This window comes from Corallococcus sp. Z5C101001, assembly GCF_007352635.1.
GTDB classification, from domain to species: domain Bacteria; phylum Myxococcota; class Myxococcia; order Myxococcales; family Myxococcaceae; genus Corallococcus; species Corallococcus silvisoli.
In genome coordinates this window covers 170,072-400,757 of sequence record NZ_VKLU01000006.1, presented here as the reverse complement: position 1 = coordinate 400,757, position 230,686 = coordinate 170,072, and the positions used below count along the sequence as shown (strand labels likewise).

Annotated in this window: 186 protein-coding genes, 2 pseudogenes and 3 riboswitches (2 of these 191 cut by a window edge); of the genes and pseudogenes, 97 read left to right on the top strand and 91 right to left on the bottom strand. The window is 70.9% G+C overall.

What is annotated here, in order from left to right:
• From FOF48_RS16775 to FOF48_RS16755, 5 genes are all read right to left on the bottom strand, one after another.
• Positions 1-421 carry the 5' portion of an RNA polymerase sigma factor gene (locus FOF48_RS16775; protein WP_235685892.1) on the bottom strand. 248 nt of this gene lie to the left of the window's left edge, so 421 of the gene's 669 nt are visible here — the first part of the coding sequence; it begins with the start codon at positions 419-421; its stop codon lies beyond the left edge, outside the window.
• Positions 422-628: 207 nt separating this feature from the next.
• Positions 629-1,321, bottom strand: coding sequence for a DUF3575 domain-containing protein (locus FOF48_RS16770; RefSeq protein ID WP_186001938.1), 693 nt, complete (start codon positions 1,319-1,321; stop codon positions 629-631).
• Positions 1,322-1,650: 329 nt separating this feature from the next.
• Positions 1,651-3,594, bottom strand: a complete 1,944-nt coding sequence (locus FOF48_RS16765) for a serine/threonine-protein kinase (RefSeq protein WP_143902785.1) — start codon at positions 3,592-3,594, stop codon at positions 1,651-1,653.
• A 33-nt stretch (positions 3,595-3,627) separates the two neighbouring features.
• Positions 3,628-4,557 (bottom strand): DUF2381 family protein, encoded by a 930-nt coding sequence (locus FOF48_RS16760; RefSeq protein WP_143902783.1) that lies wholly within the window; start codon positions 4,555-4,557, stop codon positions 3,628-3,630.
• Between the two features lie 165 nt (positions 4,558-4,722).
• A complete protein-coding gene (locus FOF48_RS16755) occupies positions 4,723-5,400 on the bottom strand; it encodes a hypothetical protein (protein ID WP_143902781.1) in 678 nt (225 codons plus the stop codon).
• Between the two features lie 220 nt (positions 5,401-5,620).
• On the opposite strand from FOF48_RS16755, the gene FOF48_RS16750 reads away from it, so the two are divergent.
• A complete protein-coding gene (locus FOF48_RS16750) occupies positions 5,621-6,274 on the top strand; it encodes an outer membrane beta-barrel protein (protein WP_186001937.1) in 654 nt (217 codons plus the stop codon).
• Positions 6,275-6,455: 181 nt separating this feature from the next.
• Here FOF48_RS16750 and FOF48_RS16740 read toward each other — a convergent pair whose 3' ends face one another.
• Positions 6,456-8,825 (bottom strand): lamin tail domain-containing protein, encoded by a 2,370-nt coding sequence (locus tag FOF48_RS16740; RefSeq protein ID WP_255442278.1) that lies wholly within the window; start codon positions 8,823-8,825, stop codon positions 6,456-6,458.
• Positions 8,826-9,067: 242 nt separating this feature from the next.
• Between FOF48_RS16740 and FOF48_RS16735 the strand changes: the two genes are divergently transcribed.
• The 5 genes from FOF48_RS16735 to FOF48_RS16715 all read left to right on the top strand — a co-directional run bounded on the left by FOF48_RS16735 (position 9,068) and on the right by FOF48_RS16715 (position 14,293).
• Positions 9,068-9,562, top strand: a complete 495-nt coding sequence (locus FOF48_RS16735; protein ID WP_143902779.1) for a transcriptional regulator — start codon at positions 9,068-9,070, stop codon at positions 9,560-9,562.
• 107 nt (positions 9,563-9,669) lie between these two features.
• The gene (grpE, locus tag FOF48_RS16730; RefSeq protein WP_255442277.1) at positions 9,670-10,503 is read left to right on the top strand and encodes a nucleotide exchange factor GrpE; all 834 of its coding nucleotides are present in this window, start codon (positions 9,670-9,672) and stop codon (positions 10,501-10,503) included.
• A gap of 2 nt (positions 10,504-10,505) precedes the next feature.
• Positions 10,506-12,335 (top strand): molecular chaperone DnaK, encoded by a 1,830-nt coding sequence (dnaK, locus tag FOF48_RS16725; protein ID WP_143902777.1) that lies wholly within the window; start codon positions 10,506-10,508, stop codon positions 12,333-12,335.
• Positions 12,336-12,446: 111 nt separating this feature from the next.
• Positions 12,447-12,749: a hypothetical protein gene (locus FOF48_RS16720; RefSeq protein WP_143902775.1), complete on the top strand. Its 303-nt coding sequence runs from the start codon at positions 12,447-12,449 to the stop codon at positions 12,747-12,749.
• Between the two features lie 53 nt (positions 12,750-12,802).
• Positions 12,803-14,293, top strand: coding sequence for a serine/threonine-protein kinase (locus tag FOF48_RS16715; protein WP_143902773.1), 1,491 nt, complete (start codon positions 12,803-12,805; stop codon positions 14,291-14,293).
• A 79-nt stretch (positions 14,294-14,372) separates the two neighbouring features.
• On the opposite strand, the gene FOF48_RS16710 is transcribed toward FOF48_RS16715, so the two are convergent.
• Positions 14,373-15,221, bottom strand: a complete 849-nt coding sequence (locus FOF48_RS16710; RefSeq protein WP_143902771.1) for a YsnF/AvaK domain-containing protein — start codon at positions 15,219-15,221, stop codon at positions 14,373-14,375.
• 497 nt (positions 15,222-15,718) lie between these two features.
• Between FOF48_RS16710 and FOF48_RS16705 the strand changes: the two genes are divergently transcribed.
• From FOF48_RS16705 to FOF48_RS16670, 8 genes are all read left to right on the top strand, one after another.
• The gene (locus tag FOF48_RS16705; RefSeq protein ID WP_143902769.1) at positions 15,719-15,988 is read left to right on the top strand and encodes a hypothetical protein; all 270 of its coding nucleotides are present in this window, start codon (positions 15,719-15,721) and stop codon (positions 15,986-15,988) included.
• 152 nt (positions 15,989-16,140) lie between these two features.
• Positions 16,141-17,349, top strand: a complete 1,209-nt coding sequence (locus FOF48_RS16700; protein ID WP_143902767.1) for an ABC transporter substrate-binding protein — start codon at positions 16,141-16,143, stop codon at positions 17,347-17,349.
• Between the two features lie 18 nt (positions 17,350-17,367).
• Positions 17,368-18,288: a branched-chain amino acid ABC transporter permease gene (locus FOF48_RS16695; RefSeq protein ID WP_143902765.1), complete on the top strand. Its 921-nt coding sequence runs from the start codon at positions 17,368-17,370 to the stop codon at positions 18,286-18,288.
• Positions 18,288-19,358, top strand: coding sequence for a branched-chain amino acid ABC transporter permease (locus FOF48_RS16690; protein WP_143902763.1), 1,071 nt, complete (start codon positions 18,288-18,290; stop codon positions 19,356-19,358). Before FOF48_RS16695 ends, FOF48_RS16690 begins: the two co-directional genes overlap by 1 nt.
• Complete coding sequence (locus FOF48_RS16685; RefSeq protein ID WP_143902761.1) at positions 19,355-20,224, top strand: ABC transporter ATP-binding protein; 870 nt, start codon at positions 19,355-19,357, stop codon at positions 20,222-20,224. The genes FOF48_RS16690 and FOF48_RS16685 overlap by 4 nt, the downstream gene beginning before the upstream one ends.
• The gene (locus FOF48_RS16680) at positions 20,221-20,973 is read left to right on the top strand and encodes an ABC transporter ATP-binding protein (RefSeq protein WP_143902759.1); all 753 of its coding nucleotides are present in this window, start codon (positions 20,221-20,223) and stop codon (positions 20,971-20,973) included. The genes FOF48_RS16685 and FOF48_RS16680 overlap by 4 nt, the downstream gene beginning before the upstream one ends.
• Before the next feature lie 175 nt (positions 20,974-21,148).
• Positions 21,149-21,916 carry a hypothetical protein gene (locus FOF48_RS16675; RefSeq protein ID WP_255442274.1) on the top strand — a complete coding sequence of 256 codons (768 nt, stop codon included), beginning with the start codon at positions 21,149-21,151 and terminating at the stop codon, positions 21,914-21,916.
• A 203-nt stretch (positions 21,917-22,119) separates the two neighbouring features.
• Complete coding sequence (locus FOF48_RS16670; RefSeq protein WP_143902755.1) at positions 22,120-24,507, top strand: sialidase family protein; 2,388 nt, start codon at positions 22,120-22,122, stop codon at positions 24,505-24,507.
• A 52-nt stretch (positions 24,508-24,559) separates the two neighbouring features.
• Here FOF48_RS16670 and FOF48_RS16665 read toward each other — a convergent pair whose 3' ends face one another.
• Positions 24,560-26,728, bottom strand: a complete 2,169-nt coding sequence (locus tag FOF48_RS16665; RefSeq protein WP_143902754.1) for a putative metal-binding motif-containing protein — start codon at positions 26,726-26,728, stop codon at positions 24,560-24,562.
• A gap of 79 nt (positions 26,729-26,807) precedes the next feature.
• Positions 26,808-27,461 carry a YiiX/YebB-like N1pC/P60 family cysteine hydrolase gene (locus tag FOF48_RS16660; protein ID WP_143902752.1) on the bottom strand — a complete coding sequence of 218 codons (654 nt, stop codon included), beginning with the start codon at positions 27,459-27,461 and terminating at the stop codon, positions 26,808-26,810.
• 263 nt (positions 27,462-27,724) lie between these two features.
• Between FOF48_RS16660 and FOF48_RS16655 the strand changes: the two genes are divergently transcribed.
• Positions 27,725-29,926, top strand: a complete 2,202-nt coding sequence (locus FOF48_RS16655) for a PhnD/SsuA/transferrin family substrate-binding protein (RefSeq protein WP_143902750.1) — start codon at positions 27,725-27,727, stop codon at positions 29,924-29,926.
• A gap of 6 nt (positions 29,927-29,932) precedes the next feature.
• Here FOF48_RS16655 and thpR read toward each other — a convergent pair whose 3' ends face one another.
• Both thpR and FOF48_RS16645 read right to left on the bottom strand, forming a co-directional pair.
• The gene (thpR, locus tag FOF48_RS16650) at positions 29,933-30,487 is read right to left on the bottom strand and encodes an RNA 2',3'-cyclic phosphodiesterase (protein ID WP_143902748.1); all 555 of its coding nucleotides are present in this window, start codon (positions 30,485-30,487) and stop codon (positions 29,933-29,935) included.
• Between the two features lie 332 nt (positions 30,488-30,819).
• Positions 30,820-31,380: a metal-dependent hydrolase gene (locus FOF48_RS16645; protein WP_143902746.1), complete on the bottom strand. Its 561-nt coding sequence runs from the start codon at positions 31,378-31,380 to the stop codon at positions 30,820-30,822.
• A gap of 69 nt (positions 31,381-31,449) precedes the next feature.
• On the opposite strand from FOF48_RS16645, the gene FOF48_RS16640 reads away from it, so the two are divergent.
• Positions 31,450-32,685: an adenylate/guanylate cyclase domain-containing protein gene (locus FOF48_RS16640; protein ID WP_143902744.1), complete on the top strand. Its 1,236-nt coding sequence runs from the start codon at positions 31,450-31,452 to the stop codon at positions 32,683-32,685.
• A 61-nt stretch (positions 32,686-32,746) separates the two neighbouring features.
• Here the strand turns inward: FOF48_RS16640 and proS are convergent, their stop codons facing one another.
• Positions 32,747-34,180, bottom strand: coding sequence for a proline--tRNA ligase (gene proS / locus FOF48_RS16635; RefSeq protein ID WP_143902742.1), 1,434 nt, complete (start codon positions 34,178-34,180; stop codon positions 32,747-32,749).
• Between the two features lie 310 nt (positions 34,181-34,490).
• Between proS and FOF48_RS16630 the strand changes: the two genes are divergently transcribed.
• Both FOF48_RS16630 and FOF48_RS16625 read left to right on the top strand, forming a co-directional pair.
• A complete protein-coding gene (locus FOF48_RS16630; protein ID WP_143902740.1) occupies positions 34,491-35,114 on the top strand; it encodes an MXAN_6652 family MXYO-CTERM-anchored protein in 624 nt (207 codons plus the stop codon).
• Positions 35,115-35,192: 78 nt separating this feature from the next.
• Entirely contained in the window at positions 35,193-36,077 is an 885-nt protein-coding gene (locus FOF48_RS16625; RefSeq protein WP_143902738.1) for an endonuclease/exonuclease/phosphatase family protein, read from the top strand.
• Between the two features lie 10 nt (positions 36,078-36,087).
• Here FOF48_RS16625 and FOF48_RS16620 read toward each other — a convergent pair whose 3' ends face one another.
• Positions 36,088-36,645 (bottom strand): hypothetical protein, encoded by a 558-nt coding sequence (locus FOF48_RS16620; protein WP_143902736.1) that lies wholly within the window; start codon positions 36,643-36,645, stop codon positions 36,088-36,090.
• Between the two features lie 222 nt (positions 36,646-36,867).
• On the opposite strand from FOF48_RS16620, the gene FOF48_RS16615 reads away from it, so the two are divergent.
• Complete coding sequence (locus FOF48_RS16615; RefSeq protein WP_143902734.1) at positions 36,868-37,512, top strand: YdcF family protein; 645 nt, start codon at positions 36,868-36,870, stop codon at positions 37,510-37,512.
• Positions 37,513-37,527: 15 nt separating this feature from the next.
• On the opposite strand, the gene FOF48_RS16610 is transcribed toward FOF48_RS16615, so the two are convergent.
• Positions 37,528-37,956, bottom strand: a complete 429-nt coding sequence (locus FOF48_RS16610) for a MarR family winged helix-turn-helix transcriptional regulator (protein ID WP_201756434.1) — start codon at positions 37,954-37,956, stop codon at positions 37,528-37,530.
• Between the two features lie 151 nt (positions 37,957-38,107).
• Between FOF48_RS16610 and modA the strand changes: the two genes are divergently transcribed.
• The 3 genes from modA (at position 38,108) to modC (ending at position 40,852) form a co-directional block, all read left to right on the top strand.
• The gene (modA, locus tag FOF48_RS16605) at positions 38,108-39,010 is read left to right on the top strand and encodes a molybdate ABC transporter substrate-binding protein (protein ID WP_143902730.1); all 903 of its coding nucleotides are present in this window, start codon (positions 38,108-38,110) and stop codon (positions 39,008-39,010) included.
• A complete protein-coding gene (modB, locus tag FOF48_RS16600) occupies positions 39,010-39,687 on the top strand; it encodes a molybdate ABC transporter permease subunit (RefSeq protein ID WP_143902728.1) in 678 nt (225 codons plus the stop codon). The genes modA and modB overlap by 1 nt, the downstream gene beginning before the upstream one ends.
• A gap of 106 nt (positions 39,688-39,793) precedes the next feature.
• On the top strand, positions 39,794-40,852 hold the full coding sequence (gene modC / locus FOF48_RS16595; protein WP_143902917.1) for a molybdenum ABC transporter ATP-binding protein: 1,059 nt from the start codon (positions 39,794-39,796) through the stop codon (positions 40,850-40,852).
• A 7-nt stretch (positions 40,853-40,859) separates the two neighbouring features.
• On the opposite strand, the gene FOF48_RS16590 is transcribed toward modC, so the two are convergent.
• From FOF48_RS16590 to FOF48_RS16580, 3 genes are all read right to left on the bottom strand, one after another.
• Complete coding sequence (locus tag FOF48_RS16590) at positions 40,860-41,663, bottom strand: pentapeptide repeat-containing protein (protein ID WP_328701018.1); 804 nt, start codon at positions 41,661-41,663, stop codon at positions 40,860-40,862.
• Between the two features lie 2 nt (positions 41,664-41,665).
• Positions 41,666-44,098, bottom strand: a complete 2,433-nt coding sequence (locus tag FOF48_RS16585) for an isoamylase (RefSeq protein WP_143902726.1) — start codon at positions 44,096-44,098, stop codon at positions 41,666-41,668.
• 199 nt (positions 44,099-44,297) lie between these two features.
• A complete protein-coding gene (locus tag FOF48_RS16580; RefSeq protein ID WP_143902724.1) occupies positions 44,298-44,645 on the bottom strand; it encodes a hypothetical protein in 348 nt (115 codons plus the stop codon).
• A gap of 390 nt (positions 44,646-45,035) precedes the next feature.
• Here FOF48_RS16580 and FOF48_RS16575 point away from each other — a divergent pair, with 390 nt between their 5' ends.
• Positions 45,036-46,712 (top strand): hypothetical protein, encoded by a 1,677-nt coding sequence (locus FOF48_RS16575; protein ID WP_143902722.1) that lies wholly within the window; start codon positions 45,036-45,038, stop codon positions 46,710-46,712.
• A 2-nt stretch (positions 46,713-46,714) separates the two neighbouring features.
• Here the strand turns inward: FOF48_RS16575 and FOF48_RS16570 are convergent, their stop codons facing one another.
• Positions 46,715-47,410 carry a lysoplasmalogenase gene (locus FOF48_RS16570; RefSeq protein WP_143902720.1) on the bottom strand — a complete coding sequence of 232 codons (696 nt, stop codon included), beginning with the start codon at positions 47,408-47,410 and terminating at the stop codon, positions 46,715-46,717.
• A gap of 185 nt (positions 47,411-47,595) precedes the next feature.
• Here FOF48_RS16570 and FOF48_RS16565 point away from each other — a divergent pair, with 185 nt between their 5' ends.
• A complete protein-coding gene (locus FOF48_RS16565; protein ID WP_143902718.1) occupies positions 47,596-50,976 on the top strand; it encodes a hypothetical protein in 3,381 nt (1,126 codons plus the stop codon).
• A gap of 72 nt (positions 50,977-51,048) precedes the next feature.
• On the opposite strand, the gene FOF48_RS16560 is transcribed toward FOF48_RS16565, so the two are convergent.
• Positions 51,049-52,251: an FAD-dependent monooxygenase gene (locus FOF48_RS16560; RefSeq protein WP_143902716.1), complete on the bottom strand. Its 1,203-nt coding sequence runs from the start codon at positions 52,249-52,251 to the stop codon at positions 51,049-51,051.
• 348 nt (positions 52,252-52,599) lie between these two features.
• On the opposite strand from FOF48_RS16560, the gene FOF48_RS16555 reads away from it, so the two are divergent.
• The 7 genes from FOF48_RS16555 to FOF48_RS16525 all read left to right on the top strand — a co-directional run bounded on the left by FOF48_RS16555 (position 52,600) and on the right by FOF48_RS16525 (position 59,728).
• Positions 52,600-53,697, top strand: coding sequence for a type III polyketide synthase (locus tag FOF48_RS16555; RefSeq protein WP_143902714.1), 1,098 nt, complete (start codon positions 52,600-52,602; stop codon positions 53,695-53,697).
• A complete protein-coding gene (locus FOF48_RS16550; RefSeq protein WP_143902712.1) occupies positions 53,691-54,266 on the top strand; it encodes an isoprenylcysteine carboxyl methyltransferase family protein in 576 nt (191 codons plus the stop codon). Before FOF48_RS16555 ends, FOF48_RS16550 begins: the two co-directional genes overlap by 7 nt.
• On the top strand, positions 54,259-54,534 hold the full coding sequence (locus FOF48_RS16545; RefSeq protein ID WP_143902710.1) for an acyl carrier protein: 276 nt from the start codon (positions 54,259-54,261) through the stop codon (positions 54,532-54,534). Before FOF48_RS16550 ends, FOF48_RS16545 begins: the two co-directional genes overlap by 8 nt.
• A complete protein-coding gene (locus FOF48_RS16540) occupies positions 54,531-56,285 on the top strand; it encodes a fatty acyl-AMP ligase (protein ID WP_143902708.1) in 1,755 nt (584 codons plus the stop codon). The genes FOF48_RS16545 and FOF48_RS16540 overlap by 4 nt, the downstream gene beginning before the upstream one ends.
• Positions 56,286-56,364: 79 nt before the next feature.
• Complete coding sequence (locus tag FOF48_RS16535; RefSeq protein ID WP_143902706.1) at positions 56,365-57,462, top strand: NAD(P)/FAD-dependent oxidoreductase; 1,098 nt, start codon at positions 56,365-56,367, stop codon at positions 57,460-57,462.
• 96 nt (positions 57,463-57,558) lie between these two features.
• Complete coding sequence (locus FOF48_RS16530; RefSeq protein ID WP_143902704.1) at positions 57,559-58,119, top strand: gamma-glutamylcyclotransferase family protein; 561 nt, start codon at positions 57,559-57,561, stop codon at positions 58,117-58,119.
• 148 nt (positions 58,120-58,267) lie between these two features.
• On the top strand, positions 58,268-59,728 hold the full coding sequence (locus FOF48_RS16525; RefSeq protein ID WP_143902702.1) for a DNA/RNA non-specific endonuclease: 1,461 nt from the start codon (positions 58,268-58,270) through the stop codon (positions 59,726-59,728).
• 9 nt (positions 59,729-59,737) lie between these two features.
• Here the strand turns inward: FOF48_RS16525 and FOF48_RS16520 are convergent, their stop codons facing one another.
• Both FOF48_RS16520 and FOF48_RS16515 read right to left on the bottom strand, forming a co-directional pair.
• Entirely contained in the window at positions 59,738-60,430 is a 693-nt protein-coding gene (locus FOF48_RS16520; protein WP_143902700.1) for a dihydrofolate reductase family protein, read from the bottom strand.
• Between the two features lie 105 nt (positions 60,431-60,535).
• The gene (locus FOF48_RS16515; RefSeq protein WP_143902698.1) at positions 60,536-60,781 is read right to left on the bottom strand and encodes a hypothetical protein; all 246 of its coding nucleotides are present in this window, start codon (positions 60,779-60,781) and stop codon (positions 60,536-60,538) included.
• Between the two features lie 404 nt (positions 60,782-61,185).
• On the opposite strand from FOF48_RS16515, the gene FOF48_RS16510 reads away from it, so the two are divergent.
• From FOF48_RS16510 to FOF48_RS16500, 3 genes are all read left to right on the top strand, one after another.
• Positions 61,186-62,526 carry a S41 family peptidase gene (locus FOF48_RS16510; protein ID WP_143902696.1) on the top strand — a complete coding sequence of 447 codons (1,341 nt, stop codon included), beginning with the start codon at positions 61,186-61,188 and terminating at the stop codon, positions 62,524-62,526.
• Positions 62,527-62,801: 275 nt separating this feature from the next.
• Positions 62,802-63,062, top strand: coding sequence for a transposase (locus FOF48_RS37735; protein ID WP_143902694.1), 261 nt, complete (start codon positions 62,802-62,804; stop codon positions 63,060-63,062).
• A 195-nt stretch (positions 63,063-63,257) separates the two neighbouring features.
• Complete coding sequence (locus FOF48_RS16500; protein WP_161666210.1) at positions 63,258-63,740, top strand: DUF4156 domain-containing protein; 483 nt, start codon at positions 63,258-63,260, stop codon at positions 63,738-63,740.
• Positions 63,741-63,958: 218 nt separating this feature from the next.
• Here FOF48_RS16500 and FOF48_RS16495 read toward each other — a convergent pair whose 3' ends face one another.
• Positions 63,959-64,438 carry a hypothetical protein gene (locus tag FOF48_RS16495; protein WP_143902690.1) on the bottom strand — a complete coding sequence of 160 codons (480 nt, stop codon included), beginning with the start codon at positions 64,436-64,438 and terminating at the stop codon, positions 63,959-63,961.
• A gap of 26 nt (positions 64,439-64,464) precedes the next feature.
• Positions 64,465-65,193, bottom strand: a complete 729-nt coding sequence (locus FOF48_RS16490; protein ID WP_143902688.1) for an NIPSNAP family protein — start codon at positions 65,191-65,193, stop codon at positions 64,465-64,467.
• Positions 65,194-65,284: 91 nt separating this feature from the next.
• Here FOF48_RS16490 and FOF48_RS16485 point away from each other — a divergent pair, with 91 nt between their 5' ends.
• From FOF48_RS16485 to FOF48_RS16465, 5 genes are all read left to right on the top strand, one after another.
• Positions 65,285-66,934 carry a PLP-dependent aminotransferase family protein gene (locus tag FOF48_RS16485; RefSeq protein WP_186001935.1) on the top strand — a complete coding sequence of 550 codons (1,650 nt, stop codon included), beginning with the start codon at positions 65,285-65,287 and terminating at the stop codon, positions 66,932-66,934.
• A gap of 64 nt (positions 66,935-66,998) precedes the next feature.
• Positions 66,999-67,367: a helix-turn-helix transcriptional regulator gene (locus FOF48_RS16480; protein ID WP_143902686.1), complete on the top strand. Its 369-nt coding sequence runs from the start codon at positions 66,999-67,001 to the stop codon at positions 67,365-67,367.
• The gene (locus FOF48_RS16475; protein ID WP_143902684.1) at positions 67,364-67,819 is read left to right on the top strand and encodes an SRPBCC domain-containing protein; all 456 of its coding nucleotides are present in this window, start codon (positions 67,364-67,366) and stop codon (positions 67,817-67,819) included. Before FOF48_RS16480 ends, FOF48_RS16475 begins: the two co-directional genes overlap by 4 nt.
• Positions 67,820-67,856: 37 nt before the next feature.
• Positions 67,857-68,441, top strand: a complete 585-nt coding sequence (locus FOF48_RS16470; RefSeq protein WP_143902682.1) for a hypothetical protein — start codon at positions 67,857-67,859, stop codon at positions 68,439-68,441.
• Positions 68,414-69,508, top strand: coding sequence for an MBL fold metallo-hydrolase (locus FOF48_RS16465; protein ID WP_143902679.1), 1,095 nt, complete (start codon positions 68,414-68,416; stop codon positions 69,506-69,508). Before FOF48_RS16470 ends, FOF48_RS16465 begins: the two co-directional genes overlap by 28 nt.
• Positions 69,509-69,541: 33 nt before the next feature.
• On the opposite strand, the gene FOF48_RS16460 is transcribed toward FOF48_RS16465, so the two are convergent.
• Genes FOF48_RS16460 through FOF48_RS16450 form a run of 3 tightly spaced genes read right to left on the bottom strand, consistent with a single transcriptional unit; the run spans position 69,542 to position 71,577 of the window.
• The gene (locus FOF48_RS16460) at positions 69,542-70,129 is read right to left on the bottom strand and encodes a Uma2 family endonuclease (protein ID WP_143902677.1); all 588 of its coding nucleotides are present in this window, start codon (positions 70,127-70,129) and stop codon (positions 69,542-69,544) included.
• Between the two features lie 52 nt (positions 70,130-70,181).
• On the bottom strand, positions 70,182-71,222 hold the full coding sequence (locus FOF48_RS16455) for a class I SAM-dependent methyltransferase (protein WP_143902675.1): 1,041 nt from the start codon (positions 71,220-71,222) through the stop codon (positions 70,182-70,184).
• Positions 71,223-71,253: 31 nt separating this feature from the next.
• The gene (locus FOF48_RS16450; protein WP_143902673.1) at positions 71,254-71,577 is read right to left on the bottom strand and encodes an MXAN_6627.5 family MYXO-CTERM protein; all 324 of its coding nucleotides are present in this window, start codon (positions 71,575-71,577) and stop codon (positions 71,254-71,256) included.
• Positions 71,578-71,703: 126 nt separating this feature from the next.
• On the opposite strand from FOF48_RS16450, the gene FOF48_RS16445 reads away from it, so the two are divergent.
• Entirely contained in the window at positions 71,704-73,023 is a 1,320-nt protein-coding gene (locus tag FOF48_RS16445; protein ID WP_143902671.1) for a response regulator, read from the top strand.
• Between the two features lie 37 nt (positions 73,024-73,060).
• On the opposite strand, the gene FOF48_RS16440 is transcribed toward FOF48_RS16445, so the two are convergent.
• Complete coding sequence (locus FOF48_RS16440; RefSeq protein WP_143902669.1) at positions 73,061-73,702, bottom strand: hypothetical protein; 642 nt, start codon at positions 73,700-73,702, stop codon at positions 73,061-73,063.
• 57 nt (positions 73,703-73,759) lie between these two features.
• Between FOF48_RS16440 and FOF48_RS16435 the strand changes: the two genes are divergently transcribed.
• The 4 genes from FOF48_RS16435 (at position 73,760) to FOF48_RS16420 (ending at position 76,187) form a co-directional block, all read left to right on the top strand.
• The gene (locus FOF48_RS16435) at positions 73,760-74,257 is read left to right on the top strand and encodes a hypothetical protein (protein ID WP_186001934.1); all 498 of its coding nucleotides are present in this window, start codon (positions 73,760-73,762) and stop codon (positions 74,255-74,257) included.
• Between the two features lie 55 nt (positions 74,258-74,312).
• The gene (gene bcp / locus FOF48_RS16430; RefSeq protein WP_255442265.1) at positions 74,313-74,945 is read left to right on the top strand and encodes a thioredoxin-dependent thiol peroxidase; all 633 of its coding nucleotides are present in this window, start codon (positions 74,313-74,315) and stop codon (positions 74,943-74,945) included.
• Between the two features lie 238 nt (positions 74,946-75,183).
• Positions 75,184-75,705: a hypothetical protein gene (locus FOF48_RS16425; protein ID WP_143902667.1), complete on the top strand. Its 522-nt coding sequence runs from the start codon at positions 75,184-75,186 to the stop codon at positions 75,703-75,705.
• Positions 75,706-75,842: 137 nt separating this feature from the next.
• Positions 75,843-76,187, top strand: a complete 345-nt coding sequence (locus FOF48_RS16420) for a hypothetical protein (protein WP_143902665.1) — start codon at positions 75,843-75,845, stop codon at positions 76,185-76,187.
• A 13-nt stretch (positions 76,188-76,200) separates the two neighbouring features.
• Here the strand turns inward: FOF48_RS16420 and nagZ are convergent, their stop codons facing one another.
• The 4 genes from nagZ to FOF48_RS16400 form a co-directional block, all read right to left on the bottom strand.
• On the bottom strand, positions 76,201-77,265 hold the full coding sequence (gene nagZ / locus FOF48_RS16415; RefSeq protein ID WP_370456589.1) for a beta-N-acetylhexosaminidase: 1,065 nt from the start codon (positions 77,263-77,265) through the stop codon (positions 76,201-76,203).
• A gap of 197 nt (positions 77,266-77,462) precedes the next feature.
• Positions 77,463-79,562 (bottom strand): BatA domain-containing protein, encoded by a 2,100-nt coding sequence (locus FOF48_RS16410; RefSeq protein ID WP_143902661.1) that lies wholly within the window; start codon positions 79,560-79,562, stop codon positions 77,463-77,465.
• The gene (locus tag FOF48_RS16405) at positions 79,559-80,440 is read right to left on the bottom strand and encodes a DUF58 domain-containing protein (protein WP_143902659.1); all 882 of its coding nucleotides are present in this window, start codon (positions 80,438-80,440) and stop codon (positions 79,559-79,561) included. The genes FOF48_RS16410 and FOF48_RS16405 overlap by 4 nt, the downstream gene beginning before the upstream one ends.
• A 12-nt stretch (positions 80,441-80,452) precedes the next feature.
• Complete coding sequence (locus tag FOF48_RS16400) at positions 80,453-81,481, bottom strand: MoxR family ATPase (RefSeq protein WP_143902657.1); 1,029 nt, start codon at positions 81,479-81,481, stop codon at positions 80,453-80,455.
• Between the two features lie 511 nt (positions 81,482-81,992).
• Here FOF48_RS16400 and FOF48_RS16395 point away from each other — a divergent pair.
• Entirely contained in the window at positions 81,993-83,144 is a 1,152-nt protein-coding gene (locus FOF48_RS16395; protein ID WP_255442264.1) for a hypothetical protein, read from the top strand.
• 170 nt (positions 83,145-83,314) lie between these two features.
• Here FOF48_RS16395 and FOF48_RS16390 read toward each other — a convergent pair whose 3' ends face one another.
• The 3 genes from FOF48_RS16390 to FOF48_RS16380 all read right to left on the bottom strand — a co-directional run bounded on the left by FOF48_RS16390 (position 83,315) and on the right by FOF48_RS16380 (position 86,753).
• Positions 83,315-83,971 carry a CYTH domain-containing protein gene (locus tag FOF48_RS16390; RefSeq protein WP_143902654.1) on the bottom strand — a complete coding sequence of 219 codons (657 nt, stop codon included), beginning with the start codon at positions 83,969-83,971 and terminating at the stop codon, positions 83,315-83,317.
• Positions 83,955-85,514: an HD domain-containing protein gene (locus tag FOF48_RS16385; protein WP_186001933.1), complete on the bottom strand. Its 1,560-nt coding sequence runs from the start codon at positions 85,512-85,514 to the stop codon at positions 83,955-83,957. The genes FOF48_RS16390 and FOF48_RS16385 overlap by 17 nt, the downstream gene beginning before the upstream one ends.
• 87 nt (positions 85,515-85,601) lie before the next feature.
• Entirely contained in the window at positions 85,602-86,753 is a 1,152-nt protein-coding gene (locus tag FOF48_RS16380; RefSeq protein ID WP_143902650.1) for a hypothetical protein, read from the bottom strand.
• Positions 86,754-86,931: 178 nt separating this feature from the next.
• Here FOF48_RS16380 and FOF48_RS16375 point away from each other — a divergent pair, with 178 nt between their 5' ends.
• Entirely contained in the window at positions 86,932-90,546 is a 3,615-nt protein-coding gene (locus FOF48_RS16375) for a TIGR02266 family protein (protein ID WP_143902649.1), read from the top strand.
• 11 nt (positions 90,547-90,557) lie between these two features.
• Positions 90,558-91,916 (top strand): flagellin lysine-N-methylase, encoded by a 1,359-nt coding sequence (fliB, locus tag FOF48_RS16370; RefSeq protein WP_143902647.1) that lies wholly within the window; start codon positions 90,558-90,560, stop codon positions 91,914-91,916.
• Positions 91,917-91,925: 9 nt separating this feature from the next.
• Here the strand turns inward: fliB and FOF48_RS16365 are convergent.
• Positions 91,926-92,489 (bottom strand): annotated as a pseudogene (locus FOF48_RS16365) (DsbA family protein); the annotation flags it as partial.
• A 182-nt stretch (positions 92,490-92,671) separates the two neighbouring features.
• Between FOF48_RS16365 and FOF48_RS16360 the strand changes: the two are divergent.
• On the top strand, positions 92,672-94,702 hold the full coding sequence (locus FOF48_RS16360; RefSeq protein WP_143902643.1) for a S9 family peptidase: 2,031 nt from the start codon (positions 92,672-92,674) through the stop codon (positions 94,700-94,702).
• A 37-nt stretch (positions 94,703-94,739) separates the two neighbouring features.
• On the opposite strand, the gene FOF48_RS16355 is transcribed toward FOF48_RS16360, so the two are convergent.
• The 7 genes from FOF48_RS16355 to FOF48_RS16325 all read right to left on the bottom strand — a co-directional run bounded on the left by FOF48_RS16355 (position 94,740) and on the right by FOF48_RS16325 (position 102,620).
• The gene (locus tag FOF48_RS16355; protein WP_143902641.1) at positions 94,740-95,018 is read right to left on the bottom strand and encodes a hypothetical protein; all 279 of its coding nucleotides are present in this window, start codon (positions 95,016-95,018) and stop codon (positions 94,740-94,742) included.
• An 81-nt stretch (positions 95,019-95,099) separates the two neighbouring features.
• Positions 95,100-95,795 (bottom strand): DUF4142 domain-containing protein, encoded by a 696-nt coding sequence (locus tag FOF48_RS16350; protein WP_143902639.1) that lies wholly within the window; start codon positions 95,793-95,795, stop codon positions 95,100-95,102.
• 230 nt (positions 95,796-96,025) lie between these two features.
• Complete coding sequence (locus tag FOF48_RS16345; protein WP_143902637.1) at positions 96,026-97,822, bottom strand: tetratricopeptide repeat protein; 1,797 nt, start codon at positions 97,820-97,822, stop codon at positions 96,026-96,028.
• Positions 97,819-100,962 (bottom strand): DUF4175 family protein, encoded by a 3,144-nt coding sequence (locus tag FOF48_RS16340; protein WP_143902635.1) that lies wholly within the window; start codon positions 100,960-100,962, stop codon positions 97,819-97,821. Before FOF48_RS16340 ends, FOF48_RS16345 begins: the two co-directional genes overlap by 4 nt.
• A gap of 241 nt (positions 100,963-101,203) precedes the next feature.
• A complete protein-coding gene (locus tag FOF48_RS16335; RefSeq protein WP_143902633.1) occupies positions 101,204-101,752 on the bottom strand; it encodes a MarR family winged helix-turn-helix transcriptional regulator in 549 nt (182 codons plus the stop codon).
• A 275-nt stretch (positions 101,753-102,027) separates the two neighbouring features.
• Entirely contained in the window at positions 102,028-102,342 is a 315-nt protein-coding gene (locus FOF48_RS16330; protein ID WP_201756425.1) for a helix-hairpin-helix domain-containing protein, read from the bottom strand.
• A 35-nt stretch (positions 102,343-102,377) separates the two neighbouring features.
• Complete coding sequence (locus FOF48_RS16325) at positions 102,378-102,620, bottom strand: hypothetical protein (RefSeq protein WP_143902907.1); 243 nt, start codon at positions 102,618-102,620, stop codon at positions 102,378-102,380.
• A gap of 266 nt (positions 102,621-102,886) precedes the next feature.
• A riboswitch (cobalamin riboswitch) is annotated at positions 102,887-103,126 on the top strand.
• 59 nt (positions 103,127-103,185) lie between these two features.
• Here FOF48_RS16325 and FOF48_RS16320 point away from each other — a divergent pair.
• The 10 genes from FOF48_RS16320 (at position 103,186) to FOF48_RS16270 (ending at position 120,406) form a co-directional block, all read left to right on the top strand.
• Positions 103,186-105,207: a TonB-dependent siderophore receptor gene (locus FOF48_RS16320; RefSeq protein WP_186001932.1), complete on the top strand. Its 2,022-nt coding sequence runs from the start codon at positions 103,186-103,188 to the stop codon at positions 105,205-105,207.
• Positions 105,188-106,786 carry an MXAN_6577-like cysteine-rich protein gene (locus FOF48_RS16315; RefSeq protein WP_143902629.1) on the top strand — a complete coding sequence of 533 codons (1,599 nt, stop codon included), beginning with the start codon at positions 105,188-105,190 and terminating at the stop codon, positions 106,784-106,786. Before FOF48_RS16320 ends, FOF48_RS16315 begins: the two co-directional genes overlap by 20 nt.
• A 42-nt stretch (positions 106,787-106,828) precedes the next feature.
• Positions 106,829-107,054: riboswitch (cobalamin riboswitch) on the top strand.
• 156 nt (positions 107,055-107,210) lie between these two features.
• Positions 107,211-108,641, top strand: a complete 1,431-nt coding sequence (locus FOF48_RS16310; RefSeq protein WP_143902627.1) for a hypothetical protein — start codon at positions 107,211-107,213, stop codon at positions 108,639-108,641.
• Positions 108,642-108,664: 23 nt separating this feature from the next.
• A complete protein-coding gene (locus FOF48_RS16305; RefSeq protein WP_143902626.1) occupies positions 108,665-109,339 on the top strand; it encodes a cell surface protein in 675 nt (224 codons plus the stop codon).
• A 182-nt stretch (positions 109,340-109,521) separates the two neighbouring features.
• Positions 109,522-109,682, top strand: a riboswitch (cobalamin riboswitch).
• A 171-nt stretch (positions 109,683-109,853) separates the two neighbouring features.
• Positions 109,854-111,152, top strand: coding sequence for a hypothetical protein (locus FOF48_RS16300; protein ID WP_143902624.1), 1,299 nt, complete (start codon positions 109,854-109,856; stop codon positions 111,150-111,152).
• Complete coding sequence (locus FOF48_RS16295) at positions 111,152-111,913, top strand: cell surface protein (protein WP_143902622.1); 762 nt, start codon at positions 111,152-111,154, stop codon at positions 111,911-111,913. The genes FOF48_RS16300 and FOF48_RS16295 overlap by 1 nt, the downstream gene beginning before the upstream one ends.
• Complete coding sequence (locus FOF48_RS16290) at positions 111,910-112,452, top strand: ubiquinol-cytochrome c reductase iron-sulfur subunit (protein ID WP_255442260.1); 543 nt, start codon at positions 111,910-111,912, stop codon at positions 112,450-112,452. The genes FOF48_RS16295 and FOF48_RS16290 overlap by 4 nt, the downstream gene beginning before the upstream one ends.
• Positions 112,453-112,627: 175 nt before the next feature.
• Complete coding sequence (locus tag FOF48_RS16285) at positions 112,628-114,322, top strand: FHA domain-containing protein (protein WP_143902902.1); 1,695 nt, start codon at positions 112,628-112,630, stop codon at positions 114,320-114,322.
• An 85-nt stretch (positions 114,323-114,407) separates the two neighbouring features.
• On the top strand, positions 114,408-117,992 hold the full coding sequence (locus tag FOF48_RS37110; RefSeq protein ID WP_255442259.1) for a serine/threonine-protein kinase: 3,585 nt from the start codon (positions 114,408-114,410) through the stop codon (positions 117,990-117,992).
• 188 nt (positions 117,993-118,180) lie between these two features.
• The gene (locus tag FOF48_RS16270) at positions 118,181-120,406 is read left to right on the top strand and encodes a fused MFS/spermidine synthase (RefSeq protein ID WP_143902900.1); all 2,226 of its coding nucleotides are present in this window, start codon (positions 118,181-118,183) and stop codon (positions 120,404-120,406) included.
• A 13-nt stretch (positions 120,407-120,419) separates the two neighbouring features.
• On the opposite strand, the gene FOF48_RS16265 is transcribed toward FOF48_RS16270, so the two are convergent.
• The 3 genes from FOF48_RS16265 to FOF48_RS16255 form a co-directional block, all read right to left on the bottom strand.
• Positions 120,420-121,193, bottom strand: coding sequence for a YoaK family protein (locus FOF48_RS16265; protein ID WP_143902619.1), 774 nt, complete (start codon positions 121,191-121,193; stop codon positions 120,420-120,422).
• A 106-nt stretch (positions 121,194-121,299) separates the two neighbouring features.
• Positions 121,300-121,650, bottom strand: a complete 351-nt coding sequence (locus tag FOF48_RS16260; RefSeq protein WP_143902617.1) for a histidine triad nucleotide-binding protein — start codon at positions 121,648-121,650, stop codon at positions 121,300-121,302.
• Positions 121,651-121,711: 61 nt separating this feature from the next.
• Entirely contained in the window at positions 121,712-123,256 is a 1,545-nt protein-coding gene (locus FOF48_RS16255; protein WP_143902616.1) for a hypothetical protein, read from the bottom strand.
• A 9-nt stretch (positions 123,257-123,265) separates the two neighbouring features.
• Between FOF48_RS16255 and hprK the strand changes: the two genes are divergently transcribed.
• Together hprK and rapZ are read left to right on the top strand one after the other, a co-directional pair.
• On the top strand, positions 123,266-124,231 hold the full coding sequence (hprK, locus tag FOF48_RS16250; RefSeq protein WP_143902614.1) for an HPr(Ser) kinase/phosphatase: 966 nt from the start codon (positions 123,266-123,268) through the stop codon (positions 124,229-124,231).
• Entirely contained in the window at positions 124,228-125,091 is an 864-nt protein-coding gene (gene rapZ / locus FOF48_RS16245; RefSeq protein ID WP_143902612.1) for an RNase adapter RapZ, read from the top strand. The genes hprK and rapZ overlap by 4 nt, the downstream gene beginning before the upstream one ends.
• Positions 125,092-125,106: 15 nt before the next feature.
• Here the strand turns inward: rapZ and FOF48_RS16240 are convergent, their stop codons facing one another.
• Positions 125,107-125,949, bottom strand: a complete 843-nt coding sequence (locus tag FOF48_RS16240) for an imm11 family protein (RefSeq protein ID WP_143902610.1) — start codon at positions 125,947-125,949, stop codon at positions 125,107-125,109.
• Positions 125,950-126,129: 180 nt separating this feature from the next.
• Here FOF48_RS16240 and FOF48_RS16235 point away from each other — a divergent pair, with 180 nt between their 5' ends.
• Positions 126,130-127,686 carry an ATPase, T2SS/T4P/T4SS family gene (locus tag FOF48_RS16235; protein ID WP_143902608.1) on the top strand — a complete coding sequence of 519 codons (1,557 nt, stop codon included), beginning with the start codon at positions 126,130-126,132 and terminating at the stop codon, positions 127,684-127,686.
• Here FOF48_RS16235 and FOF48_RS16230 read toward each other — a convergent pair.
• Genes FOF48_RS16230 through FOF48_RS37545 form a run of 3 tightly spaced genes read right to left on the bottom strand, consistent with a single transcriptional unit; the run spans position 127,661 to position 130,360 of the window.
• Entirely contained in the window at positions 127,661-128,095 is a 435-nt protein-coding gene (locus FOF48_RS16230; protein WP_143902606.1) for a hypothetical protein, read from the bottom strand. The genes FOF48_RS16235 and FOF48_RS16230 overlap by 26 nt on opposite strands.
• A gap of 23 nt (positions 128,096-128,118) precedes the next feature.
• The gene (locus tag FOF48_RS16225; protein ID WP_143902604.1) at positions 128,119-128,952 is read right to left on the bottom strand and encodes a class I SAM-dependent methyltransferase; all 834 of its coding nucleotides are present in this window, start codon (positions 128,950-128,952) and stop codon (positions 128,119-128,121) included.
• A gap of 7 nt (positions 128,953-128,959) precedes the next feature.
• Positions 128,960-130,360, bottom strand: a complete 1,401-nt coding sequence (locus tag FOF48_RS37545; RefSeq protein ID WP_143902602.1) for a general secretion pathway protein GspE — start codon at positions 130,358-130,360, stop codon at positions 128,960-128,962.
• 155 nt (positions 130,361-130,515) lie between these two features.
• Between FOF48_RS37545 and FOF48_RS16215 the strand changes: the two genes are divergently transcribed.
• The 9 genes from FOF48_RS16215 (at position 130,516) to FOF48_RS16175 (ending at position 138,001) form a co-directional block, all read left to right on the top strand.
• Positions 130,516-131,550: an SPFH domain-containing protein gene (locus tag FOF48_RS16215; RefSeq protein ID WP_143902600.1), complete on the top strand. Its 1,035-nt coding sequence runs from the start codon at positions 130,516-130,518 to the stop codon at positions 131,548-131,550.
• Between the two features lie 32 nt (positions 131,551-131,582).
• Positions 131,583-132,512, top strand: coding sequence for an NAD(+)/NADH kinase (locus tag FOF48_RS16210; RefSeq protein ID WP_143902598.1), 930 nt, complete (start codon positions 131,583-131,585; stop codon positions 132,510-132,512).
• Positions 132,513-132,927: 415 nt separating this feature from the next.
• Positions 132,928-133,350, top strand: a complete 423-nt coding sequence (locus FOF48_RS16205) for a PTS sugar transporter subunit IIA (RefSeq protein WP_143902596.1) — start codon at positions 132,928-132,930, stop codon at positions 133,348-133,350.
• Positions 133,351-133,383: 33 nt separating this feature from the next.
• Entirely contained in the window at positions 133,384-133,869 is a 486-nt protein-coding gene (locus tag FOF48_RS16200; RefSeq protein ID WP_143902594.1) for a PTS sugar transporter subunit IIB, read from the top strand.
• Between the two features lie 4 nt (positions 133,870-133,873).
• Positions 133,874-134,593 carry a PTS sugar transporter subunit IIC gene (locus FOF48_RS16195; protein WP_143902592.1) on the top strand — a complete coding sequence of 240 codons (720 nt, stop codon included), beginning with the start codon at positions 133,874-133,876 and terminating at the stop codon, positions 134,591-134,593.
• Positions 134,590-135,405 carry a PTS system mannose/fructose/sorbose family transporter subunit IID gene (locus FOF48_RS16190; RefSeq protein ID WP_186001931.1) on the top strand — a complete coding sequence of 272 codons (816 nt, stop codon included), beginning with the start codon at positions 134,590-134,592 and terminating at the stop codon, positions 135,403-135,405. The genes FOF48_RS16195 and FOF48_RS16190 overlap by 4 nt, the downstream gene beginning before the upstream one ends.
• Positions 135,406-135,438: 33 nt before the next feature.
• A complete protein-coding gene (locus FOF48_RS16185) occupies positions 135,439-135,717 on the top strand; it encodes an HPr family phosphocarrier protein (protein WP_143902590.1) in 279 nt (92 codons plus the stop codon).
• A gap of 46 nt (positions 135,718-135,763) precedes the next feature.
• A complete protein-coding gene (gene ptsP, locus FOF48_RS16180; RefSeq protein ID WP_143902588.1) occupies positions 135,764-137,569 on the top strand; it encodes a phosphoenolpyruvate--protein phosphotransferase in 1,806 nt (601 codons plus the stop codon).
• A gap of 96 nt (positions 137,570-137,665) precedes the next feature.
• Positions 137,666-138,001, top strand: coding sequence for a hypothetical protein (locus tag FOF48_RS16175; RefSeq protein WP_143902586.1), 336 nt, complete (start codon positions 137,666-137,668; stop codon positions 137,999-138,001).
• 114 nt (positions 138,002-138,115) lie between these two features.
• Here FOF48_RS16175 and FOF48_RS16170 read toward each other — a convergent pair whose 3' ends face one another.
• The 5 genes from FOF48_RS16170 to FOF48_RS16150 form a co-directional block, all read right to left on the bottom strand.
• On the bottom strand, positions 138,116-138,628 hold the full coding sequence (locus tag FOF48_RS16170) for an MgtC/SapB family protein (RefSeq protein ID WP_143902584.1): 513 nt from the start codon (positions 138,626-138,628) through the stop codon (positions 138,116-138,118).
• Positions 138,629-138,640: 12 nt separating this feature from the next.
• The gene (locus FOF48_RS16165) at positions 138,641-139,246 is read right to left on the bottom strand and encodes an MXAN_6521/LA_1396 family lipoprotein (RefSeq protein ID WP_143902582.1); all 606 of its coding nucleotides are present in this window, start codon (positions 139,244-139,246) and stop codon (positions 138,641-138,643) included.
• A gap of 103 nt (positions 139,247-139,349) precedes the next feature.
• Complete coding sequence (locus tag FOF48_RS16160; protein ID WP_143902580.1) at positions 139,350-142,001, bottom strand: RND family transporter; 2,652 nt, start codon at positions 141,999-142,001, stop codon at positions 139,350-139,352.
• Positions 142,002-142,104: 103 nt separating this feature from the next.
• Positions 142,105-144,276 carry a site-specific recombinase gene (locus FOF48_RS16155; protein ID WP_143902578.1) on the bottom strand — a complete coding sequence of 724 codons (2,172 nt, stop codon included), beginning with the start codon at positions 144,274-144,276 and terminating at the stop codon, positions 142,105-142,107.
• A gap of 118 nt (positions 144,277-144,394) precedes the next feature.
• A complete protein-coding gene (locus tag FOF48_RS16150) occupies positions 144,395-145,000 on the bottom strand; it encodes an ABC transporter substrate-binding protein (protein ID WP_143902576.1) in 606 nt (201 codons plus the stop codon).
• A gap of 236 nt (positions 145,001-145,236) precedes the next feature.
• On the opposite strand from FOF48_RS16150, the gene metK reads away from it, so the two are divergent.
• The 3 genes from metK to FOF48_RS16135 all read left to right on the top strand — a co-directional run bounded on the left by metK (position 145,237) and on the right by FOF48_RS16135 (position 148,817).
• The gene (gene metK / locus FOF48_RS16145; RefSeq protein WP_143902574.1) at positions 145,237-146,430 is read left to right on the top strand and encodes a methionine adenosyltransferase; all 1,194 of its coding nucleotides are present in this window, start codon (positions 145,237-145,239) and stop codon (positions 146,428-146,430) included.
• Positions 146,431-146,549: 119 nt separating this feature from the next.
• Positions 146,550-147,467, top strand: a complete 918-nt coding sequence (locus FOF48_RS16140; RefSeq protein WP_143902572.1) for a methionyl-tRNA formyltransferase — start codon at positions 146,550-146,552, stop codon at positions 147,465-147,467.
• Between the two features lie 99 nt (positions 147,468-147,566).
• The gene (locus tag FOF48_RS16135) at positions 147,567-148,817 is read left to right on the top strand and encodes a glycosyltransferase (protein WP_143902570.1); all 1,251 of its coding nucleotides are present in this window, start codon (positions 147,567-147,569) and stop codon (positions 148,815-148,817) included.
• A gap of 11 nt (positions 148,818-148,828) precedes the next feature.
• On the opposite strand, the gene FOF48_RS16130 is transcribed toward FOF48_RS16135, so the two are convergent.
• Together FOF48_RS16130 and FOF48_RS16125 are read right to left on the bottom strand one after the other, a co-directional pair.
• Positions 148,829-149,692 (bottom strand): pirin family protein, encoded by an 864-nt coding sequence (locus FOF48_RS16130; protein WP_143902568.1) that lies wholly within the window; start codon positions 149,690-149,692, stop codon positions 148,829-148,831.
• 16 nt (positions 149,693-149,708) lie between these two features.
• Positions 149,709-150,785: an alkene reductase gene (locus FOF48_RS16125; RefSeq protein WP_235685883.1), complete on the bottom strand. Its 1,077-nt coding sequence runs from the start codon at positions 150,783-150,785 to the stop codon at positions 149,709-149,711.
• A gap of 88 nt (positions 150,786-150,873) precedes the next feature.
• On the opposite strand from FOF48_RS16125, the gene FOF48_RS16120 reads away from it, so the two are divergent.
• Entirely contained in the window at positions 150,874-151,857 is a 984-nt protein-coding gene (locus tag FOF48_RS16120; RefSeq protein ID WP_235685882.1) for an AraC family transcriptional regulator, read from the top strand.
• A gap of 164 nt (positions 151,858-152,021) precedes the next feature.
• On the opposite strand, the gene FOF48_RS16115 is transcribed toward FOF48_RS16120, so the two are convergent.
• The 7 genes from FOF48_RS16115 to FOF48_RS16085 all read right to left on the bottom strand — a co-directional run bounded on the left by FOF48_RS16115 (position 152,022) and on the right by FOF48_RS16085 (position 161,091).
• Positions 152,022-153,488 carry a di-heme oxidoredictase family protein gene (locus tag FOF48_RS16115; protein ID WP_143902562.1) on the bottom strand — a complete coding sequence of 489 codons (1,467 nt, stop codon included), beginning with the start codon at positions 153,486-153,488 and terminating at the stop codon, positions 152,022-152,024.
• 142 nt (positions 153,489-153,630) lie between these two features.
• The gene (locus tag FOF48_RS16110; RefSeq protein ID WP_186001930.1) at positions 153,631-155,049 is read right to left on the bottom strand and encodes a hypothetical protein; all 1,419 of its coding nucleotides are present in this window, start codon (positions 155,047-155,049) and stop codon (positions 153,631-153,633) included.
• The gene (locus tag FOF48_RS16105; RefSeq protein ID WP_143902558.1) at positions 155,046-156,896 is read right to left on the bottom strand and encodes a chromosome condensation regulator RCC1; all 1,851 of its coding nucleotides are present in this window, start codon (positions 156,894-156,896) and stop codon (positions 155,046-155,048) included. Before FOF48_RS16105 ends, FOF48_RS16110 begins: the two co-directional genes overlap by 4 nt.
• An 814-nt stretch (positions 156,897-157,710) precedes the next feature.
• Positions 157,711-158,151 (bottom strand): S26 family signal peptidase, encoded by a 441-nt coding sequence (locus FOF48_RS16100; RefSeq protein ID WP_255442254.1) that lies wholly within the window; start codon positions 158,149-158,151, stop codon positions 157,711-157,713.
• The gene (locus FOF48_RS16095) at positions 158,148-160,013 is read right to left on the bottom strand and encodes an ABC transporter ATP-binding protein (RefSeq protein ID WP_143902556.1); all 1,866 of its coding nucleotides are present in this window, start codon (positions 160,011-160,013) and stop codon (positions 158,148-158,150) included. Before FOF48_RS16095 ends, FOF48_RS16100 begins: the two co-directional genes overlap by 4 nt.
• The gene (locus tag FOF48_RS16090; RefSeq protein ID WP_143902554.1) at positions 160,010-160,531 is read right to left on the bottom strand and encodes a hypothetical protein; all 522 of its coding nucleotides are present in this window, start codon (positions 160,529-160,531) and stop codon (positions 160,010-160,012) included. Before FOF48_RS16090 ends, FOF48_RS16095 begins: the two co-directional genes overlap by 4 nt.
• Before the next feature lie 8 nt (positions 160,532-160,539).
• On the bottom strand, positions 160,540-161,091 hold the full coding sequence (locus FOF48_RS16085) for a MauE/DoxX family redox-associated membrane protein (protein ID WP_255442253.1): 552 nt from the start codon (positions 161,089-161,091) through the stop codon (positions 160,540-160,542).
• Between the two features lie 826 nt (positions 161,092-161,917).
• Here FOF48_RS16085 and FOF48_RS37730 point away from each other — a divergent pair.
• Positions 161,918-161,977: pseudogene (locus FOF48_RS37730) on the top strand (prepilin-type N-terminal cleavage/methylation domain-containing protein); the annotation flags it as partial.
• 163 nt (positions 161,978-162,140) lie between these two features.
• Positions 162,141-162,317: a type II secretion system protein GspG gene (locus tag FOF48_RS37725; RefSeq protein WP_370456587.1), complete on the top strand. Its 177-nt coding sequence runs from the start codon at positions 162,141-162,143 to the stop codon at positions 162,315-162,317.
• 190 nt (positions 162,318-162,507) lie between these two features.
• Here the strand turns inward: FOF48_RS37725 and FOF48_RS16070 are convergent, their stop codons facing one another.
• The gene (locus tag FOF48_RS16070) at positions 162,508-162,981 is read right to left on the bottom strand and encodes a YchJ family protein (RefSeq protein ID WP_143902550.1); all 474 of its coding nucleotides are present in this window, start codon (positions 162,979-162,981) and stop codon (positions 162,508-162,510) included.
• Positions 162,982-163,107: 126 nt separating this feature from the next.
• On the opposite strand from FOF48_RS16070, the gene FOF48_RS16065 reads away from it, so the two are divergent.
• Both FOF48_RS16065 and FOF48_RS16060 read left to right on the top strand, forming a co-directional pair.
• Positions 163,108-164,001 (top strand): undecaprenyl-diphosphate phosphatase, encoded by an 894-nt coding sequence (locus FOF48_RS16065; protein WP_143902548.1) that lies wholly within the window; start codon positions 163,108-163,110, stop codon positions 163,999-164,001.
• Positions 164,002-164,015: 14 nt separating this feature from the next.
• On the top strand, positions 164,016-164,639 hold the full coding sequence (locus tag FOF48_RS16060; RefSeq protein ID WP_143902546.1) for a CoA pyrophosphatase: 624 nt from the start codon (positions 164,016-164,018) through the stop codon (positions 164,637-164,639).
• An 85-nt stretch (positions 164,640-164,724) separates the two neighbouring features.
• On the opposite strand, the gene FOF48_RS16055 is transcribed toward FOF48_RS16060, so the two are convergent.
• From FOF48_RS16055 to FOF48_RS16025, 6 genes are all read right to left on the bottom strand, one after another.
• Positions 164,725-165,330: a hypothetical protein gene (locus tag FOF48_RS16055; protein WP_143902544.1), complete on the bottom strand. Its 606-nt coding sequence runs from the start codon at positions 165,328-165,330 to the stop codon at positions 164,725-164,727.
• A gap of 3 nt (positions 165,331-165,333) precedes the next feature.
• The gene (locus FOF48_RS16050) at positions 165,334-167,694 is read right to left on the bottom strand and encodes a BamA/TamA family outer membrane protein (RefSeq protein ID WP_255442251.1); all 2,361 of its coding nucleotides are present in this window, start codon (positions 167,692-167,694) and stop codon (positions 165,334-165,336) included.
• Positions 167,695-167,826: 132 nt separating this feature from the next.
• On the bottom strand, positions 167,827-169,182 hold the full coding sequence (locus FOF48_RS16045; protein WP_143902541.1) for a sigma-54 dependent transcriptional regulator: 1,356 nt from the start codon (positions 169,180-169,182) through the stop codon (positions 167,827-167,829).
• Complete coding sequence (locus FOF48_RS16040) at positions 169,179-170,414, bottom strand: ATP-binding protein (RefSeq protein ID WP_143902539.1); 1,236 nt, start codon at positions 170,412-170,414, stop codon at positions 169,179-169,181. The genes FOF48_RS16045 and FOF48_RS16040 overlap by 4 nt, the downstream gene beginning before the upstream one ends.
• 522 nt (positions 170,415-170,936) lie before the next feature.
• Positions 170,937-172,409 carry an MBOAT family protein gene (locus FOF48_RS16030; RefSeq protein ID WP_143902537.1) on the bottom strand — a complete coding sequence of 491 codons (1,473 nt, stop codon included), beginning with the start codon at positions 172,407-172,409 and terminating at the stop codon, positions 170,937-170,939.
• Between the two features lie 3 nt (positions 172,410-172,412).
• Positions 172,413-175,151 carry a GDSL-type esterase/lipase family protein gene (locus tag FOF48_RS16025; protein ID WP_143902535.1) on the bottom strand — a complete coding sequence of 913 codons (2,739 nt, stop codon included), beginning with the start codon at positions 175,149-175,151 and terminating at the stop codon, positions 172,413-172,415.
• A gap of 178 nt (positions 175,152-175,329) precedes the next feature.
• On the opposite strand from FOF48_RS16025, the gene FOF48_RS16020 reads away from it, so the two are divergent.
• The 4 genes from FOF48_RS16020 to FOF48_RS16005 all read left to right on the top strand — a co-directional run bounded on the left by FOF48_RS16020 (position 175,330) and on the right by FOF48_RS16005 (position 181,888).
• Positions 175,330-176,391 (top strand): mannose-1-phosphate guanylyltransferase, encoded by a 1,062-nt coding sequence (locus tag FOF48_RS16020; RefSeq protein ID WP_143902533.1) that lies wholly within the window; start codon positions 175,330-175,332, stop codon positions 176,389-176,391.
• A gap of 215 nt (positions 176,392-176,606) precedes the next feature.
• Positions 176,607-179,366: a serine/threonine protein kinase gene (locus tag FOF48_RS37100; protein WP_255442248.1), complete on the top strand. Its 2,760-nt coding sequence runs from the start codon at positions 176,607-176,609 to the stop codon at positions 179,364-179,366.
• Between the two features lie 168 nt (positions 179,367-179,534).
• A complete protein-coding gene (locus tag FOF48_RS16010) occupies positions 179,535-180,905 on the top strand; it encodes a phosphomannomutase/phosphoglucomutase (protein WP_143902531.1) in 1,371 nt (456 codons plus the stop codon).
• A 50-nt stretch (positions 180,906-180,955) separates the two neighbouring features.
• The gene (locus FOF48_RS16005) at positions 180,956-181,888 is read left to right on the top strand and encodes an ROK family protein (protein WP_143902529.1); all 933 of its coding nucleotides are present in this window, start codon (positions 180,956-180,958) and stop codon (positions 181,886-181,888) included.
• Between the two features lie 143 nt (positions 181,889-182,031).
• Here the strand turns inward: FOF48_RS16005 and FOF48_RS16000 are convergent, their stop codons facing one another.
• The 3 genes from FOF48_RS16000 to FOF48_RS15990 are packed head-to-tail and all read right to left on the bottom strand — an operon-like array spanning position 182,032 to position 185,665.
• The gene (locus FOF48_RS16000) at positions 182,032-183,087 is read right to left on the bottom strand and encodes a YCF48-related protein (protein ID WP_143902527.1); all 1,056 of its coding nucleotides are present in this window, start codon (positions 183,085-183,087) and stop codon (positions 182,032-182,034) included.
• Between the two features lie 19 nt (positions 183,088-183,106).
• Entirely contained in the window at positions 183,107-184,762 is a 1,656-nt protein-coding gene (locus FOF48_RS15995) for a DUF4135 domain-containing protein (RefSeq protein ID WP_143902525.1), read from the bottom strand.
• 9 nt (positions 184,763-184,771) lie between these two features.
• Positions 184,772-185,665: a DUF547 domain-containing protein gene (locus FOF48_RS15990; protein WP_255442247.1), complete on the bottom strand. Its 894-nt coding sequence runs from the start codon at positions 185,663-185,665 to the stop codon at positions 184,772-184,774.
• A gap of 108 nt (positions 185,666-185,773) precedes the next feature.
• Between FOF48_RS15990 and FOF48_RS15985 the strand changes: the two genes are divergently transcribed.
• A complete protein-coding gene (locus FOF48_RS15985; protein ID WP_143902523.1) occupies positions 185,774-186,808 on the top strand; it encodes a Rieske 2Fe-2S domain-containing protein in 1,035 nt (344 codons plus the stop codon).
• Between the two features lie 50 nt (positions 186,809-186,858).
• Here the strand turns inward: FOF48_RS15985 and FOF48_RS15980 are convergent, their stop codons facing one another.
• Complete coding sequence (locus tag FOF48_RS15980) at positions 186,859-187,068, bottom strand: hypothetical protein (protein WP_143902521.1); 210 nt, start codon at positions 187,066-187,068, stop codon at positions 186,859-186,861.
• A 144-nt stretch (positions 187,069-187,212) separates the two neighbouring features.
• Positions 187,213-188,598, bottom strand: a complete 1,386-nt coding sequence (locus FOF48_RS15975) for a TolC family protein (protein ID WP_143902519.1) — start codon at positions 188,596-188,598, stop codon at positions 187,213-187,215.
• Positions 188,599-188,800: 202 nt separating this feature from the next.
• On the opposite strand from FOF48_RS15975, the gene FOF48_RS15970 reads away from it, so the two are divergent.
• Positions 188,801-189,286 carry a MarR family winged helix-turn-helix transcriptional regulator gene (locus FOF48_RS15970; protein ID WP_143902517.1) on the top strand — a complete coding sequence of 162 codons (486 nt, stop codon included), beginning with the start codon at positions 188,801-188,803 and terminating at the stop codon, positions 189,284-189,286.
• Between the two features lie 33 nt (positions 189,287-189,319).
• Here the strand turns inward: FOF48_RS15970 and FOF48_RS15965 are convergent, their stop codons facing one another.
• The 4 genes from FOF48_RS15965 to FOF48_RS15950 form a co-directional block, all read right to left on the bottom strand.
• Positions 189,320-190,114: an energy transducer TonB gene (locus FOF48_RS15965; RefSeq protein WP_143902515.1), complete on the bottom strand. Its 795-nt coding sequence runs from the start codon at positions 190,112-190,114 to the stop codon at positions 189,320-189,322.
• Between the two features lie 13 nt (positions 190,115-190,127).
• Positions 190,128-190,565: a biopolymer transporter ExbD gene (locus FOF48_RS15960; protein ID WP_143902513.1), complete on the bottom strand. Its 438-nt coding sequence runs from the start codon at positions 190,563-190,565 to the stop codon at positions 190,128-190,130.
• A 3-nt stretch (positions 190,566-190,568) separates the two neighbouring features.
• The gene (locus FOF48_RS15955; protein WP_143902511.1) at positions 190,569-191,261 is read right to left on the bottom strand and encodes a MotA/TolQ/ExbB proton channel family protein; all 693 of its coding nucleotides are present in this window, start codon (positions 191,259-191,261) and stop codon (positions 190,569-190,571) included.
• Positions 191,262-191,480: 219 nt separating this feature from the next.
• Positions 191,481-192,476 carry an aldo/keto reductase family protein gene (locus FOF48_RS15950; protein ID WP_143902509.1) on the bottom strand — a complete coding sequence of 332 codons (996 nt, stop codon included), beginning with the start codon at positions 192,474-192,476 and terminating at the stop codon, positions 191,481-191,483.
• A 156-nt stretch (positions 192,477-192,632) separates the two neighbouring features.
• Here FOF48_RS15950 and FOF48_RS15945 point away from each other — a divergent pair, with 156 nt between their 5' ends.
• The 11 genes from FOF48_RS15945 to FOF48_RS15900 all read left to right on the top strand — a co-directional run bounded on the left by FOF48_RS15945 (position 192,633) and on the right by FOF48_RS15900 (position 208,035).
• Positions 192,633-194,165 (top strand): hypothetical protein, encoded by a 1,533-nt coding sequence (locus FOF48_RS15945; protein WP_143902507.1) that lies wholly within the window; start codon positions 192,633-192,635, stop codon positions 194,163-194,165.
• 19 nt (positions 194,166-194,184) lie between these two features.
• Entirely contained in the window at positions 194,185-195,183 is a 999-nt protein-coding gene (locus FOF48_RS15940) for a MoxR family ATPase (protein WP_143902505.1), read from the top strand.
• Complete coding sequence (locus FOF48_RS15935; RefSeq protein ID WP_255442245.1) at positions 195,176-196,951, top strand: hypothetical protein; 1,776 nt, start codon at positions 195,176-195,178, stop codon at positions 196,949-196,951. The genes FOF48_RS15940 and FOF48_RS15935 overlap by 8 nt, the downstream gene beginning before the upstream one ends.
• Positions 196,948-197,931, top strand: a complete 984-nt coding sequence (locus FOF48_RS15930) for an ABC transporter ATP-binding protein (protein ID WP_143902502.1) — start codon at positions 196,948-196,950, stop codon at positions 197,929-197,931. The genes FOF48_RS15935 and FOF48_RS15930 overlap by 4 nt, the downstream gene beginning before the upstream one ends.
• On the top strand, positions 197,928-199,445 hold the full coding sequence (locus FOF48_RS15925; RefSeq protein WP_143902500.1) for an ABC transporter permease: 1,518 nt from the start codon (positions 197,928-197,930) through the stop codon (positions 199,443-199,445). Before FOF48_RS15930 ends, FOF48_RS15925 begins: the two co-directional genes overlap by 4 nt.
• A gap of 8 nt (positions 199,446-199,453) precedes the next feature.
• Complete coding sequence (locus FOF48_RS15920) at positions 199,454-200,302, top strand: DUF58 domain-containing protein (RefSeq protein WP_255442243.1); 849 nt, start codon at positions 199,454-199,456, stop codon at positions 200,300-200,302.
• Positions 200,299-200,430, top strand: coding sequence for a hypothetical protein (locus tag FOF48_RS37095; RefSeq protein WP_255442241.1), 132 nt, complete (start codon positions 200,299-200,301; stop codon positions 200,428-200,430). The genes FOF48_RS15920 and FOF48_RS37095 overlap by 4 nt, the downstream gene beginning before the upstream one ends.
• 255 nt (positions 200,431-200,685) lie before the next feature.
• Positions 200,686-202,419, top strand: coding sequence for a BatA and WFA domain-containing protein (locus FOF48_RS15915; protein ID WP_143902496.1), 1,734 nt, complete (start codon positions 200,686-200,688; stop codon positions 202,417-202,419).
• Complete coding sequence (locus tag FOF48_RS15910) at positions 202,416-205,160, top strand: VWA domain-containing protein (RefSeq protein WP_143902494.1); 2,745 nt, start codon at positions 202,416-202,418, stop codon at positions 205,158-205,160. Before FOF48_RS15915 ends, FOF48_RS15910 begins: the two co-directional genes overlap by 4 nt.
• Positions 205,161-205,267: 107 nt before the next feature.
• Positions 205,268-206,956 carry a hypothetical protein gene (locus tag FOF48_RS15905; protein WP_143902492.1) on the top strand — a complete coding sequence of 563 codons (1,689 nt, stop codon included), beginning with the start codon at positions 205,268-205,270 and terminating at the stop codon, positions 206,954-206,956.
• Positions 206,957-207,054: 98 nt separating this feature from the next.
• Entirely contained in the window at positions 207,055-208,035 is a 981-nt protein-coding gene (locus FOF48_RS15900; RefSeq protein ID WP_161666158.1) for a DNA alkylation repair protein, read from the top strand.
• Positions 208,036-208,091: 56 nt separating this feature from the next.
• Here FOF48_RS15900 and FOF48_RS15895 read toward each other — a convergent pair whose 3' ends face one another.
• The 3 genes from FOF48_RS15895 to FOF48_RS15885 all read right to left on the bottom strand — a co-directional run bounded on the left by FOF48_RS15895 (position 208,092) and on the right by FOF48_RS15885 (position 216,448).
• The gene (locus FOF48_RS15895) at positions 208,092-209,408 is read right to left on the bottom strand and encodes a hypothetical protein (protein WP_268903978.1); all 1,317 of its coding nucleotides are present in this window, start codon (positions 209,406-209,408) and stop codon (positions 208,092-208,094) included.
• Between the two features lie 111 nt (positions 209,409-209,519).
• A complete protein-coding gene (locus FOF48_RS15890; protein WP_143902486.1) occupies positions 209,520-214,280 on the bottom strand; it encodes a translocation/assembly module TamB domain-containing protein in 4,761 nt (1,586 codons plus the stop codon).
• Entirely contained in the window at positions 214,277-216,448 is a 2,172-nt protein-coding gene (locus tag FOF48_RS15885) for an outer membrane protein assembly factor (RefSeq protein WP_255442239.1), read from the bottom strand. The genes FOF48_RS15890 and FOF48_RS15885 overlap by 4 nt, the downstream gene beginning before the upstream one ends.
• 165 nt (positions 216,449-216,613) lie before the next feature.
• On the opposite strand from FOF48_RS15885, the gene FOF48_RS15880 reads away from it, so the two are divergent.
• A complete protein-coding gene (locus FOF48_RS15880) occupies positions 216,614-216,916 on the top strand; it encodes a hypothetical protein (protein ID WP_143902484.1) in 303 nt (100 codons plus the stop codon).
• Between the two features lie 61 nt (positions 216,917-216,977).
• Here the strand turns inward: FOF48_RS15880 and FOF48_RS15875 are convergent, their stop codons facing one another.
• The 4 genes from FOF48_RS15875 to FOF48_RS15860 form a co-directional block, all read right to left on the bottom strand.
• On the bottom strand, positions 216,978-218,531 hold the full coding sequence (locus FOF48_RS15875; protein WP_143902482.1) for a 4-alpha-glucanotransferase: 1,554 nt from the start codon (positions 218,529-218,531) through the stop codon (positions 216,978-216,980).
• 684 nt (positions 218,532-219,215) lie between these two features.
• Positions 219,216-219,800: a hypothetical protein gene (locus FOF48_RS15870; protein ID WP_143902480.1), complete on the bottom strand. Its 585-nt coding sequence runs from the start codon at positions 219,798-219,800 to the stop codon at positions 219,216-219,218.
• Between the two features lie 275 nt (positions 219,801-220,075).
• Entirely contained in the window at positions 220,076-221,230 is a 1,155-nt protein-coding gene (locus FOF48_RS15865) for a hypothetical protein (RefSeq protein ID WP_143902478.1), read from the bottom strand.
• A 133-nt stretch (positions 221,231-221,363) separates the two neighbouring features.
• On the bottom strand, positions 221,364-223,355 hold the full coding sequence (locus FOF48_RS15860; protein ID WP_143902476.1) for a HEAT repeat domain-containing protein: 1,992 nt from the start codon (positions 223,353-223,355) through the stop codon (positions 221,364-221,366).
• 382 nt (positions 223,356-223,737) lie between these two features.
• On the opposite strand from FOF48_RS15860, the gene FOF48_RS15855 reads away from it, so the two are divergent.
• On the top strand, positions 223,738-224,730 hold the full coding sequence (locus FOF48_RS15855; protein ID WP_161667055.1) for a VCBS repeat-containing protein: 993 nt from the start codon (positions 223,738-223,740) through the stop codon (positions 224,728-224,730).
• A gap of 243 nt (positions 224,731-224,973) precedes the next feature.
• Here FOF48_RS15855 and FOF48_RS15850 read toward each other — a convergent pair whose 3' ends face one another.
• The 5 genes from FOF48_RS15850 to FOF48_RS15830 form a co-directional block, all read right to left on the bottom strand.
• A complete protein-coding gene (locus FOF48_RS15850; protein ID WP_235686108.1) occupies positions 224,974-225,753 on the bottom strand; it encodes a Hint domain-containing protein in 780 nt (259 codons plus the stop codon).
• Positions 225,754-225,855: 102 nt separating this feature from the next.
• Positions 225,856-227,418: a M4 family metallopeptidase gene (locus FOF48_RS15845; protein WP_255442238.1), complete on the bottom strand. Its 1,563-nt coding sequence runs from the start codon at positions 227,416-227,418 to the stop codon at positions 225,856-225,858.
• A 152-nt stretch (positions 227,419-227,570) separates the two neighbouring features.
• Complete coding sequence (locus FOF48_RS15840) at positions 227,571-228,383, bottom strand: hypothetical protein (RefSeq protein ID WP_143902470.1); 813 nt, start codon at positions 228,381-228,383, stop codon at positions 227,571-227,573.
• Positions 228,384-228,424: 41 nt separating this feature from the next.
• The gene (locus FOF48_RS15835; protein WP_143902468.1) at positions 228,425-230,182 is read right to left on the bottom strand and encodes a M1 family metallopeptidase; all 1,758 of its coding nucleotides are present in this window, start codon (positions 230,180-230,182) and stop codon (positions 228,425-228,427) included.
• Positions 230,183-230,333: 151 nt separating this feature from the next.
• A protein-coding gene (locus FOF48_RS15830) for a Hint domain-containing protein (RefSeq protein WP_143902466.1) crosses the window boundary here: on the bottom strand, positions 230,334-230,686 show its 3' portion. 484 nt of this gene lie beyond the right edge of the window; the window shows 353 of its 837 coding nt (coding positions 485-837); its start codon lies off the right edge, out of view — the gene reads right to left on this strand; the stop codon is at positions 230,334-230,336.

The following is a 230,686-nucleotide window of genomic DNA, read 5'->3' as shown; positions in this document are numbered from 1 at the left end:
GCAGGGCCTCCAGGAAGCGGCGCACCAGCGAGCGGATCTCGGCGCCCAGGGCCTCCTCCTCGGGGCTGCGCCCGTCGGTGGGGGCGTGCACGAGCTCCGGCGCGTCATCCAGCGGAATGGCTTCCCGGGCCACGCGGCCGGAGGCGCGCATCAAATCAATGGCGGTGGAGCGGGCGACGGTGAGCAGGAAGCCCAGGTAGGGCCGCACGCCGTCGTAGGCCTGGCGCATGTGGGGGCGGAAGGCCCGCACGAACGTCTCCTGATGGGCCGCGTCCAGGTCCAGGGGCGTGAGCGCCACGGAGCGCACGCCTGTCTCCGAGTGCACGGAGAACCTGCGCGACAGATAGCGCAGCACCTCTGTCGAATAGGTGCGGTACACCTGGGTGAGCACCGCGGTGTCGCCCCGGCGGAAGGCTTCCAAGACTGACCGCTCGGTTCCTGGAAGCACGTGGAAGGCTCCGTCCCGGGTGGGTGCCCGGCCGGGCACCGCGCCCAGCCCTCCCGGGCCCCTTCTGGAAATGAGATACGAAATGACCCTGAAAATCGGGTCGTGGCTACACGCACGGCGCGCTTTTTCTTGAGTCCGGCGCTCGGGGTGGTTGCGAACCCGGGGGTATCCAGAGGCCGCTCAGAATCGGTAGGCGGCCCCCACCCGGACGAGGGGCCTCACCCCCTCCTGCGTCTCCACACGCGTCTCGTGATGGGTCAGCAGACATGGCGTGAAGAGGACGCACACCGGGTCTGGCGGGACGACGGTCTCGCTGCGCGTCTGGCTGACATCGGCGCCCGCGCCGAGCGACATGGACCATCTGTTCCCGAGCACCTGGGAATAGCCCAGCAGCCCGCCGACTGACTTGCGGGTTCCGCTCACCGGCCCGGCTCCATCGAAGTAGGCGCCTTCCGCCTGGACCGACAGGAAGAATCCCTGGAAGGGCTGTCCGCCTGGATAGAGGCGTCCGCCGGCCTGGAGGCCCAGGGCGTTCATGTCCACGCCGAGCTGCAGGCCTCCGAACACCGTGAGGTATCTCATCACGGGATACTCGAAGTCCCCGGCGATGGTCGGAGCGTCGGGTGAGGCCGCCACGGAGAGCGAGTGGCCGCGAATGCCAATGGCGAGCGCGCCGCGTGAGCGAGCGGATTCGCCAGGGCGCGGAGTGCGAGCCGTCTCCTCCTGGGCGAGCGCCATGCCCGGAGCGGTGAAGAAGCCAGCGAGGACGCAGGAACGAGCGACGTGGCGGTTGATCATGGCCGCCACCCGTTCACCCTGCGTGCCACGCGCAAACACGCGGAAGGACGCCAGGGTGGCGTGCCGCGTGTGCACGGGGCTGCACACCTGCGTAGGCGGATTCTCCCCCAAGGGCCCGCGTGGAGAGGAACGACGGTGAGCCGGACAGCGCTGTTCATGGTTGGCTCGGCTCCGCTCCCACGAACCCGGCGCGCGGGAAACCCTCTCACGCCGGGCCCGTGGGCTCATCCATCACTCGACCCGTCCTCCCTCCCGGTGGGTTCGCCATCCGGAAGGGGCGCTCGGCTTGCGTCCGCTCCAACGAGGCCCGTGCCTCCCCGAAGGGCACGGGCGCAACGCGAGTGCTTCGAGCCGACGCTCATTCCCGAGCGGGCCTCATCGGCGAGGCCTTGTCCGCACGTGGCTCAGGGGAACGCGTCCACGACGGTGTAGCCCACGCGCCGGTCCACGATGGCGGCGCCGGGCTTGGAGCCCTTCTCCTTCCACCAGCCCTCGGGGTTCCCGAGGATGATGCAGACCGGATAGGTGCGGCCGTCGGGCGTCCGCGCCCGGGTGTAGCGGCCCACCACGCGCTCCCCGCCGGTCCACAGGTGTCCGTAGAGCAGGGTGCCTTCGGGAAGCCGGCCGTAGCCCTCCTCCTGGACGCTGATGATGTCGCCATCGGAGACGGTGAGGGTCTCGGCGTCCAGGCTCCAGGGATGACGTGCGTCGAGCGTGATGGTCGCCTTCCCATCCCGCTCCAGGTTCAGTGCCTTCATCGCCTCCAGCGCCTCCTGGGGGCAGCATTGGGGTTTGGGGACCAGGGGCGCGCCCGCGCAGGAGAGGAGGGTGGCCCCCGCGCCGACCGCGAGCGTGCAGCGTCGGGCAAGGGTGCGTGAGAGGGAACCAGGGGCCTGCTTCGTCGGTGAAACCTTCATGGCGCTCGTCTCCTGAGGGAGCGGCGCATGGGAAGGAGGGGCCGCCCCGGGCGCGGCAGCTTGGTCGGACCCCGACGGCCGCGCCATGGACGGTGACGCGGACCTCGCGGTGGGTGCGCTGACAGGGGCTGCATCCTCGGAGGCCCGCGTCCGCGGTGTCCCCAGGCCCCAGAGCAGCCCGACCGCCGCCAGGAGCAAGAGGGCTCCGGTTGCACTCCGGCGCCAGAGGGCCCGCCGCACCTGTTCGCGGCGCCATGGAGCGGCGGCGCGGATGGACCGCGCTTCCATGGCGGCGACCTGTGCCGGGCTCCGGCGACGCAGCTCCCGGGCGGCGCGCAGTCCTTGGAGCCGGTCCATGCGCTGGCGGCGCGCGTGCTGGAGCGCCGCTTCCTGGCCAGGCGCCACCGGGCCCGCCGCGCGGGGATCTCCTTGGGTGGTGCGGGATTGAGGGGAGGGGGGACAGGCCCAGTCGAACAAGGGCACGTCCCAGTCCAGAGGGGCATCCGCGAGGAGCCGCTGGACCTCGGAGGCCAGGGCGAGCGCATGCGGGGGACGCGCGTCGGGAGCGAAGGCGAGCAGCCGGGTGATGAGCGATGCCAGCGCCTCCGGTACACGCGAATTGAGCCGCGACACGGCGGAGGTCGCGGGGCCTCGAGGAGGGAGGGCGCCCGCTTCCATCATCGCGGGGGCGGGATAGGTCTCCGTCAGCAGCCGGTGGAAGGTGACGCCCACGGCGTACAACTCATCCGCGACCGAGTAGCTGGGACCCTCCAGCACCTGTCCTGAAAGGGCGCGGACGCGACGCAGGTGCAACTGGGGGCTGTAGTAGTGCGCTGTCCCCGGAGGAAGCTGGCCGGTGCCGGTGAGCGGGACGGCCTCCGGGTGCCAGCCCGCGCCCCAGTCCAGGAGCACGAGCTTCCCACCCGGCCGGATGCGGATGTTGTCGCCCTTGAAGTCACGGTGCAGGACGCCGCGCTGGTGCGCGAAGGCAAGCGCCTCCGCGGCCTGCGCGAGCAGGGCTCCCACGTCACGGGCCGTGGGGTTGCGAGCGCGGGACCAGGCGTAGAGCGATTCTCCCTCGACGTACTCCATCACCAGGAAGGGATGGCTCCCATCGCCGAGCCGCCATGCTCCGGTCGCCAGCAGTCGAGGCACCGCGGGATGGCGCAAGCGCGAGAGGATCTCGGCCTCGCGTGAGAACCAGGGCGTGTCCGACTGACGGGCCAGCTTCAATGCGGCCCATGGGGCGCGGACGCGGTCGCTCCGCCGCGCCACGTAGACGGTGCCATAGCCGCCAGCGGCCAGCCGTCGCAGGACCGTCCATGGGCCCACGAGGGTCCCAGGCGGGAGCGCCTCCACCGCCAACACCGTGGGGATGAAGGCGTCCCTCCCTTGGGGCGAGACGTCCCCGGAAGACCCCTCACCCTGCATGGCCCGCTCCGTTCAGCGGTCTGTCAGGGCCTGTCATGGAGACACCTGCTCCCAACGGACACCGCGCTTGCCCTCGCGATCCCAGAGCTCCAGCGTGAGGTGGGTGCCGGGAGGTGTTTCCAGCGGGGGTTGCCACTCCACGACCACGAAGGCCTGCGCACCGGCCTCCAATCGCTGTTCATGCATGAGCAGCGGCGGCTCCTGGAGCACCCGCGCCCTGCCGTCGGCCGTCTGCGCGATCACGCGCGCGAGCCCCGGGACCCAGGGGTCGCTCCCCGGGGGATTGAAGAGGCGCGTGGCGAGCGCTCGCGCCGTCCCGGAGCGGTAGAGCGCATGCGGCCCTCCCGCCCGCAGGCCCATGCTCTCGGAGGGGTTCGGCAGATACACCACGGCGACGCCTTTCCGGGTGATTGCTCCGGACAGCACCGCGCCGCCCAGTCCACTGAGCGCGCACCGGGCCCGCAGCGTCGCGATCCCCGCCTCGGTGACGGCGCACCGGGCCCGCAGGTCCGCGAGCTCCTTCCCCAGGTCCTGCGCGCTGCGCCCCTGCCGGAAGACCTCCACCTGCGAGTCCACCTCGGCCTCCACGGTGGAGAGCACGAAGGTCACCCGCTCCGGAGCCCCCGCGCCCGCGAAGCGCACGGTGAGCACCGGCTCCTTCCCAGCGGGGACGTCCATGGACGCCTTGAGCACGACGACGTCCTCATGCACCGCGACCCGCGAGAAGTAGGGCGCGAGCGCGGCCCGGTCCACGGACTCCGGTTCGATGGGTGCGTCGAACGTGAGGGTGGTCACCTCCGCCGCGGCGACATGCAGCGGATGCGGCACCGGAGGCTCCTCCACGCGCAGCGTGAGCTGCCGGGCCTTGCGCTCCCGAACCCCGGTGACACGTGGCTGTGCCACCGCCACCGCTCCCAACAGGATCCCCAGCACCACGGGAATGACCGAAACGAACCGCGACATCACAGGTCACCTCCATCCTTCAAACCTAACAGATAGGGGTGACACGAAACGGAGGTCCATGGCCTGGGAAGCCTGCATGCACATGCGCGGAAGATGGCAAACCCAGCCTACCTCAAGGATTCTGAAGAAGAAGCCCTACCTTGAGGGACATCCACCCGCCGCGGACTACGACCGCCGGCCCGTCTTCCGGGCGAAGTAGGCGCGACTGAAGTTCGGCAGGCCCCACTGGCGCGGGTCGTCCGGGTGCTCCTCGCTGGCGAGTGAGAGGTCGCTGTGTCCCGCCAGCCAGCGGATGAAGTCCTCCCGAGTCGCGAAGGTCCTTCGGGGCCGCGAGTCGCCCTGGCTGAACCGGAGGCCCTGGGCATACGTGCCGTCCGCGGGCTTCCAAAGGGCCCGAGCCACGCCCTCGCGAGGGTCGACGGTGACGGACAGGTCCGCTCCCGCGTCCAGGAGCTCCACCACCCGCTGCGCCAGGGCACGCCCGTAGGGCCGCGCATCCAGGGCGGGAGTCTCCTGAGGTGGCTCCTTCGCGTCCTCCCGGCGTCGCGGGCCGTCCGTCAGCCGGATGCGCGGTGGGGACGAAGCGTCGCAGAGGATGGACAGCTCCACGTTTCCGCGAGTGGGGTGCTGATGCAGCAGCGCTTGGACCTGCACGCGCTGTGCTTCGGGCAGGGCGCTGGACGTCCGCGCGCCATCCGGGCCGGTGGCGCTCACCGTGTCGTCGTAGCGTGACTCTTGCGGCTTCCAGGTGGCGGACAGCTCGATGCGCGTCAGTCCGCGGGCCTCGCGTTCGGCGCGCAGCCAGCGGACGACGTCGGAGTCTTCGTTCAGGGAGGAGGACATGGCGGGGGCTCGGATTTCATCGGGACCCTTGCATGAAGTCCGGCCTCCGCGCGGGCCAGACTGACATTCCTGTCGCGCTTCGTTGTTCCTTCGCGGAAACAACGGGTGTGAAAACGGGACCGCTGCAAATCCGGTCCCATGGTCGCATGCTTGCCTTGCGATGCGTGGCGCCGCCGCACCTCCCACCGCCGTCCGACGACGGCCTTGCTCCCTGGACACCATGACTGCTCGACGCTTCATCCCATCCTTGATGCTGCTGCTCTGTCTGGGCGCGCTGCCGGCCGCGGCCCAGGAGCCCTCGGGCTCCGGCCTCGCGCTGGGGGTGCGCGCCGCCCTCGGCATTCCCGTGGGGGACGCCACCCAGGCGCAGTCGCTGAAGGACACGTTCGGGGACTCGGTGGCGCCGCAGGTGGACCTCTCCTACTTCTTCAGCCGGCAGCTCTCGCTGGGCGCCTACTTCCAGTACGGAATCGCGTCGGGGCCCGACGACCAGTGCTCGAACGGGGGCTCCTGCTCGAGCAAGGTGCTGCGGTTCGGCATCGACCTGGACTACCACTTCCGGCCGGACGGGTTCATCGCGCCCTGGGTGGGCGTGGGCGTGGGCTATGAGATCGGGACGCTGGGGGTCGGCGAGGACGACAGCTTCCGGTTGAAGCTGCAGGGCTACGACCTGGGGCATGCCCACTTCGGCGTGGACCTTCAGCTCACCCGGTCCCTCGCGGTAGGCCCGTACATCTCCGCCTCGCTGGGGCAGTACTCGAAGAACTCGCTCCGGCTGGGGGGCGCCGCGGAGATCAGCGCGGACATCGCCAGCGACCAGAAGAAGCTCCACGTCTGGATCCAGCCCGGCGTGCGCGTGCAGTTCCGGCTGTAGTCCGTCCCGCTGCCCTCACGCCTCCCGCGAAGACGGCGTGGGGGCGGGGAGGGGATGGCGGTGGGCCATCGCCACACGGGCCGCTGGCAGCACACTCAGCGCTGCCTGCATCCTTCGGACCCGACAATCATCCTTCCACCCAAGCGGATCGCCGGGTGGAAGTCGTGTCACCCGTGGCCTGTCAGAACGCCGTGCCGTCCGCCCGGAGGCCCGGGGTCGCGTCGCGGGAGTAGAGGTTGTAGCAGAGGTCCCAGCCCCCACTGGCGCTCCTGTCCGGCGAGCGGTTGAACGAATAGCCCTGGTAGACGAGCACGCTCGGGTCCAGATACGAGTGGCTGTCCTGCACCGTGCCGTCCGGCCGCACCAGGTACACCACGTCGCCCGCGCCCCCCTGGTTGCGGCCACGGTCGAACCGGAGCCCCAGGCCGCCGTTGGAGACCGTCGCGTATGTCGCGCCTGTCGGCAGCGCCGTGGCCCCCGAGTACACGACGTAGCCTTTGCCCGCGGGCAGTATCGTGCCCGAAACGAACGTGTGCCGCGCCGTCGCCGTGCCCTGGTACGACGCCGCGTCGTGGATCTTCCAGCCACTCAGGTCCACTGAACCCGGCCCCGCGTTGTAGAGCTCCACGAACTGCTGATCGTAGTCCGGCGTCCCCGCCGCGCCGTTGTACGGCTGCGCCAGGTACTCGTTGATGAACACCTGCGGCGTGGGCCGCGTCATCGTGAACACCCCGTCGCTCACGTCCGCCACATCCGCGCGCGTCGTGTCCGTCACCCGCACGCGCGCCGTGGTGGAGGACTCGCTCGGCACCGTCCACGTGTAGCGGCCGCTCGCCGCCGCCACGTTCGTCGCCACCGCGCGCCACGTCGCCCCGTCCAGCGAGTACTGGATGTCCACCGCCGCCACGTTGCTCGACACCCAGGTGATGCTGAACGTCTGGCCCGCCTGAAGCGTCTCTCCGCCGTTGGGCGCCGTGACCCTCACGCTGCGCGCCTGCGTGAGCGTGCCGAAGTCGAACCGGCTGAAGATGGGGTAGTGGTCCGACGTGCTGCTCTTGTAGTTGGCGATGTTGGGCTTGAGCACCTCCGTGGAGTTCGCCACGTGGTACGGCACCAGCTCGTTCGTCACCATCTGGTGGTCGATGAACTGGCTGTTGCTCACCGTCGAGCGCACCCCCGCCTCCGACAGCGGCAGGGTGAGGAACTTGTACCGGGCCGTGTCGCTCACCAGGTTCTGGAACGGCGACGCATACGGCGTGTAGATGGACACATCCACGTCGTCGTTCCAGTCCCCCATCACCATCACGTTCTGCGTCGGCAGGTTCGTGTCCAGGTAGTCCTTGAGGCACACCGAGGCGTTCTGGCGCCGCGTATAGGAATCCGAATCCGCGAACGCCTTCATGTGCAGCACCATCACCGTCAGGTCCACCTTGGTCGTGCCCCGCGTCACGCGCAGGTCCACGCGCAGCGGCGGGCGCCCGGCGAAGTCATATGAACAGGACGCGAGGACGACGTTCGCGCTCACCACCTCCACCACGTTCGTCTTGTAGAGCAGGCCCACCTTCTGGTCCGCCGCCCCGTAGTAGTAGGTCGCGCCGCCCACCCGCGTGGAGTCGTTGGCGAGCAGGCCCCCATAGCCGCTCAGCCCCGCCTTCAGCGCGTTGAAGGAATCCACGCCGACGATCTCCGCCACGCCCATCACGTCCGGCCCCGCGTCCGCGATCACCGCCGTCGCGTTGGCCAGCTGCAACGCCTCGTCGCTCGGGCCGTTGCCCGGCGTCGTGTCCCCGAACCACTCGATGTTCCAATTGCCCACCTTCAGCAGCGCGGGAGTCCCTCCCGTGCCGCCATCCGTGCCGCCATCGGTCCCCCCATCCGTCCCGCCGTCCGTCTTGGTCCCGCCGTCCGTCACCGGACCGCCGTCGGGCAGCTCCCCGGACATGGTGAGCACGGGCAGCCGCAGGATGGTCTCGGCGCGCACGCCGTTGGCGTCCTCCAACCGCAGCGTGAACTCATACAGCGCGGGGCCCCGAGGCACGCCGGTCAGCACGCCGGCCGCGGACAACGCCAGGCCTTCCGGAATCGCGCCATCCGCCTGCGACCAGGTCAGCGGCGGCGTCCCGCCCGTGGCGGTGAAGGTGAAGGTGTAGGGGCTGCCCTCCGTCGCGTCCGGCAGCGGCGACGTGGTGGAGATGGCCGGCGCCGGCCACGCGCGCAACGAGTATCTCCGCGAGCTCGCGGCCCCCTTCGCGTCGCGCACGCCCACGACCATGCTCCACTCGCCGGGCGTCGTCGCGGGCCCCACCAGCCGCCCGGCGTTCCCATAGAAGGAGAAGCCCGGCGGCAGCTTGTCCACCGAGTACGTCAGGGGAGGTGTGCCCCCCGTCGCCGTCAGCACCTGCTCGTAGGCCCCGCCCACCGTCGCGGCGGGCAGCTCCGTTGAGGGCAGCGTCAGCCCCGTCGCCTCCGGCTCCTCCGAGGAGCATGCCGCGAGCGTGACGAGGGAGGTAAGCAGGACGAGCGACGAAAGCGCCCGGATGGACCGCGACATAGAAGAACGCTCCAGCACCGGGAGCGCCCTCAGGGCGCCTTCCCGGAAGAGGGCACGCACTGTAACGTGTCTGACATCCAACTGTCGCGCGTCCCCCAGCTTGCGGCCCCAGGGGGCTTCTGACGCAACGCCACATGGCAATGGATGGCGCGCTCCGCCGTCCTGTCTGGACAGGGCGGAAGGCTTTGCGCTCCTGTCGGACGTGCTGTTGGATGGGGACGAGCAGACGGAGGAGACGCGTCATGGCCGAGAAGTGGGACAGGCAGTTGATGGACTTCCTCAAGCGCACCGGCGAGGACCTCAAGCGCACCACGGACGACCTGCGCGGCGAGGCTGAACGCCTGCTCAAGGAAGTGAAGGATCCGGAGAAGCAGGCCAAGGTGAAGGAGGGCCTCGTGCAACTGCGCACCTGGGCCACCGCCACCACCAAGACCGCCGCGGAGAAGATCGAGACCGCCGTGCGTCGCGTGGAGACCACCGTGGAGGAGGCCTTCAAGCCCGGCTCCAGCGCCTCCGCCACCCCGCCCGCCGCCTCCGAATCCGCCTCGGAGCCGCCCCCGGCGGAGCGCCCCGCCCGCGCCAAGGCCTCCAGCGCGACGAAGGCCGCGAACAAGTCCATTGGCCGCAAGAAGAAGACCGCTGGCGCTTCCGCCCCCGCGCCCAAGGGCGCCCGGGCCACGAAGAAATCGGCTTCCAAGAAAACGCTGGGCCGCAAGAAACCCGCGCCAGGAGCGTGAAGTTCCGTTGCGCATGAAGCCGGGCCTGCCCGCATGCCGGGCACGGACCCGCGTGCCCCCCTTGGGTCCTGTTGGATCGCTCCCCGGTGCGTGAGATAGTGCGCGCCGTGTCGGGTACCAATGACAAGGGCAGCATCCAGACGGACATCGGGCAGGACGTGATCGACGACGCGGTTCGCAGCGTCGAGCGTCGGCTGGACCATGACGGGGACAACGCGGGCGTGGAGGTGGAGCTGGACGTCTCCGCCCCGCCCGCCGACGACCCCGCCCCCACCCCCGAAGTCGCTCCCCCCACCGAGGACGCGGCCGCGCTCCGCCAGGAGGTGGAGTCGCTGCGCGCGCAGCTGGAGTTCAGCCAGGCGAAGGCCCGCGAGACGCTGGAGCGCCTGAAGGAGGCGCACGAGCGCGCCAAGGACTTCCAGGAGCGCGCGCTGCGGTCCGCCGCGGACCTGGAGAACTACCGCAAGCGCGCGCAGAAGGAGAAGGAGGACGTCCAGAAGTTCGGCGTGGAGAAGCTCCTCAAGGACCTGCTCCCCGTCGTGGACAACATGGACCGCGCGCTCGACGCCGCGGGCAAGTCCACCGACTTCGACAGCTTCCAGAAGGGCGTGGCCATGACGCGCAAGTCCTTCGAGGACGCGCTCGCCCGCCACGGCGTGAAGGGCTTCAGCGCCAAGGGGCTGCCCTTCGACCCGCGCCTGCACGAGGCCATCCAGCAGGTGGAGACCGCCGACGTCCCGGCGGGCCACGTCGTCTATGAAGTGACGCGCGGCTTCAACCTCAACGACCGGCTGGTGCGTCCCGCGATGGTCGTGGTCGCCCGTGCGCCGGAGGCCGCCGCGGCGCCCGCGCCCGCCGCGCCCGCGTCCACCGAAGCAGCGGTCGAGGGCGGCGGCGCGGCATCCGCGGATTCCGAGAGTTCCTCCGGGGGGAGTCAGTAGTCATGGCGAAGGTGATTGGAATCGACCTGGGCACCACCAACTCCTGCGTCGCCGTGATGGAAGGCGGCGAACCGGTGGTCATCCCCAACAGCGAAGGCAGCCGCACCACGCCCTCCATGGTGGGCTTCACCGACTCCGGTGAACGCCTGGTGGGGCAGATCGCCAAGCGGCAGGCCATCACCAACCCGGAGAACACGGTCTTCGCGGCCAAGCGCCTCATCGGCCGCAAGTACGACTCGCCAGAGGCGAGGAAGGCCATTGGCGTCTCCTCCTTCAAGGTGGCGCCCAGCCCCAACGGCGACGCGTGGGTGGAGATCCGCGGCAAGGGCTACAGCCCGCCGGAAGTCAGCGCCATCGTGCTGATGAAGATGAAGCAGACGGCGGAGGACTACCTGGGTGAGCCCGTCACCGAGGCCGTCATCACCGTCCCCGCGTACTTCAACGACAGCCAGCGCCAGGCCACCAAGGACGCGGGCCGCATCGCGGGCCTCAACGTCCTGCGCATCATCAACGAGCCCACGGCCGCGGCGCTCGCGTACGGCCTGGACAAGGTGAAGGACAGCGCCACGGAGCGCATCGCCGTCTACGACCTGGGCGGCGGCACGTTCGATATCTCCATCCTGGAGCTCAACGCCGGCGTCTTCGAGGTCAAGAGCACCAACGGCGACACGTTCCTGGGCGGCGAGGACTTCGACCAGCGCCTCATCGACTACCTGGCCAAGCGCTTCGCCGAGCAGAACAACGGCATGGACCTGCGCAAGGACCGCATGGCGCTCCAGCGCCTGAAGGAAGCGGCCGAGCGCGCCAAGCACGAGCTGTCCAGCGCGCCGGAGACGGAGGTCAACCTCCCGTTCATCACCGCGGACGCGTCCGGCCCCAAGCACCTCACGGAGACCGTCGACCGGTCCACCTTCGAGGCGCTCGTCGCGGACCTCATCGACCGCTCCATCGAGCCGTGCCGCATCGCGCTCAAGGACGCGGGCGTCACCGCGCAGGCCATCAACCAGGTCCTCCTGGTGGGCGGCATGACGCGCATGCCGCGCGTGCAGCAGAAGGTGAAGGAGTTCTTCGGCAAGGAGCCCCACAAGGGCATCAACCCGGACGAGGTCGTCGCCGTGGGCGCGGCCATCCAGGGCGGCGTGCTCAAGGGCGAGGTGAAGGACGTCCTCCTCCTGGACGTCACGCCCCTGTCGCTGGGCGTGGAGACCGCGGGCGGCGTCTTCACGAAGATCATCGACAAGAACACCACCATCCCCTGCAAGAAGGGCCAGGTGTTCTCCACCGCGGTGGACAACCAGCCGCTCGTGTCCGTGCACGTCCTCCAGGGCGAGCGCGAGATGGCGGCGGACAACAAGACGCTGGCGCGCTTCGAGCTGGTGGGCATCCCGCCCGCGCCCCGCGGCGTGCCGCAGATTGAAGTGTCCTTCGACATCGACGCGAACGGCATCGTGCACGTGAGCGCGCGCGACCTGGGCACCGGCAAGCAGCAGCAGGTGCGCGTGGTGGGCAACTCCGGCCTGTCGGAGGCGGAGATCCAGGCGATGATCTCCGACGCCCAGTCGCACTCCGCGGACGACAAGAAGAAGAAGGAGCTGGCGGAGCTGCGCAACAACGCGGACGGGCTCATCTACACCACGGAGAAGAGCCTGGAGGAGTACGCCAACCTCCTGTCGGAGAAGGACCGCGGCGAGATCCAGGCGGACCTGGAGCGCCTGCGCTCCGTGCTCAACACCTCCGACGTCGGCACCCTGCGCGAAGCCTTCCAGCGCCTGGAGGGCAGCGCCTACCGCATCGCGGACGCCATCTACACCGACCAGGCCAAGTCCGGCTGACGCCTCCGCCCCCCGGCGGAGGCGGCCGGTGCCGGGCGACGCAATCGTCCGGCACCCCTGCGCGTAGGCCTGGGGGACCCCGCCTCTCTTCCGTCCCCCGGAGCCTCCGTCATGCAGACCCAAGAAGCCATCGTGACCATCCTCGTCACGGCCATGGTCGTCGGCATCCCATTCCTGGGCCTCACGCTGCGTTTCGCCCTCAAGCCCCTCGTGGACGCCTGGCTGCGCGTCCGCGAGGCCCAGGTCCACGGGGCCGCCTCCAGTGACCTGGAGGCGCTGCGCGCCCGGGTGGTGCACCTGGAGCACATGCTGGAGCTGCACGGCCTGCTGGAGCGCCCCAGCCTCGCCCGCTCCAGCTCCGAACTGCCGGAGCGCCTGCCCACCGTGGCGCGCATCGACCGCGAGCGCGTCTGACCCTGAACTTTGGGGCGCTTCATTGCGCTGGATTTTCGGGTATTGATGGGTGCGTGGCTTTCCAATCCCCGGAAGAAGAGCTCGCCTTCCTGCGCGGCCTGACGGCCGTGAACCGGATGGCCGACGACATCCTCGAGGACTGCCTGGAGCGGGGGCTGGACCTCGACACAGGGCTGGACGTGTTCCTCACGCAGTGCGCCCGGATGGTGCACGCGCGGGCGGGCTTCGTGTCCCTCCGGGGCACGCGCGGGCCGGTGCTGACGCGGGTGCTGGGGGAGCTGGGCGTGGACGTCTTCGAGGCGGCGCACTGGAGCGGCCCGAAGCGGTTGGGGGAGGGCCGGATGCTCTTCTGCCAGCAGCTCACCCTGGGGCGGCTGAACCTGGGCGGGCTGGGGCTGGTGGTGGAGGGCGCCTTCGAGGACGGCGGCGCGCGGGTGATGGGGCTGGTGGAGGCGATTGGCGAACAGCTGGACTCCGCGGTGCTGTCCTTCCTGGCGTTGACGGACGGGCGGGGGCCGCTGGAGCGGCTGGACGACCTGGACGTGGAGGGCACGCCCGTCCACCGCGGGCGCATTGGCCGCTACGAGGTCGTCAAACCCCTGGGCACGGGCGGCATGGCGCAGGTGCTCGTCGCGCGCACGCGCGGGCCGGAGGGGCTGGGGCGGCTGGTGGCGCTCAAGCGCATCCTGCCGCACCTGACGGCGCAGCCGGAGATGGTGCAGCAGTTCCTGGACGAGGCGCGCATCGGCCTGCGGCTGTCGCACCCCAACCTCGTGCACGTCTACGACTTCGGCGAGGCGCAGGGCGCGTACTACATGGCCATGGAGCTGGTGAACGGCGTGGACCTGGACCGGCTGCTGCGCGCGCTCAAGGGGCCGCTGGAGCCCGCGGTGGCGTCCGCCGTGGTGTCGCAGGCGCTGATGGGGCTGCACGCCGCGCACGCGCTCCGGGGGGAGGACGGCGCGCCCATGGACCTGGTGCACCGCGACCTGTCGCCGCACAACCTGATGGTGGCCTTCGACGGACAGGTGAAGGTGCTGGACTTCGGCGTGGCCAAGGTGCGCGCGCAGCGCACGGTGACGCTGCCGGGCATCGTGAAGGGCAAGCCGCTCTACATGTCCCCGGAGCAGGCGCTGGGCCAGCGGCTGGACGCGCGAAGCGACCTGTTCTCCATGGGGCTCATCCTCTACCAGGCCCTCACCGGCCGCAGGGCCTTCGAGCGCGAAGACGAGCTGGCCACGATGAAGGCCATCTGCCAGGAGAAGCTGATGCGGCCCGCCGAGGTGCCGGTGCCGCTGTGGAACGTGCTGTCGGTGGCGCTGTCCAAGGCCCCCGAGTCCCGCTTCGACAGCGCCCACGCCATGGCGGATCGCCTGACGGCCGCGTGTCCCCCCGCGCGCGACACGGCGCTGGCGGCCCTGACGGCCCGGCTCTTCCCGGAGCGGCTTCGCGAATCGCAGCGGCTGGAGACCGCCGTCGTGGACCGGGCGCGGGAGCTGCCCACCCGCGCGACGCCGGCCTCCCGCCAGAGAGGCGGGCGGTGAGCACCCCCCCGCACACCGCGCGCGAAGAAAGCGCGGCATGCGGGGGCGGAGCACAAGGGGGGCCGTTCGTCGTCCGGCGCTAGGTGCGCTTGAGCGGATCGACCTCCGGGTTCGCGCTGTAGCCGGTGCGACGCGTCTCCTCGTCCAGGTCGGCCTCGGTGCGGACCACCTCCACGCCGCCCAGCTCCTCGTGGCGGACGCGGCCCTCCATGCGGCGGCGCTCCTCGATGGGGCGCTTGTGGATGGTGATCTCCTCGTCCGTGTACGCGCGCTTGGTGAGCTCCGCCTCCTCCGCGCTCAGGGGGATGCGGATGGTCTCCTCGCGGAACTCCGCCCGGTCGTCGGGCGTGCTGTCCTTCACCGCGCGGCGCACCACCTCCACCTCCTCGTGGCGCAGGGGGACCTCCACGGACTTCATCTCCTCCACGACGATCTTCCTCACCTGGGCCTCGCCCGCCCGGCGCTCACGCTTCTGGACGCCCAGCTCCTCGTGGTGGGTGCGCAGCGTGACGTCGTCGCTCGCGATGCGCTCGGTGCCTCGCACGTCGGTGCGCAGCTCGCGCTCCCGGAGGCCCACCTTCTCCGCGCCCGTCCGGGTGACCTCGACCGTCTTCTGGGCGCCCGTCTTCAGGCCCGCGCCAATGCCTCCCGCCGTCGCCGCCGTCGCGCCCAGGGCGCCGTTGCCCTGGCCCGCCAGCGTGCCGCCGTCCGCGAGCCCGCTCAGCGCCTCGCGGCCGTGGTTGAGGTAGATCTCCCCGTTGCGGATGTCGCTCACCTCCGCGTAGCGGACCAGGTAGTCCTTCGGGAAGAACATGCCCTTCTCGATGTGGAACTCGCCATCGCTCACGGCGAACACCTTGCCCAGCTTCTCGCCGTCGATGCTCTTGACCGTCATCCCTTCCTTGATGTCGCTGCGCTTGATCATCATGGACTTGGCTCCTTGTGCCTTCACGTCGGGTCGGATGTGGTCGGAAGCGGAGCGCCGCTGTCGTCCGTCGCGCTGAGTAGGGGCTCCTTGGGGGAAAGGGACGCGAGGTGCCCGCCACGGCCATCACCAGGAAAGTGCGTCCAGTGATGGACATGGAAACCCCTGAGCCTGGATGATCCGGGGGCTCGGCACGCCGCACGCCGTCCTCAAGGCCCCTGGCCGCGCCTCCCCGCCTCCTGTCCGGACACCGAGCGTGCAGGGCCCGCGCGCCCCGCCCCCATGCTGGCCGTCAGGGCCCCCGCGCCCCACCGTGTGGGCGCGAGCCCGGATGTCCCGGCCCCGCGTGGAAGGAGCCCTCGATGCGCGGCACCAGTCCAGGCCCCGGGTGGCGGCGGAGGAGCGGCGCGCGCTGGCGCCGGAGGCACGCCCAGCGTGTCGCCAGGCGACGGAGCCCGGGCTGGGGACTCGGGTGGACGGCCGGCGTCGTGGGGATGCTGGTGGCCGGCAGGCTCCTGCTCCGCCGCGCCCCGGTCCACGTGGAGTCCGGTCCAACCCCCGCTCCCTGGCCGCCTCGCTCCTTCGACCTGGAGCCCGTCTGGTGGCCGGACGGCGAGGCGCCTTCGACCGCCGCGGAGCTCCTGACGCGCGAGGACGTGGCGTCCCAGCAGGAGGACGGGGAGCTGGACCGCGCCGCGCCGCGGATCCGCCGGGGCCCGTCGGGCCGGGAGCGCTTCTGGCTGGAGCCAGGGCCTTCCTCGCGGGGGTGAGCCCTCACACCGCGCGTGGGAACGGGTTCGCGACAGCGATGTTCCGGGGTGTTCGCGGGACTCGGGTGGCGAGCTGTGCGCTTGACCCATGGGGAGGGCTCCCCTAGAAAACCGGGGCTTTGCCCGTCATCTCCCCCGGAGGAAGCCCCCGCATGCGACGACTTGCCCCGATGCTCCTCGCCGCGCTCGCCGTCCTGGCGGCCGCTTGCGAGAAGAAGACGCAGCCCACGGGAGAGGCGGGAGGCCAGGCCCCGGCGCAGACGCAGGCCCCGGCCCAGGGCGGCACGCCCCCGGTGGGCGACGACGTCATCGTCCTGGGCGAAGTGGGCGCGCTGACGGGCGGCCAGGCCACCTTCGGCATCTCCACCCGCAACGGCGTGGCGCTGGCGGTCAAGGAGGCCAACGCGGAGGGCGGGGTGAAGGGCAAGAAGCTGGTCGTCCGCGTCTATGACGACCAGAGCAAGCCCGAGGAGGCGGCGCAGGCCGTCACCCGGCTCATCACCCAGGACAAGGTGGTGCTCATCCTGGGCGAGGTGGCCAGCTCCAGCTCGCTGGCCATGGCGGAGAAGGCGCAGGCGGCTGGCGTGCCCATGATCACCCCGTCGTCCACCAACCCCTCCGTGACGGCGAAGGGCGACAACATCTTCCGCGTCTGCTTCATCGACCCGTTCCAGGGCTTCGTGATGGCGAAGTTCGCGCGGGAGAACCTCAAGCTCAACAAGGTCGCGGTGCTCCAGGACAACAAGAGCGCCTACTCCATTGGCCTCACGGAGGTGTTCCGCCAGAAGTTCGCGGAGCTGGGCGGGAAGATCACCGTCACGGAGAGCTACAGCCAGGGCGACACGGACTACCGCGCGCAGCTGACCGCCATCAAGAAGACGCAGCCGGAGGGCATCTACGTGCCGGGCTACTACAGCGAGGTGGGCGTCATCGCCCGCCAGGCGCGCGAGCTGGGCCTGAAGGTGCCGCTGATGGGCGGCGACGGCTGGGATTCGGAGAAGCTGTTCGAGCTGGGCGGCAGCGCCATCGACGGCAGCTACTTCTCCAACCACTACTCGCCGGACAACCCGGATGCGCGCGTGAAGAAGTTCATCGCGGACTACAAGGCGGACTACAACGGCGCGGTGCCGGACGCGCTCGCGGCGCTGGGCTACGACGCCGCGCGCGTCGCCATCGACGCGCTGAAGCGCGCCCCGGACACCAGCGGCCCCGCGCTGCGGGCGGCCATCGCGCAGACGCGCGACTTCCCGGGCGTGGCGGGCACCATCACGCTGGACGCCCAGCGCAACGCCGTGAAGTCCGCCGTCGTCCTCAAGGTCGAGGACGGCAAGTCCACCTACGTCACCACCATCTCACCGTAAGTCAGGGCCTCCCCCGGCATGTCGCAGCTCCTCCAGCACCTCATCAACGGTCTGGCCGCCGGTACCATCTACGCCCTGGTCGCCCTGGGCTACACGATGGTGTACGGCGTCCTCAAGCTCATCAACTTCGCCCATGGCGACGTGATGATGGTCGGCGTCTACATGGGGTACGCGACCGCCTTCGCCCTCGGGCGAGAGGCGCAGCGGTCCTTGTGGGGCGTGGTCGTCATCTTCGCGGTGGCCATGGTGGGGTGCGCGCTGCTCGGCTTCCTCATCGAACGCTTCGCCTACCGCCCGCTGCGCGAGAAGCCGCGCCTCACCGCGCTCATCACCGCCATCGGCATCTCGTTCGCGCTGTCGTACGGCTTCCAGCTGGACATCGGGTTCCTGCCGGGCGCGTCCCCGCGCGCCTTCCCGGAGGTCATCGTCCCGAGCGAGTGGTTCATCGTGGGCGACCGCGACGTGGTGGTGTGGAACTGGCAGGTCATCAGCTTCCTCATCGCGGTGGGGCTGATGGCGGCGCTCCAGTTCCTCGTGTACCGGACGCGCTTCGGCAAGGCGATGCGCGCGGTGTCCTGGGACCACCGCACCGCGGCGCTGATGGGCATCCCCACCGACCGCATCATCGCGCTGACGTTCATGCTCTCCAGCGCGCTGGCGGCGGGCGCGGGCCTGCTCTACGCCATCAAGGACACGTCCGTGAGTCCCCTCATGGGCCTGTACGTGGGCCTCAAGGCCTTCGTGGCGGCGGTCATCGGCGGCATCGGCAACGTGCCGGGCGCCGTGGTGGGCGCGCTGCTGCTGGGGCTGGTGGAGGAGTTCGTCGTGGGCTACGCGGCCAGCACCTGGCGTGACGCGGTGGCCTTCGGCTTCCTCATCCTGGTGCTGCTGGTGAAGCCGGGCGGCCTCTTCGGCCGGGTCGCGGCGGAGAAGGTCTGATGGCGGCCCCTGGCGCGACGCTTCTCTCCGACGACACCACGGGCCCCATCCCCCCGGCCCTGCGCGGCATCCTGCCCGTGCTCCTCGCGCTGCCGGTGCTGGCGCTGGCCGAAGTGCTGTTGGGCGCCTCTCCCTTCGGTACGTACCTGCTGTCCGTGGTGGGGGTGAACATCATCCTCGCGGTGAGCCTCAACATCGTGAACGGCATGACGGGCCAGTTCTCCATTGGCCACGCGGGCTTCATGGCGGTGGGCGCGTACATCGCCGGCGTCACGTCGCTGTCGCTCAAGGAGGTGGCGCTGTCCTTCCTGCCGGTGGCCGCCAGCGACCAGGTGCTCTTCATCGTGGCGCTGCTCGCGGGCGGCGCCTGCGCGGCGCTGTGCGGCTTCCTGGTGGGCCTGCCTTCGCTGCGGCTGCGCGGGGACTACCTGGCCATCGTCACGCTGGGCTTCGGGGAGATCATCCGCGTGGTGGTGCAGAACACGGAGGCCTTCGGCCGCGCGCTGGGCCTGTCCGGCATCCCGCAGTACTCCAGCGTGGCCATGGTGTACTTCTGGGTCTTCCTGGTGGTGCTGGTGGCCCGGCGCATCGCGGGCTCCAGCCACGGCCGCAGCCTGTGGGCCATCCGCGAGGACGAGGTCGCCGCGGAGGCCATGGGCGTGGACACCACCGGCTACAAGGTCCGCGCGTTCGTCATCTCGTCGTTCTTCGCGGGCATCGCGGGCGGCCTGTTCGCCCACTTCGTGCCCATCATCAACCCGGGCTCGTTCACCTTCGTGAAGTCCATGGAGATCGTCGTCATGGTGGTGCTGGGCGGCCTGGGCTCCACCACGGGCGCCATCGTCGCGGCCATCTTCCTCACGCTGCTGCCGGAGGGCCTGCGCTCGCTGTTCGGCGCGCTGGGCGCGGAGGGCAGCCTGGCGCAGAAGGTGGATCAGATCCGCATGCCCGTGTACGGCATCCTGCTGGTGGTGCTGATGCTGCTGCGGCCGCAGGGCCTGTTCGGCACCAAGGAGCTCTGGGACGTGCTGCCCCGCTGGTTTTCGCGGAAGAAGAAGGGGCTGACATGAGCGCCGTCACGGCATCAGGAGACGCGCTGCTCCAGGCGTCCGGCGTGAGCATCCGCTTCGGGGGCCTCAAGGCCCTGACGGACTTCAACCTCACCGTGCGCCAGGGGGACCTCCTGGGCCTCATCGGGCCCAACGGCGCGGGCAAGTCCACCGCGTTCAACGTGCTGACCGGCGTGTACCCGCCCACCGAGGGCGAGGTGCGCGTGGCCGGGCAGCGGGTGAACGGCTGGGTGCCGCACCAAATCAACCACCTGGGGCTGGCGCGCACGTTCCAGAACATCCGCCTGTTCCGCGCGCTCACCGCGCTGGACAACGTGAAGGTGGCCTGCCGCGCGCAGGGGGCGCTGCACCCGGTGCGGCTGGGCCCCGTGGCGAAGGCGGGCACGGCGCTGCGCAACTACCGCGACTGGTGGCGCGCGCTGCTGCTCACCCCCGGCTTCCAGGCGGAGGAGCGCGAGCTGACGCGTCAGGCGGAGCACCTGCTGGAGGTGATGGGCCTGTCGCACCGCCGCGACGAGGAGGCGAAGAACCTGCCCTACGGCGAACAGCGCCGCCTGGAGATCGCCCGCGCGCTGGGGACGCGGCCCCGGGTGCTGCTGCTGGATGAGCCCGCGGCGGGCATGAACACCCGGGAGAAGGCGGACCTGATGGTGCTCATCCGCCGGCTGCGCGACGAGTTCTCGCTGGGGGTGCTGGTCATCGAGCACGACATGAAGCTGGTGATGGGCATCTGCGAGCACATCACCGTGCTGGACCACGGGGAGACCATCGCCCGCGGCGCCCCGGCCGAGGTGCGCAGCGACCGCAAGGTCATCGAGGCGTACCTGGGCGACAGCTACCTGGAATCCCACGGAGGCGCGGCGTGAGCGAGCCGGTGAAGGTGCTGGGCGAGCGGCGCGCATTCGAGCCGCTGCTGCGGGTCGAAGGGCTCCAGGTGCGCTACGGCGCCATCCAGGCGCTCCGGGGCGTTTCACTCCAGGTGGGCCGGGGCGAGATGGTGGCCCTCATCGGCGCCAACGGCGCGGGCAAGACGAGCACCCTGCGCGCGGTGAGCGGCATGCTCAAGCCGTCCGCGGGGCGCATCACGCTGGCGGGCCAGGACATCACCGGCCTCAAGGCGCACCAGCTGGTGCCGCGCGGCATGGCGCACGCGCCGGAGGGGCGGGGCATCTTCCCCAACCTCACCGTCCAGGAGAACCTGGAGCTGGGCGCGTACCTGCGCAAGGACACCGCCCAGGTGCAGCAGGACATGGAGAAGGGCTTCGGCCTCTTCCCGGTGTTGAAGGAGCGTCAGCGGCAGCTGGCGGGCACGCTGTCCGGCGGTGAGCAGCAGATGCTGGCCATCGCCCGGGCGCTGCTGAGCAAGCCGCAGCTGCTGCTCCTGGACGAGCCGTCCCTGGGCCTGGCGCCGCAGGTGACGGAGACCATCTTCCGCACGCTGCGCGACGTGAACGCCACCGGCGTCAGCGTGCTGCTGGTGGAGCAGAACGCGCACCTGGCCCTCAACGCCGCGCACTACGGCTACGTGCTGGAGACGGGCGAGGTGGTGATGGCGGGCCCTGGCAAGGCGCTCCTGGAGAGCCCCGAAGTGAGGCGCGCGTACCTGGGTGAGTAGCCCCCGGGCCGATTTTCCGGCCCGGGCGCGGTGTCCGCCCCCGGACGCTTCCGGGCGCGGCGCGCGGCCAGTTCCTCGCGGCGCGTTGAAACTCGGGTAGTCAGCGGCGGAGCAATTCGTCTAGCGTCCGACAGGACATCCTGTTTCTTCCACTTCCCTTTCAGGAAGCGTGCCCATGCGTCCGTCGTCCCGCCTCCTCCTTACTTCGCTCACCACCCTCGCGCTCATCGCTGGCGCCTGCGCCAACCAGCAGAAGACCGACGAAGGCGCCGCCTCCTCCGGGGGCAATGGCCGGTCGGCGACGTCCACCATCGAAGACGTGCCCAACGAGCCTGTCCCGGGCGCCGAGGGCACCTCGGAGTCCGCCGCCGCGTTCAAGCCCTACGAGGCGCCGGAGGGCTTCGTCATCGGCATGCCCGGGGAGCCGCAGATTGCCCGCAAGCAGGTGCAGCTCGGCTCCGGCACCGTGAACACGGCGTCGTACTCGGCGCGCGACGGGGCGGTCCTCTACTCCGTCAGCATCGCGGACTACCCGGAGAAGCTGGTGGCGAGCCGTCCTCCGGAGGCCCTGTTGAACGAGGGCCGGGACGGGCTGGCCAAGGAGGTCCAGGGCACGCTCAAGGACGAGCAGGACATCACCCTGGATGGCTACCCCGGTAAGTCCTACACGGTCAGCTCGCCGATGGCCGGCGAAATCAAGGCCCGCAACTTCCTGGTGGGGCCGCGCCTCTACACGCTGCTGGTGCTCTTCAATCCGAACACCCCCGCGCCGACGGCGGACGCGTTCCTCACCTCGCTGAAGCTGGTGAACCCGCCCCCCGCCCTGACCTCGGCCACGCCGGCCGCGAGCGCGGACGCGGGCACGGTGGAGCCGGTCTCCGACGCGGGCACCGCCGTGCCGGACGCGGGCGCCCCCGCTCCGCGCCGCCGCAAGACGAAGTAGCCGCGAGGCAACGCCGTCACGAGGCATTGACGCGACGCTCCCACACGTCCTGGGGGGCGTCGCGCGTCGTGGGTGTGTTCACCTGTCCGCGCGGGGAGTGTCGGGCCTTCGGGTCCACCCCCACCGGAGCCCGCCCACCGGATTGCCCACCGCACTCGCGTCCCTACCTTTCGGGAGGCGAGACGACAGGGGGGCGGAATCAGATGATGTCTTGGGTTGGTGCCCTGCTGGCCACGGTGGTGGCGGCGGGGGGAGTGCCCATGGTGCCGGTGGGCGGTGGCAACGCCCTGACGTTGCCGGCGCATCGGCATGCGGTGCGGGTTGAGACAGGCAATGGACATGCGCCCTCGTGGCTCCTGGCCATCCAGCAGCAGGGGTCGGGGGGGCAGGGGTTGAACCTGTTCCGCTCCGAGGATGGGTTCCGCAGCTTCGTGAAGCTCGCGGCCATCCAGCCGGACGCGACGCACCGGGACCGGGCGGAGCTGGTCGCGGTGGGGCGGGACGTGGCGCTCGTCTACGCGTACGAGGGCCCCACGCTGGAGGCGTCGGCGCGTCACGACGTCTGGTTCCAGTGGTGGCGCTACGACGAGGACGCGAACACCTGGACGCCGCGGCCGGCGGTGCGGGTGTTCGACGCGGACGCCACCACGGCGTATTCGCGGGCACTGCTGGCGCGAGACTCGCGCGGGCGGCTGTGGGTCCAGGCGTTTCGTCTGGAGTCGGACGGGGGCTCCACGGCGGTGGTGGCGGTGTCCACCGACGAGGGCGCGACCTTCCAGCGACAGCCGGACCTGGGGCGGGTGCGCAAGAGGGGGGGAGGGCGGCTGCTCAGCGTGGGGACGAAGCTCGTCTTCTTCTGGGCCATGCACGACGGCTACGAGCCCACGCGCCTGCGCGTGCGCGACGCGGCGGATCCGCTGGACCTCTGGGGGCCCACGCGGGACGCGTTCTCCGACGGCATCTACCATGGCGCGGCGCTGAGCGCGGTGGAGGACGGGAAGGGTGGCATCCACCTGGTCTACAAGGACGAGGCGGAGCGGCTGTATTACCGCCGCTTCGACGGGACGTCCTTCGGCTCGCGCACCTTGGTGGAGGGGACGCCGGACTGGGCCCTGCAGCCCGCCATCACCCGCATCGGGGATGCGCTGTATGTCTTCTACAATCACATGAAGTCCGAGAAGGATTACGAAATCCGGGTGCGGGTGCTGCGCAACGGGACCTTCAGTGACCCGGTGACGCTGGATTCACGCCCGACCTTCAAGGGCTACCTGAACGCGCTGGACGTGCTGCCAGCCAGTGTCACGGAGGTGCCGTGCTTCTACGGCGACGCGCTGGATGCCAGCTCCAGCGGCACCGTGATGCGCGTGGCCCTGCCGCTGCTGCCGGGTGGAGGTGGCACTGGCCAGGATGGGGGGACTCCGGATGGTGGCGGCGTGCCGGATGGCGGCTCGGGGACTCCGGATGGCGGCGGCGTGCCGGATGGTGGCGGCGTGCCGGATGGCGGCTCGGGGACTCCGGATGGCGGCGGGGTGGATGCGGGGACGCCGCCCGCGGATGGCGGGGTGCCAGGGCCGGTGGTGCTGGAGCCGACGTTCACGAACACGACGCACGAGGTGCTGGCGGTGGACGCCGCGGGCACGGTGTACGGGCTGGCGCTGTCCGGCAACCGCTCCACGCTGTGGGCGAGCACGGACGGCGGGCGCACGTTCAGCGTGCGCGGGCAGGGGATGCGCGGGGCGTCGTTCTGGGTGATGGCGGTGCTCCAGGACGGGACGCTGCTGGCGCAGATGAGCCGCAGCGACGGCTACCACCTGGAGCGCTCCAGGGATGGCGGGCGCACGTGGACGGACGTGGTCGTGCTGGGGAATTACCGGGCGCTGTCCCCCGCGAGCTTCGCGCAGCTGGGCGGCACGGTGTTCTTCCTGGAGTACCAGACGGTCACGTCTGGAAGCACGCCCCTGCGGCTGTGGGCGAGCACCGACGGCGGGGCGACGTGGGCGGTGCGGGCCACGTTCCAGGGCCACCGGTATGGCCTGGCGCTGGTCGTGGACGCCGTGCGAGGCGCGCTGTGGGCAACGTTCGGGAGCACGGGCGAGCAGTCGGCGCTTTTGCGCTCCACGGACGGCGGGCGCAGTTGGTTGAAGGTGATGGGCGGCTATGCTGCCAACGCGGTGGCGGGCGCGGTGTTGTCGGGAGGGGAGCTGCTGCTGGGGCAGTCCACGCTCTACGAACCGGAGCACCCGAAGCTGCTGCGCGTGTACGCCAGCGGGAGGGTGGACGCGCTCTGGACGCTGCCGGGGCCGGCGTATTCGCTGGAGGCGCTGCCGGGAGGCGGCTGGGTGCTGGGGACGGCGCGGGCGGATGTCGGTGACGTCCAGCCCGCGTCGGATGTGTACGCCCGGCTCTTCACCAGCACGAACGGCACGGCCTGGACCGAGGCCCGGCGCTACGAGCGGGCCTCGAGCACATCCCTGGCACGCGCGGATGTGTGGGGCGTGCTGCCCTCCGGCGAGCTGGTGGTGCGGGCGGAGAACCTGAAGGGCTTCGGCGCGGGCGGGAAGGGGTTTCAGGTCCTGCGCGTGAAGCGCTGAGGCGGTGATGCGGGCCGGACTTCCGTGGAGGAAGTCCGGCCTCGGGGTTCAGCTATTGGGGCAGGGCAGGGTAGTGGAGGATCTTGTTGAACCTGCCTACGACCCAGATGTCGCCAGGATTGTTTCCGGCGATGCCGTAGAGCGACGTGTTGAACTGCTCCTTCACCCAGGGGAGCGTGCCATTGAAGCGGTAGATGTTGCCTGACTCCGTCGTGATGTAGATGGAGTTCGTTCCGAAGGCGAGGACCCCGGAGAAGTTCTCGGTCTCTCCTGGCGGCAATGCTGGCGGTGATGCATGGGCGACCCAATTCGTCCCAGGGCCATTCCACTGCAGGAGCGTTCCGTTGTTTCCCACGGCGTATGCCAGCTTGGAATTGACGACATGGATTGCTAGCAACGTCTTCGCGGCGACCGGGACACTCACCTCTGTCCAAACAGGAGCAGCGGTGGTGCGTTGCATGATTTTCGCCGTGCCGTTCCCCGCGCCGCCTACGGCGAAGAGCGTATCGGGTGACGCACCGTGGACCGCCGACAGGGCGATGTTGGGCTGCACTGTCGCAGTGATGCTGGGCGGCTGGGGAAGCGTTCCGTCCCATTCGAACGTCGCGCCGTTGGCGGCGTTGTCGCGAGATGCGACGGCCGCGAACTGAACGCCTCCATTCGTGGCGAGGTTGAACAGGCCCGTGGTGATGTGGCCGTCGTTGTTGTTGAAGAAGCGTTTATAATCACAGGTCGTACTTTGGGGGGTCTGGACACCAAGGACGCTGAAATCTCCGCCCAGATAGGCCGTTCCATCAGGCATGGCCCAGACGCTGTAAAGTTCCCGGATGCTTCCGGGCTGGCTCGTGCAAGGACCAGGGATGGCCTTGAACGAGGTCTTGTTCGCTTCCTTCACCGCGCGGGCCGATGGCGCCCCGACAATCCAAACACCACCATCCCCATAGAGGGAAACGGCGCGCCAGTCCGGGGAGCCTCCATCCGGAAAAGTAGGGAACCCTCCCGACAGGTCGACGGATTGGAGTGCCCAGCTCGGCGAGCCCGCGGGACAGACATTGTCCTCGTCCGTCCTGCTATTGCAGTTGTTGTCCTGACCGTCACAGATTTCGGGCGCGTCCCTGTGGATGAAGGGGTTGCCGTCGTCGCAGTCTCCTGCGTCCAGGATGTAGCCGGCATCCGGCTGCGGGCAGGAGAGGACGCCCGCGTCCTCCTTGCCGTGGCTGTCGTTGTCTTCATCGGGAAACCAGGTCTTGACGACCGTGGGGGGAGGCGCGCATTGCGTTCCGCCATCGGCGAAGTCGCACTGGCGCGTCCCGTTGTCACAGCTCGTCCGGTCGTCAAAGCACGTCATTCCAAGGTTGAAACCCTCGTCCACGCCGTTGATGCAGTTGTCGTCGATGTTGTTGCACAGCTCCGGTGCGCCGGGGTGCACTGCGGGGTTTGTGTCGTCGCAGTCGTCGTGGGGCGCGGTCAGGGGCAGCCGGTTCGCCGGGAGGGCCGCCGTGCAGACCACCAACTTGTCCTGCTTCACGTCGCCATGCAGGTCCTTGTCCTCGTCCGCCCAGGCGAGCTGGAAATCCGGGGTGAAGCATTCGTTCTGCTGGGGGTTGGCCGCGCACCGGAAGGTGCCAGTGCAGCCGTTGGCCGTGTTGGTGCACGACACTCCGAGCTGGAAGCCTTCATCCGTGACACCGTCGCAGTTGTCGTCGATGTCGTTGCAAAGCTCGGTGGCTCCCGGGTTGATCGTCTTCCCAGAACCGATGTTGTCATTGCAGTCCGTGCCGCCAGAGCCCGTGCTCACATAGCCATCCCCATCCATGTCTGGCGCGTCGACCGCGAGGTGCAGCTCCGGGGAGCTGCCGCCCTTCGAGCTGCCTTTCGGGACGCTGATGCCCTGCTGGTTGTTGCGCACGCGAGGGCCAATGCATTGCCCGTCCTTCGGAAACGCCTCGTAGGCGTCCGCCGTGATGGTGAGCGCCGTGCCCCACTTCTCCGGCATCAGGATGCCCACCACGATTTCGCCGTCCGGGGCGGGCTTCTTCTCGCGGACCGCCACGTCCGTGGAGCGCTTGTCCCCACTGGCGTCATCCACGGCCGTCACGCGCACGCAGCCCGGAACGAATTGCGTGTACGAGACGACGACCTTCACCCCGTCCTGGGGATCCTTACAGCCCGCGAGAGCGACCAGTGGCAGCAGCAGAAGAAGGCGTTTCATGCCGCCCATCCTACCGGCCCCGCTCCCCGCGTGTGAGTCCTTGCCACCCCTCTTGAAACCTCAAGGGGTGGGACGCTTCAGCTGGGCTTCAGCGCGCCTCCGGGAAGTCCGAATACACCACCGCCAGCCGGGCATCCGCCGCCAGGCTGGCGGGGGTCACCAGCTCCAGGTCCACTGGCACCGGGCCGCGGTAGCGCTCGGCGATCTCCCGCTTCAGGCCCGTGACATCCAGGTCACCCAGCCGCTCCATCGTCCCGTACGCCACCCCCGCGCCCGCCGCGTACGCCTTGCGCACCAGCTCCGAGCAGTACATCGCCTCGTCGCCCCACCCGAAGAGCGCGTCGTACGGCTTGCCCAGGTGCCGCTTCGCCTCCGCCACCGCCCGCGCCTTCGCCGCGTCATCCAGCCCCTCCGGGCGCAACACCAACAGCCGCCCCTTCACGCCTCGCTCCTTCCACTGCCTGAAGGGCGTGCGCTTCACCGGCTGGACCGCCTCCACCACGAACGTCCCCTCCTGCGTCACCTCCACCAGCCCCACGTGCGACAGCGGGCTGTGCGTGGCTTCCTGGATGGCCTTCGACTGGCGTGATCCCGACGTCTGGAACACCACGTCCCCTGTCCGCAGCATCGTCGCCACGTCCTGCGCCCCTCGCGGCGCCGCCTGCGCCCCGTGGGCCCCCAGCCACACCACCACCGCCATCGCGAGGGCACCTGCCCACACACCCTTCCAGCTCCAGCGCATCCTCAAGTCCTTTCCAGGGGTTGCATCCGTCCACCTCCCTGAATGCAGCCCCGGTGCCGCCCGGCCAGAGGACAGGAATTCACGCAGGAGCACTCCCGGTCCCTCACGACCCAGGGTCAGAACATGGTAAAACTGGTCTACCTTCCTATTGCAGTGATTCAAGAATAATGTGGCAATGTGGTAACGATTCAGATAGGGTGTTCGCACTCGTGAGCCGGGCATCCGGGCTTTCGGGAGAGGGGGCAACCGGAGGAGACCTCGCCGTGACCGCATCGACCGCGCCCATTCGTTGCCTGCTCTACCCGTCCCTGGGTGAGGTGCGGGAGCACGTCCGTGTGGAGCTGTTCGCTCGCGCGCTGTCGGAGCGGATGGGCCGCCCGGTGGTGATGTCCATGGCGCCCACCTACGAGATGCTGGAGGCGGAGCTCGCGGCCGGCCGGGTGGAGATGGCGTGGGGCACCGCCGAGCAGTGCAATGCCTTCGAGCCGCAGGCGCGCGCGGTGCTGCGCGCGGTGCGTTCGGGGAGCTGGCACTACCACTCCGCGCTGATCTGCCGCGCGGACGCGCCGCTGACGCTGGAGACGCTCGCGGGCAAGCGCGCGGCCTGGGTGGCGCCGCGCTCCACCGGCGGGCACCTGCTGCCGATGCGTCACCTGGAGTCGCTGGGCCTGCGCCCGGACACGCTCTTCTCCGAGCAGCGCTTCCTGGGCACCTACCGCAAGGCGCTGGACGCGGTGCTGCGGGGCGAGTCCGACGTGGCCGCCCTCTTCTCCAACCACACCGACGCGCACGCGATGCGCGCCACGCTGACGACGTACCTGGGCGCGGACGCGCCGCTGCTCACGCCCTTCCTCTTCACCATCTCCACGCTGGCGGACGGGCTCATCCTCACCCGGCGCTTGTCGGAGGAGGACACGGAGGCGCTGGCCTCCGTCCTCACCCGGATGAACACGGACGGCGCGGGCCTGGAGATGCTCATGGGCCCCTTCCGGGTGGAGGGCTTCGTCCGCTCGCCCGGTCCCGCCGCGCCCGTGTCCAGCCCGCGTCCTTCGTCGGGCGCCGAGTACCTGGCCGGCGAGCTGGACGCGGAGGGGCGCTGTCTCAAGCTGTGGTCGCCGTCCGGCCGGGCCTTTGGCCGCGATGTGCGCGGCGCGGAGGGGCGCAAGCTGGAGGAGACGCTGGGCACCGCCGCGAGCGAGCCCCTGATGTCCCTGGTCCGCGCCGTCCTCCGGGGTGGCTCCGACGGACGGCTGGAGTACCGGCTCACCGTGAACGGCGATGAGCGCGTGTACGCCGCGGAGGTGACGCCCTGCGCGCCTTCACCTGGGGACACGGTCGTGCGCCTGGGCCTGCTGGTGCGCGACGTCAGCGGGCTGCGCGCGCTGGAGGATCCGCTGTACCGGCTGGCGTCGTTCCCGCTGCTGCACCCGGAGCCGCTGCTGGAATTGGGCATGGATGGGCAGCTGCGGTACGCGAACCCGGCGACCCATGCGGCGTTCCAGGACCTGGTGGAGAAGGGCTCGCGACATCCGCTGGTGCACTCGGCGCTCACCTGGGCGTGGCGGGGCGCGTCCTCGGGGGAGTCCGCGCCCACGGTGCACCTGGACGGGCGCTATTGGGAGCTCACCGTCGCGCAGCTGTGGGATCCCCCGGGCCTGCGCGTGTTCGCGCGCGACGTGACGCTGCGCAAGCAGATGGAGGCACGGCTGTTCCAGGCGGACCGGCTGTCCGCGCTGGGGTCGCTCGCGGCGGCGGTGGGCCATGAGATGAACAACCCGCTGGCCTTCGTGCTGGCGAACCTCTCCTACGTCCGCGAGGAGCTGGACCGGCTGACGCAGCCGTTGCTGGAGGGCACCCCCGTGCCGCGCCCGGACCTGGACGGCATCCTGGAGGCGCTGGGCGAGACGGTGGAGGGCGCGACCCGGCTCAAGCACATCGTGCAGGACCTGCGCACGCTGTCGCGCAAGCCGCCCGAGCACCGCGCGCGCGTGGCCGTGCAGCCGGTGCTGGAGAACGCGCTGAAGCTCCTGCGCGGAGAACTCCAGCACCGCGCGCGGCTGGAGCGGGACTTCCACGACATGCCCACGGTGGACGCGGACGAGGCCCGCCTCACCCAGCTCTTCCTCAACCTGTTGCTCAATGCCTTGCACGCGATGGACCTGCAGGACGCCTCGCGCAACGTGCTGCGCGTCGCGGCCTACACCAGCGAGGATGGCGAGGTGGTGGTGGAGGTGCAGGACTCCGGCAAGGGGCTGGCCCCGGAGGTGCTGGCGCACATCTTCGAGCCGTTCGCCACCGCGCGCCCCAACAGCACGGGCCTGGGCCTGTCGGTGAGCCACACCATCGTCACCGACCTGGGCGGCACGCTGCGCGCGGAGAGCCGCGAGGGCCGGGGCACGCTGCTCACCGTCACGCTGCCCGCCGCCGTGCCCGTGTCGGAGCCGCGCTCGCTGCGCGCCGGGTAGCGCGCGTCACGCGTCGCGGCCCAGCGGGACCTCCAGCCGGGGCGCGTAGTGGCCGCCCGTGCTCTCGAACAGCACCAGCCGGTCCACGCGGCCCTCGCCCCACGAGGCGTCCCGCAGCTTCCGCGCGCACGCCGCCAGCGCCGCGTCCCCGTGCGGCCGCTTCGCCCGGGCGAGGGTCAGGTGCGCGGTGTACTCGGCGTACTCGGACGCGAAGCCCAGGGGCTCCAGGACGCGGGCCACGTCCGCCTGGAGTGACTTCAGCGCGGCGGTGTCCCCGCGCACGTCCGCCCAGAGCACGCGCGGGTGCTCCGGCGAGCCGAACGTCCCGCCCCCGCCCACCGACAGCACGAACGGTGCGTGGCGCGGCCCCACGGGCGTCAGCGCGTCGCGCAGCGCGGGCAGTCGGTCGGTCGAGACGTCCCCCAGGAAGACCAGCGTGAGGTGCACGCCCTCGGGCTTTACCCACCGGGCGTCGGGGGCGTGGGCGCGCAGGCGCTCGATGCCTCGCTCGGCTTCAGCGGTAAGGGCGTCTCCCAGCGTCACGGCGGTGAACAGGCGCATCGGGTGTTCCTCCATGCTTCCAAGGTCGACTCCAGGGACAGGACGCGAGGGCTCTCGGCTCCAACCGGGCGGCCCTCCATCGCGTCCGCCCGAGGGTTCGCGAGCGGACCTCGCGGGCCGTGCCCGCCTGACAGTGCCAGCACCGCGAACTGGCTGAGCGCGTCCCCGCCTCGGTGGACCTCGCGGGCCGCGCTGCCGGACATCGCCGGCGACCTCACACGTCGCCTCTGGCGCGGTGGACCTCTCGCGAGCCGAGCCCGCCTGACAGCGCCAGCGGCCTCACACATCGCTTCTGGCGCGGTCGGGCCGATTGGCTCGCGGCGCCCGCCTGCTCAGGCGCCGGGATGCAGGCCCTGCGCTGTGGCTCCTGCCGGTGGGGCCTTCCGCCGGGGCCACAGCGCGTAGATCCACGCGGGCAGGAACGCGAGGAACTCCACGCCGCTCACATACAGCCCGCGCGCGGACAGCATCCCCGCGCCAATGGGCGCCACCGGCAGGGGCCGCACCGGGGCGAAGACGCGCGCATGGGAGAACGGCCAGAAGAGCGCCGCGCCCAGCCCGCCGTCGGTGAGCGTGTCCAGGATGCCGTGGCTGCCCACCGCCGCCAACGCCAGCCACCCCCACCTCGTCGCGGAGGCGCCCCGCCACCGCGCCAGCGCCGCCACGACGAGCGCCACGCCCACCGCGAAGACCCACGAGTGCGACGCGCCGCGGTGCCCCCACGTCGCCGCGTAGGGGATGCGCAAGGCGAACGCCACCACGTCCGCGTCCGGCAGCAGCGCCAGCAGCGACAGGAACCCCATCACCGCCACCCGCCGCCGCCACGGGACGCCGGTCCCCGTCTCGAAGCGCCCCAGTGCCATGCCCACCGCTACGTGCCCGATGCTCGCCATGCGCCGGACCCTAGCGCAGCGGGCCTCGCCTGGAGAGCGTCCCCGCGCCTGGAGTAGCCTCCGCGGCGCATGCGGTCCCTGCTCCCCCGCGCCGAGTCCACCCTGCAGCGCCGCCTGGATGAATGGCGCGCGGACGTCGGCTCGTGGCTCAACGTGATGCGCATCGGCGCGACGGCGGCGTGGTTGCTGCTGGGCGTGCTGGACGACTGGCGCGTGTCACGCGCGGTGCTCGGCTGCTACGTCGTGCTGTCGGTCCTGCTGTGGGCGGGGGCTCGCCGGGTGCCGGACCTGCTCCGGCGGCCGGCGCTGGGCGTGGCGCTGCTGGACATGCCCCTCATCTATTTCCTCCAGGCGTGGTCCATCCAGGGCTCCGTCAACGGCGTGCCCACCGCGCTGCTCACCATGGGCGTCTACATGGTGCTGGTGGTGGTCGTGTCCATGGTGACGCTGTCGCGGTTCATCGTCGCGGCGGCCACGGCGCTGGGCATCCTCGCGGTGGCGCTCCTGACGCTGGGCGCGGGCCTGCCGGCGCCCGCGTTCCTCCCCGGCATGGTGCTGGTGATGGTGCTCGCGTCGTCGGTGGCCTTCTTCATCAGCCGCACGGTGCTGGGGCTGGTCACGGACGTGGTGCGCGAGGAGATGCAGCGCGAACGGCTGGGCCGCTTCTTCTCCCCGGAGGTCGCCCGGCGCATCTCCGAGCGCGGCACCGACGGCGAGGCCGGCGAACACCGCGAGGTGACGCTGCTGTTCTCGGACATCCGCGGCTTCACCGCGCTGTCGGACCGGCTGGAGAGCCCCCAGGTGGTGGCGCTGCTCAACGAATACCTCACGCGCATGGTGGAGGTGGTGTTCCGCCACGGCGGGACGCTCGACAAGTTCATCGGCGACGGCATCCTCGCGTACTTCGGCGCGCCGCTGGAGCAGCCCGGGCACCCGGCCGCCGCCGTGTCGTGCGCGCTGGCCATGCTGGAGGCGCTGGAGTCCCTCAACCAGGAGCGCGCCGCCCGGGGCGAGCCCACGCTCGCCATCGGCGTGGGCGTGCACACCGGCCGCGTGGTGGTGGGGGCCGTGGGCAGCGACCAGCGCCGCGAGTACACCGTCATCGGCGACGCGGTGAACCTGGCCAGCCGCATCGAAGGGCTCACCAAGAAGGTGGGCGCCCCGGTGCTCGTGTCGAACGCCACGCGCGAGCGCTGCCTGGATGACTTCGACTTCGAGGCCGCCGCCCCGCTGCCCGTCGCGGGCAAGCCGGAGCCCGTGGCCATCTTCCTGCCCCGCAGGCGCGCGCCGCGCTCCGCGGGCTGAGAAACGCGAAGGGGCCGGGAGGAAGCCTCCCAGCCCCGCGGTGCCGTGGACGCGGCCGTGCTCAGTACGCCTTGGAGAACACGATGCGGCCCTGCGACGGCTCACCCGTCAGCACGCACTTGCCCGGCTCCTGCTTGAGGCTGAAGGGACGGCACCGGGTGGTGAGGCCCGTCTCCTCCTTGATGCGCGCCTCCGTCTTGGCGCTGCCATCCCAGTGCGCCAGCAGGAAGCCGTCGTCCGCGCGCGCCTTCAGCTCCTCGTAGGAGTTGACCTCGAAGGTGTTCGAGTCGCGGAAGGCCTTCGCCTTCTGGAACAGGTCCTTCTGCATCTGGTCCAGCATCGCCTGGGCCTTGGTGACGGCCTCCTCCAGCGACACGAACTCCTTCTGGCGCAGGTCGCGGCGCACCATCACGCAGGAGTTCTTCGCCAGGTCCTTGGGCCCCAGCTCGATGCGCAGGCAGGTGCCGATGAGCTCGTGCTCGTTGTACTTGAAGCCCGGGCCCTTGGACTCGTCGTCGTCCACCACCACGCCCAGGTCCGCCTTGCGCAGGTCCGCGGCCAGCGCGTGCGTGCGCTCCATCACCGCGGTCTTCTCCGCGTCGGTCGCCTTGCCCACGATGGGGATGATGACCACGTGCGTGGCCGCCATCCTCGGCGGCACGATGAGGCCGGAGTCATCCGAGTGCGTGAGGATGAGCCCGCCGATGAGCCGCGTGGACGTGCCCCACGACGTCTGCCACACGTGGTGCACGCGGCCGTCGCGGCCCTGGAACGTGGTGTCGAAGGCCTTGGCGAAGTTCTGGCCCAGGTTGTGGCTGGTGCCCGCCTGGAGCGCCTTCTTGTCCTGCATCATCGCCTCGATGCTGTACGTGCGCAGCGCGCCGGCGAACTTCTCCGACTCCGTCTTGCGCCCCGGCAGCACGGGCATGGCCATGTAGTCCTCCGCGAACGAGCGGTAGACCTCCAGCATCTGGAGCGTGCGCTCCTCCGCGTCCGCCTCCGTCTCGTGGCAGGTGTGGCCCTCCTGCCAGAGGAACTCCGTGGTGCGCAGGAACAGGCGCGTGCGCATCTCCCAGCGCATCACGTTGGCCCACTGGTTCACCAGCAGCGGCAGGTCCCGGTAGCTCTGGATCCACTTGGAGAAGCTGCGGTTGATGATGGTCTCCGACGTGGGCCGGATGACCAGCGGCTCCTCCAGCTTCTGGCCGCCCGCGTGCGTGACGACCGCCAGCTGCGGGTTGAAGCCCTCCACGTGCTCGGCTTCCTTCTTGAGGTAGCTCTCCGGGATGAGCAGCGGGAAGTAGGCGTTCTTCACGCCCGTCTCCTTGAACTTCTTGTCCATCACCCGCTGGATGTTCTCCCACAGCGCGTAGCCGTTGGGACGGATGACCATGCAGCCCTTCACGTCCGAGTAGTCAGCGAGCTTCGCCTTCTGGACCAGGTCGACGTACCACTCGGAAAAGCCCTTCTCGCGGGGCGTGAGCTTATCGGCCATGTACTGGGCACCTTGCTAGGAGATGGAAAGAGGGGCGTTGCCTACGCTGGGATGTTCCGGAAATCAACGCTGGACCGTGGCCGGCCCCGTCCCCTGGGGGTCGCCCATGCTCGGCCTTCGCGCGGGCGGACGATCCGCCCACCAGATGGCGGACCGTGGGGGCGCTCGCCCGCCGCCTTCACCCGGCGGTGAGTCGCGCCGTGCCCCTCCCCGAGGTCACAGGAGAGTGTCGCCTGCTGCACTCCTCGCCGCGCTGCGCTAAAAGGGAGTCTCCTCGTCTTCCCTGATTTCCCCCCAGGAGGTTCCTTCCATGCGGTCCTTTCTTCCGTCCGTGGGCGCGGTCGTGGTGTGCCTTGTCGCGGGCTCCGCGTTCGCCAACTCCACCGGCATCAACGGGCGCAGCGGCAAGCAGAGCGTGTCGTGCACCGCGTCCGGTTGCCACGGCGGCGGGACGAGCACCCCCACCGTGACGCTGGAAGGGCCCACGGCGCTGACCGCGGGCCAGACGGGCCAGTACTCGCTCATCATCACCGGAGGCCCGGGCGTGAAGGCGGGCATGAACGTGGCGACGGGCGGCGTGGACGGGGCGACGCTGACCGCGGGCGCGGGCACGAAGCTGATGAACGGGGAGCTGACCCACTCGCTGCCCAAGGCGTTCAACTCCGGCTCGGCGCGCTTCGACTTCTCGCTGGTGGCGCCCGCCACCAACGGCACGCTCAAGCTGTACGGCGCGGGCAACTCCGTGAACGGCGACAGCGCGGCCACGTTGGATGCGCACGCCAACGCCACGCTGGATGTCGTCATCACCGGCGGCACCGACGGCAAGCCCACGACCGAAGACGAGGGGGGCGGCTGCTCCGCGGCCACCACCGGCGCGCCCGCGGTGCTGATCGCCGTGTTCGCGGCCCTGGCCGCTCGCCGCCGGAAGGCCTGACGCCCGGCTGCCCTCCGGCCGTGCCTCGGAGGGTGGGACGACAGCGCGAGGGAGGGCGGCCTACCATCGCCCCCCTTGATGCGACCGAGCCCCCTCCTGACCGCGTTGTTCGTCGCGGGATCGCTGGCCTGTGCCTCCGGTCCCGCGGTGCGTCCCACCCTGTCCTCGGGCGCCACGCCCGTCGCCGTGGCCTCGGAGCCCGCGCGCGACGCGGGCGCCTTGCGGGTGATGACCTTCAACATCCAGTCCGGCCTGCGAGGCCTGGAGCAGGTGGCGGCCGTCATCCGCCAGGAGGGGCCGGACCTCGTCGCGCTGCAGGAGGTGGACGTGGGCTCCACCCGGGCGGGCGGGCAGGACCAGGTGGAGCGGCTGTCGGCGCTCACCGGCTTGAAGTACCGCGCGCACTTCGGCACCACGACGCTGTACGGCGGTGCCTATGGCATCGCGCTCCTGTCGCGCTACCCGCTGGAGTCCCTGGAGCAGTACCCGCTGCCCACGCCGAAGGGCGCGGAGCCGCGCACGGTGGCGCACGCGGTGGTGGACGTGGACGGACGCGAGGTGAGCGTCTACGCCACGCACCTCATCCGCCGGCCCTTCAACGGCGCGGCGCGCGTGCGCCAGAGCGCCTTCATCTCCCAGCTGATGGCGAAGGACCCCCGCCCCCGGCTGTTGATGGGCGACCTGAACGATGATCCGGACTCGCGCCCGGTGCGCCTCCTGCGCCGCCAGCTCCAGGACGTGGCGCGCGTCACCCACGCGGACCGCACGGGCACCTACCCGATGCCGCTGTTCCTGCGGTCGCTGCGCATCGACTACGTGATGGCCTGTGGCGCCTTCACGCCGGTGTCCACCCGCGTGCTGCGCGTGGGCGCGTCCGACCACTACCCGGTGGTGGCGGACCTGCGGCTCCAGCCCGCGAAGGCGCCCCAGGCGGCGGAGGCCACGGCCGCCGCCGCGCCCTGACCGCGCGGCCTCAGGTGGGCAGGGTGAAGCGATAGAGGACCTCCAGGTCCCCCTTGCTGAAGCCCTTGAGGACCTCGTGGTGGATCTCCTGCCGGCCGCTCAGGTACGCGAGCCCTCCGGCGGCGAAGCCCATCACGGCGAGCTCGAAGTAGATGTGCGGCCGGGGCACGCCGGTGATGCGCAGCTCCACGGAGTCGCCCTGGAGCTGCGCCGTCAGGTCGCCCTCGGTGAAGTAGCCCTTCCAGATGCCGGGCGTGAACAGGGCGAAGCGGCGGAAGTCGTCCTTGCCGAACATCGTCTTGAGCTGGCCCTGGCCGAGCGCGTACTCGGCGGACTTCACGCCGTATTGCCAGTAGGCCTTGGTGTCGCCGCCGTAGAAGCGCTGGGTGAAGGCTTCGTTGAGGCGCAGGAAGGCATCCGCGGGGATGCGCGTCACCGGCATGATGGGTTGGCTGAAGACCGGATCCCGCTTCGCCTGCTCCGCGAGGAACGTCTTCCACGCCGGCTCGCCGAAGGCCTGCACCGCCAGGGTCTGCCGTGCCAGGAATGCGACGCCTTTGACATCCATCCGTATGCCTCCGCCTGCCTGGCCGCTCCGGGTTCATCACGGACCCCGGCCGGGTCATGGCGCATTGTGTCTCCGGGACCACCTCCTGGGCGATACGCATCGCGACAATTCACCGGGTCGTGTGAGTCATGACCCGAGGGGGCCTGTCCTCACGGGCACGGTGCTTCACGGGCGGTGCATCCCGGGGCGCGCACGGTCCGGGATGCGGCTAGGGTTCCCGAGGTGCGACCTCTTGCCTTGCTCCCCAGGCCCGGACGCGTGCGCCGGGCCGTGCTCCTGGCGGCGGGCGCGCTGACGGGCGGCGTGTTCGGGCTCGCCTTCTGGGTGGACCGCTTCGGCCGGCGCGAGCACCTGGGCGGAGCGGACGCGCTGGTGGTGTTGGGAGCGCGGGTGCTGCCAGGGGGCATGCCCTCGGGCGCGCTGGTGGCGCGCGTGGGGCAGGCGGCGGCGCTGTATCACCGGGGCACGGCGCCCTGGCTGGTGGTGTCCGGGGGCGTGGGCGTCCATCCACCCTCCGAAGCGCGCGTCATGCGCGGCCTGCTGGAGGAGGCGGGCGTGCCCTCCTCCGCTTGCATGCTGGAGGAGGACAGCCACTCCACGCGCGACAACGCGCGGTTCAGCGCGAGCCTGCTGCGGGCGCGGGGGGCGCGGCGGGTGGTCGTGGTCTCCGACCCGTATCACCTGCTGCGCGCGCGGCAGTGCTTCCGGCTGGAGGGGCTGGAGGTGGCCACGAGCCCCGCTCCCATCGCCGGGAGGATGCGAGCGTGGGACCGGGCCTACTGGACGGTGCGAGAGGCGTTCGCGCTGCTGCTGCATCCGCGCCTGCTGCTGGCGCGGGCACCCGGTGGGAACGCGGGCGGACGCTGAGGGGCCCGCGCGGCCTCAGGTTCCGGAGGGCTCTGGCGTGTCCAGCTTGAGGAGGACCTTCTCCAGGACGCGGAAGAGGGCCTGGCGGTCCTCGGGGTCGAGCATGCCCAGCACCACGCCCATCGAGCGGTGCATGGAGCGGTCGAGCTTGGTGAACGTCTGCCGTCCCTTGTCGGTCAGGCGGCAGCGGACGACGCGCCGGTCGGCTTCTCCGCGCTCGCGCTGGAGGTGGCCTTCACGCTCCAGGCGGTCCACCACGCCGGTGACGGTCTTCTCGGTGACGCCCAGTCGCTTGGCCAGCTCGCCCATGGTGAGCGAACCGTCCAGGCCCAGCCACAGCAGGGCGTGCACCTGGGGTGGCGTGAACTGGAGCTGTTCGCAGGTGCTCGCGATGGGGTCACGGAGTGAACGGCGACGGCCCAGCGAGAACATCAACTCCTGCATGCGGTCGACGTCCTTCGCGAGCGCTTCATCCTCTTTATGGATATTCCGCGACACAGAGTATTCATTAGCGGCGGGGGGCGTGTGGGTCAACTTGTAGGCTGCGATGGATGCATTCGGGCTTTCCGGGTGCCGGCTTCCGGAGGTGTGGAAGATGCGACTGACAGGGTGGGGACTGCTGCTGGCGCTGGTGGCGGTGACGGCGCGGGCGGAGGACGAGGTGTTGGTCTTCGCGGCGGCGAGCACGACGGATGCGCTCCAGGCGCTCGCCCCCGCGTTCCAGAAGGCATCGGGGCACCCGGTGCGGTTCGCCTTCGGGGCGTCGAGTGACCTGGCACGTCAGGTGGTGGCGGGGGCTCCGGCGGACGCCTTCCTCTCCGCGGACGAGGCGAAGCTGGACACGGTGGAGCGGGCCGGGCTGGTGCAGCCGGGCACTCGGGTGGACCTGCTGTCCAACCGGCTGGTGGTCATCGTCCCGGCGGGCTCCCAGGTGAAGGTGGGCGGGGCGGCGGACTTGAAGGGCCTCCGGCGCGTGGTCCTGGCGGAGCCGGCGGCGGTGCCCGCGGGGGTGTACGCGAAGGCGTGGCTGACGAAGATGGGCGTATGGGCGGACGTGGCGCCGCGGGTGGTGCCCGCGGTGGACGTGCGGGCCGCGCTGGCGGCGGTGGAGGCGGGGCGGGCGGACGCGGGCGTGGTGTACGCGACGGACGCGGTGCACTCGAAGAAGGTGCGGGTGGTGTTCACGGTGCCGGAGGCGGATGTGCCGCGAATCGTGTACCCGGCGGCGGCGCTGACGCAGGGCAAGGCGCCCGAGGGAGGGTTGGCGTTCGTGCGCTTCCTCCAGACGGCGGAGGCGCGGAAGGAGTTCCACAAGCTGGGCTTCCTGGACGCGAGCGCCGCGAAGGCGGTGCCGGAGGGGGCCGGTGGCCAGGTGGCGCCGGATGCGGGGCCGAGTGCGCCGTCGGCGGGACCGCCGGATGCGGGCGCGCGGCGGACCGCGCCCGCTGGCACGCGGGGCGTGGCGCCGGATGCGGGCAGGGGGCAGTTGTCGCCGTGATGGATGAAGGGCTCACAGGGCTGGTCCTGTTCACGGTGGCGGTGGCGGCCCTGTCCACGGCGCTCATCCTGGTGCCGGGCGTCGCGGCGGCGTACGCGCTGTCGCGCTGGAGGGGGCCGGGGCGGGGCGTGATGGAGACGGTGCTGGCCCTGCCGCTCGTGCTGCCGCCGACGGCGGTGGGGCTGGTGCTGCTGGAGCTGCTGGCGCGGGACGCGGTGTTGGGGCGGTTCCTGGACGCGGTGGGCGTGGAGGTGGTGTTCACGCCGAAGGCGGTGGTGCTGGCGAGCGCGGTGATGTCCTTCCCGCTGCTGGTGCGCGCCGCGCGCACGGGGTTCGAGGAGGTGGATCCCCGGCTGGTGGCGGTGGCGCGCACGCTGGGGGACACGCGCACGCGGGCCTTCTTCCGCGTGTCCCTGCCGCTGGCCTGGCGCGGCGTGCTGACGGGCGCGCTGCTCGCGTTCTCCCGGGCGCTGGGCGAGTTCGGCGCCACGGTGCTGGTGGCGGGCAACATCCCGGGGCTGACACAGACGCTGTCCCTGGCCATCTTCCAGCGCACGCAGACCGGCCAGGACGCGGCGGCGCTGAGGCTCGCGGGGGTGTCGGTGGTGCTCGCGTTCGGGGCCATGTACGTGACGGAAGTGGTGACGCGGCGGCGCGGAGCCCGGGGGCTCGCGTGAGTCACGCGCTCCCAGGGCGGGCGCTCGTGGAGCCCGTCTGTTTTCACGCTGGGCCGCGCCGGCGGGTGCTCGTGGCATCGGGAATGGCGGGAGGAGCACGTCCGTGATGGAGCTGTCCCTGCGCCTGCCCCTGGCGCGCTTCACGCTGGAGGTCGAGGCGCGCTTCGCGTCCGCGTCGGTGGCGGTCCTGGGGCGCTCGGGTTCCGGCAAGACCTCGCTGTTGGAGGTGCTCGCGGGCCTGCGGCGGGGCGCGAGCGGGCGCGTGACGGTGGAGGGGCGCGTGCTGCTCGACACGGCTTCGCGCGTGGACGTCCCGCCGGAGGCGCGGCGCATGGGCTACGTGCCCCAGGACGCGCTGCTCTTCCCGCACCTCACCGCCGGACAGAACGTGCGCTTCGGCGTGCGCGCCGGGCGGCCGTCGCGCGTGGACGAAGCGGTGCATTTGCTGGAGCTGGAGCCGCTGCTGCACCGCTACCCCGTCACCCTGTCGGGAGGCGAGAAGCAGCGGGTCGCGCTGGCGCGAGCGCTGGCCACGGATCCCGCGTTGCTGCTGCTGGACGAACCCCTGGCCGCGCTGGACGTCGCGTTGAAGGAGCGCGTGCTGCCCTACCTCTTGCGCGTGCGCGACGAGGCGCGAGTCCCCCTGCTGTACGTGACCCACCAGCTCGGCGAGGCGCGAGCCCTGGCCCGGGAGGCGCTGCTGCTGGACGGCGGCGCGGTGAAGGCCGTGGGGCCCGCGGACACGGTGCTGGGCACGGTCGCGCGAGGGCTGCTCACCGGCGAGCCCGAGGAGAACATCCTGGAGGGCACGCTGGAGCATCCCGACGTTGGAGGCACGCGGCTGCGCATCGCGGAGGGGCTGTCGCTCTGGGTTCCGGACGTGCCCGCGTTGCCGGGGGGCACGCGAGCCACCTACGCCGTGCCCGCCGAGGACATCCTCCTGTCCACCGGCCCGCTGACCGGCGTCTCCGCGCGCAACGTGCTGGAGGGCGCGGTGGTGAAGCTGGAGGACGCGGGTTCGGGAGAGCTCGCGACCCACGTCGACGTCGCGGGTGTGCGCTGGGTGGTGCGGCTCACGCAGGCCGCCGTGCGCGAGCTGTCCGTCGCACCGGGGCTGCGGGTGTTCCTCGCGGTGAAGTCCTCCGCCTGCCGCCGCCTGACCTAGACGCTCGTCAGCGCTTCGTCCCCGCCTTCTTCCCCCCGCCGCGCCCCGCAGGCTTCGCGTGGTAGCCCTCCACCAACATCCCGAGCGCGTGGACCACGGACATCGCCGTCTCCGACGGGATGCGCGTGTCCTTCAGCTTGTTGCGCGCGGGGTCGAGCAAGAGCCCCGTGGCCCCGGAGAAGTCCGTCCGCGTGAGCGTGCAGCCGCGGAAGTTGCTGCCGGCGAGGTCCGCGCCCGTGAAGTCCGCGTCCGTCAGGTCCATGTCGAAGAAGTTCGCCTCCCGCACCACGCACCGCACGAAGGCGGTCTTGTGGAGGCTCAGGCCCACGAACGAGCTGTACGGCATGCCGCAGTCCTCGAAGGCCACCTCGGGGTTCGAGGCCACCCCCGTCCAGTCGATGCCCATCAGCTTCGAGCCCTCGAAGCGCACGTCCCGCAACCGGAGGGCGATGACGTTCGCGCGGGTCAGGTTGCAGCCCTGGAACACGCACGACTCCAGCAGCGTGTCCTTCCAGCGGCCTTGCTGCAATTCACAGTTCACGAAGGTGCACCGGTAGAACTCCTTGTCCACCAGGTGGATGCCCTGGAGGTCCAGGCCTTCGAACGTCTCGTTCTCGAAGGAGTCCTCTTGCTGAAGTCGCTTCAGCAGGGCGGTGGAGGGACCTTCTTCCTGGGACACGGCGCACGTTCCTTTCTGGAGGAGGGAGGCCGCCGTTATACCGGGGCGCTCCGACTCCAGGACATCCAGGATGCGCGCCACCGCGAGGACCCGGGCCCGCTGGGAGGGAGCACCGGGTCCCACACGGCTCACCGCTACTTCGCCACCAGCACCAGCACGCCCCGGCCGCACAGGCCGTAGTTGGCGTTCTCTCCGCCAATCAGGTCCGTGCTGCCCGGGTTGAGGGTCACCTGGTCCGCGCCCCGGGCTTCAATCCATGAGCAGGTGTCCGTCACGCGGTACCACTGCTTGCCCGTGCCCGGCCACGGCAGCGTGAAGTTCACGTTGGCGGACCAGCCGTTGTAGGCCACGTAGATGGCGCTCACCGTCTCACCCGAGAACTCCGTCGCGTCGATGCGGTACGCCAGCGCGTGGTTGTTCGTGTCATCGAAGTAGGCCGTGTTGGCCACCGCGCCGTCCGGCTTGAACCAGCGCAGCTGCTCCATCACGTTCCCGTTGGTGTCCGTCGGGAGGTAGAACTCCGCCGGCCGCAGCGCGGGGTGCGCCTTGCGGAACGCGATGAGGTTCTTGGCGAACAGGCGGAAGTTGGACTGCTCCGTGCTCCACGCGTAGTTCAGCCAGTTCCCGCTCGAGTCCAGGTTGTAGGCGTTGTTGTTGCAGTTCTGCGAACGCAGGAACTCATCGCCGCCCGTCATCATGGGCACGCCCGCGCTCAACATCAGGAACGCCAGGCCGTTGCGCGCGGCCTGGCGCTGGAGCAACGCGCTGCCGCCCTGGTCCCAGCTGTGGTTGCTGTCATCGCCACCGTCGGACGGGCCAAAGGGCCAGGCCTGGCCGTTGTTCTTGCCGTTGCACGAGTACAGGTCCTTCAGGGTGAAGCCGTCGTGGGCCACCATGAAGTTCACGGACGCGGCCGGCTTGCGGCCGTCATCCCCATACAGGTCCGACGAGCCCGCGAAGCGCGTGGCCAGGTCCCCCGGCTTCACCGCCGTCACGCCCAGCTCGTTCTGGTCCTTGCGGAAGGTGTCGCGGAACGCGCCGTTCCATTCCCGCCACTTCGCCGGGAAGTTGCCCACCTGGTACGAGTTGCCGCCAATGGCCCAGGGCTCCGCGATGTAGTCCGTGCCCGCCCCGCCGCCCTCCGGGCGCGGCTCCAGCTGCGCGGTGATGCGGTTGAGCGCCGTGTTCAGGTTGTCGCGCTCGTACAGGTAGCCGGAGTGCTCGTTCGTCTCGTGCTCGTAGACGTTGCCCAGCACCGACGCCAGGTCGAAGCGGAAGCCGTCCACGCCCAGCGTGTCCTTCCAGTACGACAGCGAATGGAGGATGACGTTCTGGGCCGTGGGGTTGAAGGTGTTGAAGTTGCCGCCCACGCCGGTGTTGTCCCAGTTGAACTTCATGTCCTTCGTGAGGCTGTAGTACGTGGGGTTGTCCAGGCCCCGGTACGACATGACGTTGTACGTGCTGGGATCGCCGCTCACCCAGCCGCCGCCCTCGCCCGTGTGGTTGTAGACCACGTCCACCAGCACCTTGATGCCGGCGTCGTGGAACGCCTTCACCATGGCCTTGAACTCACGCGTGGGGCCCCCCGCGGTCTGGTCGCACGCGTAGCGGCGATCCGGCGCGAAGTAGCTGAGGTTCATGTAGCCCCAGTAGTTGTCGCCCGCGGTGCTGACCACCGTGTCGTTGTTGCCGTTGTCCGTCTCGTGCAACGGCAGGAACTCCACCGCCGTGATGCCCAGCGCCGCCAGCTGCGCGGCCTTCTGGCCCGCGGTCTTGTAGGTCCCCAGGCAGGTGGAATCGAGCCCGGAGCCCGTGTCCTGCTTCGTCAGGCCGCGCAGGTGCACTTCATAGATGATGTCGTCCTTGAAGGCGCGCGTGGGCTTGGTGCCGGTGGCCGTGGTGTCCGGGAGCAGCACGATGCCCTTGGGTGCGTACGGGCCGCTGTCCTTGTAGCGGTGCGTGGGGCCGGACGCGAACACCGTCGCGTCCTGGTTGGAGGGGTTCACCGGATCGTGGCTGAGCTCTAGCGCGTATGGGTCCCACAGCAGCTTGTTCGGATTGAAGCGGTTGCCCGCCGTGTCCACGTCGGAGCCGAAGCCCACCGTGTTGTTCGTCTTGCTCCAGCTGGAGCTCCACGTCCAGTTGGGGCCCCAGGCGCGGTAGCCGTAATAGACGGTGCCGGTGAGGCCGTAGCTGGTCTTCAGCGTGTTGACGGAGACGGACTTGCTCCAGACATTGTCCGAGCCCTTCGACATCACATAGCTCACGACCTCCTGCGCGCCCTGAGCCGTCTTGTAGATCCACACCTCGATGCGCGTGGCGCGCGAGGAATACACGCGGAAGTCGATGTTGGCCTGCGTGGCGTCGTACTTCGCGCCCAGCGTCCAGGTGAGCGTCACCGGCTGCCGCACGGTGTCCGTCACGGCGGGGGCCTCCGGTGCCGGGGCGGTGTCAGATGCATCCGAGGCGGCGCAGGAGACCAGCGCCGAGGCGAGGCCCATGGCGACGAGGGGCTGCCACCGCGTGAGCCAGGGGCTCCGGCGGTGACGACGGGAAGAGGGCATCATGGATGGGGCTCCAGCCGCGGCAGGCGAGGGGCAAGCCTTCCGGACCCGCGATTGTCCGGGTGTTCCGGTTCAGCACCGGAGTGATGGTGAAGTCAACCGCGCGCCCCCTCGCGAGGCATCGCCGGCCCTGCCCCACGAACGTCAGGGCATGGCCGGATGCGTCAAGGCCCCGGGTGGAGCCCCACCGTCGGCCGCGGCGCTAACAAATCTTCTTGATGAGCGCCTCGCAGTTCTTGATGGCCTGGCTGATGGTGCAGTTGGTGGCCGTACAGTAGGGCCGCCCCGTCTGTGGGTGTTTGCAGTAGTTGAGCACGACCCAGCAGGACGCGGCGGAGGCGGTCACGTCGGCGCTGGGCTCGACGGACATGTTCGCCACCTCCTCCGAGGGCGGCGCCTCGGTCGGAGCCTCGCGCTGCTCGATGACCATCTGGAGACCGGCCTCCGATGAATACAGCTGGCCCTTCTGCGCCGGGGCCGTCTCATCGCCCGCGCCACAGCCAACGAGCGGAATCACAGCCAGCACCATTCCCAGGAACAGTCTCTTCACGGTGGATCCTTTCAGTCATGGGCGCCGGGGAGCGCCACCGGACACGCGATGTCCGGTTGATATGGATTTGCGATTGATTGTCTTTTTAGTCAAGTCTTACTCGTTTTTGGTGGGTGGGTGACTGTTTCCATGCCCTTGGGACTGTTCTGCGGATGTATGAAATTGTTGCATGGGGTGCCATGTCGGGGGGCGGAGGATGTTTTCCCTGTCTTTTCAGTGGATTGGACTTCATCCAGGAGGGGCGGACCTCATCGCTCGAGCAAGGTTTTTGTCAGTCTGTTTTTATTTGAGAAAGACTGGCGGGGCGACGCGGGCCTGGACGAGGGATGAAGGCGCATCGCCTTGACACCCTGAGTGGCACGCACGTCTGCTGGGGTCATGAACTGCCGCATGTGTCCCAGCGTCGCGACCCGCTTCGAGCCCTCGTCCATCTTCCCGAAGCTGATGCTGGGCTACTGCGAGGCACACGCCCCTGTCTCCACGCCGCCGCCCATGAGCGGGGAAGCGCTCCAGGACACATCGACGGCGCCCAGAGGGGGGTGGGGCGAGGTCTCGAGCGAGTCGCTTCCACCGGACTGGCACGTCGAGGACATGCTCTATCCCGGGCACACGGTGCTGGTGATGGCGCCCGACGGGGACCTCACGAAGATGGCCATCACGGCGCTGGAGGACACCCCGGTCCCGGTGTGCCCGCTCAAGCTCGCCGAGCAGGGCTGGAACCGGGACCCCGTGCTGCGGACCCTGGACGGCCCATCGCTCTATCGAGCGCGTCAGGGTGTGACGACGATGGGGGCGCGCGCCGTCCTCAGGGCCAACGCCCGTTCCCAGCGCTCCGAGCTGGTCGCCAGTGACATGTTCGACGGCATCAAGGTGCTCAACCCGGAAGCGAACGCGCGCCTGTCGGAGCGGGGCGGCTTTGGCTTCCACGACATCCCGGTCGCGGGCGGGAACATCATCGCGGCACGCGACGCGAAGGGCCTCCTGCGGTTCGTCGTGGGAGAGCTGGGGCTGTACGGCGTCTGGCACGCGGAGACGTTTGGCCGGAAGCTGGCGGTCCAGGGGACGGACATGGAGCTGGAGCAGCTGACCCGGCGCGCCGCGAGGGCCGGGTACGATCCCGAGCAGTACCTGCTGTGGAAGAACGCCAAGAAGCGCATCCGCCAGACGCTGCTGGGGGAGCTGGCTGAAGCGGAGGACCACTCCTCGAAGACGAAGCGAGTCCTGTTCGTGCCGCAGTGGGCCTACCACATCGACATGCAGATGCTCTACCTGGGGCAGGGACGGTTCGCGCTCCACAGCTTCACGGAGCAGCGCAGGCTGGTGGAGAGCTTCAGCGAGAGCGAGCTGCCCGTGCGCGAGGCGCTGCTCAAGGACATCAACGTGCTCCTGGAGAAGTACGGGGAGGTGAACGCGCGGACGAAGGCCCTGCTCGAAAAACACGCCTTCAAGGTCGTGGACGTGGTGGGGACCTTCCCGCTCAAGGTGAGGAACGCGCACGTGGACCGCTTCCACCCCTCCCAGAGCGCGAACTACTTCTGCTTCGTGAATGGGATGGCCCTGGCTTCGGGCCAGGTGCTCGTCGTCCACGACATGAAGACCCGGAACAAGCTGGCGGCGCGGGCCTTCGAGTGGTTCCAGAAGGCGCTGTCCGAGGTGGAGATCACGCCCATCCCCATGGCCAGGAGCTCCTTCGACGCGAGCGACTACATGCTCAAGCAGGAGGGCGGCTTCCGGTGCCGGAGCACCACCTTCCCCGTGCAGTGGCTCAAGAGGCTGGAGTCCATCGCCGAGGACGACCGGCGCATCGCGCTCGAAGCGGAGACCGTGAGGAAGAGGATCCAGGAGCAGGAGAGCCTGGCCCGGGAGCAGGAGCGGGCGAGGACGGGTGAGGCCGCCCTCCAGCGACTGCGGGACGCGGGGGTGTACTACGAGGGCATCTACCAGAGCTCCGTGAAGACCCTGGCCGCCAGGGGCCGGCTGGATGCGCTCATCCTCGCGCTCAAGGACATGCCGGATGCAGACGTGCTGGATAAGAACGGCGTCTTGAGCGACATGCTCGATGACTGAGGTCAGCCCGCGGGCTGGCTGGACGCCGCGGGCACCGTGAGCGGCGCGGCGGTGGGACGCGTGGAGACGGCGATGCAGAGCTGCGCGGCCCAGTACAGCAGCATCACGGCGTAGCCCATTCCGGGCAGGGGCTTCACGAAGAGCCGGATGGAGAGCAGGCCGTCGCTGAGGGTGAACAGCAGCGCGCCCACGAATGCCAGCCATTGCTCACGCGGGGCGAGTCCCGGGCCGCCCAGCATCGCCGCCGCGCGCCAGCCCATCGCGCAGATGACGGTGACATAGGCGGCCACGGGCAGCGCCAGGTCACCCAGGCCCGGCCACAGGGCCACGCTCGCGCCCACGCCCAGCAGCAAGAAGGGCAGGGCCCGCGCCAGTCCCGGGCGCCGGGTCACGCTGAGGTACGCGGCCGCGTAGCTGACGTGCGCGAGCAGGAACGCGCCCAGGCCGGGGAGGAACAGGTGCGGCCCGACTTCCAACAGCACGTCGCCAAGCAGTGACAGCCCCAGTCCGGCGAAGATCCACCGGGAATAGCGCTCGCGGGGAGGCCACAGCCACGCGAGCAGGCCCACCATGGGCAGTGCCTTGGTGACGAGCCGGACCTCCCGGGGGCCCAGGTCCAGCGCGAGGAGGAAGCCGACTCCCCCGGCGATGCCCACGGCCGCGAGGAGCTTCGTCCCACCTGTCCATCCACGGGTCATGGGGCACACCTTACCTCGACCCCTTGCGGCAATCCCTGACGGCGATTTGCTCCTCCGCATTGTCAGGGAAATGTTTCCAATGCCTGCTTCCATTGCACAGCCTCACTGAAGCATACGGACGTCCGGCGGCCCGGACTGAAGTGTTTCCAGCGGGCCGCTGTTCCAGAGCCAAGGGAGAAGGTTCCATGCGTCTGCCATTCGCAGGTCCGCGAGCCGGTTGGCTCGTGCTCGCCGCGTTGATCAGCTGCTCACCCCCACCGCAGGAGGATGGTGATTCGGTGGCGCGCCGCGTCCCCGTGCACGCGGACTCCCGTCTGACATCGCCGGAGCCGCAACTGCTTGCATCCGCGGTGAACGCGCCCTCGGATGGGTTGGCCTTCGTCACCCTCACCATCACGCCGCGCGACGCGAGCGGGGCGCCCCTGGGGACGGGGCTTCACGTGGAGGTGCTCAGCAGTGACGCGTCCGTGACCCTGGGCGGAACGGGCACCTCCGCCTGCACCGTCAACGCGCCCTCCGCGACGTGCCTGACGGCGGTGGACTCCGGCGCCGGCAGCTACGTCGTCACCGCGCGCAGCTCCACGGCGCTGGCCGTGCCGACGACCTTCTCCGCCACCGTCACCGATGCGAGCGGCACCACGACACTGCCCGACACCGCGGACGTCACGTTCGACTCGGCCCTGTTCCTGGGCGGCGCCAGCTGCGCCGGCGCGTGCGGCACCACCGTCACCACGGGCACCGTGACCCTCACCAGCGCCAACGCCGGGGGCCGCAACCTCTACATCACGGGCGGCACGGTGACGTTCGATGCCAGCACCGTGGGACAGACCTTCGGTGACGTCTTCATCACCGGCGGCACGGTGACGCACCTCCAGGCCACCAACGCCGCCATGTTCAAGCTCGACATCCTCACGGGCTCCTGGAACCTGCTGGGCGGCTCGGTCAACGTCACCAGCAAGGGCTATGGGATGACCTGCAATCCCAATGGCTCCTGCAGCGGCAATGGGCTGGTCAGCTTCAGCGCCAATGGCGTGCCGTCGTCCCTGCTCGCGGGGCCCAGCCAGCTCTACGGCGCCAGCCACGGTGGCATGGGGTCCGGCAACTACCGCATCAACATGACCGGGGCCAGCAACGCCCACTCGGGCAACGCGGGCACCACGTACGGCGACTACCGAGACCCCAAGTTCCCGGGCGCCACCAACAGCACCTACTCCGGCTTCCACGGGGGAGGCGTCGTGCGCATCACCTCCTCGGGGACCTGCGTGCTCGCCGGCGCCTCCACCCTCGTGGCGACGTCTCCAGCCAATGGCGCGGGCGGCTCCATCAACCTCCGGTGCCGGGGCATCACCTCCACGGGTTGGACGGGGAGCATCAACGCGGACGGAGGGCCCGGCGCGGGGAACTCCTCCATTCCGCTGGGCGCGGGCGGTGGTGGCCGCATCGCGCTGGTCAGCACCGGCGATGCCGCGACCCTGACCGGCGCGGTGAGCTACCCGCCGGTGAACCTCACCGCCCGGGTCCATGCCTTCGGTGGCACGCCGGCCAACTCCAGCTACGTGGTGGGCGCTGGAGGCGCGGGCACCCTCTACCTCAAGCACAGCGGCCTGACGTACGGCGACCTCATCATCGCGAACAACGCGCCCCCGCATTACCAGAACGAGGGCACCACCCGGCTGCCCGCCATCGCCGGCACCATCACCGCGAACGTCAGCCCGGGCGCCACGTCGCTCCCCGTCACGGTGTCCAGCACGGGCCTCAACGCGACCTACTATGAGAACGCTGGCGCGCCGCTGAACACGAACCCCGCGCTCACCCAGAACACGTCCCCGTCGTCCACGGTGGCCTACAACGGCGTGTTCGCGGGCGGCTGGCTGCGGCCCGACATCACCGCGGCGGGCGGTGCGCTGTTCGACCCGTCGAACCTGGTGGGCGTCACCACCAACGCGGTGGGAGCCCTGACGACGACCGCCGTGCCCTCCAGCGTCCCGGCGGGCGCGTTCTTCCGGACCGTGGACGTGCTGGACCACCTGGACGTGCTGGGCAACGCGCTGCTCGAGACCAACGGCGACATCTACGTCCTGTCGGGCAACACGACGAGCTCCGGGGCCAGCACGATGACCGTGAACGGGCTGGTGCTCTTCGACACGACGGCCGGGAGGACCGGCCGCATCGAGTACGCCAGCGGCGCGGTGAACGTCGTGCAGGGCAGTCAGGTGATGCCCCCGGTGGCGGGCGCCACGCTCGTCGCGGACAACGTGACCGTCTCCACGGGAGGCGCGCTCACCGTGCCCGCCATCGTCGCGTCCCGGGACGTGGTCGTGGCGGGCGGCACGCTCACCACCAACTCCATCACCGCGGCCCGCTATTCGCAGTCCGGGGGCGTCCTCAAGCACTACCTGCCGCTGTACAAGACCTCTCCGGCCGCCGCGGTGGTGTACGGGCTGGACCTCACGCTCGCGGATGCCTTCACCCTGACAGGGGGCTCCGTCGACGTCGCGGGGCTGGGCTATCCGACGTCCTGTGATCCGCAGGGTGCGCCGTTGACTGTCTATGGCTTTGGCGTGACGGGGCCCTCGGCCACGACCGGCGTGGCGGGTGGCTATGGCGCGGGCCATGGCGGCGTCGGCGGGGGGTACACGGCCGGGGTGGTTCGCGGCATGGTCTACGACGACTATCGCGACCCTCGCTACCCTGGTGGTGGCGGCACGACCGTCGGTGGCTCGCCGTCGTACCTCGGGTACCGGAGCCCTGGAGGCGGTGTCTTCCGAGTCACCGCCGCGGGGACCTGCACGCTGGGCGGAAGCTCGCTCGTCAAGGCCAGCGCGGTGACCACCGGCGGTCAGTACGGCGCCGCGGGAGGCTCCGTCTCCCTGCGCTGCGGTGGCTTCGACACCACGGGCTGGAACGGCTCCATCACCGCCAACGGGGCGCCCGCCTATACGCAGGCGACCCTTGGCTCCACGCGCGCGGGCGGAGGGGGACGGGTCGCGCTGGTCAGCACGGGCGGGGCCTCCAGCTTCGTCGGGGCCCTGACCTATCCCCTGCCGACGGGCACCGCGCAGGTCCAGGCGCGCGGCGGCACCGGCGTCAGCGCCACGTACACCGACGGTGGCGCGGGCACGGTGTTCCTCAAGCACGGCGGGGTCCGCTACGGCCAGCTGCTCATCCACAACAACAACCAGACGCACTACGCCGCGGGCGGTTACACCCCGTTCATCTCCATCGCGGGGACGGTCAGCAGCGCGGTCGCCGCTGGGGACACCACCCTTGGCGTGTCCATCACCAGCACGCCGCTCCACAACTCGGCGGCGTTCAACCAGCTGCTCTCCGGCATGTGGCTGCGGCCTGACACCAGCGTGAACAGCGGCAACCTGCCCGCGGACAACCTGGTCATGGTCTCCGGCAACACCTTCGTCAGCGCCTCGCTGAGCCAGCTCACCACGTCCCCGGCCCTGGCCGCGGTACCGGCGGGGGCGAGCTTCAAGAGCGCGGACCTCTTCGACGTCTACGACGTCCTGGGCGGCGCCATCACGCAGACGAACGGCGACCTCTACATCGTCCCGTAGCAGCGCCTCCGCGCCCACCCGGTTCGCCGCATGCGCCGCGCGGCGGGCCGGGTGGACCGGTCCCTGACGCCGCTACATCATCCTGGCGGCCTCGCGGTCCCGCCGCTGCGCGCGGATCCACTGCCGGGAGGAGTGGAGCGTGCGCAGCGCGCCGCGCAGGGCGGGCCGCTGGCTGGCCATCAGCAGCAGGTAGCTCCACACGGAGCTGCCCCGGCGATTCAACAGCGCGTAGGCGAACCGCGTCGCGTCCGGGTCGATGTAGCTGGGGACGTTCTCGAACCACTGGGCGCTGCTGTGCGCCGCGAGCTGGATCGCCAGCAGGGCGGCACGCCGCTCCTCTTCGTACGCGTCGAGCGCGGTGGGCAGGTGGTCGTGGGCCCGCAGCTTCTGGGCGAGCGAGATGGCATCCTGGATGGCCAGCTTCGTCCCCGAGCCAATGGAGAAGTGGGTGGTGTGGGCGGCGTCGCCCATGAGCACGACGTTGTCGTGGTACCAGCGCTCGTTGGTGATGCGCTGGAAGTGGAGCCACGGCGCCTTGCCCAGGCCGCGCGGCTGATGGAAGAGCGCATGGCCCTTCAGCTGGCCCTGGAAGATCGCCTCCAGCCGCCGGAGCGTCTCCCCGGGTCCCAGGGTGTCGAAGCCGAGGGCCTCCCATGTCTCCTGCTGGCACTCGATGACGCAGGTGCTGGTGTCGCGGTCGAAGCGATAGCCGTGGAACCAGATCCATCCGGCGGGCGTCTCCTCGAAGGCGAACGTGAAGGCGTCGAACACCTGGTTCGTTCCCAGCCAGATGAACTTGTTCCGTCCCTCCTCGACCTGTGTCTGGAAATGGTTGGCGTGCCGCTGGCGGAGCCGGCTGTTGGCGCCATCGCAGGCGACAATCAGCTCCGCGTCCGTGAACGCGGAGGCGTCCGCGACGTCGTACTGGTAGCGGATGTCCACCCCGAGCCCCCGCGCCCGCCGGGCCAGGATGTCCAACAGCCGCTCGCGGCCCAGCGCGAACCCAGGGCCGCCCAGGTGGGGCGCGGATTCGCTCCGCAGGTGCACCTCCTGCGTGTCCCAGCGCGTCGCGTTCTTCTCGATCCACCGCGCGCTCACCGGGTCGTTCCGGTAGAGGTCGTCCAGCAGGTCATCCCAGAACACGACGCCCCAGCCTTGCGTCACCCCGGCGGGGTTGCGTTCGACGACGGTGACGTCGTGTCGCGCGTTGGACCGCTTCGCCAGGATCGCGAAGTACAACCCTGCTGGACCCCCGCCCACACAGACAATCCGCATCGCATCCCCCTGCTCCCGAGCGGCCCGATGCTAGCGAGCCCTCCCTGGAACCGACGCTGGTCGGGAGCGCTGTCTGGCGTCGCGGGAAGGACAGACGCGGGCCACGAAGCGCCGCCGCCCGCCTGACGTGGAGGGTGGCGCGTTGCCCGGCGCTGCCTTGATGGGGCCTTCGCGACAGGAGACCGCAAGGAGCGCCGCGCCAGGAGTGCGCGAGGGCGTCGCGTGCGCAACAATGCGTGGGGGGCGGGGTTCAGGTGCGTGCAGGCCTGTCGATAGACCATCGCATCCGGCCCGCCAGCCGATTAAGCCAGTGGACTCGACCTCCAGGGTGGGACTCTCCAGGACTTCATGCCCAGCACGACCGTTCACGACCTCGCGCCATCCCCTTCCGTGAGCGCGGTGGGGCGCGCGCTCCCTTCGCATTACGCCAGCCAGGATCAGCTCATCGCGGCCCTGCGCGACCTGTGGGCGACGAAGCACTTCAACCTGGGGCGCCTGGAAGAGCTGCACCGCAACGTGCAGGTGGGCGGACGGCACCTGGCGCTGCCCCTGGAGGAGTACCCGGCGCTCGCGACGTTCCAGCAGCGCAACGACGCGTGGATCCGCGTGGCCACGGAGCTGTCGGAGCACGTCGCGCGCCAGGCGCTGTCGCGCGCGGGCCTCACGCCGAAGGACGTGGACCACGTCTTCTTCGTCACGGTGACGGGCATCGCCACGCCCAGCGTGGACGCGCGGCTGGTCAACCGCATGGGCCTGCGCGAGGACGTGAAGCGCACGCCCATCTTCGGCCTGGGCTGCGTGGCGGGCGCGGCGGGGCTGGCGCGGGCGGCGGACTACCTGCGCGCGTTCCCCCAGCAGACGGCGCTGCTCATCGCCACGGAGCTGTGCTCGCTGACGCTCCAGCGCGAGGACCTGTCCATCCCCAACATCATCGCCTCCGGCCTCTTCGGCGACGGCGCGGCGTGCGTGGTGCTGCGGGGCGCGGAGGCCCCGGCCTCCACCGCCGCCCCGGGCCCGCGCGTGGTGGCGTCGCGGTCGGTGTTCTACCCGGACACTGAACGGGTGATGGGCTGGGACGTCGTGGACACGGGCTTCAAGGTGGTGCTGTCCGCGAAGGTGCCGCAGCTGGTGAACGAGCACATCCGGGGCAACGTGGACGGCTTCCTCGCCGGGCACGGGCTGACCCGCCGGGACGTGAGGCACTGGGTGGCGCACACGGGCGGGCCCAAGGTGCTGGAGGGCTTCGAGGCCGCGCTGGAGCTGGAGGCAGGCGCGCTGGAGCGCTCGTGGAGGTCGCTGCGGCAGGTGGGCAACCTGTCCAGCGCGTCCGTGCTCTTCGTGCTGGGCGAGACGCTGGAGGAGGCGGGCGCGAAGCCGGGTGACTGGGGCGTGGTGATGGCGATGGGACCGGGCTTCTGCGCGGAGATGGTGTTGGTGCGCTGGTGACCGGCACCCAGGGGTTGTTCGCGGGCTTCATGGGGCTGCTCGTCGCGGAGCGGCTCCTGGAGCTGGTGCTGTCCAAGCGCAACGCGGCGCGGGCCTTCGCGCGCGGGGGCGTGGAGACGGGGCAGGGGCACTACCGGTTCATGGTGGCGTTCCACACGCTGTTCCTCGTGGCGTGCGCGGTGGAGGTGTTCGGCTTCCACCGGCCCTTCTGGGGCGCGTGGAGCTGGGCGGCGCTGGCGGGGGCTGTGGTGGCGCAGGGCCTGCGGTACTGGGCCATCGGGACGCTGGGGGACCGGTGGAACTCGCGCATCATCGTGGTGCCGGGGCTGGCGCCGGTGACGGGCGGGCCGTACCGGTTCCTGCGGCACCCCAATTACGTGGCGGTGGTGCTGGAGCTGTGGTGCGTGCCGCTCATCCACGGGGCGTGGGTGACGGCGGCGGTCTTCACGGCGGGCAACGCGGCCCTGCTGTTCGTGCGCATTCGCGCGGAGGAGGCGGCGCTCGGCGCGGTGTATTCCGAGGCGTTCGCCGACCGTCCGCGCTTCATTCCGGAGGTTCGCCGTGGTTGATGCCGTGACGGAGGTGCTGGCGGAGATCCGCCGCATCGCCCGCGAGGAGCTGGAGTTCGAGGGCGCGGTGGAGCCCGCGCATGACCTGCTGCGCGACCTGCACCTGGACAGCCTGGGGCTGACGGTGCTGGCGGTGGGGCTGGAGAACCGCTTCCGGGTGATGCTGTCGGAGGAGGACGCGCAGGGCGTGCGCACGGTGGAGGACCTGGCGCGGCGCGTGGCCGCCCGGGTCGCGGAGTCGAAGCAGGACGCGGGAGCGCACCCGTGAAGGGGCCGCCCCTGCCGGCGCTGAAGCACGCCACGGTGAACGCGATGTTGAAGGCGACGTCGCGCACGTCGCTGGGGCTCGTGTTCGTGGACGCCTCCGAGCACGAGACGTCCCTGCCGTGGTCGCAGGTGTACCGGAGGGCGAAGCGCGCGGCCGCGGGGCTCGCGCGGCTGGGCGTGAAGCCGGGGGACCGGGTGGCCCTGCTGCTGCCCACGTCCCCCGCGTTCATGGACGCCTACTTCGGCGCGCTGCTGGCGGGCGCGGTGCCGGTGCCGCTCTATCCGCCGGTGCGGCTGGGCCGGCTGGAGGAGTACCACCGGTCGACGGCGCGCATGCTCCAGCTCACCGGCGCGGTCGTGGTGCTGACGGACACGCGCGTGCGGCTGCTGCTGGGCCCGAGCGTGGAGCAGGCCCGGCCCCCGCTGGGCTGTCACACCGTGGACGCGGTGATGCACGGCGACGAGGACCTGGAGGTGGAGGTGACGCCCGACGCGCTGGGGCTCATCCAGTTCTCGTCCGGGTCCACGGTGGATCCAAAGCCGGTGGCGCTGACGCACGGGGCGCTGGTGGCGCAGGTGGCGGCGCTGGAGGTGGCGATGCCGCTGTCCCCGGGCGTGATGCCGGTGGGCGTGAGCTGGCTGCCGCTGTACCACGACATGGGGCTCATCGGCTGCGTGCTCGCGGCGCTGTACTACCCGGGCAGCCTGGTGCTGATTCCGCCGGAGGTCTTCCTCGCGAAGCCCGCGCTGTGGCTGCGCGCGCTGTCGCGGCACCGGGGCTTCGTGTCGCCCGCGCCGAACTTCGCCTACGGGCTGTGTCTGAAGCGGGTGAAGGACGCGGACCTCCAGGGCGTGGACCTGTCGGCGTGGATGCACGCGCTCAACGGCGCGGAGCCGGTATCCGCGGACACGCTGCGCCGCTTCGCGGAGCGGTTCGGGCGCTGGGGCTTCTCCGCGCGAGCGCTGCGCCCCGTGTATGGGCTGTCCGAGGCGTCGCTGGCGGTGACGTTCCCACCGGAAGGCCGGGGGCCCCGGGAGCTGGGCGTGGATCCGGAGGCGCTGGCGCGCGAGGGCCAGGCGCGCGACGGGGCGCGGACGCTGGTGAGCGTGGGCGCGCCGGTCGCGGGCTTCGAGGTGCAGGTGCGCGGCGAGGACGGCGCGGCGCTGCCGGAGCGCCGGGTGGGGCGCGTGTTCGCGAAGGGGCTGTCGTTGATGCGCGGCTACTTCGGGGACGCGGAGGCGACGGCGCGCGTGATGGGGGGCGAGGGCTGGCTGGACACGGGCGACCTGGGCTTCAGCGCGGACGGCGAGCTGTACCTGACGGGCCGCGCGAAGGACCTGGTCATCATCCGGGGCGCGAACCACTCGCCCCAGGCCTTCGAGGAGCCGCTGCTCCAGGTGGAGGGCGTGCGCACGGGCTGCGCGGTGGCGCTGGGCTTCACGCCCGAGGGCAGCGAGGACGAAGCGCTGCTCATCCTGGCGGAGTGGGCGGAGCGGGGCGACACCGCGTCGGTGGAGGCGGACATCCGCGCGGCGGTGGTGGAGGCGACGGGCGTGCAGCCGCACACGGTGCGCCTGCTGGAGCCCGGGACGCTCCCTCGCACGTCCAGCGGCAAGCTGCGCCGGAGCGAAGCCCTGCGGCGCTACCTGGCTGGAGCGCTGACGGCGCCGAGGAAGGTGGGCGCGGTGGGGCTCGCGGTGGAGATGGCGAAGAGCGCGCTGGCGATGGTGCGCGCGGAGCACGACTCGTGACGCACGGGCGTGGAGCGGCCTCCGTCGCGGCGCGGGCGGACGGCTTGGGCCGCGCGGTGGCGCGAGGAGCGCGCGCCCCGTGAAGCGCCACGACGTGGTCGTGGTAGGTGGGGGCCCGGCGGGGCTCGCGGTGGCCATCGCGGCGGCCCAGCGGGGGCTGGACACGGTGGTGCTGGAGCGCTCCGCCGCGCCCGTGGACAAGGCGTGCGGCGAGGGCCTGATGCCTTCGGGGCTCGCGGCGCTGGAGCGGCTGGGCGCGCTCGCGCACCTGGACCGGCGCGACAGCGCGCCCTTCGTGGGCATCCGTTATGTGCAGGAGGACGGCGGCACGGCGGAGGGGCGGCTGCCGGCGCCCGGAGGACTGGGCGTCCGCAGGCTGGCCCTGTCCTCGGCGCTCACCGCGAGAGCGCGGGAGGTGGGCGTGGACCTGCGCGAGCACACGCACGTCGTCTCGCACCGGCGCATGGGCCCGGGGGTGAGGCTGGAGACGCCCGTGGGGGCCGTCGAGGCCCGGTTCCTCGTCGCGGCGGACGGCCTGGGCTCACCGCTGCGCCGCGCGGAGGGGCTGGAGGTCGAGCCCACCGGCCCCCGGCGCTTCGGGCTGCGGCGGCACTTCCGGCGCGTGCCGTGGTCGCCCTTCGTGGAGGTGCACTTCGCCTCCGGCGTCGAGGCGTACGTGACGCCCGCGGGCGCGGAGCGCGTGGGCATCGCGTTCCTGTGGGAGGACGGCACCGTCCCGGGGCGCGTGGCCTTCGAGACGCTGCTGGAGCGCTTCCCCCGGCTGGCGGAGCGGCTCGCGGGCGCGGAGGCCGACTCGCAGGCGCGCGGCGCGGGGCCGCTGGCGCGCATGGCCCGCTCGCGCATCGCGGATCGCTTCGCCCTGGTGGGGGACGCGGCGGGCTACGTGGACGCGGTGACGGGGGAAGGGCTCACCCTGGCCTTCGCCTGCGCGGAGTCCCTGGGCGCGCTGCTCCCGGACGCCCTCGCCAGGGGCGCCGCGCGGGACACCCTGCTGCCGTACGAGCGCGCCTTCCAGCAGGTGTTCCGCAAGTACGCCTGGACGACGCAGGCCCTGCTGATGCTCGCGCGCCGTCCACGCCTGCGCAGGCCCGTGGTGCGGCTGCTGGGGCGGGCCCCCTGGCTCTTCGAGCGCATCCTCGCCGCCGTGGTGACGTGAGCGGCGGTCGGGGGTTCCGGAGAAAGGCCGGATCCTCCGCGCGGATCCGTCCCCTGGCCCTTGTCCCATCGCCGCGCGCCGGGGACACTCGCGTCCATGGCATCTGGCCCCGTGGCTTCGCGTCCGTGGTTCGCGTTCTCCCTCGACCTGGCCCCGGCCGCGGCGAGCCGGCACCTGCATGGCCTGCCCCCGGTGCCTGACTTCCCGGAAGGCGAGCTCGCCGAGGCCCTGGACGTGGACGTCGTCTACGACGTCCACGTGCCCAACTGGGGCGGCCGGGTCGCACGGCTGGTGGATGCGCCCGGACACCGGCTGTATGGCCGCCTGCGCGCCGTCGCCTCCGAGGCCTGGCCCGCCCTGGCCCGCCTGGAGACCGCCCTCGCCCTGGCCACCGAGGAGCGCCCCGTGCGCGTTCGCACCGCGTCGGGCGCCGTGGTGGAGGCCCATGCGTTCACCCCCGCCAACCGCGACACCTCCTCGCAGGGGCCGGTCAGCGAGGCCTTTCTGATCACCCTCGCCGTCGCCGCCGAGCGCGCGCGGCTGCCCACCCCCGTCATCGAAACCCTCCAGGCCGAAGCCCGCATCGTCCACACCGTCCAGCACGCCCGCCCCGACGGCCACCGCCCTCCGGCCCCTTCGAAGCCCGGCATAAAGTGACAGCCGTGTAGAGCCGGACCAAAAAACGCTCGGTCCCCCAAGAAAAAGGCCTGTGTGACGCAACCGTGACACGCGTCGATTCGACGATGGGTGGAGGGGCCCACTCTCCCTGATCGTCTCCCCCGCTGGCCCCGAGGACGTTCACCGCATGTCGCTGCGAATCCCGACGCGAGCCCTCTCTCCGAGCTCCACGCCCGCGAATGCCGCCGACACCGCCGCCGTGCCCGCGAACGCCGCGGTGCCCGCCGGAGCGGAGCTGCCCGCCAACGCGCCCGCTGGCAACGCGGTGGTGGCGCCCACGGGGGGAAGCTGGAAGCGCTCCGCCGCGAAGGAAGTGGCCATCTCCGACCTCCAGCAGAAGTTCGGCTGGACGGATGAGAGCTGGCAGGGGCGGCTGCTGAAGGCGGCGGACGACGGTGGCACGGGCCGCCGGGCCCACAATGGCAAGGTGTCCGCGGCGGAGCTGGAGACGTACCTCTCCGCGCCCACGGACGCGCAGTTCCTCTCGTCCACGGCCCTGCAGCAGCAGCGCGCCGCGCTGGACGCGAAGCTCGCGGGGGGCGCGCAGACGGCTTCGGTGGACAGCTTCGACAGCCCGTGGCAGCGGTCGGTGGCGAAGCGCGCGGACCTGCTGGGCGGCAACGGCGACGGGCAGCTCTCCTCGGAGGAGCTGACGGCGTACATCAACGCGTCCAAGGCGAACCAGGCGAAGGGGACGGGGACCGCGGCGAACACGCAGTGGGTGCCGGATCAGCAGATGGCGGCCTTGGAGAGCCGCGTGGCGGAGGTCGCGGGCGAGGTGGATCCGCTCCAGGGCGTGGGCGCTGGGGGCGCGACGCCCGGGTTGAACCTGGTGAAGGAGTACTCGCGCACGCTGCTGGACACGGACAAGAACGTGCCCACGTTCGTGAGCTACATGCTGTCCGCGGCGGACGTGAAGGAGACGCCCGCGGACGTCAGCCGGCTCACCAGCACCTTCGTGCGTGACCCGGAGCTGCGCAGCGGCGGGGTGACGGACTCCGACTACAACAACACCGGTTTCGACCGGGGGCACATGAAGCCGGCCGAGGACTCGCCCACGCAGGCGGCGATGAACGAGAGCCACTACATGACCAACATCGCCCCCCAGCAGGGCAACCACAACCAGCAGGTGTGGCGCACGTTGGAGCGCGGGGTGGGCGACCTGGTGAAGAAGACCGGGGGCAAGGCGTACATCGTCACGGGCAACCTGTTCCTGGACGCCAAGGGCAAGCCGCTGCCGCCCGAGTCCATCGAGACGACGGGCTCGAAGGACCGGAAGATCGCGGTGCCCACGCACAACTTCAAGACGGTGCTGTTGGAGCTGCCGAACGGCAACCTGTCGATGTTCGCGTACCTGGTTCCGAACGCGAAGGACGGCCCGTCGAAGAAGGAGCAGATCGTCCCGCTGCTGGAGTCGTCGCGCGTTCCGGTGGACCAGCTCGAGGAGCTCCTGGGGCAGGACCTCTACGCGCAGCTGCCCAAGAGCGTGCAGGAGAAGCTGGAGAAGGACCCCGCCGCGTCGGGCATCTTCCAGCAGCAGAGCCTCTACGAGTCCGCGACGCTGCTGCGCGCCCAGCCGTCCAAGTAAGCGCGGGGCTCAGCGGGCGGCGGGGCGCACGCGGTACCGCAGCCAGACGATGCCGGAGTCCCGGCGCTCCACGTGGGTGAGCTCCAGGGCCGCGCCCATGCCGGTGGCGCCCTGGGGCCGGTCGAAGAGGGTGGGGGTGCCGGGCAGGCCGTCGGCGGTGGGGTGCACGAGCAGGCTCACCTCGTCGATGAGGCCCGCGTCGAGCAGGGTGCCGTTGATGCCGCCACCGCCCTCCAGCAGCACCGTCCGGATGCCGAAGGCGCGGCCGAGCGTCTCCAGCACGCGGGCGAAGTCGATGTCCCGCGCGCCGCCGAAGACGTAGGAGACGCCGCGCTCGCGCAGGTGGGCGAGGTGGGCGTCGGGGACGGCTTCGGTGAGGACGACGACGAGGTGGTCCTCGTCGAGGGCGCCGGACTCCCAGTTCAGCTTTCCGTGCGCGTCGACGGCGATGGCGAAGGACTCCGCGTCCTCGCGGGCGATGAAGTCCGTGCGGGGCAGGGGAGATGCGGGTGGGGGTTTGGGCACGTCCTCCGTCGCGGCGAAGTCCTGCATGGTGATGCGGCCGCACATCCACGCGTCGGCGCCGAAGGAGTCGGCGGTGCGTTCATATTCGCGGTGCATCGAGTCCCGGTCGGGCCAGTGCGTGACGACGATGCGGCCGTCGATGGACGACAGCATGTGGCAGATGACGAGGGGCTTCATCGGTGGGCTCCAGGCGGCGGGGGCGCCCGGAGGGTTCCCCAGTGAGCACGGCCTGTCGAACCGGATTCCGCGAGTCCGTTCACAATCCCGCGCCCGGGCGAGCCGCTACCGCGTCGCGCTGGAGGCTTCGGCGGTGGGGGACTCCGTGGTCGGAGCGGACTCCTCTGCCTTCTCGGGCTTGGGGGTCTCCAGGGTCTTGATGGGCTCGGGTTCGGGCTTGCCCACGCGGATGATCGCGGCGCCCGGTCGCGAGGAATAAGGACCGATGCTGTTGTCCGGGGTCGTGGCGAGGCCCACGTAGGAGCAGCCGACCAGGGCGAACCACGGAATGGCGGCGAGCAGGCGACGCATGGAGTGGACTCCCGGGCCAGGGCGAGATTCGGGCGCATTCAACTGGACGCCTCGGTGGGAAGTCCAGTCACGGGGGCCATTGCCCCCGTGGCTCTTCGGGGCCCGGGGCTCCTGGATCCGCTCCCGTGAGAGTGTGTAGTTCGGCCCTTGGTTGGTGGCTGCCCAGCTGATGCGGACTCCACCGACTGCGTTGCCAGGGTCCATCGGCGGAACGTCGGCTGGAGAGCCTCACGCCCGTCAGCGGGCGCCGGGTACGTGCATCCACAAGGACTCCGTGAATACGACTGCCCTTTGGGCGTGACCCGCGCACGCTGTCGCGGCGTGAAGGGCCCCACACGACGCGAGTAGCACGGCGCGGCGACGTCGGTGTTGAAGCCTGACGACTCGCTGGCTTCGAGGTGCCTATGTCTCGCTACCCCGCCGTGCTTGCCCTGGCATTGCTCTGTCTGTCCCTCGCGTGCGGCAAGGATGAGCCAGACGGCGGTGGAAATCCCTCGCCTGATGACACGCTGGAGGGGAGCTGGCGCACGGATGGCTATGGCCTCGCGATCCGTTTCCAGGGCACGAAGGTCGAACTCTTCGAGATCACCTCCACGAGCTGCCTGCCGTGGATCTCGGGAGAGCTGGTGGACGGGACACTCCCCGAGGCGGACCTTCACTTCCGCGTCGCGGACCACCGGCTGCTTATCGAGGACCCTGGCACCCTCCATGTCACCGGACAGAGCGCGCCCTTGCCGGAGGACTGCTCGAAGCCGGTGTCACAGCCGAATGATCCGGTGCTCAACTTCGAGATCTTCTGGCGCACCTTCGCCGAGCAGTATGCCCTGTTCGACCTGTATGGCGTGGATTGGCAGGCGCGCTATGCGCAGTTCCGGTCGCGCGTCACGCCCACGACGACGGACGTCGAGCTCTTCACCCTCCTGTCCGAGATGCTTGCGCCTCTCACTGATGGACACATCCGCCTCGTGGCGGGCGAAGAGGTCTTCAATCCCAAATCGCTCCCCGCGGACTTCGAGGAACACTTCTCCGACATTGGCCCGTACGTCCTCTCCCACTACCTGGGAGGTCCTGGCGTGACGACGGCGGCGGAGAACCGCGTAGCGTGGCAATCCCTCAACGAGCGGGTGGGTTACATCTTCTTGGGGCGGATGGAGAAGTTCAGCACCGACCCGGAGGCCGGCGTCGCGGCGGAGGTCGCGGCGGCGGGACAGGCGTTGGACACCGCGTTGGCTGCGCTCTCCACCAAGCAAGCGCTCATCCTCGACGTGCGCTTCAATCCCGGTGGCCATGACGCCGTGGCCCTCGCCCTCGCGGGCCGCTTCACCGACGTCGAGCGGACCGGCTTCTACAAGAAGACGCGCACCCCGACGGGCTTCACGCCGCAGCGGGAGTTCCGCTTCGCTCCTTCGGGGCCTCGGCAGTTCACCCGGCCGGTCTACCTGCTCACCAGCGGCGTGACCGCCAGTGCGGCGGAGAACTTCACGCTGGCGATGCGGGGGCTGCCGAACGTCACTGTGATCGGGGAACGCACGATGGGGGCGCTGTCCGACGTGCCCACTCGACACCTGCCCAATGGCTGGGAGTTCGGGCTCTCCGTCGAGCTGTACACCGCGCCGGATCACCAGATCTACGAGCGCGTGGGCATCCCGCCGAGCGTCGAGGTTCCGTTCGACGGCGCGGGCTTCGGGCAGGGCACGGACCGCATCTTCCAAGCCGCCCTGGAGCGAGCGAACGCGGGCGGGTGACGCAGCCGCCATGCCCCGCCGGACGGCACGCCTCCCCCGAAGTGCGCCGTCCGACTTCGCGACTGCTGCGGCGCCAGCTTCGTCACGAACGCGTCGGGGTTGCCACCTCCTGGACGGGCTCGAACTCCTGCTGTCCGGCCCGCATGGAGCGCTCTGGTCGAAGTGATGCGGGTCCTGTCTTCCAATGGTGAGCATTGCTTGAGGCCCTCGCTGGTAGCCCTCTGTGGAACGGCCGGCCTGCAGCGGCGATAGCGCGTGCCGTTCCACGAACGGGCATGGGTCGAGGCTGCCCCTGCGCCGCAGTTAGGGTGAACTGGCGCGGCTTGGGACGCCGTCTCTCGACCGAGGCAGGCGCCCAACTCGGTCTGGCGCTGGCGGCAGGGCGCAAGGACCAGCGCAATGGCAGCTACCGACGAGGCCTGCTGACGTCCATGGGGCACCTGGAGGTGGCCGTACTACGGACCGGGGCCAGCGGCTCGGCGGAGGCAGTGCTGGGCCGCTACAAGCGGCGCGGTGACGCGAGCGTTCATGGCTGAAATCAAACCCTGAAACCTCTGCTGTATGATGTCTCCAAGGAGCCTTCCTCCTCCGAGCCCCCTCCCAGCCGACTACACATGAGTCGGGACGTGACCTCTCCATGTAGTAAGGAGGTGTGCTCGCAACCCTTCGCACACGTCACGGAGAACTGGCTCTCGGACGGAGGGGACATGGCGAGCGATTCGGAGGAAGCCATGAATTGGAAGCAGATGTTGGTGGGCGTGGTGGCGCTGGGTCCGATGACGGGGTGCGTGACGGCGGCCCTCTCCAAGGCGGGCAGCCAGGTGACGCCGGTGCCCGCGGCGCCGGGGCCCGAGTGTCAGAACCTCGGCATGGTGATTGGTACGGGCGGCGGCAGCTTTGGCGGCGCCTACATCAGCAATGACCAGCTGATGGAGTACGCGCTCAACGACGTCATGAACAAGGCGGCGGCGCGGGGCGCCACGCACGTCCAGGCCAACCAGCCCCAGCTCGGTGGCGCCAGCGGCACCACAACCACGGCGACCGTGATGGCCATTGCCTACAAGTGCCCCGGCGCCGCCGGTGCCGGCGCGGCGCAGGCCTTGCCCCCCGTGGAGAAGTCGTACCTGACGGACTGCCCCGCCAAGGAGGGCGAGTCCTTGCGCGCGCGGGCTATCCGCTGCAAGGCCGTGGCGAAGGAGCAGGCTGGCGAGTAGCCGTCGTACCGAGGGCCCTCCCTCTTCGCGCGGTGGATGGGCCGCGGTGTCTCAGGGCGCCGCGCCCGGCTGCATCAGGGTGAGCGAGAAGCGGTGGCCGCCGGCCGAGGCGCTGTCGAGTGAGGCGGGAGTTGCCTCCAGCAGTTGGAGTGCTCTTGGATTGCGGAGAAGAGTGATGTGCCATGCGCACACCGTTCCGGGCAGGCGTCAGGAATGCCCTACGCCGCCCGGGTGAACTCCATCACCCAGTTGGTCTCCCACGTCTCTCCGTCGAGGGAGAACGCCTGCTCCCAGCTTGCCCTGTCGGTGCCTTGGCGGAGCCAGTGGAAGACGACCTGGACCGGACGGCCTCCTTCGGTGTCCTCGCCGTAGAAGCGGCCGTGGTCGCCCGTGAAGCCTCCGTGCACGGGTGGCGTGAGCACTCCGTTCCGGCTGTCGATCCAATGGATGGACCAGCGGCGCTGTGCCACGTCGAACAACCGCAGCGCCATGCCGGAGAAGCCTCGCTCGAAGACGGTCTCCTCGACGTTCGACAGACCTCCCAGATACGGCTGGCACCGCATCCTCGACGTGAAGACGTCCCAGTTGTCGCTGCCCACCAACCGTTGCTTCAGCTTCCGGTTCACACAGGTCCACTCACCCATGAGGAAGTCGAAGTCGTGCACGTCGCCTGTGGGAAATGGAGGAAGGGGCTTCATGACCATGGGTCCTTTCAGGTGACCGGTCATCGCAGCTCCGACCGGGAGGTGGGGGCCAACAGCAGGTGCTCGAGCGGTGCGCACAGCCACGGCTGAAGGGGCTCCAGCCACGCCGTCGAAGTGGCCCGGCGTCGGAGGTGTTCGCGATGGTGCCCGGCATCCGGGAACACCGTGAGCCAGGCGAAGACGTGCTCGCCCGTGCGCACGGGCAACGCTGGGAAGGTGTTCTCCGCGGGCTCGGTCTCCCACAGTGCCCGCGGTGTGGCCCCCAGCTCCGTGAGCACCGGCCGCACCTGCTGTTCGAAGCGCGCCCGCAGGCCTTCCTCGGCCGGGGCCTTCAAGTAACAGAGCGTGAGCTCCACTCGTGATTCGGGGTGCGCTGCTGTTCCGGGGGCGGGCCGCGACGGGCTCGGATGGGAGAGGCCCGAGCCCTCGCGCACCGGCCGCAGCAGCAGGACGTTGTCGGAGTCCTGCATCGTCGCGTTCGCCGCGTCTCGGTGCGCCTTCCACGCGGGTCCGCCGTAGAACGCATGCAGCGCGTCCCGCCGCGACGCCATGTCGCGGAAGCCGCGCAGCCACACGAACCGGTCTGGCCGGTCCTCGTCACGGAACTGTCCGACGATGTGCATCCCCACCGCCTCCTGCGGCTCGATGAATGCCTGCTCGAAGAGCTGGAGGAGGACGTCGCGCTGACCGGGATGCAGCGTGTACTGACGCAATTCGAGGACCGAGCAGCAGGCGGGCAGAGACGGCATGGAGGCTTCCTGAGAGCGGGTGCGGAAGCCATCCTTGCCAGGGAACTGGTAGGGTCATGAAGACCACTTTCGACAGAATCGACCCTACCAGTTGAAGGCCTCCACCAGCGTCGTCACCTCGTTGCTCCTGCGGCTGGACTCGCGGTCCACCCTCCCGCTTCATGAGCAGATCTTCGATGGGGTCCGCGCGCGCATCCTCTCCGGCGCGCTGGCCCCCGGACTGCGGATTCCGTCCTCCCGGCAGCTCGCCGCCGAACTGGACGTGGCCCGGAGCACCGTCCTCCAAGCCCTGGATGCACTCACCGCCGAGGGCTACCTCGTCGCCCGAGCCGGCTCCTGCACGCGAGTCGCCCCCGAGCTGCCCATCGTTCCCGACGCACGAAGCCGGAGCGCGGCGCTTCGAGGACCCCTGCTCGCTGCTTCCGTTCGTCCTCCGAGCCCCGCTGCACGGCCCCTGAACCCGCTGCTCGCCGCCTCCCAACGTGCTCCGAGTTCAGGCGCAGGAGTTCATGGGCTGCTGCCCACCCCCGTCGGAGCGACGGTCCGAAGCACGAAGCCCCATGTGTCGCGAGGGCCCCGGCTCGCCGCCGCCGCACGACGGCTGAAGTCCGCACCGGTCGGTGCCCCCCGCCTGGGCGCCGCGCCTCGTGCCTTCAGGCCCGGTGTTCCCGCGCTCGACCTGTTCCCGACCGCGCTGTGGGGCCGCACCGTGTCGCGCGTCCATGCTCGCGCGAGCACCGGCCTGCTCGAGGGTGGCGACCCCGCTGGTCATGCGCCGCTGCGTGAAGCCATCGCCACCCATGTGTCCGTGTCGCGGGGCGTGCGCTGCGTTCCGGAGCAGGTCTTCGTCACGGCGGGGACCCAGCAGGCCTTCGATGAAGTCCTCCGGCTCGTGCTCGACCCGGGCGACGCCGTCTGGGTGGAGGACCCCGGCTACCCTGGCTCCCGCCGCGCGGTGCTCGCCGCGGGGGGACGGCCCGTGCCCGTGCCCGTGGACTCGGAGGGGCTCGACGTGGGCATGGGCATCGCCCGGGCGCCTCGGGCCCGTGTCGCGCTGGTGGCGCCGTCGCACCAATATCCGCTGGGCACCACGCTGAGCCTGGCGCGGCGGATGGCGCTGCTTCAGTGGGCGGAGCGTTCGCGCGCGGTGATCATCGAGGACGACTACGACAGCGAGTTCCGTCACCGCGGCCGTCCCCTCACCGCGCTCCAGGGACTCGACGAGTCCGGCTGCGTGGTCTACGTGGGCACGTTCAGCAAGTCGATGTTCCCGGGCCTGCGCCTGGGCTTCCTCATCGCGCCGCCACCCCTGGTGGATGCCTTCGCCGCCGCCCGCGTCGCCGCGTCCGCCCCGGCCTCGTCGCTGGAGCAGGCCGCGCTCGCGGCGTTCCTCGCGGAAGGACACTTCGCCCGCCACCTGCGCCGGATGCGGGCGGCCTACCGCGAGCGCGGCGAGGCCCTGCTCGACGCGCTGCTCGCGGAGTGCGCGGGCGCGCTGACACCACGGCCCTGTGACACCGGCATGCAGGTGTGCGCGTCGCTCGCGGCGCCGCTGTCCGACCTGCGGGTCCGTGACGAGGCCGCCCGCCTGGGCGTGGAGGTGGCGGCCCTGTCCGACTACTTCCTCGGCAGGTGCCGCGAGTCCGGCCTCGTCTTCGGCTTCGGCGGCGTGCGCCCGGATGACCTCCGCGCCGGAGCCAGCACCCTGGCCCGGGCGCTCGAAGCCGCGCGCCGACGCTGAACTCCACGGTCCCTGCCTTGACAGGTGGAGGGCCCGCGTTGATATTCAACCCATAGGTTGAATGATGCGAACCCCGAATCACCTGGACCAGACCCTGCTGGCGCTGGCCGACCCCACGCGGCGGGCCATCCTCCAGCGGTTGTCGACAGGGGAGACGCGCGTGACGGAGCTGGCGCGGCCCTTCGCCATGTCGCTCAACGCGGTGTCCAAGCACATCCGCGTGCTGGAGCGCGCGAAGCTGGTGCGCCGGCGCCGCGAGGGCCGCGAACACTTCCTGTCCTTCATCCCCAAGCCCATGGACGAGGCGGCGCGTTGGATGGAAGCGCAGCGCTCGAACTGGACCGCCCGCCTCCAGGCGCTCGATGACCTCCTCCAGGAGGAGGACCGCGCCGCCGCCTCCGCTCGTCCCGCCACGAAAGGACGCACCCGATGACGCCGCCCCGTCCCGTGACGCTGACCGTCACCCACCGCTTCAAGGCCTCCGCCGAGCGCGTCTTCGACGCGTGGCTGGACCCCGCGAAGGCCCGCCACTGGCTCTTCGTCACCCGCCCGAACACGCCGCTGGCGCGCGCGGAAGTCGATGCGCGCGTGGGGGGCCGCTTCTGCTTCGCGGACCTGCGTGAAGGCGAGGAGGTGGAGCACAGGGGCGTGTTCCTGGAGCTCGACCGGCCCCGTCGGCTGGTGCTCACGCTGTCCGTGCCGAAGTACTCGGCGAACGTTGACCGGGTGACGGTGGAGATCGCTCCCCAGGACACGGGCTGTGTGCTCACCCTGACCCACGAGCTGGGCCCCGAGGGCGAGCCGTGGCGGGAGCGCGCCACCCAGGGATGGGCCCAGCTCCTGGACCTCCTCGGCACCTGGCTGGACACCGCCCCGCACGGCTGACATCCCTTCCCGGTCGCGGGCCGTCTACGATGGCGCCATGACCTGGCGCTCTTCCTTCCTCCTGATGGCGCTGCTGTGCGCCGCGTCCGCGTGCGGCCCGCGCCGGAGCGATCCCGCGCGCGTGACGGAGGACCGGATGCGCCCCGCGCCCGTGGGCGCCTTCTCCGAGGGCACGCCTCCCGTCACCACCGAGGAGTGCACGGTGCGCACGGCGAAGCGCTGCTTCGAACAGGCGCTGACGCTGTTGGCCTCGGACGCGCGGGGGCTGGACCGGATGCGCGCGCTGTCCCTGATGGGCAAGGCGTGTGACGGGCAGGTGAAGGACGCCTGCTCCTGGCTGTCCCAGCACGTGAAGGAGCCCCGGCGCGTGCGCGGCGGTCCACCGGACGACCCGGTGTTCCAGGAGGCCTTCCAGCGCTGGCGCGAAGGCCGCAAGCACCACGTGCGCGTGACCTGCCGGCTGGTGCAGGGCGGTGTCCCCCAGCAGTGCGAGGTGCGCGACACGACCCTGCCGCCGGACCTGCTGGCGCTCGCGCTCAGCAGCATCCAGGCCTCGCGCTACGCGCTGCCCACCCTCGATGGAGAGCCCTTCGAATGCGACTGGACCATCATCATCAAGTGACGCGGCTGTGGCCCGCGCTGTCCCTGGCGCTGTTCACGGGCTGCTTCGCCGGCACCGTGCACCGGGGGCCGGCCACGGACCACTTCGACGGCGAGGCGTTCCAGAACCTGGGCAACGCGCCGAAGCTGGCCCCGCTGACGCTGGTGAAGGCCGCGCTGGAGGAGACGCGCGGCGCATGGCGCGACTACACGGAGGAGCCCTTTGGAGCCAGGCCCCCGGAGCGCGTGGGCGCGGGCCAGCTGCGCGTGACGTTCATCAACCACGCCACGGTGCTGCTCCAGGCGGACGGGGTGAACGTGTTGACGGACCCCATCTATTCGGACCGGGCGAGCCCCGTGTCCTTCGCCGGTCCCAAGCGCGTCCGCCCGCCCGGCATCCGCTTCGAGGACCTGCCGCCCATCGACCTCGTGGTGGTGAGCCACAACCACTACGACCACATGGACCTGCCGACGCTGCGGCGGCTGGAGGCCGCGCACCACCCGCTCTTCGTGGTGGGGCTGGGCAACCGCGAGCTGTTGGTGGACGAGGGCTTCCAGCGCGTGGAGGAGCTGGACTGGTGGCAGTCCGCGAAGGGCGCGCCTCCGGGCCTGAAGGTGACGGCGGTGCCCGCGCAGCACCGCTCGAACCGGGGGCTGACGGACCAGGAGGAGACGCTGTGGGCGGGCTACGTGCTGGAGACCTCCGGAGGCCCGGTGCTCTTCGCGGGGGACACGGGCCTGGGGCCGCACTTCGACCGCATCGCGGAGCGCTTCGGGCCCATGCGCTTGTCGGTGCTGCCCATCGGCGCGTTCCGTCCGCGCGTGCTGCACCCGGTGCACATGGGGCCGGAGGACGCGCTCCGGGCGCACCGCGTGCTGCGCTCCGGCACGTCGGTGGCGATGCACTACGGCACCTTCCCCATGGCGTTCGACGGCCAGGACGAGGCGAAGTACCTGCTCCTGCGGCTGCTGATGAAGGAGCAGGTGCGGCCGCGCTTCTGGGCGCTCGGCTTCGGCGAGGGCCGCGATGTTCCGGCGCTGGCGGTCGGAGAGGACGCACGGGCCGGGGCGGGACATCGAGAGGAGTGACTCCGCCCCGGCGCGAGGTGGCCTGAGCCCGAGCTAGCCCGGAGGCGGAAGCGACTTCCAGAGCCAACCCAGCCGCAGGTCCCGCTCCTCGAAGGGGGGCGTGCGGATGAGGTCATCGCCCTCACCGTAGACGCCCAGCTCCAGCCAACGGCCCTCGTGCAGCTCACTCACGGTGAGCGTGCGCACGTCCAGGTCCACGAACCACAGGTGCTTGATTCCGATGCGTGCGTAGAACGGCCGCTTGATGCGCTGGTCGTACGCGCGCGTGGACGGCGACAGGATTTCACACGCCCAGTCGGGAACATCCGTCCACTGCCCCCGGGGCATCACGGGCACCCGGTCGCGCCGCCAGCCCGCGAGGTCCGGACTGAACTCCGGAGAGCCGCCCACCCGGATGCCGGGCTCGGCCATGAGCCACCATCCGCCGGGTCCTTCCCCGCCCAGCTGGAAGGCGTCATCCAGCTCCCGGTGGAGCCTGAACTCGAAATAGCCATGCTCGGCCCGGGGCCGGGCCTGCGTGTACAGCATCCCATCGATGATCTCGCCCACCACGCCCTCGGGCAGGGCCTCGATGTCAGCGAAGGTCGCCGGACCTTCGAGGGGTTTCGCGCCATAGGCCATGCCCGGAGTGTGGAGATAGCAATGCCGTCTGACAAGCAGACGCCGGGCGCGGCTACTCCGGCTGCGCGATGAGCAACGTCTGCAGCGGCAGGTGGCGGATGGGCCGCGTGCTCTGCACCCGGAACCCCGCGTCATCCAGGAAGCCCTCCACCTCCGCGGGCGTGTACGCCGCCGCCCCGGACGTGAGGAAGTAGTGCAACCCGATGAGCGGCGCGGAGGTGCCCTGCGTGTCCCGCTCCTCGCGCAGGTACTCCAGCACCGCCAGCGTGCCCCGGGACACCATCGCCCCGCGCACGCGCCGCAGGAGGGCCACGTTCTGCGCGGGCGTCAGGTGGTGCATCACCTGGAACAGCAGCACGCCGTCATACGGCCCGCCCAGCTCCGCGTGCAGCACGTCCCCTTCCCGGTGCGTCACCCGGTGCGACAGCCCCGCCTGGGCGATGATGTCCCGCCCCACGCGCACGCTGCCCTCCAGGTCCACCACCGTGGCCTTCAGCCCCCGGTGCATCCGGCACAGCTCCGCCGCGTACCAGCCATGCGCGCCGCCCAGGTCCAACAGGTGCCGGGCGCCCCGGGGCAGCGGAATCGCCGCGGCCACCTCCGGTGAGGCCAGCCGCGCCAGCTGGTACATGGCCTGGATGTAGTCGCGCCAGCGCGGATCCTCCGGAGCGAACTGGTGGATGTCCACCGACTGCCCGCTCTTCACCGCGCTCTCCAGCTGCCCCCACCAGTCCCACTGGGCGTAGTTGAACTCCAGGAACGAGGTGATGGCCTGCGGCGAGCGCGGGTCCAACCACCGCCGCGCACGGGGCGCCAGCCGGAAGCGGCCCCGCTGCAGCTCCACCACCTCGCAGGCGATCAGCGCCTCCAGGAGCGCCCGCATTCCCTCGGTGCTCGTCTTGAGCCGCGCCGCCAGCGCCTCCGCGGTCGCCGCGCCGTCCGCCAGCGCCGCGTAGACGCCCAGGCGCGCGCCCGCCATCAGCGTGCGCGAGGCCATCATCCCGAAGAAGGCGTGCGCCAGCGGCTGCGGGGCCAGGTTGAGGAAGTCCGCCACCCGCTCCAGGAGGTTGTCCGCCTTGAGGCCCAGCCGCATCGCGCGTCGCTCCTTGGTCGGGGGCTACCGGCTACCGGCGGCGGCGCGAGCCTGCCACGGCGGCAATGCCCAGCACCATCAGCGCTGCTTCCGGCCCCAGCAGACACCCCTGCGTCTCCGCCTGGCGGACGCCGGTGTACTTGCAGGTGCCCGCGGCGCAGCTGAAGCGCGGCGCGCAGTCGCTGCTGCTGCGACAGTTGGTGGGGACTCGCCCGGTGTTGTCGTCGCCCTCCGGGGAGTTTGGGTCGTCCCGTCCCGCGTCCGACTGGGACTGGGCGGTGGCTGTCAGGGGGGAGAGGAGGAGGAACCCGGCCAGGAACCCTGCCGGGAAGATGCGCGAGAAGAGGGAGGACATGATGCGGGCGCCACCCTAACGCCCCAGCGGCACGCTTGCATCTATCCACTGAAGGGAGCAGGCATCCGGGGTTCCCTGGAAACGCTGGCCGCCCAGGCGCCCGAATCTGCTACGGTCCCCCCCGCGATGGCGCCTCGAATCCTCGTCGTGGACGACAACCAGGAGCTCCTCTCCCTCCTCACGCAGCTCTTCGAGGATGCAGGGTACGAGGTGGTGGGTGCCAGCCGTGGCAAGCAGGCCATCGAGGCCGCGCGCGCGCATCCGCCCGGGTGTGCCGTCTTGGACATCCTGCTGCCGGACATGATGGGCTACCACCTGGCGGACACGCTGCGGAAGGACAACCCCCAGCTGCCGCTGCTCTTCATCACCGGCGTCTTCAAGGGCGGCAAGCACGCCACCGAGGCGCGCCAGAAGTACCAGGCCGCCGGCTACTTCGAGAAACCCTTCGAGGCCCAGAAGCTGCTGGAGGCGGTGGCCAAGGTGCTGCCCGCGGAGAAGAAGGTCCCCGCCGCCTCCCTCCAGGACGCCTTCGAGGTGGAGCTGGACATCGACGTGGAGGAGGAGGGCCCACAGGACGCCATGGAGTTGACCGGCCGCATCAAGGTCACGGGCGGGGGCAACCTCACGGCGGAGATCCGCGGCGCCAACCTCACCGCCACGCCCATGCAGAAGGTGCCCTCCACCCAGGTGCGGGCCCCCACGCCGGGTCGTCCGCCGGATCCACTGCCGGTGGGCGCGGGCTCCCCGGGCAGCCGCCGCGGTGAGCTGAAGGACAACCTGCCCTCGCTGCTCACCGCCTTCTACCTGTCGCGTGAGACGGGAGAGCTGGGCATCCAGCGCGGGAAGGTGAAGAAGGTCGTCTACTTCGAGAACGGCACCCCGGTGTTCGCGCTCTCCAACCTGCTGGCGGACCGCTTCGGGCAGTTCCTGGTGCGCGTGGGGAAGATCAAACCCGAGCAGCTCCAGGACGCGTCCGCCGTCGCCGCGCAGAGCCACCGCCGCACCGGGGACGTGCTGGTGGAGCGCGCCCTGCTGAAGGACACGGAGCGGCTGTACTACGTGGGACAGCAGGTGAAGGCCATCATCTACTCGCTCTTCTCCTGGGAGGAGGGCACGTACGTGATGAGCTTCAAGGAGAAGGCCTCCTCGGAGTCCATCAAGCTGGACGTGCACCCGGCGAACCTCATCGTCCGGGGCATCAAGAAGCTCTACAAGCCGGAGCGCCTGCGCCGCCTGCTCCAGCCCGAGGACCGGCTCATCCCCGCCGTCGCCCCCGCCTACGGCCTCAACGAGGTGGAGCTGGAGCGCTGGGAGGCGGAGCTGCTGCCGAAGATCGACGGCAACCGCGTGGTGGCGGAGCTGCTCGCGTTCGCCAACCGCCCGGAGCACGTCGTCCACGGCTTCCTGGTGTCGATGATGGCCCTGGGCATCCTGGACAAGCGGTAGCCCGCCCCGCGCTGGCGCGGAGCTCCTGCCGCGCCGGCTAGCCCAGCCGCGAGCCGATCCAGAACAGGCCGAGCGCGCCGGAGCCCAGCGCGACGCCGCGTTGGATCCACAGGCTGATGCGCGCGTTGGCGCGCGACAGGCCCTCGGCGAACAGCAGGCCCACCGCGCCCATGCCGATGAGGATGCCCAGCGCGAAGCCGGGCAGGTACGTCCACGCGGACAGGCTCATGCTGCCGCCCACCAGCAGCGGGGGCAGGGCGATGAGCAGCGAGCGCACGCCGCTCACGGCCATGAAGGCGCCCGCGGCGGTGCTCACGGTGTGTACGTGCTCGTGTGGCTCGCGGTCGTGGCCGGGCAGGTGCGGGTGCCCGTGGTCCAGGCTGTGCGGGAAGATGAGGGCGGTGACGGCCAGCGCCACCAGCACCGCGCCACCGAACACCTCCGCCCACCGCTCGAAGGTCTCCGACAGGCCCACGCCCGCGAAGAGGCACACCGCGGCGATACCGCCCAGCATGGCCGCGTGGCCCAGGGCGAACCGCAGCGCCGTCGTCAGCGCGACGCGGCGCCGGCCGCCACCCAGGGTGCCGAGCGTGGCCATGGCGGCGCAGTGATCCGGCCCCAGGGCGTGGAGCAGGCCTTGGGTCAGGCCGAGCAGGAAGGCGAGCAGGATGGGAGCCACGACGCCGCACCCTAGCCGTGGTTTAACCGGGTGGCCAGCAGGAGGAAGCACCACACCATGCGCATTGCCCATCCACGACACTCCGCCGCGCTGCTGTTGGCGGGGCTGCTCGCCCTGTCGGGCTGCTCCACCGATCCCGGTCCGGAGCAGCTGCAGAAGGCCGAAGGCCGCTACCAGGAGTTGATCAACCAGAACGTCGCACCGCAGGACCCGGCCTGGACGGAAGTCGTCGCCCAGTTCGAGGCCGTCCCCAAGGAATCCAAGAGCCGCCCCGAGGCCGAGAAGCGGCTGGCCGCGCTGAAGGCCGCCCGCGAGAAGCTCCCACCGCGTCCCCTGGCCCGCCCCGGCGCGACCGGCGCTGGCGCCAGCGACGTGGAGACGAAGCGCGCCGCGTGCGAGGCCCTGGCCAAGAAGATGGGCGAGTCCCACACGGACACGACGCGCAACATGCTGCGCCACGTGCTGGAGAGCTGCCAGGCGGAGCTGGTCCGGCTGGAGGCCAACGCCCACCCGCCGGGCGAGGAAGTGCATCCGCCGGGTGAGGCGACGCACTGAGCTGAAGCGCGCGTGGAGTTGAGAAGCCCGCGGGGTCTGGGTATGGAGCCGACGCATGCCCATGCCCCAAGCAGGTGACAAGGCCCCCGGCTTCTCGCTCCCCGACCAGAGCGGCGCCACCGTCTCCCTCTCGCAGTTCAAGGGGCGGCACGTCGTCCTCTACTTCTACCCGAAGGACGCGACCCCCGGCTGCACCACGGAGGCGTGCGACTTCCGCGACGAGCACTCCGCGCTGGTGAAGGCCGGCGCGGTGGTGCTGGGCGTCTCTCCGGACAGCGTCGCGAGCCACCAGAAGTTCGCCACGAAGCAGGGCCTGCCCTTCTCGCTGCTGGCGGACCCCGAGCACGCGCTGGCGGACGCGTACGGCGTGTGGGGTGAGAAGTCCCTCTACGGCCGCAAGTTCATGGGCCTCATCCGCGCGACGTTCCTCATCGGGCCGGAGGGCAAGGTCGTCCGCGTGTGGCCCAAGGTGAAGGTGGCCGGACACGTGGCGGAGGTCCTGGCCACGCTCCAACAGCCCTCCGGCGCGGCTCCGGCGCCCAAGGCTCCAGCGGCGAAGAAGGCCCCGGCGACGGTGACGAAGCCGGCGGCTGTCAAGAAGCCGGCGGCGAAGAAGGCCCCGGCGAAGGCCCCGGCGGCGAAGAAGGCCCCGGCGAAGGCCCCGGCCCGGAAGGGCACCCGCGCCTGAGGCGGCGTGGGGCGGCGGGCTCCGGTGCACTCCTGGCGGGACAGGGAGGCCGGGACCGTGTATGCCTGCCCCCGTGGCTGGCCCCTCGCTCCCCCGGGAGGGACCGGCCGTTCACGATGCAGCCCCACGGGCCTCCGGGCCCGACAGCGGGCGACCGGCGATGCCAGCCCCCGGGTGCATGCCTGGTGGTTGGTGGGCACGGCATGACCATTCCTCGGGGATGGCGGAGACGATGAACATGCGCGAGCGAGGCATTCAGCGGTGGATGGGAGCGGCGGCGCTGGCGGCGGGCGTGCTGCTGGGCACGGCCTGCGGTGAGCTCCCGGAGACGGGCGGCAGGCAGCCGAACGAGTCGCGGGGCAATGCCTTCGCGCAGCGCGGCGCGCAGCCGGAGCCCGTCTACAACGTGGCCGAGCAGCAGGGCCACGAGAACCCGGCGGACGCGCACCACGGCGACCTGGCCGCGAAGCTGCCGCCGCACGTGCTGACGGTGGACCGCGGCTACAACGGGACCATCGGGACGATTGGCTCCAGCATCGACCCGCGCACCAAGGCCACGGAAGGCAAGTCCAACAACTCCAAGTGGGACGACGCGGGCGGCATGATGGCGCACCGCTACGCCACGCTCGGCGGCGCCGGGTACTCGCCCGCGGCCGTGGGGCTGGGCGGCTGGGCGACGTCCTCCGCGAACGAGGACGTGCACGGCTACGAGCAGCCCTACAGCTACGTCAGCCCGCCCATCTACCTGCGGGACCGCTAGCCGTCCTGGAGGTCCAGCGGCGTCCGCCGGCCAGCGTGCCTGCGGGCGCCCGCGCTCCGGCTCCGCCACTCCCGGCGGGAGACCGGGGTGGCCACTCCTTCTGTCGAGGCCGTCGCGGCTTCCAGAAGGAGCAGGCCATGCAATCGAAGACCCTTCATCGTTGGACGCTGCTGGGCGTGTGTGTCGCCACGGCCGCCGTGGTGGGCCCCGCCTGCAACCGCGACAGGCCCACCATGCCGCGCGCGGCGAGCGGCCATCAGGGGGTCGTCAACACGCCGCAGCCCGCGCCGCCCGGCACCGGAGGCTCCGGCACGAACGTGCCCACCGACGCGAAGGGCACGCCCACGCAGCCCCAGCCTTCGGGCGCGCAGGGCCTGAGCAACCAGATTGGCGCGCCGGGCTACACCTCGCCCAACGAGAACACGAAGGACCCCGGGGGCGCGCGGCCGTTCATCCAGGGCCACGAAGGGCAACAGCGGTGACGCGCGCCCCGCTTCAGCGCGACGCGAGCATGACCTCCGTGGGGTCCTTGCCGGTGAACGCACTGGCGAGGCCCTGCGCGAGGGCGCGGTGCTCCGCGTCGCCCAGCGTGGCGAGCCGGTCCTCGGCGGGGTGGGCGAAGCGGGCGGCGAGCGCGTCCAGGCGCCGGTGCGCTTCGGTGATGCGCTCGCGCGGGACGCGGCCGGACTCCACCGCCTTCACCAGCGCCTCGATGGCGGTGCGCTGCACGTCCGCCTTGTGGCACACGAGGAACAGGTCCACGCCCGCGAGCGTGCCCTGCACCGCGGCCTCCGCCACGGAGTAGTGGTCCGCGATGGCCTTCATCTCCAGGTCGTCGCTGACGAGCACCCCGTCGAAGCCCACCTCCTCGCGAAGCAGGCCGTGCAGCGCGCGGCGGCTCATCGTCGCGGGGACGCCCTGCTCCAGCGCGTCGAAGAGCACGTGCGCCGTCATCAGCGACGCGAGCCCCGCCTTCGCGAAGGCGTGGAAGGGCACCAGCTCCACGCGGCGCAGGCGCTCCAGGTCGTGCGGCAGGCGGGGCAGGGTGAGGTGGCTGTCCGTCGTCGTGTCGCCGTGTCCCGGGAAGTGCTTCCCGCACGACGCCACGCCCCCTGCCTCCAGGCCCTTCGCGAGCGCCACGCCCAGCCGGCCCACCTCCGCCGGGTCCCGGCTGAAGCTGCGGTCGCCAATCACCGGGTTGGCCGGGTTGGTGTCCACGTCGAGCACCGGCGCGAAGTCCCAGTCGAAGCCCACGGCGCGCAGCTCGTGCGCGAGCAACCGGCCCACGCGCTCCGCCAGGGCTTCGTCGCCGCGCTGTCCCAGCTCGCGCATGGGGGGCAGGGCGGTGAAGGGCTCGCCGCGAAGCCGCGCCACCCGGCCGCCCTCCTGGTCCACGGAGAGGATGAAGGGCCGGCCCGCGCGCACCTTCAGCTCGTGGCACAGCGCCGCGGTCTCCGCCGCCGTGCCCACGTTGCGCTTGAAGAGGATGGCGCCGGAGATGCCGTCGTCCATCAGCGCCGCGAGGTCGGCGTCGATGCGGGTGCCAGGAAAGCCCACCATGAACAGGCGGGCGCAGTCGCGGTAGAGGGCGGAAGCAGGGCTCACGGCCGCGCAGTGTGGCAGAGCCAGACGCCCCTGGGGCATCGGATGCGCGCCCAGACCGTCGGCTGCCTGTCAGGGCGCGGGGCGGCCAGCGCGTGGCCTCCCCTGAAGCCGTCGTCCGGAGCCGCCCCGGGGGGGGCGACGGCACCGGGCCGCTACTTGCGCAGCAGCGTGCCCTCGAAGAAGAACGCCAGGCACGCGGCCAGGATGAGCCACGTCCACAGCGGCACCGCGGGCTTGTCCGAGTCCCCCGTGGAGGCCTTCACCGTGTCCTCGCCGAAGTAGGCGGTCAGCGTGTCTTGCGGCACGCGGGTCAGGTCGCTCTCCGCCGGGTCCAACGTGGCGGCGAAGTCCAGCGCGGCCACGGGCTTCCCCTCCGCGCCCAGCACCGTGTGCACGCCCGGCTGCACCGTGGGGCCCGCGACGAACGAGCCGTCCGGCTGCGCCTTCACCGGCAGCTCGCTTCCGTCCGGCGCGCGGACCGCGCTCACCTTCTGCGTGCCCTCGGGGCGCAGCGTCACCGACTCGCCCACGCGCACGCGCACCTCCTCGCGCTCCTCCAGGGAGCCGGTGAGGTACGCGGCGAAGCGCTGCATCAGCGGCAGGAAGCTGGTCCGGATGGCGAAGTCGCTCCAGTCGCGGTCCACCGTGCTGGTGAACAGCGCCACGCGCCCCTTGCCCCGGCGCGCCACGGCCACCGCCGGCGCCCCGTCCTCGTACGTGGCCAGCACCTGGCTGGTGCCCGGCGCGGACGGGCTGTCCGCCTCCAGCAGCATGTACTTGTAGAAGCGCGCCCCGATGAGCCCCTCCTCCGCGCGGCCCGTGAAGGGCGCGAACAGCGGATGGTCCACCTTCACCTGCGCCAGCTTCGCCGTCTTCGTGTCCGCGTCGGGGTCCTCCCGCTCGGCGCTCGTGCGCACGAGGCGCAGCGGGCGGGGCAGCAACGTCCCCAGCCGCTGGTTGTACGCCTCCGGGTTCACGTGGTCGCCCACGCTCACGAACAGGCCGCCGCCGTTCTCCACGAAGGCGGTGAGCTTCGCGGCCTCTTCCTCGGAGGGGGCGGACGTGTTCAGCAGCAGCACCAGGTCATACGCGCTGAAGTCCTCGCGCAGCCCCACCTCCGCGTCGCGCACCGCCACGTCCACCGGCGAGCCGGGTGACGTGAGCGCCGCGTCCACGAAGAAGGCCTCGTCCCGGTAACGCGTCGCGTGCGGCGCCCCGTTCACCACCAGCGCCTTCAGGCCGCGCGGCACCGGCAGCACGAAGGCCCGCTGGTCGTCGTCCGCCAGCGCGTCCGGCGTCAGCGTCACCGCGCCCACCACCGTGCCACCCTGGGGGAAGCGCACCGTGAGCGTCTTCTGCGTCGTGCCACCCGCCGGCACGTCCAGGAAGCCCTTGGCCAGCGTGGACTCGCCCACGCGCACCGCGGCCTCCAGGTCCTTCGCGGGCTTCGCGCCGAAGTTGCGCACCGTGAACGTGAACTGGTACGCGCGCGGCCCCGCCTGGAGCGCGGGCTCCACCCGCAGGTCCACCAGCGCGTGGTTGTCCAGGGACTCGCGCCCCGACGCCACGTCGCGCAGCACGACCTCCGGCTTCACCATCGCGCCCGTGGGGCCCTTCACCGTGGGCGGCGGCGCTTCCAGCCGGAAGCCGGAGGCCGCCATGTCGGAGACCACCACTAGGCGCTTGCCCGGCATCGGGTTCTCCTCCAGCGCCCGCGCGGCCAGGTCCAGACAGCGGGACAGGTCCGCCGCGCCGGAGGTGGGCTTCGCCTCGTCCACCAGCGCCCGCAGGCGCGCGCGGTCGAAGCCCGGGGCCGGAGGCGCCTCCGGCGAGCCCGTGCACACCATCACCGTGGCGGGCTCTTCTGGCAGCAGGTCCTTGAGCGCGTCGCGCGCCTCGTCGCGGCCCTTCTCGAAGTTCGACGTGCCGTCCGACCAGCGCATGGACAGCGAGGCGTCCAGGATGATGGCCGTGGCGGCGGGGCCGCGCGTCAGCGTGGCCGCCTGCGCGTCCCGGGTGAACTCCGGCCTCGCCAGCGCCAGGGGAATGGCCAGCAGGATGAGCGTGCGCAGCGCGTAGAGCAGCAGCCGCTTCAGCTTGAGCCGGCTCGCCGTGCGCTTCTGGCTGCGCAGCACGAAGGCCAGCGGCCCGAAGGGGTGCGCCCGCGGCCGGCGCCGGTCGAACAGGTGCACCAGCACCGGGATGAGCGCACCCAGCGCGCCCAAGAGGAACCACGGGTTGCCGAACGTCACCGGCGCCTCCCTCGGCGGCCCAGGAAGCGCAGCAACACCTCATCCAGCCGCTCGTCGGTGCGCACCAGCTCGTAGTCCACGTCGGCCTCGGCGCACTTCGCCTTCACGTCCGCGAGGAACGCGCCGAACTCCTCCAGGTAGCTCTGCTTGATTTCGCGCGGGTTCACCTCGACGCGGCCCTCGCCCTCCATGTCCAGGAAGAGCGTGGGGTCGTCGAAGGGGAACGTCAGCTCCGCGGGGTCCACCAGGTGGAACACCGCCACGTCGTTCTTGCGCTGCCGCAGCGCCAGCACGCGCTTCAGCGCCTCCTGCCGTTCGTCCAGCAGGTCCGTCAGCACGATGACCGTGGAGCGCCGGGGCAGCACCTCCGCCAGGTGGTCCGCCGCGCTGCCCAGGTCCGTGGGGCCCTTCGCCTCCGTGTGCTCCAGCGCGTCCAGCAGCACGTTGAGGTGCCCGGCCGAAGCGCGGGGCGGCACGTCGCGGAACGCCCCGCCCACCATCAGCGCGAGGCCCGCCGCGTCCTGCTGCCGCACGAGCAGGTAGCTGAGCGCGCCCGCGAGCGTCTTCGCGACCTCCAGCTTGGACAGCGCGCCGCTCTGGTAGCCCATGGACGCGGACGCATCCACGACCATCACCGCGCGCAGGTTCGTCTCATGCTCGAAGCGCTTGACGTAGTACTTGTCGAACTTGCCGTAGGCCTTCCAGTCCAGGTGCCGGAGCTCGTCGCCGGGGGCGTACTCCTTGTGCTCGGCGAACTCCACGCTCTGGCCCTGATGCGGGCTCTTGTGGAGGCCGGACAGCACGCCCTCCATCACCGCGCGGGCGCGCAGCTTCACTCCCTGGAGGCGGGACAGCGTCTGGGCGTCGAGCAGCGCCATGGGGGGACGGGACTAGCCCTTCACCACCGTGAGGAGCTGGTCGATGAGCTTCACCGACGTGATGCCGTCGCTCTCCGCGGTGAAGTTGGGCAGCACGCGGTGGCGCAGCACGGGCCGCGCCAGCGCCCGCACGTCCTCCACCGTGGCCACGAAGCGGCCGTTGAGGATGGCGCGCGCCTTGGCCGCGAGCACCAGGTACTGGCTGGCGCGGGGGCCGGCGCCCCACGACACGTTCTTCGCCACGAAGTCCGGCACGCCCGGCTCCTTGGGGCGCGTGTGGCGCACCAGCTCCACCGCGTAGCGCACCACGTGGTCCGGCACCGGCACGCGGCGCACCAGCTCCTGCAGCGCGAGGATGCGCTCGGGGGAGAGGATCTTCTCCAGCTTCGGAGGCGCGCCCGCGGTGGTGCTCTTGACGATCTGCACCTCCTCCTCGGCGGAGGGGTAGCCCACGTCCACCAGGAACATGAAGCGGTCCAGCTGCGCCTCGGGGAGGGGATAGGTGCCCTCCTGTTCAATGGGGTTCTGCGTCGCGAAGACGAGGAAGGGCAGCTCCAGGGGGTACGTCCGGCCGCCGGCGGTGACGCGGTACTCCTGCATCGCCTGGAGCAGCGCGGCCTGCGTCTTGGGTGGCGTGCGGTTCACCTCGTCCGCGAGGATGATGTTCGCGAACAGGGGGCCCTGCATGAAGCGGAAGGAGCGGCGCCCGGTGGTCTTGTCCTCTTCCAGGATGTCCGTGCCGGTGATGTCCGACGGCATCAGGTCCGGCGTGAACTGGATGCGGTTGAAGGACAGGTTGAGCACGTCCGCCAGCGTGGAGATGAGCAGCGTCTTGGCGAGCCCGGGGACGCCCACGAAGAGGCAGTGGCCGCGGCTGAAGAGCGAAATCAGCAGGTGCTCCACCACGTCGCGCTGGCCGACGACGCGCTTTTCAATCTGCTCGACGATGGCGCTGCGGGCCTGGGCAAGCTCCTCGACGGCGCGCAGGTCCTCGGGGGGGGCGTCGGACGGGGGGAGTGGGGCGGGGGCGGCGCTTTCCATGGAAGGGTTCTCTTAATCGGCGCGCGGGGGGCGGACCAACGGTTTCCGTCGCCTCGGCGCCCGAGCGTGGGGTGGCAACCGTTCCGTGCCCTGTGTATTCCGAGGCGACAGGCACGGGTCCCCCCGGCCCCGCGCCCGTCCCCCCGTCCGCCCCCCGGCCGGTTTCGAGTCCCCTGGGGGAGGGGGGAATGCCGCACCGTGGACACACTGCTTACGTTCCCAAGGCACCTGCGATGGAGCAGGGCAGGCATGGGAGCACGGCATGCGTTCAGCACGACGGGTCATCTGGGGCGGGTGGGCACTTCTGGGCGCGGGACTCCTCGGGCTGGGCGGTACCGCCTGCGGGGGGGCCTCGGCCGACGAAGGCGCGGATGGGACGGCCCGTGCGGAAGTCCAGAATCCCGTCCCCTCACCGGCCCCCGACGCGGCGGCCCCCTCCGCCGGGACCCAGGCCCCCTCTGCTGGGACCCAGCCCCCCACGACGGCGGCCCCCGCGCCCGCGGCCCCGGCGGTGAACCCCTGGTCTCACACGCTGGGGGGGCCGCAGGACGACACGGGCGCGGCGCTGGCGGTGGGGCGGGGCGGGGATGTGCTGTGGGTGACGTCCGGCACGCCGCGCTCGGACGAAGACCGGGCGCAGGTGGAGGGTGAGCGGCTCGTGCTGACGCTGTCTCGCTACACGGCGGACGGGACGAAGCTGTGGGCGAAGGAGTTCGAGCGCAACCGCTTCTCCGACCTGCGCGTGGCCGCCTCCACGGGGGCGGACGGCGCGGTGTTCCTGTCCGGCAACGCGTTCCTGTACTCGGCGGACTTCGGACTGGGAGAGGCGCAGGACGGCTTCCTGGTGAAGTTCTCCCAGGCCGGCGCCCCCGAGTGGCAGCGCCGCGTGGGGCAGAAGGTCTACGGGGTGGCGGCGGACGCGGCCGGCGGCGGGGTGGCCCTGGGGGAGGAGTGGACGACGGAGGCCCATACGCCCCGGTTGGTGCGCTACGCGGCGGACGGCACGGCGCGCTGGACGCGGACGTTCGACGGCGCGCGGGACGGCACGCGGCTCTCGGCGGTGGCGCTGTCGGCGACGGGGACGTCGGTGGTCGCGGGGCGGCTGGTGGGCCCGGTGACGGTGGACGGGCGCACGTTCGACGCGGAAGGCGCGGGCGGCTTCGTGGTGCTGGCGTTCGACGCGGCCGGCAAGCTGACGTGGGGCCGCGAGGTGCCGGGGGGGAACGGGAGCGTGGGCTCCGTGTCGCTGGGCGCGGACGGCACGGTGGCCGTCGCGGGAGAGGCCGTGGGCCCGCTGGTGTGGAACGGCGCGGCGCTGGATGGGGGTGGGCCGTTCGTGCTCACCGCGAGCGCGGCGGGTGAGGAGCGCTGGGCGAAGCAGCCTTCGTGCGGCACGGCGTCGGTGGGCACGGTGGCGGCGGTGGAGTCCTCGGGCGCGGTGGCGGCCGCGTGCGGCAACACGCTGACGCGCTACGCGGCGGACGGCGCGCTGCTGGGGACGAAGAAGCTGGCGCCCGAGGCGTGCGGCAGCGGCACGTGCTCGCTGGCGACGACGGCGCTGGTGGCGCCGCCGACGGCGGGGTTGCTGGTGTCGGGCTGGCAGCGCGATGGGGCGGGCGACACGTGGAACCAGGATGCGTTCCTGCGGCTCGTGGCGCCGTGATTCCAAGCGGGCATCGGGGCCGCGCTACCACGCGACCTCGATGCCTCCGGTGTCTTGCGCCCAGTCGGTGATGGCGCGGTCACGCGTGATTCAGTATCAGTCCGAGTCTGGGAGGGACGTGATAAGACATCGTGAGCCCCTCCCAGGGAGAGGGTCTCGTGGACTGAAGATCAAACCAGTGAACGATTGGGTAGACTTCGCCAGCAGTCTGATTGCCTTACAGCAGCAACGGCACGCTGGAAGCGTTCAAACTTGCTCAGTGTGGACGGGCGAGCGCTCGGAGCCTGCTTGATGACCATGTGCGCTAAATGCCTTTGCAGGTCGAGATCGTCATGCTCAATCTCGACTTCATAGAAATTTCTGCCGTCGGGTAGGCGTACCCAGTCAACTTCTATGCATCCAACATCGACAAGCTCAAGAACATGGCGAGTGTTTCGCATGTATCCGACTCTATCGAGAAGCGGGATGTTCAAGCCCAGCAGGGCATCTCTGAATATTGGAGTTAGATGGCTTTTTACGTCGAGCTTCCTGGGACTGTTGGCGACATGACTGCACGATGCAATTGCTTGGCTTGCAGGCGTCTCAAACTCCCTGCTTGTTCGCTGGCCATTTTGTGTATGTAAAGGGATTTTAAGAGTAGCCACTGCGGGCCTCCCAGACGCAATCCTTATTCGGAAGGTAGCGCTTGCGGCCGCAAGAATCCAGTTGAAGTCGTAGTAGATGTTGAGTTGCTCAGTGGTCTTCTTGATCAGATTGTCGCTTAGTAGGCGAGTGAAGTCGAGGTGGCTAATCTCCAGTTTGGTTTCGACCTCAAGCTTGCTCTGCATTTGATTTTGCCTCACCGAGAAGATTTAAGGACTTTCTGAAGGCCGTTCGAATCTCCTTGGCCATAGCGGTGTCAGCGGTTCTGACGTAAATGCGGTAAATAGACTCCTCAGCTTTCCCTAGCGTCTGGATGATTGGGGAAATCAACTCCCACTTCGCGTCGGGATCTGCGAAATAAACTCCGTTTACATCCTGCTTAAGTATTACGGCTCCGTTATTGAGGTCTTTTGTTGCTTTTGGTTTAATCTTGTCTGGATGAAAGATGGCAGTAGGAAATTTGACTTTGAGGTCTCGCAAGATAGCGTCCTGCTGGGAAGCGTCAAGATCTCTGTTGTCCTGGAAGTCGACCACACGCTTCCAGAGTTTCCGATCGTGAATTTGTTGAGCGAGATCATTGATTTCCTTGTTGTCAATTTCTTTGCGAACCCCTTGTCCTCTCAGCATGTCAAGGAAAATATCATCACCCAGGTTGGCGTAGCCTTGCACCAATTCATCAAGACTGTTTTCTGGTATGATGAACTGTGAGGTGGTGTCGGCCAGTGTCGAGATATGGCCGAGCATGGACTCAATTGCTCTGTTTGTTTTGTGATAATAGACTTGGACAAACAACTCGAATCTCGCCTGTATGAAGTTCTCAACCGCGCGAGATCCACTCAATTTGAGTCCGAGTCTGTATTGCTTGGAGTTCTGCTTTTCTGTCTGGTAGCATAACATTGTTTTGAGCAGCCGATTTCTGTCAAATAGCCCATAAGAAACGCCGCAAGAGCGGCTGTCCCTTTCCAGGTAGTCCATGCGATCTGCGTCGGCTGGCGCTGATGCAACTAGGTCGTGGATTAGTGGAACCCATGGAGCAAGATCTCCACTGATAGAGTGGAATGCGAGTTCTCCAAGGATGGCGGCTGTGACGGCTTGAGGTGTTTGAGAATCTGATTTGTCAATTTGATGCCAAATATAGGTGAAAAATATGCATGACATTACTTCGTGGGGCACTCGGAGTAATGTGCCGGCGGACTGCGGGTCTTTATGGGCATAATCTCGGAAGATGTCCTTGAAGTCCGAGAGAGCTGCAAGCCGCTTGTCTCCGAGCATGTTCAATACAGAGTTGAGACTAGGGGCAAACCGATCAAATGTGTGCGACAATGGGCCATGGCCCAGGTCGTGAACAAGCGCGGCAAGTCGTGTTATGCGAAAGATTTCCTTGAGTGTCGATCTGAGGATGGTGTTTAGATCGAATGCTTGGCTGTGGTTTGTTTGGTTGATGTTGGTGATGATTCTTTGTTTTGATATTGATGATGTTGAGTTGAAGAGCAGGCTGCGGAGCATTGAGTCCGCGACGAACAGGACCCCTAGGCTGTGCTCGAATCGCGTATGCGTCGCTGAGGGGAAAACAAAATGCAAAAGGCCGTTCTGTTTTATTTTCCTGAGTCTTTGATATACCGGGTCGTTAATTACCCTGGTTTCGCTGTCCGTAATGCGCACAAGGCCGTGGATTGGGTCGAGGATTGATTTGGTTAGTTCTAGAAGATGCGGTGCGGTATCTTGCATTCGGGGGTCACCTGGGTAGACGCGACGCTCTTGATTGGGAGTGGCACCATATCGATGCGGCATGGGAATGGAACCTTGTGATTGAGGCTAATTTCTGCTTATTGGAGAGGTCATTAGCTTTAGATCGCGACTCAATCCCTCTTCCCGGCCGACGCGCCAGATGTACTGGTCCAGGAAGTAGTGGTGCAGCGCGAAGCCCCAGATGAAGCCTTCCATCAGGTCGCGCAGCGTGAGCCCGTGGGGGCCCAGCGCCACCTTCGCGTCGAACGCGCCGCAGCCCGGGTGCACGCCCATGCCGCAGCCCAGCGTCCGGTACGCCAGCGTGAACGCGAGCCCACAGAGCGCGTAGACGATGAAGCGCTGGCTCACCTTCGGCGCCCAGCCGAACGCGGCCCGGTCCACGCCATCCGCGTGGTAGCGGTTGCGGTGAAAGAACCAAACGATGCCGTGGTACTGCACGTTGTGGAACGCCGTCACCGCCACGGTGAACATCAGGAAGTCCATCCGCCGTGACACCGACGGCCAGAACACCAGCGACGTCAGCCCCAGCGCCGCGCCCAGCATCAACAGCTTGGGGCCGTTCACCCCCAGGCCCTGGCGCCACCGCCACACCTGCCGCGCCGCGAGCACGCCCACCACCCCGAGGACGACCGCGAAGCACGCGTGCGCGGCCACGACCTCCCAGGTCGGGTCCGCCATCAGCCCCAGCCGTCGCCTTGCCCCCGGGTGCGTCAGCGCGAACGCCACGAACGGCGCGAGCAACCCCACGTACAGCGTCACGCTGTCCAGCCGCCGGTCCCACGCGTCCCGCTCCCCGGCCTTGCGCTGGTAGAGCACCATGATGCCGTAGTGCTGGCGCACCACGTGCCAGTACGCCCACAGCGCCGCCAGCGTCACGAACACCGCGAACGGCCAGCGCTGCCCCGCCAGCATCGACACCGCGAACACCGCCGGCCCCGCCGCGAACCAGCCCAGGCTGCCCCACAGGAGCCGCGCCCGGGCCTTGCGCTCGCGCGTGTCCAGGTACGTGCGCGACACCGTGGCGAACAGGTGCGGCCCGTCCAGCAACAGCACCCAGGCCCACCACAGCGGCGGCCCGCTCACCCCACCCAGCAGGTGCAGCCCCATCAACGCCAGGCTCGCGCCCAGGCCCCCTACCGTGGAGAGCAGGTCGTGCCGCCGGTCCACCAGCCACCGCGCATGGAGGGGAACCGGGGCGAGAGAGGGAACCGCTTCCATCGGGGACTCCCGTCCGGTGAACCCGGACTCCTTCTCCAGGAAAACGAAGTCCCAGGATAGCTGGGACATACAGGTAAGTCGCAGGCGCACCTGGAGGTATCGTTGGGATACCGGACGGCCGGACAAGGGCCCAGAACCCCCTTGAGGGAATGGCCCTGGCCCGCGACAGTGCCGGTCCATGGATCAAGGTCGGCGTACCTCGGACCGCAAGTCGGTCGGTCTGTTGGTGAAGCTCAAGCATGAGTCCGTGGGGAGCTTCACCGAGGAGTTCGCCACCAACCTCAGCCCGGGCGGCATGTTCATCCGGTCGCGCACGCCGCAGCCGGTGGGGACGCCCGTGCGCTTCGAGGTGCAGATCGCCAACGGCGTGCGCGTGCTCCAGGGCACCGCCACGGTGCGTTGGGTGCGCGAAGTGAACGACCCCGCGGGGCCTCCGGGGATGGGGTTGCAGTTCCAGGAGCTGGATACGCCGAGTCGCGCGCTGGTGGAGCTGATGCTCCAGCGCAAGCCGGGGGGCGGTGCCGCTCCGGTGGCCGCGCCGCTGCCGTCCATCGCTCCCGTGGTCGCGCCCATTGCCGCGCCCGTGCGTCCGGTCGCCGTGCCGCCCGTGGCCGCGCCCGTGCGTCCGGTCGCCGTGCCGCCCGTGGCCGCGCCCGTGCGTCCCGTGGCCGTGGCCGTGGCACCTCCCGCCGCCGCGCCTGTCCGCCCCGCCCCGCAGGCTCCGGGCGGTGTCGCGCTCGATTCGCTCTTCGACGACCTGGATGCGCCCGCGAGCCCCGAGCCCGCCGCGGATGAGCCGTTCTCGCTGGGGGGCCTGGACGAGCCGTTCTCGCTGGGGGGCGCGGACGATGACGGGGGCATTCCGCTGACGGATCCGTCCAGCGAGGTGGACATCCCGCTGGATGAGCTCATCGCGGGCACGCCGCCTCCCACGGTGCAGGGCGTGCTGACGGGCGACGACGAGCCGCTGCCTGGGTTGGACTTCGAGTTCGAGGTCCCGGTCTCGGACTCGCCCATCGCGATGGGCGAGTCGCTGGACGAGGTGCCCATCGAGATGGGCTTCTCGGTGGAGGATGGATCCGCGTCGGAGTCCGGTGACGGCGGCGGATTCGAGCTGGACATGTCGGACGCCTTCGAGCCCGCGCCGCCGCGAGTCGCGCCAGTGCCTCCGGTGTCCGTGCCGCGAGCGGCCCCACCGCCGCCCGCCGTGATGGCGGTGGTGCCTCCCGTCGCTCCTGCCCAGACCTCCGGTGGCAGCACCGAGTTCGAGCTGGACCTGTCGGTGGATGACGACGGGCCGCTGGAGCTGGCGCGCGAGCCCGCGTCGTCGCCGGGTCGTCACCGTCCGCTGGGCCGCGAGCCCGCATCGTCGCCGGGTCGTCCCGCGCCGGGACTGGGGCGCGAGCCTGGATCCGCGTCTGGCCGTGCCGCGCCGGGACTGGGCCGCGAGCCTGGATCCGCGTCTGGCCGTGCTGCTGCACCAGGGTTGGGCCGCGAGCCTGGATCCGCGTCTGGCCGTGCCGCGCCGGGACTGGGGCGCGAGCCCGGCTCCGCTTCAGGTCGTGCCGCTGCACCGGGGCTGGGCCGTGAGCCTGGATCCGCTTCAGGCCGTGCCGCGCCGGGACTGGGCCGTGAGCCGGGTTCCGCCGCCGGGCGCCCCGGCGCGCGTGCCCCTGCTCCTGGCGAACTGCCGCTGGAGCCCGGCTCCTTCGCCAACCGCCCCGCCGCGCCGGGACTGGGCCGCGAGCCGGGCTCGGCCTCCGGGCGCCCCGGCGCGCCAGACCTTTCACAGGAGCCCGCGTCCTCCTGGGGCCGCGCCGTCCCGCAGCAGCCGCCGCCCCCCGCGCCGCGCGCGTCCGGCGGCAGCGCCGAGTTCGACCTGGACCTGTCCTTCGACGACGACGGGCCGCTGGAGCTGATGCGCGAGCCCACGTCCTCGCCGGGACGTCCCAGCGCGAGGCCCGCCGCTCCACCGCCGCAGGCGCGTCCGGAGGTGCTTCCTCCGTCCGTGCGCCAGGCCCCCGCCGCCCCCGCCGCGCCGAGCGCCCCCGCGATGCTGGCCCCCGCCGCCGCGCCCCAGGTGGCCACGCCCGCGCTGGACGCCAATGGCCAGCCGCGCCCCATCTACCTCACGCCGCCGCAGGCGTTGTCCGGCACGGGGCCCGTGATTGGCATCGACCTGGGCACCACCAACTCCTGCGTGGCGCTCCTCACGAACGGCCGGCCCGTCGTGCTGCGCTCGCGCGAGGGTTACAACACCATCCCGTCCGTCATCTCGCTGAACGCGCAGAACAAGCTGCTCGTCAGCCACCGCGCGAAGAACCAGCTCGTCCTCCGGCCCACGCACACCATCTACGGCGCGAAGCGTCTGGTGGGCCGGCCCTATGACAGCGCCGTGGTGAAGCAGGTGCGCGAGCGCTTCCACTACGAAATCACCCCCGACGCCGCCGGTCGCGCCGCCGTGCGTCTGGGCCCTGACGTGCTGTCGCTGGAAGAGGTGCAGGGCATCATCCTGCGCGAGTGCAAGGAGATGGCCGAAACCCACCTCAACCAGAAGGTGGAGCGCGCCGTGGTGACGGTGCCGGCCTACTACTCCGAGCCCCAGCGTGAAGCCGTCCGCAAGGCGGGCCACATGGCCGGCCTCAAGGTGGAGCGCATCCTCAACGAGCCCACGTCGGCGGCGCTCGCGTATGGCCTCAACCGCGAGCTGAACAAGAAGGTGCTCGTCTACGACCTGGGCGGCGGCACCTTCGACGCGACCATCCTGCGCATCGAGAAGAACGTCTTCGAGGTGCTGGGCACCGGCGGCGACATCTTCCTGGGCGGTATCGACTTCGACAACCTCATCGTCGACTTCCTCCTGGAGCGCTTCCAGGAGAAGGAGGGCATCGCGTTCAACGGGGACGGCATCGCGCTGTCGCGCGTGGGTGACGCCGCCGAGCGCGCGAAGATGGGGCTGTCCGAGCGCAGCACCTTCGAGGTCCACATCCCCATGCTGATGATGGACGACGCGGGCCGCCCCCGGGACCTGCGCGTGACGCTGTCGCGCCAGGACCTGGAGAAGATCTGCGATCCGCTGCTCAACCGCACCATCGACGTGGTGCGGGACGTGCTCCTGGACTCCAAGCTGCGCGCGTCCGACGTGGACGACATCATCCTCGTGGGCGGTATGAGCCGCATGCCGCTGGTGCGCGACAAGCTCAAGGGCCTCTTCGGAAAGAACGCGCAAGCGAGCGTCAACGCGGACGAGGCCGTGGCGCTGGGCGCGGCGCTGTACTCCGGCTCGGTGGACAAGGTGAGCAGCGTGGTGCTCATCGACGTGCTGCCCATGACCATCGGCGTGGCCATGCCCGGTGGCGGCTTCAAGCGCGTCATCGAGCGCAACAGCCCGTTGCCCACGCAGCGCTCGTTCGCCATCAGCACCTCGCAGGACAACGAAGAGCGGATGGAGCTGTCCATCTTCCAGGGCGAGGACAACCACATCTCCGCCAACGAATACCTGGGCACCGTGCGAATGGAAGGACTGCCGCGCGGTCCCAAGGGCTCCGTGCGCGTCGCCGTCACGCTCAAGCTCGACTCCGAATGCGTGCTGCACGTGGAGGCGCGTGAGTACTCGTCGCGCAAGGAGGTGAAGGCGACGCTCGCCACGCGCTACTCGCCGGAGGAGCTCCAGAAGCAGCTCCAGGTGAGCAAGGAGGCGGTCAGCGCCGCCGAGGAGCGCCGGGGCGCCGACCTCAAGGAGCGCGCGGGCCGCTTCTGGGGCTTCGTGAAGAAGGCGCTGGGTCGCAAGTAGACTCCGGGCTCATGACCGCTTCGGCCCCCCGTTACATGGCGCGCTTCCGTTGCATCGCGGAGGCGTGCGAGGACACCTGCTGCGCGGGGCTGACGGTGCCCATCAGCGAGTCGCGCTGGAGCCTGCTGCGCCAGAAGGTGGCGGGCGGTCCGGACGAGGCGCGGGTCTCGGCGTTGATCACCCCCAATCCGGACGGCGCCACGGGCCAGCAGGCGGGCATCCTGGGCAAGCGCGCGGATGGGCACTGCGCCTTCCTGGATGAAGCGAAGCTGTGTTCGCTCCAGCGGAAGCATGGCGAAGCCGTGCTGCCGGACGGCTGCTCCGTCTTCCCGCGCGTGCTGACGCGCTGGGGCGCGCAGGTGGAGATGGCGGGGTCGCTCGCGTGTCCGGAGACGGCCCGCCTGTGCCTGCTGGCGGAGGACGCGCTGGTGCGCGAGCCCGTGCCCGAGGCGCAGGCCCTGCGCCCGCAGGTCGCGCGGCAGGTCGCCTCCGGTGACGACGCCTGGACGGCCCACGCGGACGCGGTGCGCGAAGCGATGCTGCGGCTGCTCACGCGCGGCGAGGTGCCTTTCGCCACGCGCCTGTACGCGCTGGGCTCCATGGCGCTGGACCTGGGGGACTTCTATTTCCCGGAGACGCCAGCGTTCACGGGGGATGGCGCCGCGCATCCAGGCGAGGCGTCACCCGCGAGCGCGCGCGAAGCGGAGCCCGGAGAGGCAGCCTCCGCGAGCGACGTGCGGACGGCCCCACGCGAGGAGTCCGCCGAGGCGCGGCTCGCGCGCATCCTGAGCGAGTACGAGTCCACGGACACGTTCACGTCCCTGCATGCGCGACTCGACGCCCTGGAGCTGCCCGGAGGTCCCTGGGCCGGCATCTGCGGCGCCGTGCTCCGCTCGCGCGAGGCCGCCGTCGGCAGCCCCCGGTTCCTCTCGCTCGTGCGCGACGTGCGCGCATCGTACGGTGGCGCGGACGCCTCACCGGACGATGCGTGGCGCCTCCACGCGGCCCGCCGCGCGGCGCTGGAGTCCCTGCACGGCGAGCGCTTGCACCGCTACTTCCTGCACCACGCGCTCAACCACGTCCTGCGCCACCCGTTCACCGAAGCCCCGAGCCTCCTGAACGCCGTGTTCCTGCTCGTCCTGCGCGCCTCCGTGGTGCGCTGGGTCCTGCTGGGACACCCTGCCGTGGTGGCGCTGCTGGATGCTCCGGAGACGCCGGCCGCGGCCCTGGACGCCGCCGCGGTCGAGTCCTTCCAGCTCGTCGCCAAGCACGTCGAACAGGCGCCCCCGTTCCTCGACTTCGCGAAGGGGCTGGCCGGCGAAGGTCCGGAGACCTTCGCGCGGCTGCTCATCCTGGTGAAGGGCCTGTAGCGCCGCCCGTCAGCCCTGGCCCTTCGGCTTCGCGCCCAGCTGCTGCATGGCCCGCTGGAACGACGGGTACTCGTGCGCGCCCTGGATGGCCACCTTCTCCCCCAGGATGAACGTGGGCACCGCGCGGATGCCCATCTCCTGGGCCTCGCGCACGGACTGCTCCACCACCTGTCGGTAGCGGCCGTCCTCCACGGCGCGCTGCAAGGCGTCCGGATCCAGCCCGGCCTCCTCACCCGCGCCCCGGAGCGTGTCCCACTGCCAGAGGTCCTGACCCTCGCTCCAGTACCGGCGCAGGATGGCGGCCTGGAAGGGCTCCAGCCGGCCTTGTGAGCGCGCGTACTCCGCCGCCTCGTGCGCACGGCGCGTCGACGGGATGATGTCCCGTTGCACCATCTTCAGCCCGGCCTTCGCGGCCCGCAGCTTCAGCGGGTTGTTCGGGTCCTTCATTCCCTGGCGCACGTACTCGGGCAGCGGCAGCCCTTCCGGAGGGGTCTCCGGGCGCAGGAAGTAGGGATGCCACTCCACCTGGACGTCGTATTCCTTCTTCAGCTTCTCGACCTCACCGAGGCCGACGTAACACCAGGGTCAAACGAAGTCGGACCAGATGTGGATGACGATGGGTGCGCTCATGGCTTGAATCTCTAGCACCGCGCGTCAGGGCCTTCCACCCCTTCCAGCGTGGCCCGCACCCAGCGGTGGACAGAGCCTCCCTCCAGAGGCACGGTCCCGGTTCCATCTCCCAGGAGGAATCTTCCGTGCCCCTGTCGCTCCTCGCGGCCCTGGCCCTCGGCGCCGCTCCGGCGCCCGCGCCCCGGCCGTTCACCCAGCAGGACCTGGTCACGCTGCGCCGGCTCAGCAGCCCGCGCGTGTCACCCGACGGCCGCCAGGTCGCCTATGTCCTGCGCTCCACCGACCTGGAGATGAACCGCGGTCGCACCGACCTGTGGCTCGTCAACCTGGACGGCACGAACGGCCGGCAGCTCACCGCCCATCCGGACAACGACAGCGACCCGGTGTGGGCCCCGGACGGCAAGAGCCTCTTCTTCCTGTCCTCGCGCGGCGGTTCGTCCCAGGTGTGGCGCCTGCCCGTGGATGGCGGTGAGCCGCTGGCCGTCACGCAGCTGCCGCTGGACGTGAACAGCTTCGCGCTGTCGCGCGACGGCCAGCAGCTCGCGGTGGCGCTGGACGTGTTCCCCGACTGCGCGAACCTCTCCTGCAACACCCTGCGCTTCGCGGAGGCGCAGAAGAAGAAGACCACCGGCCGCGTCTACGACCAGCTCTTCTTCCGCCACTGGGACACCTGGCGGGACGGCACGCGCTCACACCTGTTCGTGGTCCCCGTGGCCGGGGGCACGCCCGTGGACGTGATGAAGGGCATGGACGCGGACGCGCCCAGCAAGCCCTTCGGCGGCGCGGAGGAGTTCACCTTCACGCCGGACGGCAAGGGCATCGTCTTCGCCGCGCGCGACGTGGGCCGCGCCGAGGCGTGGTCCACCGACCTGGACCTCTTCCTCGCGCCCATCGACGGCAAGGCGAAGCCGCGCAAGCTCACGGAGAAGAACCGCGCCACCGACACCAGCCCGGTGTTCAGCCCGGACGGCAAGACGCTCGCGTACGCGGCCATGTCGCGCCCCGGCTACGAGTCCGACCGCTACCGCATCATCCTGCGCACGTGGCCGGGCGGCCAGGAGCGCGTGCTCGCCGAGAGCTGGGACCACTCCGCCAGCTCGCTCGCGTGGAGCCGCGACGGCGCCACGCTCTACACCACCGCCAATGACGTGGGGCAGAACCCCGTGTTCGCGCTGGACGTGGCCTCTGGCGACGTGCGCCGCCTCACGCAGGGCGGCAACGCGGACGGCGCCCAGCCCGCGGCGGACGGACAGGTCGTCTACGCGCTGGATGACCTGGACTCGCCGTCGGACCTGTACGCGGTGAAGGCGGACGGCACCGGCGCCCGGCAGCTCACGCAGGTGAACAAGGACGCGCTCGCGGGCCTCAAGTTCGGCGCCTTCGAACAGTTCGAGTTCAAGGGCTGGAACGACGAGACCGTGCGCGGCTACGTCGTGAAGCCGGTGGACTTCGACCCGAAGCGCCAGTACCCCCTGGCCTTCCTCATCCACGGCGGCCCGCAGGGCAGCTTCGGCAACCACTTCCATTACCGGTGGAACCCGCAGGTGTACGCGGGCCGCGGCTACGTGGCGGTGATGATCGACTTCCACGGCTCCACCGGCTACGGCCAGGCGTTCACCGACTCCATCGGCGGAGACTGGGGCGGCAAGCCGCTGGAGGACCTGCAGAAGGGTCTGGCCGCCGCGCTCCAGAAGTACCCCTTCATCCACAAGGAGAAGCGGTGCGCGCTGGGCGGCAGCTACGGCGGGTACATGATCAACTGGATCGCCGGCAACTGGCCGGACGGCTTCCAGTGCCTCGTGAACCACGACGGCAACCTGGATGAGCGCATGGCCTACTTCGACACCGAGGAGCTGTGGTTCCCGGAGTACGACCACAAGGGCCTGCCGTGGGAGAACCCGCAGGGCTACGCGAAGCACAACCCGGTGGACCACGTGGCGAAGTGGAAGACGCCCATGCTCGTCATCCACGGCGGCAAGGACTACCGCGTGGTGGACACGCAGGGCATGTCCACCTTCACCGTGCTCCAGCGCAAGGGCATCCCGTCCCGCTTCGTCTACTTCCCGGACGAGAACCACTGGGTGCTCAAGCCGCAGAACAGCATCCAGTGGCACGACGAGGTGCTGGGCTGGCTGGACCGCTGGACGGGCAGGTAGCCCGCCCGCGCGGCGTCCCCTGGGGGACTGACGGACCTCAGGGGATGCCGAAGCAGTCGTCGATGCAGTTGGAGAGGACCTCCGCGCAGGTGCGGTCGGAGATGCACTGCGAGCACTCCGCGGTGCGCGCGCGGCGCTTGTCCTTCTCGCTCTCCTTCTCGTCCTCCCAGGCGCCGATCTTCTCCGCGCACTTGCCGGTATCCAGGTCGGAGTCGAAGCACTCCTTGCGGCGGTCGCAGATGGAGTCGGCGTCGTTGGAGCAGCCGGTGAGCAGCAGGACGGAGACGCAGGAGGCCAGGGCAATCAGTCGGGACATGGCCCGGCACTTAGCACGCACCCGGTGCCCCCCGCGAAGGCGCTTCGCGAGAGGCACCCCGCGCGCTTCACCAAGGCTGCACTACTTCGTCTTCGTCGAACCGCTCGGCGAGGTGCCGTGGTTCATGCCGCCGTGGTCCATGCCACCGCCCTGGCCGGCGCCACCCACACCCAACGCGTCATTCAGTTTGCCCAGCGTCTGGTAGGCCATGTCGCGGTGCTTGGGCAGCTCCTGGCTGAGGTTGGTGAGCATCGTGGCCAGCTCGCCCGTGGCGCCCATGCCGTGCTGCGCGGCCAGCACCATGCCGATGGCCTCGTCATGGGCCGCGACCTGGCCGGCGACATAGTTGGAGTCGAACGGCGGGCCCTTCAGCCCCTGGAGCTTCTCCATGTCCGCCTTGTCCGCGGCCATGGACTTGCGCTCCGTGTCGTTGGTGGCCTTGGGCGTGTCCGCCAGCTTCAGGCTCTGCGACTTCGCATAGTCCGTGACCTTCTTGTCGGCGGCCGTATGCGCGTCCACCATCATCTTCGCGTAGCTCTGCACGTCCGGATTCTGTGAGTTCTGGAGCGCGAGCTGCGCCTGCTTGATCTCCGACTGGTTGATGTAATGCAGGCGCTCCAGGAAGGCCTTCGGGTCCGTGGGGGCCGTGAAGCCCTTGAACTCGGCCATGCCCTGGGTGCCGGACTTCGTGCTGGGGGACGCGGAGCTCTGGGCCAGCGAGATGCCGCCGGCGAAGAGGACCGCGGCCAGGGTGACTCCGTGCAGGGTGCGCTTCATGGGGTGCTGCTCCTTTCAGGGCCTCGGGAGCGAGGCCGGACGAGGTCGGAGGACCCGGCACGACCGGGGCCGCGCGACGCACGTTGGAGCAGGACAGGACAGTGCACCCAGGGGCTGGGCTGGCGGACGTGCGGCAATGCACGTTCCTCCCGTCTCCGGGTAGGGCAGTGGACATCCTCCCTGCCCCCGGGGCCGGGGACGGCGTTCAGTGCGGCACGGTGGGTGGGCGGCTACTTCGCGGGCTTCGGCGCGGGCGCGGGCTTCGGCGCGGGCGCGGGCTTCGGCGCGGGCGCGGGCTTCGGCGCGTCGGGCGTGACGGCGGGGACGTTCTTCGTCTCCGACAGCTCATCCTCCGCGCGCAGGAAGGCCTGGGCGGCGCGGTCCACGTCGTCGGGCTTGAGGCCGGTGAGGTTGGCGGCGGCCACCCGCGTGCGCGTGGCGAGCGCCGTCTCCCCCAGCGCGCCGTGGATGCGCGTGAGGGCCACGTGGATCTCCGGGTCGAACGGGTCGGAGGCCAGCGCCTCCAGGTAGGCCGTCTTCGCCTTCGGGTAGTCCTTGCGGAACAGCAGGATGCGGCCCAGGTGCACGTTGGTGGAGGGCGAGCCCGGGTGCATGCGCAGCGAGCCGCGCAGCACGGCCTCCGCCTCCTCCAGCCGGCGCAGCTCCAGCAGCGCGAGCGCGAACTTGTTGGAGACGGATTCGTACTTGTCGCCCACCAGCTTGTGCGCCCGCGAGTACTCCTCCGCGGCGGCCTTCACGCGGTTGCGCTCGCGCAGGAGCTCCCCCAGGTGCGCGAACTTGCGAGCGGGCACCTCCGTGACCTCGGAGAAGCCGCCGAAGGAGATTTCCCGCCCCTTCTTCTCGCTGTCCTTCCGAGCCCCCTTGGCGTCCTCCTTGAGCACCACGCGGTCGTCGCGCGGCACCAGCTCCTGGGGGAAGGGCTGCTTCTTCACGTAGGTGAGCCAGGTCTTCTCGAAGAGGGGGAAGGGCATGCCCGTCGCCGCCTCCACCGCCTTCTTGTCCGGCTGGCCCGCCTTCAGCTCCTGGAGCACCGTGCGCAGGCCCGCGGTGCCCTTGGTGCCGTGGATGTAGTCGATGGCGTAGAACACCTCCGCGAACGCGGTGGCCGCGTCCTCCGCCGTGGGCAGCATGGCGATGGAGGGGTGCATCTTCTCGAAGGGGATGAGCTTGTCCTCCTTCACGCGCTTGCCCAGCAGCGCCTGCGTGGAGGGCGTCATCGCCAGGCCGCCCCGGCCGCGCCAGCGCGACTCCAGGAACTTGGCCAGGCCCTCGTGCAGCCAGATGGGCACGGTGTTGTGGGACATCTGGCTGACCACCAGGTGCACGTACTCGTGCGCCAGCGTGTCCTGCCAGTCGTAGCCCTGCGCCACGGCCTTGGGGCTCGTCACCATCAGCTTGTTGAACTTGCAGATGGCGATGGTGCCCGTGGTGCGGATCTGCTTCTCCGTCAGGGTGCTGACGCGGGACAGCTCGCGCGCGTTGTTCACCACCTCCACGCGCACCTTGCCCGGCGGCGTCCAGCCCAGGTCCTCCGCGAGCGCGCGGTGGATGGACTCCAGCGTCTCCAGCGCGTAGGGCACCAGCACCTCTTCCTTGCCCTTCGGGTAGATGAAGATGAAGTGCTCGCTCTCCGCGCGCTGGTGGTCCTTGACGATGGCGCGCGTGTCCTTCGCGAGCCGCAGGTAGCTGCCTGGCTTGTCCTCGATGTTCGCCCCTTCCAGCAGCGTCACCGCGTCGTCGTACTGGCCCTCCTCGAAGGCCACGCGACCCTGGAAGTACTTGAGGGGCTCCAGCTCCGAGGGCACGCGCTTCTCCACCTCCGCCAGCTCGCGCCGCGCGGTGCCCACGTCCCAGTCGTCCAGCGACTGCTCCACCTTGCCCAGCCGCGTCTTCACCTCTTCCTTGAGGGCCGGGTCGGGCGGCTGCGCGAGGGCGGCGGGGACGGCGAGGAGGAGGGCGCAGAGGGCGCCCAGGCTCCGGATTCCCGCGTGCGTGCGGTGGCTCACTTCACCAGCTCCTCGTAGTAGCGCTTCACCTGCTCGCGGTACTTCTCCGGCGCGCCCTGCTTCATCGCGTCCAGCAGGTCCTTGCGGAACTCGCGCGGCGCCTGGAAGGCGTCCTCGTCCGGCAGCTCCACCTTGTCCTGTGGGTTGCGGCCGTTGCCCTCCTGGCGGCGGCCGGAGCCCATGGGCATGGGCAGCCCGCGGCCTCCCTTGCGGCCCTGCTGGCTCTGCTGCATCTGCTGCTGGAAGCGCTTGAGGCCCTCCATCGCGGCCTGCTGCTCACCGTAGCCTCGGCCCGGGTCGCGCCCCTGCATGCGCTGGGACGCCTCTCCCATGCGCTGGCCAATCTCATCCATCTGCTGGCCGGCCTCCTCGCCGAACAGCGGCGCCGTCTGCTCCATGTCCTCCATCTGCTGGCGCAGGCCCTGCGCGCGCTGCTCCAGCTGCTGCTGGCGCTGGCCCAGCTGCTGGAGCTGCTGCTTCTCCTGCTGCGACAGCTGCGAGCCCGGGGGAGGGAAGAGGCCCTGCAGCTGCTGGCTCACGTCCGACACGTCGCGCGCGTCCTTCTTGAGGCGCTCCGCGAGCTGCGCGGACTGCTGGCGCACCTCCGGGGGGTTGCCGAACATCTCATCCAACTGGCGCTGCTGTTCGCCCATGCCGGAGAGCTGGCGGGCCGCGTCCTCGGCGCGGGCGGCGGACTCCGCGGCCAGGTCGAAGTCATCCACCTTGAGCGCGTTCTCCACGTTGCGCAGCTCGGACTGGGCTTCTTCCAGCGGGCGGGCCGCGCGGCTGTTGAGCCGGGAGGGGTCCAGCTTCTGGTAGCTCTCCTGCACCTGCTTCACCTTGCGGGCGAGCTCGTCCTTGAGGGCCTGGCCCTTCTCCTTGAGCCGCTCGCGGTTCTGGCCGCGGGCCTGGTCGCGCAGGGCGCGCGTCTGGTCCGCGACCTTCTGCTGTTCGTCCATGGTGCCCTGGAGGTCATCCATGAACTTGCCGAACTTCTCCGCCAGCTCCGGGTACTGCTCCGCGCCGAAGTCCTCCTGGGACTTGTCCATGGAGTCGAGCATCTCGTCCATCTGCATGCCCAGCTCCTGGAGCTTCGCCAGGGCCTCGTCCGCCTTGCCTTCCTGCATCAGGCGCTCCACTTCATCCATGGCGCCCTGCATGTCCTCCTGCTGCATCATCTCCGACAGCGCCTCGGCGTTGAGGTGCTCGTCGCGGATGCCCTTGCGCAGCTCGGCCATGCGCTGCATCAGCTCCTGGATGCGCGACTTGAGCTGCTGGATCTGCTGCATCACCTGCTCACGCGCGGACTCGTCCGGGTTGGCCTTGTACTGTTCGATGAGGCGCGACAGGTCGCGGCGCTCGTTGGCCAGCTGCTTCGTCAGGTCCTGGAGGGCCTCCAGCTTCTGCCGGTCCAGCAGCGACTCCAGGTAGAGGATGTCGCGCTCCACGCCCTCGATTTCGTCCTCCACCACGGCGCCGAGCCGGGTGCCGGTGCCCCAGTCCTCGCCGCGCGCGCGCTGGGTGCGCAGGAACAGGCGGCGGAAGTCGGAGGTGGTGCTCACGCTGCGCTTCAACTCTCCGCCGATGTTGATGAGCGCGGAGACGATCTCCTTGGGGACGTCCTTCTCGCGCGACAGCTCCTGGCCCTGGGCGCGGAAGTCGTCCGCGAGCGCCTGACCGCTGGTGTCCACGGTGCGCGCCGCCTCCACCGCCTGCGCGTCCTTCTGCTTCGCGCGGTCGGGGCCCTCCAGACGGTCCGCCAGGTGGTCCACGAGCCGGCCCCAGAGGGCCTCGGCCTTCTCCAGGGCGGCGCGGCGGTGCTCGGCGGCGCTGTAGACGCGCAGGGTCTGCGTGCGGCTGACGCCCTTCTTGGGGCCCTCCACCGCGTCGTTGTCCTTCGCCTCCACGTAGTAGGTGATGCGGTCGCCGGGGGCGGGCTTGAGCGGGCCCAGGTCCCAGGCGTACGTGCCCCGGCTGCGGCGGCTGTCCTCGCGCGGCAGGTTCACGCGCGTCTCCTGCTTCGCGCCGGGCATGCGGAACACCAGCGCGAGGCCGGACAGGCCGTAGTCGTCGGTGGCCTCGTACTTGAGCGTCACCGTCTGACCGGGGTCGACCTCGATTTCAGTGGAGGGCGTGAGCAGCGTCACCTGGGGCGACTTGTCCGCCTCCACGGTGAGCGGGATGTCCGGGCCCACCGCGAGGGGCTTCGCGCGCGCGCCGTAGAAGACGAAGTGGTAGTGGCCGCCCTGCTTCGCGATGAAGCTGCCGGTCAGCTCCCGGCCTCCCGCGACGGTGAGGGGCAGCACCTGGTCGTTGACGACGACCTCCGCGCGCTGGATGGCGCGGTCCGAGCGCGTCTTCAGCGCGACCTCGGTGCCGGCGGGCGCGCTCACCTCTCCGTTGGTGCCCGGCACGGTGCGCGGCGCGAGGCCGGTGTACGCGGGGTAGCGGTACGTCAGCTCGATGTCGCCGGTGATGGGCTCCACCTGCGCGGCGGTCTCCGGGCGCGCGGCCTGCTCCCGCAGGTGCTTCCAGCCCGCGGCCCAGCGGCCGCCCACGAAGAACATCAGCACCGCGAGCGCCAGCACCGCGCCGGCGCAGGCCATGGCCACGCGGCGCAGCGGCTGGGTGTCCACCACGAGGCCGGGGTCCACCGTGCCGGCCCGCGCGTCCATCTGCGCGAGGAACGCGTCCGCGAGCTGGGGGGACCAGCCCGCCTCCTCGCGGCGCTCGTGTGACAGCTCCACCGCCGCGAGCACGTCCAGCGACAGCTCCGGGCGGCGCTGGCCCACGAGCCGGGCGGTGAGCAGGTCGTCGCCCACCTGACGGCGCGCGAGCACGACGCCGAAGAAGCCCGCCACCGCCGCGCCCACCGGAACGGCGAGCCACAGCAGCACCTCCGCGAGGCCCGGCGCGACGCGGCCCAGGAGGCCCGTGGCGAAGAGGAGCCCGAGCGCCGCGACGGCGCCCAGGAGGATGCCCTGGGCCCAGAGCTGGCGGCGCTGACGGGCGCGCACCTGGGCGAGCAGGTCCGCCACGCCGCCCGAGCGCGCTTCGCGCCGGGCCTGGGGCGGTGGGGCCGGAGGAGGCGGCGGGGGCGGCAGCTCGGGGCCTGGGCTCTGCGGTGTCTCGAGGTTCACGCTGTCTCGTCCGCTCGTCGGTCGCGGGCCAACCCCGGGCAGGGCGGGCTATTTCCCAATAGTGACGCACTCCCGCCGTCTTCGCGCGGGCATCTGGGGGAAGGACGTCGGATGGGGCGGCCCTGTGTCCGCCGCAGGAAGGGGGGCGGACGGCAGGGTTCGGGGGACAACGCGGAAGGAGGACCCCGGACCTCCCCCGCCCGGTGGGAACGACCGGAGGGCAGGGGAGCGGGATGGACGCTCAGCCTTCGGCGGTGGGCTTGGACGGCGTCTCCGCGGGGGTGTCCTCGTGGGGCGCGGAGAGCCCGCCCAGCTCCTCGGCGAGCGCGGTGAGCACCTCCTGGGTGAAGACGATGCGGTCGCGGGGCATGCGAGCGAGCACGCGCTGCACGGCGGACTCGACGGTGCCCTCGGACGGGATGTCCAGCGAGCGGCCGGCGTCGGTGAGCGCGAAGAGCGCCTTGCGGCCGTCCAGCGGATCCGACTTGCGCTCCAGCAGGCCGCGCTTCTCCAGGCGCTTGAGCACGCCGGTGAGCGTGCTGGGGTGCACATGCAGGATGTTCGCGAGCGTGCCGGCGGTGATGCCCGGGAAGCGTCCGACCAGACGGATGACCAGGCGCTGAGGGCCGGTGAGCCCCAGCGTGGACTCCATCCGCTTCGACGTGGATTGCAGGCCGTGGTCCACGGCCCAGAGCAGGCGCATGAACTCCAGCACTTCACCCAGTTGCGGTCCCCGGGACTTGCTGCCGTCCGGGCCTGCCATCGACTCCGGGGCTTGAGTGTCCTTCATGGGCGCATCCTCCCTCACCTACGGCCTCCCTGTCTTTCTACGGTGGTCCAACCTGTTTGGTGTGTCCTAGCGCGTCGGCCCGGCCGTTCCAGCAAAATCAGGATGGGATGAACGGCGCAGGACGGGGCTGCCCGCCTGGAGCCGGGACTGGCGTCATGACGCATCGGGGCGTCCAGGGGAGAGGCTTCAGAGGGAACGAGGGCCGCCACCCCGGGCATGCCGGAGCCCGGAGGCAGCGGCCCTCACGAGCCTGACTCAACCGATGGTTGTGTTTGTCATGGGTTCGTGACGTTTCCCTCCCTTCCCGGCGGCTGGGGGGCGGGGACCTTCTCCTGCTTGAGCGTCGTGGGGCCGCTGAGCGCCAGGTGCGCGCGCAGCTTGAGGAACTTCTTCTTGCCGAAGCCCTTGACCCGGACCAGCTCCTCGACGCGACCGAAGGGCCGCTTCTTGCGGTGCTCGAGGATGCGCTGCGCCGCCTTCTCACCCACGCCCGGCAGCAGGTCCAGCTCCGCCGCCGAGGCTTCGTTCAGGTTCACCACCCCCACGTATTGCGTGCGGGAGCTGGCGGCGTCCGAGCGCCCCGACCCCATCAGCACGCAGCCCAACACCCACGCCCAGGCCCACTTCACGAGTGGCCCCCCACGCCCGCCTCCAGCGCCGGCTCGCCCGAGAAGCGCCCGCCTGCCGCCATGTCGCGCTTCTCCGCCGCCTCGCGCACGTGCAGCTTCCCGTCCAGCGGCAGCACGTCCAGCAGCACGTTGAGCGAACCGTCCTTGTTGACGAACGCGCTGCCAGCGCGCACCCAGATGCTCCCGCCCTTGCCCTCGCGGATGGAGAACACCGCCAACCGCTTCCCCGCCATCAGCATCGACACGCTTCCCCCTTCAGACTCCCGCGCCACCACGGCCCGGGCACCTCGCTGGCTCGACCGCCTGAGGTCGCGTCCGGGCATGAGCAGTCCGCATGCCAGCGGCGCCTTGCTCGGGGACGTGGCCCTCGCACCGTGCGGCGGTGCACGAGGCGTCCACGCGGAGGGATGGGCGCGGATGCTCCAGCGTGGGTCTTGTCAGGTGAGAGACGTGGCGGGTCGGGACGCGCACGGGCCGCGCCTTGACGGGCTACAGGTGACCTCCTAGAAGGGCCGGGCCCTTGGGTGCCCATGCCGGGCTTTCAAGAGGGAAGCCGGTGCGAGTCCGGCGCGGTCCCGCCACTGTGAACGGGTCGCCCTGAGGTCCAGGGCTGGAAGCCTCGGCTGTCACCACTTCCGCGTCAGGACGCGGAGGGAAGGTGGAGGGTTCCTTCCAGAAGGGCGCGGTGTGCGCCCACGTCTGGAGTCCGTGAGCCAGGAGACCTGCCCGGGGGTGCGGCCGTGTCCTCAAGGAGGACCCGCCGTGAGGCCTTCTCTCTTCGAGGAAGAGAGCGGAAGGCGGAGCATGTGGCGCTCGCTTCTCGCCCAGGCCGCGTGGGTCCTGGGGCTCGGCTTCCAAGGACCCGCTCAGGCCGGGCAGGAGCCCGCTGCGTCCGAAGCCACGCCCCCCGGGCCCGCCGCTTCCGAGGCGGAGGCGCCCCTCCCCGAGTTCATCCTCCCCACGGTGGACGTCATCGGGAGGGTGGTGCCCGACGCGCCTCCCGACTCCGTGCGACGGCGCGACCCCACGGGGGCCATCACCGTCATCGACGCCCGTGAGCGCGCGGGCGAGGCGCGCGACACCGCCGAGCTGCTGGGGGGCTCGGCGAGCCTCGTCGTGCAGGACGCCGGGGGCTACGGCCAGGGCAAGAGCCTGGTCGTGCGCGGCGCGTCGTCCAATGGCGTGCTGGTGTTCCTGGATGGGATTCCGCTCAACGGCGCGGGGGGCGTCGCGGACCTGTCGCTCATCCCCGTCGCGCTGCTGGAGCGGATGGAGATCCTCCGCGGCGCGGCCGGGGCCCGCTATGGCGCGGGGGGCCTGGGCGGCGCGGTCAACCTCGTCACGCGCGCGCCCGCGTCACGGCTGCTGTCCAGCGGCGAGGTCACCTACGGCAGCTTCGACACCGTGATGGGACATGTCGCCGCGTCGGGCGCGCTGCTCGACGGGCAGGCGCTGGTGCTGCTGCACGGGGGCCGCTCGCAGGGGGACTTCAGCTACCGCGTCGACGAGCTGCCCGCGCTGGATGACAACCCGCTCACGCAGGAGGTGCGCACGCGCAACGATGCCCGCGGCGGCGGCGCGCTGCTGAAGTACCAGCGGAGCCTGGACAGCGGCGGACGCGTGGACGCGCTGGCGGAGCTGTCGCTGGAGGACCGCGCGATCGCCGGCACGGTGCAGAACCCGACCGAGTCCCGCCGCCAGGACCAGACGCGCCTGTCGCTGGGCGCGCGTTGGAGCCGCCCCTTCGGAGACACAGGGGAGGGCAGCGCTCGCGGCTTCTTCCGGCGCGACTGGCTGGATGTCACCGGCGGCGCGATGGGGCTCGATGCCGGCGCGCAGCACTACACCGTGGGTGGCGCGGAGGTGGAGGGGCGCGCGATGGTGGGGCGCAACGCGCTCGCCGTGACGCTCGCCGCCTCGTCGGAGGCCGTCACGCAGGCGACGGGTGCCCAGGCGGCGTCGTGGTGGCGCGCGAGCGTCATGGCCATGGACGAGCTGTCCCTGTTCTCTGAACGCATGAAGCTGGTGCCGTCGCTGCGCGTGGAGCGCGTGGGGCACTACTCGCTGCTGTCTCCCAAGCTGGGCGCGAGCGTGGACCTGGGCCACGGCTTCGGCGTGCGCGCCAACGCGGGCCAGTCCCACCGCGCGCCCTCGTTCCTGGAGCTCTACATCCGCCAGGGACTGCTGTTGCCCAACCCGGAGCTGAAGCCCGAGCGCGCCCTGTCCGTCGACGCCGCGGGCCTGTGGCACGACGACACGTGGAGCGTCACCGCGGGAGGCTTCGCGGCGGTCTACGAAAACCTCATCGCCTATGAGCTGTATCCGCCGATGCTCGCGAAGCCCTACAACTTCGCCGCCGCGCGCGTGTGGGGCGCGGAGGTGGAAGCGGAGGCCCGGCCGCGCACGTGGCTGGTCGCCACCACGAGCTACGCGTGGACCCGCACACAGAACCGCTACGGCGACCCGCGCTATTTCGGCAAGGAGCTGCCGTATCGCCCGCGCCACAAGTGGGTGGGCCGGCTGCGCGTGGGCCCGGACTGGCTCAACGGCCGCACGGAGGTGCTGGTCCAGTCCGCGCAGTTGATCAACCGCGTGGGGGAGGCCCGGCTGTCGCTGCCTGCACGCACCTGGGTGAGCGTGGGCGCCTCCAGCACCTTCCTGCGCCGCCCGGACCTCACGGTGTCGTTCGACGTGAAGAACCTGCTCGATGCCCGGACCGCGGATTACACCGGCATGCCGCTGCCGGGCCGGGCCGCCTACGTGACGTTCGCCGTGGCGCTCGAACCCTCTGCCCCCAAGGACTCCCATGTCGCGTCCCCTCCTTGATGCGCGGCTCGCGCTCGTGCTGCTGGCCCTGGTCCTCACCGGCTGTCCGGAGGAGAAGGTGCTGTGCACGTCCGGCCTGAGCGTCTGTGGCGCCGAGTGCGCGGACCTCCAGGGCGACTCCGCGAACTGCGGCGCGTGTGGCGTCACCTGCGGGACAGGGGAGGTGTGTCAGGCGGGCGTGTGTGGATGCCAGTCGGGCACGGAGACGTGCGGCGCCGCGTGTGTGGCACTCGCGAGTGATCCGCTGAACTGCGGAGCGTGTGGCGCCGCGTGCCTCTCTGGCCAGGTCTGTGAGTCCGGCACGTGCCGCGAGGGGTGCTCTCCCGGGACCGAGCGTTGCGGCGACGGTTGCGTGGCGCTCGCGAGCGACCCGCTGAACTGCGGCGCGTGCGGCGCGGCGTGTCCGGACGTGCAGTCCTGTCATGCGGGCCGGTGCATGTATGACGTGGTGACGGCCTGCTACACCAACGGGCAGTTGGTCGGCATCCAGGCGGGGACGGACCGGATGGGGCCCCGTCGGCAGTTCGGCTCCGGCGTGCAGTCGCTCGCGGCGTGGGACGGGGTGGTGCTGGCGGCGGACGCGGCGCGCTCGGTGTTGTCCCAGGCGCTGGCGGGCTCGCTGGGGACGGTGGTGGAGGAGGATTCGCTGGGCGCGGTGGCGGCGTCACCCAATGACATCCTCGTGGACCCTCCGTATGTGTATGTCCTCGACTCCGTCAATAACACGCTCCAGGTGCTCAAGCGGGAAGGACCATCGCAGGGCGGAGGCCTGGGGCTGCGCACGGTGGGGCAGGTGAACCTGGGCGCGAACACCAGCCCGCAGGTCATCGCGAAGCGCGGCGACACGTTCTACATCCCGCTCTTCGGCACCGCCGGCTCCGACTTCCGGCAGGGCAACGCCGTGGCGCGCGTCAGCGTGAGCGACCCGGAGCATCCCCGGCTCGTGGACACCGTTCCGCTCACGGGGCTGGACCTGAAGTCGTTCGATGGCGGGACGACGATGGCGCTCCCCTACGCCGCCGTGTCGGTGGACGCGGGCGTCTACGTGGCGCTCACCAACCTGAACCCCGTGAATGACTATCTGCCCAACGGCCCCGGGATGCTCGCGCGCATCGACCCCGCGGACGGCGGGGTGCATGCCATTGACCTGGGCGCGAAGGACTGTCTCAACGCGGGCGACGTGCAGGCGGTGGGCGACCAACTGGTGGTGAGCTGCCTGGGAGAGGCGGTGTTCGATACCGCGAGCGGCTACCGCGCGAAGTCCGTGCGCGCCACGGGCCTGGTGCTGGTGAAGGACGACCGGCCCGTGGCCTCGTACGCGCTGTCGCCGGGCTGCACCGGAGGGCCGGAGACGGGTTGCAACCTCGCGGTGGGCGGCCGGCTCGCGGTGGTGGGCAATGCCGTGTACGTCACGGACGTGAACGCGGGCCGCGTGTTCGTGGTGGAGGTGCGCGACGGCCAGTTCGTCGAGCGGCGCGGCAACTCCACGCCCGAGGCGAAGGGCGCGGCGCTGGATGCGTGTCCGGTGGACCCGCGGCGCTCGGTGTCCAATGCCATCGACATCGTCGCGGTGCCGTGAAGCGTTGCAGGCGCTCGTATTGACAAGCCTTGCCTTCCGCCATACTTCAGCGACCGTCGTCGGTACTCCTCCTCATGCAGAGGCGGAGTTTAAAGGGAACCCGGTGTGAAGCCGGGACTGCCCCGCAGCGGTGAGCAGGAACGAACGCCGTCCTCGCAAGCACTGGCCCCCGAGTGGGCTGGGAAGCGACGGCCAGTAGGTGGGTGACCCGATGAGGGCTCTCCCGCGCCTGCGAGTCCGAAGACCTGCCACGACCCATGCCCCCGGGCATGGCCAGACCGGAGCCTCCGAGGGGAGGTGACGGAGGTCTTCCGCTCGCGCGGCGTGTCGTGTCCTGACGTGTCCTTCGTTCGCGGTCCGCTCTCCGTCCCTCGCCCCTTGGAATCACCTCGCCCGTGGGGGCGATGCAAGGGAGCAGTCGCGGATGAAGACAGAGCGGATGATTTCAGGGCGGGGCCTCGTGCTGGTGCTGACGACCTTCGCCATGGCGCTGACCGGCACGGGCTGCGGAGACGAGTGCATTGATGAGTTCGACTGCCGCGACAAGGGCACCCCTCCCGAGGGACAGCGCTACGCCTGTGTCGAGAACCGCTGCGAGCTGAAGTCCAACCCCGTGCCCGACGCGGGGACGGAGACCGACGCTGGCACCACCGACGCGGGCATCACTGACGCTGGCACCATCGACGCGGGCACCACTGACGCTGGCACCATCGACGCGGGCACCGACGCTGGCACCATCGACGCGGGCACGGACGCCGGCACCATCGACGCGGGCACGGACGCCGGCACCATCGACGCGGGCACGGATGCCGGCACCACCGACGCGGGCACGGACGCTGGCTCCGACCCGTGCGCGAGCGCGGCCTACGACCCGAAGCTGGGCACGCTTCAGCTCCAGGCGGGCTTCGTGGCCGGTGAGGCCGCGCCGCTGCCTGCCTCCGCGGGCCCGGTGGGCGTCACGCCCGGACCCACGTACTCGCTCTACACGGTGGTGTCGGTCGGCTATGTCGGCCCGCATGCGCTGTACTCGCTGGGCACGTGGCCGCAGGTGACGCTGGGCGCGACGCCGCTCTTCGACGTGGCCGCGCCCGCCGACCGGGGCCCTTCCACGTCGCTCTTCCTCAGCTCCTTCGTGGAGTCGGACGGCCAGCGCATCCTCACGGGGTACACGAAGTCCGGCGCGGGCTTCCCGGGCTCCGTGGGGGTCTATGACACCGTGACGCCTGCCTCCTCCGTCTACTTCTCCGCGCCCAGCAACTTCTCCGCGGGTGTCGTGCCGGGCGCGTTCCTCATCAACGGCGGCGGCCTGGACACGGTGTCGGCCGGCCTGGGCATCTACGCGCTGAAGACGGATACCTCGCCGTTCACCGCCCTGAAGGTCGGAACGCTCCCGCCCGACACGGATGGCAGCGGCTTCACCGCCGTGTCCACCAACGGCGTCGCGATGCTCGGCTACTACTCCGGCACCACCTACCTCAACGAGGGCCGCGCGGTGGCCCCCGCGGCGATTGCCCAGGCGCTCTCCTCGGGCACCCCGTTCGCCGTGGCGGACGCGCCCGCGCTCGCCGTGGGCTCCAACTTCGTCGCCGCCGCGGGTCAGGGCGAGGGCGTGGCGGTGCTTCGCGGCGACTACGTTCCGCCCAACTACAACTTCGCCGGGACGGACATCTCGCGCTTCGCCTTCACCGTGACCAACGCCGGCGCGACCGTCACCGTCGGCGCCCGTCAGCCGGTCCTCGTCTACGCGGACCAGTGCACGAGCGTGACCGGCATCACCTCCATTGGCGCGGACCTGCTCGTGGCCGTGGATGACAAGAACGGCGCGCGGCTGGTCCGCATCCAGCAGGCCCCGTGATGACCCTCATCCGGAGAACACCCATGAAGACCCTTCTCTCGAAGCGGTTCGCGATGGGGCTCGCCGCGCTCCTGTCCGTGGCGTGCGGTGGTGAGGACTCGCCGGACCGCTTCCAGGACCAGGCGCTGGTCGGGGATCCGTTCGCGGACCGCATCGTGTCCTTCACGCCCGGCGCCGGCGCGGGCTTCGGTCAGAGCCAGCTGCCGGGCATCGTGCTCGGGCCTCCGCAGGGCGCTGGCGCGGGTTCGGGCTCGCTGGACGTGCTGTCGCTCGGACGCAACGGCGTCATCATCCTGGAGTTCACCGACATCGCGGTGACGGATGGGCCGGGCGTGGACCTGCTCGTGTTCGAGAACGCGTTCCTCAAGCCCAGCGGCAAGCCGTTCGCGGAGACGGGCGTCGTGGCCGTCAGCGACGACGGCGTCACCTGGCACGAGTTCCCGTGCGCGTCCTCCGACGTGGCGAACGACTTCCCGGGCTGCGCGGGCGTGAAGCCCGTGTACTCGAGCCCCGGCAATGGCATCTCGCCCACCGACCCGGCCGTGGCGGGGGGAGATGGCTTCGACCTGGCGGACGTCGGCCTCACCCGCGCGCGCTTCGTGCGCATCCGCGACTCCGGCGCCAATGGCTACGCGGGCATCAGCGGCGGCTTCGACCTGGACGCCGTCGCCGTGGTGAACGGCGTGCAGCTGCCGTAGTCCGCGACGCGCGGCGGGACCCGGGACCGTTCTCCACCGGACGGTCCCGGGCGCCGCGTGCCCATCCCGTGGATTCGGGGTGGGGGAGGCTTCCCGGGTGGGAGCGCCGGGATGACACGCCCGCCTCCCTCCTGGTGCCGCGGTGGAGCCCTCGCCGCATTGACATTGACCCGGGGGCGCCATAGTCCCGCCCCGTCATCGATGCCATCGCGCCATGGGGCGTGAGGGCGTCCAGGGAACCCGGTGTGAGTCCGGGACTGCCCCGCAGCGGTGAGCAGGGACGGTGTTCGCAAGCACCCCGTCCTCGTGAGTCCGAAGACCTGGCGACGACCCGGTGTCCTCCTCCCATTCGGGGAGGGCCCGGACACAGACCGGAACCTCCGCGGGGAGCTGACGGCGAAGACAGGACTCCAGGTCGCGCCGCGCGACAGGAGCTCCAGCGCCTTCGTGCCCGTCCCGCCTCCCGCCAGGAAGCCCCGCCGCCTCCACGCGGCGGGCAAGGAACGAGGACACGATGCGGACCGACACGAAGCGGGTGGGCGCGAAGGGCCAGCGCGCGGCGCTGATGGGCGCCCTGCTGGCGGTGGTGCTGGGCGGGACAGGCTGCGGCGACAACGAGTGCGAGGACGCCGCCGAGTGCCGCGACCAGGCCCCGATTTCGGAAGGCCGGTCCTGGATGTGCGTGGAGAACAAGTGCGTCCCGGTGGACATCGTTCCCGACGCGGGCACGGATTCCGGCACCGACGCGGGTCCTGGCTCGGACGCGGGGACGGACGCCGGGACGGATGCGGGCACGGACGGCGGCACCGACGCGTGCGACGCCGTGCCGCGCGAGGCGAAGCTGGGCACGCTCCAGCTCCAGGCGGGCTTCACCGTGCTGGAGGCCGCGTCCCTGTCCCCGAACGTGGTCGCGGTGGTGGCCACGCCCGGCCCCACGTATTCGCTCTTCGCGCTGCGCACGACGGCCACGGGCCGCGACTTCTTCGCGCTGGGCACCTGGCCGGAGGTGAAGCTGGGGGAGGCCGCGCTCGAGACCGTGCTCGCTCCCGCGGATCGCGCCGACGCCGCGAACACCTTCCCGTCCTACTTCCTGGCCTATGACGGCGCGCGGCTGCTCGCGGGCTACACGAAGCCGGCCGCGGGCTTCCCGGGCAGCGTCGCGGTGGTGGAGCCGTCCTCGCGGGACGCCGCCCTCTACCTGAGCGCGCCGGGCAACTACTCCGCCGCGGGCATGGCCGACGCGTTCTTCATCAACGGCGGGGGGCTGGACACGGTGTCGTCCGGCCTGGGCGTCTACGCGCTGGTGACCTCCGCGAAGCCCTACGCCGCCGTGAAGGTGGCGGACTTCCCCGCGCAGGTGGGCGCCAGCGGCTTCACCGCTGTCTCCGCGAACAACATCGCGGTGTTCGGCTACTCGGCGGCGGACACGTACGTGAACGTGGCCCACGCCGTGTCGTACGCGAAGCTGGGCGAGGCGCTGGCCTCGCGCACGCCGGTGGTGCTCGCGAACGAGCCGCGCCTGGAGGTGGGCAGCGACTTCAACGCCGCCACGGGCTTCGGCAATGGCGTGGCGGTGGTGCGCGGCGGCTACGGCGCCACGGCGGGCTTCGGCGTCACCGACGTGTCCCGCTTCTCGCTCACGCCGGGCCTGGGCGGCGGCCAGCCCCTCAGCGTGGGAGCGCGTGAGGCGGTGCTCACCGTCGTGGACAGGTGCACGTCCGTGGACCTGCTGTCGTCGCTGGGCTCGGACCTGCTCGTAGGCGTGACGGACATCCACGGCCGCCGCCTCGTGCGCATCCGGCAGGGCCCGTGATGCGGCGCCTGCTGCTCGCGCTCGGCGCGCTGCTGGCCCTGGGCGCGTGCACCGGCGACCCCGACATGCCGCCGCCCGCGGAGGACAGCGTGGACGCCGGGACGGACGCCGGAGCGGCTTCCGATGCCGGCACCGAAGCGGATGCCGGCACGGACGCCGGTGTCGACGCGGGCACGCGGCCCGTGGATCCGTTCGCGGACCGGGTGACGGCGTACCACTTCGGAGACTTCGCCGGCTTCGGGCAGGACCGCTTCCCGGCGGTTGTCTTGGGGCCTCCGGCGGGGGCGGGGCAGTTCGCGGGCTCGCTCGACGTGCTGTCGCTGGGGCGGGGCGGCTCCATCACCCTGGAGTTCACCGACCTGGTCGCGGTGGACGGCCCGGGCGTGGACCTGCTCGTGTTCGAGAACGCGTTCCAGAAGATTGGCGGCGACATCTTCGCGGAGACGGCCACCGTGTCCGTCAGCGACGACGGCGTCACGTGGTTCGACTTCCCCTGCGACCCCACCGACAAGGACGGGGGCTACCCGGGCTGCGCCGGCACGCATCCGGTGCTCTCGAGCCCCGACAATGGCGTCTCCCCCATCGACCCGGCCGTGGCGGGCGGGGACGGCTATGACCTGGCGGACGTGGGCCTTGCCCGCGCGCGCTTCGTCCGCCTCACCGACACGGGGCTCAACAGCTACGGCGGCACCTCCGGCGGCTTCGACCTGGATGCGCTCGCCGTGGTGAATGGCCAGCTGGCCGACGGCGGCACCCCGTGAGCAAACCCCCGCTCCATTCGCCTCGGGAGCACGTGGAGGCGGGTGGGGTGGATCGCCGTCAGGCGCTCTGCACGCTCCTGCGCGGCACCTGTGCCCTGGCCGCGCTGGGGTGCGGTGGCGACTGGCGCGAGGCCGTGGTGCTGCCCGGTCCGGACGCCGTGCCCGACGCGGGCCCGGCCGGGTGCGGTGACACGGGCCTGCCGGGACCGCCGGAGGAGGGCTGGGTGGAGGTCCCCCTCGCGGACCATCCCGCCCTGCGCGAGCCCGGGGGAAGTGACCGCGTCCGCGTCCCCTCCGCCCTCCTGGACGTGGTGGTCGTGCACGCGGCGGACGGCTGCTACCGGGCGGTGTGGCGCACGTGCACCCACGGCGACTGCGCGGTGGCCTGGGACGGGACCCTGGGGCTGGTGGAGTGCCCCTGCCACGGGTCGCGCTTCGGCCTGGAGGGGCAGGTCCTCCGGGGGCCCGCGACCCGGCCCCTCGCCGCCTATCGCACCCTGCGCGTGGGTGATTCGCTCTTCATCCTTCGCCCCAGGTGAAGTCCATCCTTCGCCCCAGGTGAAGTCCGACCCCGGGTCTCCACCACATCGGGTGCCCGGGAGGGCATGACGCGACGCGAGAGGGCGTCCGAGGCCTTGCCCGGACGCCCGTATTCCACGGGAAAGCGTCTCGGACTCTCGGAAGATTGGGAGGTCGTGTAATGTCGTGCGCCCGATGTGGCAGATCATCATCAACGGGCCCGGCTACTTCGACACGTCGTACGACCTGCCGGAGGGCGTCACCAGCCTCGGCCGGGCCGACGAGAACGACATCGTGCTGGGCGGTGACCTCGTGTCGCGCCGGCACGCTCGCCTGTACGTCGAAGGTGACGTGCTGCGCATCGAGGACCTGGGCAGTCGCAACGGCAGCCGGGTGAACGGCGCGCCGCTGCAGGGCAGCAAGAACCTGGGTGCGGGCGACACGGTGGCGCTGGGGGAGAACACCCTGGCGGTGCGCCAGCCGCACACGGTGGAGAACGCCGCCACGGAGATGATGGACCTGGGCGCGGGCGGCGTCGTGCGCTTCGGGCACGGCACGGACGTGGGCCCCTCCGTGCTGCTGGCGAAGAACGTGAAGGACGCGGAGGTGCTCCGCCTGCTGGACAACGTGGGGCCGCTGCCGTTCGACGACGCGTTCTCCGGCCCCTCGCCCGTGCCCACGGGCTCCGCGGTCGCCAGCCCTCGCGTGTCGTACGAGACGCTGGTGCTGCTGGTGCACGCGGCGGAGGCGCTGGCCACCGCGCGCACGCTGACCGCGTTCCTGGAGTCCGCGATGGACCGGCTCCTGGAGCGCACCGACGCGACGACGGCGGTGGTGCTGCTCAAGCACGCCACGGGGCCGCTGGTGCCCGCGGCCGTGCGCCACCGGGGGCGGCTCGCCAAGGGCGAGGTGCCCGTGTCGGACGCCATCGTGGACGAGGCCCTCCGCCAGGGCCGCGCGCTCGCGGTGGGCGACGTGCGCGATGATCGCCGCTTCGCCGGACGCGAGAGCGTCATCATGTACGGCGTGGACCGGGTGCTGTGCATCCCCATCGGCACCGAGCCGCCCTTCGCGGGCGTGCTCTACGTCAACGTCCCCGGCGAGGGGGACACCAGCCTGGAGCTGATGCTGGACGCCTGCACCGCGGTGGCCCACCTGGTGGCCAGCGGCGTGCAGCGCTTCGCCGTGCGCGACGGCTCCGGCACGGACCGGATGCGGCGCAACCTGGAGCGCTTCCACTCGCCGGAGGTGGCCGAGCGCCGCGCCGCCGAGGCCCAGCGCGTGGGGGGCAAGCTGCCCGGGCTGGAGGAGAAGAACCTCACCGTGCTGCACGCGGAGCTGGCGGACTTCGGCGCCGTGATTGGCCGGCTGGGCGCGGCGCGGGCCACGCAGCTGCTCAACGACTTCCACGCGCGCATGAGCGGCATCGTCTTCAGCTTCGAGGCCACCGTGGAGGGCTTCCTCGGCGAGTCCATGCGCGCGCTCTTCGGCGTGCCCTACGCGAAGGGCGACGACGCGGTGCGCGCCGTGCGGGCCGCCCTGGCGCTGCGCTCGGACTGGGAGCGGGGCATGGCCCGCCGGCCGCAAGACGAGCGCTGCGACCTGAGGATCGCGCTGCACTCCACCAAGGCGCTGGTGGGGATGATCGGCACCGAGGCGCGCACCGAGTACACCGCCGTGGGCGAGGGAATGGGGGTCGCGGGCTGGCTGGCCTCCACCGCTGGTCCCGGGCAGGTGCTGATGACCGGCAAGCTGCTGGCGGCCACCGGGGCCCGCTTCGACGTGATGCCCCTGGGCGAGCGGGTGGTGCGTCCCCCTCGGGACAAGGTGGCCGTCTTCGAGGTGATTGAAGAGGACATGGGCATGCTGACCAACCCCGGTATCCGGTGAGGCAGCCGGCGCGGCCGGTTGACCGGTTGAAGCGGGGCCCCTGCTCGGGGTTCAATGCGCTTTCCGTGGTGGACCCCCGCACCGCATGAGCTCTTCGACCCAGCCCGCCCGATTGCGTCCCTTCCGGCCGCAGCCCTTCGGCCGGTACACGCTCCTGTCGCACCTGGCCACCGGCGGCATGGGGGAGATCTACCTCGCCCGCCTGGAGGGCGCGCAGGGCTTCGAGAAGCTGTGCGTCATCAAGAAGATCCTCCCGCAGTTCGCGGAGGATCAGGACTTCGTCGAGCGCTTCGTCGGTGAGGCGCGCACGCTGGTGCGGCTGGGGCACGGCTCCATCGCGCAGGTGCTGGACATGGGCGTGCACGAGGGCGAGGCCTACATGGCCCTCGAGTACGTGGACGGCAAGGACCTGCGCAAGGTGGCCGCGCGCGTGCGCGACCGGCAGACGCCGCTGCCGCTCACGTTCGTGCTCTACGTCATGGGCCGGGTGCTGGACGCGCTCGCGTACGCGCACCGCAAGCGGGACGAGGAAGAGAAGGAGCTGAAGCTCGTCCACCGGGACATCTCCCCCCAGAACATCCTCATCTCCTACGAGGGGGAGGTGAAGGTCATCGACTTCGGCCTGGCGAAGAGCCGGCTGTCGGCGGCGAAGACGAACCCGAGCATCATCCTGGGCAAGTTCCTCTACATGTCGCCCGAGCAGGCCCGGCACCAGCCGGTGGACCGGCGCAGCGACCTGTACGCGGTGGGCCTGTGCCTGTACGAGCTCATCTCCGGCAAGAACCCCTTCGACGCGATGCCACCGGGCGAGCTGATGTCCGTGGTGGCGAACCCGAAGGTGGCGCCGCTCAGTGAAGCGGAGCCGCTGACGCCGCCGGCGGTGTCGCAGCTGGTGGCGAAGGCGCTGGCGGTGGAGCCGGGCCAGCGCTTCCAGACGGCGGAGGAGTTCCGCGGGCGCCTCCAGGCGTGCCTGATGGAGATCGACACCAGCGCCGGCCCGGAGAGCGTCAGCCGCTTCATGCGCGACCTCTTCTCCGCGGACTACCAGTCCGAGCGCCGCCTGCTGACGACCCTGCGCGAGGTGCCGCGCGACGTGAGGGCCAGCGGCACGTACGAGGCGCTGGGCCCCGCGCCCCGGCCCACGATGCCGGCCACGCTGCCGCCGAAGACCATCCGCCTGGATGGCCCGGTGGAGCCCCTGTCCTTCCACCCCACGCCCCGCAGCCGCGAGGACGGCGGCGGCGCGCGCGACGACGGTGAGACGCGCCCCGGCGTGATGGTGGATGAGTCCACCCGGCCCGCGTTCCCGGTGGAGGCGCTGGAGGAGGCGGCCCGCGCGAGGGCGCGGCCCAGCCCCACGTCCTCGGAGCCGTCGCCCACGGTGGAGGTCCGCCACGACGCGATGGAGCGGCCCACCATCCTCGAGGGGCTCCCGGCCATCCGCCTCCCCTCGGACCGCCCCGCCGCGGTGGAGGCCCCGCCCCCGCCGCTGACCGGCGAGCCCACCGCGCCCCGCGCGGAGGCGCTGCCTCGGTCGGAGGCAGCGCTCGCGGAGCCCACCGCGCCCCGCGCCACGGCCCTGCCGTATTCGGACCCGGGGCTGTCCGCGCGCGCCGCGCCGCCCGTGCCGGAGGTGCAGGTGTCGCGGCCGGCCGCGGACGCCAGCGACCGTGGGGGCTCGCTGCCCTTCTCGGATTCGGTGGGGCCCCGGGGCGTGCCGCCCGTGGCGTCGACTCCGCCCGCCCGTCCGGTGGATGGACCCGTCCCCTTCGTTCCGGCGGATGCGTCGCGTCCGGTGGCGCCGCCGCCCATGCCGTTCGCGGACCCCGGCCCGGCGCGGTTCGATACTTCGGGGGAATCGCTGCCGTTCATGGAGCCGCCGCCCCCGCCGGACGGCCCGTTGCTCGACGATGAGGAGCTTCCCGAGAGCCCCTATCCCTGGCCGGAGCCTCGCGGCGAGGACGGCCGCTCCGCGGGAGCCGAGCTTCGCGCCCCGGAGTCCGCGCGCGCGGCCGAAGTGGCCCGCCCCTTCGAGCCTCCGCGTCCCCCCGAGCCCCGTGTTCCGGAAGGCCAGCGCCCCACCGCCGCCATGCCGTCCCTGGCGTCGCGCCCGGGCGTGACGACGCCGTCGAACGGCAGCAGGCCGGCGCCCCCGCCCCCCGAACCCCTGCCGAGCTTCGAGTCCGTGCGCTCCTCGGAGTCCTCACGCGGCTTCGACGCGCCCCGGGCCTCCGAGTCCCGTGTCCCGGAAGGTCAGCGCCCCACCGCCGCGATGCCGTCCTTGTCGTCGTCGCCGCGCCCCGGCGCGATGACGCCGTCGAATGGCAGCCGGCCGGTGCCGCCGCACGCCGCGCCCACCATCCAGGTTCCCTCCATCCAGTCCGGAGGAGGTTCCTCCCGCTCCAGCGCCTCCGACGAGTTGGAGACCCCGGACTCCGAACCGGTGGACTCCGGTCCGGTCCCCCGTCCGACGATGCAGGACACGCGGCCGTCGGAGGAGCTGGTCTCGGTGGATGCGCAGGCCCTGGAGTCGGACTCCAGCGTGCCGTACATCTCCGCGGATCCAGACGACGCCGTGGCCGCGCGCGAGGGGGATGGAGACACGCACCCCCGCATCCCGATGCCCCGCGCCTCCCGGCGCGAGGACGCCCAGGCGCGCGTGGTGCTGGACGATGCGCTCCTGCGCGAGTCGAGCGCCGCGGGCCGCCGCGAGCCCGACACCGGCCCCACGGGGCCCGCGCGCGGACGCACGGGGTCGCGCCGCGCCGTGCGCGGTTCGTCGCCGGGCACGCCGGTCGCGCGTTCGAGCACCTCCTCGGGCATGCGAGCAGTCTCCGCTCGCCCGGCGCCCGCCGCGGAGCCGGACGAGTCGTCCACCTCGCGTTCGTCGCGCGACGAGACGCGCCGCAAGGCCATGCCCGTGCGGCCGGAGCCCGCGGAGCCGGTCCGCGCCTCCCGCCGCGAGCCGGTGCCGCCGGTCCAGAAGAAGGGCGGTGTGCTGCGCTCGGTGCTGGTGTTCACGCTCCTGGCGTTCGTGGCGCTGTCCATCGTGGGCATGGGGCTCTACTTCATCCCCGAGATGCGCGTGGCCGTGGGCCTGGAGCACTCGAGGACGATGACGCCGCCTCCGCCCATGCCGGTGCAGCAGGTCCCCACGCGTCCCGCGGCGCTCCCGGGGCATCCGCCCGTGACGCCCCCCGGCCAGGACGTCGCCGAGGCACCCCCGGCCGAGCCGACGCAGCCGGCAGCGGACGCCAAGGCGCCCCCGGCCGCGCCGGTCGTGCCTCCGCCCACGCTGGCGTCCGACGATCTGCTCGCCCCCGACGAGTCGTCCGCGAGTGAGGAGGCTCCCACGCCGCGCGCACCCACTCCGAAGAAGCCGCCCCCGTCACGCCCTCCCAAGCGCGGCCCCCCTTCGCGCGCGGCCGCCAAGGACCTCAACGCGCCCAGCGCGTTGGACCTGGAGTGGGCCCAGACACGGTCGCTCTTCCTGTCGATCAAGCGGCGTCACGGGTGCGAGGTCATGCAGATGCAGTGCAACCTCTTCGAGAAGCTGGCGGACGACATCAACGAGAGCGCCGAGAGCGGCGGGGGCAACGACGCCTCGCTCCTCAAGCGCGTGCGTGACATGCACGAGAAGCTGAAGGTCACGCAGCAGTCCCAGGGGTAGGCCCGCCACGCCCGGGCCTGCCGCCACCGCCCGCTCGCAGCCCGTCAGGGATTCCCCCTCGAGCGTGAAGGCCCGCCCGCCTGCCTCACTCCAGGGCGGCGTGGGTTGACAGGGATGTCACCCCGGCGGGAAACACCATGAGCGCGGGGCCCCTGTTCCGTCGTGTCTCCCCCCGCCACCGAGGCCGCATGGTGCGCTACGCCGTCGCCATCTTCACCAGCGCCTTCCTGCTCTTCGGCGTCCAGCCACTGGCGGGCCGCTACGCCCTGCCGTGGTACGGCGGCACTCCCGCGGTGTGGACCGCGTGCATGCTGTTCTTCCAGGCCGTGCTGCTCGCGGGGTACGCCTATGCGCACGCGGTGGCGTCGCGGCTGCGCCCGCGGACGCAGGCCCTCCTGCACCTGATGCTCCTGGTGGTGGCGCTGGGGGCGCTCGCGGCGCGGGCCTCCTGGACGGGCTCTCCGCTGGCGCCGGGCGATGGGTGGCGCCCCGTGGACGAGCACCTGCCCGTGCTCCGGCTGATGCGGATGCTGGCGGCCACGCTGGGCCTGCCCTTCTTCGTGCTCAGCACCACCGGTCCGCTGCTCCAGTCGTGGTTCGCCCGCGCGCGTCCGGAGCGCTCGCCGTACGTGCTCTACGCGCTCTCCAACGCCGGCTCGCTGCTGGCGCTCCTGGGCTACCCGTTCCTCGTGGAGCCCTGGGTGGGCCGGAGCGCGCAGGCGTGGGGCTGGGCCGCGGGCTTCGTCTTCTTCGTCCTCTGCGTCCTCGCCTGCGCGCGCGACCTGCTGCGCCATGCGAAGGCGCCGGAAGTCCCGCCGCCCGCGGGGGCCGCCGGAAGTCCCGCCGCCCCGGAGGCCCTGGAGGAGGCGCCGCGCCCGGGGGTGGGCCGCACGCTGGCGTGGCTCGCGCTGAGCATGTGCGCGTCGGTGCTGCTGCTGGCCACGACGAACAAGCTCTCCCAGGACGTGGCGGCGGGCCCCTTCCTCTGGGTGATGCCGCTGGCCGTGTACCTGGTCACCTTCATCCTGGCCTTCTCGCGCGAGTCCTTCTACGCGCGCGTCCCGTACTCGGTGGCGCTCATCGTCTCCGTCGTGCTGGTGTCGTACGCGCACAAGGAGGGCCCCGCGCTGGGCCTGGGGTGGCAGGTGCTCTTCCACGCCTCCGCGCTCTTCACGGGCGCCATGGTGTGCCACGGCGAGCTGTACCGGCGGCGCCCGGCCCCGCGCCACCTGAGCGCCTTCTACCTCTGGGTGTCCGTGGGCGGGGTGCTGGGCGGCGTGTTCGTCAACCTGGTGGCGCCCGCCATCTTCACCGCCTATTGGGAGCACCCGCTGGCGCTGGGGGCGTGCTGCGCGGTGGCGCTGGCCGGGTTGATGCGCCGGCCTCGCGAGGAGGCGGTGGTGGCCCGCGTCCAGCGCGTGCTGCGCGGGGCGGTGCTGGTGGGCGTGGCGGTGCACCTGCCGCTCCTCGTCGCCGCGGACCAGGGCCGCGTGCGCTTCGCCGCGCGCAACTTCTTCGGCGTGGTGCGTGTGCTGGAGCTGTCCCCGGAGGACCCCCAGCACCACCAGTTCGCCCTGCGCCACGGCGCCATCACCCACGGCTGGCAGTACATCCTTCCTGCGCGCCGCGACGTCGCCACGGCCTACTACACGCCGGACAGTGGCCTGGGACTGGCGCTCACCGAGCAGCGCCGCTGGCGCCGGGCCCTGGGGCTGCCCACGTCCCTGCGCGTGGGCATGCTGGGGCTGGGCGTGGGCAGCAGCGCCGCGCTGCTGGAGGCCGGGGACGCGGGGCGCTTCTACGAAATCAACCCCGTCATCATCGACCTCGCCCGGGGCCAGGGCGGCTACTTCAGCCTCCTGTCGGACACGCCCGCGCACGTGGACGTCATCGAAGGCGACGCGCGCATCTCGCTGGAGCGCGAGCTGGAGCACGGCTCCCAGGCGTTCGACGTGCTGGCCCTGGACGTCTTCAGCTCGGATGCCATCCCGGTGCACCTGCTCACGCGGGAGGCGGTGGCGCTCTACCGCCAGCACCTGGCGCCGCACGGCGTGCTGGTGCTGCACATCAGCAACCAGCACCTGGACCTGGTGCCCATCAGCCTGGCGCACGCGCAGGCGTCCGGCATGTCCGCCGCGCTCGTGGCGCTGGACGGAGAGGGCGGGGACGACGCCGTGTCCAGCACGTGGATGCTGCTGAGCCCGGACCGCGAGTTCTTCTGGAGCTCCACCTTCACCCGGGGCCGGGCGCGCGTGCGCCGCCTGGGGCTGCGAGGGGAGCCGGACTACACCTGGACGGACGAGCGCAGCAGCGTGCTCCAGGCGCTGCGCCCCCGGCTCCCGGGCCCCAACGCGGCCAGCGCGAACGTCACGGACGCGCCCGAGCTCCCGCTGGCGCGGCCCACGGCGCCCTGACCGCGCGACGGCGTCAGCGGCCCGGCGCGGTGGAGGAGGAGGGCGTGGGCCGCGCGGCGAGCCGCACGTCCAGCGCGGCCAGCACGCCCAGCACCGCGCACGGCAGCACCAGCGTCACGGCCCCGTGGCGCAGGAACAGGTACGGCCCCAGCGTGGAGCCCCCGAGGAACGCCAGCGCCAGGCCCAGGTGCAGCCGCGTGCGCTCGAACTGCACCGCGGAGGGCAGGTCCCTCAGGCGGTGCCACAGCCCCGGCGCGCCCTCGCCCCGGATTCCGTCGCGCACCCACGCCAGCATCTGCACCAGCTGGATGCCGATGTCGGTGAGCAGCCCCGTCACGTGCGTGGTGCGCACCACCGCGCCGGACAGCCGGGTGACGAGCGCGTTCTGCAACCCCATGGCGAAGGCCAGCCCCCACAAGAGCCCCGGCGCCCTCGCGCCAGGCACGGACGCCATGCCTACGCCCACACCGCCCAGCACGATGGCCTCCACCAGCAGCGCGGCCACGTGCCGGCCCCGCGTGCGGTGCCGCGAGGCATCCAGCAGCCCCGTCGCGCAGAAGGCGCCGGCGACGAACAGACCCATCAGCTGCGCGGGGAGCCTCGCCGCGCCCCAGTGGCCCTGGGCCAGGGACTCGCCCAGCGTCGCCATGTTCCCGGACATGTGCGACGCGTGCGCGCCCAGGGCCACGAACCCCATGGCGTTGACCGCTCCGGCCACGGAGGCCAGCAGCACGGCGAGGCGGGAGTAGGCGCGACGGGACTGGGGCGACGACTGGGCACTGAACATGACGGGCGGGCCCGTCCGGGAGGAGGGACGGCCCCGTGCCCGGGAACGCTAGCACCCGCCGCCCCGCGCCGCGTCAAACGGTGCGGGGCGTGTCTTCACCCGACCGCTAGCCCGGCGGCCAGTGGAGGACGCGGCCCGCGAGCAGGTGAAGGTGGATGTGGAACACCGTCTGGCCGGCGTCGCGCTGGGTGTTCATCACCACGCGGTAGCCCGCGTCCGCGTGGCCCCGCTCACGCGCCACCTTCGCCGCGCCCATGTACAGGTTGCCCACCAGCTCCCGGTCCTCCGGGGTCAGGTCGTTCATGGTGGCGATGTGCTTCTTCGGGATGAACAGGACGTGGGTGGGGGCCTGGGGGTTGATGTCCTCGAAGGCGAGGCAGTGGTCGTCCCGGTAGACGACCTTCGCCGGGATGAGGCCATCGCGAATCTTGCAGAAGAGGCAGTCGGATTCGGGCATGGCCGTGGCTTACCAACCCGCCGTGGGGTGGCAAAGGGCCTTCCACCCCCGGACGCTCACCTCACGGCAGTCGCCACGAATAGCCGGGGTCCGGCACGCAGCCCGCCACCGGCAGCTTCACCAGCGACAGCGGGCCGTCCTGCGCCACCGTCGTGCCCGCGCCCTCGTTGCCCGTCCGGGTGATGACGTGGCTGAACTGGCCGGTGCCCCGGGACGGGCCCGTGTGGGGATACAGCGGCACCTTCCGGTGGAAGTAGCTGTAGCCCCCCGTCCACGCCAGATGCACCGCCTCCACCTTCAGGCCGCACACGTCGTCGCGCCTGCCCGCCGCCTCCAGCAGCCGGTTCACCGCGCCCTGGTCATCCCAGGCGCTGTCCTTGGGGCGCACGTGCTCGTACTGGCCCACCTCTCCGAAGGTGAGGGCCCCCGCGCCCGCGCCGGACAGGAGCGCCCCCGCCACCACGGCCACCGTGGCCGTGGCCCGCGCGGGCCCGCCGCGCAGCGCTCGCAGCACGGAGTCCAGCCCCACGCCCGCCAGCGCCGCGAACAGGGGCAGCACCGGCACCAGGAAGCGCAGCTCCTTGTGCGGCTGGAGCGCGTGCAGGAGGAAGAAGGCCGCCGTCAGGGCGGACAGCCCCCACGCCCGGGGCAGCGCCAGCAGGGCCAGCGCCCCCGTGACGACGGACAGCACCGGCATCGCCGTGCGCAGGATGCGCGGGTAGTAGCCGAAGGGCTCCGTGCCCCACTGCGCGGCCTTGCCCTGCACCACGTTGAAGTCCAGGTAGACGATGGCGGAGTGGAACCACCGGCCCCAGGTGAGCTTGTCCAACAGCCCGAAGGCCAGCGCCCACCCGGACAGCACCCCCAGCGCCACCGCCGCCTCGCGCCACCGCCGGCGGGCCAGCAGCACCCCCAGGAGGCCCGCGCAGAAGACGCCGTTCTGGAGCCGCAGGAGCACCGCCAGCCCCAGCAGTGACGCCCCCGCCACCAGGGCTCGCCGGGACGCGTCCTTCGGCAGCGCCAGCGCCAGCCCCAACACCACCGGCAGCACGGAGGCGTTCTCGCTCATCGCCCGGGGGGCGAAGTACAGGGGCACCGACGCCAGCGCGAACAGGGCCGCCCCTCCGGAGGCCGCCAGGGTGGAGGCCCCCGCGGCGCGGGACAGCCGCCACGTGGCCCACGCCGTGGCCGTGCCCACCAGCGCGAAGAAGCCCTTCACCAGCCCCAGGTAGCCCTCCGGGTCCGTCAGCCCGAGGAGCCGCCCCAGCCCCAGCACCCCGGCCACCAGCGCCGGGAGCGCCCAGTTGCGGGCGCCCTGGACGAACTCCCAGGCGACCAGCCCGTAGCCGTAGACGAGCCGGTGGGCGGGCTCCAGGCTCTGGTAGACCTCGTCCGGCCAGTAGATGCCGTCGTCGTGGAGCGCCCAGTGCAGCCGGAAGGCCGCGCCCAGCAGCAGCACGACCCCCAGGAGGACCTGCCCCAGGCGGCGCTCGAACGGCGCTTCGGTGGGAGCGGCGGTCGGTGCTCCAGGCGGGCTGGAAGGGGAGGTGGCTGGGGCGGTGGACACGGCGGGGTTCACCTCCGGGGGCCGGTGGGTGATATCCACGTCCTGACGATGAAATCCATTCGCATCTCCCAGCTCCTCGAGGACCAGGGCCACGACCTGCGGCTGACCCTGATGGCGGGCACCCAGGGGCTGGCGCGCACGGTGGACTCCTCGCGCATCCAGAAGCCGGGTCTGGCGCTCGCGGGCTTCACCGAACACCTCCACCCCCACCGCGTCCAGGTCTTCGGCAATACCGAAATCTCCTACCTGGCCACCCTCCCGGAGGAGGCGCAGCGCGCGTCGCTGGCCAAGCTCTTCGGCGAGGAGGACCTGGCGTGCGTGGTGGTGACCAAGGCGCTGGACGCGCCCCGCGCGCTGGTGGACGCGTGCGAGGCGGCGGGCCTGTCGCTGATGAAGACGCCGCTGCTCTCCAGCGAGTTCATCCAGCGCGTGCAGAGCTTCCTGGAGGACGCGCTCACGGAGTCCAGCAGCCTGCACGGCGTGCTGATGGACGTCTTCGGCGTGGGCATCCTGCTGCTGGGCAAGAGCGGCATCGGCAAGAGCGAAATCGCCCTGGACCTGGTGATGCGCGGCCAGCGGCTGGTGGCGGATGACATCGTGGACGTCACCCGCCGCAAGGGGGCCGTCTACGGCGCGGGCAACCCGGTCATCAAGCACCACATGGAGATTCGCGGACTGGGCATCATCAACATCAAGGACCTCTTCGGAGTGTCCGCCGTCCGGGAACAGAAGAAGATTGAGCTTGTGATTGAGCTGCAGGAGTGGGATCCGCACCAGGAGTACGACCGCCTGGGCGTGGAGGACAAGCACCTGCAGATTGTCGGCGTGGACATCCCCTTGTCGGTCGTGCCCGTGCGTCCTGGACGCAACATGGCCACCATCGTGGAGGTGGCCGCGCGCAACCAACTGTTGAAGCTTCAGGGCCACCATTCGGCGCGAGAGTTCGCCGAGCGACTCAATCGAGCCATCGCCCAGGGGGCGATGCGCCGCACCTTGGGAGAAGAGGTCGAGTGACCGCCCCCGCCAAGCAGATCATCGTCATCACCGGCATGTCCGGATCCGGCAAGTCCACCGCCATCCGGGCGCTGGAGGACGCCGGGTTCTTCTGCATCGACAACCTGCCGGTGCTGCTCCTGCCCAAGCTCACGGAGCTCGCGGGCGGGGGCAACATCGAGCGCATGGCGCTGGTGGTGGACGTGCGTGAGGGCGTCTTCCTCAAGGACGCCCCGCGGGTGGTCGCCGAGGTGCGCCGCGCGGGCCACCAGGTGGACGTGCTCTTCCTGGACTCCAGCGACGACAGCCTCCTGCGCCGCTTCAGCGAGACGCGCCGCCGCCACCCGCTGGCGCCGGAAGGCACCGTGGCGGAGGGCATCCACGCGGAGCGCGAGGCCCTCAAGGACCTGCGCGAGCTGGCGGACCAGGTCATCGACTCGTCGGCGCTCAACGTCCACGACCTGAAGCGCATGGTGCAGGGGCGCTTCAGCCCGGAGCCCACGACGGGGCCCAGCCTGTCCATCATGTCGTTCGGCTACCGCTACGGCGTGCCGCCGCAGGCGGACCTGGTGTTCGACGTGCGCTTCCTGCCGAACCCGTACTTCGTGCCGGAGCTGAAGGGGCTCACCGGCAAGAACCCGAAGGTGTCGGGGTACGTGCTGGAGCGGGAGGAGACGCAGCAGTTCCTGGACAAGGTCGTGGACCTCTGCCGCTTCCTGTTCCCCCGCTACCAGAAGGAGGGCAAGGCGTACCTCACGGTGGCGCTGGGGTGCACGGGCGGCAAGCACCGCTCGGTGGCGCTGGCGGCGGAGATGGTGCGCCGGCTGTCCACGGACTACGGCCGCGTGCAGCTGTGGGACCGCGACATCGAGAAGGAGTAGCGCGCCCGGCGCGCTTCAATGCCGGGTGTCGGTCACGGGCGTGAAGCGCGCGCCGGTGATGCCCTCCTTCTCGAGGGCCTCCTTCACGACCTCGGAGACGACGAGGGTGACGGGCCAGCCCCAGGGGCGGAACACGCGGGCGCGGCCCACCTGGGTCGGGTCGATGCGCAGGCCCCGGACGGAGCGGTACTGGCCCACGCGCGCGGGGACGCCGTCGCCGGGGCCGTAGTGGAGGACCTCCATGCAGGCGGCTTCGTCCACGCAGCGGATGAGGCGCGTGGCGACGAGGAGGAAGTACGGGGCGGCCTGGCCCTCGATGGCCACGGGCAGCAGCTGGACGTCCTCGGGGGCCAGGCGCTGGAAGACGGCGGCCACGCGAGGGTGCACCACGGGCGTGAGGCCCGCGCCCGCGAGGGAGAAGTCCAGGGGCGCCCTGCGGCCCTCGTTGGGGATGTGCATGGGCCCGTCGACGGCGACGGGGTGCCCGGCGGTGAACATCCACACGTCGCCCACGACCTTGTCATCCAGGCCCTGCGGGTCGCCGGGTTCCCAGCGGCCGGGGGCGCGGAAGTCGTCGTGCAGGTCGAAGAAGCGGGTGGCGGTGGTCAGGCCCCGGCGGACCGTCTTGCGGCCGCCGGAGGTGCTGCCATGCGCGACGATGCGGACGGCGGGGCGGCGGGGGCGGCTGGTGCCGTGGCGGGCCTGGGGGGACGGCTCCTCCGCGACCGACACGCGCGAGCGCCGGGGCGCGGCGGCGGCGGGCTCGGTGCCGCTGGGCAGGCTGCGCCGGTCCGGAGGGCTGCTTTCGGAGGGCCGACGCCACAACCGTCGCAGCGCGTTGGTGAGACGCCTGAACATCAAGCGATGTTACCCAAGCGCACGCTGGAGGGGAGCCCCAACCGTGAGGCTTCCTCGCCTGTTCTTCCGGCAGGCCAGCGGCCGTTGCCGCACTGTGTCTTTCCCTCGTTGGGGCCAGGGCTGGAGCGCCGCATCCGGCGTGGCCCGGTGGGAACGGGGCGTGCCATGGTCCCGCCTCCCATGACGCCCCCGAGCCCGAAGCCCGAGACCCCGTCCACGCCGGACGCCGTGTTCGCCAGCCTGCTCCAGAAGCTGGGAGAGGGGGGCCGGACGCTGGCCGGACCGGTCGCGTCCCCGAAGACCCCCGAGGCCCTGGCGGCGGCCCTCTTCGAGGTCGCGGCGAGGACCGGCGCGGCGCTGTTCTCCGTCTGGGCCGCGGATGACTCCGGCGGTGAGGACGAGGACGAGGACCGCGATGCGGACGGGCGCGAGGTCGATGCCGACGACGCGGACGCGCGCGAGGTCGATGCCGACGATGCGGACGCGGGCGAGGACGAGGACCGCGATGCGGACGCAGGCGGGGACGAGGACCGCGAGGCGGCGGGCGAGGACCGCGATGCGGATGGGCGCGAGGTCGATGCCGACGATGCGGAGGCGGGCGAGGACGAGGACCGCGATGCGGACGCGCGCGACGGCGAGGACCGCGATGCGGACGCGCGCGACGGCGAGGACCGCGATGCGGAGGCGGGCGAGGACGAGGACCGCGATGCGGACGCGCGCGACGGCGAGGACCGCGAGGCGGCCGCGCACGAGGGCGCTGATGCCGAGGCGGGTGGGAACGCGACCGGGGGCTTGAAGGCGCGGGGCAGCGACCGCGCACGCGGTGACGACGCCGAAGCACGGCGGCGGCGGGAGTCGCGGTACGACGCGGGCATCACGTTCTTCTTCGTCGGTGCGGACTCGCCGGACCGGGTGGGGTTGCTCGGCGGGGAGCGGGTCCCGGTGCGGCAGCCGATGGCGTACGCGCTGTACCGGTCGCTGGGGCAGGCGCTGACAGCGCACGCGAAGCGGGGCGCGGATCCGGTGATGCCCGACCGCGGCAGCGTGTCCTTCCCGGCGGGCGCGGCGGATCCAGAGGTCGAGTTCCGGGTGTCGTTCCGCGACGACGCGCTGGGCACCTGGACCACGGTGCTGGCCCGGGACCGGGAGACGCGTCAGGCGTTCCCGCGCGTCGCCAGCCTGCCGCTCACCAGGGATGCCGCCGCGTTCCTGACGGGGCACTTCAACCGCCTGGACCGGGCGCTCTTCAGCGGACAGCTGGTGCTGCTCACGGGGGAATCCGGCACGGGCCGCAGCACGACCCTCCGAGCCCTCATCGATGCGCTGCCCGACAACGTGAACGCGCTGGCGGCGGTGGAGGAGCCGAAGGGCGGCGCGGGAGGCGCCGTCGGGATGGTGCGCGTAGGGCCGGAGCTGACGGTGGCGCAGGCGGTGCGTTCCTTCCTGCGACAGGACCCGGACCTGCTCTTCGCGGACGAGGTGCGCACGCTGGAGGACATGCAGCTGCTCTGCAACGGAGCGCTCACGGGGCATGGCGCCATCTGCGTCCTGGAAGCGAAGACCCCGGAAGAGGGCTTCGCCTGGCTCACGGAAGCGCTGCCGGGAGTTCCCCTGCGGTCGCTCATCGTGCACCACGCGCGCGACGCGGCGGGGGCGCTCGCGATGACCCTCCACGAGACGAAGCCCACGGAGGACGGCGACGCCGTGCGAGTCATGCCGTGGACGTCCGCCGGGTGACGCGGCCCTTCCTTCCGCGTCCCCCCGATGACGGCGGGGGAGGGGGCGCCGCGTTCCTGAGCCGCGACAGGACGAGGCCGATGGTGTCCTTCACCACGGGGTATGTGAAGGCGAAGGGCGGCCCCGCGCCCAAGGGCTCCCAACCCGCGGTGCGTGCCCACCGGATGATTTCGCGAACCATGGACGGGCTGATACCCGTCTGATGCGGGTCCAGTCCGTCGTTGTCCGGGCGGCTGACCCCGAGCTCGACGACCAGCACTCGCCGCGGGCCCTCCACGCGGGCCTGGACCGCGAGGTGCATCGGGGTGGCGCAGGCCGCCTGTGCATCCGTTGGGTGCTTCCGGATGTGCCAGAGGTACTCAGCCCCGTCGACCTCGATGCGACGACTGCCCTTCCGGGGGAGGCTCATGGGGCTCGCGTCCCACCGGTTCCCTATCGCGAGGCCGTCGCCGTCACCTGACGCATGCCCCACCGACAGGGCACGCTGCCATCCGCGCGGCGCAGCGGCTCCACGGCCTGGAGGAACGCGGCCTGGAGCGAGTCCTGGGCCGCGGCGGACAAGCGGTCCGCGTCGTAGGTGGTGAGCAGGGACTCCCAGACGGCGTGCGGCATCCCATCACCCTGGACCGCGAGGGAGTGCGCTTCGACGTCCACGAACCCCTCGCCCAGGAGCGCCCGCAGCCCCGTGATGGAGCGAACCCGGGGGTCCCCCAGCGGCACGGGAGGGGAGGCCTCCGCGCTCAGCAAGGGCTTCAACAACCCCGCGAACAGCTCCACCGACTCGCCACGAACCAGCTCGCCGCTGACGACGATGGACAGCGTGCCCCCGGGCTTGAGCACGCGACGGATCTCCGCGAGGACGGTCTCCACGTCATCCATCAGCATGAGCGCCAGATGGCTCAGCACGACATCCACGCTGGCGTCGCCGAACGGGAGCGACTGGGCCCGCCCCTGATGCAACGTCGCCGCGCCCTGCAAGCGGCGCCGGGCCGCGGCGAGCTCGTCCTCGCTCATGTCGATTCCGAGCAGGGACAGCCCCGGCTGCCCGCGCTTCGCCAGGAGCTCCAGCAGGTAGCCATCGCCACACGCGACGTCGAGCACCGTCAGCGGCCCGGCGTCGCGGGGCACCACCGCCTCCAGCAGCCCATAGGTGGAGGGAAACGTCTCGCCCTCCCGCAGCACGGGCGCGGTCGCGAACCAGCGCGAAGTCACCCCCGCGAGGCGCGCGTGGAAGTCGAGCAGATAGGACTCAGTGGAAGAGGGCATGGTGGGCTCAGCGCCGGGGCTTCTTCTGCCCGGCGTTCGTGGCTTCGGCGGTGAGGGCCAGCACGGAGTACAGGTTCATCGTGTAGACGCTGTTCTCCGGCTCCAGGTCCGAGGCCTTCTGGAAGAAGGCGCTGGCGCGCTCGTAGTCGCGCTGGTGGTTCAGGAGGATGACCCCCATGCGGTTGTAGAGCGGCGCGGGCTTGGGCAGCAGCGCGATGCTGCGCTCCAGCAGGTCCAGCGCCTCCGCCATCCTCCCCGCCTGCTCCAGCCGCACGACGCGCTGGAGCACCTCCTCGTGGGTGTCCTCCGTCCGAGGCGCGGAAGGGGCCGCCGCTGGAGCTGGCCGCGCCGCCGGCGCCGCTCCCGGCGCAGGTGCCTGGGGCCGCGCCGCCGCCGCGCGCCCCGCCGGTGCCGCCGCCACGGCCTTCGCCGCCGGAGCCGACGGCGAGGACCTCGGCTCTTTCCCGAGCGAGGGCGCCTCCTCCATGGGTGGCGCCGCCGCGGACGCCAGCGTGCCCACCAGCTTCGTCACGCCGCGCTCCGACAGCGACTCGAACAGCGCGCGCAGCTCCACCTCCGTGACCTGGGTGATCATCGCCATGTCCGACAGCGCCGTGCGGCCGTCCACGAACGACAGCACGTAGGCTTCGAAGGGACTGAGCGGCCGGTTCACCAGGTCCAGCCCCGCGACGATGACCGGCCGCACCGGAGGCCCCTTCGCCTTCGCCTGGGCCTGGAAGGACACGACGCGCGTCGCCTCCTGCTGGGGCGGGCGGGGCACTCCGCGCGCCCCCGTCTGCTCCGGCTTCGTGAGCAGCGCGCGCACCAGCGACACGTTGTCCCGGGGCGGCAGGTCGTCCAGGTTGCGCACGAGCAACAGCTCACAGCGCGCGCACTGGAAGTCCCCCGGCTTGCACGACGCGCCACAGTGCGGACACGCCAGGTCCTCCGGCGGGTGCTCGAAGGCCTGCGTGTCCGCGTAGTAGTGCTTGCGGATGGCCGCGCGGATGGACCGGCGCACCGCCACGAACGGCAGCACCTGGGACACGCCCACCGTCTTCGCGATCTCCTCCAGCGCCCGCTGCCGCTGCGGTTCGGAGATGGCCACGTACAGCACGTCCTGCGCCAGCCGCAGGGGCATGAAGTCGAAGCCCTCCGCCAGCCGCACCGGCACCCGCTCCAGCAGCGCCGGCTCCACCTTCGCCTGCGCCAGCTTCTCCGTGGACACGAAGCGCGTCTTCAGCTCCTGCGCCAGCAGCCGCAACACCGGCGTCTCATCCACGCCCAGCCGCACCAGGCACTCGCCCAGCTTCAGGCCCGTCTCCTGCTGACGCGAGAGTGCCCGGGACAACAGCTCCGGTGTCAGCACTCCATCCAGGACCAACTGCTCCCCGAGCTTGCGCGTCATGCCCCGATTCAAGGCCGCCCGGGCACGCCCCGTCCACCGGCTTCCACGGCACCTACACCCGTTTCCTCCATTCTTCGTTGCGAATGTGTATTGATGACACTAAGATGGTGTCGAAATTACACGATTGCGATGCTACAAGTGAGGGGGAAGCGCGGATGTTCATCGGATACATGAAGTCGACGCCGACCACGTACGTGATGCAGTACCGGGACGGCGAGGTGGTCCGCGAGGGAGCGGGCCTGTCGTTCCTATATTGGAAGCCGGCGACGACGCTGGTGGCGGTGCCGCTGTCGAGCGCGGATGTGCCCTTCGCGTTCAACGAGGTCACCCGTGACTTCCAGCCGGTGACGGTGCAGGGACAGCTGACCTACCGGGTCGAGGACCCGCGCAAGCTGGCGGGGCTGTTGGATTACTCGGTGACGCCGGCGGGGCGCCACTGCTCCGACGACCCGGACAAGCTGGCGGAGCGCCTGGTGCAGGCGGCGCAGGTGAGAGCCCGCGCGGTGGTGCAGTCGCTGGGCCTGCGCGAGGTGCTGGTGCACTCGGACGCGATGGAGGCCCGGGTGCTGGCCGCGCTGGCGGAGGCGGAGGCCGTGAAGGCGCTGGGTGTGCGGGTGATGGCCTTCTCCGTCCTCTCCATCCAGCCCACCCCGGAGATGGCGCGCGCGCTGGAGGCGGGCGCGCGCGAGGGGCTCCAGCGCGAGGCGGACGAAGCCATCTATGCCCGGCGCAACGCGGCCGTGGAGCAGGAGCGGCGCATCAAGGAGAGCGAGCTGGCCACGGAGCTGGTCGTGGAGGAGCGCCAGCGCCAGATTCGCGAGGCGAAGATGGCCGCGGACATCGCGGTGGAGGAGCAGCGCGCCGCCCTCATGGAGCGCTGGGTCCAGAACGAGCGCCAGTCCGCGGACGCGCGCGCGTACACCCTGGAGAAGACGCTGGAGCCGGTGAAGCACGTGGATTGGAAGACGCTCCTGGCCACGTCCGCCAACGGCGGCGACCCCGCGCTCCACATCGCCCTGGCCTTCCGCGAGATGGGGGAGAACGCCCAGCGCATCGGCGAGCTCAACGTGTCGCCGGACCTGCTGCGCTCGCTCCTGCCCTCGGCCTCCGGCCCCGCGCCGGCCGCGGACCCGAAGCCCCACAAGCCCGGCCGCGCGGACGTCCATTCCTTCAACCCCCGCGACCGCTAGTCCACGCCGCGCGAGCAGGAGAGGAGGAGGCCTTGTTCGAGAAGTTCGAGAAGGTGGTGCTCGTCACGCGCAAGACGCGGCTGGCGGACCTGGTGGTGCGCTTCAACACGAAGAAGCAGGCCAAGTTCTACGTGGAGCGCTCCGGCCAGGACTTCAACGGGTTCGAGGCGGAGGACGACACCTATCGCCGCTCGGTGGACGCGCTGCGCGCCCAGCTGGACGTGGGGGTGCCGGTGCAGCAGGTGGACCGCTCGCTCGTGCCCACCTTCCTCTTCACCGGCAAGGAGGTGGTGGTGGCGGTGGGGCAGGACGGGCTCGTCGCCAACGTGGCCAAGTACGTGGGCAGCCAGCCGCTCGTGGGCGTCAACCCGGACCCCGAGCGCTTCGACGGGGTGCTCCTGCCCTTCCTCCCCGCCAAGGCCCGGAGCGCGGTGCTGCGCGTGCTGGAAGGGCGCGCGAAGGTCCGTCAGGTCCAGCTCGCGGAGGCGCGGCTCCAGGACGGACAGCGGCTGCTCGCCTTCAACGACCTGTTCATCGGCGCGCGCACGCACGTCTCCGCCCGCTATCAGGTCCGCTACGGCGGCCAGGAAGAGGCGCAGTCCTCCAGCGGCGTGCTCGTGTCCACCGGCGCGGGCTCCAGCGGCTGGCTGTCCTCGGTGTTCGCCCTGGCGCGGGGCCTCACCCAGAAGACAGGGGGCGTGCCGGGACAGCCCTGGACGCTCGGATGGGAGGACGCGCGGCTGGCCTTCGTCGTGCGCGAACCCTTCGTCAGCCGCCACTCCAGCGCGGACATCGTCGGCGGCTTCGTCACCGCCCGGGACGAGCTGGTGCTCGAATCGCGGATGCCCCAGGGCGGCGTCATCTTCAGCGACGGCATGGAGGAGGACTTCCTCACCTTCGGCGCCGGCGCCACCGCGCGCATCCGGCCGGCCGAACAGCGGGCCTGCCTGGTCGTCCCATGAAACACGTCACCCGATGTGACAGGTCCCCACAACCTGGAGGCCCCGAGTACCGCTGGACCCCTGGGAGGCTCCTGGGATTTCCCGGAGATGCGCGCTGCTTGCGGTGGGGCTCGCCCGGCTTCCTACCCACCGAGCGGGAACGCGGGACTCGCCCTGGAGGGCACGCACCGCGGGGGCGCGACGGGCATCTCTTCAAGTGTGGGGAGACCGCGCCCGGCTCCCCGTCCGGCAGACGACACCCTGTCCCTTCCCCGGACCTGAAATTCCAGGCATGGTGGGCGCAGTCGCCTTACCTTCGAGTCGAAGTCGTTGGGGCAGCGGTCCCAGGTGCAGGCGGAAAACTTCGCCGGAGTTGCGTCCGGTCGTTGATGAGCGTAGGACGCAAATCTCCCGGGAAGTTGCTCAGGGGTGATCAATGGTCGGCCTCGTCATCGCATCGCACGGGCGTCTCGCGGATGAGCTCGTCTCTACCGCTGAACAGATCGTGGGCAAGCTGCTCGCCGTGGCCACTTGCAGCATCGAGCCGGGGGCGCCCGTGGAGGACCTCCGCGCCAAGATGAAGCAGGCGGTGAAGACCGTGGATGAAGGGGACGGTGTCATCATCATGGCCGACCTCTTCGGAGGTACCCCCTGCAAGGAATCGCTGATGATGTGTCAGCGGATGAATCTGGAAGTCCTGGCCGGCGTCAACCTGCCCATGCTGCTGAAGGCCAACTCGCTCCGTTCGGAGCAGATGAGCCTGTCGGAGATGGCCAACCAGCTGGCGTCGTACGGCCAGCGCAACATCACCTGTGCATCCGCCCTGCTTCGCGAGGCGCAGCAGCAGCCGCGAACTTGACGGACCCGCACGGGTCGGCGATTCGAGACTGCCGTGATCACCCTGGTCCGCGTCGACAACCGCCTCATCCATGGTCAGGTCGTCGAAGCCTGGCTGCCCCACCTCAAGGTGTCCCGTGTCGTGGTGGCGGACGATGAGGCGGCCTCCAGTCCCCTCATTCGCGCCGCCATGGCGCTCGCCGTCCAGAGCGCCATCGAGGTGCAGATCCTCCCCCTGGCCCAGGTGGACTTCGCCGCCCTCTCCAAGGACGGCGTGCGCACGCTGGTGCTCCTGAGGGACGTCGCCTCCGTGCCCTTCGCCTTCCAGCACGGGCTGGCCATGGACCAGCTCAACCTGGGCAACGTGCACTTCGGCACCGGGCGCCGGCAGGTGTCGCCGTCCGTGTTCCTGGCGGAGGGGGAGCTGCAGGCCCTCCAGCAGCTGTCGGAGCAGGGGGTGCGCGTGGAGGCGCGGGCGGTGCCCGCGGAGAAGTCCGTGGACCTGCCAGACCTGACCGAGCGCTGGTCGAAGGCCGGGTGAGCCGGTGAACGTCGGCTGGACCCAGGTGGCGCTCGCGTGTCTCTGGGGCGGCTTGGTGGCCGTGGAGCGCAAGGCGTTCCTGCAGGCCATGCTGTCGCGGCCGCTGGTGGCCGCCACGTTCATGGGCGCCCTCCTGGGAGACGTGGGCGGCGGCCTGTCCGTCGGCATGCTGCTGGAGCTGTTCTACCTGGGCACGGCCAACCTGGGCGCCTCCCTGCCGGAGAACGACACGCTGGCGGCCACCGGCACCGCCGCCGCCGCCGCCACGCTCACCGCCGCCACCGGCGCGGGCTCCACGCCCGCCATCTGGTCGCTGGCGGTGCTGCTCTTCATCGGGCTGGGGCGGGTGGGGCGCCGGCTGGACCGGCTGCTGGAGGGCTACTCGGCGCGGCTCGCGCGCGTGGCCCTGGCGTCCGCGGAGGCGGGCAACCTCACGCGCGCCATGCGGCAGAACCTGTGGGGCATGTGGCCGCACTTCGCGACGTACGGCGCCATCACCGGCGCGTGCGCGCTCGCGGGCTACTTCCTGGAGCCCCTGATGGCGGTGTTGCCGCACGGGCTGGTGCGGGGCCTGGCGTGGGCGTACCCGGCCATGGCGTCCGTGGCGGCGGCCATCGCCGCGCAGAGCAGCCACGCGAAGCGCGCCCCCCTGTACGCGGGCATCGCCGCGGCGATCGTCACCGCGGCGGTGGTGCTGGTCCAGCTCCAGGAGCAGCGGCCATGAGCACGACGACGCCACCGCCCGCCTCCATGTCCGCGTCCGCTCCTGCGTTCAGCCCGCCCGCGCGGCTGTCGCGGGGCACGGTGCTGCGCGTCTTCCTGCGCTCGCTCTTCCTCCAGGCGTCGTGGAACCCCAAGGGGATGCAGAACCTGGGGCTGGCGTACGCGGTGTACCCCGCGCTGGAGAAGCTGTACCCGGCGGGCCCGCAGCGCGAGGCGGCGGTGCGCCGTCACCTGGTCTTCTTCAACACGCACCCGTACGTGGCGGCCGCCATCGTGGGAGGCGTGGTCAACCACGAGCAGCGGATCGCCCGGGGAGAAGAGACGCCGGACCGGGTGGTGGGCTTCAAGGCGGCGCTGATGGGGCCGCTGGCGGCGCTGGGGGACGGGTTCTTCTGGCTGTCGCTCAAGCCCGCGGTGGGCGGCTTCTGCGCGGCGATGGTGCCGCTCCTGGGCGTCTGGGCGGTGGCGCTGTTCCTGCTGCTCTACAACCTGGTGCACCTGCTCCTGCGCGTCCGGCTGTACTGGCTGGGCCTGAGCCTGGGGGACCGGCTGGTGGAGGCGGTGGCGCGGGTGAACCTGCCCGCCAAGGGCGCGCGGTTGAGGGGCGTGGCGGCGGCGAGCGCGGGCGGGCTGGCGGCGTGGCTGGCGGTGAGCTTCGGGGCGACGGCGGGCGGCACCTGGGCGCCGTTCCTGGCGGGGGGGTGTCTGGCGGTGGGGGTGTTGGCGTACGTGCTCGTCAATCGGCGAGTCCCCACCTACGTGGTCCTCTACGTCGCGGCGGGATTGGCCTGCGCGGCGGGAGCCTTTCTCTGAGTACGAACAGCGGTACGAGGTAGGAGTCGCACGATGGCGAGTGAAGCCGAAGGAACCTTCGAGATCATCAACGCGCTGGGGCTGCACGCCCGGGCCGCGGCGCAGATGGTCAAGGTGGCCAACCGCTTCAAGAGCGAGGTCATCATCAAGGCCTCGGGGCAGCGCGCCAACGCCAAGTCCATCATGGGCGTGCTGATGCTCGCGGCGGCCCAGGGCACCCAGGTGACGCTCACCTGCAAGGGTGAGGACGCGGAGGCGTGCCTGTCCGAATTGAAAAAGCTCATCGAGGACCGGTTTGGCGAAGCGCAGTAAGCGTCGAAGGGGGAGGTAGACTCCCCGTGAGGGCAGGAAACGAACCGTGAGCAGCCAGGCCACCCCTACACTCAGGTTGACGGGCATCGGCGCCTCTCCGGGCGTGGCGGTGGGCCATGCCTTCATCCTGGACCGCAAGCGCATCCGCACCCCCAAGCTGCGTCTCGCCGACGCGGAGGTGGAGCCCGAACGGATGCGGATGAAGACGGCGATTGATTTGTCCGACCGGCAGCTCGCGGAGCTGAAGGACCAGATCACGCGCACGGAGGGCAGCGACCACGCCCTCATCCTGGAAGCGCACCGGCTGATGCTCCACGACCCCATGCTCGTGGATGAGGTCAACCGCCTCATCGTGGAGGACCGCATCAACGCGGAGTGGGCGGTGCGCCGCACGGCCCGGAAGATCAAGCACCTGTTCGACAACATCCCGGACGAGTACTTCCGCGAGCGCCGCTCGGACGTGGACTACGTGGCGGACCGCATCATCCGCAACCTGATGGGGCAGGTGGTGGATGAGGAGGTGGAGGTGCCGGCGGAGGCCATCGTCGTCGCGCACGACCTGCCGCCCGCGGACGCGGCGATGATGGCCCGCAGTGGCCGCGTCGCGGGGTTCGTCACGGACCTGGGCGGGCAGACGAGCCACACCGCCATCGTCGCCCGCGCGCGGGAAACCCCAGCGGTGGTGGGCGCGGGGCGCGCGAGCGAGCAGATCTCCCCGGGCGACCTGGTCGCCATGGACGGCACGCGCGGCGTGGTGCTGGTGAACCCGTCGGAGGACCAGCTGGCGCTCTTCCGCGAGGAGCAGCGCCGCTACCTGGAGAGCGAGCAGCTGGCGCTGGCCACGAAGGACCAGCCCGCGGTGAGCACGGACGGCTTCCGCATCCGGCTCAACGGCAACATGGAGTTCCTGGAGGAGATCCCCTCGCTGCTGGCGCACGGCGCGGAGGGCATCGGCCTGTACCGCACGGAGTTCATGTTCCTGGACCGCAAGACGGCGCCCACGGAAGAGGAGCACTACCGGGCCTACAAGCAGGTGCTGGAGGCGATGGGCGGCCGGCCTGTCACCATCCGCACGCTGGACCTGGGCGGCGACAAGGTGCCGGGCAAGACGAAGCACGAGAAGGAACCCAACCCGGCCATGGGCCTGCGGGCCATCCGCTACTGCCTGTCCAACCGGGAGCTGTTCCGGGTGCAGCTGCGCGCGCTGCTGCGCGCGAGCGTGCACGGCAACCTGCGGTTGATGTTCCCGCTCATCTGCGGCGTGAGCGAGCTGCGCGAGGCGCGCAGCGAGCTGGAGGCATGCCGCACGGCGCTGGGGCGCGCGGGGGTGCCGGTGGGCAAGCGCTTCCCGGTGGGCATCATGGTGGAGACGCCGAGCGCGGCGACCATCGCGGACCGGCTCGCGCAGGAGGCGGACTTCTTCTCCATCGGGACGAACGACCTCATCCAGTACTCGCTGGCCATCGACCGTCAGAACCGCGAGGTGGCGTACCTCTACCGGCCGCTGCACCTGTCGGTGTTGCGCATGCTCCAGAACGTGGTGGACGCGGCGAAGGCCGCGAACATCCCGGTGTCCATGTGCGGCGAGATGGCGGGCGACCCGCTCTTCACGCTGGTGCTCCTGGCGCTGGGCTTCGACGAGCTGTCGATGACGTCCGGGCAGATTCCGGTGGTGAAGAAGTTGATGCGCCGGGTGAGCCGGAGCGAGGCGGTGGAGATGCTCCAGGGGGCGATGGAGCTGACCACGGCGGAGGAGATTGAACGCTTCGTGCGCACGGAGATGGACCGGCGCTTCAGCGGCCAGGACGGCTCGCTGCTGGCGATGCGGGACGTGGAACCGGAGTCCGTGTAGGCCCCGTTCCCCCCGGGTGAATGAGGGGGGAGGGGGTCGCCGATTCCAGGGGGGATGCACACGTTGGCCGGACACGGATGGTAGGGAGGCAGCAGCGTGTTCAAGTCAACGGACATTCAAAGGGGGATGACGGTGCGGGACCGGGACGGGGAAGCGCTCGGCGGCATCGTCGCGGTGGATCCCCGCGGCTTCACCATCGGCAAGGGGCGCATCTTCGAGCGGGAATACCCGGTGCGCTTCTCCGACGTCGCGGACCTGGATGGAGACGACGTGTACCTGCGCCGGGACCTGGCCAGCCTTCCGGGCGCCTTGCTGACCCGAGGCGTGCTCAATCTGGGGGAAGAGGAAGCGGGGCACGAAGCCTGCCCTCCCTCGCACCGGCCGGTGGTCTACACCCACGACCTGACGGGCGCGCTCGTCCCCATGGAATAGCGGGGCGGCGGCTCACTCGCGTTTGAGGATGACCCCCTCGTCGCTGATGGCGTAGCTCGCGCAGGCATCCATGACCTCCGACTTGAGGCCGCAGCCCCTGGACCTCGCATCGCTTCACTTCGGACGCAAGTCACCGCCACGGGCGTGGCCCCTGCCTTCGTCGTCTTCCTTCGCGCGGCGCTTGGGCTTCGGCGCCAGCCGCCGGGCGACGGGACGCAGGACCACCAGCGACAGCAGGGCCATGGCCACGGTGGCGCCCGCCGCCATGTACAGCCCCAGCCCGCACGCCAGGCCCACCGCCGCCGTGACCCAGAGGTTCGCCGCCGTGGTGAGCCCCCGCACCACTCCCTTGTGGCGCAGGATGACCCCCGCGCCCAGGAAGCCGATGCCCACGACAATCTGGCTGGCGATGCGGCTGATGTCCGCCTGCGCCCCCGCGTGCGTCTCCCCGGCCCGGAGCACCATCCCCGCGTACACGCTGGAGAGCGTGAAGCAGCACGCCCCCAGCCCCACCAGCGTGTGGGTGCGCAGCCCCGCGGCCTGGTTGTGCGCCTCGCGCTCCACGCCCAGCACGCCCCCCAGGAGCGTGGCCAGCACCAACCGCCCGATGATGACTTGAGGGTCCACCGACGCCGGACGCTACTCGCCCAGGTCGATCTTCTCGTCCTTGTCCGCGTCGTTCAGTTCGGGACTGGGCAACGTGCCCAGCGTCGCCACCAGCAGCTTGTACGAAGGCACCACATAGGGCTCCACCTCCGGCCCCAGCTCCTTCACGTACTGCTCCGTGCGCTCCACGTACTTCTTGTCGTGCGAGTCCCAGCTGCCGCCCGCCTCCGCCGCCCACACCTCCTGGCCGTCGCGGCAGCGCAACAGCTGCGCCTTCACCGACACCTCCGCTCCCTCCCCCACGCGCTTCACGCTGGGGTCCAGCCACAGCACGCCCTCAATCCCCTCCACGCACTGGTCCTTGAAGGTCAGGTCCGTGGGGCGCTCCGGCAGGGACGTGTTCGCCTTCACCAGGTAGTCCCGGTTCTGGTTCAGCCACTGCCGCGCGATCAGGCTCCACAGGTCGCCCACGTACTGCTGCCCCGGCGGAAACGGCTGCGTCACCACCGCCAGCCGCTTCACCTGCTGCCGGTCCACCGTCGCGTAGTCGTCGCGCAGCCGATGGCTCTTCACCGTGCTCGCGCAACCCGTGAGCACCATCAGGCCCAGCACCGCGCCCACCCGCTTGAACGTCCCCATGGCTTGAAGCTCCTTCCGTGAGAAAGAGAAGCCCCGCGCTTCCCTGGGTGAGGGAAGGCGGGGCCGAGGTCCGGCGCGGATATTAAGCGCTTCCTCCGCGCTGTCAGGCCGCGCGTGTGGAGGACGCGTCACCGCCCGGGGCGGAGCCGCCCCCCTGGCCGCGCGCCGCGTCCCGCTGACGCTGGTCGTGCATCAGCTGCATCACCGCCGCCAGCACCGTGAAGGACACCAGCAGCGTGGTGATGAGGCCAATGCAGGCCACGAGGCCCATGGAGCGCAGGCCGTTGTGGCTGGCCACCAGGAGCGCCGCGAAGCCCGCCACCGCCGTCAGCGTGGAGGACGCCACCGCCGCGCCCACGCTGCGCAGCGCCACCAGCGGAGAGGTCCCCTCCAGGAAGCGGTGCAGCAGGTACAGGCCGTGGCTCACGCCGAAGCCCAGCAGGATGGGCAGGATGATGATGTTCATGAAGTTCAGGCGCAGGTCGAACAGCGCCATGAAGCCCATCATCATCGCCAGGCCCACCGTCAGCGGGATGACCGACGCCAGCGCCAGCTTCGCGTTGCGGAAGTCCGCGAAGTGCATCACCAGGATCCACAGCGCCGTGAGGATGACCGTGAGCTTCGCGTCCTTGAGCACCATGCGCGCCAGCGACGCGTAGAGCTGCGTGGCGCCCGCGGCGCGGAACTCCTTCTCCACCGGCGCGCCCGTGGGCCCGCCGTCGGTGAACTTGCCCGGCGTCACCAGCGCCTTGATGGAGCTGGTCTGGTCCGCGAACTGGAGCATCTGCTTGCCGTCCCACAGGTCCACGCTCGGGTAGATGAACGTGAGGTAGCCGTGGTTCTCCGGGCTGGTGGTGGGCAGGTGCCGGAACTGCGAGGCGTAGATCTCCGGCACGTGGTGCACGTCGAAGGGCCGCGCCTCCAGCATCTTGAAGAACATCGCCGCCTTCTCCTGCGTCTCCGGCGGCAGCGCCTTCACGTCGATCTCCTTCAGCTCCTCCTGCCACTCCTCCAGGATCTTCGCGTTCGCCTGGGAGATGCCCTCCGGCGGCACGAAGGTGAACAGGCTCATCACCTGCGAGATGGCGGGGCGCTTCTTCGGATCCGCCGTCAGCTCCTTGTAGAGGGCCTCCGTCTCCGCCAGGTCCTTCGTGTAGACGGCGAGCGGGTCGCTGGCGATCTTGAAGCGCACGTTGATTTCATCCTGCAGCACCACGGACGGCTGGTTCGCCGGCATCAGCGCGCGGGTGTTGTAGTTGAAGCGCACGCCGTACGGCAGCCGCGCGAAGAAGCCCGCGTCCGCCGGGGGCTCGCCGCTCTTCCACGGGATGGCCGCGCCGCACACCACCGCGACAATCACGCAGCCCACCGCCAGCACCAGGCCGGGGCGCGGGATGCGCAGCTCCTTGCCGGAGGCGTTGTTGGTGGGCGGCGGCTTCATCACGCCGATCAGCTTCTGCGGCAGCTCCGGGTTCTTCCGGCCCGCCAGCGCCAGCAGCGCCGGGCACCAGGAGAACAGCGTGAAGCCCAGCATCAGCGTGCCCGTGCCGGCCAGGAAGCCGAACTGCGAGAAGCCGCGGAACTCGCTCACCATCAGCACGTAGAAGGAGCCCGCCACCACCACCGCGGACACCAGCGCCGGACGGCCCGCGTTGATGACCGCGTCGCGGATGGCCACGTCGTAGCGCTTGCCCGCGCCCAGCTCCAGGCGCGTGCGGAAGATGAAGTGGATGCCGTAGTCGATGCCGAACCCCATCAGGATGCCGCCCAGGATGGAGGTGATCATGTTGAGCTCACCCAGCGTCGCGTAGGTGAAGCCCAGCGTGTACAGCGTGCCCGCCACCGTGCCGCTCACCACGATGAGCGTGGGCGCCCACTTGCGGAAGAACGCGATGGTGATGCCGAAGATGGCGATGAGCGCGATGATGGTCACCGGCTGGAGCGAGTCCTCGATGGCGTACGAGTCGTCCACCGCCGTCTTGTAGGAACCCGTGAAGCCGTAGGCGACCGTCTTCTTGTCGCCCATCTTGTAGTAGTCCTCCACCAGCTGCACGCCCGCGGCGTTGCTCTTGGAGTACTGCTCCAGGTCCCCGCGCAGCTTGTCCACGTACTGCTTCGTCTGGCCAATCTGGTTGGTGTCCCACATCGGCTTGATGAGGAGCAGCAGCAGCTTGCGGTCCTGGGAGATGTAGTAGTCGTCCGCGATGCTCTTGTTGCCAACGCTGGAGTACTTGTCGACCAGGTCCTGCAGGTCCAGCTTCACCGGCTCCGTCTTCTTGATCTCGATGTAGAAGGGGTTCGCGCGCCGGAGCTGGTCCTTGAGGAACGCCATGATGCGGCGCTTGCCCTCGGCCAGGTCCTCCGTCTTCACGAACAGCACCATGTTCTGCTGAACGAACTCGACGGGGATCTTGTAGGTGATGGAGCGCGCGTGCTCCTTGTCCTGGCCCACCATCGCGGCCACGTCGTCCGCGACGCGCTTGAGGGTGGCCTCGTCGTCGCCGCGCAGGGCGACCATGAAGAAGCCACTGCCGCCCACCATGTCGATGACCCGCTTGACGTCCTTCACCTCCTGGAGGTCCTGGGAGATGAGGTCCAGCTGGTTCGAGTTGATGGTCAGCTTCGACGTGCCCCAGACCGCCAGGCCGAGCAGCAACAGCAGCACGGTCATGACGGTGCCGGGACGCCGGACCAGCATCTCGGCGTAGGCGACTGCGAGTCGGGGCGGGGGGTGCGAGGAGGGATTGCCGCTCATGGGCGCGGGACCCTATCGACAAACGCCCCCGCCCGGAAGCAAAGCCAGGGATGCCTGTCCGCCCCCCCTCCACGCGAGACAGGGCCCCTCTTCAACCGGGAATTCAGTGCCCCGGGGGCCCGCTCTGGGGGACGGTCTGCGCCTGCGTCCCACCCGGGGCGGCCTCGTCCCGGGGCGGGATGAGGAAGGGGCCGGGGTTGCGCAGGAAGCGCATCGCCACCGCGCCCAGGAACCGCAGGCCCTCCCGCGCCGGGACATCCCGTGCGCGCAGGGCCACGCCCAGCGCCAGCGCGAAGGACACGCCGAAGTTGAGGACGCCGATGACGGCCACCCCCAGCACGGCCGCCAGGAATCCGGGCTCCAGCACCGCCGCGGGGCCCAGCGTGCAGCCGGCGAAGGCCAGGGACCCGAATGAAAGGGTGACGTGCCGCACATCCAGCGGAATGCCGAAGAAGCCCCCGATGCCCGGCGCCACCGCCAGCAGCACGCCCAGGGTGACGCTGCCGCCCACGCCCGCCGCGTGGTGCATCAGCGCGTCCGCCACGCGGCGCGCGCCGGTCACCCCCAAGAGCGCGCGCAGCACGCGGTGGTGGGCCAGGGCCTCTGGCAGCCGGCGGTAGACGACGAAGTTCTCGAACCAGCCCGCGGCCACGCTGGACACCCAGAGCAGCACGCCGGTGAAGGCGGCCCACAGGAGCGTGGCGCTGTGCCAGGGATGCAACGACTCCACCACGGACTCGGCCTTGTGCACCGACAGCAGCGAATGGCCCTTGAGCCACTGGAAGCCCAGCGCCAGCGCCACCGCGACGGGCAGCACGCAGCCCAGGTTGCCCAGGGCCGCGGCCAGCTGGGAGCGGGTGATGCGCGGCACCAGCGCCGCCAGCCGCTCCATGCGCCCGCTTCCGCCGTCCGGGCCCGCCGCCTCCTCGCCCACGGCGGCCGCCAGCGTGGAGGCCGTCATGGAGGGCTGCTTGGTGGCCAGCGTGAAGCCCAGGAACTGCATCACCACGAAGCTGCCGGCGTAGTTGAGCGCCGCGAAGAAGCCCGCGAAGAAGGGCGCCAGCGACAGGCTGGCCAGGAAGAACTTCAAGAGGGCGGTGAACGCGGTGAGGAAGCCGCCGCCCGCCGCCGAGTGCACCATGCGGTGGAACTCGTCGGGCGTCGCGGTGATGTAGTGCTCGCCGGTGCTGCTGGTGCGCTCGATGATCTTCCGCGAAAGGAGCCGCGCGTTGCGCTGGACCAGCGCGCGCACGGAGCGGTCCGCGTGCGCGTACCCCAACAGGTCCGACAGCAGGGTCAGGGCCTCGCGCCACCGCGCCTCGCCCCTCGCGGCGCCCAGCACGCGCGAGATGGCCTCCATCCGGTCCAGGCCGCGCCGGATGCGCTCCATCCGGTACACCAGGTCCACGCTGACGCCGGAGTACTCCAGGTGCCGCGTGACGGATTGCACCACGCCCCGGCAGTCCTCCAACACCCGCGCCAGGTCCTTGAGCGTCTCCTGCGCCCCGTCGCGCGCCAGCACCGCGTCGCACACCAGCCTGAGCCGCAGGAACGGCGAGGCGCGGAAGGACGTCTCCGGGCTGCGGTCGCGCACGTCCTCGGCCAGGCCCAGGCCCGCCACCTGCACGCCCAGCAGCAGCAGCGCGTCCATCAGGTCGCCGCGCACGCGCGCCGACGGGGTGGGCTCCGGGGGCGGGGGTTCGCCCACGAGCGCCGTCAGCCGCGCGAGGAGCGCGGGCGACAGGGCGGCCAGCCACTGCGCGTCCTCCGGCACCGGGAACAGGCGCAGCAGCAGCTCCGACAGCTTGCCCGGCTCCGGCGGCGAGGGCAGCACGCCGCGCACGAAGCGGTCCGTCAATTCAGAGAAGAAGCCGTTGCCGCCGCTCAGCCCCACCTGGGCGAAGAGCTTCAGGCCCCGGCTGCCCGCGCACACCCCCGCCACCAGCCGGGTGACGGACGCGCGCAGCCCGGACTCTCCCTCCAGCACGCGCACCAGCAGCGCCAGCCTTGAATTCGCGGGCGACAGCCCGGCGTCCTCTCCGTCCGTCAGGCCCTGCGCGGGGATGCGGTCGCGCATCCAGTGCATCCAGCGCTCCACCCACTCCAGCCTCGGCTCCAGGCCGTCGCCGGGGACCTCCGACAAGAGCCGCAGCAGGTCCCGCACGGCGGGGTGGCCCGGGGCCCGAGGGGCGTACTGGACGCAGAACGCATCCACCTCACGGGCGGACGGCGTGCTGCGGACCAGAAGCTGCTGGGCGGGGGAGGAAACGGTCATTCGCCAGGCGCTCCGGGGGGAGGGGGATGCGGAGCCTACCCGGCCCACGCCTCCCCCGGAACCCGGTGGGAGGGCATGGGCCGGGGTGCCTGGCTGCTCCGTACCCCTTGAGACTGGATTACTTCAGCTTCACCGAAGCGAGCTCGTTGTTCTTCGCGCGCATGGCGCCCAGCAGGGCGTCCCAGCCGCCTTCCTTGAAGAGGGGGCGCACCTGATCATCGCGGATGCCGGTGAGCATGGAGTCGCCCAGCACGGACACGTCCACGACCTTCCAGGCGGTGCCCACCTTCTCCACGGCGTACTTGAGCTTCATCTCCTGCTTCTTCAGCGGGTGGTTGATGAAGATGGTGGAGCCCACGAGCGCCTTGTCGCCCGTCACCTGGGGCTCGTCGTAGGTGATGGAGTCCAGGTTCTTGAAGTTCTCCCGGACCTTGGGGAAGGCCATCTTCGCGAAGAGGCTCTGGAAGAGCTGGGTGAACTCCTTGCGCTGGGCGTCCGTGGCCTTGGTCCACTCGTCGCCCAGGAGGAAGAGCCCCTGCGGGTCGCTGCCCAGGTTCTCCAGCGCCTTGAGGTCCTTCTCGTAGCGCACCGACTGCACCACGGTCTTCACCGGCTTGGTGACGGCTTCGTTGGTGGCCTTGTTGGGCGGCGCGGCGAGCGCGGGCACGGCCAGGGTGAGGGCAACCAGGAGAGGAAGGGCGCGGATGCGGGTGTTCAGGTTCATACGGGTCGGTGACCTCCAACAGAAGGGCTCGGGTCCTGTAGCCCAGGCAAACGCCGCGTGACGCACAAAATTCAACCGGCCCTGGGCCCATACTCCACGCGTTGGGTCCGGGGGGCCGGAGGGTGTTTCGGGCCGAATAATCCTGTGGCTCGGCGGGTTTGACTCTGCTGGGACCGCACGTTTAGTGTCCGGACCCCTGCGCTGCGTCACTGGATTAGCGCGAAGCCCGAGAAGACATGCCTACCGACTTCCTGTTCACGTCTGAATCCGTCACCGAGGGCCACCCGGACAAGATCGCCGACCAGATCTCCGACGGTGTGCTCGATGCCATCATCGCCAAGGATCCGCAGGCGCGCGTCGCCGTGGAGACGCTCGTCAAGACGGGCCTCGCCATCGTCGCGGGCGAGGTGACGACGAATTGTTACGTGGACATCCCGAAGATCGTCCGGTCGACCATCACGCGCATTGGCTACACCGATAGCTCGATGGGCTACGACGGCAACACGTGCGGCGTCATGGTGGCCATCGAAGGCCAGAGCCAGGACATCGCCCGGGGCGTGGACAACAAGAAGGACCAGGGCGCCGGCGACCAGGGCATGATGTTCGGCTTCGCGTGCGACGAGACGCCGGAGCTGATGCCCGCGCCCATCCACTACGCGCACCAGCTCACGCGCCGCCTGGCGGAGGTGCGCCGCAAGGCCCATCCGTGGATCCGCCCGGACGGCAAGAGCCAGGTGACGGTGGAGTACAAGGGCGGCCGCCCGGTGCGCATCGACGCGGTGGTGCTGTCGACGCAGCACGCGGAGGAGGTCTCCAACAAGAAGATCCAGGAGGCCATCCGCGAGGACGTCATCCTCAAGGTCCTGCCGAAGAAGCTCATCGACAACAAGACCAAGTTCTTCATCAACCCCACGGGCCGCTTCGTCATCGGCGGCCCCATGGGCGACTCGGGCGTCACGGGCCGGAAGATCATCGTCGACACCTACGGCGGCATGGGCCGTCACGGCGGCGGCGCGTTCAGCGGCAAGGACCCGTCCAAGGTGGACCGCTCCGCCGCGTACATGGGCCGCTACATCGCCAAGAACGTCGTCGCGGCGGGCCTGGCCAGCCGCTGCGAGGTGCAGGTGTCCTACGCCATCGGCGTGGCGGAGCCGGTCAGCGTGATGGTGGAGACCTTCGGCACGTCCACCGTGCCGGAAGAGCAGATCGCCCGCGCCGTGCGCCAGACGTTCGGCCTGCGTCCGCGCGAAATCACGGAGCACCTGGACCTGCTGCGGCCCATCTACCAGAAGACCGCCGCGTACGGTCACTTCGGCCGCACCGACAAGGAGTTCACCTGGGAGCGCACGGACAAGAAGGACGCGCTCCGCGAGGCGGCCTCCTCCTCCGGTGGCACCAAGTCGCGCACGCCCCGCCTGAAGGCCGTCTGACGTCCCGGCGGCGGCTGGCTTGAGCCCACGCGCTCGCTCCCTCCAGGGGCGAGCGCGTTTTCATTTTCCGGGGTGCGGAGGCCGGGCGCGCACGGCCGGTGAATTGTTAGGACACGGCCATGCCGACTTCCGGTGCCGCGTCTGGCTGGCGCATCGTGCTGCTCACCGTGGCCCCCGCGGTGGCGCACGACTTCACGTTGTCCCTGCGGGCGCAGGGGCATGACGTGGTGGCGTTGGTGGTGCCGGCGGGCATCCGGGGCCTGCGTCCGCTGGACATGGCGGGGTGGGCGGAGCTGGGGCGGCTCTTCGAGTCCGCGCCGCCGTCGCTGGACGTGCTGCTGGTGAGCGAGCGGGCCCACCTGACGCCCCGGCTGGCGGCGCTGAAGCCGGACCTGCTGCTGTGCTTCTTCTTCCCCTGGAAGCTGCTGCCGGAGGCGCTGGCGCTGGCGCCGCTGGGCGCCGTCAATGTCCACCCGTCGCTCCTGCCGTGCTACCGCGGTCCGTGTCCGCTGGGCTGGGCGCTGCGCGAGGATGCGCGGGACGTGGGGCTGACGTTCCACCGCATGGACGCGAGCTTCGACACCGGGCCCGTCCTGGCGCAGGGCACCTTCCCGCTGCACGACGAGGACACGGAGGAGGTCATCTTCGAGAAGTTGATGCTCGCGTCGCGCCAGCTGCTGCCCGGGGTGATGGAGCGCGTGGCGCGGGGCGACCGGGGCGAGCCGCAGGTGGACGCCGACGCCACGTTCGCGCCCTTCTTCGACCGGGCGTACCGGGACATCGACTGGCGGGACCCCGCGCGCTCCGTGCACCTGAAGGTGCGCGCGTGCCGCTTCGCCGCGTGGCGCGACGGCAACGGGGATGCGCGGGCCCGGCTCCAGGGCCGCTGGATGCGGGTGCGGCGCACGCGGGCGTGGCGGGGCGAGGACCCTCGCGAGGTGCCGGGCACGCTCCTGGCCCGTCAGGGGGACGAGCTGCTCGTGCAATGCGGGGACGCGCCGCTCTGGGTGGTGTCGCACACGCTGGAGGAGCCCTGAACGAAAGGGGCGCGCTTGTGTGTACGGCAGCGGGCATCCGGGGCCGGGGATTCAGGCGCGCGGGTGGCATGTCCCGGGGGGCGGACGCAGACAGAGGGCATGGTGAAGAACCTCGGAGACCCGTACCCCATCGTCCGGCTCGAGCACTACGAGCGCTACGTGGGCGCGGCGGTGGTGGAGCGCATCCTGGAGAAGGCGCGTCCGCTGCAAGACCTGCGGGTCGCGCACGTCAACTCCACGTACTACGGCGGTGGCGTGGCGGAGCTGCTCTCCCCACTGACGCTGCTGATGAACAGCGTGGGCATGGTCACGGAGTGGCGGGCCATCCAAGGGCCGCCGGACTTCTTCAACATCACGAAGAAGATGCACAACGCGTTGCAGGGCGCGGACATCCACCTGACGCCGATGAAGGCGAACATCTACGAGGAGGTCGTCTACGAGAACGCGATCCGCAACCGGCTGGACCACGACCGCGTCGTCATCCACGACCCGCAGCCCCTGCCCATCGTGCGCTACAGCCGCAAGCGCGGACCGTGGACCTGGCGCTGTCACATCGACCTGTCGAATCCGGAGCCGGCGCTGTGGGAGTACTTGAAGCCCTTCGTGGAGGAGTACGACGCGATGGTGCTGAGCGCTCCGGAGTACGCGCAGGACCTGCGCACCCCCCAGCTCTTCTTCATGCCGGCCATCGACCCGTTCTCCATCAAGAACCGGGAGATGAGCGAGGCGGAGATGGACGAGCGGCTTCAGCACCACCACATCCCCACGGACCTGCCGCTGGTGGTTCAGATCTCGCGCTTCGACCGGTGGAAGGATCCGGAGGGCGTGGTGTCCGCGTGGCGGCTGGCGCGCAAGGACGCGCCGTGCACGCTGGTGCTGCTGGGCAACATGGCGTCGGACGACCCGGAGGGCCAGGAGGTGTACCAGGAGGTGATGCGGCACCGCGACGAGCGGATCATCATCCTCAGCCGCGAGGACACGGCGCTGGTGAACGCGCTCCAGCGCCGCGCGGCGGTGGTGGTGCAGAAGTCGCTGCGCGAGGGCTTCGGGCTCACCGTGGCGGAGGCCATGTGGAAGAGCACGCCCGTCATCGGTGGGAACGTGGGCGGCATCCGCCACCAGATTGAAGACGGGTACAACGGCTTCCTGGTGGACTCCGTGGCGCAGTGCGCGGCGCGCATGGTGCAACTGCTCAAGAACCCGAAGCTGCGCCGCCAGATGGGGCACCACGCGCACGAGACGGTGCGCCGCCGCTTCCTGCTCACGCGCTACCTGGAGCAGTACCTGGACCTCTTCAACGCCTTCGAGACCCACTACCACCTGCGCCCGCTGCCGCACCTGACGACGTAGCCCGCGTGGCGCTACCTCCGGGGCGGGTGCGTGTAGCGGCCGGCGCGGTACTCGTCCATCACCCGCATGAGGTCCGCCTGCGTGTCCCCGATGAAGGGCCCATAGCTGACCAGCGGCTCGCGCTGGGGCGGACCGGCGTACAGCAGCGCCCGGGCCCGCGTCGTCCCCGTGAGGCGCAGGGTGCTGTCCCCGCCACTCCCCGGCCGGTCCAGCCAGCCCACCTGTCCGGGCCGCAGCGCCCGGGCCTCCGGGCCCACGGCGAGTTCGCCCTCCAGCACGTAGAGGAAGCCGTTGTCCGCGTGGGGCAGGTCGTGTTCGACGGTGGCGCCCGGCTCGAGCAGGAACTCCGCGAGCGTGACGGGCACGTAGTTCTGCGTCGGCGAGCGCACCTCCCCCGAGCTCCCGCTGTACAGCCGGACCTCCACCCCCGGCTCGCGCCGCACCGGCAGCTCCGCGTAGGAGATGTCCTGATAGCTGGCGGGGACCCAGCGCCGCGCCTTGGGCAGCGTCAGCCACAGCTGGAGGATGCGCGCCTCGCCCGGGCGGTCCAGCCCTTCGCCGTGGATGACCCCGCTGCCGGCGGTCATCCACTGCACGTCCCGCTCGCCCAGCCGCCCGCTGTCGTGGGACATCCCGCCCTTCACCACCAGCGTCACCGTCTCGAAGCCGGCATGCGGGTGCGGCCCGCCGATGGGCTGCCCGTCGATCCGGTCATCCATCAGCAGGATGAACGGATCCGACAGGGCGTAGTCCTCCGGTTGGATGACGGGCACCACCGTGTGCGCGGGTCCGAACTGTCCCTGCACGGGGGCGGGCAGGTCGATGATGCGTTCCAGGCGGCGCTCCACGCCGTGCCGTGCATTCGAAAGCGTCATGACTTCCTCCTCGGGGTCAGCGCAGCGCCGGGTAGTCGGTGTAGCCGCGCTCCTCGCCACTGAAGAAGGTGGCGCGGTCCGGCGGGTTGAGCGGGGACTCGAGCCGGAAGCGCTCCGGCAGGTCGGGGTTGGCGAGGAACGGCGTGCCATAGGCGACGAGGTCCGCCTCTCCCGCGGCGACCGCCGCCTCTCCGGCGCGCGCGTCGTAGCCGCCATTCACGATGAAGGTGCCTGGGAAGACCTTGCGCAGCAGCGGGGTGATGCGCTGGTCGGGGGACGGCACCGTGTCGCCCGACACGGGCTCCGTGACGTGCAGGTAGCCCAGGCCCAGCCGGCCCAGCTCCCGCGCGATATGGGTGAACGTCTCCACCGGCGTGGAGTCGCTCATGCCGACGTAGGGGAACTGCTGGGGAAAGAGCCGGTAGCCCACGCGGTCGGCGCCCCAGACGCCCGCCACCGCCCGGGCCACCTCCAGGGGGAAGCGCGCCCGGTTCTCGATGCTGCCGCCGTACGCGTCGGTGCGCTGGTTGGAGCCGTCGCGCAGGAACTGATCCAACAGGTAGCCGTTGCTGCCGTGCAGCTCCACGCCGTCGAAGCCGGCCTCCAGGGCGTTCACGGCGGCGCTCCGGAACTGCTCCACGACGCCGGGGAGCTCCGCGGTCTCCAGGGCGCGCGGCGTCACGGTGGGCACGCGGCCCTTGTGGGTGAAGACCTCGGCCTCGAAGCGGATGGCGGAGGGGGCCACGGGCAGCGCGCCGTCATGGAAGTCCGGATGGGAGACCCGGCCCACGTGCCACAGCTGGGCGAAGATGCGGCCCCCCGCCGCGTGGACGGCCTCCGTCACCTTCCTCCAGCCCTCCACCTGTTCGGGCGAGTGGATGCCGGGCGTGCGGATGTAGCCGACGCCCTGGGGGCTGACCTGGGTGCCCTCGGTGACGATGAGGCCCGCGGAGGCCCGCTGCACGTAATAGGTGACCGCCAGGGGGTTGGGCACGTTGCCGGTGGCCAGCGCCCGGCTGCGGGTCATGGGCGCCATCACCAGGCGGTTCTTCAGTTCAAGGCGGCCCAGCTGGACGGGGGAGAGGAGCTTCATTGTATTTGCCATGGCCCCTTGATGCCGGGGCCGCTATGGACGTTCCATGCCATCCAGTCCAAAAGAATTGACCAATCGTCCAGAGCCCATGGACGAGCAGGCTTCTGACGTCCTCGCGGACGTGCTGGACACGATGCGGCTGTCCACCCACGTGAACGGCCGCTTCGAGCTGTTCGCGCCCTGGGGCCTCCAGTTCCCCCGGAGCCCGGGGGCGCACATCGTCCTCGTCGCGCGCGGAGGCGCCCGCCTGGAGGTCGAGGGGGTCGAGGGCGCGGTGTCCCTGTCCGCCGGGGACCTGGCCCTGCTTCCGCACGGGGGCGGACACACGCTGCGCGACGCGGAGGGCAGCCCCGTCCGGCTGCTGGAGCGGGGCGAGTGCCGGCGGACGGGCAACGCCATGGCGGCCCGGCTGGGGGAGGGCGGCGACCGGACGACCCTGGTCGTGGGCTCGTTCCGGTTCGGCGCCGTGCCGACCCTGCCGCTGTTCGCGGGGCTCCCGGGCCTCATCCACATCGCCGCGGACGACCCCGCGACCGCGCCCTCGGTGGCGTCGACCGTGCAGTTGCTCATCGCGGAGAGCGCGTCGTCCAGTCCGGGGGCGACCGTCATCATGAGCCGGCTCGCGGACATCCTGCTCGTGCAGGCCATCCGGACGCACATCCAGGGCGGTCCGTGTCAGCGGCATGGGTTGTGCGCGCTGGCGGATCCCCAGTTGCGCAAGGCGCTCTCGCTCATCCATGAGCGGCCCTCCGAGCCCTGGACCGTCGAGAGCCTCGCGACGGCCGTCGCCATGTCCCGGTCGGGCTTCGCGGCGCGCTTCAGCGAGCTCGTCGGAGAGCCCCCGCTGGAGTATCTGGCGCGGTGGCGGATGACCAAGGCCGCGCAGCTCCTGCGTGAGAGCGAGCTGCCGCTGGGCGAGGTCGCGGAGAGCAGCGGCTACCAGAGCGAGGCCGCGTTCAACCGCGCCTTCAAGCGTTGGGGAGGCAGCGCCCCTGGTGCGTACCGGCGCGAGCACCGTAAGGGGCCCCGGGACATGTCCGGGGCGTCAGCGCGAGTCGAGGAGCGTGAATAGCGCCGCGCGCGCCTTCGCGACATGCGCTGTACGGCGTCAGCGCGAGTCGAGGAGCGTGAATAGCGCCGCGCGCGCCTTCGGCGACATGCGCTGTATGGCGTCAGAGCGAGTCGAGGAGTGTGAATAGCGCTGCGCGCTCCTTCGGCGACATGCGCTGTATGGCGTCAGAGCGAGTCGAGGAACGTGAGGAGCGCCGTGCGCTCCTTCGGTGACATGCGCTGCACGGCTTCGCGCGAGGCGGTGGCTTCGCCGCCGTGCCAGAGGATGGCCTCCAGCACGGAGCGCGCGCGGCCGTCGTGGAGCAGGCGCGTGTGGCCGTTGATGGTGGCGGTGAGGCCCAGGCCCCAGAGGGGCGGGGTGCGCCACTCGGTGCCGGTGGCCAGGAAGTCGTCGCGTCCGTCCGCGAGCGCTTCGCCCAGGTCGTGCAGCAGCAGGTCGGTGTACGGCCAGATGCGCTGGTGCGACAGCTCCGGGAAGCCGGGCAGCTCGCCGGTGACGGTGGTGGGGCGGTGGCACCGGTCACAGCCCGCGCGCAGGAAGGCGGCCTTGCCCGTGCGCACGTCCTCGCGCTCCGCGCCCCGTCGCGCGGGCACGGCGATGAGGTGCGAGTAGTCCGACAGCGAGGCGAGGTTGGCGTCATCCACCTCCGGCTCTCCGCCGGTGGCGCCTTGCAGGCACGCCGTCTGCGCGGCGGTGCACGCGGACCGGGGGAACAAGGAGGTCGTGAGGCCCATGTCTCCCAGGAGCGCGCCCGCGGCCTGGTGCTCCAGGTCCGGCTGGTTGGCCTTCCAGCCGAAGCGGCCCAGCACCTCGCGGCCCTCCTTCACGCTCCACACGCGGTTGGGGCGGCCGCGGATGCCGTCGCCGTCACGGTCGTCGGGATCCGCCCACGCGAGCAGCGTCGCGTCCGGGATGGCCGCGAGCAGGCCCAGGCCCACCATGGGCTGGGCGATGCGCGGGGACATGCGCACCGTGGGCGAGAGCGGGCCATAGCCCAGCTCCACCAGCGCGTAGCGCGGGGCCTGGAGCGCCACGCTGCCTTCGCCCTGGAGCGCGAGTCCAGGCAGGGACTCATAGGTCACCTGCACCTGGCCCTCGGCGGGGACGCCGTTGATGGCTCGAGGCTGGAACTGGTCGCCGTACGTGGGCTCCGGAACGGGCTCGCCGTGCGGGCCGGTGCCGGGCACGGAGAGGCGCACGAGCAGGGAGGCAGGGGCCTTGGTGTTGCCCGCGACGGGCGCACCCCGGCCGTTGGCGACATGGCAGGCGAGGCAGGAGGTGGCGTGGAAGAGCGGGCCCAGGCCGTCGCGGTCGCGCTGGCTGCTGGGCGCGGGGACCCAGTCCACCTCGAAGTTGGCCTCTCCCAGGAGGAAGCGCGACTTGCGCTCCACCGTGAGGTTCGCGATGGGCTGGACGAAGGCCTCGGGGTCGGCGCGGAACACCGTGGTGGCGCCGCCCGTCAGCGACTCGTCGGGGTCGAGGGGCGCGACCTCCAGCGGAACCTCCTGAGGGGGCTGCTCCACCGGCGTCTCTTCCGGGGGCGGCTTGGCGGGAGACTCGCCGCAGGACGCGAGCGCGAGCGTGAGTCCCAGGACGAGGAGGGGCGAGAGGGCCGGGGTTCCGGAGCGCATGATGGGCGGCGTCAGTGTAGCGAGGGGAGGATGCGCGGAGGCGCGCGAACGCCCGGTGGGAGACGGGCGCTGAGGCTTCGAAGAGGGGACTACCGCGCCAGGCCGCCGGTGCTCGGGCGTCATGGCGCGGGAGCGTTGGCGCTCAGGGCAAGGTCACGGCGCGGGGCGTGGAGACGTTCTTGGGTGCGCCTTCCCCCAGGCCCAGTTGGCCGCTGAGGTTGCTGCCCCAGATGAGCACGGCGTCGTCCCGTGTACGGGCGAGCCCGTGCTGGGCTCCCGCCGCCAGCTCCATGAGCGGTAGGTCCGTGGCCAGGCGCGCGGGCTTGACCCGGGCGTTGGTGTCACCCACGCCGAGCTGGCCCGTGCTGTTGAGGCCCCACGCCCAGGCCGTGCCGTCGCGGCGCAGCGCCCAACTGGAGTTGTTCGCGGCCGTCACCGCCGTGATGCCGGTGAGCTCCAGCACCGGCGTGGGCTGAGCACGGCCCCCGCCGAAACCCGAGTCCCCGTGGCCCAGCTGTCCCGAAGTCCCCGTGCCCCACGCGCGCACGGTTCCATCCGCGAGGAGCGCGAGCAGGTGACTGCGCCCGGAGGCCAGGTGCTCCACCTGCTCGAGGTGGGGCACGCGCTCGGGGGACGCCTGCACGCGCGCCTCCGTCTCACCCGTGCCCAGCACGCCGTCCCGGTTGTAGCCCCAGACGGACACCGTCCCATCGCGGTGCAGCGCCGCCGAGTGTTCGCTGCCCGCGACCACCTGCATCACGTCGGTGAGGTCCGGCACGGCGGTGGGCTGTGTCACCGCCTCGCCCTCCGCCCCCAGGCCCAGCTGTCCGCGCGCGTTGACGCCGAACGCCCACACCTGGCCGCTCACGTCCAGCAGCAGCACGTGCCCGGTCCCCAGCGCCACGCCCACCACGTCCTTCACGCCTTCAATCCGGCGTGCGGCGCCCGCCTGCGCTCCGCCTGCTTCGAGCGAGGACGCCAGCGCGCCGCACAGCCACGCGCTGCCCTCCGCGGAGATCCACGCCGTGGTGTCCATGGCGGACAGCGTGCCCACGGGTCGCTGGTCCTCGAGCGCGAGCGACGGCGTGGGGCGCTCGGCGGTGGTGGTGTCGCAGCGCTGTCCCTGGCCGTTGGCGCCCCAGGAGGCGAAGCGCCCCTGGCGCAGCACGCCGGTGTGGCTCAGGCCCCCGCCCAGCTCAGGCCCCGCGGAGAACGCCACGTCCTGGGTCGCCGTGTTGCCCGCCTCGTCCGTGGCCGACACGTGGAGCACGTGCGAGCCCGGAGGCACGGACAGCTCCAGGGCCAGCGTGGATCCCACCACGGACAACGTCCGGGAGATTCCGTCATCCAGCCACACCTGTACCCGGGTGGCGTCACCCACGTCGCCCGCGATGCGCAGGCGGCTCACGACCAGCCGCTGGCCCGGCCGGGGTGCGTCGATGCGCACCACGGGGGCCTCGGTGTCGGCGGGAGGCGGTGGGGGGACGGAGTCCTCCCCGGGCGGCGGGGAGGAGCCGCCGCACGCGCACAGCGCCAGCAGCAGGGGGACGGTCCACCTCACGGCAGCGTCACCTGGAGGGGCTCGGAGTACGCCCACGACTCCTTGGCGGCGGGGCCACCGCCGACGCAGCCCTTGAAGTTCCATCCCCAGCCGAAGATGGAGCCGTCGCGCCGCACGCTCACCGCGTGGAGCGCGCCCACGCCCAGCGTCGTCACGTTGGAGAGCCCCACCACGGGCGTCGAGGGAGAGGTGAGCGACACCTTGTCGCCCGTGCCCAGCGTGCCGTTGGCGTTCTGGCCCCAGCCGACGACGGTGCCATCCGCGCGGAGGGCGAAGCTGACGGTGCCGTTGGCGAACACGCCCGTGGCCTGGGTGAGGTTCAGCACCGCCACCGGCACGCTGCTGTTGCCGTCCGCGCCGCTCAGGCCCTGGCCCAGCTGGCCGTTCGCGCCCAGGCCCCAGGCGACGACGGTGCCATTGGCGCGCAGCGCGAGCGTGTGGTCCTTGCCCGCCGCGATGTCCACCACGTCCGTGAGGCCTGGCACCTGCGCGGGCCGCGCGTGCGCGGTGCTGTCCTGCGTGCCCAGGCCCAGGTTGCCGGAGCTGTTGCGGCCCCAGATCCACACGGTGCCGTCCGCGCGCAGCGCCACGGAGTGCTCCGAACCGGCGGCCACTTGGATGACGTCCGTCAGGTCCACCACCTTCACCGGCACATCGGAGGCCGCCTTCGTCGTGTCGTCACCGAGCTGCCCCACGTTGTTGGCGCCGAACGCCCACACCGTGTGGTCCTCGGCGAGCACCAGCACGTGCGTGTAGCCACGGACCGCCGTCACCGCGTCCGTCAGCGACGGCACGCGCACCGGGGCGTAGCGGGTCGCCGTGTCCAGCGTGCCGGCGCCGGGGACGCCCAGGCCCAGCTGGGCGTTCTTGTTGTCACCCCACGTCCACACCGTGCCGTCCGTCCCGACCACCAGCGAGCTGTTCTGTCCGAACGCCACCGCGCTCACCGTAGGCAGCCCGGACAGCGGCAGCGGCGAGGGCGAGTACCCGGCCTCCGGACCGGGCTGACCCACGCCGAGCTGGCCCAGGTTGTTGTTCCCCCAGACGTACACCTTCCCGTCGCGGACGAGCGCCGAGTGCGAGCCGCCGCCGCTCACCCACCGGCCGAAGCGGAAGTGGGCCTGCTTTTCGGTGATGTTGCCCGCCGCGTCGCGGGCGCGCAGCACGAGCGTGTTGTCACCGCGCCCGGGCGTGAGCACGAAGGCGAAGGTGCCATCCGGGCCCAGCGTCCCGGCCGCGGACTGCTCCGCGCCGCCGTTGAGCCGCAAGGTGAGGTCCGTGACGCCGACGTTGTCCGTGGTCCGGCCCGTGACGCGCACCTGATACACGGTGAGGTCCTGGCCTTCGGTGGGGCTGGTGAGCACCAGCTCCGGTGCCGCCGTGTCGACCGCGGGCGGGGCGTAGGTGAAGCGCAGCGTCGCCTCCGTGGCCTGGCCGCCGTCGTCCACCGCGCGGAGCGTGACCGTGTTCTCACCGGCCACGGCGTCCACGGGCACCGTCACGGTCTGCTCCGTCTGGCCGCGCGTGACGGGGATGTCCGTCGCCGCGCCGGCGTTGTGCTTCGCGCTCAGCGTCGCGAGCCCGCCCTCCGCGTGCACCACCGCCTGGATGCGCACCGGCGCCTGCTCCACCTGGGCGCCTTCCACGGGCGAGGTGAACGACACCGTGGGGGCGGAGACCTGCGTGCCCGCGTCGGTCGTCGTGCCCGCGTCGGTCGTCGTGCCCGCGTCCACGGTCACGCCCGCATCCCCGTTGCCCGACGGCGGGGTCACCGTGTCATCGCCGCACGCACCGAGCAGCAGCCCCGCCGCCACCCACGCACCCCACATCACCTTGTGTCCCCGCATGGACCCGCCTCGCTCGCCGTTCACGGATTCCCGCTTCGGCTGGATAAATTGAGATTGACTCGCAAAGTCGATTGCTGGGGCGTGTATCGCGGAGGACGGCTCGCGCGCAAGGGGTGGGGATGGGCCTGGTGATTGCGCGAGCACCGGTTTCCGGCGGGGTTTCCGGCCTCTCGGGTAATGGGGGCAGGGTGGCACGAGGCGACGTCAGGGGGGGCGGTGCTCGTGCCAGAAAGACAGACACGACGCCGCACGCGTGGGGCTCGCCGGTCATCGAAGAGCAGGTACGGGCGTTCCTGACAGGTGAATACGGTGAAACGGCGTACGCACTCGCTCTTCACCCAGGGCACCTACTGGTTCATGGCCATGCCGCGCGCATGAGCGATGAACGACTCCGCCCGCTGGTGGAGCGATTCGCACAACTCGTTCGCGAGCACGCCGTCTTCCGAGGAGCCTTCGGAACTATCCGATGCAGATTCCTGACTGCTCCGGCTATCACGCCGCAATCAATTACTACAGCGATGCGGCCCACACGACCCTGATCGGGATCAAGGGTTGCTACTGCGACTCGTGGTCCACCTGGGGCAGGACGTCGGACTTCTCCGAACCCAACCTGGACTGTCAGGCGGTCCGTCCCGGGAGCCTGCGGGCGCTGAACCCTGCGGACAGGCTCTCGTCGCGGACGGCCGCGAGGGCTGCGATAGGGCCGCGACGGAGAACGTGGCGGTGGCACTTGATGACTATCTATCGCCCAAGCCCACGGAGGTGTTCTCGCTGCGTGCACTGCCCCCATCCTCACGTCCAGCGCCTCCGCGCGTCAGAGCCGCACGATGGCGATGAGGGTCTCCGCGTCGATGTAGCCCAACTGCCGTGAGTCCTGGCTCACTGCATTGTCTCCGGACACCACCACCTTGCCGAGAGGGACGCGCGTCTGGCCGTTGGCACCGAGGGCCGCCCGGGCCCAGTCCGGCACCGGGTCTCCCGCCACGGCGGCCACCCGCTTGACGAGGTAGGGGAGCGCTTCATCGCCCAACGTCGCGCGCTGCGCCGCGGGCATCAGGAAGACGACGACATCTGAACGCGCATGGCCTTTCGAACGGTCCAGCCGCCTCGCGACGAGCCGCTGCCCGTCATGCAGCGTGGGCGACATGCTGTTGCCTTGCACCGCGACGACAATCCAGCGGCGTCGCGCCCAGGACGCGACCCCGGCCCCCGCCACGAGAAGCGCGGCCCCCAGGCCCATCGCCATGAGCATCATGCGACCTCCTTCGGGCTCGCCCGTGATGCGACGCGCTCGTCCTGATAGCCGCTCGCCTGGAGCGTGAACAGGCGCGCGTATTCGCCGCCCATCGCCATCAACGTGTCATGCGAGCCCTGCTCGATGAGCTGGCCCTCGGAGAGGACGAAGAGGGTGTCCGCGCTTCGCAGCGCGCTCATCCGGTGGGAGATGAGCAGCCGTGCCCGCCCCTCCCCGTGTCGCGCCAGGGTCCGGTGGATGTGGAACTCGGCGGCGGCGTCCAGGCCGGAGCTTGGCTCGTCCAGCACCAGCAGGTCGACGTCCTCGCGCATCAGGGCCCGCGCCAGCGCCAGTCGCTGCCACTGGCCTCCGGAAAGCGAGACGCCCACCGGCATGTCCTCGTCCTCCCCTTCGAGCACGCGGCTCAGCAGCGTGTCGTAACCCGAGGGGAGCGAGGCGAGCTTTTCGTCGATCTCCGCCAGCCGTGCCACGTCGCGGATTCGCGCCGCGTCCTTCAGCCGGTCCAGGTCCCCCAGGCCGATGTTCTCCGCCGCGGTGAAGTCATACGTCATGAAGTCCTGGAAGGTCGCCGTCATCCGCCGCCGCAGCGCTTGGGCATCCAGCTCGCGGACGTCCACTCCGTCCCAGAGGACCTGGCCGCGCTCCGCGTCATGGAGGCGGCACAGCAGCTTCACCAGCGTGCTCTTGCCGGCACCGTTGACGCCAACGAGTCCTACCGAGCCCCCCGCTGGAATGAAAAGGCTCACCCCCCGCAGCACCCATGGGCCGCTGGCGTCGTAGCGGAACCAGACGTCGCGCAGCTCCATGCCGTGCCGCAGCCGCGCCACCGGACGCGAAGCCTCCGGCGCGCGGACCGGCAGGTCGATGATGTCGAGGTAGTTCTTGAAGGTCTGGACGCTGCGGCTCGCGAACTCGACCTGCGAGAGGAGCCCGTTGAAGGCGCCCTGGATGCCCGCCACGGCCGCGAGGAAGAGCGAGACATCTCCAATCTGGAGCCGCCCCTGGAGCGCGCCCCGGGCGACGATGAAGGCCCCGGCCGCCGCCACTCCGGCGGTGAGCACCGACAGCGCCGCCTGTACGGCCAGCCCCTTGCGGGTCACGGCCATTTCGCGGTCCGCCGCCTTGCGCAGCGATGCCACCATTCGCTCCAGCAGCAGCTCCCCCAATCCGAACAGCCGGCTCTCCTTGGCCGCCCGCACGTCCACCAGCAGCGAATGGTAGAAGTCGCGCCAGCGATACGTCGGCACCAGTGCCGCTGACAGCTCCACCAGCCACCGGCTGCGCACGAGCTGGGCCATCAGGGCCACGCCACCCGCCAGCACCAGCAACAGCGCCATGGGGGGCGACACCGCCAGGACCACGGCGCTCAGCGTCCCCACCGAGACCATCATGCGAAGGATGGCCCTGACGAACTCGATGAGCTGCTGGGGCGCGTCCCGGGCGGCCTCCTCCGCGAGCCGCAAGCGGCCATGGAAGGCGGGATCCTCGAAGTGGTGCAGGCCCTCCAGGGCCGCCACCTTCGCGAAGAGGGAGCGCTCGACCTCGAGGGTGACGCCCCAGCGAATCACTCCGGACAGGTACTCGGAGACGTTGAGGATGGCCATGGAGCCGCCGGCCACCGAGGCGGCGCCCACCGCCAGCGTGAGCGTCCGCTGCGGGTCGGCGAGGTCCCCGCGGCCCAGCTCATCCAGCAACTCCTTGGTGAGCCAGCCGCCCACGGCGGCCACGGAGCCGGTGCACAGCGTGAGGAGGAAGGCGAACCCGGACGCCAGCGGCGCCGCGCGCCACTGGAGCGCCACGGCCGCGCCCACCGTGCGCGACAACTCGCGCAGGGGCCCCCGCTCCCCGTGCGGCTCGCTCATGTCAGGACTTCGTGGAGGTAGTGCCCCGAGGCCGCGACCACGCCCTCGTCGACGAGGACGAGCGTGGGATAGCCCGCCTGTTTGATGGCCCGCGTGACGGAGTCACCCTCGGACAACAACGCCACCCGGGCCATATGCTTCAATGACGCACCCAGTGCCACCGTGTCCGGGTCGCCAGGGTCTCCTTCGATGAACGCCATGAGCGGCACTCCGGGAGGCGACTCGAGGAGCTGCTTGCGCACCGAGGCGCAAGGCCGGCAGCCCGCGGCGAAGAAGCCGACCAGCGTCCGTCCCTCCCGCAGGGCGGCATCCGTAAAGGACTCGCCCTCCACGGTGGTGGCCTCGAAGCGGCCGACCGTATCGCCCTTCTGCGGCAACGCCGGGTCGCGCAGGACGACCTGGTTGGCCACCATCTCCTGAAGCGCGCGCAGCCGACCGACGAGCGCGAGGGTCAGCAACAGGTTGGCCACCACCAGCACGGCGAGGACGACACCACCCACGACAAGCGTTTCGACCATCGGCTGCCTCAGTCTCGTCGGGTTCGCGACAACGCAGCCAGCGACTGCGGTCCTTGAAACAAGAACACCAGATCATCCCAGCGCGTGACGAAGAGCCCCGCCAGGGCGCCGACCGTCCCCGCGATGACGCCCATTCCCACCGCCAGCCCACCCGAGCCGGCCGCGTGGGTCACCGCTCCAATGACCGTGATGGCCAGCAACAGCCCATTGCGAACCAGGTGCGCCGCGCTGACGGGAGCGTTGCTGGCACCGAAGCACCGGCACGCGACCTTCTTTTCCCGGTGAATCACCCACGCGAGCCCCAGCGTGAAGCCCGCCAGCAGCAGCAGCGCCAGCACGTACCCCGCCCCCATGCCCACCAGGAGCAGCAGCGCGGAGGCGGCTTCCGCCAGGATCAACGTGGCCGCCAGCGGCGCCCCGGCCAGAAAGCGCGGAAGGCCAAAGTTCTCGAGTGTCTGGATGAATTCTTCAAAGGGTTTGTGTCCGCGCGCCTTTCCCAACGCGGCGAGCGCGAACACGATGGCCAGCATCAGTCGACAGCCTAGATTGACCGCGTTCAACGGAAGCCCTTGTGAAAACCACGGCTGGACGTGAATGGCTCACATCCAGTCATGGTCATGAAGCAGGAATCAGCAGACAGTGGACTTGACGCAGGGCCCGGTACAGCTGTGGGACAGCCCCTTGGCGGTACAGCACTCGCCGTGGGTCGGAACACAGGCACCTGCGGGAAGCTCGGACAGGAACAACTTCAAGAAGCGGTCACTCAACGCCTTGAGGATCTTCATGGTGTCTCCCTTTCGGTCTACGCCGAGGGGAACCGCTCCCCCGGCGCAGGGTGGAGACTACCTCCTGATGCGAATGTTATGAAAGGGGACATCGTGGAATTCGCGCTTTGGGGGATGACGCAATGCATAGTCATGTGGCGGCTCCCAACAAATGTCAGAGCAGCGGCGGTGCAGGAGCATGATGCGGAAACCGGGGACGAGGAAGCCGAAGGGGACGTCGTCCCTGCGCTCATCGCGGACGCGAAGGCGGCGCAGCTGGTTCTTCCAGGCTAAATGACCACACGCGCTCGATGCGGGTGCCCCCCGGGCAGTACGGCGGCAGGAAGTGCAGCACCAGCCGCTCGCCCAGTGCCCCCAGCGCCTTCTTCCTCTTCTTGCTGGAGTGGGTGGCGGCATTGGCACCCTGAAGCATCCCCTCATTCTCATTTCTCCCTCTGAGCCCGCCTGCTCGGCCGCTCACGGGTTCTCCGAGGGGAAATTTCAAATGAGGAGACTGCCCAGGTCCTCCCCCGGAGCCGGCGCGTGGGGCGCCGTGCCTCCGGGCTCTTCGTGAGGACACGCTGACAGTGGCCTGCGCTGCCAGTGCGTCGGAAAGACAGACATGGACAAACAGCAGCGACGCCGTCGTGGCATGACGTTGATTGAGATCATGGTCGTCATCACCCTCCTGGGCCTCATCGCCGCCGCCGTGGGCGTGGCGGTGATTGGACAGTTGGGCACCGCGAAGCAGCAGCGCGTGACGATGGATTTCGGGGCGCTGGGGGGCGCCCTCCAGCTCTACGCGATACAGAAGGGCCGGCTGCCGGACACGGGACTGCGCGCTGGTGGAGCAGCGGATCCTCACCGCGCTCCCCCGCGACCCGTGGGGCAACGACTCCATGTACACGCTGGACAAGGGGGGCCCGGCCATTCTGTCGCTGGGCGCGGATGGCGCTCCAGGTGGCGACGGTGATGACCGGGACCTCTCGTCACTCGACAGGGACGCGAGGTCCGAGCGGTGACGGAGGGAGAAAAGGATGCTGCCCGAGTGGAGAAGCCGCGATTGGGTGGCGTTTCAGGCCAGAGCGGATTCGAACCGCGAGCCCCATGGTGGTGGAGCCTTACCAGAGCGTGTAGGGCCTCTCCGGCCGGGCAGCACTCCCAGGGACGAGGGCCCGCGAAAATCCTGACGGGGGCTTTTCGCGGTCGCCGTCAGCCCACGGGGAAGGTGTCGAGCGTGAGGGATTCGGGGGACACGGCCAGCTCGCGCGGCAGCTTGAGGACGCCGTCCAGGTAGCGCCAGCCGGTGCCGTCGTGGCGGAAGTCGGAGCGCTCCACGAAGGACTGGTCCTTCCCCTTCTGGAACACCTTGGCGAAGAAGAGGACGCGGGCGAGCCCCGACGCGTCCGGTGGCTGGTGTCCCAGCACCACCAGCCCCGGGTACTGGTGGGCCTGGGCGAAGGCGCGCAGCTCCCGCACGGCGTCCGCTTCTGGACGGGCGCGCATCGGGTGGTCGGGGTGGAGTGTCTTCCACAGGTAGGCGGCGTCGCGCTGGGCGAAGGCGCTGTAGCGGCTGCGCATGAGGCGCTCGGCGTCGGGGGCTTCGGCCTCGCCTCGGTGGAAGGGGGCGCAGCACTGGCGGTAGCGCTGGCCGCTGGAGCAGGGGCACAGGGGGACGGGCGGCATGGAGGGGTGGAGCCTACCCGGGTTCGGAGGCCGGACGGTCGGGTGGCGGACCCGGACGGCGGGGTGGGGAACCTTCGCGCTTGCGGGGCAGGGGGGCAGGGCATATCCCTGGCGCCCACGCCCCCTATGAGCCTGCTTGAAGCCATCGTCCTGGGTCTGGTCCAGGGTCTCACGGAGTTCCTGCCCATCAGCTCCACCGCGCACCTGCGCATCGCGCCAGAGCTGTTCGGCTGGCCAGACCCGGGGGCGGCGTACTCGGCCATCATCCAGTTGGGCACGGTGGCCGCGGTGCTCATCTACTTCCGCAAGGACATCGTCGCGCTGGTGAAGGCGTTCGTCGTGGGCCTGGTGAAGCGCGACCCGTTCGGCACGCTGGAGGCGCGGCTCGCGTGGTTCGTGGGCGTGGGCACGCTGCCCATCGGCATCTGCGGGCTGGCGTTCAAGAAGCTCATCGAGACGCAGTTCCGGTCGCTCTACATCATCGCGTGCAGCCTCATCGTGCTGGCGGTGGTGCTGTTCATCGTGGAGAAGCGCGCGTCGCACTCGCGCACCGTCGCGGACATGACGTGGCGGGACGGCATCCTCATTGGCCTGTGGCAGGCCCTGGCGCTGGTGCCGGGCTCGTCGCGCTCCGGCACGACGCTCACGGGCGGCCTGTCGCTGGGGCTCAAGCGCGAGGACGCGGCGCGCTACTCGTTCCTGCTGTCCATCCCGGCGACGACGCTGGCGGGCATCTTCGAGCTCAAGCACCTGCTGGAGGCGACGGAGCGTCCATCCACGATGGCCCTGGTGGTGGGGACGCTGGTGGCGTTCGTCTCGGGCATGGGCGCCATCGCCTGGCTGTTGAGCTTCCTGAAGCGGCGCACCACCTTGGTGTTCGTGGTGTACCGCATCGCGCTGGGCGTGCTGCTCCTGGGGCTGTTGCAGGCGAGCGTGCTCAAGCCGATGTCCGGCGTGGAGAACCTGGCCACGCCCGAGGCTCCAACCAAGCCGCCCGTGGAGAAGCAGGTCACGGATTGAGGAAGGGGTAGGTCGTGCGCGTGGAGGTCCTGTTCGATGCGCTGGAGGCGCGGCTGAAGGCGAGGCCGGCGCGGACGTTCGAGCTGCCTGGCCGGGCGCTGCGCGAGGCCGCGGTGCTGCTGCCGCTGTTCGAGCGGCAGGGCGTGCCCTACGTCCTCTTCACCCGGCGGCCCACGAACCTGCGCACGCACGCGGGCCAGTACGCGTTCCCGGGCGGGGGGCAGGAGGCGCGGGACGTCACCCCGCTGGAGACGGCGCTGCGCGAGACGGAGGAGGAGCTGGGCATCGCGCGCGGCGACGTGCGCGTCCTGGGCCTGCTGGACGAGACGCCGACGACGTCGTCGTACCGCATCCATCCCTATGTGGGCGTCATCCCCGGTGACGGGAAGTACGTGCCGAATCCGATGGAGGTGGACCTGGTGCTGGAGGTGCCGCTGGCGGCGCTGCTGGACCCGTCCATCGTGCGCGTGGAGCGCCACATGTGGGAGGGTTTGGAGCACGACGTGCACTTCTACACGCACGGCGAGCACGTCATCTGGGGCGCCACGGCGCGCATCCTGCGCAACTTCCTTCAGCTCGTGGTGGACGTGCCGGACGTGCGCGACCTGCTGGACGCTCCCCTGCCTGCCGGTCCCTGAGCCGCGCGGCCCAGGGGACGTTTCTTGCGAGGCGCTGGAGAAGGCGCCTGCCGCGACCGGAGAGGGCATCGCGCAGGCGCCGCTCTCAAGGCTGCCGGCTCACGTCGCAGCGGGTGGACGCCTGCCGCGCGAGGTCCTCCGCGACGGAGCGCAACAGGCTCCCCAGCAGTGGTGTCCGGACCTCGGAGTCCGCGTCCGGCGCCTCCCCCTGGGTGAGCCACCGCGCCATGCGGCCCAGGCTGGCGGCCGTCACGACGTGCAGCCGCACCTCCACCTGCACGAAGAAGTGCTCGTCCGTGGCCACCCGCGCATCCAGCGTCCAGGCCACGCGCTCCAGCTCCAGCGTGCCCACGCCTTCCGTCAGGAGCCGTCCATCCAGCAGGTAGCTCGCGCGGGTGAACGCGAGCACCTGGGTCACGCGCGCGCTGTCCACGCGCGTGTCGAACCAGAAGGCGCGGCGCCGCCAGAGCGTCAGCTCCACCTCCAGCTTCCCCGCGAGGCCCAGGCGGATCAGCCGGTCCAGTTCGGGTGAGATGAAGGCGCTCGCCTCCGGCCGGACCACCACGCGCCGTCCGGAGACCGTCGCGGTGCAGGAGGCGGAGGCCTCCTCCGCCCGAACACCGGAGGCGAGCAGGCCCGCCGCGACGACGAGCGCCGCGCCACGCCTTCGCTGTGTCTCGAACCTTCCCATGGCTCAGAAGGTCCGGACGAAGAGCAGCCGCGCCTCGGGCGTGACCCGGACCTGGTCGTCGATGCGCCACGCGGCCTCGAAGCGCACGCCGTCGCCGAAGTGGAAGCTGCCGCCCAGGCCCAGCTGCGCGTCCGTCCACGCCCCCGCGGTGTGCACCGAACCCAGGTCCGCGAAGACGCCCAGGCCGTGCCAGCGGTACTCCGCGCTTGCCAGCACCGAGCTGTCGCCGTCGCGAAACTCCTTGAAGCCGAAGCCGCGCAGCGCGCTCCAGCCGCCCAGCGCCTCCTGCTTCTGGAGGGGCAGGTTGTGGCCCGTCGCGGCCCGCAGGCGCAGGCTCAGGCCGGTGTGCCAGCTGACGGGCATGTCCATGGCGACGTCGCCCACCAGCTTCCAGAAGCGCTCGTTCTGGCCGATGGCTCCAGGGCCTTCGCCCACCTCCAGCGTCACGAAGCCGCGCAGCGAGGGGTCACGCTTCCGGCGTTCGAGGTGCTCGAAGAGCGGCGTCTCCGGCGTGCGGAAGAGGGAGCCCACGCGCGTGTCGCGCTCCGCGTTGCCGCTGTACTCCAGGCGCACCACCGCCGAGCGGAAGCGCCCTTCGTTCACCGGCGCGTTCGGGAAGGGCGCGGTGCCGCGCCGGAAGAGGCTGAGGGGTGGAGTGAAGGACTGGAGCGTGCTGGCCGTGTCTCCACGCACCTCCACGCCCGCGAGCCACGCCCGCGCCCAGCGCCAGGTGGCGAAGGCCACGAAGCCCTGGCGGCGGAAGTAGTCCCGGTCCGGCCGGTTGATGAGGAACGAATAGAAGTACGAGTCGAAGTCGCCCAGCCGCCAGCGGTCGAGCGTGTCGATGAAGTCGTGCGCCTGCGCGCCCAGCTCCGCGAGCCCCAGCGCGGGCAACTGCACCTTGACGCCTCCCAGCAGGTTGACGTGGCGCTGACGGCGGGTGCCTTCCGGATCATCCGGCAGGCGCTGCCCGCCCAGCCGCAGGGGGATGAAGAAGGCCCCCTCCAGCGTCGTGTGCACGCGGTCCTTGGAGTCGAAGAAGCGCAGGCTCGCGGAGAGCCCTGGCGCGAAGCCCGTCACCTGCGTGTGCACGGGCAGCAGGTCCACGTCCAGGTCCGGACGCCGCGGGCGCATGTGCACCACCAGCCGCTTCCCCTCCAGGGTGAGGCCATCGCTCCCGCCGTCCCACCCGTGGAAGAGGCGCCGCCAGCCCACCTCGAAGTCCACGTGCTCGCGGCGCCGCGACTCGCGCCGCGCCTCCTCCTGCGTGCGGAAGCGCCGCGTGCCGTCGGCGTCGCGCTCCTCGACGATGCGCACGCTCCCGCGCCGCTCCTGGAGGTCCTCGCCCTCGTCGGCCCTCAGGAAGGGCAGCCGCGACTCCAGCCGCTCCATGGCGCGGCGGGCATCGCTGCGCAGGAAGACGTCGCCCGGCTCCAGGCCCAGCGCTTCTTGGACGCGTACCGCCATCGCCGCGTCCACGCCCCGGACCTCCACGGCCTCCAGCTGGCCCTCGTCCACCTTCACGACCAGCCGTCCCTCGGGGGACAGCGTGGCGCTCAACGTCGCCAGCAGGTAGCCATCGTCCTCCCGGAGCGTGTTCAGCGCGCGCTCGAGCGCGGCATCCAGGCCGCCCAGCATGATGCCGGGGCGGAACGTTCCGGCCTCCGTGCGCGCCAGCCACCGCCGGGGCGGGCGCGGCATCGGACACGGGGTGACGACCCTCAGCGTCCCGCGGCGCTTGTGGAATCGCAGTGTGGCGCTCTGCTCCTCCGGGTCCTGCGCATCGTCGACGCCGGGGAAGCGCGACGGCAGCACGAGCAGCGCGTCCCGCAGCTCGTCCGGGCGGAGGTCCTGAAGGCCCTCGAACTCCACCGAGGTGACGGTGGGGTTCTCCGTGAGCAGGACCTCGAGCATGGCCGGCCCCTGCTCGCTGACGCGAACGCGAGGCTCCACGCGGGCGAAGAGGCCGGTGCGCGCCAGCCGATGCAGCAAGGTCTGCACCTCGCTGCCCGACAGGGCTCGCGTGTCGTCCGCGGGCGGCGCTCCCACGAGCTTGCGCACCTGCGTGTCGGTGAGCCGCTGGAGCCCGCGAAGCTCCATCCCCATGGGGGTGAGGCCCCGGCCGTCGACCTCCACCTGCGTGGGCGCGAGGACCTTGGCGTCCGTGAACGCCCCGTCATCGTTGTTGAAGGAGTCGGGACACGTCGAGGTGTCGGAGTCCTCTCGCGCTTCGTCTGCCGGTGGAGGACGGGGCGCGGTGACGGCGTCCGGCATGCCGGCATCCGGTGGGGGTTGGGCCAGGGCCGCGAGCGAGACGAAGCAGAGTGCCAGTGCGAGACGGTTCATGGCGGGAGGCAGGAGCATGCGCCGTTCCAGGCAGGGGCCCACGGCAAGTGCCCGGAACGACGAAGGGCGATGGGGTCGGCGGATGTCATGGACACATCCGGATGTCATGGGCGGTTGTGGCGGTGACATCACGCGGCTTCCGCGTCCCGGTCAGGAGGAGAGGGGCAGGCCCAGGGCCTTGATGCGGCGGTAGAGGTTGCCGCGGTCCACCTGGAGGAGGCGCGCGGCCCCGGCGATGCTCTCTCCCTCGCGGAGCGCGGCGCGGATCAGGTCCCGTTCGAAGTCCTCCACCTGTTCGCGGTAGCTCTTGTCGCCCAACGTCCTGCGCGGCGCGGGCGTGGCGCTCGTGGGCGAGGCCACCACGTCCGGGCGCAGCTCCAGCGGGCCGTCGCCGCGGAGCAGGTTCAGCCGCTCGATGACGTTGCGCAGCTCGCGCACGTTGCCGGGCCACGGGTAGGCGCGGAGCGCGGCCTCCGCTCCCGGCGCGAGCACGAGCGGCGTGCGGGGCCCCGCGAGCTCCGCGGCGAAGACGCGCGCGAGGGGCAGCAGGTCCTCCGGACGCTCGCGCAGGGGCGGCAGGTGCAGCGGCAGCACGTTGAGTCGGAAGAAGAGGTCCTGCCGGAAGCGGCCCTCGCTCACCGCGCGGCCCAGGTCCTGGTGCGTGGCCGCGAGGATGCGCACGTCCACGGGCACGGGCAGCGTGCCGCCCAGCCGTTCGACCTGACGGGTCTCCAGGACGCGCAGCAGCTTGGCCTGGAGCTCCAGCGGCATGTCTCCCAGCTCGTCCAGGAACAGCGTGCCGCCCTGCGCCTGCTCCACCCGGCCCACCCGCCGTGACACCGCGCCGGAGAAGGCGCCGCGCTCGTGGCCGAACAGCTCGCTCTCCAGCAGCGTCGCGGGGATGGCCGCGCAGTTGACCGCCACCAGCCGGCCCTTGCGTCCGGAGGCCTTGTGCAGCGCCTGCGCCACGCGCTCCTTGCCCGTGCCCGTCTCGCCGGTGATGAGCACCGCCGAGTCGCTGGGGCCCACGCGCGCGATGAGCTGGCGCAGCGCCTCCATGGCCGGGCTGTCGCCCACCAGGTGTCCCGGCCGGGCCAGCGCGTCCAGCAGCCGTTCCCGTTCCTCGCGCAGCGCGCCCAGCGCCAGCGCGTTGTGGATGGCGGTGAGGAGCCGCTCGGGAGAGGGGGGCTTCTCCACGAAGTCCGTGGCCCCCAGCTTCAGCGCCTGCACCGCCTCCGACGGAGAGGCCTCTCCCGACAGGACCACCACGGGCACGGACAGCGGCTTGGGCAGGCGCGCCAGCAGCTCCAGGCCTGTCTCGCCCGGCATGCGCAGGTCCAGCAGCATCAGCGCGAAAGGCGCGTCCTGCGCTTCGAGCAGGCGCATGGCGTCCGCGGTGGAGCGGGCCTCCAGGGGGGAGAAGCCCTCGTCCTCCAGCAACCCGCGCACGGCCCGGAGCACGCCGGGGTCGTCGTCGACGAGGAGGATGCGGGCCCCGGGCTTCACGCGGCCACCCCGGAGGATTCGGAGGAGGGAATGCGCGGCAGCGTCACCTGCGCCTGGGTGCCACCTTGGGGGCCCGGCTCCAGGCGCAGGGTGCCGCCATGTTCGTGGGCGATCTTCTGCGCGATGGGCAGGCCGAGTCCGCTGCCACCGGGCTTGGTGCTGAACAGCCCTCGGGTGAGGACGGGGCCCTCCAGCACGCCGGAGACGCCGCTGCCGCCGTCGCGCACGGTGACGTGCACGCGTCCGTCTTCCTCCGTGTGGAGTGCGACGCGCACGGGAGGTGCGTTTGGCGGGGAGGCCTCGGTGGCGTTCTTCACCAGGTTGCCGAAGAGGCGGCGCAGTCCGTCCGGATCCGCGAGCAGCGACACGTCCTCGCCGGGCTCCAGCACCACGGGCACGGGGGAAGTGCCCGCGTACAGCGTGCACACCTCCGCGAGCAGGACGCGCAGCGACACGTCCTGGAAGCGGGGGGCGGGGAGGCGGGCGAAGGTGGAGAAGCTCTGGGTCATGCGCATGAGCAGGTCCACCTCTTCTTGGAGGAGCGCCACCGCTTCGGTGAGGCGCGCGGGGTCGGGCGGGGTGCTGGCATCCTGCCGGGACAGACGCGCGAGGGAGAGCTTCATTGCGGTGAGGGGGTTCTTCAGCTCGTGGGCGAGGGCGCGTGCGACGTCCTGCCACGCGGCGATCTGCTCGGCGGCCTTGAGGCGCTCCTGTTGGGCCAGCAGCTCGTGGCCCATGCGGTTGAACTGGCCCATCAGGAACTGGAGTTCGTCGCGCGCGGGTTCGGGGACGGGGAGGCGGACGGACAGGTCGCCGCGCGAGTAGGCCCGCATGCCCTCCAGGAGCGTGGACATGGGGCGGGTGAGCACGCGGCCGAGGAGCACCGCGGACACGGCGAGCACGACGGCGGCCACGATGCCGACTCCGGCGATGAAGACGGGCACGCGGCGCACGAGGGCACGCCGCGCCAGCTCCGCCTGCGCCAGGTTCAGCCGCGCCTCGTCGAGGGTGTCCGGTGGCAGGCCGCGGCGGATGAGCTCCTCGGACACGCCGTCCAGTACACCCTCCACGGGAGCGATGGAGACGGAGAGCACGCGCTCCAGCACGCCTTGGGCGAGCGCACCCAGCAACGCCAGCGGGATGAGGCCCGCGAGCAGCATCACCGCCAGCAGGCGTCGGCGGAAGCGGGACGGAGGCGGGGACGGACCCCTCTGCGGCGGTGCACGGCGCATGGCACGGTGTTCATACCGCAGCTGCACCAGCACAGGGGATGTGGAGGGGATTCACCTCGGCCTCGTTCCACTGGCATTCTGGATGGGTCGGCTTGTTTCAACGAGGCAGGTCAAGAAGCCATGGAGGTTTCATTGCGGCGCGCGCTTCTCCTGGCTCTCGTATCCGGACTGGCCGGTGCGAGTTCCAGGCTCTACTCCCTGCGCTCCGAGCTTCAAGATGGTGGAGTCGATGGAGGGGTGAGCGCTCCTGTCGAACCTGTAAATACGACTTACAAGTTGCCGCCTCGTCGAGTTCACCCTCCGCGAAGATGTCCTTCAGGTGCAGGGTGACGTTCTGCGGGGTCGTTTGGAACAGCTCCGCCATCTGTGCCTGGGTCAGCCAGAGGGTCTCTCCCTCGAAGCGGCACTGGATGCGCGTTCGCCCATCTTCGGTCTGGTAGAGGATGAGCCCGGAGCTGCTGGCCTCGTTGGTCATGGGGGGCTCTTCAGCGTGCGTCCCAGGCCCCCATCAACCGTCGAAGGTCAGAACTGGAGATACACGTACGGCCGCGTCTCCATCGTGGAGAGCTGCTTGATGCCCAGCCCCAGCAGCACCAGCACCACCGCCCGCGCGGGCGCCGGCAGCTTGAGGAACGCGAGCGCCGCGACGTCGTAGACCTTCATCGGCACGGCGTGCGCCGCCACCGCGATGGCCAGCACGCTCCACACCAGCGGGCCCACGTTCGCCAGCCCCGGGATGCCCTGCATCATCCGCGCGTAGAACTCACTCGCGTGCGCCATGTCCGGCGCCCGGAACACCACGCGCGTCAGCACCACCAGCGTGAACGTGGCCAACATCCCGAACGCCACGCGCACCGGGCCCGGCTCCTGCTCCTTGCCCTTGAACCACCACCAGCACCGCACCGCGCACAACGCCACGCCGTGCACCGCGCCCCACACCGCGAAGCGCCAGTCCGCCCCGTGCCACAGGCCGCCCAGCACCATCACCATCATCAGGTTGAAACACACCCGCGCCTTCGAGCGCCGGTTGCCGCCCAGCGGGATGTACAGGTAGTCCCGCAGCCACGACGACAGGCTCATGTGCCAGCGGTTCCAGAACTCGAACAGGTTCTTCGCCAGATACGGCCGCGCGAAGTTCTCCGGGAACTTGAAGCCGAACAGCGTCGCCACGCCAATCGCGATGTCCGAGTACCCCGAGAAGTCGTAGTACAGCTCCAGCGTGTACGCGACCGCCGCCACCGCGCACTCCGCCGACGAGTACGCATGCGGGCTGCTGAACACCGGATCCACGATGCCGCTGCCCAGCACGTCCGCGATGACCAGCTTCTTCACCAGCCCCACCGCGACGCGGAACAGCGCCTTGTTCCCGTCATCCGACGACAGCGTGGGCACCTCGCGGAAGTGCGCCATCAGCTCCGACGCCCGCACGATGGGCCCGCTCAGCACGCGCGGGAAGAGCAGCATGTAGAGCAGGTGCTCCACGAACGAGTGCTCCGGGCTCGCCTTCCCCCGGTACACATCCACCGTGTAGCTGATGGACTGGAAGACGAAGAACGCCAGCCCCACCGGCAACAGCAGGTGGAAGGGCTCCGTGCGCACCTCCACGCCCCAGGGGCCCAGCAGCGACACCGCCGTCTTGCGCAGCAGCTCCAGGTACTTGAAGCCCGCCAGCAGCCCCAGGTTGGAGACGACGGACACGACCACCAGCAGCTTGCGCACGCCCGGCTGGTCCGTGCGCCCCATGCCCTTCACCAGCAGGTGGTCGACCGTCACGCCCGCCAGGAAGATGAGGAGCGGCAGCAGCTTCACCGCCAGCACCCCGACGGGCAGGCCGCCCGCGAGCTCCGGCAGCGAGACCTGCAGGAACGACGCATACACCAGCAGGCTGGCCCCGAGCAGCACCAGCATGCGCGGCCAGTAGTACCGGTGCACCGCCCAGTAGAGGGCGAACACCCCGATGACGAAGACGACGTACTGGAGGCTGTGGGACAGCACGGCTCAGGGCGCTCCCGCGGCGGAGGCTGTCGGCTCGCCGCCCTTCTTCTTCGTGGACTCGTACGCCGCCATCAGGTCCTTCACGAACGCGTTCGCCAGCACGCCGTAGCCCGCGGGCGTCAGGTGCACCCCGTCCGAGTGGCCCAGCGGCTCCGGCTGCCGCTGCCAGCGTTGCATGGCGCGCTCACCGCCCATGGCCGCTCGCGCGGACCAGTACGCGCACCCCGCGTCCTTCGCCACCTGCGGCACCGTCGCGAGCACCTTCCCCAGCGACGGCGCCTCCGCCCACCGGCCGTCCGCGTCCTGCTCGAGCCGGTCCGTGGGGCCGATGATCAGGCACTCCGCGCCCGTCGCCTTTCGCAGGCGCGACACCAGCGCCGCGTAGTCGTGGCGCAGGCCGTCCGCGTCCAGGCCCGGCAGCTCCGCCTCGTTGGTGCCGTACCAGAACACCAGCAGGTTCGGGCGGCGCGCCGAGAGCTGCGCGTCCAGCGCCGCCGCGTCCATGTCCCGCGCCGTGAAGACCGTGGCGCCGGGCAGGCCCAGCGCGTCGTACACCAGCCCTGGCGTGTCGTACTCCAGCGCCGCGCCCAGCACCGTCGCGCTCCCGCCACCCTCCGGCACCGTCACTTGCACCGTGTGCGCCACGCCCGTCACCGGGAAGGAGCGGATGCGCACCGTGGGGTGCGTCAGCGGTTCAGGAGGCGGCGCTTCGGGGGGAATCGCCTCGCCGTCCACCGTGATGTCCGGCGACGCGGCGCCCGGCGCGTCCAGCGCGTACAGGTCCAGCCGGCCCTGCCGGTCCTTGTCCGCAGCGCAGCCTTCGCAGAAGGAGATGCCCAGGCTCGCGCCGGGCGCGCCCACCGCGCGGATGCCGGTGAGGCCCCAGAGGCCGCCTGGCGTGCTCCTCGCGTCCTCCACCGTCCACGGGCCGTCCAGCGTGCGCGACACGTGCGCCGCCTTAAGCCGGGGCGAAGGCTTGCCCGCCGCGATGAAGCCCCGGCCCGCGTCGCCAAAGCGCTTCGTCAGCGCGTCGCGGACCGCGTCGGAGAAGAAGTGCGCCGCCGTGTGCGACGCGCCCAGCTGCGCGATGCCCACGCGCAGCTTCGCGCCGGAGTCGCGGCGGGCCAGCGACTCGAAGGTGTGGAGCAGCGCGGGCGTGGCGTTCTGCAGGCCGCTCAGGTCCGTGCCCGGCACGTGGGGCGGATGCGTGCGCGCGAAGGCCCGCTGCAACGCCAGGTCGAAAAGGTGGCCCAGCAGGTTGGAGCCGCGCACGCGCGGGTGCACGAGGTCCTCCAGCATCAGGCCGGACTCCAGCCACTTGAGCGCGGAGCCCTCGCCGCCCATCGCCGCCAGCGTGTCGTAGAAGGCGCAGCCGCCGTTGCGCGCCTCCTCGCGGAACACCTCCGTCACCTCCGCCGAGTGCCGGCGCGTGACGAGCTCGCCGCTCATCGTGCGCACGCCCGCGTCGATGGGCGACATCACGAGGCACGCCGCGTCCGGCACCGCCGAGCGCACGCGCGACACCAGCTCCTTCATCTGCGAGCGGACCTCGTCCACCGTGGTGCGCTCGCGCGACAGGAAGAACGCCTCGTTGCCGCCCACCATCAACACCACCAGCGACGGCTTGCGGTGCTTGAGCTGCGCGCGGAACGCCTGGGGCTGCGCGCGCAGGTACACCTCCGCCATGCCGCCCAGCAGGCCCACCGTGTCGTAGACGACGCCCGGCGTGCCCGACTCCACCGACACGCCGTGCAGCTCCGTCTTGCCGCTGGCGGTGAGCGTCAGCGTCTTCGCGCCCTCCGGGAGCCTCAGCCGGGCGAAGGCCGCCTCCGACTTGGGGCCGAACGCGCGCGTCTGGAGGCGCTGCGTGTTCTTGCCGTCCACCGCCACCTGCACGGCGCCATTGGCGGGCTGGGCCAGGAAGAACAGCTCCGCCTCGCGCGCGCCCTCCACCGAGTAGCGGGTGGCCTGCGCCGGTCCGCTCGTGGAGAAGGCCACGCCCGTCCATCCCACGCGGTCCTTGGGCCAGTGCGTGTCCACCAGCCGCTCCATCTTCCAGCCGTCCGTGCTCGCGGTGCCCGCGCGCGTGGCGCGGCCGGCGCTCGCCAGCCGGTGGATGTAGAGGAAGCCCGGGCCGCCCGAACCGAAGCGCTCCTGGAGCCGGTCGCGCACCAGGTCCGTGATGTAGTCCGAGGCGATCAGCGAGTCGCCCAGGTGCACCACCCGCACCGGCGTGCGCCGCGCGTCCGAGCGCAGGTCCCCGAGCGCCCGCATGAACGGCGCCAGCCCGTCCTCCTCACAGGTGCCGTCCGCGCGCGCCTTGCGGCAGTTGAGCTCGATGTCCACGTGCTTCGCGCCCATGCGCTCGCGCAGCGCCTCCAGCTCCAGCGCGTTCGCCAGGGTGGGGGCGCTCAGCTCCTCCAGGCCGATGCCGGGCACGGCCGGGGCCTCGCCCACGACGGGGCCCGCCTTGGGGTTCGTGTCGTTGACGGCGGTGTCCGCCTCCGCGAGCGCGGAAGCCGGGGCGTCCGGCGCCAGCGCGTCGGCGGGTGGACGCGGGGCCTTCACCCCGCGCAGGGACGCGGGCAGCACGAGCGCCGCCAGCTTGGGCCCGAGCGAACCTTCCTGTCGAAGGGTGGGGAGGGGGCGGAACTTCTCCGGCAATGGCGCCAGGGACAACCCCACCGCCAGGAGCACGGTGAAGGCCAGCGTCCATCCGGTGGATGTGGGCTTGAGGCTCAACGCCGGGGCATGAGACTGGCTTTTCGGGGGCGGGTCAAAACTCTGCCCACATTGTCGCGCCCCATCCCTTGGGGGGCAGGCGGCCGGGCCCCCTTTCGCGGGCGGCGCGAAGCGCTATGGTGCGCCGCCGTTCGCGCCGGGTGTGGCCCGGCGTGTCCCTAGGAGCACGCACCCGCATATGGCCCTCTACCCCGTCATCATGGCCGGAGGCTCCGGCACCCGCTTCTGGCCGCTGTCACGCCAGGCCCGTCCGAAGCAGTTCCTCCCGCTGGCCTCCAAGCAGCCGCTGCTCACCGACACCGCCCAGCGCCTCAGGGGGCTGGCGCCGGTGAAGAACACCTTCATCGTGTGCGGCCCCGTGCACGCGAAGACGGCCGCGAAGCTGGTGAAGGGCCTGCCCAAGGGCAACCTGCTGGTGGAGCCGGTGGCGCGCAACACCGCGCCCGCCATCGCGCTCGCGGCGCTCCAGGTGGCCGCGCGCGACCCCCAGGGCGTGCTCGCGGTGCTGCCGTCGGACCACCACGTCGCGGACGTGAAGGGCTTCCAGCGCACGCTCGCGGAGGCGGCGCGCATCGCGGAAGGGGGCCACATCGTCACGCTGGGCATCAAGCCCGCGCGTCCGGAGACGGGCTACGGCTACATCCAGGTCGGCGACGCGCTGGAGGGCGGCGGCCGCCGCGTGAAGGCGTTCAAGGAGAAGCCCGACCTGCAGACGGCGCAGGCCTACGTGGCCGGCGGCGACTACCTGTGGAACGGCGGCATCTTCGTCTTCCGCGCGGACGTGATGCTGGCGGCCTTCCAGAAGCACATGCCGGAGATGCGCAAGGGCCTGGAGGCGCTTCAGGGCGCCGTGGGCAAGCGCACCTTCCCGGCGGTGCTCAAGCGCGTGTTCCCCAAGCTGCCCTCCATCTCCATCGACTACGGCGTGATGGAGAAGGCGGAGAACATCGCGGTGCTGGACGGCGACTTCGGCTGGTCCGACGTGGGCTCCTTCGCCGCCATCCCGGAAGTGCGCCCCGCGGATGCGCAGGGCAACGTCGTCTCCGGCGACGCGGTGCTCGTGGACTGCACGAACTGCGTGGTGCTCGCGGACAAGCGCACGCTGTCCGTGGTGGGCATGCACGACGTGGTGGTGGTGGACTCCGGTGACGCCGTGCTCGTCGTCCCCAAGGACAAGAGCCAGGACGTCCGGAAGGTCGTCGAAGCGCTCAAGGCGAAGAAGCGCAAGAAGCTGCTGTAGGCCCCGAGGCGACTCCGCCGCCTGTCTCCTCCCCACACCTTTCTTCCTGGGGCTTCCTGTCATTTCTACAGGGAGCCCCGGTTCGTTTTGCGGGGTTCGATGGCACTTTGGGACGTTGGAGTGTCGCCGGGTGGACGGAGGTGGCCCCCGGGCATGGGGCGCGGAGGTTGCAAGCCCACCCCGGGTCCGCCCCATTCCCGGGGCGTCAGGCGGGGATGGCGATGGGCTGCAAGCGCTGCGTGGGAGAGCACCGGAACGGGGAGGCCTGCCCCGTCGCACCGCCACCGGTCCCGGGGGATTCGCTGGAGGGGCAGCGGCACGGGCCGTTGCTGCTGAAGCGCCGGTGGGAGGTGGGGGCGGTGGCGTCGGTGTACCTGGCGGAGTACGTGCCCACGGGGCACCGCTTCGCGGTGAAGGTGCTGCATGCGCATCTGGCGGCGCGGCCGGCGGTGCGCTCGCGGTTCATCGCGGAGGCGCTGGCCCAGCGCTCCGTGGTGCACCGCCACGTGGCGCGCGTGCTGGATGTGCGCCCGGGGCCGATGGGCCTGCCGTGCGTGTTGATGGAGGCGCCGGAGGGGGAGCCGCTGAGCGCGATGCCCCTGCCGTTGTCGCCGGTGGAGGTGGGGGAGGTGTTGGATCAGGCGCTCGCGGGGCTGGAGGCGGCGCACTCGCGGGGGGTGGTGCATGGGGACCTCACGCTGGATGCGCTGGTCGTCGCGCGCGACGCGAAGGGTGCGCGGCACGTACGGGTGCGCGACTTCGGCGCGGGTGCGGTGCGGGACGCGGCGCTGTCGCCCGAGGAGCGCGCGCAGGGCGTGATGGTGGGCTCGCCTACGTTCATGGCGCCCGAGCAGTGCGCGGGGACGCGTGGAGGTCCGCGCGCGGATGTGCATGCGTTGGGCGTGGCGGGGTATCTGCTGGTGACGGGGCGGCTGCCGTTCGGGTTGGGGCGGTCCGCGGACGTGGCGCTGTTCCCGCCGCATGCCATCAACGCGAGCGTGCCGCCCGCGCTGTCCACCGTGCTGCTGCGCGCGATGGCCGCGCGTCCAGAGGAGCGCTTCGACAGTGCCTGGGCTTTCCGTGTCGCGCTCGCGCAGTCACTGGGCCTGAGCGCGCCCGTGCGGAACGCAGCGGCTGATGCGCGTGAGGACGTTTCCGAGGAGTTCGTGACACAGCAGGGAGCGGAGTCGAGCGGTGCTTCGACAGAGGCCGTCGCGAGCGGAGAGAAGCCGCTCGGTGCTTCGACAGAGGCCGCTACGCGCGAAGTGAAGTCGCACGGCGCTGCGACAGAGGCTGCTACGCGCGAAGTGAAGTCGCACGGCGCTGCGACAGAGGCCGCTACGCGCGAAGTGAAGTCGCGCCACGCTTCGGCGGAGGCCTTCGCGAGCGGAATGAAGTCTCAGGGCGTGGCAGGCGATGATGTCGTCGCGAACTGGGCGGCCCAGCGAGGCACTTCGACCGGCGCCGTCACGCGCTCCGTGATGGAGCGCGACGCGGCGGAGGACTTCGAGATCGTGGAGGACGTTCCCGAATGGGGCGGGGTCGCCACGTCCATGGAGGACGCGGCACTGCGCGCGGCGGACATCGCGCACTCCGATACCCGCGCCGGTGAGGTGGCCATGCGCGCGGAGGTGGCCGCGTTCTGGGCCTCGGCCGTGGCACTGCTGGAGCCCACCGAACCCGAGCCGCCTTCAGCCATTCACACCTCGCCCGTCGCCGCGGAGGCCGATTCCTCGGGCTCCACCGCTTCCGGCGCCATGCCCGGCCCTCACCCGGCTCCTGCTCCGGGGGCTCCCATCCTCCTGGTCCATCCAGCCATGAGCACCGCCCCCATCGAGGCGGCTTCGGACACGAACACCGCACGGTCCCGTGCCCCCATCCTGTTGGTGGATCCGGCTTCGCCCCTGTCCGTCACGCCGATGCCCGCGGTGAGCCCCACGTCCACGCTGGGCGCCGCCGCCATCCCTTTCATGACCCTGGCCCCCTCGCTGGACGCCGCGCCCATTCCGCTCGTGAACCGGGTGCTCGACGCGGCCTCCACGCCCCTGCCGCTGACGGACGCCGTGGCTCCCTTGGAGGCCTCCGCGCCCCGCACGGATGCGCTCGCGGACCTGCGCGTACGCCTGGGCCTGACACCGGGCGAAGGCCTCCAGCCTGTCTCCGTGAGCGACGTCGCCCCCGAGGGCCTCTTCGCGGAATGCCAGGGCGCGCTGCCCCCGCTCGCCGCGCGCCTGACCGTGGAGGTGTCCTTCCGGGGCGACACGGTCCTGGGCTCCTGCGACGTCGTCCGCCACGTCACCTTCGACGAGGCGCGCACCTGGAACGTGCCCGCGGGCGTCTTCGTCCACTTCTCCGACGAGTCCCCCGCCCTGGGCCGGCTCCTCTCTCGCGCGCTCATCGAGGACGCGGAGCCCGCCCCCGACGCGGAGCTCGCCCGCCTGCTGTCCCGCGCGGAGGCCGTCGCCCGGGACCCCTACGCCCTGCTGGGCGCGAAGCCCGGCGCGGACTTCGGGGACATCCACCACCGCGCCCAGGCCGCCCTGCGACGCCTGGTCGCCTTCCAGCTCCGCCCGCTGCCCACGGCGCAGTGGCAGGCGCTTGAAGCCCTCCGCGTCCGCGTGCTGGCCGCGCAGCGCATGCTCGGCGAGCCGCTGTCCCGCGTCGGCCATGACGCCACCCGGGGCAACCTGGCGGGGCTCGCCCGGTGCGTCGCCGCCGGGGTCCCCGAACCCACCCTGGAGGCCCTGCGCAGCGCCTTCCTCGCGGCCCGGCCGGAGGTCGAATCGAAGGCCCGTGCCCTGTTCACCCAGGGACATGCGTTGGAGGTCCAACGGGCCATCCCGGCCGCGCTGGAGCGGTACGCGGAGGCCCTCAAGCTGGACCCGCTGAACACGTCGTGGCTGAAGCACTACCAGGCCCTGTTGCGGCAGGTGCCAGGGGAGGCGGGGGCCCGGATGGGAGGGGGCATGGCCTGATGGGGGCCATTACCCACTCCCGGGGGTAGTTCCCCACTCCCGGGTGGCCTGTGCGTTCAACAGTCGGCCGGGCGCGTTCGGGTGTGTGCAGCCCCCGGGCCCGCTCGTGTAGTGTCCGGCCCCTTCCGCTACGCCCTCCCGGTTCCAGACGAGGGTGGGGACACTGCCATGAACGCGCACATCTTCCGCGAGTACGACATCCGAGGCCTGGTGGACAAGGACCTCACCATCGAGGTGGTGGAGCTCCTGGGCCTGGGCCTGGGCACCATGATCCGCCGCAAGGGCGGCACCTCCATCGCGGTGGGCCGCGACTGCCGCGAGTCCTCCACGCGCTTCCGTGACGCGCTCGCCAAGGGCCTCACCACCACCGGCCTGGACGTCTACGACGTGGGCGTGGTGCCGACGCCGCTCACGTACTTCGCGGCGAACACGCTGCCCGTGGACGGCCTGGCGATGATCACCGGCAGCCACAACCCGCCGGAGTACAACGGCTTCAAGATTGGCGCGGGCAAGACGACCTTCCACGGCCACGAGATCCAGGAGCTGCGCCGCATCATCGAGGCCAAGGACTTCGCCACCGCGAACAAGCCCGGCCAGGTGACGCCCTACGACATCGTCACGCCCTACAACCACTTCATCCGCCAGACGGTGAAGGTGGGCCGCAAGGGCATGAAGATCGTCATCGACGCGGGCAACGGCACCGGCGGCGAGATCGCCGTGCCGCTGTTCCGGAGCATGGGCTTCGACGTGGTGCCCCTGTTCTGTGAGATGGACGCGAACTTCCCCAACCACCACCCGGACCCCACGGTGGTGGAGAACCTCCAGGACCTCATCGCCGCGGTGAAGCGCGAGAAGGCGGAGGTGGGCATCGCCTACGACGGCGACAGCGACCGCATCGGCGTCATCGACGACCAGGGCAACGTGCTCTGGGGCGACCAGCTGATGGTGCTCTTCAGCCGCTACGTGCTGAAGGAGTCCCCGGGCGCGGCCATCGTCGGCGAGGTGAAGTGCAGCTACACGATGTACGACGACATCGCGAAGCACGGCGGCAAGCCGGTGATGTGGAAGGCGGGCCACTCCCTCATCAAGGCGAAGATGAAGGAAGAGCACGCGGAGCTGGCCGGCGAGATGAGCGGCCACATCTTCTTCAAGCACCGCTACTTCGGCTTCGACGACGCGGTGTACGCGTCCGCGCGCCTGCTGGAGATCCTCACCCACGAGAAGCAGTCCATGTCGCAGCTGCTCTCGGACGTGCCGAAGACCTTCGCCAGCCCCGAGCTGCGCTTCGATACGAAGGAGGAGAAGAAGTTCGCGATGGTGAAGCGCGCCACGGAGATCCTCCGGGACGCGGGCCACAAGGTCGTGGACGTGGACGGCGTGCGCGTGACGTTCCCGGACGGCTGGGGCCTCATCCGCGCGTCGAACACGCAGCCCATCCTGGTGCTGCGCTACGAGGCCAGCACCGAGCCGCGCCTGAAGGAGATCCAGGCGCTCATCGAGAGCACCGTCGCCCGGGCGCAGAAGGAAGTCGGCGCCTAGGAAGCCGACGCTTCACGCGCAGCACACGCACGCAACGGAGGGAGCTGGCCATGCCGACGCTGGGAATCGACCTGGGTGGGACGTTCGTCCGCGCCGCGGTGGTGGATGAAAAGGGCGTGATCCTCGCGAACGCCAAGATCGCGTTGCCAGACCGCAAGCCGGCCGGGGTGGTGGAGACCATCGCCCAGGCGGCGGATGCCGCGGTGAAGAAGGCGGGCGTGAAGGTGGACGGCTGCGGCGTGGGCGCCGCCGGGCAGATCCACAAGGACAGCGGCGTCGTGTCCGTGGCGCCGAACCTGGGCTGGCGCGACGTGCCCCTGGCCGACCTGCTGACGAAGCGGCTGGGCTTCCCCGTGAAGGTGGTGAACGACCTGGCCGCGGCCGCGTGGGGCGAGCTGCACGCGGGCGGAGGGCGTGGGGCGCAGGACATGCTGGTGGTGTTCGTGGGCTCCGGCGTGGGCAGCGCCATCATCGCGGACGGCCGGCTGGTGAACGGTGGCGGCGGCGTGGCGGGCGAGCTGGGTCACATCAAGGTGATCCCCGGCGGCCGGCTGTGCGGCTGCGGTGAGCACGGCTGCCTGGAGGCGTACGCGGGCGGTCACAACCTCATCGCCCAGACGCGCGAGCTGATGGCGACGGGCAGCTCTCGCATCCTGGAGAAGCTGACCAGCGATGATGCGGACTCCATCACTCCGTTGACGCTGGAGACGGCGGCGGAGGCGGGCGACGCGAAGGCGAAGGAGATCCACGACCGGGCGGCCCACTTCCTGGGGCTCTCCATCGCCAACCAGGTGACGATGCTCAACCCGGCGCGGCTGCTCCTGGGCGGCGGTGTGCTGACACACTGTCCGGGCATCCGCCGGCAAGTGCTGGACGGCATCCAGCAGTGGTCGTCGCGGACGTCGCGCGAGGGGCTGCTCATCGCCGACGCGGAGCTGGGCGACGACAGCGGCATCATCGGCGCGGCGCTGCTGGTGGCGTGACGCGGGTGCCACCGGCGTAAGGGGATGCGTCCTCCGCGCGAGAGGCGTGCCTCGCGCATGGCCGCCCCGCCCCGGAGCCCCGAGGCGGAGCCCCTTCATCGCGAGCGGTCCGCCTGTCCCCAGCCGAGGCGTCCGGGGAGGACCTACGGCTGCTTCGGGGCCGGAGCCGCGGCGACGAGCTTCGCGATGCGGCCCTCCTCGCCCACCGCCCAGGCCGTGTCCCGAGTCCGGGGCGGCGTGGACACGGCATGGAAGCCGGTGGTGTCCAGCGGCTCCCAGCTCCTTCCCGCGTCCTTCGACACATCCGAACCCGTGGGGCCCACCGCCAGGAGCCACATCCTCCGCTCACGCGTGAGCGGGGCCACGCAGGAGCGATAGCCGTGGGGCGGGTTGCCCGCGGGTGCGCTCCACTTCTTCTTCCCCGCGTCCAGCGTGAGGGCCACGTTGCCGGTGGCCACCTCCGGCTGCTTGTAGTTGCCGCCCACCGCGATGCCCGCGGACGGGCTCCAGAAGTACAGCGAGAAGACGCCCGCGCCCTCGCCGGAGGCCATGGGCGTCGTCGCGACGCTCCAGTCGCGGCCCCGGTTCGCGGAGTGGAACACCCTCGCCGCCGAGCCCCCCAGTCCGAACCAGACGTCGGACGTGCCGTGCACGGCGATGCTCGTGCCGCTGGCGGCGAAGCCCGCCTCGCCCGCGAGCGCGGCCGGCCGGACTCCCGACGGCGCCGGCTTCCACGTCGCGCCGCCGTCCTCCGTGGTGATGACGACGAGCTGTCCCTCCACCGGGTCGCTGAACGCGATGCCGTGCTGTTCGTCCCAGAAGGCCATCGCGTTGAAGAACGCGCCCGGCAGGGCGTTGGTGAACTGGAGCGTCCAGTGCTCGCCCCCGTCCGTCGTCTTGTAGATGCGCGACTGGTCACCCGCGCCGATGGACAGCAGGTACGCGGTGCGCTCGCTGAAGGCATCCACGTCACGGAAGTCGAGCCCCTCCGCGCCCGGCACGGTGGCCGCCTTCCACGTCTTCCCTCCGTCCGTGGTGCGCACGAAGGTGCCCTTGTCGCCGCTGGCCCAGGCCACGCGCGCATCCACCGCGCTGACGCCGCGCAGCCGCACCGTCGTCCCGCTCGTCTGTGGCTCCCACTTCACGTCCGCGCTCCCCAGGGCCAGCCCCAAGGCCAGCCACACACCCGCCGTCGTCATGTCCCGCGTCCCTCCCGCTTCAGGTCAACACGCCACATTGCAGCTTGTTCTCCAGGTCGGCCTTCAAGCTCGCCTTGAGGTTCGCGACGCCCTGGGGCGTGCTCAAGCGGTTCATCGCGTTCCAGACCTCCGTCAGGTGCGCCACGGCCACGCCGCCCGCGGTCGCGGTGCCGTAGGTGACGCCGAGCGTCCCCGTCGGGTCGTAGAGCACCTGACGGCTGTGCGGCTGGAACAGGGCGCCGGGCACCGCGTTGTACTTGCCGCCGTACCACCGCAGCCAGTCGTCGAAGGCGAGGTGGGGCGCCTGGGCATCCGTCTCCAGGTTCCCGACGAGGTACCGCTTCACGCCGTTGACGTGCAGGCTGCACATGTCCGACGTGTTGAGGATGACCCGCGCGACGGGCTTGACCGCGTACATGAGGCCAATCCACTTGTGCACGCGCGCGAGGCGCAGCGAGATGCGATCCACCATCTCCCGGATGCCGTGCAGGAGGACGTTCGGGTACGTGGCCCCGCCTACCCAGGCCCCCTGCGCCCCTGACTTGAAGCCCGCGTTGATCTCCGTGGGGTCGTAGGGCCCGGAGATCTTCGAGACCTCCCAGGCGCCCCGGTAGATCTCCGCGGAGAAGACGCCGCCCACGTTGCTGTACTGCTGCGGGTGGATGTCCAGGACCCGGTGCAGCGACGAGTGGTCGAGCGTCCCCACGCCCTGTCCCGGATAGGAGAACCCCATCTCCGCGTCGATGAGGAAGGGCCCGTCCGCGGTGGCCATCACGTTCTCCTCATGGAGGTCCGTGATGCCGAAGAGGCCCGCCACCGTGATGAGCCGCCCCAGCTTCCGGAAGTAGGGCCCCTGGTCGTTGACGGCGATGATGTTCGCCTTGGCGACCATCTGCATGTAGCCGTACTCGCCCTGCCGGTGCGGCATCGCGACGATGCGGATCGCCGGCAGCTCCGGGTCCAGGGCCGTGAAGAGGCTGTCGGTGTGGGGGAAGAGCGCGGGGTAGTGCCCGTGGCAGACCTGGAACGAGGTCGGGTCGCCCATCAGCAGCAGCTGGAACGTCAGGTCCGAAGGCTTGTAGACGGTCCGCCGTCCGTCGGAGAAGCGCAGCAGCACCACGCGGTGCCCGGTGCGGTGCGGGTCGCTGCCGGTGACGGTCAGCCCGTTCAGCGTGCCCGTGATGCCGAACGCGCGGTTCAGCAGGCTCCGGTCCCGCTGGACGCGGGCGAGCAGGTCCGACCCGAACTGCACGTGGCCCGCCACCACGCGTTTGATCAACGCCCAGACGCGGTCCGTCACCGTCTCCGCGAGCGTCGTCACGGTGCCCAGCAGCCCGCGCGCGATGCTCCAGGCCGCGCTCCGGCCCCGGCCGGAGCGGACGTTGTCGACGATGCCCCACTCGCCGCGCCCGGACTGGATGGCCGCGCACAGGCAGGGGCCGTACAGGTCCACCGCCGCCCGCATGAGGAAGTTCGAACCCAGGAGCACCGGCAGCAGGCTGCCCGTCCCCTGGATGCCGCAGCTCGCCTCCAGGTCCCCCACCAACATTTGGAGCGCTTCCTTGACGAACGGCTTCGCCACGTTCGGGGTGGGCGTGGCGCCTCCGGAGATCATCGACGTCAGCAGGAACTGCGAGGCGTCATTCAGCGCGGTGGTGATCTGGGCGTCGTACATGAAGGGAGCTCAGGGGCGTCGAGGAGTCGATGCGTCGGGGAGCGAGGTGTCCTCGGGCATGAAGGCGGTGGGGCAGGCGTCCAGCTTGGAGCCGCAGGCGCGGTCCAGGTCGCCTCGCGTGTCGCAGCCCGGGCGCTCCTCGCAGCTGTCCGGCAGGAAGGCCCACACGAACTGGAGCACGTTGCCGCCCCGGCCCTCCGGCAGGGCCGCGAGGAAGTCCTGCCGCCGGGTCTCGAACAGCCGGGCCAGGTGCACGGTCTTGTCCACCAGCCGCACGTGGCGCGCATCCTCCATGTAGCGGCGGCTGGCGTCGTTGAGCTGCGCGTCCAGGAAGTCCGGCTGGTACGGCGCACCATCCAACCGGGGCCCGCCGCGCGTCCCCCGGAAGAGGGCGAAGTGCACGCGCGGGTCGGCGTACTCGCCAAACAGGATGCGCTGTTCAATCGCCCACGGCGTCAGGAGCTCGCCGCCCACCGGCCACGCATGGCCCCAGTAGAAGCGGCCGAACCACTGCGCCTCCGCGCCCTCCGGGTAGCGCTCCACCAGCTGCTGGAGCACCAGCGCGTTGTACGCGTTGATCCAGTACGCCAGCCCGTCCTCGGGCAAGGGGAACAGGTCCGGCCGGTTGTGCGGCGACACCGCCGCCAGCGCCGCGATGAACCGCTCCAGCGCCGCGCGCTCGCTCCGAAGGCCCTCGAAGTCCAGGTCCCCGCTGGGACGCACGTTGTGGCTCAGGGTTCGCGCGTAGTCGTCGGAGACGAAGGGCCCGTCCGCCGCGGGCACCGGCGCCGGAAGTGCGCCCCGCACGTACAACACCGCTCCGGTGACGAGCGTCACCAGCAGGGCGAGGGCCACCCCGGCGAACCAGCGCGCGCGGTGTCGGGAGGGGACGGGAGCATTCACGGCCGGGCAGTCTATTCCACCCGCGACGTCTCCCACCGGCGTCGACCCGTTCGAGCCCGAGCAGACCCACCGGGGTCAGCGGCGACAGGCCGCTATACTGCCGCGCTCATGGAGCCTACCCCCGACGTCGTCCGGCACTTCCATCCGGTGCTCCCCTCCCGTCAGCTCCGCCGCCAGCCCGTCCGAGTGGAACTGGCGGGTCACGCCTACGCGCTCTTCCGGGATGCCAGCGGCCGGGCCGCGGCCCTGGCGGACGCGTGTCCCCACCGCTTCGCGCCGCTGTCGCGCGGCACGGTGACGAAGGAGGGGCAGCTCCAGTGCCCGTACCATGGCTGGCGCTTCGACGCGCGGGGGCAGGGCTTCAACCCCAGCCAGCCGGAGCTGCGCCACTGCGACGCGAAGAGCTTCCAGGTGGTGGAGCGCCACGGCTACCTCTGGCTCGCGAACGTGGAGACGCCCGTGTCCGCGATGCCCACGCTCGCGGACGACAGCTACGTCTTCGGTGGCACCTTCTCCACGCTGTTCCAGGCGCCGCTGCACGTGGCGCTCGACAACTTCAGCGAGGACGAGCACACGCCCTTCGTCCACACCCGGCTGGGGTGGGGCGGCGAGCAGACGGGGGCGGTGGAGTTCGACGCGCACAACCACGACGACCGCACGGAGGTGCACTACCGGGCCCCGCAGCGGCCCGCGCCCGTCATGCGCCTGCTCGGGGTGGGCCGTGGGGACGTCTTCCACAACGACTGGGTGACGCGGTTCGACCCGGTGCGCAGCGCCTACACCATCCGCTGGACGACGCCTGACGGCAGGCCGCGCCCCTTCATCACGCAGGCGCACATCTTCTTCGTGCCGGAGACGGCGCGCACCACGCGCCTGCACGTCTTCTCCTTCCTGCGCACGGAGGTGTCCGCGCTCAGGCCCTTCCTCCCGGTGGCGGCGAAGGCCGCGCTGGGCCTCACCTGGTGGGAGGTGCGCGACGACGCGCGCTTCATCTCCACCGTGGCGGACACGCCCTACAGCCACAAGGGCATGCGGCTGGACAAGTTCGACAAGCCGCTGGTGCACCAGCGCAAGCTCATGGAGCGCATCTACTACGCGCACGAGCCGGAGCTGCGCCGCGTCCACGATGCCACGGGCACCTAGCCTGGGGTGCGCCGGGGCATCGCGAGGACCGGGCTCGGCCGCGCGGGCCGTCAGTGCATCGGCGCGGGCTCCTCTCGGATGGGCACCGACTCCCCGGCCTGCGCTTCGAAGGCGTTGCAGCCGCTGTCGCCGGAGACGACGAGCGCGAACTTCTTGAGCTCGGATTGGTTGCAGCCCTGCACCGCTTCGTCGCTCGGCTCGTCGCTGTTGCCGGCGAAGAAGCGACAGTTCTTGCAGTTGCCCCAGGATGCATCCGCCATGATTCCCTCCTCGTGGAAGCGGGTCCTGAGAGGAGGGTGGGGCCTGCGGCGGGCCCCTACAACGCGCGACCTGCTTCCCGCCCGGGAGGGCAGGGGACCCGGCGCCCCCGCGAGGGACGCCGGGAATTTCCCTTCACCCCGGTGCTACTGCTGGGGCGCGGGCTGCTGCGGGGCCGGCTGCTCCTGCGCCGGCTGCTCCTGCGGCATCGCGCCGGCGCCGGGCTTCTCTCCCAGGGCGGCGGCGTCCTTGCGCACCGAACCGGACTCGAAGGAGCCCAGCGAGTTGAGCAGGCGCAGCGCGGCCAGGGACGCCTGGAGGCGCTCGGACACGAAGCCCACCTCCGCGTTGGTGAGCGCGGTGTTGGAGTCCGCGACCTCCAGGTAGGTGGCGACGCCCGCCTTGAAGCTCACGTCGGTGAGGCGGCTGGACTCGCGCGCCAGGCTCAGGGCCTCCTCGGCCTTGGAGCGGTTGGCCAGCGCGTTCTCCAGGTCCAGCTTGGAGCGCCGCACCTCTTCCTTCACGCGGGCCTGGGCCAGCGCCTGGGTGACGGTGGCTTCGCGCACGCGCGACGACGCCTCGGAGAGGTTGGCCTCACGCAGGCCGCCGTCGAACAGCGTCCAGCTGGCGCCGAAGGTGATGGCCCACGTCTCGTTCTGCCCGGTGAAGCCCGCCGCGTTCGCGATGCGGTAGGCGCCCGTGACGCCCAGCGTGGGCAGGTAGCTCAGGATGACGCCCGTCTTGTTGATGCGGCTGAGCTTCAGCCCGACCTCGGAGGCCTGCACATCCGAGCGATCCTGCAGCGCCTGGTTCACCAGCGCCTCCGGCGACGCCTGCGCCGGCACCTGCGGCTCCGGCGGCGCGGCCAGCTCGAACTCCGGCTCGCGCTGGATGAGCGTGCCCAGCGCCAGCTTCAGGCCCGCGAGCGCGTTCTTCGCGCGCACCAGGTCCTGCTCCGCGCGCGAGCGGTCCAGCTGCGCGCGCAAGAGCGCCACGCGCGTCACCGTGCCCGCGTCGAACCGGGCCTGGGTGTCCTTCTCCCGCGCCTGGTTCAGCTCCAGCAGCCGCTCCTGGGCGCGCAGCGCTTCCTGCTGCGCCGCGGCGCCGTAGTACGCCTGCGCCACGCCGAAGAGCACCTGCCGGCGCGCCGTCTGCGTGTTGAGCTCCGCCAGCTTCACCGACTTGTACGACGCCGCGATGCCCGCCCACAGCTGGGGCGCGATGATGGCCTGCCGCACCTCCGCCTGCGCGCCCTGCTGGATGAGCGGCTGGATGGTGATGTCCACCGGCGCGATGACTCCCGCCGGGATGATGGCCGCCACGTTGTTGCGCGTGATGGACGCGCCCACGCTGATGTTCGGCAGGTAGCCCGACCATGCCTTGCGCGTCGCGAGCGATGCCTGCTCGAAGCGCTCCTGGGCGATCTTCAAATCGAGGTTCTGCTGGCGGGCGGACTCCAGTGCCTCATCCAGCGTCAGTACAGGCGCCGCGGCCAGGGAGGCCGACAGGGACAGCGCCAGAAGGGTACTCATACCGCGTCCTCCTCACCGGCTCGCGGGAGCGCGCGCCGGACCCGTCCAATGGACGACTGCTGCGATGCGTCCTCTACCCGACCCCGGAGTCCCTTGAAAGTACTCCGCACTGCCGGATGTTGGAATATGCGGAATGTAGTACCAGTCAATGGTTGATGGTGTCAATTGTTTATGTAGGTCCGGTGAATTAACATGAAGAACCATGAACGGATTCAGCGACGGTCCTAGCGAGCAGGTGGTGCGTCGGCCGGTGGCGGACGGCGGTGAGGGCGACGGAGGCGGGCTTCCCCAGCAGGCGTGGACGCTCCTGTTCGAGCTCTTGCACACCCACATGCGCAACTTCCCGGCCCTGGCGGCGGAGTTCGACCTGTCGCCGGTGCAGGCGCACGTGCTGAGGCAGCTGGGCGAGGGGGCGCTCGCGATGAGCACGCTCGCCAACTACCTGTCGTGCGACGCGTCCAACGTGACGGGGCTGGTGGACCGGCTGGAGGCGCGCGGCCTGGTGGAGCGCAAGAGCAGCGAGCAGGACCGGCGGGTGAAGATGCTGGTGCTGACGGAGGCGGGCGCGGAGGTGCGCGGCCGGCTGATGGCGCGGCTGAGCGCGCCGCCGCCGCTCATCGCGGCGATGTCGGACGAGGACCTGACGGCGCTGCGCGACATCATGCGCCGCGCGCTCAAGACGCAGTAGCACGCGGGCGCCCGTGCCTCGGGCGCCGCGGGGTCAATCCAGCAGGAACGTGTACGAGTACTTCATCTCCGTGGCCACCGCCTCGCCGCCCTTGATGGCAGGCTTGAAGCGGAAGCGGCGGATGGCGTCGCGCGCGGCCTCGTTGAGTCCGTAGCCGGGTCCGGAGAGGACCTTCACGTTGCTCACCTTGCCGTCCGCGTCGATGGTGATGGACAGCGTGACGGTGCCCTCGATGCCCGCGCGGCGCGCCTCGTCCGGATAGGGGATCTTCACCTCGGACGCGACGGTGGGCTCGGAGTCCACCTGGTAGACGGGCACGTACTTCGGCGCGGAGTAGCCCTTCACGTCCTGGGGGTCCTTCGCGGTGCCGTTGGCCTTGCCGTAGGCCGTGTTGCCCACGGGCGCGGCGAAGGAGCCCGCGCTGGTGGTGGACGACATGGTCATGCCCACGACGAGCGGCGGGGGCTTGGCGGACGGCTCCGGCGGCGGCGTGTTGTTGGGCGGCGGCGGCGCCTCCGACGGGGGCGGGGGCTTGGGTGCCTCCGCGACCTTCACGGGCGGCGGCTTCACCGGCTTCACCTTCGGGGGCGGGGGAGGCTTGGGCTCCTCCTTCTTCTCCTCCGGAGGCGGCGGGGGCGGCGGCTTCTGCACGTCCACCATGACCAGCTCCACCGGGCGCTGGACGGCCGCGTGCTGACGGCCCTCCATGGTGGAGAGGAAGCCGAAGCCCACGCCGTGCAGCGCGAGCGACACGAAGAGGAACAGGAGCACGAACCGCGTGGAGCGGTCGCGCTGGGGAAGGGAGGGGTCGAGGACCGCCGGGTTCATCACGCGGGCCTCGTCAGGGCGTGGCGGGCGCGGCCCGGGCGGGGGCCGCGTCCTTCTCGATGTTGAGGGCGAACTTCGCGATGCCCTGGCCCTTCACCACGTCGATGAGGCGCATCACGCGGCCGTAGGCGAGCGTCTGGTCCGCGCTGATGATGGCGCGCGTGTCCTTGTCCTTGGCGACGGCCTCCACCACGCGGCGGGACAGGTCCGCCTCCGTGACCTCCGCGCCGTCGAAGTAGAGCTTGCCCTCCTTGTCGAGGACGACGTTGACCAGCCCCTGCACCGTCTCTCCGCCGTTGGCGGCGCGGGGCAGGTCCACCTCCACCGTCTCGCGGACGATGAAGTTGGCGGTGACCATGAAGATGATGAGCAGCACCAGCACCACGTCCACCAGGGGGGTGACGTTGATGCCGGAGATTTCCTCGTCGCCGTCGTTCGCGCCGCCGGCCATGGGCTAGTTGCTCCCCGCCGCGCCCGGCTTGCGCGCCTTCATGGCGCCCACGAGCGCGTGGCCCAGGGACGTGGTGCGGCTGGTGAGCGTCTTCAGCTGGCGGTTGAAGATGTTGAAGGCGACGACGGCGGGGATGGCCACCGCGAGGCCCACGGCGGTGGCGACGAGCGCCTCGGAGATGCCGGCCATCACGGTCTGCTGGATGGCGCCGCCCTTGGCGTTGAGCGCGCCCAGGTCGTTGAAGGCCTTGATGATGCCCAGCACCGTGCCGAACAGGCCGATGAACGGGGCGTTGTTGCCCAGGGTGCCCAGCACGGAGAGGAAGCGCTCGTACTGGGGGCGCTCGCGGGCGACGGTGGACGCGATGACCTGCTCCACGGTGTCGGGGCCCTGGTGCGCGGAGGCCAGGGCCTCGCGGATGACGGCGGCCTCCATGCCCTTCTGGTTCTTCACCTCGCTGGCCACGGCGTCGAACTCGCCGCGCGCCAGCCGCACCGCCAGCGCCTCCGAGTTGGGCAGCCGGTGGCGCGAGAAGTAGACGGCGCGCTCCAGCATCACCGCGATGGAGAAGATGGACAGCGACACCAGCAGCCAGAGCACCCACTCGGCGCTGCCCAGCGTCACCCCGAGCAGCTTGCTGCTCAACCAGCCGATTTCGGGTTGGGCCGCCTGGGCCAGGAGGAAGGAGGACGTCATGTGGGAGATGCCCGGTTCAAGAGTGGGACCGCGTAACGCGCGGGGCACTCTCTTGTTCCCGCCGACTCAAAAGTCAAATGGAACAGGCGGAGTTCACGGCTGCGTGGCGGTCCAGTGGACGGGCGTGGCGGGCGGAGGGCGCGGATGTCGGATGGCGGGCACCGGCCGGGACGGGCGGGCATGGGAGGGCCCGTCCCGGGAGGGCCGCCGGGGATGCGCTCAGGGCCGGCGGCTGGGGCTGGTGGTCTGCGCGGGGTCTCGCTCCACGACGGGGTCGAGGATGGCGTCGATGCGGCGCAGGAGGGCCGCGTCGAGCTTCACGCCGGAGGCCTTCACGTTGTCCAGCACCTGCTCCGGCCGGGTGGCGCCGATGATGGCGGAGGCGACGCTCTTGTTCTGGAGCACCCACGCGACGGAGAGCTGCGCGAGGGACAGTCCGGCCTCCTGGGCCAGGGGCTTGAGCTGCTGGACGCGGGTGAGCACGTCGTCGGTCATGAAGCTGGTCATGAACATCGCGCCCTGCTGGGTGGCGGCGCGGGTGTTCGCGGGCGGGGGCTGGCCGGGGAGGTACTTGCCGGTGAGGACGCCCTTGGCGAGCGGGGACCAGACAATCTGGCCCAGGCCCTCCGCGTCGGACGTGGGGATGACCTTGGACTCGATGACCCGCCAGAGCATGGAGTACTGGGGCTGGTTGGAGATGAAGGGCACGCGCAGCTCGCGGGCGAGCTGCGCGCCGGCGGCAATCTGCTCGGCGGTCCATTCGGAGACGCCGATGTAGAGGGCCTTGCCCTGGCGGACGATGTCCGCGAAGGCGAGCATGGTTTCTTCCAGGGGCGTCTCCGCGTCGAAGCGGTGGGCCTGGTAGAGGTCCACGTAGTCCGTCTGGAGGCGGCGCAGCGAGCCGTGGATGGACTCGATGATGTGCTTGCGCGACAGGCCGCGGTCGTTCTGGCCGGGGCCGGTGGGCCAGTAGACCTTGGTGAAGAGCTCATAGCCTTCGCGGCGCTGGCCCTTGAGGGCGCGGCCGAGCACGGCCTCCGCCTTGGTGCCGGCGTAGACGTCGGCGGTGTCGAAGGTGGTGATGCCCGTGTCGAGCGCGGCCTTCACGCACGCGACCGCGGCGTCCTCTTCCACCTGGGAACCGTGCGTGAGCCAGTTGCCAAAGGAGATCTCACTGACCTTCAGGCCGCTGCGACCAAGGAATCGGAAGTTCATGGGGCGGGCAGACTAACCGCCGGGTCCCGGGCTTCGCACGGTTTCGCGGCTTCTTGGCTTCTGGAGTCAGGCGGACGACCGTCCACGGCGGCATTCGACCGTTCCCGCGCGTCGCTTGTGAACGGTGGGCCGGGTATCCGACACTGGCTTTCACGCATGGCCGCCAGTGACGAACGCCGCTTCCAGTCCCTCGTGCTCGCGCCCATCCGGCGCGTGCGGCGGCGCCTCAACGCCGTGGCCTGGACCGGCGCGGGCCTCGCCCCCGTGTGGGCCACCGCCACCGCCTGCGTGCTGTCCCGGCTGCTCCTTCGCGGCGCCGCCGTCTGGGCCGTTCCGCCGCTCGTCGGCGCGGGCCTCGCGTGGTGGTTCGTGCGCGCCCGCTCCCGCGGTGTTTCGCTGGAGTACGCGGCGGTGCTCGCGGACCGCTCCGCCAACGCCGGGGGCCTGCTGCTCACGCGCCTGGAGCGCCCCGTCGGTGAGTGGGAGCTGAGCCTCAACCAGTTCGCCCAGCAGGTGAAGCCTCCGGACGTGCCGTGGCGCAGGCCCGTGGGCGCCTTGCTGGGCGCGCTCGTGTTCCTCGCCATCGGGTTCCTCGTTCCCTTGCCGGCCCCTCGCGCCTCGAACATCAACGCCGCCGCCGCGACCCAGGTCGCCGCCGTGCAGGCCCAGGCCGAAGCCCTGGCCCGCGAGGAGCCCCTGGGCCCCGACGTCGAGGAGGAGCTGCGCCGCCTGTCCGACGAGGTCGCCCAGGGCCGGTTCGACTCCGCGGACTGGGAGGCAGCGGATGCCCTGGAGCAGCGGCTCGCCGAGCGCGCCTCCGCCGCCGCCGCCGAGCTCAACCGCGCCTCCGAGGCCGCCGCCGCACTGGAGGATGCCCTCAACGCCTCGGGCAGCGCCGAGGCCGCCACCCGCGAGCGCGAATCCCTGGAGCAGGCCCTCATGGCCCTGGATGCGCGCGCCAGCGGGAACACCGACCCCACGTCCCCCGCTCCCGGAGAGGAGACCCAGGCGGCACGGCAGGGGTCGCAGGGCCAGGGCGCGGGTGAACAGGACGGCGAGCAGCAGGGCTCGCGGCAGGCTCAAGGCGACGCGTCCCGCGATGCCCAGGCTCGCGCTTCCGCCCAGGCCCGGGCCTCCGGTTCGCCGGATCAGATCGCCGACCTGCGCCGCACGCTGGAACGTCGTCAGCAGTCGCTGGCCCAGCGCTTCGGCCAGGAAAACACCGCGCCGCGGAACCGCGCGGCCCAGGCGAGACGTCCCACCGGGCGGCAACAGTCCGGGCAGGGCCAGGGACAGAAGGGCCAGGGACAAGGCCCGGGGCAGGGCGAAGGACAGGAGGGCGACGGCGAGGGGCAGCAGGAGGGCAGCCAGCATGCGAGCCACGGCGTGAAGCAGGGCAACGGCGCGGGCGTGGCTCGGGGTGGAGAGAGCCAGCCGCTGGTCTTTGGCGGTGAGGCGGAGATGGATCCGGACCGGCTCGCCTTCCAGCCGCTGCCGGAGGGACACGGGGGCGAAGCAGAGGAGCTGTGGGGCCTTCGCGCCGCGGATCCGCGGGCCCGCACGGGTCCGGCGGGCGCCGCGGGGGCGAAGGGCACGGGCGCGAAGGGCGATGCGACGGCGGGACCGACCTCCGGTCCGCTGCTGCCTCGCAACCGCGACCTGGTGAAGCGGTACTTCGGTGGTCCGTAGTCCAGAAGGGGGAAACGACGTGGCAGCGGAGCTTTTGAGTCCCGCCGAAGCACAGGGCGCGGCGGACGTAGCCTCCCGGCTCAAGGCCGGGCTCAATCAGGTGATGCTCGACCAGGAAGGCGTCGTCGAGCAGGTCGTCACGGCGGTGCTTGCCCGGGGCCATGTGCTCCTGGAGGGCCTGCCCGGCCTGGGCAAGACGGAGCTGTGCAAGGCCCTGGCGCGGCTCTTGTCGCTGCCCTTCCGCCGCATCCAGTTCACCCCCGACCTGCTGCCCGGCGACATCACCGGCACCTACGTGCTGGAGGGCGAGGCGCGCCGCGACTTCGTCTTCCGCGAGGGCCCCCTCTTCGCGAGCCTCGTCCTCGCGGACGAGATCAACCGCTCCAGCCCGAAGACGCAGTCCGCGCTGCTGGAGGCCATGCAGGAGCGCTCGGTGACGGTGCTAGGCCAGACCCGGCCCCTGCCGGATCCGTTCTTCGTGCTCGCCACCCAGAACCCCATCGAGCTGGAGGGCACCTATCCGCTGCCCGAAGCGCAGCTCGACCGCTTCCTCTTCCGCATCCTGGTGCCGCCCGTGGGCTCCAAGACGCTGCGCACCCTGCTCACCACGCGCGTGCGCGGCACCCCACCCGCGCTGGAGCCGGTGCTGGACGCGGAGGGACTGTCGCGCCTCTTCACCGCCGTGGACCGCGTGCACCTGCCCGGCCCGGTGGCGGACTTCATCGGCCGGCTGGTGGAGGCGTCCGACCCGCGCCAGCCCTCCGCCCCCGAACCCGTGCGCCGCTTCGTGCGCTTCGGCGCGAGCCCCCGCGCGGCGCTGGCCCTGGCCGCCGCGGGCCGCGCGCGCGCGCTGCTCGGCGGCCGGCCCAACGTGGGCTTCGACGACGTGGTGGCCGCCGCGCCCGCGGCCCTCAACCACCGCCTGGTGCTGGCGTACGAAGCCTCGCTGGAGAAGGTGTCCGCGCCGGACGTGGTGCGCGAGCTGCTCAAGGCCACGCCCGAGGTGCCCCGTGGCTAGGCGGGTGTCGCTGGCGGCGCTCCTCGGCGTCCTGCTCTGGACCGGTCTCCCGGGCGTCCCCGGAGGGACGGAGGCGTTCGCCACCCGGATGGCCGCCACCAAGGCCGCGGCGGCGACGGCGGTGGAGCCTGCGTCCGAGCCCTCCGGTTCCGGCTATCGCGAGGTGGTGGAGACGCCCGAGACCTTCCCCGACGAGGGGGACCTCAGGGCCACCCTGCGCGCCGCCACGTTGATGCCGAACCGGGGCTACACCCCCATCCAGGTGACGGTGAACAACGTCGGCGGACAGCCGCGACCGGTGCGTCTGTCCATCCACTCGCCGCACGGGCGCGTCACGGAGCGCTCGTTGCAGCTGGGGCCTCGCGAGCGGGTCGTCACCTGGCTCCTGATGCCCGCGGACCTCCAGACAGGACAGCTGGTGATGGAGTCGCCAGAGCTGCCCTCCGCCTCCCATGGCTTCTACCTGGATGGCTACCGGGGCGAGCGGGTGATGGTCCTGGGGGACGTGAAGGCATTCGAGAAGGCGACCGGGCTGGCCCGCGTGGAGCAGAGCGAGGAGCCGCTGGTCGCCACCCGCTTCGTGGAGCCGCGGACCGCGCCGCGCGAGCTGGCGGCGTACAGCGGCTACGAAGCGGTCATGGTGGCGGCGCCACCGGATCAGGTGCCCGATGACGTCTGGGCGGTGCTGGAGACCTTCGCGGTGAGCGGCGGAAAGCTGGTGCTCGGCCAGCCCCCCAACAATCCGCGCCTGCACTTCCCGTTGCTCAAGGACGCCCAGGCGGAGCTGTCACTCTATGGCTTCGGCTCCGTGCGCCAGTTTCGCGGCTGCCGGACGGAGTCCCAGGGCTGCGGCATGTCCCTCTGGGAGGACGCGGCGCGGTCGCCCGTCATGGTGGCCCCCGCGGGCCCGCCTCCCCGGTGGGAGCGCAACGACCTGCTGCGCGATGGACAGGTGCCGCTGCTCGCGAGCGCGCGCGCGCCCGTGGGCCGCTTCCTGCTGCTCATCTTCCTCTTCACGCTCGCGGTGGGGCCCGGGGGGCTGATGCTCGCTCGCCGCAAGGGGCCGCTCGCGGTGCTCATCGCCGTGCCCACGCTGGCGGCCCTCACCTGCCTGGGGCTGGTGGCGTGGTCGGTGCTGGTGGACGGCTTCGCCGTGCACGCCGCGCGCTACAGCCTCACGCTGCTGGACCGGGAGCGCTCGCGCGCGGTGACGGTGGGCCTCAATGCCTGGTACGCCAACCTCGCCGAGGAGAGCGTGCGCATGCCCGCCTCCAGCGTGCTGTTGGCCCCGCAGGACCCGGAGGACCCGCCGCGCTCCGTGGACTGGACCCAAGGCATGGTCCTGAGGAACAGCTTCCTGCCTTCGCGCACCTACCGCGAGTGGGGAGAGATCGCCGTGCTCCCGTCTCGCGCGCGGCTGACGGCGCGCAAGGGTGAGGGCGGCGTCCAGGTGCAGAACGCGCTCGGGGCTCCGCTCCAGGGCGGCACGCTGAAGCTGGATGGACAGCTCTGGGTCCTCCCCGAGCTCGCGGAGGGCGCGGAGGGGCAGGCCGTGCCGCACGTCACGGATGACGAGGCCGTAGGGCTCGTGGACGAGGCGCGCAAGCGCTTCCCAGGCTCGGTGGCGACGATGGAAGCGGAGCTGGACGAGGGCGCCTTCCTGGCTCGGCTGGGCGGACGCGGCTTCACGCCCACGGCGGCGCTGGACGTGGCGTTGGAGGACGCGGTGCACCTGGTGCGCGGTCAGGTCGAGGAGGCGCGGCGATGAGCCTGTTGGAGGTGAGGGGGCTGCGGCGGGACTACGGGGCGCTGCGCGCGGTGGACGACGTGTCGTTCACGCTGGAGGCCGGGAGCATCCTGGGCTTCATCGGGCCCAACGGCGCGGGCAAGAGCACCACGCTGCGCATCCTGGCCACGCTGGATGTGCCCACCGCGGGCACGGTGCTGCTGGACGGCACGTCGCTGGTGGACGCGCCGGACCGGGCCCGGCCGCTCTTGGGCTACATGCCGGACCGCTACGGCACCTATGACGATGTCACCGTGAGGGAGTTCCTGGACTTCTTCGCGCGCGCGTATGGGCTGAAGGGCGCGCAGCGGAGGCAGCGGGTGGACTCGGTGATGGAGTTCACCGGCCTGGGACCGCTCTCGGAGAAGCTCACCACGGAGCTGTCCAAGGGCATGCGCCAGCGCGTGGCCCTGGGGCGCACGCTCCTGCACGACCCTCGGCTGCTGTTGCTGGACGAGCCGGCGGACGGCCTGGATCCGCGCGCGCGCATCGAGCTGCGGGAGCTGCTGCGCGCGCTGGCGGACCAGGGCAAGGCGGTCATCATCTCCAGCCACATCCTCACGGAGCTGGCGGAGATCTGCGACAGCTGCGTCATCATCGAGCAGGGGCGCCTGCTGGCCCAGGGCAAGGTGGAGGACCTGCTGCGCCAGAGCGCGGGCCCGTCGCGCGCGATGGAGCTGACGGTGCGGCTGGCGGCGGGAGCGGAGGGCGAGGCGGTGTGGACGCGCGCGGAGCGGACGCTGCTGGAGCAGCCGCGCGTGAAGGAGGTGGCGCGCGAGGGCGGCGCGCTGCGCGTGCGGTTGGAGCTGGAGGTGGACACCGGGCCCGCGCAGGCGGAGGTCGCCGCGGCGGCGCTGCTCGCGGCGCTGGTGGCGCAGGGGCTGCCGGTGTGCGCGTTCAGCCCGCGCGAGCGCAACCTGGAGGATGCGTTCATGACGGTGACGAAGGGGAGGGTGGCGTGAGCACGCAAGCCAGTCCGGCGTCGGGCGCGACCGAGTCCGCCCCTGGGGTTCCCGCGGCGGCGTCCGACCGCTGGGAGAAGTGGGGCGACCGGCTCAACCCGCTGGTGGTGAAGGAGGTGCGGCAGGGGCTGCGCACGCGCGTCTTCTGGGTGAGCTTCGGGCTGCTGCTGTTGGCATGCCTGGTGCTGTCGCTCATCGCGTACGCGAACGTGCATGGCGCGGCGTACTCGCGAGAGGGACGCGCCTACTTCTTCTCCTTCTTCGTGTGCCTGGGGCTGGTGCACTTCGGCGTCATCCCGTTCAACGCGTACCGGTCGCTGGCGCGCGAGCGCGAGGACGAGACGTGGTCCCTGCTGCTGCTCACGGGGTTGGGGCCCCGGCGCATCCTGCGCGGAAAGGTGACGTCGTTCCTGGTGCAGGCGGCGCTGTACGCGTCGGCGGTGGGGCCGTTCCTGCTGTTCAGCTACTTCCTCAACGGCATCGACCTGCCCACCATCCTGATGGTGCTGCTGATGGGTGGGGCGTGGCTGGTGTTCCTCACGCTGGTGTCCGTGTGCGCGGCGACGCTGGCGGACAGCCGGATGGGGCGGGCCTTCGTGCGCTTCGCGCTGGTGGGCGCGCTGGTGGTGACGTTCTTCCAGTCGCTGACGTTCGCCTTCGTGGTGACGCAGGATCGCGGCAGCGGGTTCTCGTTCGACCGGGACTTCTTCCTGGGGCTGGGCGCGGCGTTCTGGCTCCTGCTGTCGGACGGGTGGCTGCTGTTCGAGGCGGCGGTGGCGCGGCTGTCTCTTGTGACGGAGGACTACACGCGCCATCCCCGTCGGGCGCTGGTGGTGCAGACGGTCCTGACGTTCGCGGGCATGGCGGCCGTGTGGTGGTACCTGGACCGGAAGAACGAGGTCCCGGGAGTGGTGGGCCTGTTCGGGGTGCTGCACCTCATCCTCACCGGGCTCTTCACGGCGACGGATGTGGACGGGCAGTCGCGGCCGCTGCGCGCGGGCACGCGGCCCTGGTCGTTGTTCAAGCCCGGGGCGGTGCGTGGCTTTCGACTGGCGGTGTTGCTGCTGATGGGCTGGGCGGCCGCGTGCGTGGCGCTGCTGTGGGTGTCGGAGAGCTCGACCGACAACGTGCGGATGGGCAGGGCGCTGGTGGCGCTGGCGCTCTACGGGGTGCTGTACCTGTCGGTGGCGTTGCTCCTGGGGCGGATGCCGCGCTCCGGGAGGTTCGCGTCGCCGGTGGCGGTCCGGTTGCTCTTCGTGATGGTGGGGGTGATGGGCTCGGGGTTGCCGCCGCTGCTGGCGGTGTTCCTGAACCTGGAAGGGGACGATGCGCTGCTCAACCTGCTCAACCCGGTGATGGGCACCTTCAACTTCGGCCGCCGCGACTGGAGCAGTCCAGATGGCTTCGTGCTGCCGCACTGGCTGCTGCTGTGCATGGGGCTGGTGGCGCTCCTGGCGGCGTTCGCCGCGGACCGGGTGCTGGTCGAACGCGAGCGCCGGGCCCACGCGCCGTGAGTGCCCGGTTGGACGAAGCGGAGGTGGCGCGGCTGGCACCGGGGTTGGTCCTGGCGCTGCCGCGCGCGCCTCAGCGGGGACGGGTGGGTGAGGTGCGCGCCACGTCCGCGGGCAGCGCGATGGAGCTGCACGACTTCCGCGCGTATCAGCCGGGGGATGACCTGCGGCAACTGGACTGGAACGCGGTGGCGCGCACGGGGGAGTTGGTGTTGCGCGTGCGCCAGGACGAGGTGTCGCCGCGCGTGGAGGTAGTGCTGGATGGCTCCCGCAGCATGGGGTTGTCGCCGCGCAAGGCGGCGGGGGCGCGCGAGGTGGCGCTCCTGACGGTGGAGGTCGGGGGGCGGCAGGGGCTGTCGCCGACGGTGTTGTGGGGCGGGGCGCGGTCGGAGCGGGTGCAGGGGCCGGCGTGTCGCTCGGCGCTCAGGGGCGCGGAGTTCGAGGCGCGGGATGATCTGGTGTCCGCATTGGGGCGGCTGCCGCCGTTGCGGCCCTGTGGCGTGCGAGTGGTGGTGAGCGACTTTCTCTTCGAGGCGGACCTGGAGGCGCTGTGCGCGCGGTTGTCGCGTGGGGCGTCGGCGCTGTTCCTGGTGCAGGTGCTGGACGCGGAGGACCTGGAGCCCACGGGCGGTGAGGGCGCGCGGCTGGTGGACGCGGAGAGCGGCGTGGCGCTGGAGGAGCTGCTGACGGATGGAGTGCTGGCCGCCTATGCCCGTCGCTTCGCGGAGCACCAGCGTGTGTTGCGGAGCGCGGCGGCGCGGGCGCGAGGGGCGCTGCTCACGGTGAACGCGGCGGATGGTCTGCGGGCACAGGTGGCGGGGCCGCTGCGCGCCCTGTTTATCGCAGGAGGCGGGGCGTGAGCTTCGGGCTTCCGTGGGGATGCGTGGCGCGAGGCGCGTTGTTCGTGGCGGGGCGGGGCGTGTGCTTCGGGCTTCCGCAGGGCTTGGTGGAGCAGCGCGCCCTGTTCATCGCGGAGGGAGTGGCGTGAGCTTCGGGCTTCCGTGGGGATGCGTGGCGCGAGGCGCGTTGGTTGTCGCGGGGGCGGGGCGTGAGCTTCGGGCTTCCGCGGGGCTTGGTGGAGCAGTGCGCCCTGTTCATCGCGGAGGGCGGGGCGTGAGCTTCGGGCTTCCGTGGGGGCTGTTGGCGCGAGGCGCGCTGTTCATTGCAGGGGGAGGGGCGTGAGCTTCGGGCTTCCGTGGAGACTGGTGGAGCAGCGCGCGTTGTTCGTCGCGGGGGGCGGGGCGTGAGCTTCGGGCTTCCGTGGGGACTGTTGGCACTGGGCGCGCTGGTGCCACTGGTGGCGGCGTACTTCCTGCGCCGTCGGCAGAAGCCGGTGGTGGTCAGCGCGCTGTTCCTGTGGCGCACGCCGCGACCGCGCGCGGAAGGAGGCCCCCGCTGGGAGCGCTTCACCCGCGAGGCCTCGCTGCTGCTGGAGGCGCTCGCCGTGCTGGCTGCGGCGCTGTACCTGGCGGACGTGCGCTGGGGAGAATCCGCTCGCCGCCGACACCTGGTGCTCGTCGTGGACGGGAGCCTGTCCATGTCCGCGCGGACTCCGGACGGAGGGACGGTGCTGGAGCACGTGCGCACGGAGGCCGCGAAGCGCGTGGAGGCGGAGCGCGCCACGCAAGTGACGGTGCTGGCGAGCGGCGTGTCCCCCCGTGTCATCGCCGGACCCGAGGCGGATGCCTCGCGTGCCCTGGGAGCGCTGGAGTCCTTCGCGGCTCGCGGACCGGACCACGACGTCACCCCCACGCTCCTGTGGGCTCAGGAGCTGGCCGGGCCCGGCAAGCGCGTGCACTTCTTCACCGACGCGCCGCCCTCGGAGGACACGCTCGTGCCGCCCGCCGTGCGCTGGACGGCGCTGGGCCGCTCCGAAGGCAACGTGGCGCTCGTGTCCGCGCAGCGGCGCGATGAAGGTGGACAGGCCACGGTGACGCTGCGCGTGGCCCGCTTCGGTCCTGGACCCTCGGAGGTGGAGGCGCGAGTGCGCGCGGCTCCGGGCCCGGGCGCGCGCGAAGGCACCGAGCGCATCGAGCGCATCACGCTGCCGGAAGAGGGCGCCGCGACGGTGCGCCTCACCTTCCGCGAGGCCGGCGACGTGGAGGTGTCCCTGCCGGACGACGCGCTCCCCGAGGACGGACACGTGCGGCTGGCGCCGTCGCCCGTGATACCGGTGGCCGTGGGGCTGACGGAGGGACTGTCGCCCGCGTCGAGACAGGCCCTGGAGCGCTTCCTGGCGGTGTCGCCGGACGTGGCGCGCGGCCCCGCCATCACAGGTGCGCCGGTGCTGTCGGTGGGGCCGGCGAACGCGGAGACGCGGGTGACGCTGGGCGCGGAGGGGCCGCTGCGGACCTTCGTGGGGCCGTTCTTCACGGAGAAGGGCAGCGCGCTGATGGACGACGTGCAGCTCGCGGGCGTGCGGTGGACGGCGGGCGCGAATCCCCCGGGACGTCCGTTGGTGACCGCGGGCGAGGCCGTGCTGGTGTCGGAAGAAGAGGGCGGACGGCTGCACCTCAACGTGGACCTGGCGCGCTCCAACCTCCAGCGCACGACGGCCTGGCCGGTGCTGCTGGGCAACGTGGTGCGCGAGGCCCGCCGCCTGCGCGAGGGCTTCCCCCGGCACCAGCTCAACCTGGGCGAAGCGCTGCCCGTGGTGACGGAGGCCGGCGGTCGCTACGCGCTGAACGGACCGTCCGGGCGCAAGCCGGTGTTCGGCGCGGGCGCGTTGAGCCTGCCCGCGCCCATGAGCCCCGGGCGCTACGTGCTGGAGCGGGACGGCACCGACGTGGACTCCGTGGAGGTCCTGGCGCTGGACGCGCGTGAGTCGGACCTGCGCGGCCGGGGCAGCGCCGATGTTGCCGCGAAGGAGACCGGCGGGGACGCGGCGGGGAGCGGCGCCCAGGAGCGCGCCCGCTGGCCACTGGTGGTGCTGCTGGCCGCGCTGCTGGCGGACTTCTACGTCACGAGGAAGGCATGACCTTCACCCTTCCCCAGGCGTGGTTGCTGCTGCTGCCGCTGGGCCTCTTCTTGTGGCGCTACGGCCGGAGGCCCGGGCCGCCCATGGTGCCGCGGTGGGGGCTGCTGGTGCTCGGCGTGGGTGCGCTGGCCGGGCCGGAGCTGCGGCTGGCCAACGCGGGCAGCGACGTGGCCGTGGTGGTGGACCGCTCCCGCTCCATGCCGCTGGACGTGGACCGGGTGGCGCAGGAGCTGATCTCGCTGGTGGAGTCGCAGCGCCGGCCGGGCGACCGGGTGGGGGTCATCACCTTCGGTCGTGAGGCGCGGGTGGAGTCCCCGCTGTCGGAGGTGGGCCGGTTCGGCGGCTTCACGCGGCCCGTGGACGCGGAGGCGTCGGACCTGTCGGCCGCGCTGGATGCCGCGGGAGCGCTCATCCCCTCCGAGCGCACGGGCCGGGTGCTGGTCGTCTCCGACGGGCGGGCCACGGGCGCGGATGCTCGGGGCGCGACGCGGCGGCTGGCGGCGCGGGGGATCGCGGTGGACTACCGTCAGGTGTCCCGTCCGGAGCCCGCGCTGGACGTGGCCGTCGTTTCGCTGGACGTGCCCGCCACTGTCTCCGTGCGCGAACCCTTCCAGTTCTCCGCCACGGTGCAGGCCACCTCCGCCGTCACGGGCACCGTGCGCCTGGAGCGCGACGGCCACGTGCTGGTGAAGGGGCCCTTCGACTTCAAGCCCGGGCCGAACCTGCTGCCCCTGCGCGACCTGCTGGAGGAGCCAGGGCTCGTGCACTACCGGCTCACGGTGGAGGTGCCGGGCGACGGCGTTCCAGAGAACGACGTGGGCGCGGGCGTGCTGCGCGTGGAGGGCCCGCCGCGCGTGTTGCTGCTCACGCAGCAGCCTGGCGGCACGCTGGCGAAGGCGCTGGGGGCGACGGGCATGACGCTGGACGTGCGGGCGCCCTTCCATGTGTCACTGGATGCGCTCGACGGCGTCGGCGTGGTGGTGCTGGAGAACGTGGACGCCAACGCCCTGGGCGAGACGGGGTTGAACGCGCTGGCGGACTACGTGGATCAAGCTGGAGGCGGGCTGGTGATGACGGGAGGGCGCTCCAGCTTCGGCGAGGGCGGCTACCGGCGTTCGCCCCTGGAGCCGCTGCTGCCCGTGTCGCTGGAGATGCGCGAGGAGCAGCGGCGCGCGTCGGTGGCGATGAGCGTGCTCATGGATTCGAGCTGCTCCATGGGCGTGCAGGTGCCGGACGGGCGCACGAAGATGGAGCTTGCCGCCGAGGGTGTCACGGCGGCGCTCACGCTGCTCAACGGGGGCGACGAAGCCTCCGTGCACATGGTGGACACGGAGTCGCATGAAATCTTCCCCCTGAGCCCGGTGAGCGACGGCCTGCCGCTGAACCAGGTGGCGCGTGGCTTCAGTGGCGGCGGTGGCATCTACGTGGGCGTGGCCCTGCGCACGGGCCGCAAGGAGATCCTCCGCAGCGACAAGCCCACGAGGCATGTGGTGCTGTTCTCCGACGCGGCGGACTCGGAGGAGCCCGGCGACTATCAGGCGACGCTGGCCGCGCTGCGGGAGGCCAACGTGACGGTGTCCGTCATCGGTCTGGGCACCCCGGCGGACTCGGACGCGGAGCTGCTGCGCGACGTGGCCCGGCGGGGCGGGGGACGCATCTACTTCGCCGAGGACGCGATGAGCCTGCCGCGCATCTTCAGCCAGGAGACGCTCGCGGTGGCGCGGGCCACCTTCGTGGATGAGCCCGCGTCCATGGAGGCCGCGCCGGACCTGCCGCTGCTGGGTCCGCTGCCGACGCAGGGGCTGCCGCAGCTGGGCGGCTACAACCTCACGTACTTGAAGCCACGGGCGAACGTGGCGCTGCGCACGTTGGACACCAATGCCGCGCCAGTGCTGGCGCTGTGGCCGCATGGCGCGGGGCGCACGGTGGCCCTCACGGCGGAAGTGGACGGCAAGTACACGGGAGAGCTGCGCGAGTGGCGCGCGCTGCGAGCGACGCTGGAGGCGGTGGTGCGCTGGTCGATGGGTAGCGCCGCGCCGAAGGGGGAGGCGGTGGTGCGCTCGGAGCGTCAGGGCAACCTGCTGCGCGTGACGCTGGACCTGCCGCCGGGCGAACCGATGCCGGGGGCGCTGCCCACGGCGGTGCTGCTGTCGGGAGATGGGCGCTCTGGCGTGGAGAAGCCTCTGCATTGGGAGGACGAGGATCGGCTGGTGGTCGAGTACCCGTTGAGCGGCAGTGGAACGTGGCACCCGGTGGTGAAGTGGGGTGGCCGCGTGCTGAGGGCTCCACCCGTGGCATTGCCGTACGCACCGGAGTTCGAGCCGGGCAGCGCCAGGGAAGGCCTCAAGCTCCTGCGCGCGTTGGCGGCGGTCGGAGGCGGACAGGAGCGGTTGTCGATGACGGGGCTGTTCGCGGAGGCCCCGGAGTCGGAGGGGCGCGTGGCGCTGGCGCCGTGGCTGGTGGCGTGCGCGCTGGCGGTGATGCTGGCGGAAGTGGCCGTGCGCCGGTTCCTCCCCGCGCCCCGCGTGCGGGTCGCCCGGGAGCGGCCCGCGAAGCAAGCCCATGCGCGACGGCCCATGTCCGTCACACCGGGCCCGGAGGCGATGTCCCCCGGCAAGCCGCCCGCACCCGGCCCAGAGGCGCCGCCGGAGCAGAAGTCAGAGCCCGCGAAGGAGCCTGCTGGCGTGGACTCCGCGCTGGAGGCCGCGCGCGCCAGGGCCCGGCGTCGGACGGGGCGTTGAGTCCGGATGTCGGAAGCGCGGTCACGGCATCGCGGAGCCGGGGCCGCGCGCGAGGGCCCGGCGTCGGACGGGCTGCTGAGCCCTGAACCCCGAGGCGCTTTCGCGGTATGACGGCTCCGATGACGGAGTCGCGGGCCGTGCGGTGGGGCCTTGGCGTCGTGCTGGGCGTGCTCGCGCTCCAGGCCGTGCGCCTCTCACTGCACAAGGCATTCAGCATCGACGAGTTCCAGTACGCCCACTCCGCGTGGCTCATGGCCCACGGACAGGTGCCGTACCGAGACTTCTTCGAGGTGCACTTTCCGCTCGTGTACCAACTCCTGGCCCCGCTGTTCCGGCTGCTCGGGGATGATCCGCGCAACGTGCTCGCCCTTCGCGCGGCGATGCTCGTGCCGCTCGCGGGCGCTGGCGTCTCCGTGTTCCTCCTCAACCGGCGCGAAGGACGCATCGCCGCGCTCCTGGCCCCGCTGCTGCTGCTGAGCACCCCCGCGTTCCTTCACTTCGCCACCGAGGTGCGCCCGGATGCCCTCACCGCCGCGCTCTTCCTGGGCGCCCTCGCCGCGCTGACCGTGCGCTCCGCACCCTCATCCTTCCTCGCGGGCGCGCTGCTCATCGCCTCCGCATGGGGTTCGCAGAAAGCGCTCTTCTTCGGCGGACTCGTGGGCGCGGTGCTCGTGGGCGACCTGCTCCTGCGCCGGGGCCGTCCTCCCGCGCTCATCGCCGCGCCGCGCGCCTTCGTCCTTGGTCTCCTCACCGCTTCGGGGGCCGTGGCCGCGTACCTCACGGTGACGGACTCCTGGAGCGCATGGTGGCACTGGTGCTTCGTCTGGGCCTCCGAGCACCAGCGCCACTACCCGGGCTTCTCCTGGCGTGAGTACCTGCTACCCATCCTGGGAGAACAGCCTGCGTTCTTCCTCCTCGCGACTGTCGGCTTCATCGCCACCTCGCTGTCTCAATGGAGGGATGCCCGCACGCAGGACCTGCTCCTCGTCGTGGCCGTGCCCGCGACATTCGGTGCCTACGCGCTTCAGCGCGCACCGTTCCCCTACAGCCTGCTGCCCTTCCTTGGCGTGCTCTCGCCCTTCGCCGCGCGCGGCGCCGTCGCGGTGCTCGCATGGCTGCGCACTCCGCTCATCCGCGCCGTGGGGCTCGTGGGATTGGGAGGGCTGTTCGCGGTGCAGGCCGCGCACGTCGAGGCGCTGCTGGATGGCGGCGGCAACGCGCGGCAACGTGAGGTGCTGGCTCGCATCGCCACGCTCACGGGGCCGCGGGACGTCGTCTACGACAACTCGGGCGGCTTCGTGAGCAGGCCGCACGCGCACTTCTACTTCTACACGGATGCGTATCTGCGCGGCTCGCTCGTGGACCTGCTGTCCGACGACATGCCGCGTGCGCTCGTGGAGCAGGGCTGCGTGGCGCGCGTGGACGACCTGCGCACCTCTGGCCTGCCGCCCGCGTTGCGACGCTTCCTGGACGCGCACTACCAGCCCTACGACGGCGATCTCTTCCTCTGGGGCCAGCGCTATCGCGTGCCCGTCGACGCAGGCGTGCTGGAGGACCACTTCCTCGCGGTGCGCGCGGATCGCTATTTCCTCCAGCCCGCGAGCGCGCTCGACACCGGCGCGCTGTTCATCGACGGTGCGCGGATCTCCACGCCGGAGTTCACCCTGACCCGGGGCGAGCACACCCTCCGCTACGAAGGGCGTGCGCAAGCCTTCCAGCTCCTGTGGCTGCCCCGGGATGGGCGGCGATGGACGCCGCGCCCCGGAGCACCGCCGACCTACTCGCGCCTGTTCTGAGAAGGCCTCGCGAGGCAAGGGACGTGGGGGGCGAGCCACTGGGAGCGGCTGTTGGCGCCTGCCCGAGGGGCCCCGGGCCGTGCCAGACTCCGCGCGCGATGACCCTCAAAGAGACGATGGCGGAGCTGGAGCGGCTGGGCTCTCCCCAGACGCGGAAGACCTTCTTGCGGCACGGTGCTCCCGAGCCGCTGTCAGGAGTGAACTTCGGCCCGCTGACGGCGCTGAAGAAGCGCATCGGCACGGACTCCGTGCTGGCCCGTGCCCTGTGGGCGACGGGGCATGCGGAGGCGCGGCTGCTGGCGACGATGGTGGTGGACGCGCCCGCGTTGTCCTGGGCGGAGCTGGACACCTGGGCGAAGCAGCTTGATTGGTACGCGTTGACGGACGTCTTCGTGACGAACGTGGTGCTGTCCTCACCGCATGCGGTGAAGGCCCTCGAGTGGACACGCTCTCCGGCTGAATGGCTGGGGCGCGCGGGTTGGCAGACGCTGTCGTCGCTGCTGGCGAAGACACAGTTGCTCGAAGCAGAGGACCTGCGGCCCTGGGTGAAGCGCATCGAGCAGGAACTGCCGACCGCGAAGAACCGTGTCCGCGATGCGATGAACCGTGCGCTCATCAACCTGGGGGGCACCGGGGGCGCACTCCAGGGCGCGGCGCTCGCGACGGCGAAGCGGCTGGGCCGGGTGGACGTGGATCACGGCGACACCGCCTGCGAGACGCCGGATGCCACGCAAGCCATCCACAAGCTCCAGGCCCGAAAGGAAGCCCAGGCCGCGCGGAAGCCAGCCCGGGCGCAGAATCCGGCCCGGAAGGAAGCCAGTGCTGCGCGGACGCCGGCCCGGAAGCAAGGTCAGGCCGCGCAGAAGCCGGCCCGGAAAGAAGCCCGTGTCGCGAAGAAGCCCGCCCGGAAGGCTCCGGTCTCCGTCGCGACGAAGCGCACGACAGGCGCCACGGAGAAGCCGTCACGCAAGGCGCCTGTCGCGACGAAGCGCAAGACAAGCACCGAGGGGAAACCGTCACGCAAGGCGACGACCGCGAAGAGGCCCGCGGCACCCAGGCGAGCGCGGGCGCGCGCGTAGGACCGGAGTCCACCGCGCCCGGCCACATCGCCGGGCGCGTGGCACCGCTCACCTGCTCAGGGCTTCACGCACGCGGCCTGGCCGCCCGCGTCCTTGTAGGCCTTCACGCGCTTGAGGAGGTTGCCGCCGTCCGACTCCGGCGTGGTCTGCTCGTAGTTGCCCGCGCCGAAGAGCATGCCCACGCCGCCCGCCGCGGCCACCTCACCCGGGTGGGTGAGGAAGTAGTCCACGCGGTTGTCGCGCCACTGCTTGTCGCGGTTGGGCAGGCTCATGTTGCCCAGCGGGAGCTGCCACCACAGGTGCGGCTTGTTCAGCCGCGCGGAGACGGCCTTCGCCCAGGTGAACGCCTGCTGGAAGTGCGGCAGCTTGCGGTTCTCCGGGTCCCACCACGTCGCCTTGTCCTGCGTCTCCTGGTACCAGCCCGCGTCGCGGTCCGACGCCTCCACCGTGACGAAGTCGGTGTCCCCGGCGCCCACGGACAGCAGGAAGTCCGCGACCTTGTTCGCCTCCCCCGCCACGTTGAACGACGCGTCCGTGTTCGCCGACACGTCCGTCTTCGTCGCCCACGCGCTCGCGTGCAGGCCCACCTTCGCGTTGGGCGCGTACTTGCGCGCCATGGCGATCATGCACTTGCCCAGGCCCGCGGCGTTGTTCTCCTGGCCACCGCAGTCGGTGGGGTTCGCCGCCTTCACCGCCACCGCCGTGGACTGGGCCTTGCCATCGGCCGGGAAGAACTGGAGGTAGGCCCACATGTCGGGCTCGATCTGCAGCAGCACCTTCTCCTGGCCCACCTGCTTGAGCAGGAACCGCCAGTCCGCCAGGTAGCGCTCCAGGAACTTCGCGTCGTTCAGCGCCGCCAGCTGCTGCCGGCCTTCGCTGTAGCCGCTCGCCTGGAACTCCTCGTAGTAGGTGATGAACGGCAGCTGTCCCTGGGCCTTCGTCGCGGCGATGAAGTCCCGCACGTAGGCGCCAGGCGGCTCCTGGTCGTACTGCCAGCAGCCCCACCACCCGCAGCCTGGCCCACTGTTGGAGCACGACGTGCCGCCGGAGGTGCACCCGGAAGCGCACGAATTGCACGCGTCCTTCGAATCGAACAGGCCCGCCGCGATGTACAGGTAGCGCACGTCGAAGGGCGCCTTCGCCGCGGTGGCGTCCTCCATCTGCGCGCCCACCAGCAGCTTGCTCTTGCCCAACGAGTCCAGGAACTTCGCGCCCAGGCAGTCCGTGCCATCGCCCGGCGTCACCCCAGGCCCATCCGTCCCGGGTCCGGGCTCATCGCCCGGCGAACTCGAATCCGAGCAGCCCGCCACCGCCAGCAGGCCCACGGCCAGCAACGACCAACACTTCCGACGAATCAGCGCAGGGGTCCCCATGTCCGAAACTCTACCCCGCCCCCACGCCCCCATGTCCCTCGCACCTGGGGGTCGATTCGCTGCTCCCATGCGGTTCTTGAGTCAGGCTGGCCCCACCCGTGCGCGCGGCCTTCAGTATTCCTTGGTCCAGATGAGGTCCAGACCGCCGGAGCGCGCGTCGCCGTACATGCCTTCCAGGCTCCAGCGCGGGCTGAACAGGTACTGGAAGCGCACGGCGTTGGCGTTCTCCCCCTTCTGGAGGTTGGCGCCCACGCGGCCGGTGTAGCCCACGTAGATCTTGTCCGTCACGTACGTGCCCACCTCCAGCTTGGTGCCGGCGATGCCGCTGTCGCCCGCTTCGATGGAGAGCACGTCCAAGGGCAGCTTCGCGGCGATGGCCTTGCGCGCCTCGTTGGCGACATACGAGCCCACCACCGACGCGGCCTGCGCGCCCGCGTTCACCGACGCGCCGGAGCCGCGCTCCAGCGTGCGCCGGCCGGTGGCGAGCAGCGTGTAGATTTCCGACTCCGGCAGGGCCGGGTCGCTGCTCGTCTTGAGGGTGATGTCCTTCCCCTGGCCGCGCACGGTGACGTAGACGGTCACGGCCGCGTTTTCGTTGCGGTACTCCGCCGTGACGTTGATGTACGGCGTGAGGACCGGGCCGGTGAAGCGCACCTGGCTGTCGCGCTGCACGTCGAAGCGGCGCCCCAGCACGTCCACGCGGCCCAGGAGGACCATCACCTCGCCGAACATGCGCGCCTCGTTGGCGTACTCGACGCGGAAGCCCTCGGACAGGCCCAACTGGATGTTGAGGTCCGAGCCTCGCACCCACAGGTTGCGGGGCGCGTTGATGTTCACCCAGAACTGGCGCTGGGGCGCTTCCTCCTCCTCTTCCTCGCTGTTCTCCAGGTCGGCCAGCCGTGGCTCGGCCTGCGGCGGTTCGTACTGCGACGGGGGATTGCCCGCGCCGCCGCTGGTGGCGGGCGTGCCCGGGTTTCCAGGCGTGCCGGGCGCGTCCGGGGCGTTGCGCGGGTTCGCCGCCTTCTGCTCCGCCTCCACCTGCGCGGGCGTCGGCTGCTTCCGCTTGCGTTTGTCCACGGGCACGCCGTTGCGCACCATCACCACGTCGGCGGGGCGCTCCAGCGGCTGCAGGTCCTTGCGCTTGGCCTCCGGCAGCTCGACGTGCGCCTCCGGGATGGAGAGGTCGCTGATGTTCACCAGCCGGTCGGTGAGGCTGCCCTTCATCGACAGGTTCAACGACAGGAGGGCCAGCAGCTGGTCCTCCACCACGATGGGCAGGTTCTTGGTGTTGCCCTTGCCCTCCAGCATGAACTCGCCGTTCTTGCCCTGGCGGTTCGCCGTGGCCGTCAGCTCCAGGGTGCCGTTGCCCGACTTCGCGGTGAGCTGCTTGAGCTCGATGCGCTCCTGCGACGCGTTCAGCGCGAGCTGGATGGCGTTGTACTCGCCAAAGCCCATCAACCCCAGCCGGCCGTCCTTCCAGCCCAGGCTGCCCTTGAAGGTGGGCGCGCCCACGGTGCCGCCCAGGTTCGCGTCCGCCTGGATGAACCCGCCCAGCGTGCGCACGTAGGGGGAGATGCCGGAGAGGAACGTCGGGTCGAAGCGGCGCGCGCGCAGCGACAGCTCCACCGGCGCCCGGTCCAGCTTCTTCGCGGGCCCCTGCTCGGACTGGAGCGCGGGCAGGGACAGGTCCAACTCCATGGTGCCGCCCAGCACCAGCGACCCGCCGCCGGGCGCGGTGAGCATCGCGTCGATGAGGGACTTCGCCTCTGAATACGAGTAGTGCAGCCGCGCCTGCCCCAGCGCCGTCTGCGCGACGCCCAGGCCCTGCAGGCCCGCGTTCAGCTCCACCTCGGGGGCCTCGGGGGTGCCGCGCGCGACCAGCTCCATGGACAGCACGCCCTGCGGCCCTCGGTTGCCGTGGCCCTGCTGGGGCACCAGTCCGGGAATCTCATCCAGGGGCACGGGCCCCACGCGGCCCTTCAGGCGGAAGGGCACGCGGCCCGCCACCTCGCGGTCCTGGAGCGACCCCAGCGGGGCCAGCACGCGCGCCTCCAGCGTCGCCAGCGGTCCGTTGGGGCGCTGCACGTCCAGCGTCAGCTTCACATCGTCGTCGCCCGCCAGCACCAGCGCGGAGCCGTTGAGCGGCGGCAGGCCATTGGCCGTGACCGCGCGACCCTGGAGCTCCACCCGGCCCACCGGCGCGAGCGCGGTGCCCGTCACGTCCGCCTTCAGCGTCACCATGCCGTCCGGCTTGTCCACGCCCTCCATGCCCTGGAGCAGCCTGAGCGGCAGCTCCGCCACCAGCACCTCCAGGCGCAGCGGGGTCTCCAGGGCCCGCGCGGGCGTGGGCGGCTTCGCGATGAGGCCGCTCAGCGTGAAGGGCGTCTTCAGCACGACATACGCCTGCGGCGCGAGGCCCTTCACGTCCAGCCGGGCGCCCAGCGTCGCGTCGTTTTCGTCGGAGTTCGCGTTCAGTTCGAAGCCCAGCGTCTGCGCGAAGAGGTCCTCCGGCCGGCCCGGGTAGCGCAGCCCGTCGCCCACCACCTTCATGCCCAGGCGAGGGTCCTTCGCGGAGCCGGTCACCGTCAGCCTGCCGGCGATCTGCCCGGACGGCCCGGGCGGCTGGCCCGCGAGCTTCAGCGCCTCCGCCACGTCCAGCTTCTCCAGGTTCACGGTCAGGGACAGGGGCTCGTTGCGCCGCCGCAGCACGCCCTGCACCGGCACGTCGAACTGGGAGGACACGTGCCCCGCGCTCAGGCTCGCGGCCAGCGTGCCGGTGGCGCGGTCCTTCGAGTATTGGGCCTTGAGCTGGAGCCCCAGGCCCGTATAGCCGCGCGCCCGGCCATCCACCCAGGCGAGGTCCACGTCCGCGTCCGGCCTCGTCAGGCGCCCCTTCGCCGCGACGTGGCCGGACAGCATGCCGCCCAGCCCCAGCGACTCCGGCACCGCGAGGCGTGGCAGCTTCGACAAGTCAAAGGCGCCCAGGTCGATGCGCGCGTCCACGCGCTCGCCGTCCTTCACCGCCGCCACCTTCAGCGTCTGCGACTCCGAAGCGAGCGACAGCGGCGGCGCCAGCGCGATGCGTCCTCCGCCGAAGGCGAGGTGCGTGGGCTGCTGGAGCGTCCAGGTGGCCTCCGGCCACGACAGCGAGAAGGTGCGCATCGCGAGCCCTTCGTTGTCCGCGTCCACCGTGCCCTCCACGCCCACCGCGAGCTTCGCGTCGCCGTCCACGCGCACGCTCGCCTTCAGCTCGCGGTTCGCGCTGGTGGTGAGCGCCGCGGACAGGTCGCGGAAGGTGCGGCCCCCGGTCTTCAATTCACTCACCAGCACGGTGGCGTCGGTGGTGAGCGGGCGGGTGACGTCCCGCACGTTCGCCTTGAGCGACAGGTCCTTGATGGCGATGTCGCCGTAGTTCAGCGCCACGAAGTTGCCGTCCGCCTTCACGCCCGGCGAGCGCGGAGGCCCCTGGACCTGGAACTCCAGCGAGCCGCTGCCGGACATGGGCGGCACGGTGCCCCCAGGCAGCAGCTTGTCCAGCGCCTGGGACAACAGCTTCAGGTCGCCCGCGGACAGGCTGCCGCGCGCCTCCAGGGACTTCGCGGTGCCCTGGCCCGAGGCGATGAGCGCCGCGCCCGGCATCAGCACCCGCAGGTTGCCCACCTGGTAGTGGCCGTCCTTCGCGGTCGCCTTGAGCTCGATGGGCCCCACCGACTGGCCCCGGTACTCCGAAGGGGACACCGTGAGGGCCACGTCGCCCTCCAGCGTCTCCACGCTGTCGCCGCCGCCGTGCGCGGTGAGGTCCGCGGCGATGCGGGTGGGGATGCCGTCCTCCATCAGCTCCGCCAGGTTCACCCCGCGCGCCTTCACGGTGGCTTCCGTCGTGCGGAGCGTCTTGAGGTTCACGTCGCCCGTCAGGTCCAGCGTGGCCTTGCCCGCGGACGCGCCCAGCTTCGCGCGCGCGACGTCTCCGTCCAGGGACGCGGTGCCCGTCGCCTCGACGGGCACCACCAGCGGGTACGCGGGCACGAAGGCCTTCACCGGTCCGGGCGGCACCACCAGCTTGCGCAGCTCCACGGACGCGGCCTTCTCTCCGGTCTGCTTCGCGCCCAGGTCCGCCTCCACGCCCGCCAGGCCCAGCTGCGCCTCCACCTGTCGCGCGACGTCCTTGCCCTGGCCCTTGAGGGCAAGCGACACCGGGCCCGTGAGCGGACGGGTGAGGCCGCCCGTGGCCTGCAGGTCCGCGGCGAAGTCCATGTCCGCCAGCGCGCAGTGGCCCGCTCCCTTCGCGCCCAGCTCCTCCAGGCGCACCTGCCGCTCGCCGCCGTCGGGCAGCTCCTGTCGGAAGTCCACGAAGCCGTGGCTCAGCTCGAAGTCCTTCAGGAGGATGCGCAGGGCGCTCTGGCTCTGGGTGGGGGGCTCCTCCGGCTTGGGCTCGCGGGGCTCCAGCGCGCGCATCAGGTTGAGGCCCCGCTCGTCCTGGACCAGATACAGGCGCGGCGTCTCGATGCGCACCTTGGTCAGGTCCACCCGCTGGCTCAGGAGCGGCGACAGGTTCAGCCGCGCCTCCACGCGGGCCACCTCCGCCACGAGCTCGCCCTCCGGGGTGTAGAGCTTCACGCCGGTGAGGACCGCGCCGTCCAGGTCCAGGTCGAACCCGCCCAGCTCCAGCCGGCCGGCGAGCTGCTTGTTCACCTGGTCGACGCCAAGGCGGGCGATGCGGGCCGAACCCCCGGCGCTGGTGGCGAACACCAGCGCGCCCACCCCCAGGAGTACGATGAGGCCCAGCAGGCCGAGCAGCCCCCACAGCAGCCGCCGTCCCCAGCGCGGGCGCCGGTGGGGCGGGGCGGGTGCGGGGGTCGTGGGCTCGCTCAAAACGCCTCTCCGATGGAGATATGGATCGCGCACAGCCCTTCGGGGGCACCCGCGAATGCGTCCCTGGCGGAGGTCGAGGTCTTGTCGAACTTGCGTCCGAAGCCCAGGCAGCCACCCGAGGACGGATAGATGTATGCGGGGTCGGTGACGGGCAATCCCTGGCCGATGTTCAACCGCCGGGCGATGTCCAGTCGGATGGGGCCCACCACCGTGAGGTAGCGCAGGCCGGCGCCCACCGCGTGGTAGTGCTCGGGACCGAACACCTTGGGGGCGTTCTTGCCCACCAGGTTCTCCGTGCCCACGAGGCCGGAGTCGTAGAAGACGGCCAGCATCAGGCTCTGCGTGACCAGGAAGCGCAGCTCCACGGCGCTCTCGAAGAGGCTGTTGCCGCCCACGGGCACCGTGTCCCACGACTCCAGGATGGGGTTGCCGTTCATGTCCAGCAGCACGTTGCCGTCGCCGTCCTTCTTGTAGGTGGGGGCGAGCGGCGTCATGGGCGACAGGCGCTGGCCGTTGAAGCCGCGCATGGCGGCGGCGCCGCCGGAGAAGAAGCGGGTGACGATGGAGCTCTGGCCGCCGCCCGCCGGATCCAACGTGCCCAGGCGCAGCTTCACCGCGAGCGTCACGTTCTTCTTCTCGCCGAGGGAGTAGTAGTAGCGCAGGTCCGGCAGCAGCCGGACGTAGGTGTAGTTGCCGAAGAAGGGACCGCCGCCCTTCTGGATGGAGAACCCCAGGTAGTAGCCGGCGCGCGGCTCGGTGCGGTCATCCCGCCGGTCCCAGGCGAACGCCACCTCCAGGAAGCTCAGCGCGACGTCGCATTTCCCGTTCGGGTTGGTGCAGCCCAGGATGATGGGCGGGACGCTCTCATCCGCGGTCACCTGCCCCTTCAGCCGGTACAGCTGGAGGTTGTACGAGGGGAAGACGGAGAAGGACGGGTGGGGCTGCCAGATGACGCCCGCCTTCAGGTAGCCGCCGTAGAACGAGTACGCCTGCTGGAGGCCCTTCTCCCCCGTGACGGAGGCCTGGAGGCTCAGGTCGCGGAAGAGGAAGCGCGGCTGTTCGAACTCCGTCGTGAGCGTGAACACCGGTCCGCTCTGGGAACCCTCCTCCGAGCGGAGGCTGGACAGCACGCTGGGGATGAACGCGTAGCCCACGCGGCCCCGCAGCGTGAGCCGGCGCAGGCCGCCGCGGAAGTTGCGGTTGGTCCACTCCCCCAGGAGCCGGCCCTCCTGCCGCGCGGCGTCCACGCCGATACCGCCGCCCAGCCGCACGGAGTGGAAGGGCGACTCGCGCACGTCCACCACCACCGGCACCGTGGCGTTCTGCCGGTCCGGCGCGCCCCGGTTCACCTTCACCGCGCCGAAGACGCCCATGCGGAAGACGCGCGCCTGGGCCTCCGCCAGCGCCGCCTCGCTGAAGTAGGCCCCCTTGTGCACGGCGCCCTGCGCCTGCTCGATGATGCGGCGGGGGGGCACCTGGGGGTTGGCGTCCGTGGCGATGAAGATGTTGCCGAAGCGGTAGCGCAGGCCGGGGGTGATTCGCAGGTCCACCACGGCCTTCTGCGTGGCCTCGTCCACGCGCACCTCGCCGCCGACCTCCGCCTCCGCGTACCCCAGGTTCTTGAGCCGCTGGAGCACCAGCTCCTTGGTGGCCTCCCACGTGTCCTCGCGGAACACGTCCCCGACCTTCACCGGCAGCTCCTCCAGGATGCGCTCCCGCTCGCGCCGCGACGGCAGGTCCTTGCCCTTCTCCAGCGACTCCAGGCCGTGCGGCTCGATGGCGTTGATGACGGTGGGGGCGCCCTCGTTGACCACCACCCGCAGGCGCACGGCCTCGTCGCCGTCGGGGGTCACCTCGTTGGATTCCACCTGCGCCTGGTAGTAGCCCTCCGCCTGGTAGAACCGCTCGATGCGGCGCAGGTCCGCCTGCCACGCGTTGCTGTCGAAGAAGTGCGCCTTGCCGAAGGGCCAGAACGCGTACCAGGGCGTGGAGGAGGTGAGGATGCGGTCCTTGATGTCCCCTTCCTTCACCTGTTTCGTCCCCTCGATGTCCAGGGACCTCACCTTCGGTCCGTTGGTCGGATTGGGGGCGGTGGCGCATGCCGTCAACACCACGGCCAGCGCGAGGGGCACGGCGGAGCGGAATCGGAGGAGTCGGACGTCGGCCACGTCACGTTTCTTACCGGATGGCCAGCCCCGACGCGTTTCCCAATGTTTCTTTGTGGGGCGAGTGTCGCATTCCGCGACCTCGGGGGCGGGGTCAGTGTCAGCCAACCTTCGAGCGCCGCCGTGGCGCGTGCAACCGGACCCGGGGTGCGTCAGATTCGGGGACCTATGGTCCGGCGAATCGCGATGCTGCTGTCGGCCACGCTGGTGCTCGCCACCGGCTGCGGCGTGAATGAGGACGAGGTCGTCATGCTCAAGGAGGGCGAGAGCCTCGCGGACACGCCCTACTGCGGCTCGCTCGGGTGCGCGGATCCCTTCCGCTTCTGCGCGGAGCTGTTCCTGGACTTCGGCCGCTCGCCCCCGCTGTGCGTCGTGGAGGACATCTGCGACCGGCTGGATTGCGCCAAGGCCAACCGCCGCTGCGCGGTGTTCGACGGCTTCCCCGGTCAGGTGAAGTGCGTCAAGGACTGACGCCGCGGGGCTGACTCCCGGGGCGGCCGTCGTCCGGCGGCCCCGGGGTGGGAGCGTCACCCTAGCGGCGGGACGAGGCGGTGAGCCACGCGAGGCGCTCCGCGGCGTCCTTCGTCTGCGCTTGCGTGAGCAGCGCGTCCGTGTCCTGCGCGATGCGGTAGGCCCAGTTGGCGTCGCCCATGGTGCCGGGCAGGTTGATGCGGTCGCGCGTGCCCAGCACGTCCTGCCACGGCAGCACGCACAGGTCCGAGCCCGCGTTGAGCGCGGCGGCGAGCGTGGCGCGGTGGATGTCCGGAGTGAAGTCGCGCGTCACGGCCACGCCCTGGAACTCCGGCCACGCGCGGGCGGCGTTCTGGCGCTCGTCTTCACGCGCCTGCTCCCACCACTCGGCCTGCGGCTCCGTGTCGTGCGTGCCGGTGGTGACCAGCGACACGGCGGGGAACGCGTGCGGGTCGCGGTAGTGGTTGTCGTCGCGCTCCCAGCGCAGCACCCGGTAGCCGGGCAGCCGCAGGTCCGCGAGGATCTGCCGCACGAAGGGGGGAATGACGCCCAGGTCCTCGGCGACGATGCCCGCGCCCTCCGACAGCAGGCGGAAGTGCTTCTCGCCCTGGCGGCGCCAGGTGGCCTCGTCCGACGGGACGAAGTAGCCGGTGGGGTTCTTCTCGTCGCGGATCCACTGGCGGAAGTAGCCCACCGCGTGGTCCACGCGGCGCAGGTCGTAGTAGCTGGCCGCCTTGGCCGCGCGCTTCTTCAGCCACGCGTAGCCGTCCTTCTCCATCGCGGCGAAGTCGAAGTAGGGCAGGCCCCAGTCCTGGCCCGTGGCGGAGAAGTCGTCCGGCGGCACGCCCAGGCGCGCGTCGCGGCGCAGGATGTCCGGGTGGGCCCAGCAGTCGGAGCTGTCCTGTCCGATGATGAAGGGCTCGTCGCCGCACAGGAGCACGTCCTTCGCCTTCGCCTGGGCGCGGACCTGGTTCCACTGGGCTTCGGCCAGCCACTGGAGCCAGGCGTGGTAGCGCACGCGGCGCTCCAGGCCCTGCTGCTGGATGGCGACCAGCGCCTCCGGCTGGCGGGTGCGCAGGCCCTCCGGCCACTCCCACCAGGGACGGCGGTCCTCCTTCTCGCTGATGGCGGTGAAGAGGGCGTAGCTCTCCAGCCACTCGCCCTGCGACTCACGCCACTTCTGGAACTCCTGGGCGCGCGGCGTGCGCGGCGTCCACTCGTGCTTCTCGAAGTGGTCGAAGGCGCGCGCGAACGCGGCGTCCTTCAGCGGGAACACCAGGTCGTAGCGCACGCGCGGCGCGGCGCGGGCCTCACCCAGTTGATGACGTTGCGCCTCGCTGAGCGCGGCCTCGCCGCCGGTGGCCTGGAACTCCGGCACCTGGGCCAGGTCGATGAAGAGCGGGTTCAGTCCGAACGCGGAGCGCGTGGCGTAGGGGCTGGGGTCGCCGGGCGCGGTGGGGAGCAGGGGCAGCACCATCAACAGGCGCTGACGCGCGGCCTTCATCCACGAGAACAAACCGTCCATGGCGCCAAAGTCGCCAATGCCGAAGTCCGTCCGGGAACGCAGGGAGAAGAGGGGAAGCAGGAGACCGGACAGTCGGCCGGGAGTGGACATGCGGCGCAATCTGCCCCAGCCCCGAGCCGGTGTGAACTGCTGTCGCGACGCGGTGCGCATCTGCCTGCCTGCCGGGTCCGGGAGGTTGGCTGTTGGATGCCAGCGCGTCGCGAAGTGAACAGGGGTGGACGGCCCCCCACCCGAGGCAGGAAGGACCGCGCCGTGCCAAGACTCCCCCGGACCTCGCCCTCATCGATGGGCTGCACCCCTGTCTCAACGGGGTCACGGACACGGAAGGGGTAGGGGAGGACCCGCGAGAACAGTGGGTGGGCCGCGAGGAACGGCCCGGTTCGTTCGTGGCCCTACAGGCGGGCGTGGGGCTGGGAGGGCGCCGGGGGCCTGTTCCCGAACCCACAGACTCCTACCCGCCGCCGCCGAGCAGCGCTTTGTACCCATACAGCTGTCCGTGGGGCCTGACGCCCCGCGAGCGATTCCGCAGGGCTGCTCACGATACATCGTGAGGCATACGGGCCTGCCGTACTTCAACCCGTGGCGCGGACGTTGCCACGCCATGCCTTTTCAATGACTGTGTTTTGGATGTCCACCCATTCACGGGGCGTCTGATGTGCTTCGAGCCCAGCGTGGAGGGTCTCCAGGAAGCGCGTGTTCTTGAACCGGTCGCCGCGACCTCCCCGCGGGGAAGTCGCGGCGCGCGGCGAGGCCGCCAGGGGCGCGTGATTCAGCTCACTGGATGATGGTGGTGACCTGGGTCTCGCATGTGTCGGTTTCGATGTGGGACTGCCGTGCATCGAAGGCGCAGGTCGCGATGCCGTAGGTGGTCGCGTAGAGGGTGGCCGAGCAGACGCCGCCGGAGACGGAGACCACCAGCTGCCAGACACACGTCTTCGCGCCGGGGTTGGCCGGGTCCCGTTCGTTGTTCGTGTAGTAGTAGTACTGGCTCACTGCCGTGAGGGGAGGCAGGTTCATCCGGAAGTAGCCCGTGATGTTGGGCGGCGGATTCGAGCCCAACGGGTAGGGCGGCAGCCAGGTGGGAGTTCCGTAGAGGCTGTATCCGGGGAACAAGTTGGCGCCAGTCCAGTTGGCGATGAAGAAGGTCTCCGGGACGGTGGCTGCGAGCGACGACGAAGCACCTCCCCGGCTGCGCTGTGGGAGCTGCACCGTCTCCTGGGCGCGGATGCTGACGAACTCGCTGCGCCGGGTGAGCAGCTCGATGTCACCTTGGTGGTGGTACTGCGGCTCCGCGAACGCAAGCGACGGCATGAGGGACAGCAGGGAAACAGCCAGCGAGCACTTGAGGTTCCGCTTCATGAGGATGGGCTCCTTTGCCTGCCGCGGAGGGATGCAACGCGTGCAGCCGCGACCTCCACTCAGGGAAGGTGCGGTCGCGATATCGTACTCCAGGTGAGTGTGATTTAGCTCGCTGGATAATCTGTATAATGGTGAAGTCACGGCTGCACCGCCCGTGGGTCTTTACCTCTCCGACTTGAAGCCATCCGTGTCCAGCCAAGGCGACCACCGCGCTGACACCGGGGGGGGCCGGTCGCCACGCTTCGGGCGTGGCGACCGTCCTTGCGTCGACGACGTCAGGAACAGATGCCGAGCGGCTGCGATTCAGTGAGGTTCAGCAGCGCCCAGTTGCGGGTGATGCCGGGCCAGCTCGCGATGGTCACCCACCATGTCTTGCTGAAGAAGAGGATGCGGATCTTCGCGAACGCCTTCAGCGTGCCCGACAGCGTGTTCAGGTTGAGGTCCGACTTGAGCTTCCAGTCGAGCGTGCACACCGGCCAGAACAGCTCACCCGAGGACGGCATGGTCGCATTGATGAGGGCCACGCTCCCCTCCACTCCGAACGCCACGATGATGACGTCCACCGAGGCCGAAGCCGTGACGTTGGACCACCCGCCCGGAGTCGCCGACAACTTGGCCACCGTCGGGCCAATCTGCCCGTAGACGGTCAGCTTCACTCCGCCGGCGAGCGCCGCCTTCACGGTGATGGGCACCGGGCCCACCACGAACGTCTTGGAGACAGAGAAGAACGTGCGGCTCCAGTTGATGGGCGGCGGCGAGTACTCGGCGTACAGGCTGCTCGACCAGATCTCCTGCCCCAGCAGGTACAGGGCCGCGGTGCCACTGTTGGCGCCCCCGGCCTGGCCCGACACGTTGGCCCGCCCGCGGACCAGCTCCTTCTCCGTCGAGAAGGCGGTGCCGAAGATCTTGCCCTCCGCGACGGACTGGACCTTCTTCTCCGCGGTCTGCGTGGCCGTCTCCGCGGTGACCACCGCGTTGATGGAGTAGCCGGCGCCGAAGATGCTGTTGCCGAACTTCTCCGTGCGGACGTACGTCTTGTTGAACGTCTGGACCGGGTTCGTCCACGGCATGATCTCCGTGGGCGGCGGCACCAGGTGCTGGAACGCCTCGGGGATCGTCGCCTGCTGGATGGTGATGTTGTGCGTGTAGTCCGTCGGATCCAACTGGAGCACGCCCCCCGTCCTGTTCGTCTCGTCCTGGAGGATCGCGTACTCCTGGCCGACCGTGTACGTCGTGTTCGGGTTGAACGGAGCCACCTGCGACTCCCAAGCCACCCGGTCATTCATCACATAGCCCGCGGGATAGACCGCGAACGGATACTTCCCAGGCTGAACCACGTAAGGATTCGGGTCGACATAGCTCTGTGCGACCGCGAACCCCGGGAACACCACCGCAGCCAGCGCGATGGTACGGAATACGGACTTGAACATGTTTGGCCTTTCCTTGGGTGAAGCCAGCGGGTTTTACTCTCCGTGAAAACGCAGACATCAGTCGGTTGATGGCAATCCAGGCGTGTTGCCATTGCTGGGAATCGCCAGGAGAAGCGGTCGCGTCAGGTCCTCGTCAGCGAATGAGGTCGGAGCCCGGCTGTGAAGGGACGGCGCCCGTGGGCGTGTCGACGAAGACCGTGGCCATCCGGCGGATCTCGGGATGGCGCTCGTTCTGGCTGGCCCAGCGCAGCAATGCCATGGCGTCTGGCACGGAGCCGCGGACCTGGCCGAGGAGTTGGACGATGTCCGCGCGGACGCCATCCGAGGTGTCCTTGCGCAAGGCCTGTCCCAGCGCCGGAAGCAGGGGGGCCAGTGGACGGAATCCGCAGGAGAAGACAGCGCTCCTGCGCACCTCCGACACGGTGTCTGACAAGAGTCGCTCCGCCAGGAGACGGTCCGCCTCGGGGCCGGGGATCGCGCGCAAGGCCACCAGCGCCGACTCCCGGACCTGCGGAGACTCCGAGCGCAGCGCGTCGGTGAGGGTCTGCAGCGCGCTCGGCGCCCGGGTGTTGCCCAGGGAGCGCAGGATCAGGGACTGCTGCTCCGGCGAGCGCGCGCCGCGGTAGTTGTTCTTCAGCTCCTCGACCAGGGCATCGGAGCCCCGCGCGTCGGTGTCGCCCATCTGGTACGCGGCATTGCCGAACGCCAGCGTCGCCGTGCCCCGCAGCTTCGGATCCGGATCCTGGGCCAGCGTTCGCAGCGCATCCACGCCCTCCCGGTTGGGCTCACCCGCCGAGCCCAGCGCGGAGACCGCGTCCATGCGGACATCCGACTCCAGCGCGGTGTCTCCGGACGCGACCACCAGGGAGCGGATGGCCTCCGGCGTGCTGGCCGCGGAGAGCGCCCCCAGCAGGGGACTGGCGGCCAGGGGCGTGAGCCCCGAGCGCAGCAGGTCGGGGACCTTGAGGGCCTCGGCGGGGCGGAGCATGAAGAGCGCCCGGAGCTGCTCCAGGGCCCGCGTCCGCGCGTCGTCCCGGGCCTTCTCGTCCTCGGGCAGCGCCCTCAGCTCCTTGAGGATGTCGTCGAGGCTCCGGTTCCCCAGCACCTGTCGATGGTGGGCGAGCGGATCCGTCGCCTGCCCCTGGAAGCTGGCGAGCATGGCGGTGCTCAGGAAGGGCTCGCGCGCCGCGAACGCGTTGCTCAGCGAAGGGTCCATCCGCCGCTCGAGCAGGCGCAGGCTCAGCTCGAGCTCGTTGGTCACCGTGGGGACGCCCTCGCCCGAGTCCACCGTCAGCCGCTCCCGGCCGTTCAGTGACTGCGGCCACAGGTCCTCGCCCAGCTCGATGTTCGTGACGCCGCCGACGCTCAAGCGCAGGTCCGACCCCACCGGGAGGAGCCCCTGCGGCGTCGCCACCGCGCCATAGGTCTTCTTGCGCTTCTCGAAGCGGTTCGCGGGCAGGCGCTGATAGTCCGCCAGGTACCGACCGGAGGTGTCGTACTCCTCGGACTGCCAGGTGGCCGGAGGGACCCCGCGCACCACGAACTGGGATGACGCCACCAGGGTCCGGAGCAGCCCGCGCGCCAGCTCGTCCACGCCCTGCTCGAAGTGCGTCAGCGTCACCGCCCCCGCCTTGTCGAGCGTCACGAAGAAGGGCATCGCGAGGATGGCCATCATCGCCTGACGCGCATCGGGCGCGATCGCGCTCTGCTCCTCGACGCTCAACTCGAACACGCTCGGCTTCAGGTGCACGCGGAGCTTGATGGCCTCGGCGTTGACGGAGACGACGCCGACCTCCCACTCACCCCGGAGGGAGAAATGCATGCCGGCGGGATGGGTCGCGTCCTTGCCCTGTCCCGGGGACCTTCCAAAAGAGACCTTCAGGTCCGCGCTCGCGGCATAGCGGTAGAGCATCCCCGCCACCCAGGCCCGCGCCCCGGTCGGGTCCTTTCCCGACGGTGCTCCCGCGACGGAAACAGGTGGCGCTGGCGACGGGACACCCGTGGCCGTCGAGCCGCCTCCCGCGGCCGCGGCGGCCACCCCGGAGTGGTTCCACCAGACGCCTCCCAGGCCCAGCAACACCAGGACAGAGGCCAGCGCGATGATACGGAAAGGCTTCCGGCGCACGGAGTCCTCCGAAGGGCGGCGATGCCGCCGTCAGAGATGGGGTTGGAAAGGCAACACTTGTATGTCAATGCGACTTGAAGGCAGTGTTCGGGGATTCCACGACACTCAAAAAGCCACGGGTTCTTTCATGGAGAAGCCTCTCGGTCGCTCTCGTCTTGCTTTCGGGCTCGCGCTGTCCTGTCTCACCTCGGAGTTGGCCGCGGGCCGCTCGCCCCGGGCCATGCTCCGAACCACTGTCATGCTTCTTGGCTGCGCGGGGCTCGCCTGCTCCTCGACCCCTCCCGCACCGCCTCCTCCGAAACCGCGATGGCTGGGCTTCCAGGAGGCCAGCACGACCCACTCCGCGGGCGGGGGACAGGCGCGGGGACTCCACGCCGCCGACGTGAGCGGAGATGGAATCCCCGACCTGGTCCTCATCGCGGCGGCCGAGGAGCAGGTCTCCATCCTGGAAGGGACAGGGGGCGGAGCCTTCGGCGCCCCCCACTCCCTCGCGGCGGGCACGACGCCCATGGACGTGGCCCTCACGGACATCGACCGGGATGGTCACCAGGACCTGCTCATCGTCGGCCACTTCGCCAACGCGCTGACCGTCCGCCTGGGACGCGGAGACGGAGCGTTCCAGGAGGCCGTCTCGTACTCCCTGGGCAATCACTCCCAGCGGGTGCAGGTCGCGGACCTCGATGCGGACGGCAACCTGGACGTCATGACGAAGAATGCCGGCTCGGCCGGCTTCTTCAACGTCACCCTGCTCGCGGGTCGCGGGGATGGGACCTTCGGCGAGGCCCGCCCCCACTCCGTCACGGGCCTCCCCCGGGACCTGCTCATCGCGGATGTGAACCAGGATGGCGTGCCCGACGTCCTCGTTCTCAACACCAACAGCTTCACCGTCGACGTGCTGCTCGGGCAGCGGGGCGGACCGCTGAGGGCCGTGGCCTCGCATCTCTTGGGAGGAACGGGAGACGACGAGCCCTTCCGGTTCGCGACCCTGGATGTGAATGGCGACGCCCGGGTGGATCTGGTCATCTCCCATGGCCTTGGCGCCTCCGGCTATCTCTCCGTGCACCAGGGCGACGGGAGGGGTGGCTTCACGGCCACGTCCCGCATTCCCGTCGACGAGCCCGGCGAGCTCGTGGCCGCGGACTTCAATCAAGATGGGAAGCCCGACCTCGCGCTCACCAGCTTCTCGGGGGGGGTCTTCCTGCTGCTTGGCAAGGGGGACGGCACCTTCGAAGCGCCCGAGCGGGTCGCGTCCGGCGCGCCCCCCACGTCGCTGCTGGCCGCCGACCTGAACGCGGACGGCTTCCCCGACCTGGCGTGGACCACCCAGGACACGGTGGAGGTCCTCCTGGGGGTCACGACACCCGTCCAGCCCTAGCGAACACCAGGCCACGCTTTCCGTCCTTGTCAGACAGGCGGCCCTTTCAAGGCCGTCTGATAAAGATTTCTCCGCCCCGGTTCGGGGACCGGGGCCGCGGCGCGGTGCCTCCTGGCTCCGGTGGAGGCCGAGTCGCGCACCGAGGGCTGAGGCCTCGGGAGCGCGACCTCCCCGGGAGGACGGGGCTCCGGCGAGACATCGCCGGAGCCCCACCTGGACGACCTGGGACGGGGCGGCGCCGGACTACAGGCCGCGGATGTCGAGGTCGTCGCGCAGCGACAGGCGGAAGTCGTCCTGCGCCCACTCGTTCTGGAAGCGCACGGAGCCCGTGAGGAAGCCTTCGGCGTTCATCACGTTCTCGATCTTCTCCTTGCTCTCCGGACGCACGTTCCACACCGTGCCCTTGAAGCTGAACACCGTCACGCGGGACAGGTGCAGCTTCGCGCCGTCGGCGCCCATCAGCACGTCACCGGCCGTCAGGGTCCGGGCCTTCACCATCGTTCCGTCCTCGAGGACCATCGGGTGCTCGGCCGTCACCTCCAGCCGGCGGCCCTCCTGGGTCTCCAGCGTGAAGATGTCTTCCTGGGTGTCACCCGCCACGAAGCTGCGGATGGGCTGCTCGCCGTAGCTCAGCAGGTCCGCGGTGGAGTCCTGCGACAGCGCCGTCACCGTGTGAACGCCCGACTCGTAGGCCTCCGGCACCGGAACCATGCGGCCCGCGAACTGCACCTTCATGCTCGGCGTGACGCAGCCCGCGACACACGTCCCCAGCTTGGTCAGGTTGGGGATGCAGGCCGCCGACTCCACCGCGGGCACGAAGAACGTACAGCTGGAGCCCGCGGGCACCGCCGGGTACGAGTAGCAGCCGTTGGTGAAGACCTGGTACTCGTTCTCTCCATTCAGGTACGCCTCACGCGTGGCGGTGATGAGGCCGCACCGACGAGCCCACGCGTTGCGCCCCTTCGCCAGCTCCGACGTGGTGAGCTGGTCGTCCTGGAAGCAACGGGTGGAGAGCTGGGCCATGGCCGTGCTCGAGAAGCAGACTGCGAAGACTGCGGATGCGATGAGGATGTGCTTCATGGGTTCTCCGTTGGGTTGTGTTTCGGTGGACTGCGCTTGCAACGCCTACGGCACACCCACGGCGCTCCAGGCGTTGCGCACCGAGTTCACGACGGAGGCGTCGTACCGGTCCTGCGCGGCCTGGACGGTGTAGGCCTTGGCCTGGGACATGGTGGTGGTCGACGTGTAGTAGTTGGTCGCCGCGAAGTAGAAGGTCTGCGCCGCGCGGTTCATGCCGACGCCGCCCACGTTGATGGCGGTCTTCCCTCGCGGGTGCGTGCCGCCGGTGACCAGCAGCTTGAACGCCAGGTTCTGGATGCCCGAGTTCCAGTGCACGCCGCCGTTGTCCGCCGTGCCCGTGTAGCGCTCCGGGTAGTAGTCCTTGGACGAGCCGTCCTGCGTCGGGTTGCCCATGTAGCGCAGCGCGTCCCCGTTGATTCCCGGCGTCCAGATGAACTCGCCAATCATCCACACGTTCGCGTCCACCACGCCGCCGCGGGACCAGCTCTCGCAGATGGCGGCGGAGACGTCGGACAGGCTCTCGTTGAGCGCGCCGGACTCATTGCGGTAGACGAGCCCGGACTCGTACTGCGTCACCGCGTGGGTGATTTCATGCGACGCGACGTCCAGGTCCAGGCCGAGCTGGCCCGAGTTGACGCCATCGCCATCGCCGAAGACGACCTGCACGCCGTCCCAGTAGGCGTTGACGTAGCCGGAGCCGTAGTGGACGGTGCTGGTGATGCCCGCGCCGTGGTCGTCGAACGAGTCACGGCCGAAGACCGTCTCGTAGCAGGCGTAGGTCGTACCGAGGTGGGCGTAGTTGCGGTCGATGTGATTGTCGCCCGTGGCCGCGCCGCCCTCGCTGCGCCGCAGCGTGCCCGGCGTCGTCCACTGGTTGTTGGCCGAGTAGAGGTTGCGGTTCATGGCGGAGTGGATCTGCGGGTGCACGTCGAGGATCTTCCCCGTGGCGGCGTCCACGTAGACCAGGTCGCGCGCGGGCATGCCCTCGCGGGTGCCCACCCGCGTCACTTCGTACGCGGAGGACAGGACGCCCTCGGCGCTCAGGTAGTAGACGACGCGAGGCTCCCCCTGGGCGCTGAGCGTGCCCGCGCCAGCGGCCGCCGCCTCCTGGGGCGACAGGCGGCTCAGCGTCGACGGCTCCACGGCTCCGCGCGCCGAGCCGTTGGCCGCATACACCTCGCCGGAGGCATTGACGTGGACGATGAGCTCGCCGCCCACCACCGGCACGCCCTTGCGCACCTGATCATACCGGACGTGGGTGAAGCCGATGTCGTCCGTGCGGGAGGAGCGCGCGCGCAGCTCGTCCACGCGGAGGCGGAACACCGGGGCGATGGCGCTCAGCGCCGAGGTCAGCGCCTCGCCGGCCTTGGGGGCCACGAGCGACCTGTCGGCGGTCCCCAGGTTGCCGCGGATGAACGTGGGGACGCCATCCTTGCTGACGTCCACCACCTCCACCTGCTTCAGGGCGGCGAGGGCCGCCCGCACATCCGCCGGCCCCTGCTGGACGCCTTCGGGAGAAGCCGTTGCACCCTCGGGTGCGTCGCCACAAGCGGCACCCATCACGACACAACACGCGCCAATCAACCCCTGCGTCCAGGCTCGATTCACAATACGCTCCTTGCTGCTGTTGGATGGTGCTTCGCGGATACAGCGCAGACGCAGCCCTCCCGAGCCCCCGGAGGCGGGGGTCGGTGAGTCGACTGGGGGGCCGTGGGTGCGCTGGTACGTCTGGACATGCGGAGATGTCCACGGCGGGGCTGCTAGAGGTGACGCGTCATCCGTCTGACTTCATCGGGGGAGGCCCCTGATTCGGCCAATCCCGCGACCAGCGCGTCGAGCAGCAGGCTCTTGAGCTTCTCGTTCTCCAGCTTCGTGTAGGTGTCGACGGCGAGCTGCCGGTCGACCTGGGCGAGCCGGAACAGGAGGTCGTACTTCTCTCCGACCAGACCCTTCTTCACCGAGTCGGACAGCCCCCGGTCGATGGGGGCCAGCGCGAGCGAGGTCATCGCGTCTCGCGCGGCCGTGTCCTTGGGCGCCAGTTCGAAGAGCAGGTCGATCATCGCCATCCGCTCCAGCACGGGCTCGGGCTTGCTCTCCAGGAACTGGGCGCCGTCGGGGAGTTGCTGGAGGGCGGAGGGGTCCGCCAGCGAGTCCTTCAGCGCGGCGATCTTCGGTCCGGCGCCGTTCCGCGTGAGCTCCTCGAGGAAGACCTCCTTGCGGAAGAAGGCATTGAAGCGCCCCGCCCGATACTGGACCGCCGCCTGCTTCGCGGCCTCGCGTTCGACCTGGACCGGGTCCTGCGCTCCAGCAGGTACGGGCACGGCCTTGGCGGTCGCGGGCCGCTCCCCGGGGCGCGCGGGCGCCGGGGCGGTGGCGCTCCGGGCGCCGGGCGTCATCGCCGTGGCGCCCGGTGGCCGCGCCGCGCCGGGTGACGCTGGAGCCCCGAAGCCCACCCAGGCGACGAGGGCATAGACTCCCGTGCCGACGAGGACCAGCAGCCCCAGCCCGGGGCCCACCATGCGCGCCCCGGACGACTTCTTCACAGCGGCATGCTCAGGCGGATGTCCACTCATGGGCTCCACTCCTTCTCGATGATGAAGTGACGCGTGGGAGATCAGAACAGCCAGCTCGGCGGGCGAGGCTCCTTCGTGAGCCCGAAGAACCTGCGGTTGACGACCCGATTCTCCGGGTCCACCGTCACCTGGACGAGCGGCTCGGTGAAGGGCACCGTGACGACGAGCGTGTCCGACGTCGGCGCCAGGCCATAGTTCAGGGTGACCAGCTTCTTCTGCGTGGCGCCCTCCAGCAGGACGTCCACCGACACGGGGAAGCGGGTGCCGGCGACGGACCACTGCTGCGCCGTCACCGTGAGCGCGCCATTCGCCTGCTGGGTCGTCACGTTGAAGTAGGGCCAGTCCGGGTCTCCGCTGCCATGGACCCAGGCCGCGAAGTAGGGGGCCAGATCCTTGCCGGAGACGAACTCGAGCGAGTCGCGCAGGTCGCTGACGCCGCGGTGTCCCGGCAACTTCAAGAAGTGCTTGATGCCATCGATGACCGTCTGCTGGCCCAGCAGGGGCTCCAGTTGCAGGAAGAGAATCATGGGCCCTGTGCCATAGACATCCGCCGCGCGGGATACCAAGACGGGGGGCGGTGAATCTCCTGGCTGCGGATAGTAGGCGGCGGTGCGAGCCAGCCGGTCCCAGTAGGCCCGCGTCTGCTCGGCCTCGCCCGCGGGGCGGCTCTGGAGCTCGAAGATATAGGTGAGGTACTCGGCGATGGCTTCCTTCCAGATGAAGTCCATCGAGGTCGACAGCGTCGTGCGATTGCCGGCCCACTGGTGCACGACCTCGTGCATCAACGTGTGCATGGTCATGTCTGCGTAGTCGCGCCGCAGGTCTGGCAGGTCTTCGCGGAGGATGATGTTGCCAGGGTGCTCCGCCCCCAACCAGTCCGTGGGCCCGCTCGCGACGCGGAGGTCCGTCCCATAGGGAAGCGGCCCGAGCAGCCCGATGATCCAGTTCAGGTACGCCGTGACGCTCGTCGCATTCAGGGAGCTGGCGAGGCGCCCCCCCGGAATCTCGAAGACGGTCAGCTTGAACTTGTTGGTGACCTCCGCGAACGTGCTGCTCACCCAGGCGCGGTTGGAGGCCACGGCGAAGGATGAATAGGTGGGCGCCTTCGTGAGGCCGGTCAGCTCGCACTTCGTGGTGGTGTTGTTGGGGAGCGTCCGGGTCCCCGGGCACAGGACGCGCTCATTGGAGGCGTGCTTGACGGTGATGACGTAGCTGGCGAGCTCGCTCGTGCGGTTGTCGCAGGGGCCGAACAGTTGACACGACTCGACCCAGTTCAGCAGGTAGGAGAACGTGTTGCCGCCGCGGTCCGTCCTACGGGAGAAGCCCACCTGCGTGTAGTCATAGGTCTGGAGCGGAACGGTGAGGTTCGCCTCGAGCTTCACCTGACCCGCGGCCTGGCCCGGACCACACACGCGCACGGCGCCAGGGAGCGTTTCGACGCGGAGGGCCGTCTGGCCGTTCCATTTGACGTTGGTGAGCCCACCGGGCGCGCCGACCACGAAACAGTCGCCTCCCGGGAAGTCCACGTTCAGGAAGAGCGCGGAGCGCGCGGCCCCCGTCTGCGTGTTGAATTCGTATTCATACCGGGTGACGGTGGCCGAGAACTCTCCCTGCGGCCCCGCGAGCGGCGCGGTGCCATCGAAGGCGTACTCCATCGTGCGTGGACTGCCCGGCGCGACAGGGTCCTCTCCCATCGGGTCACAGCCAGCCGCCCCCAGCCCCAGCACTCCTGCCACCAGCAGCCTGCGCAAGGCCCTGCCCGCGAACCCCTCGCCGGTGAATCCTTCATCGCTTCGCATAGAGTCCTTCTCGTGACGTGACGAGAACAGCGAGGCAGGCCCCGGAGCCCAGCGAGCCCGCCTCGCGATGCCATCCCTTCGCTCACTTCAAACGCTCCCAAGAGGGCGATGGATGCCCCTCGGGAGCACACGACGGGTGCGGCGAACTGGCTCAGAGACCGTCGACAGACGCCTCGTCACGCAGCGAGAGGCGATAGTGGTCGTCGGCCCACTCGTTCTGGAACCGCACGGAGCCCGTCAGCAGGCCCTCCACGTCGAGGACGTTCTCGATCTTCTCGTGGCTGGTGGGCTGGACGTTCCAGGTCTTGCCCTCGTAGCGGAACACGGAGATCTGGCGGATCTCCACCCGCTCACCCTGGGTGCCGAGGAGCAGGTCGCCGTCCTTCAGCGACTTCGCCTTCACCATCTCGCCGGAGGCGAGGACCATCGGGTGCTCGGCCGTCACCTCGACGCGGCGACCATCCGCGGTCTCGATGGCGAACACGTCCTCCACGGTGTCGCCCG

Bases quoted from the DNA above. Each gene is read 5' to 3' on its own strand.
- FOF48_RS16765 (WP_143902785.1), bottom strand. From the start codon at position 3,594: ATGCAGGGTGAGGGGTCTTCCGGGGACGTCTCGCCCCAAGGGAGGGAC.
- FOF48_RS16760 (WP_143902783.1), bottom strand. From the start codon at position 4,557: ATGTCGCGGTTCGTTTCGGTCATTCCCGTGGTGCTGGGGATCCTGTTG.
- FOF48_RS16755 (WP_143902781.1), bottom strand. From the start codon at position 5,400: ATGTCCTCCTCCCTGAACGAAGACTCCGACGTCGTCCGCTGGCTGCGC.
- FOF48_RS16750 (WP_186001937.1), top strand. From the start codon at position 5,621: ATGACTGCTCGACGCTTCATCCCATCCTTGATGCTGCTGCTCTGTCTG.
- FOF48_RS16740 (WP_255442278.1), bottom strand. From the start codon at position 8,825: ATGTCGCGGTCCATCCGGGCGCTTTCGTCGCTCGTCCTGCTTACCTCC.
- FOF48_RS16735 (WP_143902779.1), top strand. From the start codon at position 9,068: ATGGCCGAGAAGTGGGACAGGCAGTTGATGGACTTCCTCAAGCGCACC.
- dnaK (WP_143902777.1), top strand. From the start codon at position 10,506: ATGGCGAAGGTGATTGGAATCGACCTGGGCACCACCAACTCCTGCGTC.
- FOF48_RS16720 (WP_143902775.1), top strand. From the start codon at position 12,447: ATGCAGACCCAAGAAGCCATCGTGACCATCCTCGTCACGGCCATGGTC.
- FOF48_RS16710 (WP_143902771.1), bottom strand. From the start codon at position 15,221: ATGATGATCAAGCGCAGCGACATCAAGGAAGGGATGACGGTCAAGAGC.
- FOF48_RS16700 (WP_143902767.1), top strand. From the start codon at position 16,141: ATGCGACGACTTGCCCCGATGCTCCTCGCCGCGCTCGCCGTCCTGGCG.
- FOF48_RS16695 (WP_143902765.1), top strand. From the start codon at position 17,368: ATGTCGCAGCTCCTCCAGCACCTCATCAACGGTCTGGCCGCCGGTACC.
- FOF48_RS16690 (WP_143902763.1), top strand. From the start codon at position 18,288: ATGGCGGCCCCTGGCGCGACGCTTCTCTCCGACGACACCACGGGCCCC.
- FOF48_RS16685 (WP_143902761.1), top strand. From the start codon at position 19,355: ATGAGCGCCGTCACGGCATCAGGAGACGCGCTGCTCCAGGCGTCCGGC.
- FOF48_RS16675 (WP_255442274.1), top strand. From the start codon at position 21,149: ATGCGTCCGTCGTCCCGCCTCCTCCTTACTTCGCTCACCACCCTCGCG.
- FOF48_RS16670 (WP_143902755.1), top strand. From the start codon at position 22,120: ATGATGTCTTGGGTTGGTGCCCTGCTGGCCACGGTGGTGGCGGCGGGG.
- FOF48_RS16665 (WP_143902754.1), bottom strand. From the start codon at position 26,728: ATGGGCGGCATGAAACGCCTTCTTCTGCTGCTGCCACTGGTCGCTCTC.
- FOF48_RS16660 (WP_143902752.1), bottom strand. From the start codon at position 27,461: ATGCGCTGGAGCTGGAAGGGTGTGTGGGCAGGTGCCCTCGCGATGGCG.
- thpR (WP_143902748.1), bottom strand. From the start codon at position 30,487: ATGCGCCTGTTCACCGCCGTGACGCTGGGAGACGCCCTTACCGCTGAA.
- FOF48_RS16645 (WP_143902746.1), bottom strand. From the start codon at position 31,380: ATGGCGAGCATCGGGCACGTAGCGGTGGGCATGGCACTGGGGCGCTTC.
- FOF48_RS16640 (WP_143902744.1), top strand. From the start codon at position 31,450: ATGCGGTCCCTGCTCCCCCGCGCCGAGTCCACCCTGCAGCGCCGCCTG.
- proS (WP_143902742.1), bottom strand. From the start codon at position 34,180: ATGGCCGATAAGCTCACGCCCCGCGAGAAGGGCTTTTCCGAGTGGTAC.
- FOF48_RS16630 (WP_143902740.1), top strand. From the start codon at position 34,491: ATGCGGTCCTTTCTTCCGTCCGTGGGCGCGGTCGTGGTGTGCCTTGTC.
- FOF48_RS16625 (WP_143902738.1), top strand. From the start codon at position 35,193: ATGCGACCGAGCCCCCTCCTGACCGCGTTGTTCGTCGCGGGATCGCTG.
- FOF48_RS16620 (WP_143902736.1), bottom strand. From the start codon at position 36,645: ATGGATGTCAAAGGCGTCGCATTCCTGGCACGGCAGACCCTGGCGGTG.
- FOF48_RS16610 (WP_201756434.1), bottom strand. From the start codon at position 37,956: ATGCAGGAGTTGATGTTCTCGCTGGGCCGTCGCCGTTCACTCCGTGAC.
- modA (WP_143902730.1), top strand. From the start codon at position 38,108: ATGCGACTGACAGGGTGGGGACTGCTGCTGGCGCTGGTGGCGGTGACG.
- modB (WP_143902728.1), top strand. From the start codon at position 39,010: ATGGATGAAGGGCTCACAGGGCTGGTCCTGTTCACGGTGGCGGTGGCG.
- modC (WP_143902917.1), top strand. From the start codon at position 39,794: ATGGAGCTGTCCCTGCGCCTGCCCCTGGCGCGCTTCACGCTGGAGGTC.
- FOF48_RS16585 (WP_143902726.1), bottom strand. From the start codon at position 44,098: ATGATGCCCTCTTCCCGTCGTCACCGCCGGAGCCCCTGGCTCACGCGG.
- FOF48_RS16575 (WP_143902722.1), top strand. From the start codon at position 45,036: ATGTGTCCCAGCGTCGCGACCCGCTTCGAGCCCTCGTCCATCTTCCCG.
- FOF48_RS16570 (WP_143902720.1), bottom strand. From the start codon at position 47,410: ATGACCCGTGGATGGACAGGTGGGACGAAGCTCCTCGCGGCCGTGGGC.
- FOF48_RS16565 (WP_143902718.1), top strand. From the start codon at position 47,596: ATGCGTCTGCCATTCGCAGGTCCGCGAGCCGGTTGGCTCGTGCTCGCC.
- FOF48_RS16560 (WP_143902716.1), bottom strand. From the start codon at position 52,251: ATGCGGATTGTCTGTGTGGGCGGGGGTCCAGCAGGGTTGTACTTCGCG.
- FOF48_RS16555 (WP_143902714.1), top strand. From the start codon at position 52,600: ATGCCCAGCACGACCGTTCACGACCTCGCGCCATCCCCTTCCGTGAGC.
- FOF48_RS16530 (WP_143902704.1), top strand. From the start codon at position 57,559: ATGGCATCTGGCCCCGTGGCTTCGCGTCCGTGGTTCGCGTTCTCCCTC.
- FOF48_RS16525 (WP_143902702.1), top strand. From the start codon at position 58,268: ATGTCGCTGCGAATCCCGACGCGAGCCCTCTCTCCGAGCTCCACGCCC.
- FOF48_RS16520 (WP_143902700.1), bottom strand. From the start codon at position 60,430: ATGAAGCCCCTCGTCATCTGCCACATGCTGTCGTCCATCGACGGCCGC.
- FOF48_RS16515 (WP_143902698.1), bottom strand. From the start codon at position 60,781: ATGCGTCGCCTGCTCGCCGCCATTCCGTGGTTCGCCCTGGTCGGCTGC.
- FOF48_RS16510 (WP_143902696.1), top strand. From the start codon at position 61,186: ATGTCTCGCTACCCCGCCGTGCTTGCCCTGGCATTGCTCTGTCTGTCC.
- FOF48_RS37735 (WP_143902694.1), top strand. From the start codon at position 62,802: ATGGGTCGAGGCTGCCCCTGCGCCGCAGTTAGGGTGAACTGGCGCGGC.
- FOF48_RS16500 (WP_161666210.1), top strand. From the start codon at position 63,258: ATGAATTGGAAGCAGATGTTGGTGGGCGTGGTGGCGCTGGGTCCGATG.
- FOF48_RS16495 (WP_143902690.1), bottom strand. From the start codon at position 64,438: ATGAAGCCCCTTCCTCCATTTCCCACAGGCGACGTGCACGACTTCGAC.
- FOF48_RS16490 (WP_143902688.1), bottom strand. From the start codon at position 65,193: ATGCCGTCTCTGCCCGCCTGCTGCTCGGTCCTCGAATTGCGTCAGTAC.
- FOF48_RS16480 (WP_143902686.1), top strand. From the start codon at position 66,999: ATGCGAACCCCGAATCACCTGGACCAGACCCTGCTGGCGCTGGCCGAC.
- FOF48_RS16475 (WP_143902684.1), top strand. From the start codon at position 67,364: ATGACGCCGCCCCGTCCCGTGACGCTGACCGTCACCCACCGCTTCAAG.
- FOF48_RS16470 (WP_143902682.1), top strand. From the start codon at position 67,857: ATGACCTGGCGCTCTTCCTTCCTCCTGATGGCGCTGCTGTGCGCCGCG.
- FOF48_RS16465 (WP_143902679.1), top strand. From the start codon at position 68,414: ATGCGACTGGACCATCATCATCAAGTGACGCGGCTGTGGCCCGCGCTG.
- FOF48_RS16460 (WP_143902677.1), bottom strand. From the start codon at position 70,129: ATGGCCTATGGCGCGAAACCCCTCGAAGGTCCGGCGACCTTCGCTGAC.
- FOF48_RS16455 (WP_143902675.1), bottom strand. From the start codon at position 71,222: ATGCGGCTGGGCCTCAAGGCGGACAACCTCCTGGAGCGGGTGGCGGAC.
- FOF48_RS16450 (WP_143902673.1), bottom strand. From the start codon at position 71,577: ATGTCCTCCCTCTTCTCGCGCATCTTCCCGGCAGGGTTCCTGGCCGGG.
- FOF48_RS16445 (WP_143902671.1), top strand. From the start codon at position 71,704: ATGGCGCCTCGAATCCTCGTCGTGGACGACAACCAGGAGCTCCTCTCC.
- FOF48_RS16435 (WP_186001934.1), top strand. From the start codon at position 73,760: ATGCGCATTGCCCATCCACGACACTCCGCCGCGCTGCTGTTGGCGGGG.
- bcp (WP_255442265.1), top strand. From the start codon at position 74,313: ATGCCCATGCCCCAAGCAGGTGACAAGGCCCCCGGCTTCTCGCTCCCC.
- FOF48_RS16425 (WP_143902667.1), top strand. From the start codon at position 75,184: ATGCGCGAGCGAGGCATTCAGCGGTGGATGGGAGCGGCGGCGCTGGCG.
- FOF48_RS16420 (WP_143902665.1), top strand. From the start codon at position 75,843: ATGCAATCGAAGACCCTTCATCGTTGGACGCTGCTGGGCGTGTGTGTC.
- nagZ (WP_370456589.1), bottom strand. From the start codon at position 77,265: ATGGTGGGCTTTCCTGGCACCCGCATCGACGCCGACCTCGCGGCGCTG.
- FOF48_RS16405 (WP_143902659.1), bottom strand. From the start codon at position 80,440: ATGGCGCTGCTCGACGCCCAGACGCTGTCCCGCCTCCAGGGAGTGAAG.
- FOF48_RS16400 (WP_143902657.1), bottom strand. From the start codon at position 81,481: ATGGAAAGCGCCGCCCCCGCCCCACTCCCCCCGTCCGACGCCCCCCCC.
- FOF48_RS16390 (WP_143902654.1), bottom strand. From the start codon at position 83,971: ATGCAGAGCAAGCTTGAGGTCGAAACCAAACTGGAGATTAGCCACCTC.
- FOF48_RS16385 (WP_186001933.1), bottom strand. From the start codon at position 85,514: ATGCAAGATACCGCACCGCATCTTCTAGAACTAACCAAATCAATCCTC.
- FOF48_RS16380 (WP_143902650.1), bottom strand. From the start codon at position 86,753: ATGGAAGCGGTTCCCTCTCTCGCCCCGGTTCCCCTCCATGCGCGGTGG.
- FOF48_RS16375 (WP_143902649.1), top strand. From the start codon at position 86,932: ATGGATCAAGGTCGGCGTACCTCGGACCGCAAGTCGGTCGGTCTGTTG.
- fliB (WP_143902647.1), top strand. From the start codon at position 90,558: ATGACCGCTTCGGCCCCCCGTTACATGGCGCGCTTCCGTTGCATCGCG.
- FOF48_RS16355 (WP_143902641.1), bottom strand. From the start codon at position 95,018: ATGTCCCGACTGATTGCCCTGGCCTCCTGCGTCTCCGTCCTGCTGCTC.
- FOF48_RS16350 (WP_143902639.1), bottom strand. From the start codon at position 95,795: ATGAAGCGCACCCTGCACGGAGTCACCCTGGCCGCGGTCCTCTTCGCC.
- FOF48_RS16335 (WP_143902633.1), bottom strand. From the start codon at position 101,752: ATGAAGGACACTCAAGCCCCGGAGTCGATGGCAGGCCCGGACGGCAGC.
- FOF48_RS16330 (WP_201756425.1), bottom strand. From the start codon at position 102,342: ATGGGGTCGGGGCGCTCGGACGCCGCCAGCTCCCGCACGCAATACGTG.
- FOF48_RS16325 (WP_143902907.1), bottom strand. From the start codon at position 102,620: ATGCTGATGGCGGGGAAGCGGTTGGCGGTGTTCTCCATCCGCGAGGGC.
- FOF48_RS16320 (WP_186001932.1), top strand. From the start codon at position 103,186: ATGTGGCGCTCGCTTCTCGCCCAGGCCGCGTGGGTCCTGGGGCTCGGC.
- FOF48_RS16315 (WP_143902629.1), top strand. From the start codon at position 105,188: ATGTCGCGTCCCCTCCTTGATGCGCGGCTCGCGCTCGTGCTGCTGGCC.
- FOF48_RS16310 (WP_143902627.1), top strand. From the start codon at position 107,211: ATGAAGACAGAGCGGATGATTTCAGGGCGGGGCCTCGTGCTGGTGCTG.
- FOF48_RS16305 (WP_143902626.1), top strand. From the start codon at position 108,665: ATGAAGACCCTTCTCTCGAAGCGGTTCGCGATGGGGCTCGCCGCGCTC.
- FOF48_RS16300 (WP_143902624.1), top strand. From the start codon at position 109,854: ATGCGGACCGACACGAAGCGGGTGGGCGCGAAGGGCCAGCGCGCGGCG.
- FOF48_RS16295 (WP_143902622.1), top strand. From the start codon at position 111,152: ATGCGGCGCCTGCTGCTCGCGCTCGGCGCGCTGCTGGCCCTGGGCGCG.
- FOF48_RS16285 (WP_143902902.1), top strand. From the start codon at position 112,628: ATGTGGCAGATCATCATCAACGGGCCCGGCTACTTCGACACGTCGTAC.
- FOF48_RS37110 (WP_255442259.1), top strand. From the start codon at position 114,408: ATGAGCTCTTCGACCCAGCCCGCCCGATTGCGTCCCTTCCGGCCGCAG.
- FOF48_RS16270 (WP_143902900.1), top strand. From the start codon at position 118,181: ATGGTGCGCTACGCCGTCGCCATCTTCACCAGCGCCTTCCTGCTCTTC.
- FOF48_RS16265 (WP_143902619.1), bottom strand. From the start codon at position 121,193: ATGTTCAGTGCCCAGTCGTCGCCCCAGTCCCGTCGCGCCTACTCCCGC.
- FOF48_RS16260 (WP_143902617.1), bottom strand. From the start codon at position 121,650: ATGCCCGAATCCGACTGCCTCTTCTGCAAGATTCGCGATGGCCTCATC.
- hprK (WP_143902614.1), top strand. From the start codon at position 123,266: ATGAAATCCATTCGCATCTCCCAGCTCCTCGAGGACCAGGGCCACGAC.
- FOF48_RS16240 (WP_143902610.1), bottom strand. From the start codon at position 125,949: ATGTTCAGGCGTCTCACCAACGCGCTGCGACGGTTGTGGCGTCGGCCC.
- FOF48_RS16235 (WP_143902608.1), top strand. From the start codon at position 126,130: ATGACGCCCCCGAGCCCGAAGCCCGAGACCCCGTCCACGCCGGACGCC.
- FOF48_RS16230 (WP_143902606.1), bottom strand. From the start codon at position 128,095: ATGAGCCTCCCCCGGAAGGGCAGTCGTCGCATCGAGGTCGACGGGGCT.
- FOF48_RS16225 (WP_143902604.1), bottom strand. From the start codon at position 128,952: ATGCCCTCTTCCACTGAGTCCTATCTGCTCGACTTCCACGCGCGCCTC.
- FOF48_RS37545 (WP_143902602.1), bottom strand. From the start codon at position 130,360: ATGACGCGCAAGCTCGGGGAGCAGTTGGTCCTGGATGGAGTGCTGACA.
- FOF48_RS16215 (WP_143902600.1), top strand. From the start codon at position 130,516: ATGTTCATCGGATACATGAAGTCGACGCCGACCACGTACGTGATGCAG.
- FOF48_RS16205 (WP_143902596.1), top strand. From the start codon at position 132,928: ATGGTCGGCCTCGTCATCGCATCGCACGGGCGTCTCGCGGATGAGCTC.
- FOF48_RS16190 (WP_186001931.1), top strand. From the start codon at position 134,590: ATGAGCACGACGACGCCACCGCCCGCCTCCATGTCCGCGTCCGCTCCT.
- FOF48_RS16185 (WP_143902590.1), top strand. From the start codon at position 135,439: ATGGCGAGTGAAGCCGAAGGAACCTTCGAGATCATCAACGCGCTGGGG.
- FOF48_RS16165 (WP_143902582.1), bottom strand. From the start codon at position 139,246: ATGGGGACGTTCAAGCGGGTGGGCGCGGTGCTGGGCCTGATGGTGCTC.
- FOF48_RS16160 (WP_143902580.1), bottom strand. From the start codon at position 142,001: ATGAGCGGCAATCCCTCCTCGCACCCCCCGCCCCGACTCGCAGTCGCC.
- FOF48_RS16155 (WP_143902578.1), bottom strand. From the start codon at position 144,276: ATGACCGTTTCCTCCCCCGCCCAGCAGCTTCTGGTCCGCAGCACGCCG.
- FOF48_RS16150 (WP_143902576.1), bottom strand. From the start codon at position 145,000: ATGAACCTGAACACCCGCATCCGCGCCCTTCCTCTCCTGGTTGCCCTC.
- metK (WP_143902574.1), top strand. From the start codon at position 145,237: ATGCCTACCGACTTCCTGTTCACGTCTGAATCCGTCACCGAGGGCCAC.
- FOF48_RS16140 (WP_143902572.1), top strand. From the start codon at position 146,550: ATGCCGACTTCCGGTGCCGCGTCTGGCTGGCGCATCGTGCTGCTCACC.
- FOF48_RS16135 (WP_143902570.1), top strand. From the start codon at position 147,567: ATGGTGAAGAACCTCGGAGACCCGTACCCCATCGTCCGGCTCGAGCAC.
- FOF48_RS16130 (WP_143902568.1), bottom strand. From the start codon at position 149,692: ATGACGCTTTCGAATGCACGGCACGGCGTGGAGCGCCGCCTGGAACGC.
- FOF48_RS16125 (WP_235685883.1), bottom strand. From the start codon at position 150,785: ATGAAGCTCCTCTCCCCCGTCCAGCTGGGCCGCCTTGAACTGAAGAAC.
- FOF48_RS16120 (WP_235685882.1), top strand. From the start codon at position 150,874: ATGGACGAGCAGGCTTCTGACGTCCTCGCGGACGTGCTGGACACGATG.
- FOF48_RS16115 (WP_143902562.1), bottom strand. From the start codon at position 153,488: ATGCGCTCCGGAACCCCGGCCCTCTCGCCCCTCCTCGTCCTGGGACTC.
- FOF48_RS16105 (WP_143902558.1), bottom strand. From the start codon at position 156,896: ATGCGGGGACACAAGGTGATGTGGGGTGCGTGGGTGGCGGCGGGGCTG.
- FOF48_RS16100 (WP_255442254.1), bottom strand. From the start codon at position 158,151: ATGATGCTCATGGCGATGGGCCTGGGGGCCGCGCTTCTCGTGGCGGGG.
- FOF48_RS16095 (WP_143902556.1), bottom strand. From the start codon at position 160,013: ATGAGCGAGCCGCACGGGGAGCGGGGGCCCCTGCGCGAGTTGTCGCGC.
- FOF48_RS16090 (WP_143902554.1), bottom strand. From the start codon at position 160,531: ATGGTCGAAACGCTTGTCGTGGGTGGTGTCGTCCTCGCCGTGCTGGTG.
- FOF48_RS16070 (WP_143902550.1), bottom strand. From the start codon at position 162,981: ATGCCGCCCGTCCCCCTGTGCCCCTGCTCCAGCGGCCAGCGCTACCGC.
- FOF48_RS16065 (WP_143902548.1), top strand. From the start codon at position 163,108: ATGAGCCTGCTTGAAGCCATCGTCCTGGGTCTGGTCCAGGGTCTCACG.
- FOF48_RS16055 (WP_143902544.1), bottom strand. From the start codon at position 165,330: ATGGGAAGGTTCGAGACACAGCGAAGGCGTGGCGCGGCGCTCGTCGTC.
- FOF48_RS16050 (WP_255442251.1), bottom strand. From the start codon at position 167,694: ATGCTCCTGCCTCCCGCCATGAACCGTCTCGCACTGGCACTCTGCTTC.
- FOF48_RS16040 (WP_143902539.1), bottom strand. From the start codon at position 170,414: ATGCGCCGTGCACCGCCGCAGAGGGGTCCGTCCCCGCCTCCGTCCCGC.
- FOF48_RS16020 (WP_143902533.1), top strand. From the start codon at position 175,330: ATGGCCCTCTACCCCGTCATCATGGCCGGAGGCTCCGGCACCCGCTTC.
- FOF48_RS37100 (WP_255442248.1), top strand. From the start codon at position 176,607: ATGGCGATGGGCTGCAAGCGCTGCGTGGGAGAGCACCGGAACGGGGAG.
- FOF48_RS16010 (WP_143902531.1), top strand. From the start codon at position 179,535: ATGAACGCGCACATCTTCCGCGAGTACGACATCCGAGGCCTGGTGGAC.
- FOF48_RS16005 (WP_143902529.1), top strand. From the start codon at position 180,956: ATGCCGACGCTGGGAATCGACCTGGGTGGGACGTTCGTCCGCGCCGCG.
- FOF48_RS16000 (WP_143902527.1), bottom strand. From the start codon at position 183,087: ATGACGACGGCGGGTGTGTGGCTGGCCTTGGGGCTGGCCCTGGGGAGC.
- FOF48_RS15995 (WP_143902525.1), bottom strand. From the start codon at position 184,762: ATGTACGACGCCCAGATCACCACCGCGCTGAATGACGCCTCGCAGTTC.
- FOF48_RS15985 (WP_143902523.1), top strand. From the start codon at position 185,774: ATGGAGCCTACCCCCGACGTCGTCCGGCACTTCCATCCGGTGCTCCCC.
- FOF48_RS15980 (WP_143902521.1), bottom strand. From the start codon at position 187,068: ATGGCGGATGCATCCTGGGGCAACTGCAAGAACTGTCGCTTCTTCGCC.
- FOF48_RS15975 (WP_143902519.1), bottom strand. From the start codon at position 188,598: ATGAGTACCCTTCTGGCGCTGTCCCTGTCGGCCTCCCTGGCCGCGGCG.
- FOF48_RS15970 (WP_143902517.1), top strand. From the start codon at position 188,801: ATGAACGGATTCAGCGACGGTCCTAGCGAGCAGGTGGTGCGTCGGCCG.
- FOF48_RS15965 (WP_143902515.1), bottom strand. From the start codon at position 190,114: ATGAACCCGGCGGTCCTCGACCCCTCCCTTCCCCAGCGCGACCGCTCC.
- FOF48_RS15960 (WP_143902513.1), bottom strand. From the start codon at position 190,565: ATGGCCGGCGGCGCGAACGACGGCGACGAGGAAATCTCCGGCATCAAC.
- FOF48_RS15955 (WP_143902511.1), bottom strand. From the start codon at position 191,261: ATGACGTCCTCCTTCCTCCTGGCCCAGGCGGCCCAACCCGAAATCGGC.
- FOF48_RS15950 (WP_143902509.1), bottom strand. From the start codon at position 192,476: ATGAACTTCCGATTCCTTGGTCGCAGCGGCCTGAAGGTCAGTGAGATC.
- FOF48_RS15945 (WP_143902507.1), top strand. From the start codon at position 192,633: ATGGCCGCCAGTGACGAACGCCGCTTCCAGTCCCTCGTGCTCGCGCCC.
- FOF48_RS15930 (WP_143902502.1), top strand. From the start codon at position 196,948: ATGAGCCTGTTGGAGGTGAGGGGGCTGCGGCGGGACTACGGGGCGCTG.
- FOF48_RS15910 (WP_143902494.1), top strand. From the start codon at position 202,416: ATGACCTTCACCCTTCCCCAGGCGTGGTTGCTGCTGCTGCCGCTGGGC.
- FOF48_RS15905 (WP_143902492.1), top strand. From the start codon at position 205,268: ATGACGGCTCCGATGACGGAGTCGCGGGCCGTGCGGTGGGGCCTTGGC.
- FOF48_RS15900 (WP_161666158.1), top strand. From the start codon at position 207,055: ATGACCCTCAAAGAGACGATGGCGGAGCTGGAGCGGCTGGGCTCTCCC.
- FOF48_RS15895 (WP_268903978.1), bottom strand. From the start codon at position 209,408: ATGGGGACCCCTGCGCTGATTCGTCGGAAGTGTTGGTCGTTGCTGGCC.
- FOF48_RS15880 (WP_143902484.1), top strand. From the start codon at position 216,614: ATGGTCCGGCGAATCGCGATGCTGCTGTCGGCCACGCTGGTGCTCGCC.
- FOF48_RS15875 (WP_143902482.1), bottom strand. From the start codon at position 218,531: ATGTCCACTCCCGGCCGACTGTCCGGTCTCCTGCTTCCCCTCTTCTCC.
- FOF48_RS15870 (WP_143902480.1), bottom strand. From the start codon at position 219,800: ATGAAGCGGAACCTCAAGTGCTCGCTGGCTGTTTCCCTGCTGTCCCTC.
- FOF48_RS15865 (WP_143902478.1), bottom strand. From the start codon at position 221,230: ATGTTCAAGTCCGTATTCCGTACCATCGCGCTGGCTGCGGTGGTGTTC.
- FOF48_RS15850 (WP_235686108.1), bottom strand. From the start codon at position 225,753: ATGGCCCAGCTCTCCACCCGTTGCTTCCAGGACGACCAGCTCACCACG.
- FOF48_RS15840 (WP_143902470.1), bottom strand. From the start codon at position 228,383: ATGAGTGGACATCCGCCTGAGCATGCCGCTGTGAAGAAGTCGTCCGGG.
- FOF48_RS15835 (WP_143902468.1), bottom strand. From the start codon at position 230,182: ATGCGAAGCGATGAAGGATTCACCGGCGAGGGGTTCGCGGGCAGGGCC.